The organism is Paenibacillus agaridevorans, assembly GCF_018604145.1.
GTDB lineage: Bacteria > Bacillota > Bacilli > Paenibacillales > Paenibacillaceae > Pristimantibacillus > Pristimantibacillus agaridevorans.
Genome location: NZ_CP075889.1, coordinates 2,802,888 through 3,033,573 on the forward strand (window position 1 = coordinate 2,802,888; position 230,686 = coordinate 3,033,573).

243 protein-coding genes, 1 tRNA gene, 2 other RNA genes, 1 pseudogene and 1 other annotated feature (2 of these 248 only partly in view) are annotated in these 230,686 nt (G+C 51.7%); of the genes and pseudogenes, 38 read left to right on the forward strand and 209 right to left on the reverse strand.

What is annotated here, in order from left to right:
- The 26 genes from spo0A to KJW29_RS11925 all read right to left on the reverse strand — a co-directional run.
- Window positions 1-123 carry the beginning of a sporulation transcription factor Spo0A gene (spo0A, locus tag KJW29_RS11800; protein WP_087567073.1) on the reverse strand. 690 nt of this gene lie to the left of the window's left edge, so the window shows 123 of its 813 coding nt (coding positions 1-123); its start codon is at window positions 121-123; the stop codon falls past the left edge of the window.
- A gap of 251 nt (window positions 124-374) precedes the next feature.
- On the reverse strand, window positions 375-1,703 hold the full coding sequence (gene spoIVB / locus KJW29_RS11805; RefSeq protein ID WP_214629914.1) for a SpoIVB peptidase: 1,329 nt from the start codon (window positions 1,701-1,703) through the stop codon (window positions 375-377).
- A gap of 123 nt (window positions 1,704-1,826) precedes the next feature.
- Complete coding sequence (gene recN, locus KJW29_RS11810; RefSeq protein ID WP_214629915.1) at window positions 1,827-3,539, reverse strand: DNA repair protein RecN; 1,713 nt, start codon at window positions 3,537-3,539, stop codon at window positions 1,827-1,829.
- A 25-nt stretch (window positions 3,540-3,564) separates the two neighbouring features.
- Entirely contained in the window at window positions 3,565-4,017 is a 453-nt protein-coding gene (gene ahrC, locus KJW29_RS11815; protein ID WP_087567076.1) for a transcriptional regulator AhrC/ArgR, read from the reverse strand.
- Between the two features lie 27 nt (window positions 4,018-4,044).
- Window positions 4,045-4,509: a hypothetical protein gene (locus tag KJW29_RS11820; protein WP_087567077.1), complete on the reverse strand. Its 465-nt coding sequence runs from the start codon at window positions 4,507-4,509 to the stop codon at window positions 4,045-4,047.
- A 162-nt stretch (window positions 4,510-4,671) separates the two neighbouring features.
- Window positions 4,672-5,520 (reverse strand): TlyA family RNA methyltransferase, encoded by an 849-nt coding sequence (locus KJW29_RS11825; RefSeq protein WP_214629916.1) that lies wholly within the window; start codon window positions 5,518-5,520, stop codon window positions 4,672-4,674.
- Between the two features lie 14 nt (window positions 5,521-5,534).
- Complete coding sequence (gene dxs, locus KJW29_RS11830; protein WP_214629917.1) at window positions 5,535-7,433, reverse strand: 1-deoxy-D-xylulose-5-phosphate synthase; 1,899 nt, start codon at window positions 7,431-7,433, stop codon at window positions 5,535-5,537.
- Window positions 7,434-7,594: 161 nt separating this feature from the next.
- Entirely contained in the window at window positions 7,595-8,515 is a 921-nt protein-coding gene (locus KJW29_RS11835) for a polyprenyl synthetase family protein (RefSeq protein ID WP_425517524.1), read from the reverse strand.
- A 3-nt stretch (window positions 8,516-8,518) separates the two neighbouring features.
- Complete coding sequence (gene xseB / locus KJW29_RS11840) at window positions 8,519-8,773, reverse strand: exodeoxyribonuclease VII small subunit (RefSeq protein ID WP_373271260.1); 255 nt, start codon at window positions 8,771-8,773, stop codon at window positions 8,519-8,521.
- A gap of 5 nt (window positions 8,774-8,778) precedes the next feature.
- Window positions 8,779-10,128 (reverse strand): exodeoxyribonuclease VII large subunit, encoded by a 1,350-nt coding sequence (xseA, locus tag KJW29_RS11845; protein ID WP_214629918.1) that lies wholly within the window; start codon window positions 10,126-10,128, stop codon window positions 8,779-8,781.
- Window positions 10,129-10,133: 5 nt separating this feature from the next.
- Window positions 10,134-10,994, reverse strand: coding sequence for a bifunctional methylenetetrahydrofolate dehydrogenase/methenyltetrahydrofolate cyclohydrolase FolD (gene folD, locus KJW29_RS11850; protein ID WP_214629919.1), 861 nt, complete (start codon window positions 10,992-10,994; stop codon window positions 10,134-10,136).
- A 69-nt stretch (window positions 10,995-11,063) separates the two neighbouring features.
- A complete protein-coding gene (nusB, locus tag KJW29_RS11855; protein ID WP_087567300.1) occupies window positions 11,064-11,507 on the reverse strand; it encodes a transcription antitermination factor NusB in 444 nt (147 codons plus the stop codon).
- A gap of 115 nt (window positions 11,508-11,622) precedes the next feature.
- Window positions 11,623-11,853, reverse strand: a complete 231-nt coding sequence (locus KJW29_RS11860) for a DUF2273 domain-containing protein (RefSeq protein ID WP_214629920.1) — start codon at window positions 11,851-11,853, stop codon at window positions 11,623-11,625.
- 13 nt (window positions 11,854-11,866) lie between these two features.
- On the reverse strand, window positions 11,867-12,424 hold the full coding sequence (amaP, locus tag KJW29_RS11865) for an alkaline shock response membrane anchor protein AmaP (protein WP_214629921.1): 558 nt from the start codon (window positions 12,422-12,424) through the stop codon (window positions 11,867-11,869).
- Between the two features lie 93 nt (window positions 12,425-12,517).
- The gene (locus KJW29_RS11870) at window positions 12,518-12,925 is read right to left on the reverse strand and encodes an Asp23/Gls24 family envelope stress response protein (protein ID WP_214629922.1); all 408 of its coding nucleotides are present in this window, start codon (window positions 12,923-12,925) and stop codon (window positions 12,518-12,520) included.
- Window positions 12,926-13,230: 305 nt separating this feature from the next.
- A complete protein-coding gene (accC, locus tag KJW29_RS11875; RefSeq protein WP_214629923.1) occupies window positions 13,231-14,601 on the reverse strand; it encodes an acetyl-CoA carboxylase biotin carboxylase subunit in 1,371 nt (456 codons plus the stop codon).
- 27 nt (window positions 14,602-14,628) lie between these two features.
- Window positions 14,629-15,129, reverse strand: coding sequence for an acetyl-CoA carboxylase biotin carboxyl carrier protein (gene accB / locus KJW29_RS11880; RefSeq protein ID WP_087567087.1), 501 nt, complete (start codon window positions 15,127-15,129; stop codon window positions 14,629-14,631).
- Between the two features lie 507 nt (window positions 15,130-15,636).
- The gene (locus tag KJW29_RS11885) at window positions 15,637-16,242 is read right to left on the reverse strand and encodes a SpoIIIAH-like family protein (RefSeq protein ID WP_214629924.1); all 606 of its coding nucleotides are present in this window, start codon (window positions 16,240-16,242) and stop codon (window positions 15,637-15,639) included.
- 48 nt (window positions 16,243-16,290) lie between these two features.
- Entirely contained in the window at window positions 16,291-16,920 is a 630-nt protein-coding gene (gene spoIIIAG, locus KJW29_RS11890; protein WP_214629925.1) for a stage III sporulation protein AG, read from the reverse strand.
- A 67-nt stretch (window positions 16,921-16,987) separates the two neighbouring features.
- A complete protein-coding gene (spoIIIAF, locus tag KJW29_RS11895; protein ID WP_246608839.1) occupies window positions 16,988-17,698 on the reverse strand; it encodes a stage III sporulation protein AF in 711 nt (236 codons plus the stop codon).
- Window positions 17,699-17,732: 34 nt separating this feature from the next.
- Window positions 17,733-18,986 (reverse strand): stage III sporulation protein AE, encoded by a 1,254-nt coding sequence (spoIIIAE, locus tag KJW29_RS11900; RefSeq protein WP_246608697.1) that lies wholly within the window; start codon window positions 18,984-18,986, stop codon window positions 17,733-17,735.
- 8 nt (window positions 18,987-18,994) lie between these two features.
- Window positions 18,995-19,390 (reverse strand): stage III sporulation protein AD, encoded by a 396-nt coding sequence (gene spoIIIAD / locus KJW29_RS11905; RefSeq protein ID WP_214629927.1) that lies wholly within the window; start codon window positions 19,388-19,390, stop codon window positions 18,995-18,997.
- Window positions 19,391-19,399: 9 nt separating this feature from the next.
- A complete protein-coding gene (spoIIIAC, locus tag KJW29_RS11910) occupies window positions 19,400-19,603 on the reverse strand; it encodes a stage III sporulation protein AC (RefSeq protein WP_068686620.1) in 204 nt (67 codons plus the stop codon).
- 14 nt (window positions 19,604-19,617) lie between these two features.
- Entirely contained in the window at window positions 19,618-20,136 is a 519-nt protein-coding gene (spoIIIAB, locus tag KJW29_RS11915) for a stage III sporulation protein SpoIIIAB (protein ID WP_214629928.1), read from the reverse strand.
- Entirely contained in the window at window positions 20,133-21,164 is a 1,032-nt protein-coding gene (gene spoIIIAA / locus KJW29_RS11920) for a stage III sporulation protein AA (protein ID WP_214629929.1), read from the reverse strand. Before spoIIIAA ends, spoIIIAB begins: the two co-directional genes overlap by 4 nt.
- A gap of 100 nt (window positions 21,165-21,264) precedes the next feature.
- Window positions 21,265-21,531 (reverse strand): YqhV family protein, encoded by a 267-nt coding sequence (locus KJW29_RS11925; protein WP_179215434.1) that lies wholly within the window; start codon window positions 21,529-21,531, stop codon window positions 21,265-21,267.
- Window positions 21,532-21,690: 159 nt separating this feature from the next.
- Here KJW29_RS11925 and comA point away from each other — a divergent pair, with 159 nt between their 5' ends.
- The 3 genes from comA (at window position 21,691) to KJW29_RS11940 (ending at window position 24,028) form a co-directional block, all read left to right on the forward strand.
- Window positions 21,691-22,518, forward strand: a complete 828-nt coding sequence (gene comA, locus KJW29_RS11930; RefSeq protein WP_261800106.1) for a phosphosulfolactate synthase — start codon at window positions 21,691-21,693, stop codon at window positions 22,516-22,518.
- Between the two features lie 183 nt (window positions 22,519-22,701).
- Entirely contained in the window at window positions 22,702-23,415 is a 714-nt protein-coding gene (locus tag KJW29_RS11935) for a 2-phosphosulfolactate phosphatase (protein WP_214629930.1), read from the forward strand.
- 151 nt (window positions 23,416-23,566) lie between these two features.
- Complete coding sequence (locus KJW29_RS11940; RefSeq protein ID WP_087567302.1) at window positions 23,567-24,028, forward strand: DUF441 domain-containing protein; 462 nt, start codon at window positions 23,567-23,569, stop codon at window positions 24,026-24,028.
- Window positions 24,029-24,120: 92 nt separating this feature from the next.
- On the opposite strand, the gene KJW29_RS11945 is transcribed toward KJW29_RS11940, so the two are convergent.
- The 5 genes from KJW29_RS11945 to KJW29_RS11965 form a co-directional block, all read right to left on the reverse strand.
- Complete coding sequence (locus KJW29_RS11945) at window positions 24,121-25,374, reverse strand: aspartate kinase (protein ID WP_214629931.1); 1,254 nt, start codon at window positions 25,372-25,374, stop codon at window positions 24,121-24,123.
- Window positions 25,375-25,523: 149 nt separating this feature from the next.
- The gene (gene efp / locus KJW29_RS11950; RefSeq protein ID WP_108996232.1) at window positions 25,524-26,081 is read right to left on the reverse strand and encodes an elongation factor P; all 558 of its coding nucleotides are present in this window, start codon (window positions 26,079-26,081) and stop codon (window positions 25,524-25,526) included.
- Between the two features lie 27 nt (window positions 26,082-26,108).
- Complete coding sequence (locus tag KJW29_RS11955) at window positions 26,109-27,182, reverse strand: M24 family metallopeptidase (protein ID WP_281426353.1); 1,074 nt, start codon at window positions 27,180-27,182, stop codon at window positions 26,109-26,111.
- 21 nt (window positions 27,183-27,203) lie between these two features.
- Entirely contained in the window at window positions 27,204-27,650 is a 447-nt protein-coding gene (gene aroQ / locus KJW29_RS11960; RefSeq protein ID WP_087567100.1) for a type II 3-dehydroquinate dehydratase, read from the reverse strand.
- A gap of 93 nt (window positions 27,651-27,743) precedes the next feature.
- Complete coding sequence (locus KJW29_RS11965; protein WP_246608698.1) at window positions 27,744-28,247, reverse strand: YqhR family membrane protein; 504 nt, start codon at window positions 28,245-28,247, stop codon at window positions 27,744-27,746.
- A gap of 205 nt (window positions 28,248-28,452) precedes the next feature.
- Here KJW29_RS11965 and KJW29_RS11970 point away from each other — a divergent pair, with 205 nt between their 5' ends.
- Both KJW29_RS11970 and KJW29_RS11975 read left to right on the forward strand, forming a co-directional pair.
- A complete protein-coding gene (locus KJW29_RS11970) occupies window positions 28,453-29,442 on the forward strand; it encodes a DUF1385 domain-containing protein (RefSeq protein WP_214629932.1) in 990 nt (329 codons plus the stop codon).
- 27 nt (window positions 29,443-29,469) lie between these two features.
- Complete coding sequence (locus KJW29_RS11975) at window positions 29,470-29,805, forward strand: hypothetical protein (protein WP_108996234.1); 336 nt, start codon at window positions 29,470-29,472, stop codon at window positions 29,803-29,805.
- An 86-nt stretch (window positions 29,806-29,891) separates the two neighbouring features.
- Here KJW29_RS11975 and mntR read toward each other — a convergent pair whose 3' ends face one another.
- Window positions 29,892-30,314, reverse strand: a complete 423-nt coding sequence (mntR, locus tag KJW29_RS11980; protein ID WP_108996235.1) for a transcriptional regulator MntR — start codon at window positions 30,312-30,314, stop codon at window positions 29,892-29,894.
- A gap of 242 nt (window positions 30,315-30,556) precedes the next feature.
- Here mntR and splB point away from each other — a divergent pair, with 242 nt between their 5' ends.
- Window positions 30,557-31,624, forward strand: coding sequence for a spore photoproduct lyase (splB, locus tag KJW29_RS11985; RefSeq protein ID WP_214629933.1), 1,068 nt, complete (start codon window positions 30,557-30,559; stop codon window positions 31,622-31,624).
- Window positions 31,625-31,637: 13 nt separating this feature from the next.
- On the opposite strand, the gene KJW29_RS11990 is transcribed toward splB, so the two are convergent.
- The 11 genes from KJW29_RS11990 to KJW29_RS12035 form a co-directional block, all read right to left on the reverse strand.
- Window positions 31,638-32,351, reverse strand: coding sequence for a cytochrome c biogenesis CcdA family protein (locus KJW29_RS11990; protein WP_087567106.1), 714 nt, complete (start codon window positions 32,349-32,351; stop codon window positions 31,638-31,640).
- A 50-nt stretch (window positions 32,352-32,401) separates the two neighbouring features.
- A complete protein-coding gene (locus KJW29_RS11995; RefSeq protein ID WP_214629934.1) occupies window positions 32,402-33,211 on the reverse strand; it encodes a metal ABC transporter permease in 810 nt (269 codons plus the stop codon).
- The gene (locus KJW29_RS12000) at window positions 33,195-34,025 is read right to left on the reverse strand and encodes a metal ABC transporter ATP-binding protein (protein WP_214629935.1); all 831 of its coding nucleotides are present in this window, start codon (window positions 34,023-34,025) and stop codon (window positions 33,195-33,197) included. The genes KJW29_RS11995 and KJW29_RS12000 overlap by 17 nt, the downstream gene beginning before the upstream one ends.
- A gap of 79 nt (window positions 34,026-34,104) precedes the next feature.
- Window positions 34,105-35,118 (reverse strand): metal ABC transporter solute-binding protein, Zn/Mn family, encoded by a 1,014-nt coding sequence (locus tag KJW29_RS12005; protein WP_214629936.1) that lies wholly within the window; start codon window positions 35,116-35,118, stop codon window positions 34,105-34,107.
- Window positions 35,119-35,270: 152 nt separating this feature from the next.
- Window positions 35,271-37,265, reverse strand: coding sequence for a methionine--tRNA ligase (metG, locus tag KJW29_RS12010; protein ID WP_214629937.1), 1,995 nt, complete (start codon window positions 37,263-37,265; stop codon window positions 35,271-35,273).
- A gap of 391 nt (window positions 37,266-37,656) precedes the next feature.
- Window positions 37,657-37,788, reverse strand: a complete 132-nt coding sequence (locus tag KJW29_RS36475) for a hypothetical protein (RefSeq protein ID WP_281426354.1) — start codon at window positions 37,786-37,788, stop codon at window positions 37,657-37,659.
- 141 nt (window positions 37,789-37,929) lie between these two features.
- Window positions 37,930-38,229, reverse strand: a complete 300-nt coding sequence (gene yidD / locus KJW29_RS12015) for a membrane protein insertion efficiency factor YidD (protein ID WP_214629938.1) — start codon at window positions 38,227-38,229, stop codon at window positions 37,930-37,932.
- Window positions 38,230-38,241: 12 nt separating this feature from the next.
- Window positions 38,242-38,676, reverse strand: coding sequence for a Fur family transcriptional regulator (locus KJW29_RS12020; protein WP_087567111.1), 435 nt, complete (start codon window positions 38,674-38,676; stop codon window positions 38,242-38,244).
- A gap of 335 nt (window positions 38,677-39,011) precedes the next feature.
- Window positions 39,012-39,236, reverse strand: coding sequence for a hypothetical protein (locus tag KJW29_RS12025; RefSeq protein ID WP_108996242.1), 225 nt, complete (start codon window positions 39,234-39,236; stop codon window positions 39,012-39,014).
- Window positions 39,237-39,251: 15 nt separating this feature from the next.
- A complete protein-coding gene (locus KJW29_RS12030) occupies window positions 39,252-39,452 on the reverse strand; it encodes a hypothetical protein (RefSeq protein ID WP_087567113.1) in 201 nt (66 codons plus the stop codon).
- A gap of 174 nt (window positions 39,453-39,626) precedes the next feature.
- Window positions 39,627-40,052 (reverse strand): Hsp20/alpha crystallin family protein, encoded by a 426-nt coding sequence (locus tag KJW29_RS12035; protein WP_214629939.1) that lies wholly within the window; start codon window positions 40,050-40,052, stop codon window positions 39,627-39,629.
- 305 nt (window positions 40,053-40,357) lie between these two features.
- Here KJW29_RS12035 and KJW29_RS12040 point away from each other — a divergent pair, with 305 nt between their 5' ends.
- The 5 genes from KJW29_RS12040 (at window position 40,358) to KJW29_RS12060 (ending at window position 42,333) form a co-directional block, all read left to right on the forward strand.
- On the forward strand, window positions 40,358-40,591 hold the full coding sequence (locus tag KJW29_RS12040; protein WP_087567115.1) for a spore germination protein: 234 nt from the start codon (window positions 40,358-40,360) through the stop codon (window positions 40,589-40,591).
- Complete coding sequence (locus tag KJW29_RS12045; protein ID WP_108996244.1) at window positions 40,588-40,797, forward strand: spore germination protein GerPB; 210 nt, start codon at window positions 40,588-40,590, stop codon at window positions 40,795-40,797. The genes KJW29_RS12040 and KJW29_RS12045 overlap by 4 nt, the downstream gene beginning before the upstream one ends.
- 208 nt (window positions 40,798-41,005) lie before the next feature.
- On the forward strand, window positions 41,006-41,677 hold the full coding sequence (gerPC, locus tag KJW29_RS12050; RefSeq protein WP_214629940.1) for a spore germination protein GerPC: 672 nt from the start codon (window positions 41,006-41,008) through the stop codon (window positions 41,675-41,677).
- 6 nt (window positions 41,678-41,683) lie between these two features.
- On the forward strand, window positions 41,684-41,911 hold the full coding sequence (locus KJW29_RS12055; protein WP_187100705.1) for a hypothetical protein: 228 nt from the start codon (window positions 41,684-41,686) through the stop codon (window positions 41,909-41,911).
- Entirely contained in the window at window positions 41,908-42,333 is a 426-nt protein-coding gene (locus KJW29_RS12060) for a spore germination protein GerPE (protein ID WP_214629941.1), read from the forward strand. Before KJW29_RS12055 ends, KJW29_RS12060 begins: the two co-directional genes overlap by 4 nt.
- Before the next feature lie 51 nt (window positions 42,334-42,384).
- Here the strand turns inward: KJW29_RS12060 and KJW29_RS12065 are convergent, their stop codons facing one another.
- The 11 genes from KJW29_RS12065 to KJW29_RS12115 form a co-directional block, all read right to left on the reverse strand.
- Window positions 42,385-44,352, reverse strand: a complete 1,968-nt coding sequence (locus KJW29_RS12065; protein ID WP_214629942.1) for a glycoside hydrolase family 15 protein — start codon at window positions 44,350-44,352, stop codon at window positions 42,385-42,387.
- A complete protein-coding gene (gene glgA / locus KJW29_RS12070; RefSeq protein ID WP_214629943.1) occupies window positions 44,337-45,797 on the reverse strand; it encodes a glycogen synthase GlgA in 1,461 nt (486 codons plus the stop codon). The genes KJW29_RS12065 and glgA overlap by 16 nt, the downstream gene beginning before the upstream one ends.
- Window positions 45,798-46,059: 262 nt before the next feature.
- Window positions 46,060-47,172, reverse strand: a complete 1,113-nt coding sequence (glgD, locus tag KJW29_RS12075) for a glucose-1-phosphate adenylyltransferase subunit GlgD (RefSeq protein WP_087567122.1) — start codon at window positions 47,170-47,172, stop codon at window positions 46,060-46,062.
- A complete protein-coding gene (locus KJW29_RS12080; RefSeq protein WP_214629944.1) occupies window positions 47,169-48,335 on the reverse strand; it encodes a glucose-1-phosphate adenylyltransferase in 1,167 nt (388 codons plus the stop codon). The genes glgD and KJW29_RS12080 overlap by 4 nt, the downstream gene beginning before the upstream one ends.
- 16 nt (window positions 48,336-48,351) lie before the next feature.
- Window positions 48,352-50,259, reverse strand: coding sequence for a 1,4-alpha-glucan branching protein GlgB (gene glgB / locus KJW29_RS12085; RefSeq protein ID WP_246608699.1), 1,908 nt, complete (start codon window positions 50,257-50,259; stop codon window positions 48,352-48,354).
- 441 nt (window positions 50,260-50,700) lie between these two features.
- Complete coding sequence (gene helD / locus KJW29_RS12090) at window positions 50,701-53,067, reverse strand: RNA polymerase recycling motor HelD (RefSeq protein ID WP_214629945.1); 2,367 nt, start codon at window positions 53,065-53,067, stop codon at window positions 50,701-50,703.
- On the reverse strand, window positions 53,042-55,375 hold the full coding sequence (locus KJW29_RS12095; protein WP_214629946.1) for an alpha/beta hydrolase family protein: 2,334 nt from the start codon (window positions 55,373-55,375) through the stop codon (window positions 53,042-53,044). Before KJW29_RS12095 ends, helD begins: the two co-directional genes overlap by 26 nt.
- A 56-nt stretch (window positions 55,376-55,431) precedes the next feature.
- Complete coding sequence (locus KJW29_RS12100; protein ID WP_214629947.1) at window positions 55,432-56,211, reverse strand: ABC transporter ATP-binding protein; 780 nt, start codon at window positions 56,209-56,211, stop codon at window positions 55,432-55,434.
- Between the two features lie 191 nt (window positions 56,212-56,402).
- Window positions 56,403-56,843 (reverse strand): DUF4190 domain-containing protein, encoded by a 441-nt coding sequence (locus KJW29_RS12105; RefSeq protein WP_214629948.1) that lies wholly within the window; start codon window positions 56,841-56,843, stop codon window positions 56,403-56,405.
- A gap of 7 nt (window positions 56,844-56,850) precedes the next feature.
- Window positions 56,851-57,063, reverse strand: a complete 213-nt coding sequence (locus KJW29_RS12110) for a DUF1540 domain-containing protein (RefSeq protein WP_087567130.1) — start codon at window positions 57,061-57,063, stop codon at window positions 56,851-56,853.
- A 55-nt stretch (window positions 57,064-57,118) separates the two neighbouring features.
- A complete protein-coding gene (locus KJW29_RS12115; RefSeq protein ID WP_087567131.1) occupies window positions 57,119-57,619 on the reverse strand; it encodes a YpuI family protein in 501 nt (166 codons plus the stop codon).
- Window positions 57,620-57,790: 171 nt separating this feature from the next.
- On the opposite strand from KJW29_RS12115, the gene KJW29_RS12120 reads away from it, so the two are divergent.
- Complete coding sequence (locus tag KJW29_RS12120) at window positions 57,791-59,635, forward strand: S8 family peptidase (RefSeq protein WP_214629949.1); 1,845 nt, start codon at window positions 57,791-57,793, stop codon at window positions 59,633-59,635.
- Window positions 59,636-59,748: 113 nt separating this feature from the next.
- Here the strand turns inward: KJW29_RS12120 and rnpB are convergent.
- The 28 genes from rnpB to KJW29_RS12260 form a co-directional block, all read right to left on the reverse strand.
- Window positions 59,749-60,153, reverse strand: an RNA gene (rnpB, locus tag KJW29_RS12125) — RNase P RNA component class A.
- Window positions 60,154-60,252: 99 nt separating this feature from the next.
- Window positions 60,253-61,374, reverse strand: coding sequence for a Nif3-like dinuclear metal center hexameric protein (locus KJW29_RS12130; protein WP_214629950.1), 1,122 nt, complete (start codon window positions 61,372-61,374; stop codon window positions 60,253-60,255).
- A complete protein-coding gene (locus tag KJW29_RS12135; RefSeq protein ID WP_214629951.1) occupies window positions 61,341-62,129 on the reverse strand; it encodes a tRNA (adenine(22)-N(1))-methyltransferase in 789 nt (262 codons plus the stop codon). Before KJW29_RS12135 ends, KJW29_RS12130 begins: the two co-directional genes overlap by 34 nt.
- Window positions 62,129-62,983 (reverse strand): hypothetical protein, encoded by an 855-nt coding sequence (locus tag KJW29_RS12140; protein ID WP_087567135.1) that lies wholly within the window; start codon window positions 62,981-62,983, stop codon window positions 62,129-62,131. The genes KJW29_RS12135 and KJW29_RS12140 overlap by 1 nt, the downstream gene beginning before the upstream one ends.
- Before the next feature lie 87 nt (window positions 62,984-63,070).
- Window positions 63,071-64,201, reverse strand: coding sequence for an RNA polymerase sigma factor RpoD (gene rpoD / locus KJW29_RS12145; protein WP_087567136.1), 1,131 nt, complete (start codon window positions 64,199-64,201; stop codon window positions 63,071-63,073).
- Between the two features lie 35 nt (window positions 64,202-64,236).
- Window positions 64,237-66,066: a DNA primase gene (gene dnaG, locus KJW29_RS12150; protein ID WP_087567137.1), complete on the reverse strand. Its 1,830-nt coding sequence runs from the start codon at window positions 66,064-66,066 to the stop codon at window positions 64,237-64,239.
- A gap of 70 nt (window positions 66,067-66,136) precedes the next feature.
- A complete protein-coding gene (locus KJW29_RS12155) occupies window positions 66,137-66,616 on the reverse strand; it encodes a YaiI/YqxD family protein (protein ID WP_214629952.1) in 480 nt (159 codons plus the stop codon).
- Window positions 66,613-67,446, reverse strand: a complete 834-nt coding sequence (locus tag KJW29_RS12160) for a pyruvate, water dikinase regulatory protein (protein ID WP_108996260.1) — start codon at window positions 67,444-67,446, stop codon at window positions 66,613-66,615. Before KJW29_RS12160 ends, KJW29_RS12155 begins: the two co-directional genes overlap by 4 nt.
- 53 nt (window positions 67,447-67,499) lie before the next feature.
- Window positions 67,500-69,581: a glycine--tRNA ligase subunit beta gene (gene glyS / locus KJW29_RS12165; protein WP_214629953.1), complete on the reverse strand. Its 2,082-nt coding sequence runs from the start codon at window positions 69,579-69,581 to the stop codon at window positions 67,500-67,502.
- Window positions 69,574-70,461: a glycine--tRNA ligase subunit alpha gene (gene glyQ, locus KJW29_RS12170; RefSeq protein ID WP_214629954.1), complete on the reverse strand. Its 888-nt coding sequence runs from the start codon at window positions 70,459-70,461 to the stop codon at window positions 69,574-69,576. Before glyQ ends, glyS begins: the two co-directional genes overlap by 8 nt.
- A gap of 328 nt (window positions 70,462-70,789) precedes the next feature.
- Window positions 70,790-71,533, reverse strand: a complete 744-nt coding sequence (gene recO, locus KJW29_RS12175) for a DNA repair protein RecO (RefSeq protein ID WP_214629955.1) — start codon at window positions 71,531-71,533, stop codon at window positions 70,790-70,792.
- A gap of 86 nt (window positions 71,534-71,619) precedes the next feature.
- Entirely contained in the window at window positions 71,620-71,772 is a 153-nt protein-coding gene (locus KJW29_RS12180) for a YqzL family protein (RefSeq protein ID WP_214629956.1), read from the reverse strand.
- Between the two features lie 107 nt (window positions 71,773-71,879).
- The gene (era, locus tag KJW29_RS12185; RefSeq protein ID WP_087567144.1) at window positions 71,880-72,800 is read right to left on the reverse strand and encodes a GTPase Era; all 921 of its coding nucleotides are present in this window, start codon (window positions 72,798-72,800) and stop codon (window positions 71,880-71,882) included.
- Window positions 72,797-73,240, reverse strand: a complete 444-nt coding sequence (gene cdd / locus KJW29_RS12190) for a cytidine deaminase (protein WP_214631109.1) — start codon at window positions 73,238-73,240, stop codon at window positions 72,797-72,799. The genes era and cdd overlap by 4 nt, the downstream gene beginning before the upstream one ends.
- 36 nt (window positions 73,241-73,276) lie before the next feature.
- Complete coding sequence (locus KJW29_RS12195; protein WP_214629957.1) at window positions 73,277-73,636, reverse strand: diacylglycerol kinase family protein; 360 nt, start codon at window positions 73,634-73,636, stop codon at window positions 73,277-73,279.
- Window positions 73,637-74,134, reverse strand: coding sequence for an rRNA maturation RNase YbeY (gene ybeY, locus KJW29_RS12200; RefSeq protein WP_214629958.1), 498 nt, complete (start codon window positions 74,132-74,134; stop codon window positions 73,637-73,639). It abuts the gene before it with no gap.
- Between the two features lie 10 nt (window positions 74,135-74,144).
- Complete coding sequence (locus tag KJW29_RS12205; RefSeq protein WP_087567147.1) at window positions 74,145-76,385, reverse strand: HD family phosphohydrolase; 2,241 nt, start codon at window positions 76,383-76,385, stop codon at window positions 74,145-74,147.
- 244 nt (window positions 76,386-76,629) lie between these two features.
- Complete coding sequence (locus KJW29_RS12210; RefSeq protein ID WP_187105494.1) at window positions 76,630-77,601, reverse strand: PhoH family protein; 972 nt, start codon at window positions 77,599-77,601, stop codon at window positions 76,630-76,632.
- 6 nt (window positions 77,602-77,607) lie between these two features.
- Window positions 77,608-78,801, reverse strand: coding sequence for a sporulation protein YqfD (gene yqfD, locus KJW29_RS12215; RefSeq protein WP_214629959.1), 1,194 nt, complete (start codon window positions 78,799-78,801; stop codon window positions 77,608-77,610).
- Between the two features lie 22 nt (window positions 78,802-78,823).
- Window positions 78,824-79,102 (reverse strand): sporulation protein YqfC, encoded by a 279-nt coding sequence (gene yqfC / locus KJW29_RS12220; RefSeq protein WP_087567149.1) that lies wholly within the window; start codon window positions 79,100-79,102, stop codon window positions 78,824-78,826.
- Window positions 79,103-79,282: 180 nt separating this feature from the next.
- Window positions 79,283-79,726 carry a GatB/YqeY domain-containing protein gene (locus tag KJW29_RS12225; RefSeq protein ID WP_087567150.1) on the reverse strand — a complete coding sequence of 148 codons (444 nt, stop codon included), beginning with the start codon at window positions 79,724-79,726 and terminating at the stop codon, window positions 79,283-79,285.
- A 15-nt stretch (window positions 79,727-79,741) separates the two neighbouring features.
- A complete protein-coding gene (gene rpsU, locus KJW29_RS12230) occupies window positions 79,742-79,915 on the reverse strand; it encodes a 30S ribosomal protein S21 (RefSeq protein ID WP_005547957.1) in 174 nt (57 codons plus the stop codon).
- 94 nt (window positions 79,916-80,009) lie between these two features.
- Window positions 80,010-80,354 carry a histidine triad nucleotide-binding protein gene (locus tag KJW29_RS12235; RefSeq protein ID WP_087567151.1) on the reverse strand — a complete coding sequence of 115 codons (345 nt, stop codon included), beginning with the start codon at window positions 80,352-80,354 and terminating at the stop codon, window positions 80,010-80,012.
- Between the two features lie 161 nt (window positions 80,355-80,515).
- Window positions 80,516-80,818 (reverse strand): hypothetical protein, encoded by a 303-nt coding sequence (locus KJW29_RS12240; protein WP_214629960.1) that lies wholly within the window; start codon window positions 80,816-80,818, stop codon window positions 80,516-80,518.
- A gap of 80 nt (window positions 80,819-80,898) precedes the next feature.
- Window positions 80,899-81,504 carry a hypothetical protein gene (locus tag KJW29_RS12245; RefSeq protein WP_214629961.1) on the reverse strand — a complete coding sequence of 202 codons (606 nt, stop codon included), beginning with the start codon at window positions 81,502-81,504 and terminating at the stop codon, window positions 80,899-80,901.
- A gap of 68 nt (window positions 81,505-81,572) precedes the next feature.
- On the reverse strand, window positions 81,573-85,604 hold the full coding sequence (gene addA, locus KJW29_RS12250) for a helicase-exonuclease AddAB subunit AddA (RefSeq protein WP_214629962.1): 4,032 nt from the start codon (window positions 85,602-85,604) through the stop codon (window positions 81,573-81,575).
- A gap of 4 nt (window positions 85,605-85,608) precedes the next feature.
- Window positions 85,609-89,103 carry a helicase-exonuclease AddAB subunit AddB gene (addB, locus tag KJW29_RS12255; protein ID WP_214629963.1) on the reverse strand — a complete coding sequence of 1,165 codons (3,495 nt, stop codon included), beginning with the start codon at window positions 89,101-89,103 and terminating at the stop codon, window positions 85,609-85,611.
- Window positions 89,104-89,136: 33 nt separating this feature from the next.
- The gene (locus tag KJW29_RS12260; protein WP_214629964.1) at window positions 89,137-90,495 is read right to left on the reverse strand and encodes a class I SAM-dependent rRNA methyltransferase; all 1,359 of its coding nucleotides are present in this window, start codon (window positions 90,493-90,495) and stop codon (window positions 89,137-89,139) included.
- 127 nt (window positions 90,496-90,622) lie between these two features.
- Here KJW29_RS12260 and KJW29_RS12265 point away from each other — a divergent pair, with 127 nt between their 5' ends.
- A complete protein-coding gene (locus KJW29_RS12265; RefSeq protein ID WP_214629965.1) occupies window positions 90,623-91,603 on the forward strand; it encodes a Na/Pi cotransporter family protein in 981 nt (326 codons plus the stop codon).
- Between the two features lie 9 nt (window positions 91,604-91,612).
- Here the strand turns inward: KJW29_RS12265 and KJW29_RS12270 are convergent, their stop codons facing one another.
- From KJW29_RS12270 to gpr, 21 genes are all read right to left on the reverse strand, one after another.
- The gene (locus KJW29_RS12270) at window positions 91,613-92,044 is read right to left on the reverse strand and encodes an NUDIX hydrolase (protein WP_087567157.1); all 432 of its coding nucleotides are present in this window, start codon (window positions 92,042-92,044) and stop codon (window positions 91,613-91,615) included.
- A 134-nt stretch (window positions 92,045-92,178) separates the two neighbouring features.
- A complete protein-coding gene (gene mtaB / locus KJW29_RS12275; RefSeq protein ID WP_214629966.1) occupies window positions 92,179-93,582 on the reverse strand; it encodes a tRNA (N(6)-L-threonylcarbamoyladenosine(37)-C(2))-methylthiotransferase MtaB in 1,404 nt (467 codons plus the stop codon).
- Window positions 93,583-93,584: 2 nt separating this feature from the next.
- On the reverse strand, window positions 93,585-94,373 hold the full coding sequence (locus tag KJW29_RS12280) for an RsmE family RNA methyltransferase (RefSeq protein WP_214629967.1): 789 nt from the start codon (window positions 94,371-94,373) through the stop codon (window positions 93,585-93,587).
- An 86-nt stretch (window positions 94,374-94,459) separates the two neighbouring features.
- Window positions 94,460-95,149, reverse strand: coding sequence for a site-2 protease family protein (locus KJW29_RS12285; RefSeq protein WP_087567160.1), 690 nt, complete (start codon window positions 95,147-95,149; stop codon window positions 94,460-94,462).
- Window positions 95,149-96,138: a 50S ribosomal protein L11 methyltransferase gene (gene prmA / locus KJW29_RS12290; RefSeq protein WP_214629968.1), complete on the reverse strand. Its 990-nt coding sequence runs from the start codon at window positions 96,136-96,138 to the stop codon at window positions 95,149-95,151. Before prmA ends, KJW29_RS12285 begins: the two co-directional genes overlap by 1 nt.
- Before the next feature lie 110 nt (window positions 96,139-96,248).
- On the reverse strand, window positions 96,249-96,461 hold the full coding sequence (locus tag KJW29_RS12295) for a hypothetical protein (RefSeq protein ID WP_087567162.1): 213 nt from the start codon (window positions 96,459-96,461) through the stop codon (window positions 96,249-96,251).
- A gap of 3 nt (window positions 96,462-96,464) precedes the next feature.
- Window positions 96,465-96,650 carry a YfhD family protein gene (locus KJW29_RS12300; protein ID WP_087567163.1) on the reverse strand — a complete coding sequence of 62 codons (186 nt, stop codon included), beginning with the start codon at window positions 96,648-96,650 and terminating at the stop codon, window positions 96,465-96,467.
- A gap of 100 nt (window positions 96,651-96,750) precedes the next feature.
- Window positions 96,751-97,881, reverse strand: a complete 1,131-nt coding sequence (gene dnaJ / locus KJW29_RS12305; protein ID WP_087567164.1) for a molecular chaperone DnaJ — start codon at window positions 97,879-97,881, stop codon at window positions 96,751-96,753.
- Window positions 97,882-98,054: 173 nt separating this feature from the next.
- Window positions 98,055-99,899: a molecular chaperone DnaK gene (gene dnaK, locus KJW29_RS12310; RefSeq protein WP_214629969.1), complete on the reverse strand. Its 1,845-nt coding sequence runs from the start codon at window positions 99,897-99,899 to the stop codon at window positions 98,055-98,057.
- 84 nt (window positions 99,900-99,983) lie between these two features.
- On the reverse strand, window positions 99,984-100,559 hold the full coding sequence (gene grpE / locus KJW29_RS12315; RefSeq protein ID WP_187100742.1) for a nucleotide exchange factor GrpE: 576 nt from the start codon (window positions 100,557-100,559) through the stop codon (window positions 99,984-99,986).
- Between the two features lie 62 nt (window positions 100,560-100,621).
- Window positions 100,622-101,647, reverse strand: a complete 1,026-nt coding sequence (gene hrcA / locus KJW29_RS12320; RefSeq protein ID WP_087567167.1) for a heat-inducible transcriptional repressor HrcA — start codon at window positions 101,645-101,647, stop codon at window positions 100,622-100,624.
- Window positions 101,648-101,763: 116 nt separating this feature from the next.
- Complete coding sequence (locus KJW29_RS12325; protein WP_246608700.1) at window positions 101,764-102,873, reverse strand: GerAB/ArcD/ProY family transporter; 1,110 nt, start codon at window positions 102,871-102,873, stop codon at window positions 101,764-101,766.
- Window positions 102,874-102,896: 23 nt separating this feature from the next.
- Window positions 102,897-103,118, reverse strand: coding sequence for a hypothetical protein (locus KJW29_RS12330; RefSeq protein ID WP_214629971.1), 222 nt, complete (start codon window positions 103,116-103,118; stop codon window positions 102,897-102,899).
- Complete coding sequence (locus tag KJW29_RS12335; protein WP_214629972.1) at window positions 103,115-104,332, reverse strand: Ger(x)C family spore germination protein; 1,218 nt, start codon at window positions 104,330-104,332, stop codon at window positions 103,115-103,117. The genes KJW29_RS12330 and KJW29_RS12335 overlap by 4 nt, the downstream gene beginning before the upstream one ends.
- Window positions 104,329-105,846: a spore germination protein gene (locus KJW29_RS12340; RefSeq protein ID WP_214629973.1), complete on the reverse strand. Its 1,518-nt coding sequence runs from the start codon at window positions 105,844-105,846 to the stop codon at window positions 104,329-104,331. Before KJW29_RS12340 ends, KJW29_RS12335 begins: the two co-directional genes overlap by 4 nt.
- Window positions 105,847-106,046: 200 nt before the next feature.
- Complete coding sequence (locus tag KJW29_RS12345; protein ID WP_087567171.1) at window positions 106,047-106,517, reverse strand: N-acetyltransferase; 471 nt, start codon at window positions 106,515-106,517, stop codon at window positions 106,047-106,049.
- 146 nt (window positions 106,518-106,663) lie between these two features.
- Window positions 106,664-107,839: a radical SAM family heme chaperone HemW gene (gene hemW, locus KJW29_RS12350; RefSeq protein ID WP_246608701.1), complete on the reverse strand. Its 1,176-nt coding sequence runs from the start codon at window positions 107,837-107,839 to the stop codon at window positions 106,664-106,666.
- Window positions 107,840-107,986: 147 nt separating this feature from the next.
- Window positions 107,987-109,804 carry a translation elongation factor 4 gene (gene lepA / locus KJW29_RS12355; RefSeq protein WP_214629974.1) on the reverse strand — a complete coding sequence of 606 codons (1,818 nt, stop codon included), beginning with the start codon at window positions 109,802-109,804 and terminating at the stop codon, window positions 107,987-107,989.
- A 76-nt stretch (window positions 109,805-109,880) separates the two neighbouring features.
- Window positions 109,881-110,270 (reverse strand): hypothetical protein, encoded by a 390-nt coding sequence (locus KJW29_RS12360; protein ID WP_214629975.1) that lies wholly within the window; start codon window positions 110,268-110,270, stop codon window positions 109,881-109,883.
- The gene (locus KJW29_RS12365; protein ID WP_214629976.1) at window positions 110,267-111,538 is read right to left on the reverse strand and encodes a stage II sporulation protein P; all 1,272 of its coding nucleotides are present in this window, start codon (window positions 111,536-111,538) and stop codon (window positions 110,267-110,269) included. The genes KJW29_RS12360 and KJW29_RS12365 overlap by 4 nt, the downstream gene beginning before the upstream one ends.
- Before the next feature lie 248 nt (window positions 111,539-111,786).
- Entirely contained in the window at window positions 111,787-112,806 is a 1,020-nt protein-coding gene (gene gpr, locus KJW29_RS12370; protein WP_246608702.1) for a GPR endopeptidase, read from the reverse strand.
- Between the two features lie 198 nt (window positions 112,807-113,004).
- On the opposite strand from gpr, the gene rpsT reads away from it, so the two are divergent.
- Window positions 113,005-113,277, forward strand: coding sequence for a 30S ribosomal protein S20 (rpsT, locus tag KJW29_RS12375; protein ID WP_087567176.1), 273 nt, complete (start codon window positions 113,005-113,007; stop codon window positions 113,275-113,277).
- A gap of 158 nt (window positions 113,278-113,435) precedes the next feature.
- On the opposite strand, the gene holA is transcribed toward rpsT, so the two are convergent.
- The 40 genes and pseudogenes from holA to KJW29_RS12575 all read right to left on the reverse strand — a co-directional run bounded on the left by holA (window position 113,436) and on the right by KJW29_RS12575 (window position 148,365).
- Window positions 113,436-114,470 carry a DNA polymerase III subunit delta gene (gene holA / locus KJW29_RS12380; RefSeq protein WP_214629977.1) on the reverse strand — a complete coding sequence of 345 codons (1,035 nt, stop codon included), beginning with the start codon at window positions 114,468-114,470 and terminating at the stop codon, window positions 113,436-113,438.
- A 306-nt stretch (window positions 114,471-114,776) separates the two neighbouring features.
- The gene (locus KJW29_RS12385; protein WP_214629978.1) at window positions 114,777-115,772 is read right to left on the reverse strand and encodes an anti-sigma factor family protein; all 996 of its coding nucleotides are present in this window, start codon (window positions 115,770-115,772) and stop codon (window positions 114,777-114,779) included.
- Window positions 115,769-116,317, reverse strand: coding sequence for an RNA polymerase sigma factor (locus tag KJW29_RS12390; protein WP_087567179.1), 549 nt, complete (start codon window positions 116,315-116,317; stop codon window positions 115,769-115,771). Before KJW29_RS12390 ends, KJW29_RS12385 begins: the two co-directional genes overlap by 4 nt.
- A gap of 187 nt (window positions 116,318-116,504) precedes the next feature.
- The gene (locus KJW29_RS12395; protein ID WP_214629979.1) at window positions 116,505-118,430 is read right to left on the reverse strand and encodes a ComEC/Rec2 family competence protein; all 1,926 of its coding nucleotides are present in this window, start codon (window positions 118,428-118,430) and stop codon (window positions 116,505-116,507) included.
- Between the two features lie 135 nt (window positions 118,431-118,565).
- Window positions 118,566-118,739: pseudogene (locus KJW29_RS36750) on the reverse strand (DUF4131 domain-containing protein); the annotation flags it as partial.
- Between the two features lie 314 nt (window positions 118,740-119,053).
- Entirely contained in the window at window positions 119,054-119,929 is an 876-nt protein-coding gene (locus KJW29_RS12405; protein ID WP_214629980.1) for an N-acetylmuramoyl-L-alanine amidase, read from the reverse strand.
- 9 nt (window positions 119,930-119,938) lie between these two features.
- Entirely contained in the window at window positions 119,939-120,211 is a 273-nt protein-coding gene (locus KJW29_RS12410) for a hypothetical protein (protein WP_214629981.1), read from the reverse strand.
- Complete coding sequence (locus tag KJW29_RS12415; protein WP_214629982.1) at window positions 120,195-120,347, reverse strand: hypothetical protein; 153 nt, start codon at window positions 120,345-120,347, stop codon at window positions 120,195-120,197. The genes KJW29_RS12410 and KJW29_RS12415 overlap by 17 nt, the downstream gene beginning before the upstream one ends.
- An 84-nt stretch (window positions 120,348-120,431) precedes the next feature.
- Window positions 120,432-120,722, reverse strand: a complete 291-nt coding sequence (locus KJW29_RS12420; RefSeq protein WP_214629983.1) for a hypothetical protein — start codon at window positions 120,720-120,722, stop codon at window positions 120,432-120,434.
- A 5-nt stretch (window positions 120,723-120,727) separates the two neighbouring features.
- Window positions 120,728-124,924 (reverse strand): LPD38 domain-containing protein, encoded by a 4,197-nt coding sequence (locus KJW29_RS12425; RefSeq protein ID WP_214629984.1) that lies wholly within the window; start codon window positions 124,922-124,924, stop codon window positions 120,728-120,730.
- Window positions 124,925-124,935: 11 nt separating this feature from the next.
- On the reverse strand, window positions 124,936-126,540 hold the full coding sequence (locus tag KJW29_RS12430) for a hypothetical protein (protein ID WP_214629985.1): 1,605 nt from the start codon (window positions 126,538-126,540) through the stop codon (window positions 124,936-124,938).
- A 166-nt stretch (window positions 126,541-126,706) separates the two neighbouring features.
- Window positions 126,707-126,862 carry a hypothetical protein gene (locus KJW29_RS12435; protein ID WP_214629986.1) on the reverse strand — a complete coding sequence of 52 codons (156 nt, stop codon included), beginning with the start codon at window positions 126,860-126,862 and terminating at the stop codon, window positions 126,707-126,709.
- A gap of 23 nt (window positions 126,863-126,885) precedes the next feature.
- A complete protein-coding gene (locus KJW29_RS12440; RefSeq protein WP_214629987.1) occupies window positions 126,886-128,817 on the reverse strand; it encodes an SGNH/GDSL hydrolase family protein in 1,932 nt (643 codons plus the stop codon).
- A gap of 14 nt (window positions 128,818-128,831) precedes the next feature.
- Window positions 128,832-130,745, reverse strand: coding sequence for a hypothetical protein (locus tag KJW29_RS12445; RefSeq protein ID WP_214629988.1), 1,914 nt, complete (start codon window positions 130,743-130,745; stop codon window positions 128,832-128,834).
- A gap of 2 nt (window positions 130,746-130,747) precedes the next feature.
- Window positions 130,748-131,386 (reverse strand): hypothetical protein, encoded by a 639-nt coding sequence (locus KJW29_RS12450; RefSeq protein ID WP_214629989.1) that lies wholly within the window; start codon window positions 131,384-131,386, stop codon window positions 130,748-130,750.
- 1 nt (window position 131,387) lies between these two features.
- The gene (locus tag KJW29_RS12455; protein ID WP_214629990.1) at window positions 131,388-131,972 is read right to left on the reverse strand and encodes a phage adaptor protein; all 585 of its coding nucleotides are present in this window, start codon (window positions 131,970-131,972) and stop codon (window positions 131,388-131,390) included.
- 11 nt (window positions 131,973-131,983) lie between these two features.
- The gene (locus tag KJW29_RS12460; protein ID WP_214629991.1) at window positions 131,984-132,304 is read right to left on the reverse strand and encodes a hypothetical protein; all 321 of its coding nucleotides are present in this window, start codon (window positions 132,302-132,304) and stop codon (window positions 131,984-131,986) included.
- 136 nt (window positions 132,305-132,440) lie between these two features.
- Window positions 132,441-132,611, reverse strand: a complete 171-nt coding sequence (locus KJW29_RS12465) for a hypothetical protein (protein ID WP_214629992.1) — start codon at window positions 132,609-132,611, stop codon at window positions 132,441-132,443.
- A 4-nt stretch (window positions 132,612-132,615) separates the two neighbouring features.
- Window positions 132,616-132,948, reverse strand: coding sequence for a hypothetical protein (locus KJW29_RS12470; protein WP_214629993.1), 333 nt, complete (start codon window positions 132,946-132,948; stop codon window positions 132,616-132,618).
- Window positions 132,949-132,960: 12 nt separating this feature from the next.
- A complete protein-coding gene (locus tag KJW29_RS12475) occupies window positions 132,961-133,914 on the reverse strand; it encodes a phage major capsid protein (RefSeq protein WP_214629994.1) in 954 nt (317 codons plus the stop codon).
- Between the two features lie 13 nt (window positions 133,915-133,927).
- Window positions 133,928-134,347: a hypothetical protein gene (locus tag KJW29_RS12480; protein ID WP_214629995.1), complete on the reverse strand. Its 420-nt coding sequence runs from the start codon at window positions 134,345-134,347 to the stop codon at window positions 133,928-133,930.
- Window positions 134,348-134,358: 11 nt separating this feature from the next.
- Window positions 134,359-135,303 carry a hypothetical protein gene (locus KJW29_RS12485; RefSeq protein ID WP_214629996.1) on the reverse strand — a complete coding sequence of 315 codons (945 nt, stop codon included), beginning with the start codon at window positions 135,301-135,303 and terminating at the stop codon, window positions 134,359-134,361.
- Between the two features lie 73 nt (window positions 135,304-135,376).
- Entirely contained in the window at window positions 135,377-137,524 is a 2,148-nt protein-coding gene (locus KJW29_RS12490) for a portal protein (RefSeq protein ID WP_214629997.1), read from the reverse strand.
- A 30-nt stretch (window positions 137,525-137,554) separates the two neighbouring features.
- A complete protein-coding gene (locus tag KJW29_RS12495) occupies window positions 137,555-137,770 on the reverse strand; it encodes a hypothetical protein (RefSeq protein ID WP_214629998.1) in 216 nt (71 codons plus the stop codon).
- 18 nt (window positions 137,771-137,788) lie between these two features.
- Window positions 137,789-139,309, reverse strand: coding sequence for a phage terminase large subunit (terL, locus tag KJW29_RS12500; protein WP_214629999.1), 1,521 nt, complete (start codon window positions 139,307-139,309; stop codon window positions 137,789-137,791).
- Window positions 139,272-140,033: a terminase small subunit gene (locus KJW29_RS12505; protein WP_214630000.1), complete on the reverse strand. Its 762-nt coding sequence runs from the start codon at window positions 140,031-140,033 to the stop codon at window positions 139,272-139,274. The genes terL and KJW29_RS12505 overlap by 38 nt, the downstream gene beginning before the upstream one ends.
- Window positions 140,034-140,615: 582 nt before the next feature.
- Window positions 140,616-140,726: transfer RNA gene (locus KJW29_RS12510), tRNA-OTHER, on the reverse strand.
- Window positions 140,727-140,866: 140 nt separating this feature from the next.
- On the reverse strand, window positions 140,867-141,295 hold the full coding sequence (locus KJW29_RS12515) for an RNA polymerase sigma factor (RefSeq protein WP_214630001.1): 429 nt from the start codon (window positions 141,293-141,295) through the stop codon (window positions 140,867-140,869).
- A gap of 19 nt (window positions 141,296-141,314) precedes the next feature.
- On the reverse strand, window positions 141,315-141,566 hold the full coding sequence (locus KJW29_RS12520) for a hypothetical protein (RefSeq protein WP_214630002.1): 252 nt from the start codon (window positions 141,564-141,566) through the stop codon (window positions 141,315-141,317).
- Between the two features lie 128 nt (window positions 141,567-141,694).
- Window positions 141,695-141,874, reverse strand: a complete 180-nt coding sequence (locus KJW29_RS12525) for a hypothetical protein (RefSeq protein ID WP_214630003.1) — start codon at window positions 141,872-141,874, stop codon at window positions 141,695-141,697.
- 184 nt (window positions 141,875-142,058) lie between these two features.
- Window positions 142,059-143,030 carry a coiled-coil domain-containing protein gene (locus KJW29_RS12530; RefSeq protein ID WP_214630004.1) on the reverse strand — a complete coding sequence of 324 codons (972 nt, stop codon included), beginning with the start codon at window positions 143,028-143,030 and terminating at the stop codon, window positions 142,059-142,061.
- 690 nt (window positions 143,031-143,720) lie between these two features.
- On the reverse strand, window positions 143,721-143,900 hold the full coding sequence (locus KJW29_RS36755) for a helix-turn-helix domain-containing protein (RefSeq protein ID WP_214630005.1): 180 nt from the start codon (window positions 143,898-143,900) through the stop codon (window positions 143,721-143,723).
- Between the two features lie 198 nt (window positions 143,901-144,098).
- Entirely contained in the window at window positions 144,099-144,434 is a 336-nt protein-coding gene (locus KJW29_RS12540) for a DUF1064 domain-containing protein (RefSeq protein WP_214630006.1), read from the reverse strand.
- A gap of 219 nt (window positions 144,435-144,653) precedes the next feature.
- Window positions 144,654-144,989: a YopX family protein gene (locus KJW29_RS12545; RefSeq protein ID WP_214630007.1), complete on the reverse strand. Its 336-nt coding sequence runs from the start codon at window positions 144,987-144,989 to the stop codon at window positions 144,654-144,656.
- Window positions 144,990-145,008: 19 nt separating this feature from the next.
- Window positions 145,009-145,224 (reverse strand): hypothetical protein, encoded by a 216-nt coding sequence (locus tag KJW29_RS12550; RefSeq protein WP_214630008.1) that lies wholly within the window; start codon window positions 145,222-145,224, stop codon window positions 145,009-145,011.
- Between the two features lie 303 nt (window positions 145,225-145,527).
- Complete coding sequence (locus KJW29_RS12555) at window positions 145,528-145,665, reverse strand: hypothetical protein (protein WP_214630009.1); 138 nt, start codon at window positions 145,663-145,665, stop codon at window positions 145,528-145,530.
- Window positions 145,666-145,791: 126 nt separating this feature from the next.
- Window positions 145,792-146,118: a hypothetical protein gene (locus KJW29_RS12560; protein ID WP_214630010.1), complete on the reverse strand. Its 327-nt coding sequence runs from the start codon at window positions 146,116-146,118 to the stop codon at window positions 145,792-145,794.
- On the reverse strand, window positions 146,115-147,419 hold the full coding sequence (locus tag KJW29_RS12565; protein WP_214630011.1) for a replicative DNA helicase: 1,305 nt from the start codon (window positions 147,417-147,419) through the stop codon (window positions 146,115-146,117). Before KJW29_RS12565 ends, KJW29_RS12560 begins: the two co-directional genes overlap by 4 nt.
- A 1-nt stretch (window position 147,420) precedes the next feature.
- Window positions 147,421-148,203, reverse strand: a complete 783-nt coding sequence (locus tag KJW29_RS12570) for a hypothetical protein (RefSeq protein ID WP_214630012.1) — start codon at window positions 148,201-148,203, stop codon at window positions 147,421-147,423.
- Between the two features lie 3 nt (window positions 148,204-148,206).
- On the reverse strand, window positions 148,207-148,365 hold the full coding sequence (locus KJW29_RS12575) for a hypothetical protein (protein WP_214630013.1): 159 nt from the start codon (window positions 148,363-148,365) through the stop codon (window positions 148,207-148,209).
- Between the two features lie 152 nt (window positions 148,366-148,517).
- On the opposite strand from KJW29_RS12575, the gene KJW29_RS12580 reads away from it, so the two are divergent.
- A complete protein-coding gene (locus KJW29_RS12580; RefSeq protein WP_214630014.1) occupies window positions 148,518-148,724 on the forward strand; it encodes a helix-turn-helix domain-containing protein in 207 nt (68 codons plus the stop codon).
- 176 nt (window positions 148,725-148,900) lie between these two features.
- Here KJW29_RS12580 and KJW29_RS12585 read toward each other — a convergent pair whose 3' ends face one another.
- From KJW29_RS12585 to KJW29_RS12650, 15 genes are all read right to left on the reverse strand, one after another.
- Window positions 148,901-149,164, reverse strand: a complete 264-nt coding sequence (locus tag KJW29_RS12585; protein ID WP_214630015.1) for a hypothetical protein — start codon at window positions 149,162-149,164, stop codon at window positions 148,901-148,903.
- Between the two features lie 110 nt (window positions 149,165-149,274).
- A complete protein-coding gene (locus tag KJW29_RS12590) occupies window positions 149,275-149,874 on the reverse strand; it encodes a hypothetical protein (protein WP_214630016.1) in 600 nt (199 codons plus the stop codon).
- Between the two features lie 442 nt (window positions 149,875-150,316).
- Complete coding sequence (locus tag KJW29_RS12595) at window positions 150,317-150,508, reverse strand: hypothetical protein (RefSeq protein WP_214630017.1); 192 nt, start codon at window positions 150,506-150,508, stop codon at window positions 150,317-150,319.
- 54 nt (window positions 150,509-150,562) lie between these two features.
- Window positions 150,563-151,033 (reverse strand): hypothetical protein, encoded by a 471-nt coding sequence (locus KJW29_RS12600; RefSeq protein WP_214630018.1) that lies wholly within the window; start codon window positions 151,031-151,033, stop codon window positions 150,563-150,565.
- Window positions 151,034-151,072: 39 nt separating this feature from the next.
- Window positions 151,073-151,282 (reverse strand): hypothetical protein, encoded by a 210-nt coding sequence (locus KJW29_RS12605; protein ID WP_214630019.1) that lies wholly within the window; start codon window positions 151,280-151,282, stop codon window positions 151,073-151,075.
- A 447-nt stretch (window positions 151,283-151,729) separates the two neighbouring features.
- Window positions 151,730-152,512: a recombinase RecT gene (locus KJW29_RS12610; protein ID WP_214630020.1), complete on the reverse strand. Its 783-nt coding sequence runs from the start codon at window positions 152,510-152,512 to the stop codon at window positions 151,730-151,732.
- A 1-nt stretch (window position 152,513) separates the two neighbouring features.
- Window positions 152,514-153,389: a YqaJ viral recombinase family nuclease gene (locus KJW29_RS12615; RefSeq protein ID WP_214630021.1), complete on the reverse strand. Its 876-nt coding sequence runs from the start codon at window positions 153,387-153,389 to the stop codon at window positions 152,514-152,516.
- A 66-nt stretch (window positions 153,390-153,455) separates the two neighbouring features.
- On the reverse strand, window positions 153,456-153,581 hold the full coding sequence (locus tag KJW29_RS36480; RefSeq protein WP_281426357.1) for a hypothetical protein: 126 nt from the start codon (window positions 153,579-153,581) through the stop codon (window positions 153,456-153,458).
- A gap of 174 nt (window positions 153,582-153,755) precedes the next feature.
- On the reverse strand, window positions 153,756-153,938 hold the full coding sequence (locus tag KJW29_RS12620; RefSeq protein ID WP_214630022.1) for a hypothetical protein: 183 nt from the start codon (window positions 153,936-153,938) through the stop codon (window positions 153,756-153,758).
- Window positions 153,935-154,270, reverse strand: coding sequence for a hypothetical protein (locus KJW29_RS12625; protein ID WP_214630023.1), 336 nt, complete (start codon window positions 154,268-154,270; stop codon window positions 153,935-153,937). The genes KJW29_RS12620 and KJW29_RS12625 overlap by 4 nt, the downstream gene beginning before the upstream one ends.
- The gene (locus KJW29_RS12630) at window positions 154,267-154,617 is read right to left on the reverse strand and encodes a DUF1642 domain-containing protein (protein ID WP_214630024.1); all 351 of its coding nucleotides are present in this window, start codon (window positions 154,615-154,617) and stop codon (window positions 154,267-154,269) included. The genes KJW29_RS12625 and KJW29_RS12630 overlap by 4 nt, the downstream gene beginning before the upstream one ends.
- Window positions 154,618-154,704: 87 nt before the next feature.
- Window positions 154,705-154,893, reverse strand: coding sequence for a hypothetical protein (locus KJW29_RS12635; RefSeq protein ID WP_214630025.1), 189 nt, complete (start codon window positions 154,891-154,893; stop codon window positions 154,705-154,707).
- 262 nt (window positions 154,894-155,155) lie between these two features.
- Window positions 155,156-155,302 carry a hypothetical protein gene (locus tag KJW29_RS12640; RefSeq protein ID WP_214630026.1) on the reverse strand — a complete coding sequence of 49 codons (147 nt, stop codon included), beginning with the start codon at window positions 155,300-155,302 and terminating at the stop codon, window positions 155,156-155,158.
- 13 nt (window positions 155,303-155,315) lie between these two features.
- Window positions 155,316-156,062, reverse strand: a complete 747-nt coding sequence (locus KJW29_RS12645) for a Rha family transcriptional regulator (RefSeq protein WP_214630027.1) — start codon at window positions 156,060-156,062, stop codon at window positions 155,316-155,318.
- A 63-nt stretch (window positions 156,063-156,125) separates the two neighbouring features.
- Complete coding sequence (locus tag KJW29_RS12650; RefSeq protein WP_281426358.1) at window positions 156,126-156,353, reverse strand: helix-turn-helix transcriptional regulator; 228 nt, start codon at window positions 156,351-156,353, stop codon at window positions 156,126-156,128.
- Window positions 156,354-156,474: 121 nt separating this feature from the next.
- Between KJW29_RS12650 and KJW29_RS12655 the strand changes: the two genes are divergently transcribed.
- Window positions 156,475-156,870 carry a helix-turn-helix domain-containing protein gene (locus KJW29_RS12655; protein WP_214630029.1) on the forward strand — a complete coding sequence of 132 codons (396 nt, stop codon included), beginning with the start codon at window positions 156,475-156,477 and terminating at the stop codon, window positions 156,868-156,870.
- A gap of 186 nt (window positions 156,871-157,056) precedes the next feature.
- Window positions 157,057-157,263 carry a helix-turn-helix domain-containing protein gene (locus tag KJW29_RS36760; RefSeq protein WP_214630030.1) on the forward strand — a complete coding sequence of 69 codons (207 nt, stop codon included), beginning with the start codon at window positions 157,057-157,059 and terminating at the stop codon, window positions 157,261-157,263.
- A 192-nt stretch (window positions 157,264-157,455) separates the two neighbouring features.
- Here KJW29_RS36760 and KJW29_RS12665 read toward each other — a convergent pair whose 3' ends face one another.
- Window positions 157,456-157,785: a LytTR family DNA-binding domain-containing protein gene (locus KJW29_RS12665; RefSeq protein ID WP_214630031.1), complete on the reverse strand. Its 330-nt coding sequence runs from the start codon at window positions 157,783-157,785 to the stop codon at window positions 157,456-157,458.
- A gap of 78 nt (window positions 157,786-157,863) precedes the next feature.
- Between KJW29_RS12665 and KJW29_RS12670 the strand changes: the two genes are divergently transcribed.
- Window positions 157,864-158,391, forward strand: a complete 528-nt coding sequence (locus KJW29_RS12670) for a DUF2569 domain-containing protein (protein WP_214630032.1) — start codon at window positions 157,864-157,866, stop codon at window positions 158,389-158,391.
- A gap of 218 nt (window positions 158,392-158,609) precedes the next feature.
- The gene (locus KJW29_RS12675) at window positions 158,610-160,034 is read left to right on the forward strand and encodes a recombinase family protein (RefSeq protein ID WP_214630033.1); all 1,425 of its coding nucleotides are present in this window, start codon (window positions 158,610-158,612) and stop codon (window positions 160,032-160,034) included.
- A gap of 9 nt (window positions 160,035-160,043) precedes the next feature.
- Here the strand turns inward: KJW29_RS12675 and KJW29_RS12680 are convergent, their stop codons facing one another.
- The 4 genes from KJW29_RS12680 to KJW29_RS12695 all read right to left on the reverse strand — a co-directional run bounded on the left by KJW29_RS12680 (window position 160,044) and on the right by KJW29_RS12695 (window position 163,506).
- Window positions 160,044-160,496, reverse strand: a complete 453-nt coding sequence (locus KJW29_RS12680) for a DUF4131 domain-containing protein (RefSeq protein ID WP_214630034.1) — start codon at window positions 160,494-160,496, stop codon at window positions 160,044-160,046.
- A gap of 222 nt (window positions 160,497-160,718) precedes the next feature.
- Window positions 160,719-161,255 (reverse strand): deoxycytidylate deaminase, encoded by a 537-nt coding sequence (locus KJW29_RS12685; RefSeq protein WP_214630035.1) that lies wholly within the window; start codon window positions 161,253-161,255, stop codon window positions 160,719-160,721.
- A gap of 262 nt (window positions 161,256-161,517) precedes the next feature.
- Complete coding sequence (locus KJW29_RS12690) at window positions 161,518-162,810, reverse strand: homocysteine synthase (protein ID WP_214630036.1); 1,293 nt, start codon at window positions 162,808-162,810, stop codon at window positions 161,518-161,520.
- A gap of 57 nt (window positions 162,811-162,867) precedes the next feature.
- Entirely contained in the window at window positions 162,868-163,506 is a 639-nt protein-coding gene (locus KJW29_RS12695) for a ComEA family DNA-binding protein (protein ID WP_214630037.1), read from the reverse strand.
- Window positions 163,507-163,649: 143 nt separating this feature from the next.
- Between KJW29_RS12695 and comER the strand changes: the two genes are divergently transcribed.
- Window positions 163,650-164,489: a late competence protein ComER gene (comER, locus tag KJW29_RS12700; protein ID WP_214630038.1), complete on the forward strand. Its 840-nt coding sequence runs from the start codon at window positions 163,650-163,652 to the stop codon at window positions 164,487-164,489.
- Window positions 164,490-164,581: 92 nt separating this feature from the next.
- Here comER and leuS read toward each other — a convergent pair whose 3' ends face one another.
- The 4 genes from leuS to KJW29_RS12720 form a co-directional block, all read right to left on the reverse strand.
- Complete coding sequence (leuS, locus tag KJW29_RS12705; RefSeq protein ID WP_214630039.1) at window positions 164,582-167,023, reverse strand: leucine--tRNA ligase; 2,442 nt, start codon at window positions 167,021-167,023, stop codon at window positions 164,582-164,584.
- Window positions 167,024-167,084: 61 nt separating this feature from the next.
- Window positions 167,085-167,310: a binding site (T-box leader), on the reverse strand.
- 110 nt (window positions 167,311-167,420) lie between these two features.
- On the reverse strand, window positions 167,421-168,185 hold the full coding sequence (locus KJW29_RS12710; protein ID WP_214630040.1) for a GNAT family N-acetyltransferase: 765 nt from the start codon (window positions 168,183-168,185) through the stop codon (window positions 167,421-167,423).
- A complete protein-coding gene (locus KJW29_RS12715) occupies window positions 168,173-168,502 on the reverse strand; it encodes a hypothetical protein (protein WP_214630041.1) in 330 nt (109 codons plus the stop codon). The genes KJW29_RS12710 and KJW29_RS12715 overlap by 13 nt, the downstream gene beginning before the upstream one ends.
- Before the next feature lie 31 nt (window positions 168,503-168,533).
- Window positions 168,534-168,734 carry a YwbE family protein gene (locus KJW29_RS12720; RefSeq protein WP_087567187.1) on the reverse strand — a complete coding sequence of 67 codons (201 nt, stop codon included), beginning with the start codon at window positions 168,732-168,734 and terminating at the stop codon, window positions 168,534-168,536.
- A gap of 313 nt (window positions 168,735-169,047) precedes the next feature.
- Here KJW29_RS12720 and KJW29_RS12725 point away from each other — a divergent pair, with 313 nt between their 5' ends.
- Entirely contained in the window at window positions 169,048-170,793 is a 1,746-nt protein-coding gene (locus KJW29_RS12725; protein ID WP_214630042.1) for a DEAD/DEAH box helicase, read from the forward strand.
- 244 nt (window positions 170,794-171,037) lie between these two features.
- Window positions 171,038-171,130, forward strand: coding sequence for a sporulation protein YjcZ (locus KJW29_RS12730; protein WP_108996287.1), 93 nt, complete (start codon window positions 171,038-171,040; stop codon window positions 171,128-171,130).
- Between the two features lie 140 nt (window positions 171,131-171,270).
- Here the strand turns inward: KJW29_RS12730 and KJW29_RS12735 are convergent, their stop codons facing one another.
- From KJW29_RS12735 to KJW29_RS12755, 5 genes are all read right to left on the reverse strand, one after another.
- Window positions 171,271-172,077 carry a Cof-type HAD-IIB family hydrolase gene (locus tag KJW29_RS12735; RefSeq protein WP_214630043.1) on the reverse strand — a complete coding sequence of 269 codons (807 nt, stop codon included), beginning with the start codon at window positions 172,075-172,077 and terminating at the stop codon, window positions 171,271-171,273.
- Window positions 172,078-172,112: 35 nt separating this feature from the next.
- On the reverse strand, window positions 172,113-172,904 hold the full coding sequence (locus KJW29_RS12740) for a pseudouridine synthase (RefSeq protein ID WP_214630044.1): 792 nt from the start codon (window positions 172,902-172,904) through the stop codon (window positions 172,113-172,115).
- Window positions 172,905-174,467: an RsmB/NOP family class I SAM-dependent RNA methyltransferase gene (locus KJW29_RS12745; RefSeq protein ID WP_214630045.1), complete on the reverse strand. Its 1,563-nt coding sequence runs from the start codon at window positions 174,465-174,467 to the stop codon at window positions 172,905-172,907.
- Between the two features lie 112 nt (window positions 174,468-174,579).
- Window positions 174,580-175,383 carry a GTP diphosphokinase gene (gene yjbM, locus KJW29_RS12750; protein WP_087567193.1) on the reverse strand — a complete coding sequence of 268 codons (804 nt, stop codon included), beginning with the start codon at window positions 175,381-175,383 and terminating at the stop codon, window positions 174,580-174,582.
- A gap of 17 nt (window positions 175,384-175,400) precedes the next feature.
- A complete protein-coding gene (locus KJW29_RS12755) occupies window positions 175,401-176,498 on the reverse strand; it encodes a quinone-dependent dihydroorotate dehydrogenase (RefSeq protein ID WP_214630046.1) in 1,098 nt (365 codons plus the stop codon).
- A 187-nt stretch (window positions 176,499-176,685) separates the two neighbouring features.
- On the opposite strand from KJW29_RS12755, the gene KJW29_RS12760 reads away from it, so the two are divergent.
- Window positions 176,686-176,826: a hypothetical protein gene (locus tag KJW29_RS12760; RefSeq protein ID WP_179215439.1), complete on the forward strand. Its 141-nt coding sequence runs from the start codon at window positions 176,686-176,688 to the stop codon at window positions 176,824-176,826.
- 16 nt (window positions 176,827-176,842) lie between these two features.
- Here KJW29_RS12760 and KJW29_RS12765 read toward each other — a convergent pair whose 3' ends face one another.
- From KJW29_RS12765 to KJW29_RS12775, 3 genes are all read right to left on the reverse strand, one after another.
- Window positions 176,843-178,243, reverse strand: a complete 1,401-nt coding sequence (locus KJW29_RS12765) for a L,D-transpeptidase (protein WP_214630047.1) — start codon at window positions 178,241-178,243, stop codon at window positions 176,843-176,845.
- 121 nt (window positions 178,244-178,364) lie between these two features.
- Window positions 178,365-178,607 carry a ferredoxin gene (locus KJW29_RS12770; protein WP_087567195.1) on the reverse strand — a complete coding sequence of 81 codons (243 nt, stop codon included), beginning with the start codon at window positions 178,605-178,607 and terminating at the stop codon, window positions 178,365-178,367.
- An 80-nt stretch (window positions 178,608-178,687) separates the two neighbouring features.
- The gene (locus KJW29_RS12775) at window positions 178,688-179,974 is read right to left on the reverse strand and encodes a DNA polymerase IV (protein ID WP_214630048.1); all 1,287 of its coding nucleotides are present in this window, start codon (window positions 179,972-179,974) and stop codon (window positions 178,688-178,690) included.
- 236 nt (window positions 179,975-180,210) lie between these two features.
- On the opposite strand from KJW29_RS12775, the gene cimA reads away from it, so the two are divergent.
- The gene (gene cimA, locus KJW29_RS12780; RefSeq protein WP_214630049.1) at window positions 180,211-181,830 is read left to right on the forward strand and encodes a citramalate synthase; all 1,620 of its coding nucleotides are present in this window, start codon (window positions 180,211-180,213) and stop codon (window positions 181,828-181,830) included.
- 70 nt (window positions 181,831-181,900) lie between these two features.
- On the opposite strand, the gene KJW29_RS12785 is transcribed toward cimA, so the two are convergent.
- Window positions 181,901-182,458 carry a TlpA family protein disulfide reductase gene (locus tag KJW29_RS12785; protein WP_246608703.1) on the reverse strand — a complete coding sequence of 186 codons (558 nt, stop codon included), beginning with the start codon at window positions 182,456-182,458 and terminating at the stop codon, window positions 181,901-181,903.
- 149 nt (window positions 182,459-182,607) lie between these two features.
- Here KJW29_RS12785 and KJW29_RS12790 point away from each other — a divergent pair, with 149 nt between their 5' ends.
- Both KJW29_RS12790 and KJW29_RS12795 read left to right on the forward strand, forming a co-directional pair.
- Window positions 182,608-183,858, forward strand: coding sequence for an MFS transporter (locus KJW29_RS12790; RefSeq protein ID WP_214630050.1), 1,251 nt, complete (start codon window positions 182,608-182,610; stop codon window positions 183,856-183,858).
- 68 nt (window positions 183,859-183,926) lie between these two features.
- Window positions 183,927-184,373 carry a M67 family metallopeptidase gene (locus KJW29_RS12795; protein WP_214630051.1) on the forward strand — a complete coding sequence of 149 codons (447 nt, stop codon included), beginning with the start codon at window positions 183,927-183,929 and terminating at the stop codon, window positions 184,371-184,373.
- Here the strand turns inward: KJW29_RS12795 and KJW29_RS12800 are convergent.
- Genes KJW29_RS12800 through KJW29_RS12810 form a run of 3 tightly spaced genes read right to left on the reverse strand, consistent with a single transcriptional unit; the run spans window position 184,359 to window position 187,589 of the window.
- Window positions 184,359-185,093, reverse strand: coding sequence for a 3'-5' exonuclease (locus tag KJW29_RS12800; protein WP_214630052.1), 735 nt, complete (start codon window positions 185,091-185,093; stop codon window positions 184,359-184,361). The genes KJW29_RS12795 and KJW29_RS12800 overlap by 15 nt on opposite strands.
- Before the next feature lie 18 nt (window positions 185,094-185,111).
- A complete protein-coding gene (locus KJW29_RS12805) occupies window positions 185,112-186,179 on the reverse strand; it encodes a DUF294 nucleotidyltransferase-like domain-containing protein (RefSeq protein WP_214630053.1) in 1,068 nt (355 codons plus the stop codon).
- A gap of 39 nt (window positions 186,180-186,218) precedes the next feature.
- A complete protein-coding gene (locus KJW29_RS12810) occupies window positions 186,219-187,589 on the reverse strand; it encodes an ammonium transporter (RefSeq protein ID WP_246608704.1) in 1,371 nt (456 codons plus the stop codon).
- Window positions 187,590-188,019: 430 nt separating this feature from the next.
- On the opposite strand from KJW29_RS12810, the gene KJW29_RS12815 reads away from it, so the two are divergent.
- Complete coding sequence (locus KJW29_RS12815; protein WP_087567311.1) at window positions 188,020-188,451, forward strand: MerR family transcriptional regulator; 432 nt, start codon at window positions 188,020-188,022, stop codon at window positions 188,449-188,451.
- A 35-nt stretch (window positions 188,452-188,486) separates the two neighbouring features.
- Window positions 188,487-189,158: a zinc metallopeptidase gene (locus KJW29_RS12820; RefSeq protein ID WP_214630054.1), complete on the forward strand. Its 672-nt coding sequence runs from the start codon at window positions 188,487-188,489 to the stop codon at window positions 189,156-189,158.
- A 76-nt stretch (window positions 189,159-189,234) separates the two neighbouring features.
- Here the strand turns inward: KJW29_RS12820 and gltC are convergent, their stop codons facing one another.
- Both gltC and KJW29_RS12830 read right to left on the reverse strand, forming a co-directional pair.
- Window positions 189,235-190,143 carry a glutamate biosynthesis transcriptional regulator GltC gene (gene gltC, locus KJW29_RS12825; RefSeq protein WP_214630055.1) on the reverse strand — a complete coding sequence of 303 codons (909 nt, stop codon included), beginning with the start codon at window positions 190,141-190,143 and terminating at the stop codon, window positions 189,235-189,237.
- A gap of 46 nt (window positions 190,144-190,189) precedes the next feature.
- On the reverse strand, window positions 190,190-190,807 hold the full coding sequence (locus tag KJW29_RS12830) for a rhomboid family intramembrane serine protease (RefSeq protein WP_214630056.1): 618 nt from the start codon (window positions 190,805-190,807) through the stop codon (window positions 190,190-190,192).
- A gap of 106 nt (window positions 190,808-190,913) precedes the next feature.
- On the opposite strand from KJW29_RS12830, the gene tpx reads away from it, so the two are divergent.
- Window positions 190,914-191,432: a thiol peroxidase gene (gene tpx / locus KJW29_RS12835; protein WP_108996297.1), complete on the forward strand. Its 519-nt coding sequence runs from the start codon at window positions 190,914-190,916 to the stop codon at window positions 191,430-191,432.
- A gap of 123 nt (window positions 191,433-191,555) precedes the next feature.
- Here tpx and KJW29_RS12840 read toward each other — a convergent pair whose 3' ends face one another.
- The 4 genes from KJW29_RS12840 to cshA all read right to left on the reverse strand — a co-directional run bounded on the left by KJW29_RS12840 (window position 191,556) and on the right by cshA (window position 194,928).
- Window positions 191,556-191,945: a DUF1499 domain-containing protein gene (locus KJW29_RS12840; RefSeq protein WP_087567207.1), complete on the reverse strand. Its 390-nt coding sequence runs from the start codon at window positions 191,943-191,945 to the stop codon at window positions 191,556-191,558.
- 113 nt (window positions 191,946-192,058) lie between these two features.
- Window positions 192,059-192,241: non-coding RNA, 6S RNA (ssrS, locus tag KJW29_RS12845), on the reverse strand.
- A 49-nt stretch (window positions 192,242-192,290) separates the two neighbouring features.
- Window positions 192,291-193,118: a YesL family protein gene (locus KJW29_RS12850; protein WP_108996298.1), complete on the reverse strand. Its 828-nt coding sequence runs from the start codon at window positions 193,116-193,118 to the stop codon at window positions 192,291-192,293.
- Window positions 193,119-193,326: 208 nt separating this feature from the next.
- The gene (gene cshA, locus KJW29_RS12855) at window positions 193,327-194,928 is read right to left on the reverse strand and encodes a degradosome RNA helicase CshA (protein ID WP_214630057.1); all 1,602 of its coding nucleotides are present in this window, start codon (window positions 194,926-194,928) and stop codon (window positions 193,327-193,329) included.
- A 190-nt stretch (window positions 194,929-195,118) separates the two neighbouring features.
- Between cshA and KJW29_RS12860 the strand changes: the two genes are divergently transcribed.
- From KJW29_RS12860 to KJW29_RS12870, 3 genes are all read left to right on the forward strand, one after another.
- Window positions 195,119-195,919, forward strand: coding sequence for a YitT family protein (locus tag KJW29_RS12860; protein ID WP_214631113.1), 801 nt, complete (start codon window positions 195,119-195,121; stop codon window positions 195,917-195,919).
- 154 nt (window positions 195,920-196,073) lie between these two features.
- On the forward strand, window positions 196,074-196,262 hold the full coding sequence (locus KJW29_RS12865; RefSeq protein WP_179215457.1) for a hypothetical protein: 189 nt from the start codon (window positions 196,074-196,076) through the stop codon (window positions 196,260-196,262).
- 255 nt (window positions 196,263-196,517) lie between these two features.
- Window positions 196,518-197,723: a putative glycoside hydrolase gene (locus tag KJW29_RS12870; RefSeq protein ID WP_214630058.1), complete on the forward strand. Its 1,206-nt coding sequence runs from the start codon at window positions 196,518-196,520 to the stop codon at window positions 197,721-197,723.
- 143 nt (window positions 197,724-197,866) lie between these two features.
- On the opposite strand, the gene pfkA is transcribed toward KJW29_RS12870, so the two are convergent.
- The 3 genes from pfkA to KJW29_RS12885 form a co-directional block, all read right to left on the reverse strand.
- Complete coding sequence (pfkA, locus tag KJW29_RS12875) at window positions 197,867-198,835, reverse strand: 6-phosphofructokinase (RefSeq protein WP_087567212.1); 969 nt, start codon at window positions 198,833-198,835, stop codon at window positions 197,867-197,869.
- Window positions 198,836-198,866: 31 nt separating this feature from the next.
- A complete protein-coding gene (locus KJW29_RS12880; protein ID WP_087567313.1) occupies window positions 198,867-199,895 on the reverse strand; it encodes a tetraprenyl-beta-curcumene synthase family protein in 1,029 nt (342 codons plus the stop codon).
- Between the two features lie 80 nt (window positions 199,896-199,975).
- A complete protein-coding gene (locus KJW29_RS12885) occupies window positions 199,976-200,287 on the reverse strand; it encodes a hypothetical protein (RefSeq protein ID WP_214630059.1) in 312 nt (103 codons plus the stop codon).
- Between the two features lie 299 nt (window positions 200,288-200,586).
- On the opposite strand from KJW29_RS12885, the gene KJW29_RS12890 reads away from it, so the two are divergent.
- Window positions 200,587-201,774 carry an MFS transporter gene (locus tag KJW29_RS12890; RefSeq protein WP_087567214.1) on the forward strand — a complete coding sequence of 396 codons (1,188 nt, stop codon included), beginning with the start codon at window positions 200,587-200,589 and terminating at the stop codon, window positions 201,772-201,774.
- 1,254 nt (window positions 201,775-203,028) lie between these two features.
- On the opposite strand, the gene KJW29_RS12895 is transcribed toward KJW29_RS12890, so the two are convergent.
- The 3 genes from KJW29_RS12895 to KJW29_RS12905 form a co-directional block, all read right to left on the reverse strand.
- Window positions 203,029-203,697 carry a hypothetical protein gene (locus KJW29_RS12895; protein WP_214630060.1) on the reverse strand — a complete coding sequence of 223 codons (669 nt, stop codon included), beginning with the start codon at window positions 203,695-203,697 and terminating at the stop codon, window positions 203,029-203,031.
- A 617-nt stretch (window positions 203,698-204,314) separates the two neighbouring features.
- Complete coding sequence (locus KJW29_RS12900; protein ID WP_087567216.1) at window positions 204,315-204,512, reverse strand: cold shock domain-containing protein; 198 nt, start codon at window positions 204,510-204,512, stop codon at window positions 204,315-204,317.
- 91 nt (window positions 204,513-204,603) lie between these two features.
- A complete protein-coding gene (locus KJW29_RS12905; protein WP_214630061.1) occupies window positions 204,604-205,323 on the reverse strand; it encodes a class I SAM-dependent methyltransferase in 720 nt (239 codons plus the stop codon).
- 185 nt (window positions 205,324-205,508) lie between these two features.
- Between KJW29_RS12905 and KJW29_RS12910 the strand changes: the two genes are divergently transcribed.
- The 3 genes from KJW29_RS12910 (at window position 205,509) to pepF (ending at window position 208,146) form a co-directional block, all read left to right on the forward strand.
- Window positions 205,509-205,742: a hypothetical protein gene (locus KJW29_RS12910; protein ID WP_108996305.1), complete on the forward strand. Its 234-nt coding sequence runs from the start codon at window positions 205,509-205,511 to the stop codon at window positions 205,740-205,742.
- A 189-nt stretch (window positions 205,743-205,931) separates the two neighbouring features.
- A complete protein-coding gene (locus tag KJW29_RS12915; RefSeq protein ID WP_087567219.1) occupies window positions 205,932-206,111 on the forward strand; it encodes a hypothetical protein in 180 nt (59 codons plus the stop codon).
- Window positions 206,112-206,343: 232 nt separating this feature from the next.
- On the forward strand, window positions 206,344-208,146 hold the full coding sequence (gene pepF / locus KJW29_RS12920) for an oligoendopeptidase F (RefSeq protein ID WP_214631114.1): 1,803 nt from the start codon (window positions 206,344-206,346) through the stop codon (window positions 208,144-208,146).
- Between the two features lie 388 nt (window positions 208,147-208,534).
- On the opposite strand, the gene KJW29_RS12925 is transcribed toward pepF, so the two are convergent.
- The 10 genes from KJW29_RS12925 to KJW29_RS12970 form a co-directional block, all read right to left on the reverse strand.
- The gene (locus KJW29_RS12925; RefSeq protein ID WP_214630062.1) at window positions 208,535-209,401 is read right to left on the reverse strand and encodes a DUF92 domain-containing protein; all 867 of its coding nucleotides are present in this window, start codon (window positions 209,399-209,401) and stop codon (window positions 208,535-208,537) included.
- A 65-nt stretch (window positions 209,402-209,466) separates the two neighbouring features.
- Window positions 209,467-210,204, reverse strand: coding sequence for a glycerophosphodiester phosphodiesterase (locus tag KJW29_RS12930; protein WP_214630063.1), 738 nt, complete (start codon window positions 210,202-210,204; stop codon window positions 209,467-209,469).
- Between the two features lie 212 nt (window positions 210,205-210,416).
- Window positions 210,417-211,754, reverse strand: a complete 1,338-nt coding sequence (locus tag KJW29_RS12935; RefSeq protein WP_214630064.1) for a CapA family protein — start codon at window positions 211,752-211,754, stop codon at window positions 210,417-210,419.
- Between the two features lie 120 nt (window positions 211,755-211,874).
- Window positions 211,875-213,293, reverse strand: coding sequence for a protoporphyrinogen oxidase (hemY, locus tag KJW29_RS12940; RefSeq protein ID WP_214630065.1), 1,419 nt, complete (start codon window positions 213,291-213,293; stop codon window positions 211,875-211,877).
- A gap of 19 nt (window positions 213,294-213,312) precedes the next feature.
- Window positions 213,313-214,251: a ferrochelatase gene (hemH, locus tag KJW29_RS12945; protein WP_214630066.1), complete on the reverse strand. Its 939-nt coding sequence runs from the start codon at window positions 214,249-214,251 to the stop codon at window positions 213,313-213,315.
- On the reverse strand, window positions 214,241-215,314 hold the full coding sequence (gene hemE, locus KJW29_RS12950; RefSeq protein ID WP_214630067.1) for a uroporphyrinogen decarboxylase: 1,074 nt from the start codon (window positions 215,312-215,314) through the stop codon (window positions 214,241-214,243). Before hemE ends, hemH begins: the two co-directional genes overlap by 11 nt.
- A gap of 127 nt (window positions 215,315-215,441) precedes the next feature.
- Window positions 215,442-217,304, reverse strand: coding sequence for a hypothetical protein (locus KJW29_RS12955; protein WP_214630068.1), 1,863 nt, complete (start codon window positions 217,302-217,304; stop codon window positions 215,442-215,444).
- An 11-nt stretch (window positions 217,305-217,315) separates the two neighbouring features.
- Window positions 217,316-219,625: a glycosyltransferase family 2 protein gene (locus KJW29_RS12960; RefSeq protein WP_214630069.1), complete on the reverse strand. Its 2,310-nt coding sequence runs from the start codon at window positions 219,623-219,625 to the stop codon at window positions 217,316-217,318.
- The gene (locus tag KJW29_RS12965; protein WP_214630070.1) at window positions 219,625-220,719 is read right to left on the reverse strand and encodes a bifunctional glycosyltransferase family 2/GtrA family protein; all 1,095 of its coding nucleotides are present in this window, start codon (window positions 220,717-220,719) and stop codon (window positions 219,625-219,627) included. The genes KJW29_RS12960 and KJW29_RS12965 overlap by 1 nt, the downstream gene beginning before the upstream one ends.
- Window positions 220,720-220,929: 210 nt before the next feature.
- Complete coding sequence (locus tag KJW29_RS12970; RefSeq protein ID WP_214630071.1) at window positions 220,930-221,571, reverse strand: O-methyltransferase; 642 nt, start codon at window positions 221,569-221,571, stop codon at window positions 220,930-220,932.
- Between the two features lie 153 nt (window positions 221,572-221,724).
- Here KJW29_RS12970 and KJW29_RS12975 point away from each other — a divergent pair, with 153 nt between their 5' ends.
- Window positions 221,725-222,864: a THUMP domain-containing class I SAM-dependent RNA methyltransferase gene (locus KJW29_RS12975; protein ID WP_214630072.1), complete on the forward strand. Its 1,140-nt coding sequence runs from the start codon at window positions 221,725-221,727 to the stop codon at window positions 222,862-222,864.
- A 1-nt stretch (window position 222,865) separates the two neighbouring features.
- The gene (locus tag KJW29_RS12980; protein ID WP_214630073.1) at window positions 222,866-224,890 is read left to right on the forward strand and encodes an LTA synthase family protein; all 2,025 of its coding nucleotides are present in this window, start codon (window positions 222,866-222,868) and stop codon (window positions 224,888-224,890) included.
- A gap of 104 nt (window positions 224,891-224,994) precedes the next feature.
- Here KJW29_RS12980 and KJW29_RS12985 read toward each other — a convergent pair whose 3' ends face one another.
- From KJW29_RS12985 to KJW29_RS13020, 8 genes are all read right to left on the reverse strand, one after another.
- Entirely contained in the window at window positions 224,995-226,380 is a 1,386-nt protein-coding gene (locus tag KJW29_RS12985) for a PDZ domain-containing protein (protein WP_214630074.1), read from the reverse strand.
- A gap of 99 nt (window positions 226,381-226,479) precedes the next feature.
- Complete coding sequence (locus tag KJW29_RS12990; RefSeq protein WP_087567233.1) at window positions 226,480-226,707, reverse strand: YuzB family protein; 228 nt, start codon at window positions 226,705-226,707, stop codon at window positions 226,480-226,482.
- A 38-nt stretch (window positions 226,708-226,745) separates the two neighbouring features.
- Window positions 226,746-227,048, reverse strand: a complete 303-nt coding sequence (locus KJW29_RS12995; protein WP_214630075.1) for an iron-sulfur cluster assembly accessory protein — start codon at window positions 227,046-227,048, stop codon at window positions 226,746-226,748.
- A gap of 51 nt (window positions 227,049-227,099) precedes the next feature.
- Entirely contained in the window at window positions 227,100-227,333 is a 234-nt protein-coding gene (locus KJW29_RS13000; RefSeq protein WP_087567235.1) for a hypothetical protein, read from the reverse strand.
- 217 nt (window positions 227,334-227,550) lie between these two features.
- A complete protein-coding gene (locus tag KJW29_RS13005) occupies window positions 227,551-228,447 on the reverse strand; it encodes a M14 family metallopeptidase (RefSeq protein WP_246608705.1) in 897 nt (298 codons plus the stop codon).
- A 196-nt stretch (window positions 228,448-228,643) separates the two neighbouring features.
- Window positions 228,644-229,453, reverse strand: a complete 810-nt coding sequence (racE, locus tag KJW29_RS13010) for a glutamate racemase (RefSeq protein ID WP_087567236.1) — start codon at window positions 229,451-229,453, stop codon at window positions 228,644-228,646.
- Window positions 229,454-229,696: 243 nt separating this feature from the next.
- The gene (locus KJW29_RS13015; RefSeq protein ID WP_214630076.1) at window positions 229,697-230,257 is read right to left on the reverse strand and encodes a YtxH domain-containing protein; all 561 of its coding nucleotides are present in this window, start codon (window positions 230,255-230,257) and stop codon (window positions 229,697-229,699) included.
- A gap of 65 nt (window positions 230,258-230,322) precedes the next feature.
- Window positions 230,323-230,686, reverse strand: the 3' portion of a protein-coding gene (locus KJW29_RS13020; protein ID WP_214630077.1) for a DUF948 domain-containing protein. Its footprint extends 122 nt past the window's final position; 364 of the gene's 486 nt are visible here — the last part of the coding sequence; its start codon lies off the right edge, out of view; the stop codon is at window positions 230,323-230,325.

The window sequence follows — 230,686 nt, forward strand, 5'->3', positions numbered from 1 at the left end:
TACTTCTTCTCCGTTGTAAGCCACGCCACTTACATGCATATCACTTTGTTCGGATATGTATTCCGATAACAGGTTAGTAAATTCTCGGTTGTCATCTGCCAGCAAAACTTCGATCTTGTGCAAGGTAAGTATCCTCCCTTAAATGTGAATTTGCTGCATCGCTCAGTTGTAACGATCATCAGTTGTCTAACTTAGGTTTTCGACATGACGATTGGAATTCCTTCTGTCGAAAATCTTTTTTCTTTATTTTTTTTCAACTATTCGATATAATTAATAATTTACTTCAAAAATCACTGTATTTCGTCTACTTTCGACAAAACTCACAAAAACAAACGCCTCGAGCGACAGCACTTCAGCTGCTCGAGACGTTCTCATTATGCTGCGTCATCCGCATTCGTCTGTGTTTCTTGATCCAGTACACCAGCATCCTGCAGCATCCATTCGATAAAACATCCGTATCCAGATGTAGGATCATTGACGAATACATGAGTGACGGCGCCAACCATCTTGCCATCCTGAATAATGGGACTGCCCGACATGCCTTGAACGATACCGCCTGTTTTGTTTATAAGCCGCTTGTCGGTAATTTTGATGACCATTCCTTTGGTGGCAGGACCGGATTGTTTGGACACATGGACAATCTGAATGTCATACCGTTCTACCTTCTGGCCATTAACAACGGTCAAGATTTGTGCGGGCCCTTCCTTTACATCCTCCGAGAACGCGACGGGCAATGCCTTGCCGCTAAAGCTATGTCCCGGCTGCTCAGTCATTTTGCCAAAAATACCGAATTGCGTGTTTCGTTCGATATTGCCCAAAATTTTGCCTTCCTTCACAAACTGAGCTCTCTTTTCTCCGGGTTCGCCCGTATGGCTCTTATTGATCGACATCACGCTGGACTCCAAAATTTGGCCTTCGCCAACTTCGATTGGCGTTTGCGTGTCCATATCCGAGATGACATGTCCCAATGCGCCGTACACGCCATGATCCGGAGCATAGAAGGTAAGCGTGCCTACGCCTGCTGCGGAATCGCGAATGTATAGTCCCAGTCTCCAAGCTCGATCCTCTGCATCGAATATGGGATCCAAAACCGTACTGTTCAATTGGCCGCCACGCTTGTAAGTAATTTGAAGAGGGCGCTTGGTGTTGCCATATTCTTCGCATATTTTACCGATCCGATTCACTTCTTTAACAGGCTTGCCATTAATCTGTACGATAAGATCGCCTAATTTCAGTCCCGCATCCTCGCCTGGCGAATGTTTGGCTCCGTCGCCGTCTACAACTGCATGATGACCGACGACCAGAACGCCTGCCGATTTCACTTTAACGCCAATCGTTTGTCCTCCTGGAATGACCCTAATGTCCGGGACAACTTTTACTTTAACGGTCTTAAACGGAATTTTACCAAATAATTTCACTTGCATGTTCGTCTGGCCGCTATGGCTAGGCTTCAATGACAACGGCTTGCTCAAATTAACGGACAGGGAATGCTCGTTGGAACCATTTACATTCAGCATCTGTGGATCTACGGTAACTTCCGCTTGTACAGGAACCCCGTATTGCAGACGTTTCAGTTGGCCGGAGAACAAACGAAGTTCATTCGGGAATGCGGCGAATTGTTGAAACGGAGTGGAGAACCCGATCATGCAAACGAAGAAAACGAGAACCAGGCCAATCATACGTTTCCGCCTGTTGGAGTTCAATGTTTTACACGCTCCTGTCATTCCTTCACATGACGAAAAAGGATTTATCGCCAATGGCGTACCTTTAAGTTACCCCGCCTCCAATGTTTTATGTCCGCAAAAACATTCCCTGAATGCCTTCCATTACGCTCCCTTCAACCCATGGGCCAAATCAAGCATTTCTTGTGCGTGATGCCTTGTTTTATCAGTTACTTCGACGCCTCCCAGCATGCGGGCAAGCTCATTGATACGTGTTTCGTTCGCAAGCTTCGTAACAGAAGTCGCGGTTCTGCCTTCGTTTACGGACTTCATAATTTCGAAGTGATGGTCCGCCATGCAAGCGACTTGAGGCAGATGAGTGATGGAGAATATTTGGCATCTGGCCGACAGCGCCGACATCTTTTCGGCGATGGCTTGAGCGGCTCTGCCGCTGACGCCTGTGTCTACCTCATCGAAAATAAGTACGGGTATTTGATCGATCTCGGCGAAAATGCTTTTCATGGCAAGCATGATCCGTGACATCTCCCCGCCGGAAGCGATCTTATTGAGAGGTTTAAGCGGCTCCCCCGGGTTGGATGACAATAGAAATAGGGCATCATCAATACCGCCGGCATGCAGCTTGACAGGTTTCTCCCCTCTCCCTCCTTCTGCACCGCCATCCAGCGATACGCGGAAACGTGCTGCGGGCATCAACAGTTCCGCAAGCTGGCTCTCAATGGCGCTGGACAACGTAACGGATGCATGACGGCGCAGACTGGACAACTCCTCTGCAAGGCTATAGGCGTGGCGATAGGCTTCTTCCTCCTGCACACGGAACCTGGCGACGAGCTCGTCTCGATTTTCGATCTTGTCACGTTCTGCGGTTATCTTTTTTAAATATTGCAATATATCAGGTATGCTTTCCCCATATTTGCGTTTCAATCCATGAATCAGATCTAATCTTTCTTCGACTGCAGCCAGGCTTTCCGGATCGGAGTCGATATTTTCGCGATAATCGCGCAATTGGAAAGCTACATCCTCCGCTTGATAAAATGCCGATTGAAGCTGTTCCATAAGTGGATCCAATACGGACTTGTCGTAGCTCTGGATATCGGCCAGCTTGGAGATGGACTTGCTGATTGCGTCAAGTCCCTTCCCGCCATAGAGGAGCGTATATGCTTCGGTTACGGCGTCCATCCGCTTCTCGGCATACAAAAGTGTTTTACGTTGCTCCGAAAGAAGCTCGTCCTCTCCAGCTTTCAGCGCTGCCGATGTAATCTCGTCGATCTGGAAGCGATACAAGTCCAGCATCTGTACATTATGCCGAGTCGTATCCTCCAATTCCTTTAGCGCTCCCCTTACTTCAAGAAGCGTAGCATAAGCCCTTTTGTATTGGGTCTTGCGCTCAATCAGCAGATCGCCGCCAAATAGATCCAGCCACTCCAGATGCTGCTCCGAACGAAGAAGGGATTGATGCTCATGTTGTCCATGAATATTAACCAGCGCCTCGCCGATCTCTCTCAGCATCGTCATCGTGACGAGTTGACCGTTGACACGGCTGATGCTCTTGCCTTGCGCCGACAGCTCCCTGCGAATGACCAGCATCTCCTCCGGGGAGCATTGTACGCCGAGTCTGTTCAGGATGGTCCACACCGGATGTTGGACGGGCATATCGAACAATGCCTCCATCTCCGCCTTATCGCATCCGTAACGAATCATATCTGCGGAGCCCCGACCGCCGACCAGCAGGCTGAGCGCATCGATCAGAATCGACTTGCCGGCTCCCGTCTCTCCCGTCAGTACATGGAATCCCTGATGAAATGAAAGATGAACTTCTTCAATAACAGCTAAATTCCGAATCGACAGCTCTCGCAGCATATTCGTTATCCTCCCTATATCATTATTAATTAAGCATCTCCAGCAAACGTTCGGTTACGGTTGCGCTGTGCGGCTTCGTACGGCAAATAATAAGAATCGTGTCATCGCCGCAAATGGTGCCCATCACTTCGCTCCACTCCATGTTGTCGATCAGGCCGCCAATCGTGTTCGCCGTACCCGGCATGCACTTTAACACGATAAGGTTGTCTGTATAGTCGATTCCTGTAAAGTGGTCGACGATGGCACGTTTAAGCTTATGAATGGGATTCTGGCGCCCGACGTCGGTAGGCAGCGAATATTTGTAACGGCCTTCCTCGATAGGCACCTTGATGAGCATAAGCTCCTTGATGTCCCGCGAGATCGTCGCTTGCGTCACCTGCATGCCCGACTCCCTAAGAGCCTCAACCAGCTCCTCCTGCGTCTCGATAATGCCGTTCGTAATTATTTCTCTAATCCTGAATTGTCTGATTCCCTTCATACGTGACCTCCGTGATTGCTTATGTTGTTAGTCGGACAAATGAAATGCGATTTTACGGATCGTCCCGCTCTTCGCGTCGATGTATAGAATACCCGAGCAATCCTGAAGCAGCAAGGCATAGACAAGCAGTTGATCCCTGACGCCGCTGGCCGTCCAGTCCATCGGCTTTCGCTCTCTGGCCGTCTTTACGATATAGGTAAGATCATCCTTGGTTGCCATATAATCGATATATATGCGTGCTCCCGTGCCTAGCGGCGCGTCATCCAGCTCTACCGGTATTGGCACGACATGCTTGGCCGACAATACCTTATAACCGTTGCGATTTAGCAGTTGGACGTTCTCGTCGCCATCCGATACCGCCGCGCCCTTGCCTAACGTGATGCGGTTCATGTTAACCGGAGCATGCAGCCAGCGATAGAAGGAACGATACAGCCACGCCAGCAAAAGCGTGCCCGCTAGCGCCATTATAAACCAATCGCCATACTTCTCCATAGCGTATCACCTCATCAAGACCAATCGGATCACGGAAGCGAACGTTTGTTTGGTCTTAGTTTATCAAACCAAGGGACATTCTGTAAAGAAAAAAGATGCCAAATCAGTAAAACCGATCGGCATCCCTCTACGATGAGCATATGACTTTTATGTTTCAAACCGTTATACCTTAACCTTGAACGTCCGGTTCGCTTCCTCGACCAACGCCAAAATGCGGGCTTCCTTGTCGTCATCGGATTTTTCGTTGACAGCTGCATTTTCTGAAGCCCCGGTCAACCAATAAGCGAGAAATTCGATATTGCCTTCTCCCCCGGTAATCGGGGAAAACGTCAACTCCTGAAGGGCGTACCCCGTCTCCGAAGCGTAACCCAATACTTGCCGAAGAACATCCGCATGAACGGAAGGCTCCCTGACGACGCCGGATTTGCCGACCTTCTCTCTGCCCGCTTCGAATTGCGGCTTGATTAGCGCCACAACTCCCGAACTAGGAGGAAGCAGCGTCGCAAGAGTAGGCAGAATGTGCTTGAGCGATATAAAGGATACGTCAATGCTAGCGAAGCACGGCGGCGGGCCAGTCAGATGTTCCGGCAGCATGTATCTGAAATTGGTTCGTTCCATCACGCCGACTTGAGGATGCTGCCTTAGCGACCAATCCAACTGATTATAGCCGACATCGATCGCATAGACGTAGCTTGCCCCGTTCTGCAATGCGCAATCGGTAAACCCGCCCGTGGATGCGCCGATATCCAGCATAACCTTGTCAGTTAAATCGATGCCGAACAGCTTAATCGCCTTCTCAAGCTTAAGACCGCCGCGGCTGACATAGGGATGAAGCACGCCTTTGACCTTAATGTCGGCGGATCTCGGCACCTTCATCCCGCTTTTGTCCACGGGTTCGTCATCCACTAGCACGAGACCGGCCATTAACGCTTTTTTGGCTTTCTCCCGGCTGTCGAAGTATCCCCGTTCAACTAATAAAACATCAATCCGTTCTTTGGGTGTCGTGGTCATAACTCTCCTTGCCCTTATGCCTGCCCTGTAACGCGTTTCATGCGTCTCGGATTCATGGCGCGGAGCTCAGCGGCGACGTGTTCGGCCGTCAAGCCGACTTCCTCGCGCTGCTGCTCGATGGAGCCGTGCTCCACAAATAGATCCGGCACGCCAATGATGCGAACAGGTACTTCGTAAAGTCCCTTCCGGGAATAAAATTCGAGTACAGAACTGCCGAAACCGCCCAGCTCTGCTCCTTCTTCCAGCACAATGATTCGATTGCCTTGCTCGGCGATAGCAAGCAACAGCTCTTCATCCAGCGGCTTGATGAATCTGGCATTTACGATACCGACCAAGACGCCTTCGCGCTTCATCAGATCGGCCGCTTCCTCCGCCACTCCGATCATTGGACCGATAGCAAGAATAACATTGCCGTCTCCTTCGCGCAGCCACTCCCATTTGCCGATCGGCAGAGGTTCGGGAAGAGCGTCAAGTTCTACGCCAACTCCGTTTATTCGCGGATAACGGACAGCGATCGGACCGTCGTTATAATCAATCGCCGTCTTCATCATGCGGCGAAGCTCATTTTCGTCTTTGGGCATCATAATAACAAGATTCGGCACATGCCGCAGGAACGAAATATCGTATACGCCCTGATGCGTCTCGCCGTCAGGCCCTACGAAACCGGCCCGGTCGATTGCGAAAACGACATTCAGGTTCTGGCGGCAAATATCATGAACGACTTGATCATAGGCCCTCTGCAGGAAGGTCGAATATACGGCGAAAACCGGCTTAAGTCCTTCCAGAGCAAGCGCGGCGGACAATGTTGCCGCATGCTGCTCGGCAATACCGACGTCTATCATGCGATTCGGGAATTTCTCCGCGAAATCAAGCAGGCCGGAGCCGCCAGGCATTGCCGGCGTTACAGCAACAACGCGCTCATCCTGCTCCGCAAGCTGAATAAGCATGTCGCCGAATACCTTTGTATACATTGGTGGTCCGACGGCTTTGACCATCTGCCCGGATTCGATCTTGTACGGAGAAGCTCCGTGCCACTTGTGCGAATCCGCTTCGGCGGGCGAATAACCTTTGCCCTTTACCGTGATAACATGCACAAGTACAGGGCCCGGCATGGAATCCGCTTGCTTTAGAATGTCCAGCAAACCATCGATGTCATGTCCGTCGACGGGTCCCAGGTAGGTCAGGCCGAATTGCTCGAACAAAATGCCGCTTACAAGCAAATACTTCAGGCTGTCTTTGAAACGCTCCGCTGTTTTGGCCAATTTCCCGCCGATTGCCGGAATTTTGTTAAGCAGATGCTGAAGCTCGTCCTTGGCCTTCTGGTAATGGCGATCCGTCCGGATTTTCCCCAAATAATGGTGCAGCGCGCCTACGTTCGGAGCGATGGACATTTCGTTGTCATTAAGAATAACAATCATATTCCGTTTCTCGTGGCCGATATGGTTAAGCGCTTCTAGCGCCATGCCGCCAGTCAGGGCTCCGTCGCCGATTACGGCAACAACGCGGTTGTCATCGCCTTTAAGGTCGCGGGCGAGCGCCATGCCCATTGCGGCTGACAGGGATGTACTGCTATGGCCCGCCTCCCAGACGTCATGCTCGCTTTCGGAGCGTTTCACGAAGCCGCACAGTCCTTTGTATTTGCGCAAAGTATCGAATTGTTCCATGCGGCCGGTCAATATTTTATGAACATAGGATTGATGTCCAACGTCGAAGATAAATTTATCGTCAGGGCTGTGGAATAAAAAATGCATGGCCAGCGTCAATTCGACGACACCGAGATTCGGAGCCAAATGCCCGCCCGTAACGGACAGCTTCTGGATGAGAAACTGGCGGATTTCGCCAGCCAGCTCTTCCAGCTGCGCCACGTTCAATTCCTTTAAGTCCTTTGGTCCGCTAATTTGATCAAGCAGCACATGATTTCCTCGCTTTCGAGGACAGCACGATCGCCGTCCAATGAACGTCTACATTTTACCTATTATAACATAGTTGTCGAATGTGCCAAAACAGACCTCTAATAGAGGTTGTTCAAAAAGTCCGCTTCCGAACTTTTTGAACTTGCACTTCTAGAGCTCCATTAATGGTCGCGATGCACTAAATAATCGGCAATCTGCAGTAATCTGGAAGGATCAGCGAGCTCGGCCTCGATGATGGCGGTTTTCGCCTGTTCGGTGAGACTTGCGACGAGCGACTTGCTTTCCTCCATTCCGATCAGGAACGGATAAGTCACTTTTCTCTGCTCAACGTCGCTGTTCGTCGGTTTGCCCAGCTTCTCGGCGTCGCCAACGAGATCCAAAATATCGTCCTGAATCTGGAAGGCCAGCCCGATATTGCGGCCGTATATCTCCAGAAGCTCCAGTTGGCGGGCATTTGCCCCGCCGATCCTCGCGCCGGACTTTACGGCGAATATGATCAGATCGCTGGTCTTGTGGAGATGAATATACTCCAGCTCGCGTATCGCTGTAATGCCTTGCTCTCCCAACATGTCTGCGACTTGACCGCCAACCATGCCAGATGCGCCTGCCAGGACGGCAAGCTCGCCGGATATAGCCAGTGCCGTCTCTGCCGATACGCCTCTTGCGGCCGCATCTGCCACCAGCTTGAACGCGTGGGTCAACAATGCGTCCCCGGCCAGGATGGCCATGGCTTCGCCGAACACCTTATGGTTCGTCGGCTTGCCCCGGCGGAAATCGTCGTTGTCCATAGCTGGCAAATCGTCATGGATCAGGGAATAAGTATGTATGTATTCTACCGCGCAGGCAACGGTCAAAGCCGCTTCCCTGTCGGAAGCGAATCCGCGAACGGCTTCGGCTGCTGTCAGAACCAACGCCGGGCGAATCCGCTTGCCGCCGGCATCCAGAGAATAATGCATAGCTTCCCTCAGCCTGCCCGGAACATCCCAGCCGGCAGGAAGCGATCCGGCAAGCGCTGCTTGCGTCTCGCTGGCGCTATGCTGCAAATAATCGCGAATTGTAGCTGTTGCATCCCTTGCTTCCAAACGTTATTCTCCTTTATCCTCGCTTGCGGAAGCAAACGTTTTTTTCTGAAAGCCTTGCTCCGACTCAAGCAACAACTCGATTCGTTGCTCGACATGCTCCAGCTTCCCGCCGCAAAGCTGCGACAACCGCATTCCTTCCTGGAATAATTCAATCGCCGTCTCGAGCGGCACATCTCCATTTTCCAAACGGGCTACAATGGATTCCAGACGATCCATTGCGCCTTCAAAGCTTAGTTCTTCCTCTTTCACTGCTGCCACGTGCCTCACTCCCCTTTCACCGATAATACGCGGCATTCCAGACTGCCATCCGACAGCTTGACTGTCACTTCATCGCCTTCTTGCGTACCTTGAACAGTCTTAAGCAGCGTCTTGCCTTCGTTGTCATAGACAAGACCATAACCGCGGGCCATTACCTTTAGCGGACTAAGCGCGTCCAGCTGCCGGATTCCTGCGCCGAGCCGCTGCTTCTTCTCTTTTATTAAACCGGAAGCTGCCAATTCCAAACGGTGAGCCGCCGTCGCCAATCGCTTGGCCGAAAATGCGATGCGTTCGCCGGGGTGTCTGGCGACCAATCCCTTGCCAAGCTTGTCGAGTCTGGCCCTCTCGCGGACGACCACCCGCTCCGTCCGCGAGCGCAACTGCTCCTGCAGCCTGTCGAGACGCTGAGCCTGTTCCAGCAAATATTTGCGAGGATATCGGAAGAACGGCGATCTTCTTGCCCGCTCCAGCCTCTCGGCATCCTTGCGAAGCCGGAGACGCATCGCCCCGTCCAGCCTCTGCTTCAACCGCTCGAGACCTTGTCCGAGCTCCGCCACATGCGGAACCGCCAACTCCGCTGCAGCCGTTGGCGTGGCCGCACGCAAATCGGAGACAAAGTCGGATATCGTATAATCAGTCTCATGGCCGACAGCGCTGATAACAGGAATAGCGGAGTCGGCGATCGCCCGCGCGACGGCTTCTTCGTTAAACGCCCACAGCTCCTCCAGCGATCCTCCGCCGCGACCAACAATTAATACGTCGCATTCGCCGAATCGATTCATCGCTTGTATGGCTTTGACGATAGCAGGGGCCGCTCCCGCTCCTTGCACGAGCACGGGATAGACATAGACCGGGATGATGGGGTATCTTCGCTTAAGAGTCGTCGTAATATCTCTGACCGCTGCGCCAGTAGGCGATGTAATGACTCCGATCGCTTTGGGAAAAGCAGGGAGAGAGCGCTTGCGGGAAGCTGCAAATAGACCTTCCTGATCCAGCTTATCCTTTAACTGCTCAAAGGCCAGATACAAGCTGCCAATCCCGTCCGGCTGCATCGCCATGCAATAAAATTGGTAGTTGCCATCCCGTTCGAAGACGGAAATATTGCCTCTGGCCAGCACCTTGGCACCTTCTCTTGGGATGAAAGGAAGCCTCGCGTTATGCGAGGCGAACATGACGCATTTCAACCGGCTGCCTTCATCTTTGAGGGTGAAATACATATGACCGCTGGAATGATGGGTGAAATTGGAGATTTCGCCGCGCAGCCAGACGTCGCCCAGCACAATATCGCTTTCCAGCTTCATGCGAATGTATTTATTGAGTTCCTTGACGGAGTAAACGCGTGGTTGTGCCGTCATGCGGACTACACCCCGATTCCGTTCGCCCTCTTAGCCGCCTTGATCGTATTGCCCATCAAAAGCGTGATGGTCATGGGGCCAACGCCGCCCGGTACAGGCGTAATGTAGCCCGCCGTCTCCAGACAGTCCTCGTAGTCAACGTCGCCAGCCAGCTTGCCGTCAGGCAGTCTGTTAATGCCGACATCAATTACGACTGCGCCCGGCTTTACATATCGACTGTCAATCGCTTTGGCCTTGCCGATCGCGACAACGAGAATATCGGCTTGTTTCGCGATGCCCTCCATGTCCGCCGTACGGGAGTGGCATACCGTAACGGTCGCATTCTCGCGAAGAAGCAGCATGGCAACCGGCTTGCCGACGATATTGCTGCGTCCGATGACGACAGCGTGTTTGCCTGCGATATCAACGCCGCTGCGTTTGATCAGCTCGATCACGCCTGCGGGCGTACATGGCAGCAGGCTGTCATCCCCGATCGTCAAGTTGCCGACGCTCTCCGGATGGAAGCCGTCTACGTCTTTTGCTACGCTGATCGCGTCAATGACGGATTTCTCGTTAATATGCTTCGGCAGAGGCAACTGAACGAGAATGCCGTTAATCGAATCCTGGTTGTTAAGCTTACCGATCAGAGCGAGCAGAGCCTCCTCTGTCGTTTCGCCCGGCAGACGATGAACTTCGGAGTAGATGCCTAACTGAATGCAAGCCTTTTCCTTGGAACCGACATACACCTTGGATGCGGGATCATCGCCAACCAATACGACCGCAAGTCCGGGAACGATGCCTTTCTCCTTTAGTTCGGCGATTTGTTCCAGCCATTCTCCGCGAATTTGCTCCGAAATCTTTTTGCCATCAATGATATGCGCTCCCATGTCCGTCTCGTCTCCTTTTTCGTTAACCGCCCTAAGCGGATTTATATCGTCTGCCGATTACAATCGCCATCAAGCCTTCAATTCGTCGATTCCGAGCAGAAGCTTGCCCAACACGCCGTTGACGAATTTCCCGGATTCCTCCGTGCCGAAATGTTTGGCGAGTTCGATCGCCTCGTTAATCGCCGCCTTGGGCGGCACATCATCCCTGAACACCATCTCGTAACAGGCCAGACGCAGCACCTGACGGTCTACGCGCGAGAGCCTGTCCACTTGCCAGCCTGTCAGGAACTGCTGAAGCATCCCGTCGATCTCCGACTTGCGGGCGATGACCCCGTTCACGATTTCCCTTGCGAAGTCATCCGTCGAGCCGATCTCCTTGGGATCCGCGCCGAGCTCGTTATCCTGGCGCAGCTCCTCCATGATCATGTCGACGGCCTCCGCAGCCGTTACCTCATTCATTTCCATCTGGTATAGGCTGGATACCGCGATTTCCCTAGCCAATCTCCGTTTCATGCCAATCCTCCGCATCTTTTCTTCCTTAATTATTTGCTCCATGAAAACGATGATCTCCTCCCTTAACGGAAGGATTCGGATACCCGACTTCCGATGAACGGAGGAGACCACTCAATTATCGAAAGGGACGGAACCTGTCCATGATCGTCTCCCATATACGTTGCCATGGAATAACCGGGCCATTGCTCGATTCCTTCTGCTTGCCGAACCAATAACCCGCAAAAACGAGCAACGCTACGAACAGCATGTCCCAGAACCCGAATGCCAAATACACAATACTGCAGAAAAGCCCCGCTGCCGCGCCTAGGATTCGTTTCCAATAGACGCTCCAGATCTCCTTCCACATCGGCCGTCCACCTCTATTCTACGCGACTCTTGAACGTGTTTGCCTGTACCACGTTGGCGATAAATACGGCCACGTTGGATACCGGAATGCCGGTAATGTCTTCGACGTGCTCCTTTACCGCCCGCTGAATGTCCTCCGTCAGAGCCGGAATGGAGCTCTCGCCGTCGATCACGGCGCGAAGCACGATCTCGAGACCCGAATCGGACGCTCTCACGCGCGCGCGCAATTCCTTTACGCCGCGCTGCTTGGACGCCGTCTTTAGCGCCAGGTTCTCGATTGTCTCGATCGAGATTCGAATATCGCCGAACTCCGTGCGCTGATCGATGGATTGCGCCGACATGGAGCCGCGATGCAGCGACAGAATGAAGAACCGGAAGCTCAGGAGCAGAATGACGATGCCGGCGATGCCGGTGCCGATCTGTATGCCGTTGGACCGATAGAACTCCGTTAACAGATCGCTCAGCATCCTGCTTGTCAGCCACCCGAAGCCGAGACTCATAAAGAATATGGATATAACGCCGACGATCAGACTGTAAAGAAACAACAATAGCTTGTCCACAACTTTGATCAATGCAGCCAATCCTCCCGTCTGAGCGAATGAAAACCCCCTGGCCGATCGGCATGCCCAATCACAAGGGGGTTGTACAAATGCATGTATGCTTTTTTATTTGACCCGATTATGGATATCCTCATCATCCGGTCTCTCTGCCGACTTGAAATGTACGTCATGAATATGTACGTTCACTTCTACAACGTTAAGGCCCGTCATCATCTCGATAGAACGCTTGACGTTGTTCTGGATGCCGGACGCGATCTCGGGAATCTTATGACCGTATTCCACGATGATGGACACGTCCACGGCCGCTTCGCGCTGACCAACCTCCACCTTGACGCCCTTGGACAGATTTTTGCGACCGAGAAGCTCCGCAATTCCTCCAGCAAAACCTCCGCTCATGCCGGCTACGCCTTTTACTTCGATGGCGGCAAGCCCTGCAATCACTTCAATGACCTCGGGGGCAATCTGAATCGTACCGATTTCTGTTTTCTCATAATCCGCGGCGATCGTACTCATGTTCGTTGTACACCTCCCTAAAGTTGCGCGCGGCCCGGCGAAAGCCAAGCCTTATGTCGCATCTTATTTCTATACTATAACATTAGGCAATAATTATGACAAACGTAACCTGCTTGTAAAGGTTGTTCAAAAAATCCGCTTCCCATTACGAAGTAATTCTGGAAGTTTACTCGACGTCGAATATTGAATTCAGCCGTACCTTCCGGTGCTCACGTAGCTTCCACTACGCTCCGCTCCTCAGGTTCTAGCTTCATCCAATCTTCTCGGTACTGATAACCGAATTTTTTGAACTCGTACTTGTATAATTATTCGCCGTTCGCCGCTCCCGAACCGTTGATATCATGCTCCTCGAGAAACTTGATATCGAAATCGCCCTGGATGAATTTGGGATGGCTTAACAGCTTCATGTGGAAAGGAATCGTCGTCCGAATGCCTTCGATGGCAAATTCGGACAACGCCCGCTTCATGCGCGCGATCGCTTCTTCCCGAGTCGCGCCCCATACGATCAGCTTGGCAATCATGGAATCGTAATGCGGCGAAATGGTGTAGCCCGGATATACCGCGCTGTCCACGCGCACGCCCGCACCGCCTGGAGGCAGATAGAACGGGATATGGCCGGCGGAAGGCATGAAGTTGCGCTCGGAATCCTCCGCGTTGATCCGGCACTCTATGGACCAGCCATTAATCTTAAGATCCTCTTGTCGGAACGATAGCGGATTGCCTTCGGCAACATTGATCATTTCCTTAATGAGATCTACGTTCGTGATCATCTCCGTAACGGGATGCTCCACTTGAATGCGCGTATTCATCTCCATGAAGTAGAACTGGCCATCCTGGCCCAGGAGAAACTCCAGGGTGCCGGCGCCGGAGTACTCAACGGCCAGTGCCGCGCGAACCGCGGCGGCTCCCATACGCTCGCGCAACTCAGGAGATAAAACCGGGCAAGGCGCTTCTTCGACGAGCTTTTGGCGTCTGCGCTGCACGGAGCAGTCACGCTCGAACAAATGAACCGCGTTGCCGTGTTTGTCCGCCATGATCTGAATCTCGACGTGCTTCATGCCCGTCAAATATTTCTCCAGGTAAACGCCGGCGTTGCCGAATGCCTTCTGCGCTTCTTGCTGAGCCGTCGTAATCTGGCTGATAAGCGATTCCTCGTTCTCCGCGATGCGAATCCCTTTGCCGCCGCCGCCCGCAGTGGCTTTAATAATGACGGGATAACCAATCGCTCTCGCTATCTCTACAGCTTCGTCGAGGTTGTCGATAAGGCCGTCGGAGCCCGGTATAACGGGAACGTCGGCGGATTTCATCGTCAGCTTCGCGACGGCTTTGTCCCCCATCTTGCTGATGGCATCCGCGGAAGGTCCGATAAACGTAATATTGCACGATTCGCAAATCTCCGCGAAGTCGGCATTCTCGGCAAGGAAGCCGTACCCGGGATGAATGGCGTCGCATTCGGTTATCGTCGCTACGCTCATAATGCTCGTGAAATTTAAGTAGCTGTCCTTGGATAACGTCGGCCCAATGCAATAAGCTTCATCGGCAAGCTTGACATGGAGAGAGTCTCTGTCCGCTTCGGAGAACACGGCCACGGTAGAGATGCCGAGCTCGCGGCAGGCACGAATAATTCGAACCGCGATTTCTCCGCGGTTCGCGATCAATATTTTGTGGAATTTCACGTGGGAACCCCTTTCGAACGAGAAGTGTTAGTCCGCTTTCACAAGGAATAGCGGTTGGCCGTATTCGACGAGTTGTCCATTGGCGACGAGCACTTCGACGATCTCGCCCTTCACTTCCGCCTCCAGCTCGTTCATCAGCTTCATCGCTTCCAAAATGCAGACGACGGACTTCTCGGTCACGCGGTCGCCGGCTTTCACGAAAGCTGCAGCTTCCGGAGAAGGCGCGCTGTAGAACGTGCCGACCATAGGCGATACGATCTGGTGCAGATCCGGAGCCGGGGCTTTGGGAGCTGCTGACTCAGCGGCAGCTGGCTGTGCTTCGGACTGTCCGGCCGCTGTATACGGCTGAGTGGCGGCAGGCGCGGCGGAGTATGTATGCGTAATTGGAGCCGCTTGCACATTCACCACTTCGGTTTTTCCCGGCTTGCGGATATGCAGACGCGCTCCTTCGTTTTCAATTTCCAGCTCTTGAACGGAAGTTTGGTCAATAAGTTTAACCAATTCTTTAATTTCGCTCAACTTGAACATGAACGTAATCACTCCTCTTCTTCACATAACGTTTTGTATTATAGCATAAATTGCCGCCAACACGAATTTTTTTTTGTCGGATTACGCTTTTCAACATGCAATGCTTAGAATTATTCTCCGTTTGCGGACAATTACCTTCTATATAGGACCTTTATTTTTGCATTGCAATGAAAAACCGAGTACAATGCGACGTTGGCGGGGGCACGAGGGCAAATGTGTATGAAATACCGAGTACAATGCGACGTTGGCGGGGGGCACGAGGACAAATGTGTATGAAAAACCGAGTACAATGCGACGTTGGCGAGGGCACGAGGGCAAATGGGTATGAAATACCGAGTACAATGCGACGTTGGCGGGGGCACGAGGGCAAATGGGTATGAAAAACCGAGTACAATGCAACGTTGGCAGGGGCACGAGGGCAAAAGTGTATGAAAAACCGAGCAAAAATCCGCGCATCAGCGGCCTGGTGCCGATGATGCGCGGATTGCGATTGGCAAGCCGTGAAAATTACGGCGCCGGTACGTATTGCACGGTGACTTGCTCCGGCTTGACTTCCAGCGTCTTCATGACTTGCTCGATAATGCCGGCCGCTTCTTTCTTCTCCAGCTTGTCGCTTGTTACCACGACTTTATAACGATCGTTCTCAGGCGAAATAAGCGCCATCTCGTATTTGTCCTGGAGCGCGATTTCCAGATTGGTAATTCGCGAATTTTTGTCTTCCAGCAATTCCATCTCCTTCGTTGCCGCCGCGAACTCCTCGTCCGAGGATTCGACGTTCGCGATGACGGCATAGATGCGCGCTTCCTCTTCCGCGTATTGTCCCTCGCGCTTCGACATCAGATCTGCGAACAAACCGCTCGAAGCCATGCCGTTACGCTCCATCTCGGCCAATACCTCTTTGTCCTTCTCGCTTATCTCGCCATTTCCTTGATCGACTTGATCAACTACGATGCCGCTTCCGCCGTTAACCTCGGAGACATTTTCCGTCTCCGCTCCGTTGCCCGACAGCTTGTCGGCATCGTTAAGATCCTGCGTGAACAGGTAATAGGCGGACAGGACGACCATCAGACTTAACATGGATACTAACCAAATCGTTTGTCTTTTTGTGTTCATGGAAACAGCCTCCCAAATATTATTTTTGTTCATATAGGTACTGCATTGTTATTGTTTGCGCGGCACGACTTCTATCCTGTTCACGGCGACGCTGACGCCTTTCTCTACCGCGCTCGTTATGAGCCTTCTGACCGTCGTATTCTCTGCGCCTTGAGCAACGATGAGAACGCCCCGTATCTTGGGATTGATTGTTTTGGTGACGATCGGCTTCTGATCGCCGGACACCTCGTATAACACGACCTGTCCATCCCGGCTGATAGACGTAATTTGGCGAGTTCCCCCGTTTTTGTCATTCTCGTCCGTGTTTGATTGCGTCTCCTGACTGTGCCTGCCCAAGACGATTTCCTCGGTCGAATCGACCGTTACCATAACGTCCACCGAGCCGACACCGACAATTTTGCCCAATATTTCCTCCAGCCTTGTCTCCAGTGCATGCTCGATCTGCTGGAAGGGTGAATGTAAAACCTGGCTTTGATTCCAGGCCTCCTCGGCAGCCGGGGGCGGATTAGGATCCTGCGCCGACGATTCCACGTCCTTATATGGCAGGAACGAATTGATAAGCATCAGCGCGGCGCCGATCCCGCCAACAATAAGCAGGATGCGAAGAGTTCGGACACGCTTCGGGCCGCTGGGACCGCCGCCGACCGCCGCCTCCAAATTTTCCAGCCATTTTGCCACGTTTACCCAACCTCCCAAGGGGAATGCCTGCATGTATAGCGAGCTGTGCCTGAACTGGATTCTGTCGTCAAGCGCGCTGCCTGATCAGAATGAGGTCTCTATGCACCCCCCAGCCTTGATAAATGACATCCCGAATTTCCGTTGCCGCGCGACCTTTCACTTCGGCGTATTCATCCCGGGTGCCTGGATAACCAGTGCCCGATTGCTCCTTTTGTTCGGGCGATGCTTCTACGGACACCTGCACCGACACCTGCTGCACTTCCTCCACTTCTTCCGCAACCGGCACTTCCTCTTCCTTCTCCGAACTCTGCATGGCTCTGAGCGTGATCGTAATCCCGCCGATGTCCGGTACGTCGTTCTCTCCCCGCTTCTCTCCCCAAACTAACGCCACATCCACAGACTCTATGGAACTACCGGCATTCTTTCGCAGCTCGGCCAGCATCCCGCTCTCCAGCGTGCGTTCCACAAGCTTTGCGGTCTCCTGACCGCGCTGTTCCGAAAGCTCGGCCGCTTTGCGCTCAATTTCCTGAAGCGTTGGCATTTTCACGTTTCTCTCCATCTTGCGCTCATCCCAAATTTGGATGCTTGCGTCCAGCTTGGAACCGATATCCTCCTGGAAAAGCCGCAGCAAGGGAGACAGAATGGTCAGGAGGATGAACAGACCGACAACGAGTCTGGCATAACGCTGCATCGCCTTGTTTGGCAGCAGCAGCTCGACCAGCACAGCCAGCAGAATGACGGCAATAATGTCCCGCAGCCAGTCGCTGAGCCAAGTCATCACATTCCGCTCACCTCCTTTAATAAATCCGTCTTTATCTGGTCATTAACGCCGCATTGCCCGCCGTCAAAATGATCGTTACGGCAAGAAAGAACATCAGGCTTACGGCGGCAAGCGCGGCGAAAACGTAGATCATCGTTTTCCCGATTGTCTGAAGCGTATCCGCGATCGGCGAATCGCCGAGCGGCTGCATGACGGCAGCCGCCACATTGTAGATGAGCGCAAGCGTCAATATTTTCAGTGCAGGGAATGCGCTCAGGAACAGCAGGACGACGACGCCCGCGATGCCGATTGCGTTCTTTGCCAGCATGGAAGCGGAGATAACGGTATCCGCCGCATCCGAGAACATTCGGCCGACGACGGGAACGAAGTTGCCCGTGACAAATTTCGCAGTCCGCAGCGTCACCCCGTCCGTAACGGCGCCTGTCGCGCCTTGCACCGAGATGACGCCGAGGAAGATCGTCAACATGATGCCGAGAGCCCCGACAGCGACGTTCCGGAGCAGATTCGCCAACTGAGTCACTTTGAACTTTTCGGACAACGCGCTTGTGATATGCAGCACGGCCGAGAAAAACAGAAGCGGGAAAACAAACGTGTAAATGACGGTTCCTACGGCATGGATCATAAAAATAATAAGCGGATGCAGCACCGACACCGTCACGAGACTGCCCATCGATGCCAGGAGCGTCAAGAGCAGCGGCACCATGGCCAGCATAAATGTAATCATGCTTTCGATCGCATCTCTGGCATAACCGATGGCGACATGAAAGCTGTTCACCGCGATAATGACGAGAACCATGAACGTGATGGCGTACGCGACCTTGCTGATCGCGCTTCGTTCGAATGCCGACTGCATCGTCTCCAGCACCATGCTGAACACGGTCAGCAGGACGATAGTAACAAGCAGCTTGCCATTGTAGAGCACTTCATGCCACAGATAACGAACCAGGCCTTGCAGCACGTCCGTCAGCTTAAAGCCGCCTCCTGGAAGCAGCATCTCGCGGAATGTCGGCATCTTACCCTCGGGGAAGAATCCTCCGTATTCGCTGCTCAGCTTGCTCCAGTACGCCTCAACGCCCTCCGTGTCGACTCCGGCAAGCTGATCCTTCGTCATCGCATCCGTTGCGGCAGTTGTCCCATCTTGTCTCCTGCCTTCTTTGCCTTCTTCGGTCAACGACACCGCGGAAGCGTCTGCCTGAAGGACGGCCGGCACCAGTTGGAAGGCCAGAGCAATCAGGAAAATCATAAGCAGCAGCTTGGCCCTTGCACGGGGTCCTGATCCTGTCATCTCCTCATTCAGCTCCCCGCCGGCAATAGTCCGATGACCGTCTCGACGATAACGTTAATGATGGGAACCGCCATTACGAGAATGAATATTTTGCCGGCAAATTCGATTTTTGAAGCGATGCTCTCCAGACCCGCGTCCCTTACGATCTGCGCTCCGAATTCCGCGATATACGCGATTCCGATAATTTTGAGCACCGTCTTCAGATAAATGGATGGGATGCCCGACTTGCCGGCCAAATCTTCAAGCACCGTGATGACCGCTTCGATCTTGCCGATGACGTACAGGAAGATGAACAATCCCGTGAACGCCGCCAATAAGAAGGCGAACATGGGTTTCTGTTCCCGGATGACGAGAATCAGCACCGTTGCGATTAAGCCGAGACCGATGATTTGAATCATTTCCAACGCGTTCACCTACTGGAACAGAAAGATCGTCTTTATTTCTTGGAAAAGTTCGTTTAATAGGCGGACCACCATGAACAACACAACAACAAATCCGATAACCGTTACCCAATGCGCCATATCTTCCTTCCCCATCTGCTTCAGCACGGAGTGGATCATGGCGATAATAATGCCGATCCCCGCAATCTGGAATATGGCGCTCACATCGATATTCATAAGCAGCGCACCTCTTACACCATCAAAATGACGATCAGTACAGCCAGCAATACGCCAAGGCTCTTCCACATCTTCTCGTAACGGGCTTGATCGTCTCGCGCGGACTCTTCTTCCGCTTTCAGCTGGGACAGGGCGAGCCGAAGATGCTTCATCTGATCCTCCTTGTCGCTAATGCCAAGCGTCGTTCCCAGTCGGATCAGAACTCCCATCTCTGCGGTCTTCATGGCCGTGTCCCTCCAATGCAGCTTAACCGCGGCGCTCCAGCTCTCCTGAAACGTTGGCCCTTCCGCCCTCCATACCCCTTCGGCCGCGCTTCGCAAAAGGGGGGAGATCGGCGGCGGAGTCGCCGATGCCGTTCTCTCCAGCGCCTCCGGCAAAGGCGTATGCCCGTAACCGATCTCGGTCTCAAGCCGCTGCAGGGCATGCGAGAGCTGTCTAAGCTGCTTCGGCCGCTCCGCGAATCGCGCCGCTTGCTGGAAGCCGATCAACGTGCCCGCCACGATAATCAACATGGCGCCCAGCACCCCGATCATGGCTCATCCCGCTGGCGGGAAGCGAAGCTAAGCATGCTTTGCTCTCCCGTCTCCAAACCGACGGACGGCGTATTAGGCGAGTTGCCAAGTCTGACGACTCTGTGCATGACTCCTTCCTTCGTACGCTTAAGCTCGACGATCTGGGCGAATGTGCCGTCTTGAATCAGCTTGTTCAACTCCGGCCTGCCCTTCGCATCCTGCATGTCATAAGCATGGGCGGTTGCAATAATCGCCACCCCGGCATGGCTTGCTTCGCGTATGGCGTCTGCGTCTTCCGGCCGGCCAACCTCATCGACAACGAGCACCTCCGGCGACATCGACCGCAACAGCATCATAATCCCCTCAGCTTTGGGACAAGCGTCCATGACATCCGTTCGAGGGCCAATGTCGAAGGTAGGAATTCCTCGGACGCAGGCTGCAATCTCCGATCTTTCGTCTACGATGCCTACCTTCCTTCCCCGCCACTTCATCCCTGTCATGCCTGTCCAGGCGCCATAGCTGATTGCACGGGCCAGATCACGTATCAATGTCGTCTTCCCTTGCTGCGGCGGCGCCAGAATGAGCGTCGACCCGATCGACTGCCGCGTACGATCCAGCAGCTTGGGAAGCAGGTGGACGGAAGCGCCAATGACTTCCCTGGCAATCCGGATGTTGAAGCCGCCGATGTCTCGAATGCCCCGAACAATGCCTCCGTCCAGTATGGTTCTCCCAGCTAGTCCGATCCGATGACCGCCCGATACGGTTATGTAGCCTCTGCGAAGCTCTTCTTCCATGGCGTACAACGAATAATTCGTTATTCTCTCCAGCAGCTTTCTGCATTGCTCAGCCGTTGGCTTCACCGCGCCTTCTGCATCTTGCAATATGCCCGAATCCGCGGTGATGAACCGACTGTTACCTCCATAGGCGATCTCAAGCGGACGATTCTCGCGAATGCGAATTTCCTCGAGCTGCCCCTTGATATCCGCGGGCAATCCCTCGAGCAGACGCTTCAGCTCCAGCGGCAGCAGATGCGACACCTGTGCAAGCATTCTTCTCACTCCCGGATGTTTGTCCTTGATCGTTACATATGTATGCTTGTCTCTGGGACAATATGCAAAGCTTCTCTCTTATTGCTAGAGTTCGACTCTACTATTTCTTTAAAATTCCGATCATCAGACAACAGACGCCGACCGCCACCCAAATAAATTTGGACGGAGACAGTTTATCCGACAATCCGACCAAGCCGATCGTCGTCGTTGCGATCAGGACGAGCGGACCTACAAGGGCAAGCGACGAATTAACGACAAGCGCCTTGTCGATTTGATTGAGACGCAGCATCAGCAGCGCCGCGCATATTTCAATGGTGCCCGACATCAAGCGCAAAGACGCCATTGTCATCACGATTTTGTTTATCACAGCATGATTCCTCCTCAAAGGGTCTTGGATTTCTTGTCCCATTATATGCGCGCTTCTCTTCTTTTCATGCCGGACACCAGCCCAAGACCACCCGCATATAGTGAATCAATGTTGTACCGGAAATTCATCCTGCGAGAAGCACCGAAGGAGACGAACATGATGAGAACTGCTGTATCAGACAACTGGCATCAGCTATTAAAGGACCCTAGCGGCATTAGAGGAAGAGACCGCAGACTGCAACTTGGCAAGACAATGGTGATTGACAAAGGACTTGGACTCCATAGCCTCACTGATTTTCTCCAAGTGTCAAGCCCTTACGTCGACATGCTCAAGCTTGCATTCGGAACGTCGGTTCTTTATGATTCCGAGCTGCTCAGGCAAAAGCTTCGAATGGCTAGCGAGCATGGCATCGTAACGTTGCCCGGAGGAACGTTGCTGGAAGCCGCCATCAAGCAGAACGTTACCCGCGAATTTCTGGACACCGTGCAGCATTTCGGCTTTACCGGGATCGAAATATCAGACGGTACAATCGATCTGAATCGAATTCGTCGCACCTCGCTAATAAAGGAATGTGTTCGCAGAGGTTTTATCGTTACAACTGAATACGGCAAGAAGGCCGAGGGATCCGTCATAGATCCGGAAGAGCTGGCCTTCACGGCGCATTGCGACTGGGAAGCAGGTGCGGAGCTCGTGACTGTAGAAGCACGGGAATCCGGCCTTAATGTCGGCCTTTTCGACGAGAAGGGGCAATGCAAGGAGGCTGTGCTGGAGAGCGTTCTCAAAAGAGTGGAGCATGCCGGCAAGCTGATGTGGGAAGCTCCGCTCAAGAGCCAGCAGGTCGAACTGCTGCGGCAATTCGGGCCAGCGGTCCATCTGGGCAACATTGCGCCCGGGGATGCGCTTGCGCTTGAAGCGATGAGACGGGGACTTCGCTCCGACACTTTCCATCTGGGACGCCATGTCTATGAAATCGATTATATGATCTAGGTCGTGTCTGAAAACCCGCTCAGGGGCATCTTTCACCGCCTTTCCGCCCCCTGCTTCGTCACTTTTGCTTGACGTAGCCTTAGGTAACGCCTTCACAAAAGTTCCTTGCATGGAACGAAAATTCGGCAAAATCTGCTCCCCTCGGAGTATTCAGATACGCCCTAAGAAAGAAGGACATCCGTCATGATGGTTCAAGTCATATCCAGTGTTAACGAAGCTTGCGCCGCGAAGTTCCATCACAAGACCGCTATCGTCATCGACGTGCTTAGAGCGACCAGCACCATTGTTGCCGCGCTGTCTGCCGGAGCGGCGAGCGTCTTGCCCGCGGAGACCGTCATGGACGCAAAGTCGTTGCACCGCCCCGGAGATCTGCTTGGCGGAGAGCGCTTTTGCCGCCGGATCGCCGGGTTCGACTTAGGCAATTCTCCATCCGAGTACAACTCTGATACCGTAAATGGACGCAAAGTCATTCTGACGACGACAAATGGGACCAGGGCCATTCATAAATCTACGAGAGCCGATCACGTCATTGCAGCCTCGCTCTTGAACGCCGAAGCGTGTGCGGCATTCGCGCTGGAGCTTAGGCGCGACATCATCATCATGTGCGCGGGAAGCCATGACGAATTCGCGATCGAGGATGGCTTATGCGCAGGCCTGCTTCTGCATCATCTGCGCAAGCCGGGAGCCGCCTCTTTAGAGACGGACGACTTCGGTACCGCAATGGAATCCTTGTACGAAGATAATCGCAATCGCATGGAGACGATCTTAATGAACAGCGCCTCCGGGAAACGTCTGTTAAAGCTAGGACAGAAGAACGATATAACCTATTGCGCGAGAGTAAATACGTTACAGGAGGTTCCGTACCTCGTCGGCGATGTACTTGTTCTGCGGCGATAGAATCGCTGTGCAGTTCCAAGAAGATTGACATATTGATCTCAGCCCGTCCATATAATGATTGTAGGCGCTTAAAGAGGTTGTTCAAAACCGAACTTTTGAACTTATATTTGTAGGGGCCGTTCAATCCGCTTGGGAATGGGAGCATATCAAGATGACAGGTCAAATCATATTGGTAGCTTTAATCATTGTAGGTGTCGTCGGCCGCTCGTCCATCATCGCGACAGCGGCCTGCATATTGCTGGCGATCAAGCTTGTTCATCTGGAGAGGTTCCTCCCCGGCATCGAACGCCGCGGCTTGGAGCTCGGCCTTCTTTTCCTGACGCTCAGCGTGCTTGTGCCGTTCGCGGCGGGGAAAATCGGATGGAAGGACTTTAGCAGCGTGCTCACTTCGTGGCAAGGCATTCTCGCCCTGATCGGCGGAGCTGCAGCGACCTATATTAATAGCAAGGGTCTTGATCTGCTTCGTATCGATCCTCAAATTATCGTAGGACTAGTGCTTGGTTCCATCGTCGGCATCGTCGTACTGCGAGGCATACCGGTGGGGCCGTTAATGGCGGCCGGCATTACCGCCATCTTGTATAAGCTGTTTCAAATGCTAAGCGGAGAATCCTGACCTTACATATTGATATTGATACCGAATAATCAACAAGGGCGCCACCCAAGCTGATAACAGCCTGGATGGCGCCCTCTTTTTGCAGCTATTGCTTATCTGCGTTCCGATGGACCGCCGACAAAAACTTGTTCAGTCGTGTCGAGGCCATATGCCGTGTGAAGCGCACGAACGACATCGGCAAGCGGCTCTGAGTGGATGACGCAGGATACTTTAATCTCCGATGTGCTGACCATCTTGATGCTGACGCCGATCGAGGAGATAGCCTTGAACATCGTAGCGGCAACTCCAGGGTTGCTGACCATACCTGCTCCAACGATGGATACCTTGACCAATCCGCTCTCCGAATTCGTTTCGCGGAACGGCACCTCGGCACGATTGTTTTCGATAACGGCGATAGCTCTCTCTCGATCATCGCCGGAGACGGTGAACGAGAAGTCGGCCTTGCCGTCCGCCACGCCGCTTTGCACGATAATATCAACATCGATGCTTTCGGCTGCAAGCGCGCCGAATACGTTCGCGAGCACGCCTGGAACGTCCTCAACGCCTAGAATGCTGATTCTTGCCACGTTTTTATCAAATGCGATGCCCCGCACGACCACGCCTTGCTCCATAACTGCTTCCTCCTTCACACTTGTCCCTTCGTTATAGGTAAAGCTGGAACGAACGACCAACCGCACGTTGTTATGTTTCGCATATTCCACCGCGCGCGGATGCAGAACCGCCGCGCCAAGATGAGCAAGCTCCAGCATTTCGTCGTACGAAATTTCTTCCAGCTTGCGCGCGTTCTTAACGACACGCGGATCCGTCGAGTAGACGCCGTCTACGTCGGTATAAATTTCGCATACATCGGCTTTAAGCGCGGCAGCCAGCGCCACGGCCGTCGTATCGGAGCCGCCTCTGCCAAGCGTCGTAATATCGCCTTCTTCGCTTGTGCCCTGGAATCCTGCGACGATGGCGACATTGCCTTCCTTGAGCGCCTTGAACACGCGACTTCCATCTATATCGATAATTTTGGCTTTGCCATGAACCGCATCCGTCCGCATGCCGGCTTGCCAGCCTGTAAACGAAACGGCCTTGCCGCCCAAACCATGAACAGTCATAGACAATAAAGCGATCGAAATCTGCTCGCCGACCGTCATCAGCATATCCATCTCGCGAGCAGGAGGATTCGGGTTCAAAGTCTTCGATTGATCAATCAGGTCGTCCGTCGTATCGCCCATGGCGGACACAACCACGACGACGTCGTTGCCTTCTTGCTGCTTCTCGATAATACGTTTCGCTACACGTTGCATTCTCTCTGGCGTCCCTACGGAACTGCCTCCAAACTTCATCACGACCAAAGACAAAGCTGATTCACTCCCCAACCTTGACATATACATACAAGATCATATTATAACACAGCCTGCTTGCCTATGAACATACTTTCCCGCATCAATTTTCGACAAACAAAAACCGCCCGACAAAGCCGGACGGTTCGCAAGCGTTGACTGCCATTTTATGCGCGGGAAATGTATTTGCCTTCGCGCGTATCGATAAGCAGAACGTCGCCTTCATTAATAAAGAGCGGCACTTGAACGTTAAGGCCAGTCTCCACCTTCGCGGTTTTCGTTGCGCCTTGCGCCGTGTTGCCTTTTACGCCAGGCTCTGTTTCCGTAACGGCCAGCTCTACGCTGTTCGGCATTTGGATCCCAAGGATTTCGCCTTGGTAGCTGGAGATGTTAACGTTCATGTTTTCCTTCAGGAAGTTAAGCTCCCATTCCAACTGATCTTTCTCCAGATTGAACTGGTCGAATGTCTCGTTGTCCATGAACGTGTACTCGGAACCGGAGTTGTAGAGGTATTGCACGGCTCTGTTTTCGATTTGAGCGCGGCCGATCGTTTCGCCTGCGCGAAATGTCTTTTCAACGACGTTGCCATTGCGGAGGTTCTTCAGCTTGGAGCGTACGAAGGCCGCGCCTTTGCCAGGTTTCACGTGTTGGAAGTCAAGCACTGTGAAGATGTCGTTGTCCACTTGAACCGTAAGGCCTGTCTTAAAATCGTTTACTGAAATCATTGCTGATTCCCTCCTGAATGAAAATTCCTATCCCAGGCAGATAAGCTCTTTCGGGGATGAGGTTAATATTTTAATGCCGGAATCCGTTATAACGATGTCGTCCTCGATCCTTACTCCGCCGAAGCCGGGCAAGTAGATGCCGGGTTCCACCGTTACAGTCATACCGGGGGTTAAAATCGTGTCGCTAAGCCTCGACAAACGCGGAGATTCGTGAATCTCCATGCCAAGACCGTGGCCGGTGCCATGACCGAACATGTCTCCATAGCCGTATTTCGTAATGATATTGCGCGCAAGCGCGTCGGCTTCCAATCCCGTCATGCCGGGACGAATGTTCGCGAGCGCATGAAGCTGAGCTTCCAGTACGATGTTGTAAATTTCGCGGTGCTTGTCCGTCGGCTGCCCGATAACGACCGTACGCGTCAGATCGGAGCAATAACCTTTGTAATAGGCGCCGAAGTCCAGCTTGATAAATTCGTTCGTACCGATCACACGCTCGCTTGCCACGCCGTGCGGCAGTGCGGAGCGTTCTCCCGATGCAACGATCGTATCGAAGGAAGAGCTGGTCGCGCCGTTGCTGCGCATGTACACTTCCATCTCCAGCGCTACGTCGGTCTCGCGCATGCCGCTGCGAATGAGCCCTGTAATATAGGTGAAGGTACGATCCGCCAGGTCGGCTGCTTCTTGCATAATCGCAAGCTCCGATTCGTCCTTTATCATCCGCAGCTTCTCGATTAAACCTTCGGCAGGTACGAGCGTGATGTCCTTAAGCAACGTGCTCCAGCGGACATGCTCAGCGAACGTAACATGCTCCTGTTCAAAGGCAAGCTTGCCTATGCCCCATCCTTTTAGAAGCTCTCTGACTTCGTCCAGCGGACTGGTGCCATGCTCGATGACGTCGAGCCCTTTGGCTTGCTCCGCCGCTTGAACGCGATAACGGAAATCCGTCAGCAGAACAGCCTTGTCGCTGGTCACAAGCACATAACCCGAACTTCCGGTAAATCCGCTTATGTATCTCCGGTTATGCGAGCTTGCGATTAACAAAGCTTCAAGCCGGCTTTCTTCCATAAGCTTCCGAAGACGGTTCAATCTCTCCATACCCATTTGTTGTCACTCCCTTTACGCTTATGCGCCTTCGCGGTTCAGCTCATGCACAAGCGCTTCCAGCGCCAACGTATAACCGATGGCTCCGAAGCCCGCAATTTGGCCAAACGCGATCGGCGCCACTACCGACACATGTCGGAACGGCTCTCTCTTATGAATGTTGGACAGATGAACCTCGACGATCGGCAACGATACCGCGCTTAACGCGTCTCGCAGGGCATAGCTGTAATGCGTCCAGGCTCCGGGATTAATAATAATTCCGTCCATCTTCCCATAGGTCGCATGGATTCGATCGATCATTTCCCCTTCGTGATTGGTCTGGAAGCAAGTTACCTCCACGCCGAGCTCCTTCGCCTTGTCCGCAATCATTTCTTCGATAGCAGACAAGGAATTGTTGCCGTAAACGCCCGGCTCTCGAATGCCGAGCATATTCAAATTCGGACCGTTGAACACTGCGATATTGCGCATTGCGGTTCCTCCCATGCGGCTAGCTCACCTCTAGCGCCTGAATCATTAGACATTTTACCACAAATGCCCGCCGCTTGAGAAGCGCTATGTCCATTACTTCGCCGATGCCGGTTCTCGGGACGATTCGTCCGTGAATTCGAAAGCAATCGAGTACCCGATGAACACGCCCCAGAGCGTAAAAATGCACAGCTCGGATAAAACCGTGTTCCAGCCTGCCGCATTCACTCTACTCGTCATGCCAATCAGAGGACCTGCCGCTAAAAACATCAGCGCCCACCAGCCCAAGCCATAAAAGATGCCCGGCCATGGTCCTCTAAAACGACCGAGCAATGCTGTATACAACAACGCTGCAGCAATAGAGAAGACGGTAAAACCGGCAATGCCAATTACGATGCCCCAATAGCTGATTAGAAAATGATGCCGGAAAAACGGCTCCATCAGAAACCCCGGCAGCTCCGTCGTGAATTTCATGCTATAGAACATCCACCTTATGCAGCCCCAGATCAAGCCGGCGAACAACCCTATATGAACCGCGTATAGCCAACGATTCGTATGGTGGTCGCTATAGGTATCCTTATCTGATTGCCTGTTCTTCAAATGGATCGCGCTCCTCTTCATTAAGCGGTGCCACCCGCTTTTTTGACTTGCTGTCCATATAGTATGGATATTTCAGGCGTTCCATAATCAGAGAAAGTCGCGAAAGGCCGCATGCGGCAACCCGCCCGCACTCGCAATCCTTGGTTAGATCAAGTACAATAGAAGGAAGTTCAGTTAGTTATTATTCAAGGATGGTGACCAACCTTTGCCTCAGGAACCTAGAAACATTTATGGCGGACAAGCCGTCATCGAAGGCGTCATGTTCGCCGGCAAACACGTCAACGTGACGGCAGTCAGGCGCAAGAACGATGAGATTGAATTTTATGAGGTGCCTAGAAGCTCCAAGCGCTGGGTAACCGGGCTCAAAAAAATCCCTTTAGTGCGCGGAGTCGTCGGCATTGTCGAATCCAGCGCAAAGGGCTCGCAGCATCTCAATTTCTCGATGGAAGCCTACGCGGAAGACGAGACGGCCGAGGAAGGCAAAGCTGACGAACCCAAAAAAGCCGAGCCCGAGAAAAAAGGTTTTAGTCTCGGCATGATTGTGAGCGTAGCGGTTGCGGGCGTGTTGTCTTTTATCTTCGGCAAGCTGATCTTTACCGCCGTACCCGCCGCGATCGAAGATCTTCTGTTCGCCAAGGCATTCAGCAGTCAAGTCGGTCATAACCTCTTGGAGGGACTTATTAAAATCATCTTGCTGCTGGTCTATCTCTACTTCATCTCCTTGACGCCGATTATTAAACGGCTGTTCCAATATCATGGCGCCGAACATAAGGTAATCAGCGCCTATGAAGCCGGCGAAAAGTTGACCGTCGAGAACGTGCAGAAGTACAGCCGGCTCCATTATCGCTGCGGCTCCAGTTTTATCGTCTTCACGGTTATTGTCGGGGTTGTCGTATATTCCATGCCGATCTTTGAATGGGAGACCATCTGGGAGCGCATCTACCTCCGCATCCTGCTTCTCCCAGCGGTTCTCGGTTTATCTTACGAGGTGCTCAGACTGACTAACTCGGTACGAGAGGTTCCTGTTCTGCGTTTCCTCGGATACCCGGGTTTGTGGCTGCAGTTGCTCACGACAAAGGAACCGAACGACGAGCAAGTGAAGGTATCTATCGCTTCCTTTAACCGCATGCTGGAGCTCGACCGTCAGGCAGCTGCCGGAGTAAACCTTTCGGCGAACGCGCCGAAAGCTATTTAATCCCTCTTTACGGAAAGGCGTGATAGGATGCGAAGCAGATCGAAAGGCTGGATGATCGCGGGAATCGTCGTAGCCCTGCTCATCGTTATCGGGTTCGTCGAAGGAATTAGCAGCAGCAACCCGATTCAGTTTCTACTTCCAATCATCATTATTGGCGGCATCTTCCTCCTCTACAAATACCCGCCTTCCTTCTTGAGAGGCAACAATCAGGGAGGTTATGGACAGCGCGGCCGCAACGCTTACGCACCGCGCAAGACGACAACGCAGTCCAAGTCGAAGAAGGACAGAACAAAATCCCGCACCATACCGTTCAGAGTCATTGAGGGCGGCAAGGATGACGAGGACACGCCTAAATATCATTAACCAAACACAACAATAAGGCCGTTGAGACGATGCAGGTATCGTTCCAACGGCCTTATTATTGTCTGACCAATCATTCGTATGTAAGTCTAATCGTTATCCAGTTCGCTTCGCAGCGACCGAAGCTCGTCCAATCGGCCGGGATCTCTGCGGAAATATTCCACCAGCGTCTCGATACAAGTAATGGAGTCCCAGCTGAGATGATGTTCGATGCCTTCGACATCCTTGTATATGTTCTCTTCTTGTACGCCTATCGTCGTCAAGAAGGACTCCAGCAGATCATGGCGCTCCATCAAACGTTTGCCCATTTTTTTGCCTTTGTTCGTCAGGACGAGACCTCTATATTTCTCATAGATCAGATAGCTGTCCTTATCCAGCTTCTGAATCATCTTCGTAACGGAAGACGGGTGAACCTCGAGACCCTCCGCAATGTCAGAGACCCGCGCATACCCTTTTTCCTCGATGAGTTTATAAATTCGCTCCAAATAATCTTCCATGCTCGGAGTCGGCACTCGCGTTAGCCTCCTTACCTCGCGCATCCAGCCGGAGCGCGGTTTTCACTCATTGTATCATACACTGTGGTGCAGCTTGCTGCAACCTAGCCGCCCCTCTTCGCTTGCTTGGGCGGGTTCCTCCCATAATCTGATCGCGGATGCTTGACTACCGTTTCCTCAATTCTGAAACACTAACCCATAAGACGTAACAAGCTGCGTTTTGACGGTGCGGCTTTATTCCAATAAGAGGAGAATGACAAATGTCGGTACAGACGATCGAGCAAAGCCGTAAAAAGACGTCAGACCTGTCCTTTGTGCCGGAGCTCGTCTATTTTGAACCGGCGGCACTGGATTATCCCAAGGGACAACGGATCTTCGAATGGGCCAAGGAAACCGGCATTCCCTATCGGATGACAACGTCGCATAACCGCATAACGAACCTGCCAGGGGATACCGAGCTGGAGCAATACCGCATTGCCAAGCGAACGCTTGTCGTAGGTATACGCAAGACGCTTAAATTCGACACGTCCAAGCCTTCCGCGGATTACGCTATACCGATCGCGACGGGATGCATGGCGCATTGCCATTATTGTTATTTGCAGACCACGCTTGGAGCAAAGCCTTATATTCGCGTGTACGTCAATACAGATGAAATCATGGACGCAGCGCTAGGCTATATTCAGGAGCGATTGCCGGAAACAACCCGTTTCGAAGCCGCCTGCACTTCCGATCCCGTAGGCCTGGAGCCTATAACCGGTAGTCTCAGAGAACTGATCGACTTTATGGGGCAGCAACCTAATGGAAGGCTGCGCTTCGTGACGAAATTCCATCATGTCGATTCCCTGTTGGATGCCAACCATAACGGCAACACGCGCATCCGCTTCAGCGTAAACAGCAAGTACGTCATCAAACATTTCGAACCCGCGACGTCCAGATTCGAGCAGCGGATCGAAGCCGCCGCGAAATGCGCGAGAGCCGGCTACCCCATCGGCTTCATCATTGCCCCGATTATCTGGTTCGACGGATGGCAGGACGGGTACGGGGAACTTATCGACTCGCTCGACGAAGCGCTGCCGCCTGATGTGCGAACCGATCTAACCTTCGAGCTTATTCAACATCGCTTCACCAAGACAGCCAAGTCGGTCATAGAGAAACGATATCCCAAGACGAAGCTGGAGATGGACATAGAGAAGCGGAAGTACAAGTGGGGCCGCTGGGGCCAAGGCAAATACGTATACCCCGATGAACAAGCGGAAGCGCTCCGGCTGTTCATCTCGGAGCGCATCTTCGAGCGATTCCCTGAAGCAAGAATCGAATACTTTACTTAAAAAGGTTGTTCAATCAGAATTTGAGCCATTCGGGCGTGATCATATTAAGCCAGATTGTAATTTGGGTCATCTGATCCGTAAAGAGCAGGATGCCCATCAGGATCATGACGCCGCCGCCGATCTTCATGACTTTGGCCGAATACTTTAGAATCCAGCGCGCCGTACCCAGGAAAAATGCCAAGACGAAAAATGGAATGGCGAAGCCAAGCGAGTATGCCGTCGTAAGACCGAACCAGGTGCCGGGCTCGGAAGCCGCCAATCCTAAAATGGCGGTTAATACAGGCCCTGTGCAGGGCGTCCATCCGGCAGAAAAGCCAATGCCGAACACAAACGAACTGAGGTAGCCCGCACGCTTAGGCACCAGATTCATTCGACGCTCCTTCATCAGCAGCCCCGGCTTGAAGATGCCCATCAGGAACAATCCCATCAAAATAATAAGTATGGCGGACAATTGCCGAATCAAGGCATTGTATTCGCTAAAAAATTCGCTGAATACGTTGGTGCCATATCCGAGCGTATAGTAAACCGTGCTGAAGCCAAGAACGAAAAACAAAGTATGCGACATCATCAGCAATCGCTTGCCTTTTGTTTTGTCGGCGTCCTTTAGCTCCGACACGGAAATGCCTGTTATGTAGGATAAATACGAAGGATAGAGCGGCAGACAGCACGGCGAGATAAAGGATGCGAAACCCGCGCCTAACGCTATCCATAAATTCATGTCAGACAACTATTGTCAACCACCTTTCACATTTGCCCTGGAACAAGTCTCTCCAACCGTTAGTTAAAGAGACGCAAACCTCGGCGCGATGCCAGCAAAAGCAGCAGAATGAAGATCAAAAGAAGCACGATTGTTCCGCCTGGCGCCAGGTTCCAAACGCCTGCGATGATAAGGCCGAACAACAGCGCGAACTCGCCGATCACAACGACCGCGATCACGCTTTGTTTGAAGCTGCGCGCGATGACGAGACTGCAAGCGGCTGGAATCGTTAATAATGCCGAGACGAGCAATGCTCCTACTATTTTGATGGAAACGCTAATAATAAGGGCCGTAAGTACGCTAATCATAACATTGTAGAATCGGACAGGCAAGCCGCTGACAGCGGCCGCTTCCTCGTCAAACGTAAGCAGGAAGAGCTCCTTTACCTGGGTGCCGATGACGATTAATACAGCTCCCGTAACGCCGCCGATAATCCATAGATCCGTACTGTTTAACGTATAGATGCTGCCGAACAGATAGCTGTTGACGTTCATCGAGTAGCTCTTACCGAGTGTGAACAAGATCGAAGCAAGCGCAATCCCGCCGGACATGATGATCGCAAGCGACAGCTCTGCGTATGTTTTGTAGGCTTTGCGGAGCTTTTCGATAGCGAAGGAAGCTGCGATAGAAAATACGATGCCAGCCACTAATGGATATACGCCGGTCAGGAACCCCAGCGCAACGCCTGCGATAGCGACATGCGACAGCGTATCCCCAATCATCGACAGTCGCCTAAGCACAAGGAACAGACCGACAAGCGGAGCCGTAATGCCGATGAACAACCCGCCTAGCAGCGCCTTCTGAAAGAATTCGCTAGTTAGAATTTCCAATTGCGATAACCTCTCTTCCGCCTTCCATCCGCTCCCGGAGCCCCTTGAGGCTATGAGCCAGATTGCTTTCGACGCAATCCTGGGTTTCATGCGAATGCTTGATGTAAAAGTGCAATTTGCCAGCGCTGGAAGCAGGCTCTTCCCCAAGATAGCCTCGAATCATCTCCATGTCATGCGATACCATCAGGAACGTCATGTTATGATGCTGATGCATGTGCTTGATCATATGAAAGAAGCTCTCCTGCGTCTCCGCATCGATACCAACGGTCGGCTCATCGAGGATAAGCAGCGACGGACTGTTAATAAGCGCTCTGGCAAGAAACACGCGTTGCTGCTGTCCGCCGGACAGCTGCCCGATCCGCTTGTCGCCGAGATCGGTTATGCCCATCGCATCCATGGCATCCGAAGCTTTTGTATGATCGCCGCGGTTAAGTCTCTTGAACAGTTTCTTGCGGCCGTAGAGACCGGACAAGACAACCTCATGTACAGTTGCGGGGAATTGCGGATTAAAGGCGTTGCGCTGAGGCACATAGCCGATCCGCTCCCATTCCTTAAACTTGCCCACCGGCTCGCCAAATAGCCGAATTTGGCCGGAGCTGGGCTTATGAAGACCGACGATCATTCGCAGAAGCGTTGTTTTGCCTGCGCCGTTCGTCCCGATAAGACCGATAAAGTCGCGCTCCTTGACGCTGAAGCTGACGTTTTCCATGACTTGTTTGTGCTGATAGGCAAAAGAGACATGTTCGACCGTAATCACATCATTATGGTTACGACAGCCGTCGTCCGTTGCGGCCGCGGAAGTATTTGTAGACATTGCATTCTCTCCTCGAAGCTATGGGGTAAAAGGAAAAATCGGAGCCGTGGGAGCTCCGAGAAATTCAATCAGATCTATTCTATTGTAATGCCTGCACTAAATTTTGCAAGTTCGATTGCATCAGGTTCAAGTAGGTAATGCCAGCCTTCTCTTGCTCCTTCGTCAATCCTTCCAGCGGGTTAAGCACCATTGTCTCTACCTTTGCTTCGTTCGCAAGCATAACGGCGAGCTGATCCGATACAAGCTCCTCGAAGAAGATATACTTCACGTCATTTTCCTTGACGAATTTCGCAATCTTAAGAATATCCTGCGCTCTTGGTTCGGCGTCGGGATTAAGCCCCATAATGGATACTTGATTCAATCCGTAATCTCTGGCCAAGTAACCGAAGGCTTCGTGGGATACGACGATATTTTTTTGTTTCACGGCGCCAAGCTTCTCCGCGTAGTCATTATCCAGCGTCGTCAACTTGCCGTGGAGCGCCGTATAATTTTGTTCATAGACTGCAGCGTTATCGGCGTCCGCGGCAATCAGACTGTCCTTTACATTCTGCGCCAAGACAAGCACGGACTTCGGACTTACCCAGGTATGCGGATCAATAGCGTGGTGATGCTCATCCTCATGGGAGTGGTCGTGAGAATCCTCGTCCTCATCCTCTTCGCCTTCGATCAGATCGATTCCCTCGCTCATAGCTTTGACCATGACGGCGCTGTCTCCGGAGAGGCCCTTCGTGAAATCTTCGACCCAAGTCTCAAGCCCGGCTCCATGGTACAGAAACAGCTCCGCTTTCGACGCCTTGTTCAGGTCTTGGCTCTTGGGCGTCCAGTCATGCGGCTCTACGCCGGACGAGATCAGGTTCGTCACCTCGACATGCTCTCCCCCGATCTCCGAGGTCAAATAATAAAGCGGATAGAAGCTTGTCACTACGGACAGCTTTTGAACCTCAGGCGCTGCGGAAGCCGGCTGATTGCCTGCTGTGTTATTGGCTGCCGCATTGCCATTATTATTGCCTGCACAGCCCGCGATAACCAGCATTGCGGATAACATGGCAGCAGCTATTGGACGGAAGGGACGTTGCGAATGGGATAGTTTCATATTATTGTTTCTCCAATCCTCTTAATAGTAATCGTTATGATTACTTTTAGAATTATAAGTCCGTAAGATCGAAGTTGTCAATATCATTTCCCATGATTACAAAAAAAAGCCGTTCCTACCTATCGAGTAAGATAGAGGAGCGGCTTTCGTTACTACTTTACAATGGCGCCATTAGGCATACTGTCAGGTACCGTCGCAAGCGTTAATTGCTCGCCTTCCGATGCAGCCAAAATCATCCCTTGAGACATCTCGCCTCTCAGCTTGACCGGTTTTAGATTCGTTACGCAGATGACTTTGCGGCCGACCAGCTCCTCAGGCTTGTAATAGCGGGCAATGCCGGATACAACCTGACGCGTCTCGTACCCGAGATCAAGCTGCAGCTTCAGGAGTTTATCCGCCTTCGGCACGGGCTCGGCAGCCAGCACTTGAGCGACGCGCAGCTCCACCTTCGCGAACTCGTCGATGCCGATCTCCGGCTTTTCGTCCGGTCGATTCGCCGCTGCAGCGTCGGCAGCTCCTGATGCTCGGCTCTCCGCCGCTGGCGCTTCAGGCGCCTTAACGCCCCCGCTCATGGATGCTGCGATAAACGCGGCTTCTACTTCCGTCTCCAGTCTAGGGAAAAGCGGATCGCCCTTCGCGACGCGGGTGCCGCCTGGCGTCAAGCCGAATTTTTTCATGCCTTCCCAGTCCGTCAACTCGCCCGGCGAAAGACCTAGCTGCTTCCACATCTCGACCGGGGCATGCGTCAGGAATGGCTGCAGCATAATCGAGACCAGACGGAGCGACTCCGCCAGATGATACATCGCGGATGCCAGTTCGCCTCGCTTGCTTTCATCCTTGGCAAGCGTCCAAGGCTGCGTTTCGTCGATGTATTTGTTCGTCCGGCTCACGAATTGCCACAGGGAAGTCAATGCAACGGAGAACTCCATTCTCTCCATCGCTTCTTCCACCTGACTGATCGTATTGGCAGCGAACTGCTGCAGCGTCTCGTCGAACGGCGTAACAATGCCAGCGAAATTCGGTACGGAGCCATCGAAATATTTGTCGATCATCGCGATCGTTCGGTTTAACAAATTGCCCAGATCGTTCGCGAGATCGAAGTTGATCCGTTCGACGAAATTTTCGGGCGTGAACGCGCCGTCCGCGCCGAATGGCACCTCTCGCAGCAAATAGTAGCGAAGAGCATCAAGTCCGTAACGGTCAATCAGAACGACGGGATCCACGACGGTCCCCTTCGACTTCGACATCTTGCCTTCCTTCGTCAACAGCCAGCCATGCGCGAATACTTGCTTCGGCAGCGGCAGGTCGAGCGCCATCAGCATAATCGGCCAGTAGATCGTATGGAACCGAACGATCTCCTTGCCTACGAGATGAACATCCGCCGGCCAGAAACGCTCGAACGAGTCGCTATTCTCTTCGCCGTAGCCGAGCGCCGTAATATAGTTGGACAAAGCGTCGATCCAGACGTAGATCACATGTTTGGGATCGCCAGGCACTTTGATGCCCCAATCGAACGTCGTCCGAGAGACCGCGAGATCCTCCAGCCCCGGTTTAATAAAATTGTTAATCATCTCATTCTTCCGGGATTCCGGTTGAATAAAGGAGGGATTCTCTTCATAATGCCGCAGCAGACGGTCCGCATATTTGCTCATTCTGAAGAAGTAGCTTTCCTCCTTGACTAATTCGACGGGACGCCCGCAGTCCGGACAATTGCCGCCCTCGAGCTGGCGCTCCAGAAAAAACGATTCGCAAGGCGTACAATACCAGCCTTCATAGGTTCCTTTGTAAATATCGTCCTGCTCCAGCAACTGACGGAAGATTCGTTCGACGACCGTTTTGTGGCGATCCTCCGTTGTACGTATGAAGTCATCATTGGAAATTTCGAGCTTGCTCCACAATTCCTTAATGCCGACGACGATGTTGTCCACGAATTGCTGCGGGGTCTGATCCTTCTCCTTCGCCTTGCGTTCGATCTTCTGGCCATGTTCGTCCGTACCCGTCAAGTACCATACATCGTAGCCGCGCAGACGCTTATACCGCGCCATTGCGTCCCCTGCCACGGTCGTATAGGCATGGCCGATATGAAGCTTGTCACTCGGATAATAGATCGGCGTCGTCAAATAAAACGTTTTGTTGCGATTAGCCATCGAAATTCCTCCTTAGGATTGTGCTTAAAAGTGAGAGTTCAAAAAGTTCGGTTTTCAGCACCGAGAAGATTGGATGAAGGTAGAAACTGAGGAGCGGAGCGTAGTGGAAGCTACGTGAGCACCTGCAATGTTTCCGGAGGAAACATGCTTCGAAAGCATCCGCTTAGTTTCGCCTGAATTCAATATTCGATGTCGAATAGGCTTCTTGGCATACTTCGTGATCAAAAGCGGACTTTTTGAACATCCTTTAAACGCAAAAAAGCCTCGTCCAATATGGGACGAGAGCTGATCTCACGTGGTACCACCCAAATTCCAGCCGATGCTGCAGCGGGTGCGACCGATATTCCATCGAGCCTCTCCGCCTACCTGCCATCAACTGCTTCATTCGCCGTCACTGAGGGACGACTGGCGCCGTTAACGCTTGCGCATGCGTCACTCCCTTACCTGGTCCATGTCCAGGCTCGAAAGCGATGCCTCCCGGACCATCTTCCAGCGTCTCCCCTTGCCGGCTCGCACCATTCATGCCCGGCTCTCTTGGAAGGCTCCCCGCTGTACTTATCCATTCGCTGGCAATGCTGATATGATGCTACTATACTCAAATTCGCCATGCTCTGTCAAGAACGCACTCGCCCAATCTTTTCAGGCCATCGCTAAAGGCATGAAGCTATTGCGCGCCCTTGCCATGATGTCGTACCGCCGGCTCCGGGACCGGATCGAAACCGCCGGGATGGAACGGATGACATTTCGCGATTCGTTTTGCAGCCAGCCAGCTCCCTCGCGCAGCGCCATGGCGCTCAATCGCTTCCAGCGCGTAAGCCGAGCAAGTCGGATAGAACCGGCAAGTCGGCGGCTTGAGCGGCGAGATTACCTTTCGGTAGAACACGACAGGCGCCTTGACGACGGCCTGCGACCAACGCCTGTTCTTCTTTGCTGCAGTCTCGTCGTTGCCGCTGGCGGAATTCATGGCAAGTCCTCCTTAACCCTGTGCGGCGGCATCTTCCTGCACGCATGTCTTGCAATAACCGAATACTTCGAACTTATGCTTAACGACGCGGAATTCGTCCGGAACAACCGTCTGCTCCATTGGGCAGTACGTGATGGGATAAGTCAGCCCGCACTGCAAACAAATGAGATGGTGATGATGCTCATGCTCGCGGCAATGCAACTTGAACTTGACGCCTTCCTCAAAGACGACCTGCTCCAGCACACCCAATTCTTCCATTACCCTCAGATTCCGATAGACCGTATCGAAGCTAAGTCCGGAATACTTTTTGCACATGTATTCATAGACGTCCTTAGGAGATAGATATCCCGGCGAATCTGCGAACAGCTTTGCCAGCGTCTTTCTTTGATCCGTTACCCGCAGCCCTTGACTGGACATGCGTCCTACAATTTCCTCTACTGTATGCATAGTTGACCCTCCGACTCTTAGAGTGCATGTTCAAAAAGTTCGGTTATCAGTACATGAGCTTATGCTTCCGATGCTGCGTTTTTTTCAAAAACGCTGTAGAAGATTGGATGAAGCTAGAACCTGAGGAGCGGAGCGTAGTGAAAGCTACGTGAGCACCGGAAGGTTCGGCTGAATTCAATATTCGACGTCGAGTATGCTTCTAGGATGACTTCGTAATGGGAAGCGAACTTTTTGAACGACCTCTTAGAGGTGATCCATCTCTGGTGAGATGACTTTAACTTCAAGTTGCGCTATCTTCATAATGCCCAAAAAAAAGACTCCCGTCAATGAGAGCCCTATCCGTTCAATCTCATATTAATAAGGAAGCTGGCGCACATCGCGACAAAACCGACCCCACTGGCTATGCCGGCCCATAATCTTCCGCGACTCAGCTTCATCATCTTCCCTGCGTCCGCACCTTGCTGAGCCGCCATCGTGCATGCGCGATGAACGAATAGGAATGTGATTAAAGCCGCTACAAAAAATAGATTCGATACAAACCATACCGCAGTCCAGAACACGTCTTAGCCCCCGATTTACAAATACCACTTATTGAGAATAAACATAAAAACAACAAAGCTCACGATCGCTCCCGCAAAGCTGTACCAACCCGCTCGAAACTGCTGCTGGAACATACGCAAGATCCCGAAGCTGAGCAGACCGAATATTAAAAGCAGGAATACAACCCCCAATATGAACAGGGATGCGGATACGCTGCTGACATCTACCAACGTCACCGACGACACTCCTTATAACGGTTGCAAAAAGTCCGCTTTCGGTCTTTTTGAACTCGCATTTATTATACCAACATATACACATATGACATTATACGAAATTACGATTCTATTATCCAGTCCGATTGCAGGGCAAACTCCGTCGATTTGGTGACAATTTAGTCCAAGTTTCCTCCATTACCACCGAATGTAATGCTCCATATATTGTTTCGATGCTCTGCGCTTGCGGAGCTTGACGTACAAAATGCCGCTTTTCACTGCCGCCTGGCATACCTTCGGCTGCACCAGCACGGGCAGCGGAACCATCGTACGATTTCCGCTTTCCCGATCTACGATTCGCAGTCGGTCCTCCCGCACATACAGTCCGATATCGCCTCTTCGCGCTCCCGGAGGAAGCCGGAATTGTACCGTGATCGATTGCTCGGTTTCCGTAATGCCAGGCGTATCCTTCCCTTTTATGACTTCCGATGCTTCCGGCAATGCCTTCGTCATCAAGCCGCGAACGAATTTCTCGACCCAATCCGGCTCGCGGATTACCTCGAAGCCCTTGGGCAGATGCTGCCCTTCCATCCATCTCTCCAGCTCTTCCCATCTCGATGCCATAAAGTCCTCATCCTTCCGAACGCAGTCTCTGCTCTCATTGTATGCGGCACCGAGAGACATGGACACTTGCCTAGGGCGAGTCTGAATACTCCGAGGGGAGCAGATTTTGCCGAATTTTCGTTCCATGCAAGGAACTTTTGTGAAGTCGTACCGGGGGTACGTCAAGCAAAAGTGACGAAGCAGGGGGCGGAAAGGCGGTGAAAGATGCCCCTGAGCGAGTTTTCAGACACGCCCTAACGGTAACGTCTGGGCGAATGCCGCATACAATAATCCATATCAATGTCTAATATGGAAGGTGATATGACATGCCAGCAGTTGTCGGTTTTGTAAAAATCGTCAGCACGGGAGGCGGCTCCATCGTCCAGTTCGGAGATACGGTACAGGTGTCTCCTTCAAGCACCTCCAAGACGTATGCCGGTTCGGGCTCCTTCTTGACAGGAAGCTTGACGAATTCGAACAATGCGGTCAGCGCGACGAATTCGGTTGATCCCGATATTCAGGACAGTACGAATGTGCCTAATGGAGTCAATATCGTATGAGTTGGACCATTCATCAGTACATTACGATCCATTCTCTGCACGTCGACAGCCTATCGAACAGCTCCGTGCTTCAGGTAGGCAGCGCCGGCGCCATACGTTCCATGTCCCAGCTTTACAATTCAGGCGGTTTCTCGGGCCCCGCGCCCGAGCTGTCTACGGATAATCCGCTATCTTTTGTGCCGCTGCCAAGACCAGATCATTCGTAATAATTTAAGAGGTTGTTCAAAAAGTCCAATTTTGATTACGAAGTAACTCGGGGGAGTATATCGACATCGAATCTTGCATTCAGACGGGACTTCCGGTGCTCACGTAGCTTCCACTACGCTCCGCTCCTCAGTCCCTAATCTTCATACAACCTTCTCGGTACTGAAAATCGAACTTTTTGAACACATACTTTAAGGGAGGCTAATCGCGATGAAAGATCCGAACGAATTGAATCCGTGGCATGTCTGGTCGGCCGAAGTCAGTCGGAGACTACATCAGCAGCAGCTTCAGATCGAACGGCTTGAGGCGCAGCTCTCCCAACTTCAAAACAAAATTAGCATGCTGGAGGCGAAGCCCTCCTACAATGTCGAGAGCATTCAGTACCGCTTCGATCAATTGAAAGTAGAGAGGCTGGAAGGTACGCTTAATATCGGCATGACGCTCCCAGGCGGCGAAGCCGCCGACTCTACTACGGGAACCGGCGAGGTCGAGCAATTTACCGTTGGGGACCAACCGAATTATTATCCGGTCCAGCAGCCTATGGGAACCCAGCAAGCGGAAGGTCCGTTTCGCGCTTTGGCCGGCCGTCTTGACGGCTACATGGCTTCCGAAGGAGAACGCCGCCTGCTAAGCCAAGAGATGGAGCTTGGCATGCAGCTTGACCCGCATCATCGCCGTATTGTGCTGGAGGATGTTCGCAAGCAGCTGCCGGCCAGAATCAAACATTACATCAATCAGCTGTCGAAAGAAGAGCAGGAGAATCTGAGCAATCCTGGAGCCATGACGGAACGTATCTTCGAGAGGACGAAGCGGGATGCCGAAGCCGCGATCGGCGCTTATATGCGCCAATTGAAAGACACTTACCCCCAATCGGAAGGATGATCCGACATGGTAAATTTCACTGTTCATAACCATCAGCTGTGCGTTGGCCGCATCGAAGTGCTCGGCATCGCCAGCTCCTCGCTCTTGCAGGTAGGCGACACGAGCCGCATGGCGTTGTATTCGATGTTCGATACGCCGCCGGAATCCGTTATCGTCGGATCCATGGCTCCACTGCCTGAACCCGAGGGCGCCGAAGCGGCAGTCGGCGAGACGACTGTCACGGATTTTCTATGAAGTTTTCCAATCGCAGCTTGGGATGTTTTCCTGTCCGCACCTCGGAGATAGCCTTCGTCAACGTCATCAGTCTGGCGTCCGCGTCCATCGTACAGATAGGCGATCGCGGTTCGACGCATGCGAAGCTACGTGCGCTGGCCGTGCAGCGCAAAGAAGATCATTCCACAGCGGGAGAAGCTTTCTTCGAGTCCTACGATATTTTTTCGCGCCCGTGGCCCATTATTTCTGACCCTTGGCTGCAATCCGGCCAACCCGACAACTTGAACAGATGCAATCACTCCCCTCGAATCTCCGTGGGATGCGTCAGCGTGATTGCGCTCAGCTCTTCCTCCAGTCTTCATGTCGGCAATAGCTACTCCGTAGTCGGCGAAGCCCGGGTTAAACATATACGGCAATTCCCTCAGGATACGACGATAATGTAGCCAAAAGACGCTCTTTCGCCAGCAATGACTGTGCGAAAGAGCGTCTTTTGTTCATGAACCCTGATTCAGCTTCTTGTATTTTGCCGCGTATTTGCAGACGCTCTGAACGACCGTGGCATGTGACCACGTAAGCGGTGCGACTGACAGCGGCGATCCGTCATAAGGATTCAGCTGTTCCGGCAGCAACCCGCTCTGCAGCGCATGATTCGCAACCCATTGCAACGTCTCCTTTGGTCCGCGCAGATCCTCAAGCGACTTCGCCGAATCAATCTCGAAGTTGGCCACCCACAACGTACAGATAATCCATGGATTGCCTGGTACTTTGTCGATCTCGCCGGACTGCTGGAAATAATAGTCGTTGGTGTACCGCGCGATCCCTCCGATGTTGGTCCGGACACGAAGTCCTTCCTTGATGGCCAGCATCGTCTTGATTACACGCTCATCTTCTACGGGCAGAACGCCGAAGTCCAACACGCCGAACAGGCTGCTCTCCAGCGTCATATCCTTCACCCAGCGATTGTCCTTCTGTATGAGTCCCCGCGCGAATCGCCCGCTCTCCTCATCCCAGAGATGCTCCAGCATCCCTTCCTTGATCCACTTCGCACGCAGCTTGAGATGGTCGCTGCGCTCGTAATCGCCGAATAAATCCGTAAAGTGCGCCGCCGCCATAAGACCTCCGTACACGGAGGCTGCCGTATACGTCCATATGCCGTATCTTTCTTCCCAAAGATCATAACTTGGCTTCGGCAAGGCGAGCGTCGGCTCGACATAGTCGCTTAAAAAGGCAGCTGCTTTGCGAATCAGGTTGCTGTATAACGACTGAGGCAGCTCGATAACGCCATTGCGCTTGTAATCTTGCCACAAAGCGAACAGGACTAGCGCCGTTTCGTCCTCCTGGATGGGCAGCCGCCTGCTTCCCTGCACAATGTAAGGATGCCAGCTCGAGCCGACCGTTCCGTCCGGATTGTATTTGTGATACAGATACCCTTCCGGCGACAGCGCCGTTGCGCAGAAGTGGAAAAATGGCGCGATAACGCTCTGGTATCCTGCCATCGACATTGCATCGGCAATCAATGCGCCGTCACGAGGCCACATATAGCTGTAGTGATCGCGGTTGTACTGGAGAATGTCGGTATCGTTGGCGGCCAATATCGCTCCGCGCTCATCCGTTTGCGTGCGGACTAGCAGCAAGCTCTGCTGAAACAGCTTGGTTACGTCAGGCGGCAGATCGCCCAGATCCGACTCCGCCCTGCTCAGCCAATGGTTCCAATAGACGACGATCCGGCTCAACAGCTTCTCGGGGTGATTGTCCTGGACGTACCGGTTAAGTTCTTTGACTTCCTCCAGGTTTTTTCCGACCGACATCCAATAATAGAAAGTTTTCTCGCCATGTCCTTCAACCACCGATCGGAGGCTGATTGTGCTGTCGACCGAACCTTGAGCGATCGTGTTGCCCATGAGGCTGCCGTCTTCCGCGTCCCTCCAAGTTCCCTCGGCTGACTGGAACCGTTTGATGCCGGTCGAATACTGCATAATGCCTCCCTCGTCGGAGGAACCGTTGAACATAAAATAATTAGAGCGTTTGTAATGATACAACGTGTGGTTCTCGGGATAATAAACTGCCGTGTCGCCCACTTCCGAGCCCTCGATCATAAGATCCTGATGGAAAAACAACCGCACTTCGCGTCCATCCTGACGTTTGTTCCGGACGACAATACGTTTAATATAGATGCATTCGCGCTGGTGGATGCCATCGTTGATATGCAGCTCCACTCCGAGCCGTTCGTTCTTCGCCGTAATGTTAGTGACCAGAGATTCTTGTATATAGTCAAGCGTAATATGCCACTCCGAATCGTCCAGCCATGAAAATTGACCGTCTACCCATATGCCGAAGCGGCAATAATGGCCGCCGACATGATTCAGTTGTCCAATATACGGATAATAGATATCTCGAATATAACAATTACGATCAAGGTTCAGCAGCATTTTGCCGTTGCCGATTACTAGATGACGGGCCATGGTTCGTTCTCCTTTCGATGCGCGGCAAGCTCTGTGTAAACGTCCATATAAGCCTTCGCGGATACATGCCAGCTGTAATCGCTGCGGGCGCCGTTTTCGATAATCCTCTTCCAGGTCTCCTCCTCCCGGTAAAAGGCAAGGGCTCTTCTCACAGTGTACAGATAGTCATGGGCGTTATAGTTGGCAAAGGTAAAACCGTTGCCTTCGCCAGTATATTCGTTGTAGGCATGTACCGTGTCCCGAAGCCCTCCCGTCTCCCTGACGACAGGCACGGATCGATATCGAAGCGCCAGCAGTTGGCTGATGCCGCATGGCTCGAACTTCGAGGGCATTGCAAATAGGTCAGAGCCGGCGTAAATTCTGCGCGCCATCCGGTCGCTGTAACCCAACCAGATCGCCATCTTTTCCGGATAACGCCGTGCCGCGTCCAGGAACAGCTCCTCGTATTTCCGATCTCCCGCACCCAGCACGACAAGCTGGACTTCCTCCTGCAGCAGCTCATCCAGCGTTGCGGCTATGAGATCAAAGCCCTTTTGCTCCACCAGCCGCGATACAATCCCGATCATCGGGATATCCGCCGATTCGGGCAGTCCCAGCTCGCGCTGCAGATCGATCTTGTTTTTCCGCTTGCGGCCGATGGAGTTGCGATACGGCGTATGCAACGCGTCGTCGTTCATGGGATCGAACAGTTCCAGATCGATGCCGTTCACGATGCCGCGCAGATCTTCTTGCCTGTACCGTAGTACGGAGTCCAGATGCTCGCCATAATACGGAGTCTGAATTTCGTGTGCATACGATGGGCTGACCGTCGTCAGCTTGTCCGCGAACTCCAGCGCGCCTTTTAAGCAACTGGCTCCTCCACGGTGAGCGAGTCCATCCCAGCCGAACAGCTCTTCTCCGGCACCTGTCAGCTCCTTGAGCACCTCTGCGCCGAACAACCCCTGGTACATCAGGTTATGTATCGTAAACACCGACTTTACATAAGCCCACGAAGGATCGAACGCGTATCTGGTTCTTAGCAAAAATGGAATCAGCCCCGCCTGCCAATCGTGACAATGAACGATATCGGGTTTGAAATCCAGATGCCGCGCAGATTCCATCACGGCAAAGCAATAGAAAACAAATCGTTCCGCATCATCCCCATAACCATATAAACCTTTGCGCCTAAAATAAAATTCGTTGTCAATCAAATAGTAGCTGATGCCGTCGATCGTCGCCTTCTGCAAGCCGCAATATTGATTGCGCCAACCGAACGGCACCTGAAATTCGGCGATCAGCTGAAATTGCTCGACATAATGCATCGGAATTTCCTCGTATTTCGGCAGTATGACCCTGGCGTCGGCACCGTACCTGGCCAATGCCTTGGGCAGAGCTCCCACGACATCGGCCAAGCCGCCGGTCTTCGCCAGCGGTACGGCCTCCGAAGTTGCAAACAGTATGTTCATCTCTCCCCAACCTCCATTATATGGTGGTTTAAAAGTCCGCTTACCATTACGAAGTATTTCAGGTTGCCTACTCGACGTCGAATATTGAACTCAGCCGAATCCTCCGTTTCTCACGTAGCTCTGCTACGCTCCGATACTCGGTTTCTAGCTTCGTCCAATTTTCTCGGTACTGATAACCAAACTTTTAAACTTCTATTTAGATGTAGTCCAAAAACCCGCTTCTCATTACGAAGGATCTCAGGGAACTCAGCCGAATCTTCCATTAAATGATTTTGCGTTTGGCCGCCATAAAAGGCGATGCGCCTGCGCCGCGGATATCGCGGCCTGCCTCGACACGCACGTCCTTGTCCATGATGCTGTACTGAACAAAGCTTCCTTGGCCGACATACCCGTTCTGCATAATGATGCTGTCCTTTACGACAGCGCCCTTCTCAACATGAACGCCTCGGAAAATAACGCTGTTCTCCACCGTGCCTTCGATCCGGCAGCCGTTTGCGATCAGCGAGCCCGTCACCCTGGAGCCAGCCGCATAACGAGTAGGCGGTTCGTCTTTGACCTTCGTATAGACAGGTCCGGGCATGAAAAACAATTCCTTCCATACATCCTGGTCCAGCAGGTTCATGCTGTGTTGATAATAGCTCGCCAGCGTATTGACAACGCCAAGATAACCTTCATGTCGGTAGCCGAATACACGCAGTTGACCAAGCCTGGAGAAGATAGCATGGCGAACAAGATGATCCTGACCTTGCGCCAGGGACGTCTCTACCAGATCCATCAGCAGGTCCTTGCGCATAATATACATCTCCATGGAGCTGATGCTGCTCTCCAATCGCCCGAAGTGCTCCTGAATTTCCGTTACGCGCCCATCGGCATCCAGCTTCACCTTGCGCGATTTGCCCAGCACGGGGCCATCATGCTCCTTGCAAACAACCGTAATATCGGCCTCCTGCTCCTGATGGTAAGCCAGTACCCTCTCGAAGTCGATGTTGCATACCATATGGCTGCGTGCGATGACGATATAATCTAGCGAAGAACGATTGAAATAATCGCGTTGTTGATAGAAATGGTATAAGTCCCCTCGGCTAACTTCCAGCAGATCGTCCGTCAGCGGCGGCAAGATGAACAGTCCGCTCTGGCGATGCTGCAAGTCCCAATGTTTGCCGGAGCCGAGATGATCCATAAGGGAGCGGTATTTCGTATGGGCAAATACGGCCACCTTGCTGATGCCGGAATTGACCATGCTGGACAATGCGAAATCGATTAGTCGATATTTGGCGCCGAACGGCACGGTTGCGAGACATCTGCCCTGCGTAAGCGGCCCCAGCTCGTCATTTTCGTGAATCAGGTTGATAACGCCAAGGATGCGATGTTTCATGTAGGCTCCACCTCCAGCACCATATGATCGTTCGTCACATATTGCTCTACCGCTACAACCGTTATGGCATCGTCTTCCGGAGTTCCTATAACCGCTCCAGCCTGTATGACGGCTCCTTCACCGATAATAGAGCGATAGATCCGCGCTCCCTTGCCGATTCGGACATTCGGCATGATCACGGATTCGCTGATAATCGACCCAATCTCCGCCTGTACCCCGTAGAACAGCACGGAACGATCTACCTCACCTTCAATGACGCAGCCTTCGGAAACGACGGAAGAGGTGACTACGGCTTCCGAAGATGTAAACTGGGCAGGACGATTGGGATTAACAGAATAAATGCGCCATTCGGTATCGTAAAGATCCAGGGGCGGCTCCTCGGCAAGAAGATCCATATTGGCCTCCCACAGACTCTCGATTGTGCCGACATCCTTCCAATATCCCTTGAAAGGGAAGGCATGCAGCTTGCGCCCTTCGCGCATCATCGCAGGAATAATATCCTTGCCGAAGTCATGGCTGGAATTGCGGTTCGCTTCATCGTAGATCAGATGTTTCTGCAGCGTCTTCCAGGTAAAAATATAAACGCCCATCGAGGCGATATTGCTCGTCGGATTTTTTGGTTTCTCCTCGAAGGCGGTAATGCGGTCCTCGTCATCGACATGCATAACGCCGAAGCGGCTCGCTTCCTTCCAGTCGACCTGAAGTCCGGCAATCGTGACATCCGCACCGCTGCGCTTGTGATGCTGCAGCATGAGATCGTAATCCATCTTGTAGATGTGATCGCCGGATATGACCAACACGTATTCGGGATTGTAACGTTCGATAAAAGCCATGTTCTGATAGATGGCATTGGCCGTGCCTTTGTACCAGACTCCGCCCTTCTGCTTCACATACGGCGGCAGAATGGTCATTCCTCCGTCGCGGCGATCAAGCCCCCATGGACTGCCGATGCCAAGATAACGATTCAACTCCAGCGGCTGATACTGCGTCAGCACCCCGACCGTATCGATGCCGGAATGAGCGCAATTGCTTAAGGTGAAATCGATGATCCGGTATTTTCCTCCAAAATAGACGGCGGGCTTTGCCAAATCCTTGGTCAACACGCCTAATCGCTTTCCCTCTCCTCCTGCAAGCAGCATTGCAATCATTTCTTTACGGACCATGGACACCAGCTCCTTGTCAAAGTGTGTCCCCCGGCAATGGAGTAAGCAACAGAAATGTAAGTGGGGGGAGTTCAATCGAGATGCTTTGGTCGCGGCCATGCCAAGCGACGTCTTCCGTGATGCAGCAAACTTCTTCAGAACCGCCATTACCGCCGAATTGCCGCGCGCTGCTGTTTATGGTGACTGCGTAACGCCCCGGCTCCGGCATGCCTATTCGATAATTCGGATAATTCTGATTCGAGAAGTTGATCACGATCACACTACTAGACTCATACCCATATCGGATATAGGCTATAACAGACTGGGCGGCGTTATTGACGTCGATCCAGCCAAAACATTCGGGATCTCTATCGCGTTCCCAAAGGGAAGGCAGCTTGCGGTAAGTATGGTTAAGCGTCTTGACGTACTCCAGCATGCTGCGATGCGAATCGTATTCCAGCACCATCCAGTCGAGCATATCCTGATCTTTCCACTCGTCGAATTGCCCCCATTCGCTCCCCATGAACAACAGTTTTTTGCCGGGGTGGGTCATCCAATAACCGTAGAATAGACGCAGTTGAGCGAATTTTTCCTCGTAAGTGCCGGGCATTTTGTCCAGTAAGGAATGTTTGCCGTGCACGACCTCGTCGTGAGACAGCGGCAGCACATAGTTTTCAGAGAAAGCGTACCAGATCGAGAAGGTAATTAAATGATGATGGTGCGGCCGGTCCGACGGATGTAAGGACATGTAACGAAGACTGTCGTTCATCCAGCCCATATTCCATTTGAAATTAAACCCTAGACCTCCCAGGTAGGTCGGCGATGTAACGGCTGGCCATGCGGAAGAATCCTCCGCGAGCATTAATGTATCGGGGTAATAATGAAACACCGTTTCATTTAATCGTTTGAGGAACCTCAAAGCATCCAGATTGTCTCTGCCGCCATGGGCATTGAAAGTACGCATATGAGCCGGTTTGTCCATATGCAAATTAATCATATTCGCGACTGCGTCGACGCGCAGTCCGTCGATGTGGAAAACGTCCATCCAGTAGATCGCGTTCGAGATCAGGAAACTCCAAACTTCGTGCCTGGAATAATCGAATGCAAGCGTCCCCCAGAGCGGAAGCTCGGCACGGTTGCTGTCGGCGCCTTCATAGAGCGGCGTACCGTCGAAGAGACGAAGACCGTGATCATCCTTGCAGAAGTGGCCAGGCACCCAGTCCAGGATAACTCCTATACTGTTTCTATGACAAGCGTCTACTAGCTTCTTGAACTGCAGCGGGGTCCCGTAACGGCTGGTCGGACTATAGAAGCCAGTCACCTGATACCCCCACGACTGGTCGAGCGGGTGTTCTGCGAGCGGCATCAGTTCAATGTGCGTATAACCGAGTCCGGCTACATAGGGCACAAGATCCTCCGCAAGCTCTTCGTAAGTGAAATAATGTTCTTTTCCTTTGATCTTCCATGACCCTGCGTGGGCTTCGTAAATTAACAATGGGCGATCGTACGGCGACTTCGTTTTCTTTTGCTCCATCCAGGCAGCATCATCCCACGTATAACCGTCGTTATCGACCACGATCGAAGCCGTGCCCGGTCTGCGCTCGGAGTAAAAGGCATAAGGGTCTGATTTGCGCGCCACTTCGCCATTCTGCGTGACCAACTCATACTTGTAGAGCTCGCCAGGCAGCAATTCCGGAATGAACAACACATGAATGCCCGTCGTGCCGTGTTTCTTCATCCGGTGTGACTTCCCGTTCCATTCGTTAAACTCTCCGATGACGCGTACTTCGGTTGCGTTCGGCGCCCAAACCGCAAAACGAACGCCTTGTTTGCCGCTCACCGTCATCGGATGGGCTCCCATAAACCGATAGCTATGGTAGGCTGTCCCCTGATTAAACAGGTATAAATCTTCCTCGGACAAGCCCAAGCGCATCGTTGCCACCATGTGCAGCATCACCCCCTAGGAAGAAATATACGTTTATTATACATCGTTAATTGGAAAAGAAATAGTAGATTTTCATATAACATTACTTTGAAAAGGAAGTCTGCGTCAAAAAACCTCACCATTCGACGTAATGTTTACGAAAACTACATATGCGAGGTTTGCCTCGCTCGATAAATGTAGTAATGTTTGGGACATAGTCCTTTCGTAATTGCGGGGTTGGTGCAATTAACCCAGTTGCATATCGTCATTTTCCTGACACGACGAGGTCTGACCATATAAGGATCGCCATGACGAAGCAGCCGTTGGTGATGCATGGAGCATAATCCTTTTGCTTTGAGTGGTTTTAAACAGTTTTCTATGCTGCAGTTTTCCATTCTTGTTCCTCCTGTTCCACATCATTCCAGATTTTTCCTGGCAAGCAACATTTGGGGCACGTTCGAACTATTTCTTCCGAGCGGGGTTTTGAAGTACACGATATGTAGACTCTGACCCGTAAGTAGACAGAAACGGAGACAGCTTGCCGGCGCTGATCAGATGGAGCGCATGCATAGCCCGCGTGCAGGCCGTATAGAACAGCTTGCGCTCGGATTCCTTGCTGTATGCCGCATCGGAAGCATCGCTGATCACTACCGCATCGAACTCCACCCCTTTGGCCAGATAAGAAGGTATGACAAGCAGCCCCTTCTCGAAGGTAGCCGTATTTTTGCCGACTAACAGAAGCTCGGGAATCAATGGCTTCAGCGCTTCGAATACCGACTTGCTCTCGGCTGCCGTCTTGCAGATCACCGCGCAGGATGCCAGACCGAGCTTCTTCCACTCCTCCAGCTTCTCCCGAATGGCTGCAAGGCGTTCTCCTTCATCCGGTACAATAGACAAGCTTGGCAATTCGCCATCCCGGTTGAACGGCACGATATCATGCTCCGCGCCAATAATATAGCTAGTAAACTCCACGATTTGGCGAGTGGAACGATAACTGCGATGCAGCTCAATCCGCTCTGTCTCCTCGGGACCGAACAACGATTCTAGCCCCTGGAATACGACACCCGTGCCCGAATACGCGAAGATCGCCTGATTGAAGTCGCCTAATACGGTGAAACGGCTATTGGGAAATATTCGCTTCAGATATGCGTACTGGAAGGCTGAATAATCCTGTGCTTCGTCCACGAACACATGTTTGACGGTCGTATTCGTATGGAACCCCTCCAGCTTTTCCTTCAAGTAGAGATATGGCGTGGCATCTTCGTAAGACATGACCCCATTGTCCAATTGCTCCAATGTTTGCCGGCAAATGTCCTCCCAATCCGCCGACACCTCTTTAGGACTCTCCTGTTGGAACAAAGTCCGGTACATAGCCGGAATATCAAGAAATTTGAGTGCCTTCGTCCTGCGCCGCAGCTTCTTGAATTTCTCTTGAACGACCATGCCGGCCAAATATTCCTTCTCCGAATCGAAATCCGAAAACGATTGATCGGTATATTTATTTTTGCGCTTCAGCTCTTGATAGGCCTCCAAGTACGCATCCGAGTCAAGTAGCTCGATCGCATCCAGTACCCAACGTTTTTTGCGCTCCTTTTTCCCCCGTGCAGTCAGCTCCTTCAGCAGCCAGCCTGCGAGGTTTCGAATACGATTCGGTATCGACACGGAAGGGTCGAGCTCGTAAAAGCGGCGTTCCATCTCTTCCTTGGAGATCAGAGCGCGCCCTCTAAACATGATCGGGGAGAAGACAATACCCGAGCTGCCAAGGGAATCCGCGTAGTTGTCTATAACGCCCATGAAAGACGTGCCCGACTTGAAGCTTATGTTAGCCATGCGGATTCGATTGCCTTCTCCGTCCTGTTGGGACAACAACCTTTCCATGCCCGTAAATGGATCCTCGAGCTCGAAATCCCGGCCAATTCTATGCTCTAAATATTGTTGATAAGTGGTTTGTGCCATATTCTGCTCGCCGAGCTCGGGGAGTACGGTCGAGATATAGCTATTGAACATAGGGTTAGGCGAGAACAATACGATCTGTTCCGCGTTCAGGCTGCCGCGATATCGATAGAGCAAATAAGCCACTCGCTGCAGCGCAGCCGATGTTTTGCCGCTGCCGGCAGCTCCCTGCACGACAAGCAGGCGAGCCTTCTCGTTGCGGATAATTCTGTTCTGTTCGCTTTGAATCGTCGCTACGATGCTCTTCATCTGTGCATCCGACTGCGCGCCAAGAACTTCCTGCAGCAGTTCGTCGCCGATCGTGACGCCCGTATCGAACATGCTTCGTATGACGCCGTTCCGGATGACGAATTGCCGTTTGAGCGTCATTTCGCCTTCGACTGTTCCTCCTGGCGTCTCATAACGTACAGGCCCGGGACCATAATCGTAATAAAGGCTGGATACCGGAGCCCGCCAATCGTAGATCAAATATTGTTCTCCCGACTTATCCATCAGCGAGCCGATGCCGAGATAGATGCTGTCAGTCTTTGAAGAAACAACGCCGTCATCCACAAGGTCTATTCTTCCGAAATATGGCGACCTCGCTAACCGCTTAAGCGTACCCAGCTGTTCTTCCATATGGCGGAAGCTGCGCTCCCGCTCCGACATCAGCTCTGCTTGCTGCTTCATGCTGGCGTAAGTCTCCGCAGTCTCGGCGGAGTCCTCGAAGTTAACCGTCACATCATCCCAGAAGTTTCGTCGAATATCAACGATTTCGCCGCGCACGCCGCCTGTCCGACCCTCAAGCTCTTTGATCCTGTCCGCAATAATGACGCTTATGTCATTTACGCGTGCTTGCTCTTCCTGATGATCAGGGTGTAGATTGGTATTCGACATAAGTGCCTCCTTGTTTCATTAATCCGATATCATCAATCATTATTCTGCCAGAGTCTGTCAATAACTTAAACGTTAACGAATCCAATTGTTCCGGCAATACCAATTTCCCGCTTTCGTCCTCCGACTTAAATTGATTTAGAGGAATAATAAAGGACTGAAATACGGCTTCCGCAGATTCTTTGTACTTCTTATCTTTAACCGTTCTTTCCAAGGGGCCAAACACCATAAAGGATGTATAGAAGGGCGGCTGTACGGGGATGAGCTCCTCCAGCCTCATCGTCCATACTGTTCCTTCACGGTCCCGTGCCTCCAGCTCCAGCTTTGGCAATGGGGGAAGCTTCTGGTCCCTTGAAAGCTGCCATTCTGAATTCGCCAATGAGAACATCAGGCTTCCATCTGCATAATCATGCAGCTTCGCTGCGGAATTCGGACGGAATTCGAACGTATATGACGCTTCTGGCTCCGACCATTCCATAAGCAGCCCTGTAGTTCCCCTTCCGTTTCCGTCCCTGTCTTTGACAGACTCCTCGCTGGCTTCCAATCCTTCCATCATCGTCCCCCGAATAATGGAATTGGAGCTTTCGAAGTCCTCTATAATAAGTGTGCCGGAGCTTTCGTACCTGTTCATGTAGCGAGTCGAACGAGGCAGCCAATCACGGCCTATTCGATAATCCTGGAACAACGCCTGGTATTCGCCGCGTCCAAACAGCGTCGCTTCGAGAAAGGAGGAAATAAATACTTTGGCAACTTGCCTCTGATCTTCTCCAGCCATTAATCCTTCTGAATTGAGGAATAAGCCGCCCGGCAGCCGCTCGTCCATTCGCCCCCAATCGGTATTGAATTGGCTGTGATTGGCGTTTGACAAGTACAATCCGGCTTTGAACAGCCCCTCGTTGCCGGAAAAGGATATTCTATTATATTGCCGATCCCCATAAAAATTATTGACGTCACCGTCTCTTGCACCCTGTATCGTCAAATAATTAACGTCGGTCAGGTGGGCAGATTCATCATCTATCCCCTTATCTGTTGGCGCTATAGCGACGACGGACTTAATATTGACATCTTCCAGCTTCTGGAGTACGTCGTCCTCAGCGAACCAGCGCTTCGCATCTGCAGCCATCGCAACCGCTTGTCCGCCTCTGGAATGGCCGATGAGCGCAACGGAATTCCAATCAATACGATCGGCGAAGATTCCCTTTTCCTGTTTATCGAGATCCTTTAGATACGAAAGATGTTGAAGCATTAGCCAGGCTCGCATCTTCATATCGTCATTGGGCAGACTGGACCAGACGGAGAAATTAAAAAAATTCGCATCGACGGATACTGCGATCATCCCTCTGCTTGCAAGAAGTTCGCCTAGATACTCGTAACCGGCGTCCGAAAAATATTCCATCAAATGATTGCCATGCACCATTAATACTAGCGGAAACGGACCGTCTCCTTGCGGCATCCATACCCGGCCATTCAACGGCAAGCTCGCCTCGTCAAAGCCCCAGAAAGCTGTCTTAAGCTTTGGCCAGACTGTAATGTAGCTGGAAGCATCTACGCCCTCAGAGCGAATATCCGTTTTATCGCCAAACACTTCGCGATGCTTATCCGTCCCGCTGCCATAAGAGAACTTCAATACTTCATAAGTTCCAGGCAAAGAGGGATTCGCAAGCGTAGTCTTTGACGATGGAAGAATAACACTTTCTGCTCCGTCTATAGTGCCGGATAACTCGTCGCCGGCTGTTGTCAATCGCGGCAATTCGATGGGCCAAGGAAATCCGGGCAGCAGCTGTACACATCCCAATATCGCAGCTGCAAACATGCCGGCAAACAGTTTGCCGGAAAGCCTGAATCCGGACAAACTTAACCAGCCAAGCGCCAATCCAAGCAAGACGCCCATTAACGAAAAAGCACTCCCAAATATGAGCGAAGGAACTAGCTCAAGATCGGAATAGTAAAGAATGCAATAGACTTCCAAGCCTACGTAAAGGACCATGGACAACAACCTGCGCGGCAACGGAATGCACGCTAGAGCGAATAAGATCGGCAGCAGAATAGCGGCTGCTATCATTCCGATCCCGTTAGCCGTAAGAAATAGGAGTTGATCCAGCCATGTTCCGAGGCCGGTAGGCATTCCCTTTGCCGCTAGCGACATCGCAGCCGTGCCCAATAAAGCCATGGATCCTGTTGCATAATAGGTCAATCGATTATCCCGGCTCAGACGCAGCTTGTAACGATTTTTCATCCAGCGCAATGTTTTCTTCAGCCTGCTCTTCGGCAACGGCTTGTCTTCTGCAGGTTTGTCTTCTACAGGTTTCATTGCAGTTTCGATTTCCTCGTCGAGCATTAAATCCTCGACGTTCCCTCTCTTCAAGCTCATGTTGACTTGACCGACAGCCAGTAGCGGCCGTCGGTCCGCTCAATACGGATTGGGACGTCGAAAAATTGCGACATGCCTTCCGCGGTCATCAGCTTCTCCGTCCGATCGGCAGCGAATACAGTCCCGCGCTTGATCAGCAAAGAATGCTGGAAGCAGGGCAATATTTCTTCTACATGATGCGTCACGTAGATCAGCGTCGGCGGTTCCGCTTCGGCTGCGATCGAGTTGATCATGCCAAGAAGCTGTTCCCTTGCGAATATATCCAGTCCCGTGCATGGCTCGTCGAGGATGAGCAGTTCCGGCTCATTCATTAACGCTCTGGCTATGAGGACTCGTTGCCTTTCTCCTTGCGACAGCGTCTGGTAAGTGCGACTTATCAGTTTTTCGCATCCCAGCGTTTGCATAAGCGTCTTGGCACGATCGAGATCGTCATTCTTCACTTCATCGTAGACGCCGATCGTGGCATGTTTGCCGCTAAGCACGATTTGCAGCGCTTCGTCGCTGCCGTACAGTTTCTGCTGAAGCGAAGTGCTTACCCAGCCAATTCGTTTGCGAAGTTCCCGCAAATCATATTCGCCGAAAGCGTGGCCGAGCACGCTGACACGTCCGGATGTTGGCCATATGTATCCATTGATCATATTAAGCAGCGTCGTTTTGCCAGAGCCGTTAAGTCCCAGCAGACACCAATGCTCGCCGCGTTTAACTTGCCAGCTCAAACCTTGCAAGATGCTTTCGTCGCCGCGTTCCCACGAAATATCCTTGATGTCGATAACCACAGATGTTGCCTCCCCATATCCTTCGTTTTTCGTTTTCATAACGAATCGGTTCTCTATTCTATCATAGCTGGATTTGCTGTCAATTGGAATTGGTCCGGTATGTAAAGATCGTTTTATTCAGCGACTCAACTCGTTTCATTTACCTCAAAATAATCGAGGCTGCCCTATTGGGCAGCCTCGACCGGCAAATATTAAGTTAGCGCGTAATAAAAGGGAACAATAATTAAATTAAGCGCGAGCGCCGTCAAACCAATCCCTATCGCCCAAGCTCCGAGTCCTTTTGCGCCTTGGCGATACGCGATAAATCCCATCACCGTCGCCGTAGCGCCAATTAATACGGGCCAGATGAACCAGGAAGCAATCGCAAACACCAGCGCAACCCATCCGACGGCTGTCCCGGTGCTCTCGGTCACCGTATCCAGCTCAGCAGCGCCTCTCCGTCCGTTATCGGGAGCGGATGTGATCGGCATGCCATATGCGAAATCCGCGCCCATTTCTTCTTTGAACGCGCCAGCGTCAGGAAGGTTGGTCGGAGTCCCCATATTTGTCGGTTCGAAGCCGTCCGTGCCGTCATTGGTCTTCAATCGATGATTGTTGTATACATCGTCATCATGTTTCACTTGATCATCCATCCAAGACTCACTCCTTTGGCTTGAAGGTGTGACAGCATGTGGCTGCGGACTGCTCGGCTTGGTCTTGATGATACAATCCAAGCTCATCGCCTGCGAATTCTTCGTTGAACGAGGTTCTGCCATGTTGGTCGATGTCGATCATGATTTCCTTTGCACCGCAATTGTTGCCTTCTTCCCAGAAACTGCAATTCGCTACGCTGCAACTTACGCCTTTAGGCATAAAAAAATCACCTCCGCTATCATTGTCCCTCAAGCGGAAGTGATTCATTCTTGCCTTATTTTTGCCCTTGCATGCGGCGCTGGGTCATATAGTCGCTTTCGTAATACGACAAGTCATCGCGCAGTTCCTCGTAAATTTTGGAAACGCTCAGCACGATATCGCGAGCCGTACGTACAGGCTTGTACCGGAAACGGATGGCGTCCTGTCCGGTATAAGCATAACGGCCGTCTTCGGAATAACATTCGTTCTTCGGGTAAAAGAACGCGTTCACGCAATGATGATACACCTCGTACAATACACGATCACCTTGCTCGGTATCGAAATTTGGTCTTCTCAGCAGTACGCCCGTCTTCTCGACCGCGACTTCAGAATAAACCAATAGATGACGCAGATCGGACAGCAATCCTCTGTAGAACAGTTCGGCTCCTTCTCCGTCGTCTTCGCCGATCAGTCCCGACAAAACATGATTGTTGAGGAATGGCTCCAATTGAGCTACTGCATCCTTAAGCTTCTCGCGTGTCGTTTCTGTTAATCCTTTAACATTCGTTGATGGCATGGTGGTAGTTCCCCTTTCCTCTTCCCAACAAAAAAACTATAAACATCAACATCGTACCACAAATTCCATGGAAACGGTACTGGCGATTGCTTTTGTCCGCATATTTTCCCCACGTCGGTCAAAGCTAAGATGACCCTATATGGATTATCCTAATGACACGGAGGCACTTTCATGCGAAAATCTTGGATCGCCGCTTTCACCATTCTTGCTGTAGCCGCACTGCTTATACCTGCAACGCCGTTCTTCTCTCCCCGCAACGGAACGAATCGCGAAACGCCAAAGTCGATTCCGTTCTCCGCGACGAAGGAACACAAGCTCAAGCTTGCCGAATTACAGCATGACATGGATGGTACTGCATTACTTATGACGTCGGAATCCGCCAAGGACTTCAGACAAGTTCTTATGGCCAGCGGTCAATCCGCCAAATCCGCTTCTGATCGCATTCAATCCTTAATGAAGGAGCACTCGCATTTCAGCTACGTGAACTGGCGGACAACAGGAAAGACCATACACCGCGGATCTATTCCATCCGACAAGAACGGCACTGCAAAAGCTTATTTGAAGGTAGCGGAAGATAAGCTGCGCAACGGCGCAGGTTATGAGTCCAAGCCTTTTACCGCTGCTAGCGGCAGCCGCTATGTCGTCATCGGCGTACCGGATGCCAACCATAAAGGCGCCGGCATGCTCGGCGTTATTAAACACGATATAGTGAAGCAAGTCGAGCAGCATCAGAAACGGAATTTGCGGCTTATCCCTTATCCGGCCGAAGGCAACTATCGGATTGAATCTGTGGCGCCTAATTCCACCAGGGACATTACTGTCAGAAATGGCGAGGATAATGGCAACGCCAGTCACTATCACGTTCGTGATGTTGTCGTTCATTTCGCCAGCCGGCCGGGTGAAGCCGATATGGAAAAGATCAAGCGGGATGTAAATGCGGAATCCATCCAGCAGATCGGCGATACGTATGTGTTCCGATCCAAAACGCTGGAAACCGAAGGGCTTATGCAATATTTTAAAGCCAATTGGAAGCCGGAATATACGGAACCCCATTACCTGTACCTGACGAACGAAACGACAGAGGCAACCATTGTTCCGAACGACACGCTGTATTCGCAATACCAGTGGAATCTCCCTTCTATTCAAGCGGAACATGGCTGGACCGTATCCAAGGGCGACGAAGGGGTCATCATTGCCGTATTGGATACAGGCGTTCAGAGCAATCATCCTGATCTGAAGGACAAGCTGATAAAAGGAACCAACATCGTTAACACCGGCTCGGATCCGGACGATGATGTAGGTCATGGCACGCATGTAGCCGGCATTATCGGCGCTTCCGTCAATAACGGCGAAGGCGTGGCGGGCGTATCCTGGTACAACAAGATCATGCCTGTCAAAGTATTAGACAGCAGCGGCGCAGGATCCACCTATTCGGTTGCGCAAGGAATTATTTGGGCGGTCGACAATGGCGCCAAAGTCATCAATATGAGTCTGGGCAATTACGCGCAGGCCGACTTCCTCCACGACGCCATCAAATACGCGTACGAACGCGATGTCGTTTTAATCGCAGCCAGCGGCAACGACAATACGGAACGTCCCGGCTATCCGGCCGCCTATCCGGAAGTTTTCGCGGTAGCGGCAACCGATAATAATAAGGGAAAAGCTTCATTCTCCAACTATGGGGATTATATCGACGTCGCGGCGCCGGGAGACAGCATCGCCAGCACCTATCCCGGCAGCCAATACGCCGCATTGTCCGGAACTTCCATGGCCAGCCCGCATGTGGCTGCCTTAGCCGGGCTCATCCGCTCCGTAAACCCGGACCTCAGCAATGAGGAGGTTATGGAAATTATGCGGGTATCGGCAAAGGATCTAGGCACGGAAGGCAAGGATAATTATTTTGGCTATGGAGAGATTGATCTCGACAAGGCGCTGCATGCGGCTACGAGCTATGGCGGTGCGCTGCAGACCTTCCCGCAAAAGGTCAAACGCCGTCTCGAGCAAATCGGCTCTTAACATCGATTAACAAATATAAAAAAAACCAAAAAGCGCAAGTCGCTTGGTTCTGTCGAACCTCGAGACTTGCGCTATTGCTTTGCTTACATAAAACGCATAATTCGTTGTTCGTTGCGGAAAGTTTGCCGTAAGCCGGGTTCTGTACTTCTGGTGGTGCAAACGGGAACGACCCTCCCACTATGAAGCGACAATCATCTATCTAGGCCGTGCATTGCTGCACGACTCCAGCAACCAACCCGGACGCGCCTCGGGCTAAGGCTGCAGCGCAAAGCTGCCGCGTCCTCTCGGTCTTGCTCCAGATGGGGTTTACCAGGAACGTAGTCACCTGCGCTCCTCGTGGTCTCTTACACCACGGTTCCATCCTTGCCTGATCCGGCCAAAGCCGGCCATCGGCGGTCCATTTCTGTGGCACTATCCTTCAGCTCGCGCTGACTGGACGTTATCCAGCATCCTGCCCTGTGGAGCCCGGACTTTCCTCTCGCGGCAACAAGGCCGCCAGCGATTGTCTGTCAAACTTTCCGACGCAGAACTTAGTATACAAGGTTTCTCCCGAAAGCTCAACCCTCGATTTGCTGCCTTAACCGGTCTTTCCTGCCACTTCAAGCAAATTGTCCCTCTCAAATGAAAGTAAAGGGTTCCGTATGAATAACCGAAGGGATGACCTTCGTTGCGTATTTTGCTTCCGCAAGCTCTCTGGATAACCATTCCGCCAGCTTTGCTTTCATCACTTTCTCGATGTTATGGCCGGCGTCGATGATCGTCATTCCGTCTGCAACCGCGTCATGGGCCGTATGGTAATCGATATCGCCTGTAATGAGCACGTCGGCGCCGGCAAACTTTGCATGACGCACGTAACGACCGCCGGAGCCTCCCAGAACTGCAGCCTTGCGAATAGGCGTTTCGAGATCTCCCACGACTCTAAGCATGGGAACATCAAACGCCTGTTTAAGTTTGGCTGCAAGCTCGCCAAGCGTCGCAGGCTGCGCAAGCTTGCCCGCACGACCCAGGCCGAAAGAACGGCCCTTTAGTTCGATGCGATACAGATCATAAGCTACCTCTTCGTACGGATGCGCTTTGAGCATGGCGGCGACTACTTTGCGTTGGATGGTCTGCGGCACGATTGTTTCGATCCGCACTTCGTCCACGCGCTCCAGCTTGCCTTGCGCGCCTATATGGGGAGAAGTGCCCTCTCCGGGCATAAACGTGCCAACGCCCTTCGTATTGAAGCTGCAGTGGCTGTAATCGCCGATATGACCCGCTCCTGCGTGCAAAATGGCGTTTAATACGGTTTCGTGATGAGTCTCCGGCACATAGACGGCCAGCTTATACAGTTGGTCCGTGTGCACTTCATCCAGATTTTGACGTCCTTCCGCCAATATTCCCGCTTGATCGGCCAGCCAATCGTTAATGCCTCCATCCGCGACATCAAGGTTGGTATGAGAAATGTAGACGGCAATATCGTGTTTGATGAGTTTCTCGTACAGCTTGCCGGCAGGCGTTGACGTATCCAGTTTCGCAAGGGGTCTGTAAATGATGGCATGATGTGCGATGATCAGATCCGCTTCTGCTCGAATAGCCTCGTCGACCACCTGTTCCGTCACGTCCAGAGCAACTATGATCGTGCTGATCGGCTTGTTCAACGTACCTAATTGAAGACCAATTTTATCATTCTCTACCGCATAATATTTAGGAGCGAGCCGCTCCATTAATTGGACGACGGTATTTCCGTTCGCAAACATTGAAGCACCTCCTCGATGATACTGATTTCTTTGCGGAATTGCTCGGCTTTTAGCGTCGATTCCGTTCCTTCGGAGGCTGACATTTGCGCGATAATCCGCTCCAGCTTGCCGATCTCCGATCTCCACTTGGCCGTTAATACCGAACTTCCCTGACGAAGCAAGTGAGGCCCCATTCGCAGCAATACGCGATGTAGCACTTCTTTGTCATAAGGAAGCTTCAAGAAGGACCCTTCATACAAAGTTTCGTTGCTGGTGGCTGAAGGCTGCACATCGCGAGACACTGCATGCAGCACCTCATATATTTTGCCGTCTTCCTCCAGGATGGATTCGTGGCTTAAATACCAGCCCTTCTCCAGAAGCCAGACACGAACATCGTCTTCTCCCACATTGGGCTGAAGCACAAGCTCCGTTACCCCATCGAGCTTGCCCGCTGCATATCCTTCTTCCAGAATCGTGCTCATGAGACTTCCGCCCATGCCTGCAATCGTGACCGTATCCGTCTCGCCAGGCATGACTACAGCGAGTCCGTTCCCTTGTCTAACCGTGATACGGGCTTGCAATCCCGCGTCGGCCACTTGTTTTTTCGCCGCACGGAACGGCCCCGCATTTAATTCGCCTGCGATTGCCGACGGACAAACGCCGCTCTGCACGAGATAAGTCGGCAGCAACGCATGATCGGATCCAATGTCGGCTATGCGTGCGCCGCGTTTCACATAATCCGCAATTGTCTGCAAACGTTTCGATAATTTAATCATTATGCTACCCACACCATCCATTGCTTGCGCAAGGCAAAGAGCAATCCCCCGCCTACCGCGATTTTGATCAACAGCTGCAATTGCAGCCATACGGTATATTCCAAAATGACAGCCGTATACAATTCCGGCATGAACCAGGCCAGCGCGCAAGTCACGAATAATACGGCGGACACCGGCTTCGTCCAGCGGTGGAAAAACCAGCTGCTCCAACCGAACAAAATAGACAGCGGCAGCCAGAAGAGCTGAATCTCGAACCATAACGTCGTTGATGTGTAACGCGACAGAACCCATCCGTACAACATGAGCATGACAAGCCAGCCGCTTAAATGCAAGGAATGAATCTTGGCCTTTATGCCGTAGACGATCCAAAACAACGCACAGCCGGTCACGATCAAGACGCGATTGGTCCAGTCCGCGATGCCGTGAAGCTCAAGTATGTACAAACCGCCGCCGAGCAAGATAAGCATTCCAATGCTTGTGAAGGTCAGCGCAGCAGCTTCGTTGCGGCTGCGAAGTCTGTATCCGCTTCTGAGAAAAGCGGCTAAACCGATGAGGACCACCGCGATTTGCAATGCAGGATGAAAACGGCTAAAATAAAGCACAACAAACGAAATTAAGGTAAAAGTCCCAAAAGTAAGGAGCCATTGTTTACCTGTTGCATTCTGAACAGCCGCGATTGCTTTGCCAATAACGGGGGCTGCAGATGCAGAACTGCCAGACCGTGAGCTTTTGCCATCATCATCGGGATCCGCGTACAAATTCAGCAGGAAGTCGCAATATTGATCAGGCAGCAGCTTGCTCCTTCTCCAATGTTCGATTTCTCTTACGATCGTTACTTTGCGTTCATCATTCATAACATCGGCTCGTCCTCTCGGCGAATATAAGTCGATACGTTGAAAAAAGACCTCGCTGCAATAGCAGAAAGGTCATCATTTCATCCGTTATTCAAGGAAATCCTTTAGACGTTTGCTACGGCTCGGGTGACGAAGCTTGCGAAGAGCTTTGGCCTCGATCTGCCTGATCCGTTCGCGCGTAACGCCAAACACCTTGCCGACTTCCTCAAGCGTTCTCGTTCGGCCGTCATCCAGACCGAAGCGAAGCCGCAATACGTTCTCTTCGCGCTCAGTCAGCGTATCAAGAACATCTTCCAGCTGCTCCTTAAGCAGCTCATAGGCTGCTGCATCGGCCGGCGCCAGCGCTTCCTGATCTTCGATAAAATCGCCCAGATGCGAATCATCCTCTTCGCCGATAGGCGTTTCTAACGATACGGGCTCCTGAGCAATCTTCATAATCTCGCGCACCTTCTCGGTGCTAAGCTCCATCTCCACCGCAATTTCTTCCGGCGAAGGTTCGCGCCCCAATTCCTGAAGCAGTTGACGAGAAACCCTAATCAGCTTGTTAATCGTCTCCACCATATGAACGGGAATACGAATGGTACGCGCCTGATCCGCAATAGCGCGGGTAATCGCCTGACGAATCCACCATGTAGCATACGTACTGAATTTGAATCCCTTCTGATGATCGAACTTCTCGACCGCTTTAATGAGACCCATATTCCCTTCCTGAATCAAGTCGAGGAATAACATCCCGCGTCCGACATACCGCTTCGCTATGCTGACCACGAGTCGAAGATTCGCCTCGGCGAGTCGGCGTTTTGCTTCTTCATCGCCGTTTTCGATCCGAATCGCAAGCTCGATTTCGTCATCCGCCGACAATAGCGGTACTCGTCCGATCTCCTTCAGATACATTCTGACGGGATCATTAATTTTGATGCCCGGAGGCAGCGCCAGATCATCGTCGAAGTTGAAGTCGTCTCCTTCGCGCTCCTGTTCTTCGTTCTGAGCGCCTAGCGGATGCACATCGTCGTTCTCGTTAAGCACCTCGATTCCCAAGTCGTCGAGCTGCTCGAAGAATTCATCGATTTGCTCCGGATCCTGATCAAAGGGGGATAGTTTCTCCATAATTTCTTTGTAGGTTAAGGAGGATCTTTTCTTCCCTTGTTCAATCAGACTGTCCTTGACCTGATCCAGCTTCTGTTCGGTATCCAATTCAGTATGTTGATCGTTCGCCATAATCCGACTCCCTCCTCCCTAGAAGCATCATGAAGTTAACTTTTCAGCTGTCTCTCTAGGGTTATAATCTCAAGTCCTAATTGCGCCGCCAATAAGGCGTCGCCAGCACGTTCGGCACGCACCATCTCTTCTTTCTTCCGCTCGATATCCCGGATATGGGGTTCTCTAAGGATCTTGCCGACATAATCGTCCATAATGGCATCGTCTATTGGAGAATGATCATCAAGAAGCATAATGGCCGTCGCTGTCTCTTCCAGACGCTTATCATGCAGCGTCGAGATAAACCGAGCGGCGTCCGGTTCATACCCTTGCGCGTAATAGGCGTATAAATAAGCAGCAAGCGCTGCATGATCCTCAACGTTAAACGAATCGCCAATCCGTTCATGCACGGACTCGGCAATATCGCGATCACGAATCATGGCATGCAGCAATCTTCGTTCCGCATTCGCGTAAGCCGGCAATATTGGAGTTCTCCCCGGCGTACGGCGCTTTTCATTTCTACCATTATTCCACGAATTGTCGTTATTATCCCCTTGCGGCTTCTTTTTTTGCGCTTCGACGCGGATTACGTTACAATCCTGCTTCAGCGCGTCGAGCGAAATATCGAATTCGCGGGACAACTCCTTTAGATACACTTCCCTCTCCGTAGAGGATTCCACTCCTGCCACAATTTCTACTGCTTCCATCAGATAGTTTTTTCGGCCTTCTTCTTTTAGCAGTATATGGTTTTTCCTTGAATATATAAGCTTAAATTTTGTAACGGATACCGGACTGTCCACCACGTCCCGCATAAACGAGTCCGGACCGTATTCACTTATATAATCGTCGGGGTCCTTGCCCTTCGGCAGCATGGCAATCATCACCTTGAGACCGGCGCTTTCCAGCAGAGGGATCGACTTGCTGGCTGCTGCTTGTCCTGCGTCGTCTCCGTCGTAGCAGACCAGCACTTCTTCCGCATGCCGGCGAAGGATAGAGCCGTGTTCCTCCGTAAGCGCCGTGCCCATTGTCGCTACGCCGTTTTTGACGCCGGCATGCCAGGCTTTGATGACGTCCATATAACCTTCGAACAAAACAACCTGCTTGCTCTTGCGTATCGCAGCCTTCGCGTGATGCAGGTTATACAACGTTCTGCTCTTTGTGAACAACATCGTTTCCGGCGAATTGAGATACTTGGGCTGACCCTCGTCGATGATTCGTGCAGCGAAAGCCGATGCCTTGCCGCCCGCATCCCATAAAGGGAACATAATCCGTCCCCGGAACCGGTCTACGTAGCCGCTGCCATCTTGCTTGGCGGACAACAGCCCGCCCTTCTCGAGTAATGCAGGCTCGTACCCTCGGCCGGTGAGGAACCGTGTCAGTACATCCCATTCGTCCGGTGCGAAGCCGATCATGAAGTGATCGATCAGCTTATCGCTTAATCCGCGTTCCCGCAAGTAACGTTTGGCCTTGTCACCCTGCTTCGTGTTGTTCAGTAAATAATGATAAAACTTGATGGATAACTCATGTGCTTCTACAAGACCTTCGCGTTCGGGATTCGGGGCGGCTCTGCCGCTTCCGTTCTCCTGCCACGTAATAGGCATGCCCGCTTCCTCCGCAAGCACCTTCACGGCCTCCGGGAAACTGTAGCCTTCCATCTCTTCGACAAATCGAATCACGTTGCCGCTCTTACCGCAGCCATAACAATGGAAGATCTGAAGCTCCGGAGTAACCGTAAACGAAGGTGTCTTCTCGGAATGAAACGGACAAAGCCCCTTCATATATTTGCCTTGCTTCGTGAGATGAACGTATTTCCCGACCGTTTCGACGATGTCATGACGCTTTCGAACTGCGTCAATCACTTCTTCCGGTATTTTACCGCTTGTCATCGTTCATCACCTACATTCTAAGATTGCGGACGACCCGCGCACGGCAAACTTAGATTTCTAATATTATTCGCTATATGTCATGTATCTCCTGCATGCCAATCAAAACTTTTGTCAGCTTTTGTTGAAAAGTTTTTCGGTCATCGCCTGTCATTGCTTTTGGACCCTTGGTTCGCCCTCCAGCGCGCCTCCTTCTGGCGCCTTCATGCCTTCGCTCCATCAAATAATCGATGTTGGCGTCCGTGTATTGCTCGCCTCTGGGCGATAGGACGACGGTTCCTTTACCGATCGCGACGCAAGCGAGGCCAAAATCCCCCGTTACGACAATATCGCCTCGCTTGATACGGTTCAAAATGTACAGATCGACGGATTGATCGCTGCGATCCACTTGAACATTCTCCACGCCGGGCAGAGCTTCCAGTCGATGGTCATGCGATGCGACCATCAACACGGGCACGCCATACTGCAGTGCCGTCTCGACGATCTCGTGCTTGACCGGACAAGAATCCGCATCAACAACGATAGAGAATCCAGGAAGCGTACCGGGTGTCATGAACGGTCACCATTCTGCCCTCGAACGTATTCCATGATCAGACTCGCCGTTTCTTCGACAGCGCGATGCGAGACATCGATGACGACGCAGCCAAGCTTGCTCATAATATCTTCCGCATACCTCAGTTCCTTCTCGATCCGGTCCGTCGTAGCGTACGCCGCCGTATTGGGCAGGCCCAGCGCCTTTAGCCGTTCCTTCCGAATCACGTTCAGATAGGAGGTGTCGATCGTTAACCCGATCACTTTCCTCTTGGGAAGCTTGAACAGCTCCTCCGGCGGCTTCAGCTCCGGCACGAGCGGAACGTTCGCCACCTTGTACTTTTGATGGGCAAGGTACATGGACAGCGGCGTCTTTGATGTGCGAGACACGCCGACGAGGACAATATCGGCCTTTGTTACGCCTGATGTATCACGAGCATCATCATATTTGACCGCGAATTCAACCGCCTCTACTTTACGGAAGTAATCCGCATCGAGCACGTGGTTAAGTCCCGGTTCTTGTCTTGACTTCCGGCCGGTGCGCTGCTCCAGCGTCTCAATAAAAGGTCCCAGCAAATCAATGGCCGCAACGCCGTTCTCTTCTGTCAGCTTTCTCATGGAATCGCGCAGATGCGGGATAACGAGGGTGTATAACAGAATCGCTTGCGACAGTTTTGCTTGCTGAACAATTCTTTCCAGCGCGGCGGGCTCCGTCACGAATGGCGATCTTCGAATTTCGGCCTGAATAGGATGAAACTGGGCGATCGCCGCGCGCACGACCAATTCACCTGTATCGCCTGCTGCATCGGATACGACATAAACGATCACTTCGGACTTGACTCCAGTCACCATGAGCTTGCACCTCCTTTTCTAGTACGTGAGGTTCTCGGACTCGGACTTTCGCCTTACCATACCAATTTGGAAAAATCGGCGACAAGCGCGATGTCCCGCGCAATGGCGGACAGTGTTGCCAGCCGATTGACGCGTACCTTGTCGTCTTTGTCCATAACCATAACGTTGTCGAAATAATCGACGATGGCCGGGCGCAAAGCAGACAACTTCCGAAGAGCATCCGCAATGTCCTTGCGCTCCACGGCGGATAGTACGTCGGGGCGCGCCGAAATCCACGCTTCATACAGCTTTGTCTCTGTTGCTTCGCTGAACAGTGCGGCATCGAACTGGCTGCTCTCCGACTTGCCGGCCAGGTTGCCCACGCGATTGAAGGCTTCCACGACGCTCTTGAACTCCGATTTGTCGGTGGCCGTCGCCAGCGGCTGAACGGCCGCCGCCCGGCTAGCCGTAAGCGCCAGATCGTCGAATCCGACCGCCATGACGGCATCGACAACGTCGTAGCGGTTGCCTTGCTCGGATAACCAATTCTTCACGCGAAGCGAGAAGAAATCGTTCAGATCCTGGCGAATATCGGCCGCGGCACGTTTCAGACCGCGCGCTTCGTGAACGGATAGGCCGATTTCGTACAGCTCGCCAAGAGTAAGCTTCAAATTCTGACCTAGCAGAATTTGAACGATACCCGCCGCTTGCCTGCGCAACGCGTACGGATCCTGCGAACCTGTAGGCACGATACCGACGGAGAAGCAGCCAACGATCGTATCGATTTTGTCCGCGAGGCTGACGATAGCCCCCTCCAATCCGGAAGGAATGGCATCGCCCGAAAATCTAGGCTGATAATGCTCGTTGACGGCTTTCGCAACGGAGTCATGCTCGCCTGCCTTCTTGGCGTAATCCTCGCCCATGATGCCTTGCAGCTCGGGGAATTCGTATACCATCTGCGAGACGAGGTCGAACTTGCAAATTGCAGCGGCGCGGGCAACTCGAGCGGCCTGCTCGGCTTCTACCTGCAAAGCGTCCGAGATCAGCTTCGAGATGTCGGTGATGCGGCGGACTTTGTCCGCTACCGTGCCCAGCTCCTCGTGATAGACGATGTTCTCCAGCTTGCTAAGCGCATGGTCGATCGTCAGCTTGTGATCCTCCGCATAGAAGAACTTCGCATCGGAAAGTCTCGCCCGCAATACCTTCTCGTTTCCTTTCGCGACAAGATCGATGCTTCTCGTGTCGCCATTGCGCACCGTGACGAAAAACGGAAGCAGCCTCCCGGTTTCGTCCAGCACAGGGAAGTAACGCTGATGCTCGCGCATGGATGTAATCAGCACTTCTTGCGGAATTTGCAGGAAAGAAGAATCGAAAGTTCCGAAGAGCACATTTGGATATTCGACAAGGAACAATACTTCCTCCAGCAGATCATCTTTGATCGCGATGTTCCAGCCTTTCTCCTCGCTCAAACCTTTGATTTGGGAGACGATCAGCGTTTCGCGTTCCTCGACGTCGACAATGACTTGCTGCTGGCGCAACGCTTCTTTATAATCGGCAGGCGTTGCTATGTTTGCTTCTTCGCCCAGGAACCGATGACCGCGCGTGATGCGTCCCGTCTCGACGCCGGCAATCTCAAACGGCACGATCGCTTCGCCGAACAGCGCGACCAGCCAGCGGATCGGTCTTACGAATTTCAAGTCGTAAGCGCCCCAACGCATATTTTTGGGAAAGGACATCGATGTGATCAGCATGCTCAATCCTTCGGAGAGCAAGCCGTCCGTAGGAGCTCCAATGCTGCTTTTGCGTGCATATACATACTCCACTCCGGCGAGCTCCTGGAAATACAGCTGCTCCGGCTCCACGCCCTGACTTCGGGCAAAGCCCAGAGCGGCTTTGCTCCAGTTGCCGGAGTCGTCCTGCGCGATTTTGCGGGAAGGCCCTTTCGCTTCTTCATTGCTGTCTGCCTGCTTCTCCTCTACCCCGCGCACAATCACCGCAAGTCTTCTTGGCGTTGCGTAGGCTTCAACCTCTCCATGGCCGATCCGGTTCTCGGCAAGCCACTTCGCCGTCTTTTCCTTCAATTGATTCATCGCCGCGCGAACGAATCTTGCGGGCACTTCTTCCAGCCCGATCTCCAGCAGCAAATCTTTAGCCATTGTGCTCCACTCCCTTCTTCAGCATCGGGAATCCGAGCCGTTCTCTCTCCTCGTAATAGGTAGCCGCGCATTGACGGGCCAGGTTCCGTACACGAGTAATATAGCCCGTGCGCTCCGTTACGCTGATTGCGCCTCGGGCGTCAAGCAAATTGAACGCATGAGAGCACTTAAGCACATAATCGTAAGCAGGAAATACGAGATGCTGCTCCATCGTCTTCCGGGCTTCTTCTTCATACATGTTAAAGAGGGTAAACAGCATCGCCGTGTCGGATGTCTCAAACGTATATTTGGAATGCTCGTATTCCGGTTGCAGGAACACGTCTCCGTAAGTTACGCCCTCTACCCACTCCAGATCGAAGACATTCTCCTTCTGTTGGATGTAAGAAGCAAGACGTTCCATGCCGTAAGTGATTTCTACAGCTACCGGATTCGCATCGATTCCGCCTACTTGCTGGAAGTAGGTGAATTGCGTAATTTCCATGCCGTCCAGCCATACTTCCCAGCCAAGCCCCCATGCGCCTAGCGTCGGCGATTCCCAGTTGTCCTCGACGAACCGGATATCATGGTCGAGCGCGTCAATGCCAAGCCGCTTCAGGCTTTCCAGATAAAGTTCCTGGATATTGTCGGGCGACGGCTTAATAATGACCTGGAATTGGTGATGCTGATACAGCCTGTTGGGATTTTCGCCATATCGTCCATCGGCGGGACGACGGGAGGGTTCAACATAAGCCACGTTCCACGGCTCGGGTCCGATAGAGCGCAGGAAAGTCATAGGATTCATGGTCCCTGCTCCCTTCTCCACGTCGTACGGCTGCACGAGAATGCAGTTCTGCTCCGCCCAGAATTGTTGAAGCGTCAAAATCATGCCTTGAAAATTCATGCCGTTACACTCCTTCTATATGTTAGTGTTGCAGAAGCACGATCCGCAAAGCACGCAAAAAACCCTCGTCTCTACGTCTGCTTCCAGACATAGGGACGAGAGTATAATTCCCGCGGTTCCACCCTACTTGGCCGACCTTGCGATTGTAAGTCCGCAAGAACAACCCGCTTTCGTTCAAAGGATTCCGGAGCGCCCTTCGCCATAATACCCGCATCGGGCTTCCACCTTCCCCCGACTCGCTTAGCGGATTTCTTATGGTTACTTTCTCCATCAGCATCCCATATTCATATTCCATTATTTTATGCGTAATAGGGACGATTGTCAAATGTCAAACCAATTTGTCCAATTGATCCAGAAAGTTGCGTGACTTCAGCTGCAATCCCAACTGCGCGTCCATCAGTGCCCGCATGCACCGTTTGAGCTCTGCTTTCGTACTTTCCTTAACCGTAATCGCTCCTAATCGGCGCATATCCATGCCCTTAAACACTCGGAGCAGCTTATGTACCCCTTCGCCAAGCGGAATGCCATAAGGATCTCTCCCCTCGCAGCGGCTGCATAAAACGCCGCCCGAGCCCGGCGACAGCTTGAAGGGGCCCATTACGTTGCCGCAATGCAGACATTGTTCCAGCTGCGGGGCGTAACCCGCCAGATCGAGAATGCGCATCTCGTACAAATGCAATACAATCGCCGGATCCTTACCTTCCTGAAGAGCCGTGTAACACGCCAAAAGCTGCTCGAACAGGAAGGAGCTTGCTTCTTCCTCCTGCAAAGCGCGATCAGTCAGCTCTGCCGCATAAGAGGCATAAGCAGACAGATCGAGCTGCATGCGCAAACCATGGTGAGAAGCGATGATCTCACCATGATTAAGCGTGCCTAAGCCGGTGCTTCGAAAAAACTGAAATTCTCCGTACGTAAACGGCTGGGCAAGCGAGGAATGCCGGCTCTTGACCTTTTTCGCGCCGCGAATGAGCACTCCGGCTTTTCCGCCCGTCTTCGTCAAAAGAGTAACGATTTTGTTGTTTTCCCCATAATCCATACAGCGGATTACGATTCCTTCCACGCGATGCAACATGCCGGCTTCTCCCCCGCGAACCATAAGCCTATTGTTCAAAAAAACTTTTGAACAGTCACTATTCATACATAATACCGCTATGTCGCTTATTCTTGTACATCCATCCTTGCAGCTTCCTCGTCTTGCCGAGCAAGCGGTGTAGCTTCATCGGTCGTGCCGTATTGATTCACTTCCTTGTACAGCATGAAGGACTCGACGTCTCCGGTCAACGTAAAATACTTCCACGAAAAATCTCGCATTCGTATCCATCCTTTCCGCCTAGGAAATGTAGCTCCAGACGGTTATAGGATGCGATAATAGTCGCTTCGGTATCCTTAGCAAAAAACGTAAAAAACGGCATCCGGCGTTAGTCGTTGCGGAAGCCCAAATCCTTCAGGACCCGCTCCTGATTGCGCCAGTCCTTCTTGACTTTAACCCACAGCTCCAGATAGATCCGAGAGCCGAGCAGCGCTTCAATATCTCTTCGTGCCTGCTTGCCGACTTCCTTTAACAGCTCGCCGCGTTTGCCGATAATGATGCCTTTTTGCGAATCCCTCTCCACGAAAATAACGGCTCCTATATAAACAACGCCGTTCTCCTGCACGCGCATATCTTCGATCGTCACCGCAATGGAATGCGGAATTTCTTCGCGAGTCATATGCAAAATCTTCTCGCGGACGAGCTCGGCGCACACGAATTGCTCCGGATGATCCGTAATTTGATCTGCCGGGTAATATTGCGGCCCTTCCGGCAAATATTTTGTAATCTGCTCCAGAAGCGTATTAACGTTATTGCCTTGCAGAGCGGAGATGGGTACGATCTCGGCAAACTCGTGCAGCTCGTTGTATTGCGCGATCATCGGGAGCAGCGCTTCGGGTTCTATCTTATCGATCTTGTTCATGACGAGAAAGACAGGAGTCTTGAGCGACTTCAGCTTTTCGATAATGAAGCGGTCTCCTCCGCCGAGCCCTTCCGAGACATCGACGAGAAATAACGCGGCTTCGACTTCCTTAAGCGCGCCTTCCGCGGATTGGTTCATGTAATTGCCCATTTTGGATTGCGGCTTATGGATGCCCGGCGTATCCAGAAAGACGATCTGATAATCGTCTGAAGTAAATACGCCGTGTATTTTATTTCGCGTCGTCTGCGGCTTGTCCGACATAATCGCGATCTTTTGCCCGATTAAGTGGTTCATCAGCGTCGACTTGCCTACGTTCGGTCTGCCGATAATGGCCACAAATCCGGATTTAAATTTTTTTGCGCCGCGCGTTTTATCTTGTTCGCTCATGTTTGTTCATGCTCCTCCTTGTTTAACGACGCCGGCGTAAAGGCGCCCGGCAGCAATTCCGCTACCGTCGCAATACTCCAGGCTCCGCGCAGATTGCCCATAATGACCGGGGTATCAGGCGCGCATAATTCAACCATCACTTGTCTGCAGATACCGCATGGCGCAATGGGGCCATCCGTATCGCCAATAACCGCGATTGCCCGGAATTCGCCGGCAGACCTTCCATCTGCGATCGCGCGAAACAACGCTGTACGCTCGGCGCAATTAGTAGGTCCATATGCCGCATTTTCTACATTGCAACCGTAATGCGTTTGTCCCTCCGCGTCTAGCAGCGCGGCTCCAACTTGAAACCCCGAATAAGGCACATATGCACGCGCCATCGCTTCATAAGCTTGTTTCAGCATGGCCGAGTATTCCGGCTTAAGTCCGGTGTATTCCATCAGCATATGTCTGACAACCGCCTTCCAATCTCTGTATTAGGAGAAGAGCGCCAATAAAGGCGGACCCAGTACGAGCAGGCCAATCGTTATGGCAACAAGGGCCGCCGCCAGCACAGCGCCTGCCGCGACATCCTTGGCCGCTTTCGCCAGGGGATGCCGCTCGGGGCTGGCCAGATCGACGGCCTGCTCAATGGCTGTATTGATCAATTCGGCGCTTACGACCAATCCTATCGCGAAAACGATCAGACTCCAGCGAATCGCGTCCAGCGATAGGAACAGCCCCAGTCCAACTACGATAGCGGCTGCGACACAATGAATTTGCATATGCCGCTGCGTACGAATCGCAAGTCCGATCCCCGACAACGCGAGCCCTACGTTCCGGACGAACTTCGCCATCTATCTCGTTAAACCTGCTTGGCTTAACACCGCTTCTTGCTTCGCCGTCATCTCGGCTTCGGAGGTTTCGTCCTGATGGTCGTAACCGATCAAGTGCAGGAAGCCGTGCACGAACAGAAAACCGATCTCCCGCTCCAGCGAATGACCGTACTCTTCGCTTTGCAGCTGAGCTCGTTCTACCGATATGATAATATCGCCCAGCATGCCGGACAAAGGATCGCTCTCGGACTCATCCTCTACTTCGAAAATGATGTCAAGCTCGTCCGCGCCGTCTTCTTGCATTGCGAACGACAGTACATCCGTCGGACGGTCGATGCCTCTATAATCCCGGTTGAGGGCATGAATGCCTTCGTCATCCGTAAACGTCAGCGCGACCTCTCCCGTCGTCAAGCCTTCCGCCTCGCCTGCCAGCTGCAGCAGCTCCGTCAGCTTGACGATCCATGCATCTTGTATATCGTGTTTGTCTTGCTCGTTATTCCAATCCAGCTGCAAAGTCATCCTGCCGTATTCACTCCTTCGTCTTGACATCTTCCGGATATTCGATTCGGGAATGGAAGATGCCGATGATGCTCTCCTTCAACGATTGCGCGATCTTGTCCAGCTCCTTGAGCGTCAAGTCGCATTCGTTGTACTGATTGTCGTCGAGGCGGCTCTTGATGATTTTGGCGATCATGGCCTCGACATGTTCCACCGTTGGATTGCGCAAACTCCGCACTGCCGCTTCCACGCAATCGGCGATGCCGACGACAGCCGCTTCTTTGGATTGAGCCTTCGGTCCCGGATATCGGAAATCGTCTTCGGTAAACGTTGGCACGATGCCCTGCTCTTCCGCTTGCTTCGCCGCCTTGTGATAGAAAAACTTGAGCGACGTCGTGCCGTGATGCTGCTCCGCGATATCGCGGATCGGCTTCGGTATATTATGGCCCTTAAGCATCTCGACGCCATCTCGTGCATGCGCAACGATGATCGACTTGCTGAGTTTGGGATCGATCGTGTCATGCGGATTCTCCATATTGGACTGGTTTTCGATAAAATAGTTCGGCCGCTTCGTCTTCCCGATATCGTGATAATACGAGCCGACGCGGCACAACAAGCCGTCTGCGCCGATGGCTTCGGCGGCAGCTTCCGAAAGATTGCCTACCATGACGCTGTGGTGATAGGTGCCCGGCGTCTCCGTCAGCAGCTTGCGCAGCAACGGATGATTCGGGTTTGACAGCTCGACCAGCTTAAGAGCCGACAAAATGCCGAACGTAATTTCGAAAAACGGCATTAATCCAATAACAAGCACCGCCGTCAACAAGCCGCTGGCGAATGCGAAGGATACGGAGTAGATGAACGGCATCCGCTCGAGCTGCTCCGTCATCAACAATACGGCCATCACGGATAAAGCCCCGAATAAGCTGACCATAATGCCTGCCTTCAGAATCGCGGATCGTTGGCTGGCCCGATGTATAGAGAAGATGGCGGCAAGCGAGACCACGATCACGAAGAAGCCGTATTTGAAATCAAAAAGCGTATTCGATGCCGGATTCAGGATGATGCTTCCCATGATGGTGAAAATAAATGACGAAATAATCGCCAAATGCATATCCAGCAGCAAAGTAATCAGCATCGCTCCGAGAGCCGCGGGTGCCAAATAACCGGCATAGGGTACGGAATCCGTCTGAATCAGCGCGATGATCTGTATCGTGATGATGTTGATCAGGAAAATTAGCAGCAACATCAGCAGCTGCGTATTGCTGTACTTCGGCCGAAGCCCCCCGAAACCGCCGGATTGGTGCAAATACACGAACAGTACGATGACGGCCATCAGCGACAGAATGAGCAGTCCCGCTTGCGGCCAATACGACGTCTTGTCCTGCAAGAGATTGGAGTCCGACAACAGCTTGTACAGATCCGGGGTAATCGTCTGCCCCCGCTTTACGATGACGTCGCCTTCCTTAAAGACGACCGGCTGCGTATTCTGCTTGGCAAGCGCTTTGGCTTCGTCCGTTGCATCCGTGTCGAGAAAACGATTCGGCATAATGGCGAATCTCGCCAGCTCCTGCACGATCTCCCGTTCCGTCCGATTGGACAGCGTGCTCGCATTAACGAGCTCGGCGACCTGGGTGCGAGCCGTCTCCGCTTCTCGCAGCGGCTCTAGCGTCAGCTTGCGGACGATTTCTCTTGCCACCGACCGCATCTCGGATAGCTGCTCGGATTTAAGCTGAGGCATCTTGTAGAAAGTTTCTTCCGGTATTGTATACCGCTGATCTTTGGCGACATTTTCCATCTCTTGCACAAGAGAATCGCTGAACGTTCCTTTGCCCTTATTTGCGGTGATAAATGCATCAATATGGGCATCATATTTCCCGGGAATCTCGGATCGGTAGATCGCAACCTTGTTATCGGTCGTAACTTGATCATCAAGGTTAAGCTGCTCGATTCGGTAAAATAGTTGTTCGACGAGCGTCGCGTTGCTTAGCGGTACGATCGAATAGATGGGATCGATCTTCGCGGCCGCATCTTCTTCCGCCTGTCGAGTCGCCTTCTCGTCACGGATCTGAAAGGGCGCCTTGATTTCTTTTTCGCTGGCCACGCCTTCGGTAATATCATATGTCTCCGGAATGACATGCGGCGCCAGGCTGAAATAAAAGAGCAGCACGAACATCGCCATCAAGGTCCACTTGACAGCAGGACTCTGCCTCCAACCTTGCGTCGATCTAGCAGGCGGTTTGACGATCGGCTTAGCTGATTCACCCTGCCCCATGCACGCAACCCTTCCTTTCAAAGGAGGTTCAAAAATCCGCTTCCCATTACGCAGCATACCTATGCAGCCTTCTCGACGTCGAATCTTGAATTCAGCCGAACCTTCCGTTTCTCACGTAGCTCCGCTACGCTCCGATACTCAGATTCTAGCTTCATCCAACCTTCTACAGCGTTTTGAAAAAACGCATCATCGGAAGCATAAACCCATGTACTGAAAAGCGGATTTTTGAACTTCTATTTTAATTTCAAGATTTGTTCTCCGCGTCGTGGTTGTAGGCTACGATGATCTTCTGGACAAGGGAGTGCCTTACGACGTCCTGCTCCGCGAAGAAGATCATGCCGATCTCCTCGATGTCCTTCAAGATGCGCTGAGCCTCTACGAGACCCGACGACTTGCCGCGCGGAAGGTCGATCTGCGTAACGTCTCCCGTAATGACCATCTTCGAGCCGAAACCAAGTCTCGTCAGGAACATCTTCATCTGCTCCGGTGTCGTGTTCTGCGCTTCATCCAGAATAATAAAGGAATCGTCGAGCGTTCTTCCGCGCATATAGGCGAGCGGGGCAATCTCGATCAATCCGCGTTCCAGCGCTTTGGCCGTCTGCTCGGGGCCAAGCACGTCATGTAACGCGTCATACAGCGGTCTCAAGTAAGGATCGACCTTCTCTTGCAGATCGCCTGGCAGGAAACCCAGATTCTCGCCCGCCTCCACGGCTGGCCGAGTGAGCACGATCCGCTTTACGGCCCCCTCCTTCAACGCTACGACGGCCAGAACGACGGCCAAATAGGTTTTGCCTGTTCCCGCGGGTCCGATACCGAACACGATGTCGCGTTTCTTGATTGTCTTTACATAATGGCGTTGGCCAATTGTTTTGACCATGATCTTCTTCCCGCGGAACGTGGATGCAATTTCCTTCTTGAATAGATCGAGCAGCTCTTCGGCTTGCATATTGCGAGCCAAATCGAGCGCATACATGATATCTCTCTCCGTTGGCGCATAGCCGCCTCTGACGAGCTGCAGCAAAACGGTGTACAGCTGCTCCAACGAATCTACTTCCTTCGCCTGTCCCGTAATGACGATCTCCGCCTCACGCGAGCTTATGGAAGCTCCTGACTGTTCCATGACGAGCCGAAGAAATTTATCCTGCGGACCGAATACAGCTAGTCCCTCCGCGGCGTTGCCTAGATGTACTTTTGCTGATTTTTGATCATTTTGCAACAATTCTCAGTCTCCCTGCATATGGACTAATGGCATTTCTTCTACGATGGATTGTTCTACTTCAAAAAGAACTTTCATATAAACTTTACCATTGTCCGCCTTTTCATGCAAAACAATTTCGTCCCGGATGACCGCATCCGCTCCGGCTTTCAACAAGACCTCGGCCTTCGCTTGCATCTTACCTGCCTCGCGCGCTTCTTCTTCCGTCAATGTACGTTCCTGCATCTCGGACTCCAAAATCGTCTCTTTCATCCTTCCGAACGGCAGCGTCCAATCGCGCCAGGACACTCTCTCCTCATGCGTTACTGTTTCGGACTGGGCAAAGGGGTTGTCACCGAAGCCGCTGATCTGAAGCGCTCTGGAGCCGATCACGGCATGCCACTTCGTTTTTTTCTCACCCGTATACACCTTCACTTGCTGCGTCATGGGCGACAGAATTTCGTATTCGTACCAGACCAGTCCTCGCACGCTCCCCTTGGCCACGACCGTTTTGTTGTACGTCTCGTTGCCGATGATGCCGGAGATCAAGGTTTGTCCTTTTTTTACGCGCGTATTTTTTTTCACCAACGGCTTACCCGCTTCCGCCACGATCTGCGTCACAACCGCGTCTGTCGATGCAATCAGATGTCTGGGACTATTTAGCGCGGCTTGCTCGGGAAGCGACATCTCCACGACTCGGATGGTTACTTTCGTCCCCTTCTTCTCCACTCCGATCCATGTCGTACCCGGCAATGCCGTCACGAGCTTCTTGGAGATGACGTCCGCATCCTGCAGCCTGAACGACCATTGAAGCGTATACAGCCCTTCGGCCTTGGCCGCTTGTAAAATATCTTCCTTAGGCATTCTTTCATTGCCGACAACGTCGATCCTCCAAACCAAGGAAGAGAGCAGGAAAATCAGGAGAAAAAACAACGCGAGGCCGCCTGCGAACCAAATGCGTTTCTCCGCCTTTGCCATCCAGAACGGCAGGCCGTTCCGCTTCACGACGTGTACGCGACAGCCTGTCTGCTTTAAATACGGACGAAGCTTAAAAAAGTCTCCAACCGACACCTCAAACCTTAATTTTCCGTTGCTTGTCCATGATATGGCAGAGAGAGACAGTCCGCCCTCCAGCGCCCGATTGACAAGCTCCTCCGGCCGTCCCCCTCTTGCCTCAACGACGACGACTCCTTGCAGCCACGTTACGCCTTGACCTTTCATCGTAAATTACCTCCCGACGGATTCATGGAATCAACTGTATATTCGCAATGATGCCTTCAACGAATACTTCCTCGGTCCATATCGTGCGTATGACCAGCTCGCTCCCCGTTACCTCCAGCTGCCCCTTGCTAAGCGCAAGCCTTAGCTTGTCGCTCGAGAAATGAACGACGCCCCGATGATTCTCGATGTACAGCTGGCGGTCGCCGATCATTGTCAATCGCGGCAGATCATAGACGACATCCTGCGGCATATCGAGCAATTCGGCGGTGAGTTTGCGAAATTTTTTTTTCAGTTGTCGCATTGCCGTCTCGGCCTCCTCAGCGAACGAAGGTATCGCTATAATTCCGTACTATACCAAATTATGCGTTCGCGACTGGAAATATGAGGAGGGAAAATAAGCGGGACTCACAAGTCTTGGAGATGCATAATGTCCTGCATAACAAAAAAACACCCCTTTCGGGGTGTTTCGGGAGTCCGCATATCAACGCAGAAATTGTTGGACATATTGATTTACTAGTTTACCGTCAGCGCGTCCTTTTGTTTTAGGCATCAGGGCGCTCATCACTTTCCCCATTTCGGCTTTAGAAGAAGCACCGAGTTCTTGGATGGTCTGCCTTACTATCTCTTGAATCTCTTCTTCGGTCAGCTGCTCGGGAAGGTATTGACTAATAATTTCAATTTCTGCTGCAAGACCTGTTACCAGATCGTCGCGGCCGGCTTTTTTAAATTCTTGGAGGGAATCTTTACGTATTTTGATCTCGCGACTTAGAATATCAAGCACTTCGTTATCGTCAAGAGGACGTTTAAGGTCGATTTCCAAGTTCTTCACGGACGCGCGCATCATGCGAATCGTCGTGAGCTTGAACTTGTCCTGACTCCTCATGGCTTGCTTCATATCGTCGTTCAATCGTTCGCTCAGGTTCATTATGGAAGGATCCTCCTAAAACTTTCTCTTGCGAGCAGCCTCGGACTTTTTCTTGCGTTTAACGCTTGGCTTTTCGTAATGCTTGCGTTTTTTCACCTCAGCCAAAACACCGTCTTTAGCGATGGAGCGTTTAAAGCGGCGAAGCGCAGCATCGATGGTTTCGTTTTTGCGAACTTTAGTTTCAGACACCAGTTTTCCCTCCCTCCGAAACAGACCGTCCAGAGCTATAACACGGTTTATCAAACTTCATTATACGGCAAAGCAAATCCCAGTGTCAACTTTGTTAGACTGCCAATAAAGGGCCAAGCTTATTGCCGCCGAGCAGATGGATATGCAGGTGATAAACAACCTGTCCTCCGTCGCTGTTCACATTGTTGATCAGCCTGTATCCCGCTTCGTCGATCCCTTGCTCCTTCGCGATTTGACGGGCAACCGCAAACAGCTCTCCGACAAGCTCCAGATCCTCGGAACCGATATCGTTCATCGTGGGAATATGTTTCTTAGGAATGATCAGAATATGTACAGGCGCGGCCGGCTGAATATCCTGGAACGCAAGAACGCGATCGTTTTCGAACACTTTCTTGGACGGAATAGAGCCTTCGATAATCTTGCAGAAAATGCAATCCACTACAACACAACCTCCAATCCCTTCATGCTTTCTCTATAATACCGAAAATTTCCTGTCTAGTCCAATCCCCGATTCCTTTATACGCCAATCATGCGGAAAGCAAGATAGCGCGGCAAAAAGCCGCGCCATGCTGTTCGCATAGAATCGTAATTCCGTCATTGTTATAGAAAAAACGGCAACAGGGAAATCGCCAGAAGAGAACCCAGCGGGAACGCTCTGCGGTAAAATCTTCTTGGCGGATAAAACGGATAACCGAAACCTCCGCCATACCCGCCATAAGGCAGAAACGCTCGTTCCCAATCGCCGGGGCAATGCGGAACGGCCAAATATACATGCTCGTCGTCCACATGCTCCACAAACCCATCTACGCAGCAACCGTCGTTCGTTTGCACCATCACGTAACGATACATATGCGCTTGGCACATGCTTTTGGCGTCGACTTGGTCATACGCTTTATTTTCCATCGTTCATCAGCCTCCTGTTATCCATTCATCTTATGCAGATATAGGCGAATGGCTACTGGAGGCCTTAGCTTCTCATGCAATTACTTTAAAACGGCGTCTCTCAGCTTCGCCGCGATTGGCAGCCAGTCATGGCCGCCGGCAAGCCGGATGAGAACGTTTTTATTGTCCGAACCCGCGTAATGAAATTCCGTAAGCAGTTCTTCCATCTCCTCAAAAGATGTTTTCGAACCTTCCAGGGCCGCTCGCTCGGCATCCGCCAAGGGGCCGGAGCCCGCTCCGATCGCAGCCAGCTTTTCCTTGCGATCAGCCATAAAATCCGCATAAGCTCCCGCTGCCCCTTCGAAAGCCGAAACATCCAGCTTCTCGGCTGTTTCCAGCAGGCTGCCGAGATGCGCTTCTCCTCTTGCGATCGATTCGCTTAAGTAGGCTGCAGTCACTCGTCCGATACCGTTTTCTGCAGCCGGAGAAGCGACGGCCTCGCCGGCAAGACGGCTCCAATAAGCAAGATCGGACTTGCCCTTCTCCAGCTGCGTAAAAACGGTTCTTCCTTCATCCACAGTCTGGTCTCTGGTATATCCGATATTTTTGGTAGACAACAGTACGTTACCCATCACGCTCATTACCAGCAACAGCAAGGTAATGGGCAGCGCGAGCGAACGTTTGCCCGATTGCTCTTTCTCCGTCAAGCTTCTCCCTCCATCACAAAGCGTTATAATTGCGTTATCCGTTTTACAGGCCGGTTTGCCAAATGCGGCTACAATTTAATCGTTGAAGCGCCGTCAAAGAAATAGACGTAGGTCTCTGCAACGGGTTCTCCCAGCACGGACGCAATCGCCTCCGCATACAGCTCCAACTGGAATCTATGCCTCTCCGCCGCCGCTTCCCATCCACCGGAGTGGATTCGGTCCGTCTTGTAATCCACAAGAACGATGCCGGCATCGCCTCGAAACATGCAGTCGATAACCCCTTGAATCAGTACAGGTTCTTCCGTCAATTGCTCTATGGTTCCCCCCGCGTAGACACGGCTTGCCGGCAGCATCGCGCTAAAGGGTACTTCACGGCGCACCCAAGGCGAATTTCTCATTCGCTGACCGAGCTCGCCGGACAGGAAAGCCGCAACGGCGGAGATATCGATAGATGCAGCTTGCACCGACGTCAGCAGTCGTCGCTCCACCATATCCGTTAACGTAGCCGCAATCTCCGTTGCGCCAATTTCGGCGACCAGCGGCACATGCTGCATCAATAAGTGGCTGGCAGAACCTTTTTCCGCCGCGGTGAGCGACTTTTCTTCCATAAAGGCCGGTCTTCGCAGCCGCAGCGAAAAGGAAGCTCCACCAGACGCTTCAGCAGCCCCGCCGCTTGACTCAAACGCTTCGGAATGCCGATCGGCCATCCTTGAGCCGAAGTCAGCAGGAGCGGCCTCATCGTCTTGGGAGTCAGCATGTCCGCTTCCATCGCTTCCGCCGAGGTCGGCGGAATAGGCATCCGCTTCCTCGTGAAGTCGCTTCATCTCGGTGACGGACGTTTTGGCTGCCAGCTTGGATGCGACCTCATAGGGATACCGCCAATCCAGGCGAGACCGCAGCTCCCGGTCCTGTTCAATCTCCTCCAGTTGAGCAAGAGAAGCGATCGCCGCGTCTCTTAAAGAATTCCCTGCGTCCGTCATTTCGCCAACGCTCTCTTGTGCTGCTGCCGCTTCGATGCCGAGCCAAGCGGCTGGAACGACGGCTGCTTCCCATTGGGGCTTCGCTCCAATGGGATAAACGTTTCCTTGTTCCGGCAACGTTCCTTCTAAAGAGTCGTCAGCTTCCGCATGTTGTTCGGGCCGTCCTTGCTCCGAGCCGGACAATTGCGCGGCCGCCATAGGACCAAGCCAATCCAGAAACGAACGAGCCGTTGCGACCCGGAAATCCGACAAACGCCCTTCGGAGTCGGTCGAGCCCAGCCATCGCTGCAGCTTCTTGCCGGCATCCGCGGTTGTGCCGACAAGATACATTTTCTCCTTGGGACGGGTCAATGCGACGTACAGGATGCGCATCTCCTCCGCAAGCATCTCCATGCGAAGCTTTCGCCGGATCGCGAGATAAGGAAGCGAAGGGTAGCTGATGCGCAGCTCGGAATCCACGTACCTTGGCCCGAAACCAAGCTCCTTATGTTTAAGGAACGGACTTCGCAGATCCTGCTGGTTAAAGAGCTTGCCGAGCCCTGCCACGAACACGACCGGGAATTCCAGCCCCTTGCTCTTATGAATCGACATGATCCGCACGACATCCTCTTGCTCGCCAAGCGCCCTGGCCGTTCCGAGATCTCCGCCGCCATCGCGCATTCGCTCAATGAAACGAAGGAACCGGAACAGCCCCCGGAACGAAGTCGCCTCGTATTGTCTCGCCCTGTCATGCAGCGCCCTCAGATTCGCTTGACGCTGCGCTCCTCCCGGCAACCCGACCATAAAGTCATAGTAGCCCGTCTCCAGGTACATGCGCCACAGCAAGTCTGCCAACGCCCCTTGTCTGGCTTCCTGACGCCATGCATCCAGTTTTTCCAGAAATCCGGACAGCTTTAGCCTGGATTCCCCTGGCATGGCTTCGTCTCCGGCCGCTTGCAAAACGGCATCGTAATACGGTCCTGACGGCGACAAGATCCGAATGCGGGACAGCTCCTCCGCATTGAGGCCGAACAAAGGAGACCGCAACACGGCCGCAAGCGGAATATCCTGATACGGATTGTCCACGACCCTTAGCAGGGATAGCATGGTCTCGACCTCTGTAGCTTCGAAGTATCCCGTACTCAGTTCCGCATAAGCGGGTACGCCCATGCTCTGAAGCTCTTCGATGATGATCGGAGACCAAGCCTGCGTCGCGCGCAGCAAAATGACGACGTCCCTCCACTGCAGACTTCGATACTGCTTGCGCTTGCCGTCGTAGACCTGAAAGCCGCGATCCATCAGCTCTCGCAGCTGGCCGCCGATCCAGCGGGCCTCCAACTGAGCTACCTTCAGCTCAGCCGTATCATCTTGAGCTCGCGGTCCTTCGGCGCCATCCGCCCCTTCGTCATCTTCGGCGAGACTGCCGTAAGCTTCGCCCTCGTCGGAGTCGGCAGCCGCACGATCCAGCACCGCGAACTGCACGCGGCAGCTGCCAGGTTCCAGCGGCTCCGGGTAAGCCGCTCCGCATACAAGCTCCGCCCGGCGGTCGTAATCCATCTCCGCGACGGTTTCCCGCATCATCGCCCGAAAGACCGCGTTGACGCCGTCCACCACCTCGGCACGGCTGCGAAAGTTGCGTGCCAGGTCAATGCGCAGGCCGCCCGAGCCGTCCCCCTTTTCGCCGCTCGGGCCCTCCGAGTTTTGCTCACCTGCATTTCCTGTGTCATAGGACTTGTATTTGGTCAAAAACAAATTCGGTTCGGCGAGACGAAAGCGATAGATGCTTTGTTTGACATCGCCAACCATAAACAGATTGCCTCGCCCTTCCCGCGCGATCAACGTGACGATCGCTTCTTGCACCATGTTCGTATCCTGGTATTCGTCCAGCAAAATCTCGTCGAACTGTACGCGGTATTCCTCTGCGGCACTTGAAGGCACTAAATGTCCCGGCTCGGAGCTCTCGTCACGCAAAATGCGAAGGCAATAATGTTCGAGATCCCCGAAATCGAGCAGTCCTTTGCCCCGCTTCGCGGCTTCGTAGCGCTGTCCAAACGACACCGCCAGTTCGGAAAGCGCCCCCATAAGCGGCGCCAGCTCCCGCAGCTCCTCCACGAACTGCTCAGACGTACGGCCGAACAACTCTTCGGCGATGGAGCCGATCAGCTTCTTGACATCCTCCCGCAACGACTTCGCCTCTTCTTGCAGAGACTTGTCATAGCCGTCGCCGCGAAGCGCCTTGAGCTTGCCGAACGCCGCACTTCGGAACGCATCGCCCAGGCTGCTCCAGGAACCGCTCTCCGCCGCTTGCCGAATATGGCGAACGACGGACAGATCTTCATCGAAGGTCTCTGCATAAGGCGTTGGCCCCCCGGCAAGCAGCGTGATGCCCAGCGCTTCCTCCAATTGCGACTCCGCTCCGCTCAGCGCCAGCAGAACGTCCCGGTGCATGCTCTGCACCCAGGAAGAAGCCTCCAGCTCCCCGGCGTTGCCTATCTCGAAGGCCGCTGCCGTTTGACGGAGCCAGTAGGCTGGCCACGGATGGCTTTGGGCGAATTCATGAAGCTGGCCTACAAGCCGATAGAGCGGTTCGTCGCCCCGCTCGCCGCCGTAACGCTCCGCCAGCTCCAGAAATGCCGCTGCGCCCTCGCCTTCTCCGCTGTACATATATTCGAACAGCTCATCCATGACGTCGAGCTTAAGCAGCTCGCTCTCCGTCTCGTTCGCGATGCGGAAGCCCGGATCGAGACCGATGAGCGGGTAGTGTCTGCGAATGACGTCCATGCAGAAGGAATGCAGCGTCGTAATGGACGCTCTTCCCATCAGCGCCAGCTGCCGCCTTAAGTGATCGGAGTCCGGCTGGGCTTCCAGCTCTTTCTCGAGCGCCAGCGTAATCCGCTCTTTCATCTCCGCCGCTGCCGCTTTCGTAAAGGTGGCGACTAGCAGCTTGTCCACGTCTGTATCGGACGATATTTTGCGAATAATGCGTTCGACGAGCACCGCTGTTTTGCCGGAGCCGGCCGCGGCCGCTACCAGCACGTTTCGTCCTCCCGTCACGACAGCCTTCCATTGATCGTCGGTCCAGGTGCTGTTCTCCGGCTTGGGCGGAAGCGTCGCGACAACCTTATTAAACTCGTTACTCATAGAGCTACACCTCCTCCAGCAAACGCCAGACATCTTCCTTGGACGTCTTCGTCAGCTTGCGATATTCGTTCCCCTCGACAAGCGGGTCGAACTGGCATACCGGCTTGTAATCGCAAAATTGGCACGGCGTCTTGTCTCCGAGCCGATAGGGCTCTATGGAAACATTTCCTTGCTGGATGGAATGGCCGATCCCCGTAATCGTCCGTCTTACCGAACGGCGCAATGTCGACCATTGTTCATTCGTCACGACAGAGGAGCTGCTGTAAAAGCTGCCGTCCTTTTTGAGCGCGACTGGCAGCACCTCCGAATAACCTTGCTCCAGGTCGCCATCCATCAGACGCACCACCTCCGCATCGGCCGTCAGCAGTCCCTTCATCTTGTAGCGCTTCAGCAGCATGCCGTCCGCTTCTTCTTCCGAAGTCCGGTTGGAGAGCGCCATTACGGGATTGTGAACATGGAAGTAGAGCACGCCGGCCGGAGAAGCCGGCTGACCCAGCCATTCGTTCGCATGTGTGACGAGCACATCGAGATACGTCAGCATTTGGAGCGACAGGCCGTATACGACCTCTTCCAGCCTAAGCGAGGTTGAGCTGGACTTATAGTCCATGACGCGCAGCAGCAAGCCGTCCTCCGTCTCCGCAGCATCGACGCGGTCGATCCGGCCGATCACCTCCATCTGCGCTCCGCTTGGAAGCTGCAGCACCATAGGCGGCAGCTTGCCGCCCGGGCCGAAGTCGATCTCCAATCCGACAGGTTGGAAATCCGCTCTCCGGGCGTGCTCGCCAAGCATGACCGCGGCTTGGGCGACGATGGCTTTGAGCTTGCGGGCAACAAAGCCGAACCGGCCGCTGCTGAGCAGAATTTGCGATTGAAGCTTGGGCGCAAGCTCATCCACGGTACGCGCCGCGGCTTCCTTGATTTCCGCCCGAGGCGTGCTGCCCCAGCCTCCGCCAAGCTTGCCGGCCAGCGCGCTGAGAGCGGCATGGAACAACTGGCCGATATCCGGCGCAGCCAGGCGGTAGAGCTTCCGCTCCCGCAGCTTGAGGCCGTGTATGGCAAAGTGCTGGAACGGACAGGAGACGAATCGTTCCATCCGCGAGACGCTGACTTGCATTCGAGAGCCGTATAGTTCCCGCGCGAGCACCTCCGGGAGCTCTTTCTCCATATTGCGGAAGTCCAAGGAAGAAAGAAGCATGCCAAGCCTGTCCTGCCATTCGGGACGGGCGGCGTACCAGTTGTACGCATCCCACCAGAAAGATGCCAATTCCTCGCCGCTTACCCTCGATTGACGCAATGCGCCGATCAAATGGGATAAAGTTCTGCGCGGATGTACGAGAAATTCCTTTTGATGAACCTCCGGCATCGCGAGATTAGGTTCTGCGGCGATTTCCTTTACGGCCAGTCCCGGGAACATGCCTTGCACCTGACGAATCAGCTCCGAGGGAAGCAGACTTTTGCCTTCCTCGTCCGCCATCGTCCAGCTGATCCAGAGATGACGGCTAGGCGTCGTCAAAGCGTTATATACCATAAACCGCTCGTCAAGAAGACGACGCTTCGCGCTAGGAGCCATGGAGAGTCCTGCTTCTGCCAACAGCTCCCGCTCTGCTTCCGACAACAGTCCGTCCTCCTTGCCGCGCATGGGAATGACCCCGTCATTGGCGCCTAACACGTAACTGACGGCGATTCCGCGCGAGCGGGTACGATCCATGCTTCCCACCAGCACCTGATCCAGCGCAGGTGGGACCGCGGCGAGCGTCAGGCTGTCGAGCCCCGACTCCACCATGCCCGCAAACAGCTCCGGCGGCATCTTCTCGTCGCCAGCAAGCTCGACAAGCTGATCCAGCAGCGCCAGGACGCCGTCCCAGAGCTGGCGATGCGATCTTGCCCGCAGGGGCAACCCCGCTGCCATCTCTTCCCCGCTCCAGATCTCCAGCCGATCTGCCGCATCCGTATCCGCGAGCAATTGGTACATGGCCTCCGCCATATTGCGAACGGTACCGGCGGAGCGCAGCTTCTCGCCGAAGCGGCGAAGCGGCGGCACTATGACCTCGCGCGCCGCCATAACGAGTTCGAATTCCCGCTGGGCGCTGGCGCTCACTGTCGCCATGGCCTCGTCCTCTTCCAGCGATACCGGCGCTTGCGGTCTCCAACTGCCGTTGTCGAGCCACTTCCAGCCGTCGATGCCGGCAGCGAGCACGAAATTTTCAAGACGGTCGAACCATTCGCGTGGCATGCTTCGATCTACAGGGAACAACATCTCCGTCTTGATGCAGCGGAATACGGCGTCGTAACGCCAACCGAACAGGACCGACTCCAGCGAAGAGCGGATAAATTCCACGAGCGGATGATGCAGCGCCTTCTCCTTCCGGTCGACGAAGTACGGAATATCGTAATCGGAGAACACCAGAGAGACGTAATCGGCGTAGTCCTCCGCATTGCGAACCATAATCGCCATATCCCGCCAGCGAAGCCCTTCTTCCCTTGTCCTGCGCAGCATATCTCGGGCTACAGCCTCGACCTCGGCACGTCTGCCTGCCGCAGCTTGAAGCGACAAGCCTCGTTCGCCGGCCGGAAGCGTCATCGGGTTTCTTTTACCGCCATAATTCCGTTCCAGATGCCCCAGCATCGGATTATCCCTGAACCTGGCCGATGTGACGCTGCCATTATTCAAGTTGATGGGAGGCAGCACATCAATGGCTCTCTCTTCGGCAAGACCGAGCAGCGTGGCGTACGTCTCGGCGGTCGGATGAAACAAATCCAGCTCGTGCGGCGCTTCGCCGAGTTCATAAGGCCTGTCCAGCGTAAGAGCGACAGTAATATGAGCCGAGGAGCCCATCAGCGCGGCCAACGCCTGATACTCCATAGGCGTGAAGCCGTAGAATCCGTCGATCCATATCCGGGCGCCGTTCATGGAGGAAGCTCCCGGCCACCCTTCTTCCAGTTGACGCAAATAATCCTCGGCATCCATATAGCGGCCTGCAAGCTCCGTCTCCATCCGATCGTAGATCAATCCGACATCATGCAGCTTCCGGTCCAGCATCGCGGAGCGAACGATATCCCCCGAAGCTGCCGCTTCTTCTACTTCCGAGGCAGATATGCCGTATCGCTTCCATTCCGTCAATAGCTCAGCCAGCCGATCGATGAAGCCCGGTTGTCCGGCGCCGCTGCCGAACAACTTTAGCTTTTCGGCTTCGCGGTGCACGATTTTGTAGAGCAGCATATGTTTGCCCGTATCCCCAATAGGGACAAGCGCCGTACCGCCCGTCTCTTGCATGACGCGGAACGCCAGGCGTCTAAAGCTGAGCGCCTGTGCGCGCATCGTGCCTCGAAGCCCGCTGCCTCTCAGCATGGCATATTCCGTCTGGAATGTAGCCTGCTCGGGAACAAGCATAATAAGCGGCGGTCCGTCAGGATTCTCGCGGAGACCATTCCGAATCTGCTCCATACAATATCCCGTCTTCCCCGAGCCGGAACGGCCGATTACGAATTGCAAAGGCATAATGGCTTCCTCCCCTCTCCCGGAAGCGGCGCGTTATTTGCTCCGCACCTCGAATATGGCGAATTTCAAGTAATGGCCTTCTTTGACGCCGAGTATCTGCGGATGATCCTTGCCCGCCGCCCGCCATTCGATCAGCCTGAGCGCTTTTCCGGCATCGACGGCCGCCTCGGCAATCGTCTCCAGGAACAAGTCCGGCGCCATATGGTAAGAGCAGCTTGCCGTAACAAGATAGCCGCCTTCATTTACAAGCTTTAATCCTTGCAGATTGATATCCTTGTAGCCTCTGCAAGCCCCTGCCACAGCGCCCTTCGTCTTGGCGAAAGCCGGCGGATCAAGAATAACGACATCCCAGGTTCGCCCCGCATCGGTCAGCTTCTTCGACGTATCCGCACCGCCTGCCGCTCGCAGCTTACGTTCATCCAGCCCCTTCGCCTGCGACCGCAAATAATCGAAGGCATCCGCGACAACGAATTCGACGCGATCCGAGAAGCCGTTGCGCTCCACGTTCCGTCTCGCCGTCTCGATCGCATGTTCGGATACGTCCAGACATGTCACCTTCTTGGCGCCGTACTTGCAGGCATGCAGGGTAAAGCTCCCCGTATGGGCAAAACATTCCAACACCGTGGCGCCGTCCCAATAAGGGAAGGTCACGACCTTCCCTTTGGCATTCAGCGGCACAAGATCGCCGGAACCGCCTTCGGGATCGGGACCCAACGCAATCCCGGAACGGCCGCCCCAGCCGGTCATGAGCGGCGCAGTGGCAGCGCGATTGTCGCGTTGATCGAAGAAGTAGCCCGTTTTCTGCCCTTCCACGATATCCACTTCCATCTTCAAGCCGTTTTCTTCGATCTCGACGATTCTCGGGCATAGACCGTATAGCTCTCCCTTGCGCTCCTCCAGTCCTTCCAGTGCTCTTACGCCAACATCGCTTCGCTCGTAGATACCCGCAGGCTGGAACACCTGGACCAGCGCTTTTACGATGCTGTCGCGTCTGGCGTCCATGCCCAGCGTCAACAGCTGAACGACGAGAACGCCGCCGAATCTGTCGACGACGAGTCCAGGCAAGAAGTCCGCTTCCCCGTACACGAGCCTGCAGTCGGAGTCGTTTACAAATCTCGCACGATGCGCTGCACATTCACGGAAGCGCATGACAAAAAAACTCTCGTCCATCTCGATGTCAGGCTTGTAGGAGACGATGCGCACCGTAATTTGAGACTTGGGATTCCAATATCCCGTGCCCAAATATTTTCCTTGCGCCGTCGTTACATTTACGAGTTCGCCTCCCGCGGCTTCACCCTCCATACGGTCGATTTCGCTTGCGAAAACCCAGGGATGTCCTTGTTCCGTTCTTTTCTTGCGCGCCTTTTGCAAAATGATCGTCGCCCTGCTCACGTCTCAACTTCCTCTCTCGCACTCTTATTCTATTGACTTAGCTTGTCATGCTTGTCTTCTCCCTCGCATACATATAGCTACGAATAGCTACGTGCTGAAAACCGATCTTTAAGATAAGGAGAAACCCATGATCCAGAACCTTCTATTGCCGGTATTCATCGGATTCAGTGTCTTTCTAAGCGGCATGAAGCTGATGGAGCTTGCCCTCCACCGAATGGCAGGACCCCACTTGACCGCCATGCTGCAGAGATCAACGGCCACTCCGCTTCGCGGAATGGCCGTCGGCGCGGCAACGACCGCCGTACTCCAGAGCAGTACCGCCGTAACCGTCATTTCGATTGGGTTCGTTAATGCCGGCCTGCTGTCGTTCCCTCGCACGCTAGGCATCATACTGGGCACCAACATCGGCACATGCCTGACTACCGAGCTCATAGGTCTAAATATTGGCCAAGCGGCGATTCCAATGCTCGTCTCATCCATTGTGGCATGGCTGCTCACCGCCCTGCTGGGCGAGATTAAGATATGGCCTGGACTGGATCGTCTTCGCTGGCTTATGCCGCTCCGCTCCGCTTCCGTCGCCGTATGCGGCTTCGGTCTCGTGCTTGCCGGCCTAAACATGATGCAGTCTATCGGCCCCTACCTGCAGGAGAGCGGCATGTTCGACTGGTTCCTTGGACATGCCAGCGACTCGTTATGGTGGGGTATGGCTGCCGGCGCCGCCATTACCGCCGCCGTTCATAGCGGCGCGGCGGTCATCGGCATGGTCATGGGATTTGTCGCGATGAACGGCATGCCGGCCGAGATCGGGGTTGCCATTGTCGTCGGCGCCAACGTAGGCACTTGCGTAACCGCGCTCTTAGCCTCGCTCGGCGGTTCGCGAGGAGGCAAGTTCGTTGCGCTCTCCCATATCGTCTTGAATGTGGGCGGGGCTCTTCTCTTTCAGCCGTTTATCGGCGAATTGACGGCTGTGTCCGGCGCGATTGCGCATTCGCCATCCTCCCAGATCGCGCATGCGCAGACCATCTTCAACATCGTTTGCTCGCTGATCGCCCTTCCTCTCTGCTACGCCAAGTTCTGGCGGAGGCTGGACAATCGCGAGTCGAGTTGATAAGTTTGGCTAATTCACGTTAAGTCCAAGCAATTGCAAAGCTCCGGCGACGATACGATGATTGTTGTCGTAGCCGGACTGCTTCTGCTTCCGCCATGCCTCCCGGGGCTCAAACCAGTCAACGCCGCGGATCTCCTCGACCTGCGCTTGATGAGTGCCGCCGATCGCCCTCACAAGATAATAGTGAACTTCCTTATTGACCGTGCCATGTTTGGCATGCTCATACTGGTATTTGATCTGGGCGATGGGCGCCACGATCTCTCCGCTCAGTCCCGTCTCCTCGCGAATTTCCCTTAGCGCCGTCTGCTCGACCGTCTCTCCAGGCTCCATCTTCCCCTTTGGCAGGGAAACCTTACCGTAGCGGTCCTGAATAAGCTGAACTTGAAGCTGTCCGGATTCGTTATGGCGGAATACGACCCCGCCGGCAGAGATTTCCAACATGATCCTTCCCCCTTGCACCCTTTACCCATTATTATATGCAGCAAAGGATTCCTTCATCTTCTCCGCCTTCTGACGCGAGATAGAATCGGAATCCTGATTTAGGCTTGTCAAAACGAAGCCGCCCTTGCAAACACTTAGGCTCTCAGCGCTTCCGGACGATCATAACGGAATTCGTGATCCTCGTCCTCGGCGGAAGCTTCAACGGCATCTCCCCGACGCGGCTCCAGGACCCTGACGAGCTGTCCACGGCATTCGTTGACGCCGGCTTCCGTTATTTTTACGCGGCATAGCTGACCGATCAGCTCTTCCGATCCTTCGAATACGACCTGGATATAATTATCCGTGTATCCCATTACAGAACCCGTTCCCGGGGCTCCCTTGTAATCTCGCTCCGGAATAACGTCCAACACGGCTCCGACATGCTGCTCTGCATACTTCAGCTGCATTTTCTCGGATAAATCGATCAGCTTGTGAACACGTTCGTTTTTCAGCTCTTCGTCGACCTGATCCTCCATGCGCGCTGCAGGCGTACCCGTACGTTTGGAATAAGGGAATACGTGCATTTCGGCGAAACCCATCTCCTCCATGAAGCGGTATCCGCTCTCGAACATCTCATCCGTCTCGCCCGGGAAACCAACGATCACATCCGTCGTAATGGCCACGCCAGGCATAGCTTCGTGCAGCCGCTTGATTTTCGCGGCGAATTGCTCCGTCGTATATTTGCGGCGCATCCGTTTAAGCACGGAATCCTCGCCCGCTTGCAACGGGATGTGAAGATGGCGGCACATTTTGCTGGAACGGTTCAGGACATCGATCATGGCGTCGTCAATCTGGCTTGCCTCGATGGAGCTGATGCGAATCCGCTCCAGACCTTCCACTTTATCGAGATCCCACAGCAAGCTTGTCAGATTGTAATTTTCCATATCGTCGCCGTAGCCGCCGGTATGGATGCCCGTCAAGACGATCTCCTTGTACCCGGAGGCGACGAGCGCTTTCGCTTGCTCGATGACGCTTTCCGACTCGCGGCTGCGGGACAGCCCCCGCGACCATGGGATGATGCAAAACGTGCAGAAGTTGTTGCAGCCCTCTTGAATCTTGAGGAAGGCACGCGTGCGCTCCGTGAAGTCAGGTACGTCCAGCTCCTCGAAGGAACGGGTTTTCATAATGTTGCGAACAGCGTTGACCGGCTTGCGATCGGCTTGAATCTGACCTACGAACGACATGATTTTTTCGCGATCCTGCGTGCCGATAACAAGGTCGACGCCTTCGATCGCCATAATTTCCGCGGGGGAAGTCTGCGCATAGCAGCCCGTAACAGCGATAATGGCGTCGGGATTGCGTCGTACGGCGCGGCGAATAATTTGGCGGCTTTTTTTGTCCCCCGTATTCGTTACCGTACAAGTGTTGACGAGATAGACGTCAGCCGTCGATTCGAAATCGACCTGCTCGTATCCCTCGTTTTTAAATAACTGCCAGATCGCTTCCGTATCGTAGAAGTTCACTTTGCAGCCCAGTGTATAAAAGGCGACCGTTGGCATGGTCATTCTCCTCCCATTTCTCCAGCTTCGTATAATAGGCAGGTTAATCCGACGATTCCCGCCGTCTCCGTTCTCAATATTCGCTTTCCGAGTCCCGCTATGACCGCGCCGGCTCCTTCGGCCTCCGCCGCTTCCCGCTCCGAGAACCCGCCTTCCGGTCCGACGATGAGCAAGACGGTCGGCTGTTCGCCTTCCGCCACCGCCCCCAGCTTGGTGCTCCGGAATTGCTCCGTAACCGTACGGATGCCGACGCCGTGCGCGGCATGCCCTTCGCGTTCAAAGCAGAAGATGGCGAGATCAAACCTGGGAATGAGCGCCAGAAGCTCCTTCCAGCTCCTCACGGCGGCGATCGGCGGTATCCGATGCCGGTGGCTCTGCTCCGCGGCTTCCTTGGCAATCTTTCCCCACCGCTCGAGCCGCTTGGCTTCCTTTTTCGCATCGTATTGCACGACGTTGCGCTCCGATTGGAAGGGCAGGAAGGCTGCTGCGCCAATCTCCGTCCCCTTCTGAATGACAAGCTCCAGCTTGTCGCCCTTCGGCAAGCTCTGTGCAATCGTAACGAGCCAGGCAGGCTCGCTGTCCTGCGGCAACAAGCTCTTAATATCAGCTCTCACTTCCTGAGCTTCCATCTCGGAAATTGCCGCCAGCACCGTCCTTGACGCTCCGTCGCTGACGATGATCTCATCGCCCGGCTTCATGCGCATGACGCGTACGGCATGATGGGCATCTTCGCCCGTTATCGTAACGACACCGTCGTTAAATTGCTCCGGCGCCACAAAGTATCGTTGCATGTAGAACTAACCACCTTACTTATTATCCAACCTTCATATTAGCACGTTTGACCGGACAAAATCCATTTGAATCTAGTACCAACCGCCTACCTCGGCAACCAAATCCTAAATCCGAAGATGGACTGCATCAAATCGTTTAACCCGTTGAACAACGGATACTGCAGGGATAGAATCGGATCCAGCGTCACGGCCCTGAGCGGCGGAATGAAAACGAAAAGCAAAAATAGAATCATCGCCCAATGGATGTTTTGCTCGATTTTGTATCTAAGCCGAAGCGGTAGAAATTCCGAAACGATACGGTATCCGTCGAGTGGCGGCAACGGGATCAGGTTAAAGACGAACAACAAAATATTGATCATAATAAAATAAGAAAAAAACACGATGAGCGCATCTTGAACGCCTGTCGACGCTACATGCACGACACCTGATGCGACCAATCCGTAAATAATAAACATGCCTACGACGGCCATCAATAAATTGCTCAGAGGGCCGACGGCCGACACGACGATACTCATGACTCTGCGATGCTTGAAGCGGCTGGCGTTGACGGGAACCGGCTTCGCCCATCCGAAACCCGCGATAAGCAGCAGGATGCTGCCCATCAAGTCAAGATGGACCATGGGATTGAGAGTCACTCGGCCTTCCTTGTAAGCCGTGTCGTCCCCGAACTTGTAGGCGCTGTACGCGTGAGCAAACTCGTGCACCGTAAATACAATCATAATAACGAGAACAATAAACGGCAGATGCTCAAGCGGATACCATAGGAAACGTTCCATTAGCCCTCCTGCGGCTTACGCGCCACAAACGCGATCCAGTCCTCGTCGCGCCGTTTCTCCACGATTTCGAACCCGGAAGCCTTAAGTCCTTTTTCCACGTCGTCTTCCTTGTTTTTGTACACGCCCGAAGCGATATAGATGCCTCCCGGCTTAAGCGCCTCATAGACGTCGTCGATAAACAACAATATGATCTCGGCCAATATATTGGCAACGACAAGATCAACGGGAACCGTTACTTGCAGCGAGGACGCAGAACCCGAGTCAGCTCCGCCGTCGCGAAGAACGCCCAACAAGTCGCTTAGACGAACCTCGATCTTCTCCGACAATCCGTTGAGACTCACATTTTCCGTCGCGCTGGAGACCGCAATAGGGTCCAGATCTAGCGCGAGAATACTCTTTGCCCCGAGCTTGCACGCGCCAATGGCCAAAATACCGGAGCCCGTGCCGACATCGATCATTTCCTCCCCGCCGCGAACGACGGACTCAAGCGTCTGCAAACACAGCGCTGTAGTTGGATGCGTGCCCGTTCCGAATGCCATACCGGGATCAAGCTCGATAATCCGTTCGCCTTCTTCAGGAGTGTAATCCTCCCATGTCGGCTTGATTGTTAATGTATCGGAGACGCGAATCGGCTTAAAATATTGTTTCCAGGCCGTTGCCCAATCCTCGTCATCTACTTCCTGCCAAGCATACGCAACCTCTCCCGGATCGATTTCGAAGGTCCGCAGCTCCTCGACGCGAGGCTTCAGCTCTTCCAACAAACCATCCAGATCCGTGCCTTCCGCGAAATAACCTTTAATAACGGCCTGCCCTTCCGGAATATCGTTAAGCGGCAGCTCGTACCATTGTCCGAGCGACGTGTCGCGAGACTTGTTAAGCGTACCGGATTCTTCAATAGAAACACCGCCGGCTCCCAGCTCGTGCAGGAAGTTGCTGATCATCTCTGTCGCTTCTTCCGTTGTGGAGATCGTAATTTCATGCCATTTCATATGTATTGCCTCCCAATTATCGTCAAAACCTACCCTCTATTGTACAACAGACTGCCTGCCGTGTACAAAAAAACAGCATGAAGCCGTCTCCGGCTAACACGCTGCTCTCCTTAAATCATAGAAATGTCCGAATCGATCTTGCCGCCTATCTGGCGGATCAAATGAATGGCGCGGTCCGCCACGGCTTCGTCAACAGACGCGGTCACCATTCCGCCTTCGCTGTAGCCGCCAATTTCGGCGGCACGCAATGCCTGCAGCTTGCGCGCCGCTTCCTTCGCTTCGCTCGCGTTCCCGAACGATGCTTGAATTTCGATCACGCTCATCGCTTACTCACCGTTCTTCACGCGGCGATCAGCCTCTGCAGCCCTCTTTTGTGCTTTTATGTCCGCCTCGTCCGCAAGCTCCTGAGAAAACTCCACGTCCTCGTTTTGTCCGATTGGCAAATCTCCGAAGTTCACCTTCTCCAGACTATTACCCAATCCATTGACATTTTTGTCGAGATGTTCAGTCATATTTAAATCCTCCTCGTATGCAACCATTGTCGTTCGCGTATATGAACAGCAATAGCGTGCGCCTCGTTGGCCTGAAATATGCAAAAAAGCACACCGCGGATTACTCTCCGCGGAATGCTTTTTTCATACGTTCGAATATCGATTCGTGATGTTCGCTTTGCTCGGCCGGGGGCTCCCCGTTCGATCCGCCGAACTGGCGAAGCAGATCCTTCTGTTCGTCGGACAGCTTTGTCGGCGTCACGACCGTCACCTTGACGTGCTGATCTCCCGTGCCGTAACCGCGCAGCTTCGGTACGCCCTTGCCCTTAAGGCGGAAATACGTGCCCGTCTGCGTGCCTGCAGGAATCTTAAGCTTAACCTTCTCCGTCAGCGTTGGAATTTCGATCTCGTCGCCCAGCGCTGCCTGCACGAACGTTAGCGGCACCTCGCAATAGATATCATCGTTCTCGCGCTCAAAGAAGTCATGCGGCTTCACCCGAATCACGATATAGAGATCTCCGGACGGACCTCCCCGCGTACCCCCTTCGCCCTCGCCGGTCATCCGAATTTGAGCTCCATCGTCCACGCCGGCCGGAATATTGATCTTGATCCGGCGTTGCTTCTTCACTTTGCCGGCGCCATGGCAGGTTCCGCATTTGTCGCGAATGATCTTGCCTGTGCCGCTGCAGTTCGTACATGCACGTCGGTTAACCATACGGCCAAATGGCGTATTCTGCACGACCTCCTGTTGTCCGGTGCCTCGGCATGTCGAACAGGTTTCCGGCTTCGTGCCTGGTTTGGCTCCCGATCCGTAACATGTATCGCAGGATTCTGTGCGCGGAATCGTAATTTCCGTTTCCTTGCCGAACACCGCTTCCTTGAACTCTACCGTCATCGTATATTGCAGATCGTTGCCGCGTTGGGGCGCGTTAGGATCTCTCCTGCCTCCGCCTCCGCCGCCGAAGAACATATCGAAGATGTCGCCGAAGCCTCCGAAGTCGGCGCCGCCCGCGCCGCCCATTCCCTGATTCGGATCTACATGTCCATACTGGTCGTACGTCGATCGTTTCCCGTCGTCGCTAAGGACGTCGTACGCTTCTTTCACTTCCTTGAACTTGTTTTCCGCGTCCGCTTCCTTATTGACATCGGGATGATATTGCCGGGCCAGCTTCCGATAAGATTTCTTGATATCTTCCGCGGAGGCATCCTTGCCGACGCCAAGCACCTCGTAATAATCCCGTTTGTTTGCCATCCGATTCTCACCTCCGCAATGAAATCACAACATCCTCTATCTTAACACGAGAAGAAACGGTGCCGTCAATGAACATTTGACGATACCGTTTCCGATCCCGCGTGACTTCCTTATGAACCGTGAAAGAGGGTCAAAGAAGGGCGAGCCCGTTCTTTGACCCCTGTCCCGCGTTATTACTTCTTATCGTCATTTACAACTTCATAGTCGGCATCTACGACGTTGTCCCTGGCTCTCGAGCCGCCAGCATCCCCTTCTGGTCCTGCATCCGCGCCTTCGGCACCTTGAGCGGCTTGCTCGTACAGCTTAACGGAAAGTTGTTGCACGATCTCCGTCAGTTCATCCGTAGCCGCTTTGATCTGCTCCAGATCTTCGGTAGCGAGCGCCGCTGTCACTTTCTCTTTGGCCGCGTTCGCTTTTTCGATCTCGGATGGATCTACTTTGTCGCCAAGATCTTTAACCGTCTTCTCCGTGGAGTACACAAGCTGGTCTGCCGCGTTCTTCGCTTCCACAAGCTCGCGACGCTTGCGGTCTTCGTCCGCGTGCAGCTCGGCATCCTTCATCATTTGGTCGATATCAGCCTCGCTCAGGCCGCCGGAAGAAGTGATCGTGATCTTCTGGCTCTTGCCAGTGCCCTTGTCTAGCGCGGATACGTTAACGATACCGTTGGCATCGATGTCGAACGTAACTTCGATTTGCGGTACGCCGCGAGGAGCAGGCGGAATATCGCTCAGCGTAAAGCGGCCCAGCGTCTTGTTGCCGTTCGCCATGGAGCGCTCGCCCTGCAGGACGTGGATCTCAACGCCCGGCTGATTGTCCGCATAAGTGGAGAACACTTGCGACTTGCTTGTCGGGATTGTCGTGTTGCGGTCGATCATTTTCGTAAACACGCCGCCCGCCGTCTCGATGCCAAGGGACAATGGCGTAACGTCGAGCAATACGACGTCTTTTACGTCGCCTGTCAAAACGCCCGCTTGCACGGCTGCTCCGAGAGCTACGACTTCGTCCGGGTTAACGCCTTTGTGCGGCTCTTTGCCGGTCAGCTTCTTAACGGCTTCCTGGACTGCAGGAATACGAGTCGAACCGCCGACAAGAACGATTTTGTCGATCTGGTTTGCGGATAAGCCAGAATCGCTCAGCGCTTGACGGGTAGGTCCAAGCGTACGCTCAACAAGCGCTGCGGAGAGCTCTTCGAATTTCGCGCGTGTCAGGTTCGTCTCCAAGTGCTGCGGAACGCCGTCTACCATTGTGATAAACGGAAGGGAGATCGTCGAAGTCAGAACGCCGGAGAGCTCCTTTTTTGCTTTCTCCGCTGCGTCCTTCAGTCGTTGCACGGCCGCTTTGTCCTTGGACAGGTCAATGCCTTGCTCCTTCTTGAATTCCGCTACGAGGTGGTCAATGATGACTTGGTCGAAATCGTCGCCGCCCAGTTTGTTGTCGCCGCTCGTTGCTTTTACCTCGAAGAATCCATCGCCTAGCTCCAGGATGGAAACGTCGAATGTGCCGCCGCCAAGGTCATAGACCAGAATAGTTTGGTCTTCTGACTTTTCCATGCCGTAAGCAAGTGCGGCTGCTGTTGGCTCGTTGACGATCCGCAGCACTTCCAGCCCTGCGATTTTGCCCGCATCCTTGGTCGCTTGACGCTGGCTGTCGTTGAAATAAGCCGGAACGGTAATAACTGCTTGAGTTACTGTCTGGCCAAGGTAAGCTTCCGCATCGGATTTCAATTTTTGCAAAATAATTGCGGAAATTTCTTGCGGCGTAAATTCTTTATCGTCGATTTTTTCTTTGTGGTTCGTGCCCATATGGCGCTTGATGGAAATGATCGTGCGATCTGGATTCGTAATCGCCTGGCGTTTAGCCGTCTCGCCGACGACGCGCTCTCCGTCCTTTTTGAAGCCAACGACGGAAGGAGTCGTGCGGCTGCCCTCCGGATTCGGAATTACGACGGCTTCGCCGCCTTCCATTACGGCAACGCAAGAGTTTGTGGTGCCAAGGTCAATACCGATAACTTTACTCATTTGTAAATGGCCTCCTCAAAGGGTTAAATTATTCTCGTAAACCTGTATAACCATCATTCTGTTAGTATCAATCAGTCCGCAGCGTTAACCGCTTACCTTCACCATCGCGGGACGAAGGACCTTCTCCTTCAGCATGTAGCCCTTCTGAACCTCCTCAACGACAATGCCTTCCTCGTATTCATCCGACTCCACCGTCATAATGGCTTGATGGAACTCCGGATTAAACGGTTGGCCTACTGCTTCGATCGCCTTGAGCCCTTCGGCTTCCAGCGTTTGAAACAGCTGACGGAAGATCATGTCGACTCCCTTAGCCAAGGAATCGTAATCGCTGTTGGACGAAGCGGCTGCCAGCGCCCGTTCGAAGTTGTCGACGATCGGAACCAGTTGATCGATCAGCTTCATGGAAGCGTATTGCGCCAGCTCTTCTTTTTCCTTCATTGTGCGGCGGCGGAAGTTGTCGAAATCCGCTTGCGCGCGTAAGTATCGCTGTTGATTCTCCTCCGCTTGCTTCGTGAGCTCGGCGTACCTTGCATCCTCCCCGGCGTTCTCGCCAGCCTCGTTCTGATCGGCGAATTCCGATTCCGTTTGTTCGGCTGTCTGTTCCAGAGTTTCCTCAGCTGCTGTATCTGTTGTTTCATTATGTTGTTCTTTGGTACTCACCCTATCACCTCCTTCGTATAATGAACGCAGGCAGCCTGTGACTGCCTCCCGCCTATTGCCTTTTACTTATACCATCTGCCTAACAGCGTCCCCATATCCTTTGAAATCAGATTGAGCAAGCTGATCACTTTGCCATAATCCATTCGGGTAGGTCCGAGAATACCGATCGTCCCGAGCGCTTCTCCGTTTATGGAATAAGTGGCCGTAATGAGACTGCAATCGCTGATGGCCTTATGGTCATTTTCCGTGCCGATACGAACCCCGATACCCGACGGGAGAGAAGAAAACATCTTCATGATGGTAGGGGTCTCGTCAAGAAGATCTAGAATCGTCTTAACCTTGTCGACATCCTTGAATTCCGGCTGTGTCAACATATTCGTCGTTCCGCTCATGAATACGCGCTGCTCCTCGTCGTTTTGAAGCGCGCTTTCGAGCACCGACAACAGCTCTTCGTAATGATCGATATGGCGCTCGAGCTCCTGTCCGACTTCCGAATGGAGCTTGGCTTTAAGGCGGATCAACGGCACGCCTACCAGCTTCGTGTTCAGAATATTGACAACCTTCTGCATATCGTCCATATCCAGATTCGGCGGTATCGATATTGTGCGGTTCTCCACATGTCCCGTATTCGTAACGATGATCGCAACTGCCGATTCGGCATTTAGCGGCACCAGTCCAAAGTGCTTAAGCGACGTATGGAACAATTCTGGACCGAGCAATATCGACGTATAATTCGTCAAATTCGACAAAATCATGGCCGTTTGCTGAATAACCTGCTCCATCTGATTCAGCTTATCCGCAACGAATGATTTCATTAATCCCAGCTCATTGACGTTCACCTCGCCAAGCTTGACCAGATGATCGACATAATAACGATAACCTTTAGTGGAAGGTACGCGTCCGGCGGACGTATGGGGCTGCTCCAGAAATCCGAGCTCCTCCAGATCTGCCATCTCGTTGCGAATCGTGGCAGGGCTGAATCCGACATCTCCGCGCTTTGAGATGCTGCGCGAGCCTACAGGTTCTGCCGAACGGATATAGTCGTCTACAATGGCGTTTAATATCATGCGCTGTCGTTCCGTCAACATATCCAAACCCTCCTCCGATTCTCTTCGCGGGAAGGAGTGTTCCCCTTCCTCGTTAGCACTCAACTCTAATGAGTGCTAATCACTATTACAAAAATACCAAACAGCTCTGACGATTGTCAAGTCAGTTCGGCATTTTCGGATAATATTTTCATGCGGCGGCGCAGCAGCCCGGAAGCTCCCGTCAAGAGCGGAATGGCGACGAGATGGATCATGGCATAGCCGCCCCATACCTTTTGGATGACCTCGCCGATATAGACGCTGTTCACGTAAGTGTTCCATGCGACGAGCAGCAAGACGACGGCGATCGGATAGACGGCATAGCTGGCGCTCTTTAGTCCCAGTATCGTCTTCATTCCTTGCATCATTGAGAAAAACAACATCATCGTCTTCAGGAAAAACGTCATGATCCATAAAGCGATGAGTATGCCTTCTATCCGCTGCAGGAAATTGCCCAAGCTGATCGTCTTCGCCAAAGCATAGGCTGGGAAGGTACTGTTGGCGGATTGTTCGATGCCCAGAATCAGGACGCTGAACAGCACGACGGACACCAGCAGCAGATGGCCGAAGGTCAGGCCTCCCAGAAACGCCCCCTTCCAATTTCGAAGGCTTGCAAGCTGCGGCACGAATACGACCATGACGATAAGTTCCTGGAACATGGACGCATGGAAGCCAGCCGTCAATACGGGACCAAGCCCCCCTTCCAGCACCGGAGCGATGTAATCCCACTCGATCTGGGGAAGAAGAGCCAGAATGAGCACCATAAAAAAAAATAAAATCCATGGAAACATCAATTCTCCCAGTCTCGCCAGAACGACGATGCCCGTCTTGGCGCACATGACGCAAGCGGCCAGGAACAGAATTTGCACGATGTCGATAGGGGTATCGGGCAGCACCTCGCTTGTCACAAAGAAACCGAGATTGCCGAGCAGCGTGCCCGCAAGGATCAGAAAATAAACAAAATAGAGGAGGGACACGGCTTTCCCCGCCCACTTGCCGAACGCCTTCTCGAACATGCCGAACAAATTCTGTCCGGGGAACAGTTTGACCAGGCCGATATACATGGCTGCCATGCCGATGTTTATCATGTAGCCCGCCAAACCGCCCAGCCACGCGTCTTCCCTGGCCGTCGCCGCTAGGCCTGAAGGCGTAACCAATATGGATGTACCGACCGTCAGCCCGAATGTCAATATAAAAAACTGTCTGCTGCCCACTCCGGATTTGCCCACCTTCTCACCTCTCAGATCTCGCCTTATGGCAGCATGGCATTGATTGGCGCGCAGATCACCCTGATGATTTCCATTGGCCTCGGCAGCTGCAACCCTGCCCATTCCGCGCCCATGGCGGCCGTCGCGACCAGCCAGATGGCGACAAAACAAGCTTTGTCCCGTTTGGACTTCAAAGCTTTAAGCTGAGGCCATTCCAGCAAGAGCACGAGAGGCATTAGCAGCGTAAGCGTCATGCTCCAGTTCATCGGCCCTCCATATCCTTCTTCAAAGGCTGAAGAATAGAGCCGACTTTGCGCAAGGCCACTTCCACGTTGACTTCGATTTTCGCCGTTTTGAAGTAGCTGTCCCACTCGCTTTTGTATTTGGCCCACTCCTTGGGCATTTGCCTGTGAAGCGCTTCGCCGAAACCATAGATGTCCGATGCGAACTTGCGCTGGACTTCGCGGATGTTGGAGGCCGTATTGCCGCGCGCCAGATCCTCCAGCTCCTTCTCGATCAAAGTTATGGAGCCCGGATCCGACAGATCCAGCTCGCACTGCACATCATCCACGTTCGCTTCGAGGACATGCCTGACCTTGAAGGCTGGCTTGCCGTCTTCTCCCTTTACCGCTTTGATGGATGTTTTGGACTGCACAATGCTTACGCCTATACTCCCCTTGCCCCTTCCGGGACACGGAACGAAACCCGTCGTGCCGGATACGTTGTTGATCATGTAATTGACGGTTTTGCTGTCATCCTCGCCAAGCCAGCCTACGAGCTTGTCCTTGCGGAACACGGCAAGCCCTTCATGCTTGAGCATCGTCTCCGGACGAATCTCGCGCAGGAAGTCGTTGTTTCTCCCCTTCTTTTTGTCGCCTTCGACCCTCACGCCGGACAAGACGGGATTGGAGCCGCCGCGGTCCAGGACCGTGATGAAGTGCTGTAGCTTAATTCGGCCCGTCGCCGCCCATTTTTTGTTAGACACCATGATCGAAGAGAAAAGCGATTCGGCGGGTATCTTTTCGAAGGGAGTCACGACGCTGAGCACGTCTCTAGCCTTCGAGCCCTTGGCCACCAACATGTAGAAGTCGTTGCGAAGATCGTGTTCGCGGGCTGCGTAATCCAAAACGTCGATCAGTCCTTTCCTGGCAAGCGATTCGCCGAATACCATCACTCTCAAATGGGACAGGTACAGCTGCCTTGGCACCTTGCCCAGCATACGCTGAAGAGCGTCCGGAATGGATACTCCCTTCTCCGTGTAGGTAACGACCGACGCGGAACCGGACGAACTCCGCTGCGATCTGACCTCGTTGGGATTCACGACCTGCACGGTCACCAGATAACCCGTTTCTTCCAGGTCCACGCCTAACGCGACGACGACGGCTAGATCGTTCAGCTCTCTCCTGTTCCAGCAGCCGGTCAACAGCGACGCGTGCAGCAGCAACCCCGCAAGCATCAGGCCCCGCAGCCGCTCTTTCATGACGAACCCTCGGAAGGTCTTGCGGGATCAGGCTGCTTCTTAAGGCTGCCGAAGTATTTGCGGGCGAAAGGCCTCATCAATCGGACCAGCGCATCCTTTTGGTCCGACAGCCGGAACGGGGCGAACGACGTCATATAAGGCACGCCCATGGACTCCAGTTTGCACAGATGGAGACCCAGCATGATGAGGAGAACGATTATGCCGTAGAGGCCGAACAAGGCCGACAACACCATGAACGGGAATCGAAGGAGCCGCGCCGATATGCCGACGTTGAACGCCGGCAAAGCGAAATTGGAGATAGCCGTAATCGACACGACGATGACCATTGCGGCCGATATTAACCCCGCTTCGACGGCAGCTTGCCCGATGACGAGCGTGCCCACTATGGAGACGGATTGTCCGATCGACTTCGGCAATCGGATGCCCGCTTCCCGCAATATTTCGAACGTGATCTCCATGATCAAAGCTTCGATGAACGCCGGGAACGGAATGCCCTCCCGCTGTCCGATAAGGCTGAGAAGCAGATTGGGCGGGATCATCTCCTGATGGTACGTGGTAATCGCAATATAGAAGGATGGCGTAAGCAAGGCGATCGCAAAACAAAAATAACGCAGCAGCCGCACGAGGCTCGCGAAATCGCCGCGTTGATAATAATCCTCGCTGGACTGGAAGTAATGCATGAACAAAGCGGGAACGACAAGGACAAACGGACTGCCGTCAACCAGAATCGCGATCCGTCCCTCCAGAAGGGCCGACGAGATAACGTCCGGACGCTCCGAGTTGTACACCGTGGGGAAAGGACTGTACCTTTGATCCTGAATCATCTCTTCGATGTAATTGCTCTCCAGAATGCTGGGCAGATCGGCCTTCTCCAGCTTATCGTAGAGCTCCCGCAGGATGTTCGGATCTGCCTTGCCGTTCATATACATGACCACGACGGAAGTTCGCGTCTCCTCGCCCATGCGGAAGTACCGCATGCGGAGCGACGGATTCTGAATCCGTCTACGTATGAGCGCGGTATTGTCGGAGATCGACTCCGTAAACCCTTCCCTCGGACCTCGCACGACCGATTGCGAGGTCGCTTCCTGCACGGCTCGCTGTTTCAAATTTTGCGTTCCCGCTGCAAGCGCTTTGGCGAGGCCGTCCAAATAGACGACGGTTCCTCCTGCCAGCAAACAAACGGAGGCGGCGCCGAGAGAATCGATCTCCATGATACGTCCTTCGGACAAAGTGTTGATCTTGAGTTCCCGAAGAGCCTGACCCGGTGAAACGCCATCCTGTCCTTCCCGAGTCCGGTCGTCGTTTTTCGCTTCCATCAAGGAATCAAGAATGCCGCTGGGATCAGCCAATCCTTCGACATAAACGACCAATCCGCCAATTCCCGCGAACCGCACCTCTCTGTATACGATGTCCGAGCTGTCGCCCATCAGTTCGATGATGGCATCCTGAAATTCGTTCAATGATTCGGGCAATCGAAGATCAGGCTCGTCTTCCTTCGACTCGTACGCGTTCATGACGTTCACCTCTTGTTGGATTGGTCGCGTTGCAGGAGCCACGTCTTCATAACATTTCCTATCCGATTGAAAATATGACAACCTTGGGCGAATTGTCTCGCATATGCATCATTGGGCCTCGCCGTCCCTCCCGCGCACACAAAAAAAGCTCCTCGACCGGCTGCTTACCCAGTCGCGAAGCTTATGATTCCATCATTGAATTAGTCCAGTTCCCTCAGCACGGCGATCTCGTCGCACGCATTTTGCTTGGGGCAATTGACGCAATCCGTCCATACCTTTTCGGGAAAAATCTCCTTCTCCACGATCGTAAAGCCATTGCGCTCAAAAAATTTGTCCGCATAGGTCAGCGCCATGACCTTGGTAATGCCTTGCGCTTTCGCTTGCTCCAGAAGTTTCTCCACAAGCTTGCTTCCAATACCGAGGCTCTTGTATCCATCCGTAATGCCAAGTGACCGGATCTCGACAAGATTGTCTCCCAGCTTCGTCAGCGCGCCGCAGCCGACCACTTCACTGCCGATCTCCGCCACGACGAACGTATCTATTATTCGAGTCAGGGCTTCGCGTGTACGCGGCAGCATAATGCCTTGTTCGGCGTAGCCTTGAATCAATTCATACAGCTTCTCTACATCTTCCGTCGTTGCTTTCCTGCAAAATACTTCCACTGCTTGCATATCTGCCTGCACCTCCACGAATCCCCGATTAAGCTACATTTGGAATATGAATAAATATACATCAAAACGAATTAATTCTCAATAGCTATTTTCACTGGAAGGGTCGCCTATTTAAGCCAGTATATGCTGAAACGGGCACGCTTCGTCTATGTCGTGATAAATGCACCGAATACTTCGTTGCCAAGCAGAATGCCTCGATCGGTCAGACGGTAGACGGTATCTCCATTCTCCTCCATCCGCTCCATCAAACCGTTCGCAAGCTGCTTCTCCAGCGTCTCGCCGAACACGAGCTCCATCCGTTGTCCGGGAAACTGTTCCTGAAAGCGCGAGACCGGAACGCCTTCAAGCAGACGCAGCCCCACCATCATAAAGTCCTCCATCGCTTCACGTTCCGAAACCTCGAACGTCTCCAGTCTGGGGAGCTTGACTGCGGCAGCGTCGATATAAGGCTGTACGCCTTTCAGATTGATATGCCGCGTACGATTGCTGTACCCGTGAGCTCCGGCACCAAGACCATAATACGGTTCATTGCGCCAGTAGGTGGAGTTATGCCTGCTCTCGAACCCCGGTTTGGCAAAATTGCTGATCTCGTAGTGGCGATAGCCGCCCTCTTGCAGCTTCTTCATTAATAGAAGAAACATCTCGTACTCCTCTTCTTCGGGAGGAAGCGGCAATTCATTGCGCTCGTACAGCTTGTGAAACAGCGTATTTTCCTCCACCTTAAGGCTATACAGCGAATAATGCGGCAGCTTTAGTGCCATTGCCCGGTCGACGCTGTCCGACAAATGCTCCAGCGTCTGACCTGGCAAGCCGAACATCAGGTCGATCGACAAATTATCGAAGCCCACCTGACGCGCATTTTCCAGACTCCGATAAACATCGTCTACATTATGAATACGTCCGATACGCTCCAACAAGCTATTATCGAACGATTGAACGCCGAAGCTGATCCGGTTCACGCCGCCTGCCCGCATGGCGCCAAGCTTGTCTATATCGGTTGTGCCGGGATTCGCCTCCATGGAGAACTCCACGTTATCCGCAAGCGGGAAATGCGTCGATACCGCTTGCAGGAATCTCTCCATCTGCGGCGGCGTCAATACCGTCGGAGTCCCTCCGCCAACAAATACCGTGTCTATCACCTCGGGACGCAGCGTCTCGACGGTTGTAATCATCTCTTGCTCCAGCGCGTCGAGATATTGATCGACGGGCTGTCCCCTTAGCACATACGACGTGAAGTCGCAGTAGTGGCATTTGTTCGTGCAGAACGGGATGTGTATATAGAGCGAGCGCGGCGCCCGCGCTGTCGCGAGTTGCATCGTCATTGCGTTTTCCCTCCCTATCACCATTTCCAACAACAGATCGAAGTTCTGTATATCTTGAAAATTGAACAGAGGAGAGCAAATGCTCTCCTCCGTCTTACTTCAGTCATTCGAAGAACGGTTCGATCATCCATTCAACCGGAATGCAGCCTAATCCTCGTCAATCTTGAGGACCGCCATGAACGCTTCTTGCGGTACCTCAACGTTTCCGACCTGCTTCATCCGTTTTTTGCCTTCCTTCTGTTTCTCAAGCAGCTTGCGTTTCCGGCTGATGTCGCCGCCATAACACTTGGCAAGGACGTTTTTGCGCATCGCCTTAACCGTCTCGCGCGCGATAACCTTCGTGCCGATGGATGCCTGGACCGGCACCTCGAACATCTGGCGCGGAATCAGTTCCTTAAGCTTCTCGCAGATGACCCGGCCGCGATTGTATGCACGATCGCGATGGACGATAACGGATAGCGCATCGACCTGCTCGCCGTTTAGCATAATGTCCATCTTTACGAGATTCGACTTCCGATAGCCGGACAATTCGTAATCGAAGGATGCATAACCCTTCGTGCTGGACTTCAATTGATCAAAGAAATCGTAGACAATTTCCGATAACGGCAATTCATAGGTCAACGTCACGCGGTTCGAATCCAGGTATTCCATGTTCACGAATTCGCCGCGTTTGCCCTGGCAAAGCTCCATAATAGCCCCGACATAATCGTTTGGCACGATAATGTCAGCTTTGACGTAAGGCTCTTCTACAAAGTCCAGCTTGCCCGATTCCGGATAATTGGACGGGTTATCAATATTAAGCTGCTCGCCGTTCGTCAGCGTAACCTTGTAGATAACGCTTGGCGCCGTCGTGATGAGCGGAATATTGAATTCGCGTTCGATACGCTCCTGAATGATCTCCATGTGAAGCAGGCCGAGGAAGCCGCAGCGGAACCCGAAACCCAGAGCTGTCGAGGATTCCGCCTCGTAGCGAAGCGAAGCGTCGTTAAGCTCCAGCTTCTCGAGCGCCTCGCGCAGGTCATTGTAATCCTGGGTCTCGATCGGGTACAAACCGCAGTAAACCATCGGATTGATGCGGCGATAACCTGGCAACGGTTCTGGCGCGGGACGCTTTGCTTCCGTTATGGTATCGCCGACGCGAGTGTCCTTCACATTTTTAATGCCGGCGACTACAAACCCGACGTCGCCTAACGCGAGCTCGTCCACAAGGGTCATTCTCGGCTTGAACACGCCGACCTCGATAACTTCGAATTCAGCGCCTGTAGCCATGAAGCGAATTTTTTTGCCCGCCTTGATGCTGCCGTCGACGACGCGAACATTGACGATAACGCCCTTGTAGGCGTCATAATGCGAGTCGAAGATAAGCGCCTTTAGCGGCCCGTCCGGATCGCCGTTCGGCGCCGGCACTTTGTGTACGATCTGCTCCAGAATCTCCTTGATGCCGATTCCGGCCTTGGCGGAAGCATGTACCGCTTCGCTGGCGTCGAGACCGATAACATCCTCGATCTCCTGCTTTACCCGATCGGGCTCCGCGCTCGGCAGATCGATCTTATTAATAACGGGCAGCACCTCGAGGTTATTGTCCAGCGCCAGGTAGACGTTGGCAAGCGTCTGCGCTTCGATGCCTTGCGCGGCATCGACGACCAGCAGGGCGCCCTCGCAGGCAGCCATGCTGCGAGATACCTCGTATGTAAAGTCGACATGCCCGGGTGTATCGATTAAATTAAGGTAATATTCTTCGCCATCGTCCGCGCGATAACTGAGACACACGGCTTTCAACTTAATGGTAATGCCCCGCTCGCGCTCCAGATCCATGTTGTCCAGCACTTGGGCCTGCATCTCGCGGTTGGTCAACGCGCCGGTTGATTCCAGAATCCGGTCCGCCAGCGTCGACTTGCCGTGGTCAATATGTGCGATAATAGAAAAATTTCTTATTTTCTTCTGTCGTTCAAGAACATCAGACATCCTTCAAGCCCCCACACTCCAATAATCCAATCATTCTTCCTATTATATCAGTAACAGGGGGACACATCAATGAAAGTTAGTTGAGCAATCCGTCGAACAGCGAAGCGAAGAACCGGATGCCTTTGCTCGATGCCGTCTGAAGGATGCCGGATGTGGAATCCGCGATTCGATTGACGGCTGCCGTATCCTCCTCGACAGGCATGCCGGGAAGACGGTTATTGTCCCTGCCGTAAGCGTCCCCGTATGCGATTCTGCGAACGTCGTCCAGCTCTTTTTCGAGCTCCGCGATCCTGCGGTCGGTCTCGTTGGCATAATATGCTCGATTTCCGCCGTTCGCGTACGGCTCCGAGCCGTCCATCGGTCCATAGATCCGCTCGATACCTGTAGTCGACATCTCGATCCCGAATAATACGATAAACGTTAGCGCTCCGCCCAGCAGAAGCAGCTTCCAAGTTTTCCGTTTCATTGCTTCACCTCCTTGCCCGATGCTTCCTCCGCTTGTCGTTCCTTCCAATGTATCGACGCAATAACTTCTGCAAGCGCGTCTGCCGTCCTGTAGGATTCCTCCAAAGTATTGTCCACGCCGCCAACCTCGATCAAAACGCTCTCGGAGGCAAGCGACTGGTTGTATTCGGCATTGCCTGTAGCAGCAGTCTTCCCCCATATCCCCCGCGAAATACCCGGATACTCCTTCTCAAGCGCGTCATGGATCTTTGTGGCAAACGCTTCATTTTCCTTCCAGTTCGGATTGCGATGACCGATTATAAAATAAACCTGCGCGTAGCTCTTTCCGCCGATATCGACCGTCGTATATTTGCGTTTCTGGGAATCGCGATGCAGATCGAAAAAATAGGTCAGATCATTGCTTGCCGCCAGCGCCTCCTTGACCGTCTTCATGGAGTACTTGTAGCTGAGCTCCCAGCGGTAATCCTGAATTGCCGTCGGGTAATCCGTCTCGGACAACACGGATCCGATGCCATGCTCTTCGAGCTTCGTGGCAAGCCGCTTGCCGACCAAGGTTATATTCGTCGTGCTGGAGCTAGGATCTTTAGTGCCTGGTTCAAGTTCGGGATACCAGGATTCCCGGTTGTGGGAATGATAGATGAAGGCCAGCTTCTTCCCTTCGGCCGGTTGTCCTCCGTCAGGTTTCGGATCCTTCGAGCCTACGTCTTCACCCCCGTTCCCGTCAGGCTGATCCGTTTCGTTGCCGCTGCCATCGTCTTCGCCGTTGGAGCCTGACGGCGTTTTCGGTTCCGGCGCCGGCTCGAAGATCGGCGAATGATCCTGCGGACCGACAGCCGTATCCGTGCCGATGCCCTTGCGAATCAGAAATGCGTCGCTTTGCGGCATTCCCGGCAACTCGCTGGCCAACAGACTGCGGGGATTGGCGGGGTTAATATCAGTCAGCGACCGCATGAGGAACACGCTTATTTCTTTGCCAGTCAGCGAATCCGAAGGCAGGCTGCTCGCGAACGCCGGCATCTCCATCTCCAGCATGTTTCCGAACAAGCCGCTGGACACAGACGCTGCGAAACCTCTCATGGACACAGACGGCACGGCAGACGAATGCTGGTAAAGCATTGCTGCAAGTCCTAGCAATATCATAAATATGGCGGAGCTGAGCGCCATGGCTGCGAAGGCTCTGCCCGTCACAAGCAGTTCGCGGACGGGACCCGTCTCACCGCGTGCAGCGGAGTAACGTAATCCGGACAACATTTTTCGTAGACCATACATGATTTACACCCTCCCAAGACAAACGGATGTCGCATTCATTTGCAGGCGCAGCGCGTTTAGCAAAGTCTAGACTCTTATCAAGCCTTGTACTTTACTCTATGAACTTGGGAGAGTTGATAGAACCATAACTACTAGAAAATTGGCAAAATAATAGATTGCTAGAAACTAGGAAGAATGACAGTATGCAAAAACAGCCTTGCAGCCCGGGTTCGGACTACAAGGCTTTTGCGCCTGGCTTCTTTGCTGCATCAATGGGTATAAGCGGCAACGTTATCGGTATCGACCGCTTCGTGCAAGGCGGCATTTAAGCCGCTCGCAATGATGTTGGCGATATCCTCGACGAATTGGTCGACTTCCTTTGGCGTAACGAGCAGGTCATGACCGACAGGACCCAATACTTCTTTAACGAGCTGCAATCGCTCATTTTCCGGGATGCTGTTCATCAGGCCGAATATTTGATTCGTGTCGCCCTTCTGCTCTTCCAGATGATTCTTCATCATCTCGAATGCGTTGTTTACGATTGTGGATGCATAGACGACCGTCGGAACGCCGATTGCGATGACGGGAACGCCCAAAATCTCTTTTGTAAGTCCTTTACGTTTGTTGCCGATGCCGGAGCCCGGATGAATGCCGGTATCCGCGATCTGAATCGTGGTATTTACCCGCTCCAGCGCCTTGGAAGCGAGGGCATCGATCGCGATGATGAGATCCGGCTTGGATTGCTCGGCGATGCCGCGCACGATTTCGCTGGATTCGATGCCTGTAATGCCCAGCACGCCAGGCGCTACCGCACTGACCGGGCGGTATCCCGGCGCTACCTGATCCGGCATCAACTCGAAGAAGTGCCGCGTCACCATCACGTTTTCGACTACGATCGGGCCGAGCGCATCCGGCGTCACGTTCCAGTTGCCCAGACCGACGATCAGCACCTTTGCCATTTTATTAATTTGGAGACGCTCCAGGAACGACTCAAAATGTTTGGCGAATTGAGTAGCCACTCGATCCTGCAACGTCGTATCGCCATTTCTAAGCTCTGGCACTTCGATCGTCACGTATTGCCCTACAATTTTGCCAATCGCCTGCGAACCTTGCTCGTTCTGGACATGAAGGACCGTGATGGTAATGCCGTCATCCTCCGTCACCTCCGAATGAATACCGGGAATGGGTCCTCCGTCGGGCTTGGCCAGCTCCCTTGCCTCCAGGGCAAGGTCTGTCCGTACATTGAATTGCTGCAGATCGAGCTCTTCGCGCGCTTGTTCCTTCATCATTATGCCGCTCCTTTCGCACCATGTACTTTCGTTATTGTTTGCAAAGTCGGTTATTTCATACGATTGCTTCCGCTTTTGGCCATCAAATGGGATGTGCTTCGACATAAATGGTTACTATTGCTTTTTGGGCAGTCGCATGATAATATATTTTAAGTTGTGTTACGTGCGATGCACAGAATTACGTAGGAGGTGAATTCCATGCCAAACATTAAATCCGCGATTAAACGCGTTAAGACTAACGAGAAACGCCGTGCTCTGAACGCTTCCCAAAAATCCGCACTTCGTTCGGCCGTTAAATCTGCTGACCAAGCTATCGCTGGAACGGACGTAGATGCAGCTAAAGCTGCTCTGCTCGTTGCAACGAAAAAATTGGACAAAGCAGTAACAAAAGGCCTGATTCATAAAAATGCGGCTGCCCGCAAAAAATCCCGTCTTGCGAAACGTCTAAACTCCCTGTCCGCTCAAGCGTAAGCTGCTGCGACAAGAAGAAGGATGATCCATTAGCTCGACGATGCGATTCCGATAAGCTTTGCTGACCTACTAAGGCCGGTGAAGCTTATTTGTATGTGGTCGGGCTATGTGCTCGGTTTTTCATACTTGGCAGCGATCAAAAGAAAAAGCCAGCAGAGCTACGCGCCCTTGCTGACTCCCAGTGATAACAAGTATAGTTCTAATCCGAGCGCCTTGTCGATTAAACCGCTCTTCATGTTGTAATCCAGCTCGGCAAGTGCCGCTAACAGCACACCTAATCTTGCTGTCGCGAATTTCTTCGCTTTCTCGGCAGCCAGCTTCACTGCATAAGGGTGCAAACCCAGATGTCCTGCCATCTGCTGAGGCGAATAGTGATGCCCCTCCAGCTCCTTAATCTGCAGCATAATACGAAGCTGCCTTGCGATCAATGCGGCGATCTTGATGGGCTCCTCCCGGCGGACAAGCAATTGGTGGTACATGCCTAGAGCTTTGTCGATACGAAGCTCAGCGATCGCATCGATCAAAGCAAATACGTCCTCTTCGACGGTGGCCGCAGTCAATAATGCGGTTTGTTCGGCATCTATGACTCCTCCTTCACCTGCATGAAGGCATAACTTGTCTACTTCCTGGGACAGCTGACCCGTCCCCACACCCACTCGCGTAATAAGCAGCTCGGCCGCAGCTGCCGTCAACGTACGCTTCTGTTCGGCCGCCCGCTTTACAAGCCATTGCTTCAGCTCCTGAATCTCCATCTCCGGAAATGCGACAAGAGAACCACGATCCTTTAGCGCCTTAACCAGCTTGCGGCGTTCGTCCAGCTTGTCCGCATGAACGGCAAAGACGATAACAGACGATGAAAGCGGGTTATCCATATATCGCAGCAGCGTTTCCGGACGGTGCTCCAGCTTCGTGTTTTCCTTGCCGCCAGCAGCCATTACGCTGACGTCTCTTATAAGAACCAGCTTCCGTTCGATGAAGAAAGGCGGCGTCTCTGCCTCCAACACGGCCTCGTCAAGCGCGGATTCCGCCGTATCGAACTTAACGATCCCCATCTCGCGTTCTTCCTGGGCAAACATAAAGCCGGTCAGCGCATCAATGAATTGTCCCATTCGGTAACGATCTTTTCCATATAAAACATATACCGGACGGAACTTACCGGCTTTGATTTCTTTAAATGCTTCGCGAATATCCAACTTGCCACTCCCCTTGCGATCCATGCTCCCTTTAACATTACCAGCAGACGGCGCCGGAAGCAACAAAGGGATGCTTGCCCCATACAGGGCGGCATCCCTTTGTCTTTATATTAACATTCACAGGCGGCTCCATGGCGCCGCCGTACATGAATGGTCTTACGACGTCCATCTCCACGTCGTAGACGAATCTCATGCTGTATCATACTCAGGGGCAACGGCATATGTGCTTATTTCCCCTCAAAAAAATGGGTAGCACAATTCCGTTACTCCAAAGCGTGTTGCGACTGGGAGTGCATTCGCCAAAAATCAGTCTGCCTTCCGTTCCTCAAAAGACGGGATAGCAATTTCATACTTCTGTGCCGCTCCGTGGTCCAAGCTTACTTCATAAGTAAGCGAAGCGCTGTCCTGCGCCCAGACCAGATTAACGTGCAGGCCGTTCTTTCTTTCCGTTTGGAACAACGTCGAACTGTCATTGGCAGACAGGATGACAATAGAATACCCGTCCACATTCGCCATATACTGTCCGTCGGGCGATGGCAGCATCGCATGTCCTGTAATGCCCATATCAGGCTCATGCTTTGACGCGCTTTCAAGGCCTGTACTCGTCTCTTCCTCAATGGGCTTCGTATCGTCGCTATTGCGCTGTGCCGAATTAGGGAGCGCCTCGGATCCGCCGGCATTGAAGCCGCTTTCCGGCTCCATGGGATTGCCGTTCTTGTCCGTCAAGGAGCCATATGGCCCTTTGAGATTTTCCGTTCCTTCAGCTGGCGCATCGGCGGAGGCATCTCCGCCTGGATCCTTCATGGCGCTGAGTGGCGAGACATCCATTACCGAGGTATCTTCCTTCATCTCCATCTCGGCGGCTGATTGGCCAATAGAGGAAGCCTTGTCTTGATCGTTTAAACTTGATTGCGGCGGATACGTCACCAGGAATATACCTGCCACGATTCCCGCAGCTACAACGCCGCTGATCGACTTCCAGGATGGCCAGCGCCGCGTACGTTGCGTTCTTCGCGTCAACGATCCCTGATCATACGTTGTTGCAGGAACGGCCAATGTTTCCGCATGCTTCGTTTCGTTATCGATCCGAATCAACTCTGGCATAATGGCATCGACCAGGCTGTAGGCAGGCGTTACCTTGGGCAGATTATTAAGCTCGGCGGATAATCTGGTAAGTCGTTCGAACATGGCGGCACAGTCCGGACAATGTCTGGTATGATTCATTAAGACTTCCATCTCGCTCTCGCGCAGATCGTCGTCTAGCTGTCGCTGCATAAGCTCCGTCACCTCTTGACAATTCACCCCCGGACACCACCTTTCTGATAATCTTGAAGTAAACTCTGTAGTTGCTGTCTGGCTCTGAACAGATAGGATTTAACCGTGTTGAGAGGCAAATCAAGCGATTCGGCAATTTCGTTGTACGAAAAATCTTGCAGGTATCGCAGCACAACGACCGTCCGGTGGTTCTCCGGAAGCTGCTCGATCGCGCTTCGAATATCCTGCAGGGCGTAAGCGGACAACACTTCCTCTTCGACGTTCTGCTTCTCCCTGAATACAAGCTCATGCTCGTCGATGGATATCGTCGGCTTGTTGCGCCTGAACTTGTCAATGCAAATATTCGTTACAATCCGTTGAATCCATGTCTTGAACTGCGCCTTCTCTTCGTAGGAACCAATCTTGGTGTAAATTCGGATCAACGCCTCCTGGGAGGCATCCATGGCATCCTGTTCATTGTTTAATATATAATAGGCTGTCCGATAAACATGGGTTTCAATCTCTCGCAATAGAGTAATTAACGCATCGCGATCTCCCGATTGAGCGGCTTTGATCAGGCCGGGCTCCACCACGAAGGATCCTCCTCTCTTGCAACCTTACAGACGGATCGGTTGCATTAAAAGTTGCATGCAACTTTTATCATTTATATTTTTATTAGAATGAAAGATCATGATTGTGTTTCAATGGGTCTCTGGTATGATTACGTCGGATAACCCCACATTATAGAATATCATGTTCGATCGATTCCGTATAGAGAGATTATCTTGACCAATAAGAGAGAACTTGCGGCGTTAATCGGAACATGGATTCGCCGTCCGTATCCGTACGCCACAGTCTGGCGCCGGCACGCTGAACACGCCCCAGCACATCGGGATGGGGGTGGCCATACGTATTAGACGCGCCAACCGATGCGACCGCGCCGCGAGGCGCCCAATAGGCAAGCCATGCTTCTCCCGTGGAATGGCGGCTGCCATGGTGATTTAGTTTTATGATGTCGACTGGGGCCGTATGGTTCTTACGGCCGCTTTCTCCATTTGCATCTTCCGCCCTAGTGTGTAGCGCGATGATTGCACGTTCCGTTTCCATGCCGACGTCTCCCGCGAACAGAAACCGATGACCATAGATTTCGAGCGTCATGACCAGACTGCTTTCGTTCTGCTCGCTTGCGGATTGGATGCCCGTCTCATCGGAGTCCGGCGGCCATAAAATTTGGATTATCGTCTCACCATCAATCTTGGCGTTATCGCCGGATCGAGGCGCATATAGCGGAATTCCTGCCTCCACAATTAGAGACATGAGTTCCTCGACATCCTCCGATGCCTTCATCGTGCCGTTCCACCAAACAGCACGAACCGGAATTCCCTGAACTACGGCCTTCAGGCCTCGAATATGATCGCTGTCCAGATGGGAGATGACCAGCACGTCCAATTCCTTCACGCCTCGTTTCATGAGCAGCGGCAAGACGACCTTTTTCCCCACCTCGAACGGATCGCCCCTCTCCCGCCACTCCTCTCCCGGCTTCCGGTACGTCATTGTACCTCCCCCGTCGATCAGAATATGTTTGCCGCCTGGTGTGCGGATCAAAGCGGAATCCCCTTGTCCGACATCAAGAAAGCTGACGACTGCGGAGCGATCCAGGAGATTGGGGTAATAGGCATAGAAGATCAACGCAATCAGACCTGTCGTTAGTCCAAGCAAAGCGCGATGACTGGGCAGCCATTTCAAGATAACCTTCATTAATGGGAGGATTGACTTCTTAGCGCTAGCCGGCTGGATGCCATTAGAATGTTTAGGGAGAGGTTCCGTGATCTCGAAGCCGCCGGGATCCTTATTCTCCTTAGAGAGTTGTTCGCCATGCAAGGGGGCTAGCTGTCTCAAATAACGGAAGAGCAGGAACAATAAGAGCATGTAACTCGCAACCCACCATAACGACGGAGTCTCCCAAATGAGCCTCATAGAGCTTACATTTGCCAATATATCGACGATCCAAAAAGTCCAATCGTTCAACGTAACGGACAATCCCGCCAACATCTTTGCGCCTCCCATCCAAACGGGTGACAAGAGCAGCGCGATCGTCCCGATCGGCATGATAACGAAGCTGATGAAAGGAACCAGCACGAAGTTGGCGGCAAGCGACAATAGATGGAAGCCGTTAAAATAATAAATGGTTAATGGAAAGGATACCAGTTGCGCCGCAATCGTCACTGCCGCGAGATCGCAAAGCCAGCCGGCCACTCCTTGTCGCCGGGGCATTAATCGTCTTAGCGGGGGCACTCCGCATATTAACCCAAGCGTGACGACGAACGACAGCTGGAAGCTGACGGAATCCAAATAATAGGGATCATAGGCAAGTATAGCTACGGCAGCTGCCGCCAGGAGATGCAAGCCGTCTTTCAACTTGCCTAGTCTGGCCGCGATCAGCCCCAGAATCGCCATTATTCCGGCACGAAGCACGGAGGGCGAAGCTCCCGTCAATAAAACATAGAGCGGGATTGTAATCATTAGCGACAGCTGGATTCGTTCGCGGCTCATCCGGCATATTCGCAGGAGGCCGCCCATCATGACCATATAGACGGCTACGTGAAGGCCCGATATGGCAAGAATATGCGTGAGCCCCAGCCTCGCGAACTGATCGAACTGCTCGGGGTCGAGACTCGTGCGCAGACCCAGAATAAGCCCTTGCATATACCCGGACTGATGGGACGGGTATAGCTCCCCGAAGCGCGCGCCGAGAAGTTCGCGCGCAGCGTCGACGCGGCCCAGCAGCGCGGCCGCGTTCGGCCCCGCCGCCGGAGCAGCCGTGACGGCGGCGGCGCCCTTGGCTTTGAGCAGCCAGTGGATTCGCTGGCTGCCCAGGTAGCGGCGGTAGTCGAATCCGCCGCTATTGGTCGCCGTGGCGGGCCGCGCCAGCTCGCCCGCTACAGCGACCCTGTCGCCGCGCTGCCACGCCGCGGCGATGTCCTGCTCCGGCTGCGTCGCAAGCCGGATGTAGACAAGTAAAAAGCCGTATTTATAACTACTTCTTTCATTATAATTGTTTTTCTACCGCGATATTTCCTCTACTCGCCCATCCATATAAAACTTTAGAATGAGCATTCGTCCATCTATCACATCCAGGCTATACAGATATTCGTCACACCTTATTCCTAATCGACCTTGATAAGTGAGCTTCCCATACTTGGAGTAAAATTCTCTGCTTTCATCTAAAGAGCTAAATTGCGGCAATGGTTTCTTCTTCATACGTCCACCTCCGCCATTATCATAACACGAACGTATGTTCCGTAAAAGATTAAAATAAAAAGGGGCTCTTATAGCAGCCCCATTTGCTTCGCATAATTTGCCCCGATAATCAGCTTCCGAATGCCTTCCTTCTCCCACCGTACCGTATTGGCGTTGTCGTACACTTGCTCAATACGTTCAGCGATGCCTCTTGCGGTCACCTCTTTGAAATATGCTGAGTAAGACAATTCCTCCATGACCGGCGACATCAGAAGTATTTTTCGTTCAGCTTCTTTACCATATATAGGACTATCCAGTTTGATTTTGAGATCCTTGATACGGGACACGAAAGCGAACGCCAGCGCCTTATTTGACTGCTGCGAGGTCTTATACTGTATTTGCTCCGTATACTCTTCCAGTGACATTGTAGAGGCGTATGCAAGCTCTGAGTAGAGGTTAGCCCATGGAAACAGCAGACCCGGGCAAACTGGCTTGCCTATTGCATCGATCTGAAAATGTCCGATGACATGATGGCTGTTTAGTTCGATTCTGTGACCGTATAAGCGCTCTACTTCGCTCTGGATGAACTTATGAAGCCAACATGTGGCCCAGAATTGTTCCTCTGTCAGATCGCCTTGTATGCCGTGTCCTGCGTATCCTTCGTGTTCGATTGAGACCCCATATAGATTAGGATTGCCCATATGCTGGCGGATAATTGGAGCGATCGGACGCGTTTCCGAACTTTGTATCTTGCCTTGCGTCCAAGCCGCTTGTTGAATAGGAACATACTGTACGATTTCCCCTTTTCTGCTGATGCCGAAATGTGATGATGCGCGGTTAGATGGGTTTTTAAAAGTGTTGTACATGCTGCCCATAGAGCCGGCGCTGATATGGTTGACTATGATGAGCGGAATGCGTCCGCTGCGGTTCGAATAGCTGGTGACTGGAGTTTGATTGATATCCATAACGTCCTCCTAGTGGCTGAAATCTGAGCCATCTTCCTCGGAAAGTGTGTCATCCTTCGTTTCAGTAGCTCGGGCGACATCCGTCTTCGTCTCATAGTTCTGATACACAGCCGTAACGATTGCCTGGATCACAAGGTTAATCGCTGGCATCCACTCGTTTACTTTGCCTTCAAGGTCGATGTCTCCGAAAATGAAGCCAATCATGATGATGATATTGGGGATCGTGACGGCAAGGAATGCTTGAAACTTGCGGGATCCGAGCTTTTTAAGATAGGCTTTCATGTGCGTTGTCCTCCTCGATCTTGTGGATTTGCTTGCACTCCATGCAGTAGTAGACGTTACTGAGCGCGACGGCAACGACAAGCTGCTTCTCTCTGCTGAACTGAGCTGCTTTCCTTCGGTAATGTTCGCATGCCATGGTATCCCTCTTTCCTGTAGTAAAAGATCAACTTTCATTTCGATTCGCGCTTGATTGGCTACATATGCCTTGACCTCTGATTCATCATCCGACGCGATCCAGGGCAGATACTTTTTCAGCCGGCGCAGCAGTCTCCGATTCTTCAACGTCTGACGTATTCCAAATATCAAAAGGCCCACTATCGTCGCAAGTGTCGGACCGTTCTTCAGGAGTAGTTCGACCCCGTGTAGCATCCAATCGATTAAAGCCAACATAGCGATCACCGGTGTATAGCAGCTTCTCTGCCGTCTGTTTGCCAAATAAAAGAGCGACAAGGTTATAGGCCTTATCGCTCACGCTGTATTGCATGTATTCATCTTCGTGGAATTCGATCATGTGCATCACCTTGCTGCTTTCATGACGTTTTGGGTGATAGTATTGCGTTGCTTCACCAGAGTATCGATTTGAGCGCGTTTCTCTTTTGGTGTCATATCGCTCTTTTCGATTTCACGCACGCGTTTATTGATTTTACTGATCGTTTCTGATGCAGCGTTTAATTGATCCAGACGTCCGGACTTAGTAAATGGACGTTGATTGATTTCGGCAGATGCCTTCTCGCTTGAGAGCTTTTCTTTCTCCTCGTAGAACTTGTCCATCGACTTGCCACCTTGCAGCGGATCAACAAGAAACGCCTTAGCAAGCGGCCTTTGTTCCGTTCGTTTGCTTGGCGCTTCTGGACGATCTATAACCGGTTTGTGAAGCTTAGCACCAAAGTAATTTCCTTGCAGCACGGAATCAATAGCACTAGTCGCATATGTTCCTAGACCGGCCGTGAGACCTTTGATCGTGTTATCCATTATCCGCGGGGATGCAAAGTTTTTGAATGGTCCTTTGCCGCCTGTAAGCTCCTCAGCTCCTCGAGCAAGCAACTTGGCCGTCTCGGTTGTGCGGATAGGATCGTACTGGTCACGTGGCTGTAATCCGCTCTCACGCTGCGGGATGATCGATCCTTCGCGGAAGAACGAATAATCCGCCATACCCTCGATGAACGGCAGTAGACCGCTCAATTGCATAGGTAGCGCAGAATCCCCGAGCACCCGCCTAGCAAAACCATCGAACGCTTTTTTATCGTTGTTGTAGACGTAATCCAATGCTCGTTCAGGAAGGTTTGCAAAGATTGGTGCAATATCGAACGGCTTCGGGATCCGAGCTACCATATCCGTACCTGGTATCGCGACAAGCCAGAATGCATCCTTCTGCCAATCCGGCGCCTCTGCAATGGTTTGCTTCTGTGTATCGTTAGCGAACTGTTTGTTAATTACGAATATACCTACAGTAGGAACGGTTGTAGCTGCAACCATGCGGGAAATCGTACCAACAGGATTCGCTTTGATAGAGCGGATAAGTTTCGACTTACCTTGGATATTCGCATTCAGGAACGCGACCATGCGGTTAGTCTGCCGGATGCTAGACCCCGAACGGGCGAAGTCCATCAAGTCTCGAGAACGGTATGCCGCCTCTTGCTTGGTTGCTCCAGAACGTAGAGCAGCGCGATATTCGCCCACCTTTGTTGCAGATTCCGTTGTATCCGAGATGGTGCGAAGAACGTTCAGCCACGATTTAGGGTTAACGATGTTAACGAACTTCTTGCCTGGAGGTTCTTTCAAAACCTTCTCTAGCGCCTGACGGTGAACGTTTCTATCCTGGGACATCACGTTACCATAAGCGCCCAGATTGTCTATCCAATCCTTGTACATGTCTCCGCGTTTAATTGTCTGAATCAGTCCGGCAGCGAAGTCCAAGGGAGTAAATCCACTCTCACTCGTTACAAACGCTTGTAGAACGTCCCTCATAGGGTTTCTAAGGCTGAATTCAGGCGTCAGAGTAGCGCCAGCCCTAAGCAAGGATGCGGGCTTAGAAAGAATGTTGACGAGCATATTAGACGATTCCTGATCCATGTTCAAAAACGTCTTATACACTTCCGGCTCAACCTCGTATTTGACCGCTTCGCCATTCTCACGGACTGTAACAACGTTCTTCCGTCCTGACTTCTCGTTCGGGTCAAGTTTACGGATAAACTGACCATCTGTGTCTTTCGCCGCCAGTTTGGAAAGCTGAGTCGCGACCTTGTTCCGTTCTGCCGAATTGACGGATTGCATGATGTTCTTAACCATGTTTTCGAGAGGATCGACTACAGCACGCTCCGAACCTTTCAACGCTACGATGGGATCAGATACGTTCGCCAGAGCTTTGGATAATCCACCTGTAAACTCAACTTTGTCATCATCAAATGAGCGGAACAATGGAATGTAGTTCTTCCACCGCTCGTTTAGGACTTTTGACAATTGTTCAGATACCACGCCATTATCCACAAGCTCCTGAAGCATATCGCGGTTGATCTTCACGAGATCCTGCTGCGCTTTCATCATCTCTGGGGTACCGAATTTCTCTAGAACGTCTTTGATTTCGGCGTTCGTGAAACCGGATTTGTAACCCGCTGCGTTTACATCCTGTGCATGTCTGGCCAGCGCGTATCGGCCAAGATCATCGGCAGAGTATCCAGCGTTCTCAATACCCTTAATGATTGGTGACAGGCGGTCTGTAACGATCTGTGCGGCTCTCTCAGGTACACCTTTGTACATCCTTGCCGTTTTGTATAGGCTGTCCTCTGCGCTTGCCACGGAGCCTGTAACGTTCTTCTCAAGGCGTTCCAACTGTGCGAGATCATCGACGAATTGCGAGCGAACCTTGTCGAACTTCTGCTGCCACGTCGATGTTTTCTTTTTCGCGTCTCGGCTGATCTTTGTATCGAATGTGCTGGCATCGCCTTTGCCGCTGTTGTTGAATACGTCTGCTTCTTCAATCGACTTTTTAACCTTGCTACCTTGGTTTTTGAGTATGGCTTGGGACTGGCGGAAGATACGAGCAGCGTGAGGCCTGACTTGTTCTCCGAATTCTTTGACCAACACTTCGGCAAAGTCTGCTGCTTTAATCGTACCCTTTCCAAGTTTCGCCGCCATGACAATAGCGTGATCTGCCCATTCATCGATTGGGTTAGCAGATAGGCGATTTTTCCGCTTGGAAATACGGTCACGTGCAGCTTTTTCCGCATCATCGAGATAGGAATATACTTTGTCCCTAACTCGCGGTTGATTAACTTCCTTAACAATTTCCTCCGCTTCTCGGATCGGTGCAGGAACGTTCTCACGTTGTGGCGAAATATTTTCTACCTCTGGCTGATTAGCTTTAGGCATGTTAGGTTGATTATTAACCACTGTCGATTGAACTGAAGTAGTATTCTGAACAGGTGCTTCTACAACTGCGCTAGGCGCTGGTTCTGCTGTCCTCCCAAGTCTGCTCATGACCAATTCTTTGAACTCTGGTTGCGTATTGTTGAGTATATTATCAAGGTCATAACCACGGCCACTAGCAACCTGTTTTTCAATATCGTATACGTCTAAGTTACGTTGTACATCTTGTGCTAATTCCGCCATCTCATCGTATGAAAGTTTTCGAATTTCATTCAACGATGCCCCAGTGTGAGGTTGCAACCATCTAGCTAGTTCCCTTGGGTTTTCCATCGGAGGAGTGATCCTTTGACTAACTTCTGGAGATATGTCGCGAATAACCTTCGACAGAAAGTCTTCCTGCGAACCTACACGAAATTTCCCAGGAATATCTCTACCTGCTGCTTCAATGGCTTTTGTGATTCCGATATTTTTACCTAATACTCCTTCAGCGGCGTTGCGAACGGTATCACGCAAAGCCGTTGCGCCCCGCAAAGCGCCTCCAAGTAATAGACCGCCAGCCGCACCACCACCAGCACCCCAGGCAAGGTTCTCAGCCACTTCCTGCGGGGTTCTTGCGTTTTGTGCGGAAACTGCAAGGCTGTCACCAATACCACCAGCCACACCGCGACCAGCGATATTTAACACTGTAGGAGCATTTTTCAGAACAGGAGCTACCAATCGTTCAGCCATCGCCCCGGGCAATAGGGATTGCGCAATCTGTCCATATTGACCGGGTTTCGAATCGACCATTCTAGCCTGTTCATCTCTACCCAATAAGCGCTCCAATCCAATACCGCCGCTCGTTAAACCAGTTGCGAATTTGCCCAAGTTATTGTTAGGAAATATCGGATCAGGTTGAAACTTCGATATGAATTCTCTCGCCGGGGATTCCATCATATGTCTGCCGCCTTGCTGGTCACCAAACAATGTGCGAGACAGCGGATCAACAATAGCCTCTTTTCCTGCTGTGAGCGCTTGTTCTAGCAACGTTGGGGCATTGTGTTTAACCGTTGCCGCCCTTTCCTTCGCACGAACAGGAGCGGAAAACCGCCCCTCTTCATTTTGTTGTCGCAATAACTCGCTAGGAGATGGAAGAGAAGTGGCCTGTGGAACTGGTTCAGGGGCGAATCTTTCCTTCACCGCCGCTTGTTGCTTGCTAGGGTTGAATAGGTCAGGCATCGAGTTCATATGGGATGAAAACTGTTCGGCGGAAACAGGTTCGTACTTCTCCCAATTTACGCGAGTGACGGACGGTTCTTTTTTATTTTCCTCTTCTTCATAACCGTATTTCGACCAGTTTACCGCCACACTATCACCACCTATTCAAATATGCTGTATGCCGACTTCAAATCTTCGTAACCATTCTTGCCAAGGTCTGCGATGATGTTCGCTTTCTCATTTTTGAAGAATGATTTCAGTTGTTCAGGTGTAAAGGAATCTAAACGAGTGTAGTAAACAGATTCCTTCTCATTGGTCGTAGGTTTTGCCGTAGACGACGATCCTGCTTTTTGATAGGCAAGATCATTTTCGAATTCTTGCTGTTTTTGCTGAGCTTCAAAAGTCTTCTCTCTCCAAGCCTGATCCGCGACGAATTCTTTCTGACGTTGACCAAGGCTAGCCCATTGAAGCCCACGAGAGGCCGCAGCCTCCTTCATATCCTGTTCGAAACTACGGTTTTTGAACGCATTCTCCCAGGCTGTTTGTGCCTTCTGGAAATCGAACTGACCTTCCTTAAACGCATTCTCCCATGCGGTCTGATTCTTTGTGAATTCGTTTTCCCAAGCTTGTTGGTTTGCCGCGAATGTGTTCTGACCTGTTCCGGCGGAATCTATAAGCGTCTGCATGTTCGACTTAGGACCGCTTCCGAGGTTTTGGGTACGATCTACCAAGTTCCAATACTGATCCATATTAAAACCTTTGTTCGCGAGATCCATCTGTTGTCCTGCAAGTGTGCGTGTACCAGCCAGTCCCGCCAATGTTTGAAGGCCGAGACTATTGTTGCCGCCGTACACGCTAGAACCGTTTCCCAGGCTATTGATGTTACCCGTCAGATTTGCGAGGTCCATTTGCTGTCCCCAATCTTGCTGTGCTCCCGCTAGTGTTCGCTGGCCTCCATAAGTACCTGTGAGTTGTCCAACGTTAAGTCCAAAGTTTCGTTCTAATTGAAGCAGTTCGTTATAAATGGCGCGTTGTCTCTCCGGCGTCAGTTTGTCGAAGTTGGTTATCTCCTGTTGGAGTGAACCAAGCGTGTTCTCCAGCGTTGCAGCACGTGAGGAATCGTCAATGCTCCGTCCGCGCGCTGTCATAGCTTGACGGTAGTCAGCGCCGCCGCTGAATGGATTGACGCGCTGATTAGCAAAGAAATCTTCCAATACACGATTGTCTTGTACGAGTTGGTTCGAATATTCAGCGTTGTTTTTAACATTGGCTATTTGCGTGTTAATAGCATTAAGCAAAGCTGCTCGTTCCATCGCCGTTTGATCTTGTGCATATTGGTTGAGCTGCGATGACGATTGTACGCTCGTTACGTAGTCCTGTGGTATGCTTCCCATCGTTTGTGTTTGTGCTGGCGTGTTCTTCACGGCGTCGTAGGACAAACCGTATCCCACTCGCTGAGAGTCGGCAATCAGCTTGTTAATGAGGTCGGTATCGTTACTCTGAATCGCCTGACCATACCTCTCATTCTGACGCGCTGTATAAGCATCCATACCGCCTTGACCGCTTGCTGCATTATTAATCCATGCTTGGTGCGATGCTTGGCTTCCTGCCGCTGGTGTGGACTGTGGTACGCTTCCCGTCGTCTGTGTTCCAGCCCCTGACGATGCTTTTGCGGCGCTTACTCCAGATGTGCCAAACATTTGCTGAGCCGTTTGCGCTCCTTGTTTAATCGCATCGAGTGTAATGTTGTACTTTGGCAATGCCATGTTATTCGCTCCTCTCGTACTTTTTCATTTTGTTCCTGTGAAAAATAAAAGAGCCTGATTGCCAGGCTCCTTCTCGTTTGTATATGCGGCTCATGAGTCTATGATAGTGGTACAATACCCATCTCATAGGGATTCTCCTTTGTGTTGCTATATGGTCCTAAACTCCTTATAATTCTTCGTCGCTTCCGGCAGGATCTTCCTCTTTTAGTGGATGTCCTTCTATACTCCCCCCACCAATGCAAACATGTTCGGGTTGTATTTCACTTTTTACCCATTGAGTGGGAGCTTGAAAAATCCATTCGACAGCATTATTAAATTCCATAAGCCCCTCCTAATGGTTTATGTTCATCGGACATCGACGAGACAATATTCCGTAGCAGGCTTAATAACCTTGGCAACCACTGTTCCTGCTGTCGGGCTGACGTTACGAGCTAATCTTCCCCCTGTTGATGTAACAAGCAAATCAGCCTCATAAGTTGCAGCGGCTGTCCTAGCGATAGCGAGTCCCTTTGTCACGATATAACCTTTGTCATCTGCTGTAGCCAAACAGAAGATGCCGGAACAGTTGACTGCATCAGCCACGCTAACAAACGTCATAAGACCCGCCGTACTGCCATCAGGCCGTGCAGGGTAGAAACGTGATATGGCATTGGCGCTCGGTAACTCCCGGATGATGCTCTCTTTATCAATCTCATTACCCGGATACAAGTTTATATCCGATAGGTATACCTCTGATATATAGCTATAAGTCATGGTGTTTGCTGGGAGTTCATACGGCGTCTCAATAATTTGTGGCTCTATAGCTATTGTTTCAATGAATTCTTTTACAGGCGGAATGACAATTACCTGATTGGGATCATTGAGCAATTCGACGTACTTATTTGGTTTACCGTTGATGTATAGCAACACAACGGTTGGTCTATTTCCACCAACGATTGGTAGAGTAAAATCCATGGCCGTAGAGATGTTAATGTACTTCGGAACGACTGGCGGCTTGTTTTGCGTGAATGCTTCTTGAATGATCTTACGCGCCAAGTCCTCATATGTCCGTTTATTCGGATGTACAGCATCCGCAAATATGCCACTGCGTGGCTTACCATCATTGGCCGGATCGTTGGCATATGCATAAAAATCAAAGACTGCCATGTTAGGCGTTTTCGATGCCTTATCTAACAACCATGCGTTATACTCCTTTACAACCGCGAGTTTAGGAGCATCCATGGAAGAGTGTGGTCCGATCGTAAACACGATAGGATAAATATTGTTTTCAAGCGCATTGTCGATAAGATAATTTGCATCTGTAATAATTGCCGCAGGAGTTCGTCCAGCGAAAACATCGTTGATGCCGCATACAACAATAACGAAATGCGGCCTCTTGGGTAACGTGTTTGTTGGGCTAAGAGATCCCACTGTTTCAGCCAACACATCGCGGCCCCATCTAGTGCGAACTTGGTCAAAACGTTGCCCGCCTATGCCGTGATTGTAGATTTTTAGTTTGGTATGCTGCTCGATATGATATGAGATTTGACCCGGAGAATTCGGCAGGTTGGGGTCGTATCCAGGTGCATCCAGCCGACCATGCAAAGCAGGATGACCCTCCGATATACTGTCCCCGATTATGACTCCAATCGGCATATTGAAAATGATGCGATTCGAAATAAGATTAGCCAGCGTCATCACCCAACCGCTTGTACCTGAGCTATTAGCTGTCGGTATACCGTTGCAAGCCTTGCTGCCTTCATAAGTGTTGAAGTGGTTTGTGTCCGAGTTGAATGTCAGTGGAATCATTCGACTAGACTTTTGTTGAGACAGATTATAAAAGTCAATGTTGCCATTCGCCTTCTGCGTTTGCTCCTCAGTTTCCGCCAACTGTACATCAATGTCCTGAAACTTCATTTGGATTGCAACGTTCGGAATTAGTGTAGTGAGTGTCGGGTCTAATTCTTGGTACCCTACAGCAGCAATTTCAATTTTTTCGCGCGTTACATTTCTATTTGCGATCTTAGGAGTGGTTACCGCACCATCTGGAAATTTAGGAGTTGTAACCTGCCCGTCTCCAATCTTAGGTGTGGTTACACTACCATCAGGATGATCCAGCACACCGCTGCTTTTATGATTAGAGAAACCTACCTCAGTCGCTTGTGCTAAATCGTAGTTTTCGTTAACTTTATCAACAATTTCAAGGATAGCCCCATCCATCGCAGCAGAACTTGCCGGAGTTCCGGGGCTTGTATTATTCGTCAGCACTATGATAGGCGCTGGGTTGATATGTCCCATGATTCACTCTCCTTTTAAAAGATTCCCGATACGCTGCCTATAAAGGACTCGCGCAGGATTAGAACCGGTTCGTCGCGGTTATTTCGCCATCTTCGCTGGAAGTATCGGGCGCGTTTGTGGTAGACCATACGTCTCGCTTGGTTGGTTAACTCGGTATAATCGAGATTCGCCCAATCTGCCAAGTCCCAGCCTGGCGCGAAATCCCATATGAACACGGTCGTTCGGATCGCTTCTGCATCGTATTTCACGCCTGCCCCGTAGATGATCGCAACGTCAATGGAGGATGTTGTCATCCACCTTTGAGCTTCCAGCACATAGTAGTGCAAATAGGAACCTTCGCCAGTAAATTCGAAACTTAATAGTCCGCTATAGACGTCGAAATCGACCGGAACGCCTACTGTTTTCTCCTCGTCATCCCAGTCGCTGTAAAAGTCCTCAGAGAACTTCTGTAGAAGCTTCAACGCGCCTCCGAAGTAGTTTATATTGTCGTACTTCACAAACGCCTTAGAATGCCACGGAAGACGCCACAGATACCATTCTCTATTGCGCGTGTCATAGCACATGATATAGTGCGTAGTGTCGCGGCTGATCGAGATTAAGAGTCTCGTCTGCTGGTCGAACCACATGACCGCCGCTTGCTTCTCGGACAAGGTAAATCCGAGTGCGTCGAAGTCCAACTTTTCACGAGTGAGCGAACGAGTGGCGTATTGCCTGTCTCCAGTCGATAGAGCTGCAACTGTGAATATCTCATGTACGCCATCGTCTGAGAGGTACACAACCGCCTCTGAACCGTCTGGATAGGTGATACGCGACATACCTCGCGGTGAAATGTTACCGGCTGTCGTATTGAGGAACTGATTCCCGTTGAAATAGGTGTTGATTATTCCATCGTCCGCATCGTCGCCCGTTAGGATACCCCATCCCCTACGCATTGGGACGAGTAAAACGTTGTTAAAGGTGATGCCTGGTCCTGTTATGACATCGTTGTTTCTCACCCAACGCTGAAAGAATACCGAAGGGAAATAGTCATCTTGATACTTTTTCGCGTACCAAATGGTATCCGATCCATCAGATACGAACAGATACCCCTTATGCACCCATACATATTTGATTCCAAGCGCGTTAATCGTCGCAAGTGCATTCGGCGGTGCTGGATCCGGGTCGTTGGCTGCTGGCGTAATGTCCTCTACTGCTGATCCATTGTAGAATTTGAGGTTCCCACCGTCTGCCATAATCAGCGAAGATTGGTTCGTCAGATCAGTGAATGCCACCGAATAAATGTCCGGCGTCACGAATGTATCCGTCATTGTCGCAGGTTTCAACTCACCGCCATAATAGCTATACAATGTATCGCCGCTGACGGCTAGTAACTCCTCGCTGAACGCCGTTGTGTTGACAGTTGGATAGGAGACACCCCCTCCATCTAAAGTCGCTGAAAACACCTCTACAAGGTCTGTCGTGTTGCGTTCCAATGTCTCCGTATTTGTCGCCGTACTGATGTAAATATTGATCGAGTTAGCGTGATATGGTATCGCTGGAATTGTGACCTCAAGCTTCTCACCCAACACAATTGCCTGTGACGCCTCTGGACTCGCCTCTGTCTCTCCCTGATCGGTGAGGTATGTGTATCTCACATAATAAGTATCTGCCGGTAATGTAGCGGCTACGTCGACTACAGCCGCTAATGTTGGGGCAGCTCCTACTTCTACCAAATTGGGGAAACGATAGGATACGAGATAAGAAATGTCACTGGACAATGGAACGGTCGTTATAGGAGCAGAACCGTCCCTTTTGCCGATTGTATTGATGCCACGCATACATGCATCATACGCAATCCTCTGCGCTCCCTGCGGTACTTGTGCGCCGTTGATAGCCGTCTGCATCCCTAAGGAGGGGTACATTTCCAGCATGACTTGTTGTTCTGGCATGTTTACCCTCCTCCGAACGCACTGTCTACGGTATTAAGAGACGGCACAAATCCGCCGCTGCTGTGTCCTCTTGCATCAATATTAGCCTGAACTGCGATTTTTAAGTATCGTTGAGACAAAGCGTAATAGTGAGCGGCGAGGTCTTTGGCGTGCGGCCTAGATTCCATAATCATTGCCGCAACGTGGTAAGACAATCCTAATGACCCCGCGTCCGGGAACTCCACAGGGCTTGATGCAGATGCCACCGTAGACGGGTATGCAATGTAATGCAGCGTATACGCCCCGTTCAGACCCTTCACATGAATCGGGGTATTGGAAGACTCTCGCCACCAACCAGACTTTGTATCAGCGTATGCGGTGCGTTTGACGACCTCTTTGCCAGTGCTGTCCATGATGCGCAAAGGAGCGTATAGGTCGATGATGGATTGACCGCTGCGCTGGAAGGTGATAAATCCTTCTCCGCTGATTGTCATCGGATCAGATACGCGCATCACATAGGCGATGTTCGCCAGTTTACGCAGCGCCTCTGTTATAAAGATGAATATATATTGATTCTGTTGGCTCTCCGAAGTCCCGATCTCCTCAAGGTAGGAGGCAACGATTTTACGAATAGTTGGTAGTAAAGAGTCTGCGGTGATCAAATTACCATCGCTCCTTTATGACGAGATCGGGATTTGTGAAGCTGTAATACTGAATGATTTGATTCCTCATCGCATTGTACATCTGTGCGGCAAACTCTGAATTCCTCTGCGCAATCTGTAGACCGATATTTGTTTGAGTCGAAAACAATTCGAAATATCGCATCTTGCAGTAAGAAACGTAAAGAGAAGCGTAACGGTCAGGAATGTCAATCTCGTCATCCTGTTCTGTAAACCGTATCAGGAACTTGTAATAGTCAATGTTCAGTGTATCTTCTGCGCGAAAAGGCACTCGGAATTCAATTTTCCCGTTATAGATACGGTAGTTGACTCGTAAATCGCGGTTAATCTCAAATTCCAAGTCACTCTCCAGCCATAACCTGTTGATTTCCTTCAGGTCTTCCGGCAGTGCATACGTCATATCGGTTGTGGTAAGTGGGATTTGGAACGTATCAGCCGGAACATTGATGACACTGCCGATGTCCACATTGCAATCATTGCACCATTGGATGACTGATTCGTGTTCGATTGCTGTTGATCCAGTCTCACGGACCACCGCAAACCGAATATCGTTGATTGTTGTTGCCATATCGGACCTCCTTACACGAACGGATCAACGTAAACCTGAAGATCAAAGGTTGTTTGAGCGTCTGCTCCGTTTACGTATTTGACCATGGCGTAATAGGCGTGGCATACGAATGCGAATCCGATCGGCGTGCCGCCTGTGACCGCTTCAGAACTAGTCTTGTACCACGTCAATCCATCAAAGGATTCGTGAAACTCAACTGTCCCGCCTTGGTCCGCGCTGGCTAGGCCTCTTATCTGGTTGTACAGTTCCACCTTTATTCCCGGCGACGCGTATTCCCCTGCTGCTCCCAATGGATCGCTCGTCCGGTCTTTCACTGTTCTGATGCAGGACATTCGGTATTCCCCTTTCCAACAATTTCTCAAGAAGCTCGTTTGTCTTCTTTTGCTCCTTTACAAGAGCATTAATCGCATCAATTTCAAGTTGGTACATATGACCTCCATAAAGAAAAAGAGGGAGCAAAAAGCCCCCTCACTTCTCCTCCATCAATCCGTGTTCTAACAGCTTTTTGCGCATATCGTTCCAGCCTTTGACGAATCGTTTCTGATCATCCGTCATGTTTTCGGTTACCCGTTGAGCTGGATAGTGCGCCACCTTGTCTTTCTTCGTCTCACCTGTTACAAAGCCTACTCTCTGCTCCATCTGATCACTTCCGTATCACGTGGATTGTCCAACTTCCGGACGCCAGGTCAATAGTCGTTCCCAGCGGATTGAAGAAGGAGATTTGCACTGTATTAGCAGCTGATACAAACCCAAACGCCATAACGCCTTGTGTGCTGTATGGCGGGAATAACTCAACTCGGTCTCCCAACGCTGCGCCGGTTACTGTAATACCCGATGTCAACGCCCCTGTCACCGTGGCCAATGAAGCCGGATCGACCGTTACTGTTGCAACGATCAGATCCGTAAGCAGATCAACAGGTGTTTTACCCGTCTTCTTGATTCCAATTGCTTGCGAGTGAAGCCCTTTTTTTGGCATTGATAGCCCTCCTTATGTCGGGAACGAACCTACGCCCCAGCTCCAGTCAACTGCTCCGTACGACCAACGACCAACGACTTTAAACTTTGTTACCTCAGTATCAAAGTCCGTGATCGAGCCATTCTCTGGCTTGCGGCGATCAAACCATTTCATTGCACGCTTCATGCGGGAAGAATCAGCAACTACCCAAGCGTTACGACGAGTTACAAAAGGATTGATGATTACATTAATCTTGCCCTCGTACATGTTGACGTTGTGGTCAGCGGAATCCGGTTCATACCCTTCTCCTTTACCTGTGATTCCAGCAATTTGGAATGCTCGACGAGCAAGGTTACGAGGAACGATAAGAGTATCCGCTTTTGCTGCCATTAGCGTCCCTTTGTCATCAACCCATTCTTCCATCATGATCGCCGCAGCATCGAAGGAATCGATAGATAGTTCCTGCGTCAAGAGATTGGATTGGGTGTCTGTTAGATTATGAGGGCTGTATGGATGTGCAGCAGAGAATAAAGATTGACCATCTGGCAAAGCAGCATTGTACGTTCTGCCTTTGTAGTCAACAGCCGTTGTGGTCAGGTTGCCGTTGATAAACCATTCTACCCCTTGCATCTGACGAGTCTTGTAAGTAGCATCAGCAAGACCACGAATGCGGTCTCGAATTGCAGTAAGTTTAAGATCGTCTACAAAATCACGATCAATCTCGCGTCCGCCCGAGTACTTTTTGTGTTTGAAATACTTTTGCCATAGTTCGTCCACATCAGAGTAAAACACCTGATTGTTGGATCGGGACCAGTCCTCCAGAAGTCCCTCGCCGCCGATCATTTCGATGCTTTCAGTGTCCTTCGTGGAACCCTGAACATCGAACATTTGTGGGATAAAGTCCGGTTTAGGGGTCATCTCCCGTGTGTATAGCTCGCGGAATACCGCCTCAAGCACCATAGGATCCCATTGAAGTTTTGTTTGCATTGGTTAGTCCCCCTTAACCGAACAGCCGCTTTTTGACTTTTACGCGGCAAGTTTGTTTGTTTGTGTTGATTTCTCTTACAGAAAGTGCTCCACCTGTAACGTCAGACGCCAATACAGAGAGTCCGTTAGTAGCAATGTCTGCTACATCCACGCCTACGACGAATCCACCAGCTGGCGTTCCGGTATATGGAGCATCAAACCAGTCACCTTCCCGGGCGAGGATCACTTCGAGGTATTGATCCGTTCCTGCTGCAATGGTCTGGTTTGCGAATCCTGCGATAGCGCCGCCGTTAGCGACAGCGGCCCAGCGTCCGGAAGTCAATGTAACTGCCTGTCCTTCCGTAAATGCCGTAGCATTTGTTGCCATGATATCGCTGATGCGCCGTTCAGGAGCGCCGTAATCGTTGAATGCGAACTGGAAGCCTTGTGCCATGATTCATTACCTCACTTTTTCACGTATTTTCTTGCGCTTTTAGGGTCAAGCCCAAACATGGCAAACGCCGATGTCATGGCATCCGGCACTTCCGGTTCCAGATCGGCGCTTCCTTGTGTTTCTACTTGTGACCGCAGTCCCAAACGTTGATCCTTTATCGCCTTCTGCTCGGCTTGCTTTCTTGTTTGTGCAGTCAACTTGTCCATATGAGCTAACTTGTAGGCATGAAGTGGTTGGTATCCTTGGCTTACAAGAGACTGCATCTCGCTCGTAAACCATTCAGGCGTCCCACCGTCATCAAATGCCTTGGATGTCTCCGCCAAATCGGGGTATTGCTGATACAACTCTCCCCATTGCTGGCGCTTGGCTTGTTCGGTCTGTGCTAACTTGCTCTCAATCTCCATCCTCTGCTGCTGTACAAGCGTTTGTTTCGCTTGTTGCAATAGTGGATGGTTCTCGTAGTACGCCTCAACCTTGGATGGGTCTAAACCAGCATCCTCAGCTTCCTGGCGTAGCTGCTCACGCATGTTGGCGTACATGTCCTCTTGTTGTTGCTTCGCTTGTTGCTCCAATCGATCAAAGTTTGCGACGTATTCGGCGTGGTTCTCGAATCCTGCGAGTTTGGCAGCTCGGTCAAGATGCTTCTCCAGTTCCGATTTTCGTTCTCGCTCCTTGTCTAGAGCAAGCGACCTTTGCACATATTCCGGAAGTTTGTCGTCAGATACATCGACTTCGATCTCTTCCTTGTTATGCTTTACCTTGATTGTTTTGGATGGCTTCTCGTCCTCTATGGCAGGAGTTTCGATATGCTCGTCCTCTGGCGTTTCTATTTGGCTACTGGACGTGTCCGGTTGTTCGGTTGGTGTATCAAGTCCGAACATGGACATTGCGTCTTGTATGGCCTGTTCTTGCGGTTCCTGCGACTCTACGGTTTGGCTGCCGGATTGTTCGCTCATGTGTAATTCCTCCAATACGAATAGCCCCTTGGCATGGGGCGAGAGTTGGTTATATTAAAGGGGCGCTCTACGACTAGATACGCCCCGCTGGATCATTCACTTGCTGTTGGAATTGTGCTATTTGCATCGAATTACCGAACTCTGTCTGCTGCTGTGACTGAGCGACCTTCTCCGCATTAAGGATATAGTCTCCTTCCGCTTTCATGCGGTCCGTTTCAGCCTTGTATTGATCCGTCTGGACTTTCGTCTGATCCGTTTGCATTTTCGCCATATCGACCTGTCCAAGCTGTTTCTGCATCTCCTGCATTTGCTGCATCATCTGTTGATTCTGTTGCTGCAATTGCTGAATGTTCTGCATGACTGTCGCTTCCGTGTTGACGCGTTGGTCGATCACATCGAATGGTTCCATGCGTCCGTTGGCGACAGTGTACTGTACGGCCTTGGCGTCGATGATCGGAAGCCCCGTTAAAGGATTGATGGTTCCGAACAGGTTGAATGCCGTCTGGATCCAGTACTCTCTATCCTGCGGCTTCTCTACCCCGATCTTCACCGTGATATCGAATTGAGGGATGTATTCTTCCTCAACCGGCATTTCTTCCGGCTCACCAGTTTCAGGATTCGTCATCTCGGCTGTACTTGACATCGTATTAATCAACCTGTCACGGCTTATAACTATGTCACGGCCTGTTACACGAGCTAGACGGTCCGTTGAGTAGAATTGCGCCATGTTGTAAATGTACTGCTCAAACACCTCAGTCAGCGCATCCTCGATCAATTCAGAGGCTACCGTAAGCCTTGCATTAGCAGCTCCGATAAGCGCTTTGGCCTGCTCACCGCTCTTAACATTGGCGTTCGCTTGACCATTGGCAGAGTCAAATTGACCTGGGATCTTCTGGAGCATATCCATGTAATAATTCATGGCGTTGAATACCGTCTGAGGTACGTTTACACCTTGGAACTCCTGAATTTTGGATAAGTCAGAGACTTTAGCCATGCCGCCAGGCTCACTACGTTGCCGTTTAAACTGTTCCGGCTTCTGGATGGCCCCTTCCTCGTACATGACTCCGGCATTTCCTTGCTTCGCCATTGTCTCGACGGTTAACTCAGCGAACTTGTTGAGCATGATCTGCGGCTTCATCATGTCGCGCATGTACCCCTTGCCCCACGGGTTATCCTCGTCAGGGAAGAGTGTACGGGCAACAATTGGATATTTGCCGTGATCATAGACATAAGATTTATGTTCGAGGAATACGCCGCCCACCGTAATATATAGGCAATGTATACCGTTCATCTTTCCGGCAGCTTTTGCTAATGCTTCTGAAGGATCGCGTCCTTGCATCAACTTGTCATTTGCCAGTTCCTCGAATATTTCCTTGTCCTCTTTTGTCATGATCTTCGGTTTACCGCGATACCAGTACTCAATCAATCCAGCCGTTTTTATCTCACCAATTGATCCATCACCGTATGTCCGATCGGCGTTAAAGTTGCGCATGGAGTAATCGTCCATGTCGTAGATGAATACGTCGCCTTCGTCCTGGTCGGGCTGGACCTTCTTCCCATTCTCCGGCCAACGCTTGGGATAGTACTCCAACGGCTTGCGGAAGTGGAACATTTGAGCTGCGCCACTCTGCATATCGATAAAGTCTCGTATGCGCGGATCCGGAAAGAATGTGCCGAAGTCAATCGGTATCACGTCATTCTGACCAATGAAACGATACTCGCCTGTGCCTCCCTCGACCGTCGGGTCATACAGCACCTTGTAGATCAGAGGTCCATGAATGATCATGCGGCGCACAGCCCTGATATGCTTCTGTGGGAATCGTATCTGCCTAAGCTCATACGGCATGTACGCGTTCAGGTCTTGCGATTTCTGTTCGTCACGCGCCTCCTGTGGTTCAAATTCAGGCTGCGGCATCCATGCGCATAGCTTGGAAGTAATCGACTCAATCTGACTCCAGGCGATGTTATCGACGCTGTTTGGACGCATCTTGGTCACTTCATCGGGCCTTAGCCCATGCCAGTGATCGCCTTTGTAGAATCGTTGTTCCTGTCTCCAAGTCGGTTCATACTGCTGACGCTCAGACTTGAAATACTGATAATCGTTATATGCCATGTCGACAAGCTTTTGCTGCTCCGGCGTATTAATTGGCTGCTTTTGCGAATTCTCGTCAACGCCAAACACTCCGGCAAACCTTTCTTTGATTGTCTGCACTACTGCCACCGTATCACCCCCTTAAATGCAAATAAGACGCTAATGCGTCTCGTCTTCAATGCTCGTATCGTCGTAGTAACTCAATGGCTTGCGTGCGCGCTCTTCCTTGACCTCAGTCAGCTTATCGTGCCGTTTATACTCACTGTAATCCTTTGCCATGAGCTTGTCGGTTAGTCGATCTATCGTGCGCTGTTGTGACCACATCACCCAGCATGCAAATATCATCGCTATAAATGCCAGTGATGCGAATATCATGGATTGCATCTTCTCACCTCACCAGAATGAACTCGTTGCCTGTTCGTCGTCATCTTCATCGTTATCGAACTTGTCCGCACGCGTCGATTTTTTATCGTCCATATCTCTCGGAGGCAACGTATGGACGATCTCGCCAGCAATCGATGCTGTATCCACCTGATCATCGTGTTTCCCTCTCGGGAAGCTCAATAGCTCGTCCTCATAATCCGTCAACCACTGCGCCCCCTCTCGATGGTAGACCATACTCACTTCATAACGAGCGGCTATGACCAATGAACGTGTTACCTTGTCTTTGTCCACCTTAATCGCCTTAACCGTCATACCCTCTCGCCGCATCTCTTGTATTAGGTTCGTCCCATACGTCTTGTCCTCGATAGCCTGGTAACGTGGTCGAAACCGGTTGGACATGTTGCGCATCAGCGGCTTTTGATCAGGTCCGGTTATGTGTGTGCGGTATACATCGTATAGCAGCAATTCGTTATGTGGCGTGACGTACCACGTCGACACGACAAAGTAATCATTGATCGTCTTTTCACTGTTGGCCGTGTCCACGGTCTGGAATATCCATAGATCATATTTGCGGTAGCGTTTTTCTCCCAGGACGAAATAAGGCATGTTTCCGATGACCTCTTCGCGGAAATACCGGAAATGCTCACGCTTGAATATCGTTCCTCCCGCTGCGCTCGGCCTCTGCTGATACAAAGCGTTGAACACGTAGCTGCCAACGTCACTTTTGATCTGCTCCAACCTGTGGGCATCGAATCCAAACTCAGGCCAAAGCGGTTCACCCTCAACTCGCCCAAGGTAATCGTCACTCTCAGCCAGCGCAGGAAAGTTGATGACCGTCCACCGTTCGCCCTTGTGAGTGCCCTCTGCGATCTCGTCACGCTCTTTTTTGAGCAAACGCCCTACTAGGTCATCCTCATGCCATCGCGTCATAACGACAATGATTCGACCGTCTGGCGTCAAACGAGTGTATAGCGTGGATTGATACCAGTCCCACACCTTTTCGCGCATGACTTCCGAGTTTGCTTCTTCAGCATTTTTGACTGGATCGTCAATGATCGCTATCTTGGCACCTTTACCCGTGATTGCACCACCTACACCAGCAGCCGTTACGCCGCCCCTGTACCCCTCTATGCCCCATGATTCTGCCGACTGGTTGTTAGGGTCTACCTTGGCATCAAACACGCCATAATTGGACGTGAGCGTATCTCTGGAGATACGAGAAAAGCCCCGACTCAAATCAATTGAGTACGAGGCTAGAATGATCTCATCTGTGGGATTTCGCCCTACGTGCCAGGCCGGGAACTTTTTGCTCACTCGTTCCGATTTCCCATGACGTGGAGGCATGGTTACGATCACGCGCTTGAGTTCACCTATCGATACCCGCATGAGCGTATTGTCCAGTATGTCGAGGTGTTTACCTTCGCGGTCCATATATTCACTGTCATAGTCGACAAAATAAGAGAAATCCTGATAGGCTCGAGCTTGTCTTATCTCATCCAGGGTCGGCAGATTTTGCAACGATATGCTCAAGCTGCATCAACTCCTGTGGTGACAATTTGCGCAAGTCGTGCTTGACCTCAGTTTTGACAGTACCGCTATGTTCCACCTTGTCTGTAAACATTCCAAGATGTCGTGCCACGTTTTCAAGAGCCTTGTCTTGGTCTCGGAATTTAATTTCAATTCCTGCTTGCGTCTGCTTTATCCCAGCGAATAACCTCTTGGCTGGCGTACTGACCTTTCGAGTATCTGCCATGTGTAAATCTAGAACTCCTTCGCCATGACACTTCGGGCAATTAGGGTGAGGATCGAATAACTTATCGAATCCATAACCTCCTTCGTCTGAAGGTATGAGCGGTTCAATATTCTCTCCTTTATCGATTGACGCCGCTTTAGCTTCAGCAACCGCATTGTCGCACGCCCTCTTGTACTCTGCTTCGTCTACCCATTGAAATTTATGATCATCCCCATTGCAGTTTCGGCAGTTTAAGCGTCTGAGTTGAGCAAGTTCGTTAGGGTCTGCATTAGCCAAATCCCACCATCTCTCTAGCACTCGATCAGCCGTTATCCTTGTTCTAATGGATCTTTCTTCAAGAAGCTGATCTATATACTCAGCGATTTCAGGTTTTTTCAGGTTTTCATGACCAACACTACCCGCTGTCGCCTGACTGTATCCCGACCTTACCGCAGCCTGTGTGGCATTGAGGTCAACGATGTATTCTTCTGCAAATCTCTTCATTTTCGCCGTCAATGCCATACTAACACCCCCAATATGGATAAATGTATCACTATTTCAATATAACCACGCATTTTTCCGCATTTCACATGGAATAATGTCACTTTCTAAGCAAACATCCTACCCGATGAGCTATACCATAGCCCATTCGATCCCCTGAACATGACCGGCTCGTCGCATCCTGGACAGGTTATCTCTGTATACTCAAGCAAGCTTTCCTCATCGACAATGATCTTCTGTCCACAATGCTCTGTTACTGCAAAATAGGTGATGAGAGGTAACGGCACTTTATGCTTTGATCGCAACCTCTCACCTCCCGTTAGATCCCTACAAACAGAAAAGAGAGCCGTATAGGCTCCCTCTCACTGATCTTTTCGCAATGTGTTGTATGACTTTACGTCCCGCCCAGCATGGATTTCGATCTGTACCATGGCTAATCCTCGCGGACTGTTCTCAGCTTTAAACTATTGGGCTTCCATTGCGCCGCTGTAGAGGTATAGGCTCCCTCTCTGAGTAAGTCAAGTTTATTTATGAAAGCTCCAGCCGACCGGGAAACCCGATCCTTGGTTATCCTTCTGGTGCTGGCGCTTGTCACCTTATTCAGTGCGCGAACGGGATTCGAACCCGCGCCTTCCTCGTTCAGAATGCAATCAACGGAGAGCTACTCCGCCTGCTTAGACTATCTCGTCTGTCCTACCACTAGACTACCGCGCACATGTTGATCATAACAGATGTAATATTCAGCGGCCACCAGGCGAATGGCTGAGGTGACCGCAGCGTGATATCCGGCATGAATAACCACATATCCATCATATCACAATTAAGCAATAGTTCTATTCCTTTTTCTTCCCTGTTTAGCTGGCTTTAAGGCGTTTTACCTTCGCGCTAACTTTCATGATCCAGCCGTGACTATAGTTTAATTGCTCCGCTATTTGCGCCGTCGTCTTACGCTCTACATCACGCATGAAAGCAACTCTACGCTCTAGCGATTGCATTTCACCCATAGCCTTTTCCATTTCGTGCTTCGTCTCGTTCTTTCGTTCTAGCGTAGCCTCGATCATAAGTATTTCATTTTGCAGCAGCTCCGCGTAATCCATGGCCTGAATGTTCGTTCCTGATCCTCCAGGCATCCCACTATATGATGCCGTAAGCTTCACTAGGTTCTTTTGGTAAGCTCGTTCTGCCCCGATCAAGTCCGTTTTCAAATCTCGCAGCCGCATCTCCAAAATGTCGATCTCTTTCAAGAGGTCTACATATGCTGTACTCCATGTGTAAGTTTCCATGCCGGATCTCCTCCTTAATTTATTTCATGCAGGCTCCTGTGCAGTAACACGGCCCGTTAGATGGGCATTTGCTTTGTTTCGCGATAGTCGGCCACCCGACAAACAAATCCTTTATTACCATCGATTGCGGATGTTGTCCTGCGAGTTGCTTAATTCCTACCGGCAAAGGAGTCTGCACCGGCTTAAACTTGACCGGTCCCATCTCCACCATCAGCTCGTGTATCTCCCGAGGCGTTCCCTCTACTTCGATTCCGTTTATGGTTGCTTTCACTGTATCGCCCATCCTTTACTCCGAAGTATTTAATTGCACTTTTTCTATCGAGCCACGTCCACATGCTCATTCGTTTCATCTCCCCTGTATAACGATAGGACGACCTACTGGAGATCGCCCCCAAACTGCTATTCTGTCGGAACGTATACGCCGTTTACTTCGATCAATTCACCACAATCGATAACTTTAGGCATCTTGTCCTTAGCGAGATTCGTGTTTATCGGGTCTTTGAATTGATCGGCTTGATCGTAAACGTTCTGACGCGCTTTTCTTAAAGCATCTTCAAATGTGAACTGTTCCCATCCCATTATTCCGCACCTACCTTCTTACATCAAGTTCTTTCATGAGTTCGTTTAAATTTCTAGCTACTGTATCCCCATCCAGAATACCTTTGTCCGACAACTCAGAGGCAATAGCAGTAACAAATGCCGATACTCCCCTCGTTTGCCGCTCAATTAGTTCTAGTAGTTCTCTGTCTTTCTTGCGGAACACCTACGCCACTTCCTTTACTTCGCCGAATACCGCTCTTTCCAATCTTTCCAGTCGGATACGGATTTCATCATCTTGGCCTGCCACTTCTCCAGATACGGTGTTGGTCGGTACTCCGGCATCCTCTTCCCCTTGAAATGATGGCACCTCTATATCTTGATGAGTAAGATTTTCAGCCAGCTTAGCGGCTTCTTCTGCTGTTTTTTCTTGGCGAAATCGTTCGGCCTCTTCCGGCGATTCTTCGCGGTATTTTCCGATCTCCAGCAGCGGAATGGTGATCTCTTCGCCAGTCGTAGAAAGGTTAGCTGCGAAGTATCGACGATCTTCTAGTCCCCGTTCGTTGATATACCAACGCTTATTATAAATACCTGGCTTTGCCGCTTGAATACGACGAAACAATTCTGCCGGATCGACTTGCGGTGTTGCTGGCGCGTTCTGTCCTTCTAGTTGCTTACGCAAAGATTCGTTATCCTTCGTCAGGCGCTCATTCTCTTCTTTCGCCTCAGCTAGTTGTACGCCCGCAGAATCTCGTTTTGCAGTCAGATCGTCGATAACAAGTTGCAGCCTGGATGCCGATGCAATCGATTCGGTGAATTCATCGATCTGTTCATTCAGCCGATCCACTTCGGCAGTAAGATCGATTATTGCCTCTTCCTGCGCGCTGATTTCCGATTTGTAGCTGTTTACGATAGCCGCATGCTTTTGTGCTTGATCGCCTATGTAGGTCTGAATCCACATAGATAGCAGTTGGTAGTATTCTTCGTTGGCGCATGCCTCGCGTAACGATACAATCATGCCATCGCCGAAATCAAGATTTTCGAACTGGTTTGTGATCGTTTCCTGCGCTTCCATGGCTGCAAGTTGTGCCTTCATCTCTGCCAGCTTTGCAGATTCTTCCGCATGTTTCGCCGTACGTGAATCGAGTTGGGACACAACGTCCTCTTGTGCTGCTATTTCCAAGGCTAATTCTTTCATTGACTTAAAAGCCCCTTCCGAGTTATGATTATATGTTATATTATAACACATTTAATGTGCTTTGAGTAGTGCAAAGCCTTGTATTTACAGGCTTTTCGGCTATTTTGTCACAATATTCTGACGATACTTTTGGCGGGTCTCTCATCATCTAGACTCCTTCACTTTTTCGTCGTACTGCGACACTAAATTATTTCGTAGCCATTCACTAAGCACTTCATCAAATCGAATGTGGAAATCTTATTAAGTACTGAATATTGCCCACCTTCGTATTTAGTCCAATCTTGTCCGCAATGTTCTGCTACAAGTATGCTTTTACCTTGTTCAATACTGCGTTTCATAACTCTCAATTGAACTATCAAGAACGACTCGATTGCTTCTGCTATATCTTTTTCGATTATCATTAAATGCTCACTCTTTCGCTATATGGATCGAATCCGTTATCGTCGTAATGCGCTACAGCCTAATCTTCCAAAGGTACGCAGGTGTATTCGATGGAAAGCATGACTTGCATCTCTTTCTCGCATTTCGGACACTCGACAAACTTTCTGTCCATGTCGGCATTGCAAGCGTTTCGTCCATTGAATACGTGACCGCAATACACACACTGACAATCGTCAATCTTCCTTGTTTCTTCGCTAAACAGCTTCTTCTTAGCCATTTCGTTCATCCTTCCTGTTGCACATAATGGATCTACTCCGGCAACTCACCAAACACCATTTTCAACCTCGTTTGTCCGTACTGGTTAGGGCGTGTCATTCCATCTTCCCAGTTCCTCAATGTAAACTTGCTGACTCCTAATAGATCGGCTAACGTTTCCCTGCTCCAGTTCATTTTCTTGCGGTTCTCTTTCAGCCATTTTGAGTAATCCATTTTAAGCCCCTTATCTGCCGTTTACAGGCATCTCGATTAATCGTGTGACAATTACTCCATTTTACTATTATCGCGTCTCCACGACTCTCTCAGGAGTTCTGAATGGCATTCTGATTGGTAGAGTGTAGTAGATTGGCATTCCCCATTGATCAAAAGCCATATCTACGTTTCCGACTCGTTCCCATTTATGCGGTTTCTTCATGCCGATACCTCCGTAAGGGTTAGATCGGGGAATTTATTTTCGAATAACATCTTCTTCATGCGGTAAACGGTTGTTTCGAATCCCTTTACGTCAACAATCTCAACAGATCCGTTTAAGTGCTTTATACGAAAGTCTGCTTTGTATTTGATTCCCGCGTATTTTTTGCCATTCTTGCGGAATGGTTCGAGCAGTACAAATACGGGTTGTAATTCAAAGTCGGTGATATCTCCGGCCAACTTGCGTAACTTGAGCTGCTGGTAGTATCTCGCCTCTGCTGCTGAATGGAACGTGACGCCGTCTATCGTCGTTTTGCGAGATCCGTATTTGCTCATGATGCATCATCCCCTCCTGGACGATATGTCCGTAAACTCTCTGTCTGACGTTTCCTCTCTGACGCGTTCATCAGTGGTTTGCGTTTCTGTGTGGTGATGTTCACGAGCTTGCTTCTGCTTGTGTTGTCTCTTAGTTTCATGGGTTACTCTCTCCTCTCAAAATAAAATCCCCTTATACGGCATCCGCCTTCGGCTAAGCATATTCAGTCGATTGATGGCCTATCGGCCCAGAAGTTCTGGATGCTCATGAACGTTACCAACGACTTCCCACTTTTTCGTTATCTCATCTCGATGGTGGTATAAGTTTTCGTTAGGAGATCCGTTTAGGCAGAAAACTCCTTGTTCAAAAGCAATTGCATAGTCTGCCGTCACGATGTCATGCCACCGGATAATATCCCCCTCATAGATGTCCACTCCGTTCTTGTCCTGGAGGCCTGTCCATTGCATTAACTCGATGAACGGAGATTCAATGCACACTCGCAACCAATTCTTGCTCAAGTAGTCGTGGCTCATTTCTTTCGTTTCCGTGTCATACGCCCTAAACTTGAATCTCACGCTTATTCCTCCTCGTTTTCTATGTGTCTCCGTATAATTTTTTGTGGTGTTCTTTGTCTTCATCCGTTTCAATAATTCCTAACATTTCATCGGGTTCAGGGCATCTTCCCTCGTTATACACCCAACAATCTAGACCGCATCCGCCCCATATCCCAACCTTGTGACAATCGCTGGTTCCAACAGCGCCGTACATTGCTTCTTCGATTCTGTTCGATACTTTAAGATCATCTGTCACTCCACCTCTACCTCCATTCCCTCGCGTGTATTGTCTCCGCAAACTGCGGAAACCTGATACGGCCCCCACTATCGTTGGGATTATTCAGCCGGATTGATGGCCTTCGGCAAATAAGTTTCTTTGCCTGTTCCATCACACGCTCCGCATGGTGGTGACCCGTGGCTGTCATAACGACCACTTCCATTGCACGCAGCACATTTTCTTTGTTTCCAACATTTAACGAACCTCTCGTAATGCTCCGTTCTTTCTGTTTTCCGCTGGTGGAAGTTCACGCCGCATCCTCCCTTTCCCCTGGATGGTCCTCTACCTCAACTGTTTTAGTTGAAACTCCAATACTCGCATCTGACGTCGCATCAATTGTCTTTCGCTATTGTTGAACGCCTTATCCATGTTCGCGGAAATGTTCGCAATCTTCTGAACAATCTTGTCATGTTCGTTCATGCCGCACCTCCTATCTCAACTCGTCTATCGAATCAACGCCTTCTTGCACCGCTGCGCATTCGTCGCAAATGTCTGAATAGAATGCTTCGTTCGGATCATACTCTGATGCACATTCCACGCATTTTCTCATGCCGCTGCTCCTCTCGCCTCTAATTCGGCTAATTTTGCATACAACTCGTCCAGCCTTGCTTTGTATCGCCTGCGTTTATCTGAGTCTTTCTCAGCATCGTACAACGCTTCTCCCTTTTCGATCCGGTCTATGGTGTCGTAGTATTCGTGGTTCTGGAGGAAGTGGATAAGTTCGGTGTAAGCTTGCTCGATGTCCTCACTCGTCCGCAACGAACGCATGGATAGCGAAACGTAAGTGCCGGCGGTTAACTGACCGTTGTCTTTCCCAAGCTTTAGAAGCGACCTGAACCGATCAACCAGAAACGCCTCGTTATCCGTTATCATCTCGCACCAGGAGCGATTACAGCCTTCGTAACCATTCGCTGTATCTCGACAAGGAAAGATAATTCAAAGTCCCTCACGCCTGTGTTACGGCCCTTAGCGACGATCAAATCGATATGCGACATCTTAGCGTCTGACTTCTCGTCGTCTTTGTGCAGGAATATCACCATGTCGGCATCCTGCTCAATACTTCCGCTGTCCCTCAGATCGGAGAGTACCGGACGCTTGGCTGAGCGCTTCTCAATCTCGCGGTTCATCTGCACCAGTAGGAATATGGATGTGTCCAGTTCCCGCGCTAACTGTTTGAGCGCCTTCGTGATATTGCCCGTTGCTTCGCTCACTGTCTCGCCTTTCTTCTTGTGCATCTCCATTAGCCCGAGATAGTCGATCATAATCGATCCAATCTGCTTGTGCTTTCGCTTGAGCTGCCGACATTGTGATGTGATGTATCCGAGATCCATCTTCGGCTTGTCGTCGAGGTAGAAGGTTTCGTTTATCTTCGGCTCGACCGCTTTAACCAACTTCCACTCTTCTGCAGTAAGGTCGTTATGCTTCAGCTTCGAGAATGGAATGCCTGTCTTGTTGCTTGTCACCCGATCGATTAGCTCGTCGTTCCCCATTTCCATCGAGAACACCGGAACAGCTCCATACCCTTGGCTTGAAATGTTCTCCTGTACCTGAAGTGTGAACGCCGTCTTACCTGTACCTGGTCGCCCAGCCACCACAATAAGCTGCTTTTTCAAAATACCTCTCGACCATGCGTCCATATCAGCCAATCCGAATTTAGGCGAATTCACCGTTTTCTTAACCTCCTTCTCCTTGATGTATTTCCGGAAATAGGTTCTTGCTGAGACCATATTCCCGCCGCGACTACTGTCCATGTCTCCAACCATTCCGCTCACTTCGCTCATGAACTTGGAAACGTCCATATCCTCCGTGTCATTCACAAGCTCTACAAGCTGCTGTGATAACTTCATAGCCTTGCGCTTCATGCTCAACATGGAAACCTGTTCAGCGTACTCTTTTGCCATTCTCGGTACAGGTACAGCATTAAGTGCATCCGCTATAAGCTCGTCCGCCTGTTCGAATCCTTTCTGCCGCATCCATTGCATCAACGTTCGTCCGTCCAGCCGATCGGAGTTATGAAGTTCCATGCTTTCGACGAAAAGGTACTTCACATCCGAAAAGTAAAAGTCATCCGGCGTTACGATGGTCTGAATGGTATCGATGGCGTCTTTGTTCTTCAACATCGCGCCGACTACCCATAGTTCTGTTTCGTAATTGGTAAAAGGTATGAGTCCCAAATCACTTCACTCCTAAATCAGCCGTTGGTTCGTACTTCCCATACTCCGGCGTGTAACTATCCGCTATTCTGGCAGCAGTTCTAGCTTCGCTCTCCCCATGATCGTTCTTCGTGTTGGGAACTGGATGGAGGTGGCGAATACTTTCTTTCTTCGTCTTTCCCTCTTTGATGTGACGATCCAGTATTTTGACTGCGTAAGAGGTGTGCTTGCCTTCAGAAAGTTTTATGCAATGCTCAAGAACTTCCGAGTCCATCATTGGCAGGTAAGATTCAACTTGCTCAATACTGAACACTCCGCTGTATTCAACTCGATACCGATTTAATAAATTAAGAACGAAATTTGGATCACACACAGGGTTCTGTTCTGTTCCCTTCTCTTCTGTTCCCTTCAGTTCAGTTCTGTTCTGTTCAGAGGGAATTTCCGGGAAGTTCCGGGAAAGTTCAGGAGGTTCAGGGAATTTACTGCGGGTTCTTTTATGCAATCCTTGCTGATGATCGTCGAAATTAATGATCTGAACGTACTTTTCACCGTTCGATTCATACCAGTTTATAAGTCCAGCTTTGTGTAGATTTCCTAGAGTTTTTTCGACATCTTCCTCATCGACCTCTTTCATCATGGGAAGGATTAGACCCTTCACCTTAAATGGATCTCCTGTCAACCTTCCAAAGTCATCAGAGTGTGGAATGAGTAGCAAGTATAAGAGCCGGGAAAAGTGGTCAGTTAGCTGTAAGTTGAATTTTTTAGATATGCTGATAACCTTGCTTATCATCCGTTTCTCAGCCACATATCACACCGCCTTGCTATATGTGTCGTTTTGCCGCTTAATTTCCTCTTGCACAGCTCGGATAGCGAACTCTTGCATAGTAATGTCGTTTTTGGCGCAGTACACTTTGAGATCCTTATGAAGCTCTCGCGGTATGCGCACTTTAAATTGCGTGTTGTCCATTTCCTGCACCTCCATTTGGTTCATTTCAACCTTAGTAACATGGTACCACATTACTCAATATGTGTATAGTATTACGCATTTTATTCTCGATTGGTTTATTTTGTCCTAATTTTGATTATGATAAAAGAAATCTATCAATCAGTGAGGTAACTATGATTCGAGTAAAGCTATCAGAAATGATGGGTAAACATAAGGTGAAAAACTTCTCAGAGTTAGAGAGAGCCACTGGCGTGACCAGGAAGACTCTCACTAAACTCTATGATGGAGAAGGGAAGGGCATCGAGTATGACACTCTCAACGCCCTCTGCTCCTACTTCAACTGCCCGATAGGCGAACTTCTTGAGTGGGTGCCGGATTAAACTTCAATCTTTGAACCACATTTAACGCAACTGCTATGATTGCTGCGATAGTTTGCTAAAGATTGCACTTTTCCGCATTCCAAGCACTCGACATCAGCAAAGACAGGCCAATGTTCTAAGGGTGCGTCGTGATCTATCATAAGTTTGTGATAAATCTTCATCGTATGTCCTCCTTGTTATTTGGTCTTATAGGGGCGAAGTTGTTCTTGCAAATCGCCAATTTCTTGTGTAATTTCGACAATCTTTTGTTTTATTTCTTTTGGCATGTCCGCGTCTTCAATAACAGTTGCAGCCCATGACATTTTATGTTTTGCGTCTCCCATATGAGAGAGTGACTGGTATACGAAATCGCTTCCTACTCCTAATCTTTGAAATGCATCATAGTTTGGTTGATGTGCAGCAAAGCTTCCGAACTTTGGTTGTTTATTTGTTTTTTTCATCGTATGATCTCCTTTGTGTTGGTTTTGCGCGTTAGCGCCTTCGAGTCGACCGCATATGCTTAACGGAGTGGCGGCCGTATAAGGTCCACCATATCCAAGCATCAATATTTCTAAGTAGTCTCATGGGATTCTCCTAGTTCTAAGAGGACACGTTTAGCACTACTTCCAGTGGCGTACGGATCACGGTTAGCGAACCTTTTCAGTTCTGCCACCGCTTTATCCCTCTCTACCTGGAGGCGATCCCTTTCCTCTTTTAGTTGGGATACCACGCCTAGCAGATGAGTATTATCCTTATGCAACGCTTTTGATGTACTGATTGCATTTTCACGGTTTGTTTTAGCATGCGTCACTTCTTGCTGTAGGCGTTCTATTTCATTGCTTAATTTGGTCGCCTCACAAAGCTGACAACTATATCCTCCTGCTGGCGTATCGTCAGTGTGGCATGCGTCAAATCCAAATCCGCAGTCTTGGCATATCCGAAGATTGTTCTTCGTTTTACGTAGTCGGTCTATTTCCTCTAGTAGCCATTCAACCTGCTCAATTGAAAATGCCACTGTATTCCCCGGCAGGTGGAGAAGCACGTCTGTTGTTCGACGCATCTCCTCTAACCGTTTATCCCTGCCCATATAGGTTGGTACGCCTTCCAATTCGGCGCGAGGATACTTACCTTCTGGCGTAGGAACATATTGTTTATCCCTTTGGTTGTCCATGTTCTTCCTCCCTCGCCGGCTTAAAATTCGATGCTTCCCACCACTGAAAATCTTGCGCTCCCTCATGAAAGATAAGAAATCTTGTAGCGTCCCATAAATACTGAACGCCATATATCGTGTACTCGGCCCCTGAAACATGATGAGCCTTGAATGTCATATCCCCATCACCGCCAAACCCTGTTGATACCTTGTCATCTAAACCCCTCCTACGGAATCCGCTGGCGCTGAGACGATTCGGTCGTCCCGGCGCCCTTCGGCCTGATTCGTCATATCGTCGAACTATGCATTAAACATTGCCCTGATATCTTGAACAAAATTCCCAAAACGTTCATACATAAAATGTTTTTTATCAGCACCCTTGCTATATAGCCACATTTGAAGCTTTGCTAGCATTCACTCTCACCTTCCTTCACAATATGGATCGATATCGTCGGACTGCGAATTAATAGCGGCCGGTTACCGTGCAATTGTGGTAGCATTTACGGCTGATTTTCTTCCATCCCTTGCGCCGCTCAAACGAACCAGCAGGAAAGTATGCGAATGGCAGAAACGGCACTTTCCAACCATATGAATACCAAATGTGATGGATGCGGTGAATGCCTGTTACAAACTGAATAACTCTGTATTTTTTCAACGTCTTCACTCCTTCGTTATATGGATCGATTGCCAGTAATCGTCGAACTATACATCAATCAATCTTGTTTATGAGCGCAAAGGTAACGCTACTTAAACCGCAATCCGTTCTCTTTGCATACTGTTCTTCCAAATCTTTTTTCACTTTGTTCATGGCTTCTTTGGCGTTTTCGGCTTCAACAACGATTGTTGGCCTTGACACTAAAGTCGATATGCCATCATACAAATGCACCGTACAATGACAAGCGAATTTGCTTGTATTTAACCGGAATAGCTTGTCAGGGGTTAGCCAGTCAGTACGGTATTGAGTCTTTCCGATTCTCGCAAGCTGGTACTCCACCGTCGTCTCCCCTGATATTTTGTAACGAATCTCTCGAATGTCGTAAATCTGAAACTCGCGATTGTGCGGCTCCCATGCGATCCCGACAGGCTCACCGACTTCATAAACCGAAATATTTGGTTCACCGTTACAATGAAGACAATCGTCTTCTTCGCATATCCCCAAATCTTTGCATGTAGCTTTCAAAGGGTAGCCTCCTCCTCCTGAACAATATGGATCGACTGTTCAGTAGCTATATTGGCATTCTGTTGACTTCACGACGCGGCCATCAGACAAAAGAATCAACATTAATCCAGGCTCCTCCGCGTCGTCGCGGATGACGGTTCCCTTGATGATTTTACTGGTGTCATAATCAAAACACACTTTGACTCCTTTTCCTGCGAGATGCCCTTGTTTCGGGAATCTATCATAGCCAATATTAGAGTGTACGCCCATTTTCTTTTTTCCTCCTCTTCGTTCTGTGGATCAATAGTTTATTAGTCTCCTACAGCAGGAGAATGAACATTTACAGCTTGATCGATCATCAGACCTTCTGCCCAATCATCGCCGTACTTTAATTTGGCATATTGGATGTTGCGAAACTGCTCCAGAAACTTGCGTCCGTCTCGGGTTGTGTCACATTTCGTATGACAGGCATTGCATAAGTGACACACGTCCTGAACAGTCGTTCTTTCCTCGATCCTCCATCGCCGGAGGGTATGCCCTGCTTCAGTTGCCAAGTTGTTTTTGCAAAGCTCGCATATGCCCCCACTTCGCTCCCTAAGCTCTCGCCGTACTTTGGTGGATATTGCCCCTCTCTGTCGCGCTGTGGGTCTGTTGCGCCCGTGTGAGGGCTTAGGAACGCTATAGACTGGCTGTTGGGATAAGTCCATGGTAGACCTCCTACTCGTGCTCGTCGTAAATGATGCTGAAATCTGCTTCAATTACGCCATCCTCGTCTTCCTGTCCATACTCGACCTTCGTCTCCAGGTCTTTCGAGTAAGCCGTCTGCATTTCAACCGACAGGATTCCCCATTTGGAAAGCATGTTCCGAATAACCGTTTTGAGTGCCATGGCATCCCAATCTTTATTCCATCCGAAATCGCTTTTGGAGAATCGCTTTTTGTGAATCTCAATTTGCTCTTTCGTCCAGTAGACAGTCTTTTTAAATCCGTTCAGAAGCTCAAAGTACCCGCAGTAACCAACAATTTTGTCAGAAGTGCGTTTGGATTCGTCGAGCTGCAATTCTTCTGTCAAACGATCCCACTTAACCAACTCACCTTCGTATACTTGAACGGCATTGATAAAACGGTATTGACCTGTCCGGAGCGCCAATTGAATGTATCCCTTGTACCCAAGTTGGAAGGATGCGCGGTTCTTGTACGGTACAACCCATGCATATCCAAGGTTCTTATCAACCGGAAGGTCGAGAGATGCTGCAACCATTGCCGAAGCAACAACACTCATAGGGTCACAGTTTTTTAGGCTGTTTTCGGAATTGTAGAGGTTAATAATGCTTGTCATATACTGAGGCGCGCGGTTCTTCAAAACCTCTTCAAATCGCTTTTTAACGCCAGGTGAGTCGAGCAAAGATTTCACCGTAACGCCTACTTCTGTTCCGGCAGCTGCTTTATTCGCAAGCGCCGCTGATAGATTGGATTGGCTCGTTACTGTTTTTTCAGTCATCTCAAATACCTCCAATGATTTTAAATACTCGATTACCGGCCCTATTCGACTTCCAGGAGCAGAACTTCTCGCCTTGCCAGTAGGCTAGTTCGTTGTCTCCCATCAGCATTTTGATTTTGTTCTTCGCGTCTTCGTAGGCTTCCTTAGATGCGTTGTAAGCGACCTTGGTGTCTAACAGTCTCTTTACATGGTCATAGTAGGCTTCGCTGATCTCCGTTGATTCTGGACGGCTGTAAGGGTATGTGTTGTTTATAAGGTCCGTATCTTTCGATCCAACAGAGGGAGGAACACGCATTTGTACGTGACTTTCCCAGAAATCCTGCTCGATCAAAATAAGGTTCTTGATTAGCGATTCATCACGCTCGATAATTCGCCATTGGAAATCCCATCCACCAATCAAAACAGCCACATACCACTTCTCCGCGTTCAATACCGCCATATAGTGGTTTGCTTGGAGCTGGTACTCAGTTGGAATAATCTCCGTATTCCCTTCAAACCAATCGTCACGGCAGTATTCGGACGTGTTTTTGATCTCCAGACCGGCGTTTTCTCCAGGAATCCAGCGGTCGATATTGGCAAGCATAAATTTATGTTCAGGATGCTGGAATATAAACTTTTGCTCTTGCGTTCGGATTCCCGTTTCTTCCGTAAACCAATCCGCGATAACCGGCTCCAGCACACGACCAGCCTTCATTTTCGGGTTATCTTCAAGCGGTGGAAGTTCCCCAATTTTGTCGAGGTAAACGGAGTAAGCAGACTTGAACCGGCTAAGTCCCACAATTGCCGCTACGTCACTCCCCCCGATACCTTGTTTGCGATATTCCAGCCATTCGTCATGTATGAGGTCTTCCGTATTAACCAATCTCAAAGCTTGCATTGCCGTTCAGCTCCTTTTGGTGTATCCTATTGGCATAACCTATTTTCTTCACCCAACAGGCGCATCCTACTGCGCCTTTTTTCGTCCCTGCTTAACCCATGCGGCGTAGTGTTTGAGATACACCTTCCTTGCCGTAGGATGATCAGCCAGCTTGTACAACGCTTGGAACGTCTTCTCTTCCCTGATCCTCACATACACACCTCTCTAATCCGCAGCACTCAAACACGGATACCGTATCCTCTACCTCTTTACCGCAACAGCCGCATACCTCTACTTGGTACCGAATCGGGTAACCATCGTTGAGCGGATATTCTTCTCGCCAGCCTGGTTCGATGGATCGGAGGCAGCAAGAGCTAACTGTGTACATTAGGCCGTCCCCTTCCTTTCACGCGCTATCTCAGCCAATGCAGGAAACGTTTGGCTCTTGATATCCTCCAACACCTCGAACGCCTCATGGAGAGTCATGCCATCATCTTCAATCATGCCTACCAAGCCGGAAACGACCATTTGATGACTGAGCTTTTTAAGATCCATCCGGTGCTTTCTCATGCCGCAACATCCTCCTCTACCATTTCGTTGACTTCCTCGGATTGGTCATTTGCGATAAGCTCGTCCACTGTGCGGGATATTTGATAGCGCAGAGCGTCCATCAGGAACAGCGCCTCTTTGCCCATCCCCATCCAATCGCGCATGTAATCGTGCATCTGCGGGAACGTTTGGTAGCTCTTGCGGGACTTCTCACCGAACCACCATGATTCGTTGGACCATACCGGATTTTCGAACCAGCGTTCCTCCGCAATGATCTCTTTGAACTCTTGTAGCGTTACGAGGGATGAGTCCATCATGTCCTCGACTTGGACTAATAGCGGTTGCCAGTTCATTCACTCACCTCATTGATGTTGTATAGAGATTCAATTTCCGACATCGTTTCATCATTTGGGTGGTATCCATAGTATGTCTGTAGAAGTTTCTGCACTTTCTCGCGGGGCGTTGGAATATGCTCTACTTCGTATCCGATGACAAGTGCTTTCATGATGATTGTGAAACCTTTTTTCTCCTCATCATCGAACGCCATTGTATTTTGTCTGATGTAATTCGTTATGACGCTGTATGGATAATCTTTATTGCCTTTGTATGCTTCACCTAATATGGTGAAATCCGTCATCCCAGCTTCTCTGATGCTTTCAATAGCCTCAGCTACTTCACGCGGCAACTTTACCTTCTCCAAATCCTCACGCCTCCTTTGCTTCCGTATGTGCTTCCTTGATTAGGTGTCCTTGGGTAAGGTTGTACGGGACCAGCTGGATGGATTTTGTTATGCTGCATGTTCCTTCTCCTCCTCAAAAGTAGCTCGTTTATACATTCCCGACAGTAGCTCCATCACATATTCGAAGCTTTCCTCACGGTATTCGTTTAACGTGCCGTCCTTCTTGTGCTGAGCGTAATCAGATAGTTCCTTGGCTACGTGCTTCAATAATGGATCTCGCTTCGCTGACTCTTTCAAGCTCTCTCACCCTTTCCGTTGACATTCGGTGCATCTCCCACTCAATCGCCTTGGATTGGTTCTTTCGTTGCTGGGCGTCGACGTAACGATTGTTATTGTAGATGTCGAGTTCCGTTATCATGCGCCTATAGCATCTTTCCCAGCTCTCTTAACGCTCTGTTCATAGGCAAGCTGGTGTAGCCGTTTCATCATGCCTGGAGTGGGCTGGGTCTTTACTTCGGGAAAGTTGATAGTCATGGGTGGGCCTCCTTATAAGGTGATGTCATGCGCCTTTATGCCCCTTGCCTTGCGGTAACAATACGTCTGCCAATGCGGTGATTTTATGATCGGATAAGAGCACGTTTACTTTTTCGCCTTTTGCCGGGACGGACTGTATTCCCATATTGCGGAGTTTTTCTGGTAGGTTCATGGGTGGAGCCTCCTTATGCTTCTTTGTTGTGTTCGCGATCCATGTAAGGCACGATACCTATCTTCGTTAATGCTTCGTGAATGAACAGCCGGCCCTTTTGCGTCCACTTTGTATTCATCCGGTAGGTGATCGATCCGTCCGTGTGATGAACGTCAATGGTTTGCGATTTCGTATATCCTTTGTCCTGGTGCTTCTGATAAAGGAGCCATTGACCGCCAACGCTGTATTGGATCTTCTCTTCGTGAAGAATCTTGTTCAGAGCTTGTCCGGTCAGGCCGTAGTCCTTTGCGATTTGAGTTATTGTGACAGTTCCTTTAGATGAAAGGATTTGGTCGACGTACCGAGTTTGAGAGCGAAGCTCCTCATTCTCTAATTGAAGCGTCTCGTTCTTCTCGGCTAGTTCCAACGACAACCGGAGTGCTTCGGTAAAAGTTTGTGGTATTTGGAATTGAGGCTGTAGTAACTCGTCCCGCATCCGGTTGAATTCGCCGATGTACATTTCTTTGAAACGAGCTGCTTCGCGTCCGGTGTAGCCGAAGGCAAGGAAGGTGAAGCCGTCTTGTGTCATGTTTACTTTTGGGTATTCGCGGCCTCTATCGTTGATGTAAGTTGACTGCTCAAAATTGAGCCGTGAGAATTCTTCGCTGCAATCAAGAATTTCTATGTCTCGCAAAACATTTTTGTGATCCTTACCAAAAACTTCTGCCACAGTAAGACTGTCAGTAACCGGACGATTGTTGTTGATAAAAACTAACTTCATTTGTAATCCACCTTTCATAAATATAGTTAATGGTATAAACTATTCTTGTACTATTTGTAGTACTCAGGCGCAAAATAAATCGCCAATTGGACGGTCAAAATAACGAGATAGTTTAGCCATCACTTCAGCAGAAGGATTACCACCATCAAGAATTCTGTAGATCGTCCCACGGGAAACGTTTATTTCCCTAGCTAATACAGAAATTCCAATTTTTCTTGATTTCATCATGAAGGCTAAGTTGTTTTTCATACTTCCTTTCTCCTTTCTTGTACTATTTGTTGTACAAGACAAATGTACTACAAATAGTACAACGTGTCAACAAGGTAATACTATTTTAATTGATTTATATTGAACTTTTTTGTACTACAATAGTGTATGACATGTAGAACATTTAGAATGAAGGTGGTTATATTTGTTTGAAATCAGTAGGTTTCTAAGAGAATTGAGAGGGAGGAGGAAGTATACACTACGCGAGGCATCAGAACGAAGTGGATTAAGTCATTCTTATATTAGTTCATTAGAGAATGGAAAACATCCCAAAACAAAAGCCCCTATTAATCCCTCGCCAGAAAGCTTGAAGAGATTATCAGAAGCTTATAATTATGATTTTGAGACATTAATGAAGGTTGCTGGATATATTGAAGGGAATGGTTCGGAGGAACTTGTACTTTCTGAGAGTTCATATGATATGGCAATTAAAGAGGCACAATCAAAATACGGCGTCAATCTTCGTGAGAATCCGGTTGCGAATGCGACGATCCGAGAACTATTGCTTTCTCTCGCAAAACAAGAGTCAGAAAAGAAATAAGTCCTTCTTGAGTATCTTGAATATTATCAAAAATCAATAATTCTTTACTCAATCTGTTTATTCTCTCATCCATTAGCACGACTCCCTTTTAAGTACAAGATTCTTGTACTTCATGATAGCATGACAACAGAGTTAAAGGAACATGTGTTCGTGTTTTGAATAAAAAAATAATAATGAGGTAGCCTTATGGAGGTCAATCCCATAAGCTGCCGTATTTCAGAACATCTTGATCGTCGCAGAGCATCCAAGCAATGGTTGGCTGACCAGGTAGGCATTACAAAGCAGCAATTAAACGGATACATCACTATGAGGAACATGATGGGAATCGTAATTGCGCGTAAGATTGCCCGAGTGCTAGGAGTTGTCATTGACGATTTGTATGTCTGGAAATAGGCAGCGGAGTAGATGTTTCTACTCTCGGGATTGGGTAAGTATCCTTACTTACCGACCGATTAAATAAAGCGGTTACACCGACATTGTACGGCATAACACTCTAGTTGTGAATGATGCTTTGTGTCTGTTTTTACCGATAAATTAATAATAATGAGTATTTACTCATTTGTCTGTCGATTGATGTCGAAGGATTTAAGCGTTTGTGTTACGTGAACGCTGCAATAATTCCTTTAACCCCTTCTGGCGACGTGTTGCAACATAGTAATGCACACCGTCGATATAAACTTCACCTCTTTTAAAAGCCTTGACCTGTTTAACGTTTATCACGTGGTTCTTGTCGATCTGGTAAAATCCGTACTTCTCCATAATCGTGTTGATTTGTTCAATCGTCGTCGGAAAGTAATAATCACCACATTCTATTTTAACCATAATTCGACGTGCTTCATCCTTAAAAATGCAGAAAATTTCCGCTGTATCTATCTCAACCACCTCATTATTTTCGTCAAATACCGGCATAGACATGATATCACTCCTTTTCTGTAAATTATGTCCATTGTGGTGCCGATAACATACATATAACCAAATATGGGAGAGTGTGAAATGAATTTAGGGGAGTTTAACGTAAAAGAAACAAAAACAGAACCAGAACCACAGACAGATAATTTGGTTGGTTTTGGCGGTTGGTTAATAGTTTTTGCAATAGGTATGGCGTATAATCTTTACCGTTGTGCAAACATATTATATAAGCATTATCTTTTGGTCGGAACCGAAGAGTATCTTTCGATCATAAACCCGAACAGCGAATATTATATAAGTCTGTGGAAGCCATTTATCACACTAGAGATTGCGGGTAATATAATTGCAATCCTGTTTATTGTTGCCATGGCAATATTATGTTTAAGAATGAGCAGATTTTTTAAACATGCAAGTATTGCATACGTCTCCTTTATGTTGGTGTTGATTGTAGTTGAGTTCTTTTTAATGATTACTTTGAATGATTACTATCAAGATCCTATATATTACCCTGAAGAAATAATTACACCTGTAGTTCAAGCAATAATTTATGCATCTGTATGGATACCATACATGATCGTTTCAAAAAGGGTTAAGAACACTTTTATTAGATGAGCAACAAAAATAAATATTTTTTAAATTTGAGGTGAGCAATCAGATGAAAAAGGTTTTGGGATACATAGTAGGTGTAATAAGTTTCATTGCGGCATATCTAGTTGTCAGATTGTTGTTTAATTAATCATGATTTCTCTACAGCTCCCATCCATTGGGGGCTTTTCTATTTCCACCACTGCATTCATAATGAATTTACTAGCGTAATTAAGGAGGTACATATGAAAGCCGTCATCTATTCCAGAATCAGTAAAGCCGAACAGTCTGAATTTTCACTAGAAGCTCAGGTTGAATCTTGCCAAGCGTGGATTGAACGTGAAGGTTATGAATTGTACACGGTATACACGGATAATGGGTTTTCAGCAAAGAATACGAACCGACCTCAGCTCCAGCAAATGTTAGCTGATCTCAAACAGAAGAAATTCGGAATGATCGTCATATGGCGGCTTGACCGTCTCACTCGCGATACAATAGACGGACTAAATATGGTGAAAAATGAGTTTAAGCCAAACGGAGTGGATTTCGCATCCGTAAATGAGGATATAGACACTTCTACGCCTGACGGGTATATGATGTTCACCATTCGCCTCAGCATCGCTCAGAACGAGCGTGAGAAGATTGCAGAGAGGGTTATGTTAGGTATGAAGGCTAGAGCTCGTAAAGGGCTAAGACCGAACGCTAGCGTGCCTTATGGGTACAACCTTCGGCAGGATCTATCTCTTGAGGTTAATGAGGAGGAATCCGAAGTTGTAAAGCGCATCTATCAACTGTACCTAGAGGGAAATGGCATAAACAGAATCGCAAATATCCTGACAGAAGATATGATTATGACAAAGAACGGTCGTGTCATATGGGGGGATAACGTTGTCCTCAATATACTTACGAGCCCTACTTATTACGGAGCAAACCGCATGAAAGTAAAAGGGTCTGAAGAAGATATCATTGTCCGAGATATGCATGAAGGTATTGTTTCGGAGAGTTTATTTGATGAGGTTCAGCACATAGCGCAGAGAAAACGAGATAAGAAGATGACGTTCTCAAGTTACGATTTCCCTTTTGCTACTATTCTGAAATGCGGAGAGTGCGGTAGTAACTACTACGGTCAGCAGCGGCCCACTAACCGAGGTGGGATTTCGAGGTATTACAGATGTCGATCCAATACGAAGAAGAAAGAATGTCCCGGGTCCACCATTTCTGAGCCTAAACTTTACGTTTTGTTTCGTAATTTCTTAGATCAATTTGAATTCTCCACAAACGATCCACAGACCAACCTTGATGGAAAAGACGTTACTAAAGAAATTAAGCGTATGAAAAAGTTGATTGAGGATTCATCGGTCAAGAAGAAGAATTACACTCGTGCAATGGGCAGCGGTAAGTTGGAGTATGAAATGTTTCTCGAATTGATGTCGGAGGAAAACGAGAAAATTGAGAAATGGAAGTCTGAGTTGGACAAGCTGGATAAACTTGTGCCGAACACGAACAGGACAAAGGGTGACGTGACTAAACTACTAAATGAGTTGAGGAACACTTGGGATGATTTAACGCACGGGGAACGAAAAATTATCGTACAGAGATTGTTTGACGCTATTGTAATTAAGAAAGAAGAAAACATTTGGTCGATTATTGGTTTCAAGTTGGCTGATTAATGTGGCGTTTTACCCCTTTACGCGGAGCTGCACGAGCAGCAGCTCGCCGCCGCCCTTTAGCGGCTGCGCTGTCCCTCCCGCATGGACGGCGTCCGCCTTCATGCGGAACATCGCGCGGTCGCCGTCGACCTCGACCGCGCTAACGATCGTGCCGCTCGCCTCGGCACCGAACGCGGCTCCCGGCCCGGACGCCTCGGCGGCGGCAAGCAGCGGCACCAGCGACGTCGCATTGCGCTCGTCCGCCCATAGCCGCTGTCCCGCCGCCAGGCAGAACGCCAGCAGGCAAAGCGCCGCGAGCGTTGCCGTCGCCAGCCTGCCGGCGAGGGAAGCCGCGGCGAGCAGCAAGGCCGCTCCGGCTGCAAGCAGCGCGCCGCGGAGTCCGAGTCCCGCAGCCGCGGCGCTGCCGGCAACCCATGAGGCCGCGAACCAGACGAGCGGCCTTCGATTCATCATTCTCAACATCTACGCCTCATCCCCATTCCTTACCATGTTAAAGCGCCAGACAATGTAGCTTTATCTCCGCTGCTTCCTTAGTCCACCATGCTCCCATGCCGCCGAGCGAACCATAAATGTAAACTACAACAGTCTGCCAATTGCCCTTCCCCTTGCCGCAAACGCAAAAAAACCTCCAGCCACATGCATCGCGCATGTAACTGGAGGTTCTTCCTCCGGGTATTAAAATATTTAAGAGGTTACGGTCATCTCTGCCTGTTCCGGTGCGGAGTAAGGACCGATTTGTCTAAATACAATCCCCTTCTGCTCCATCAGCTCGTACACCTTGTCGCTATCCTTTGGATAACCGCGATGATAGACGACTTCCACTACGCCGCTGTTCGCCAGCATATTGGCGCAGGTCCAGCAAGGCTGGTCCGTTACATAGACGGTGGAGCCTTCCCGATTCGCCCGGTCAGTGAACAACAGCAGATTTTGTTCGGCATGAATCGTGCGGATACATCTCTGTTTCCGAAAGACTTGCTCGACTCCATCCACCGTTTTCACTTCAATTTCTTCGGCAATCATACAGCCAGCCTCGAGACAGTCGTGCACGCCCATCGGCGCACCGTTATAGGCCGTGCCAAGCAACTTTTTGCCTTGTACGAGAACCGCGCCAACATGCCTTCTTGGACAACGCGACCTCGTCGAAACCATATAAGCAATATCCATGAAATAGGTGTCCCAATCCTTCCGGATCGCGTCCTTGTTGGAAGCCGGATTACTCATGTCGTTACTCTCCTTCTCTTTCGTTGCCGCATCCTGGGCATTCCGCCAATTCTTTTCTCAGGTTGACATGGAAAGCGCCTTATTACGAATATTTCCTGATAATACGCCAATGTACGGATAACCATCTTTTTGATCACGCACTTAAAATAAAACATAAACTTGCGAAAATTTCAAGATAGATCGGTTGGCGTTTATTCAAAAAGAAACCGGCTCACGTTCGTGAGCCGGCCCTTTTTTTGCCTCTCTGGTGAAAGGCCTATCTTTAAGCCTGACTCGCCTCGATGGCTTGCTTCAGGTCGGCGAGAATATCTGCGATGCCCTCCGTACCGATCGACAGGCGGATCATGCCCGGAGCGACGCCCGCTCCAGCTTGCTCCTCCGGCGACAGCTGTTGATGCGTCGTGCTGGCAGGGTGGATAATAAGCGACTTGGAGTCGCCGACATTCGCCAGATGCGAGAACAGCTTGACGGAGTTGATGATCTTCTTGCCTGCATCAATACCGCCCTTGATGCCGAAAGTAAGAATAGCGCCTTGACCGTTAGGCAAATATTTCTGCGCCAGGTCGTAGGATGGATGGCTTGGCAAGCCCGGATAGTTCACCCATTCGATTGCTTCGTGGGCTTCGAGGAATTCTGCAACCGCCTGAGCATTGGAGCTGTGACGCTCCATCCGCAAATGCAGCGTCTCGAGTCCTTGCAGCAGCAAGAAGGAGTTGAAAGGCGACAAAGCCGCGCCCATATCGCGGAGCAACTGAACGCGTGCCTTGATAATGTAAGCGATAGGACCAACCGCATCCGTGTATACAACGCCATGGTAGCTAGGATCCGGTTCCGTCAGACCCGGGAAGCGTCCGCTGCCCTTCCAGTCGAACTTGCCGCCGTCTACGATAACGCCGCCGATCGACGTGCCGTGTCCACCGATAAATTTGGTCGCGGAGTGTACGACGATGTCTGCTCCATATTCGATTGGACGGCACAGGTATGGACTCGGAAACGTATTGTCCACGATGAGCGGAAGCCCGTTCTCATGCGAGATGGCAGCTACCGCCTCCAAATCGATAATGTCGCCTTTGGGGTTGCCGATGGTTTCGACGAAAACGGCTTTTGTGCGTTCCGTAATTGCCGCTCTGAAATTTTCCGGATTCGAGGGGTCGACGAACTTCACCGTCACGCCCAGCTTGGGGAGCGTTGTGGAGAACAAATTGTATGTACCCCCGTACAAGCTGGTCGCGGATACGATTTCATCGCCCGCTCCTGCGATATTAAGAATCGAATACGTAATGGCGGCTTGACCGGATGCAACGGCAAGCGCTGCTGCTCCTCCCTCAAGCTCTGCCACCCGCTTTTCGAATACATCCGATGTCGGGTTCATGATTCGAGTATAGATGTTGCCAAATTCTTGCAACGAGAACAGGTTCGCCGCATGGTCGGTATCCCGGAATCCGTATGAAGTTGTTTGATAGATAGGTACGGCGCGGGACATCGTTGTCGGATCAATGGCTTGTCCCCCGTGTACGGCAATCGTGTCTAGCGAAAGCTGGTTTTCCTTAGACATTCCTTACTCCTCCTTGTTGACATGTAAATGCAGGATATCCTATCCATTCTCTCATATTCACGGTAATGCGACAACGCTTTCTTTGATAGAAGCCAAAAGTTTCTCGCCGATGCCTTTCACGCGGAGCAAGTCGTCCACGCTGCGGAACGGACCGTTCTGTTCCCGGTCATCCACGATCGCCTGAGCTTTGGAAGGTCCAATCCCTTTTAACCCGTCCAGTTGCCCGGCATCCGCCCTGTTAATATCGAGTCTGCCGTCGGATGCAAATGCCGATTGTCCAAGCGTACCAGCATTGGTTGCCCCGCCGACACCGCTCTTTACTTCTCCCGCAGACGCCTCCGAAGAGGAACCGCCTGTGTCGGCTGCTCCTTCAGCTTCGCTAACAGAATCTCCGTTATTATCGTTTCCTTTCTTTTCAGCTCCCGGAGCTTCTGCAATTCCGTTTGAACCGCCCGATACCGCATCGCCATCCTTACCGCCTTGTTCAGCCGGATTCTTTTCGTTATTGGCGGTCACTCCCGCTCCGTGCTCGTCCCCCATTCCCGAGAGCGATGACTCCATCATTTCGTTCATGGGTATCCACTTCTCCTCCGCTCGCGAAGACTCGCCGAGCAGTGCCGCCGCTGACAGCAAGCCGGCACCCAACAAGCATGCCGCAACGAATATCGTCCTTCCGTTTCGCAAAAATCCAGTCAATCGGGTTTGCACCTCCGCCCTTTTTAATAAATCATCCAACCAGCATTTAGAATTCAATTTATCTTATTGACATAACAAACAAGTCTCTCTGAATACATTGTAAGAGCATGATATTTGGAATCGCCGGTATAGGAGGGCTAAGCATGAACGTTGGATTTATCGGTACGGGCTCCATGGGCAGCTTGCTGATCGAATCTTTCATTTCGTCGGGCGCTTTGGCGCCGAACGATATTACCGTCAGCAATCGCACCTACGCGAAAGCGAAAGCGCTGGCCGAACGATATCCCGGCATGAGAGCCGTCAACACTAACGCCGATGCTGCATGTGGATCCGATTATGTCTTTTTGTGCGTAAAGCCGCATGAGTTCATTTATGTCGTGGAGGATATTAAGCCCGTACTGCTGCCGCATCAGACCGTTATCTCGATTACAAGCCCCGTCCTCGTCTCTCATCTGGAAGGAGAGCTGGACTGCAAAATAGCAAAAATCATCCCCAGCATAACCAATCTCGTCTGGAGCGGAGCATCGCTCTGTATCTATGGAAGCCGAATGGAGGAACAGGACCGAAAACGATTGGAAACTCTATTCGCGCATATCAGCGAGCCGCTTCGCATCGATGAGCAATATACGCGGATCGTCTCGGACCTGTCGAGCTGCGGCCCCGCATTTATCGCATTTCTCTTGCAGCAATTCGTGGATGCGGCCGTAGAAGAGACGGGCATACCCCGCTCCGCCGCGCAGCAGGTAGCCGCCAACATGCTGCTTGGCACCGGACTTTTGTTGACGGAAAGCGGCCTAACGATGGAAGACGTCCAGCAGCGGGTCGCCGTGCCGGGCGGAATAACGGCACAGGCGCTCAAGCTGCTCCAACGGGAAACGGACGGCATCTTTAATCAAGTCATTCGAACGACTCATAACAAGTACCAGGAAGATCTGGTGCGAGTATCCTCCCTGTTCTACGGCGAAGAGGTGAACGGACAATAGCTGTTCTTCAGCTAATGCCCGCTCACCTCTTCGGGTTTGCGTTATGCAGTTAAGTCCGAATTATCATTCTTCACTCCGTCCCTTGTTCGCGGTTAGTTCGCCACGATGTTAACCAGCTTGCCCTTGACGGCGATTACTTTGCGCACCGTCTTGCCGGCGATCAGCTCCTGAACCTTGTCTTGCCCCTTCGCCAGCGCCTCCATATCGGCTTCGTTCATATCCGCCGCGATGAATATGCGATCGGCAATCTTGCCGTTAACCTGTACGACGATCTCAACCTCTTGGTCGACAGTCCAAGCTTCGTCATGCTCCGGCCATGCCGCGTACGTAATCGATTCGCTGCGGCCAATGAGCGCCCACAGCTCTTCCGCGATATGCGGTGCGATCGGGGACAACATCTGCAGGAATTGCTCCATTGCCGCCTTCGGAAGCGATTCTGTCTTGTAAGCTTCGTTGACAAAGATCATCAATTGGCTGATTACCGTATTGAAGCGGAGATTCTCGTAGTCCTCCGTGATCTTCTTGATGGAGCGATGCCATGTCCGCTTGAACGCGTCGCTAGTCTCGTCGTTATCCGTCAGCTTCGCGTTCAGCTTGCCGTCTTCGTTAACGAACAGGCGCCATACGCGCGACAGGAAGCGGTAAGTCCCCTCCACGCCGTTGGTATTCCATGGCTTCGTCGCTTCCAGCGGACCCATAAACATTTCGTACATACGCAGCGTATCTGCTCCAAATTCGCCTACGATATCGTCGGGGTTGATGACGTTTCCGCGCGACTTGGACATCTTCTCGTTGTTGGTGCCCAGGATCATGCCTTGGTTCACCAGCTTGTGGAACGGCTCCTTCGTATGAACAACTCCAAGGTCGTACAGCACCTTATGCCAGAAGCGCGCGTACAGCAAATGAAGCACCGCATGCTCGGCTCCGCCGATGTACAGATCGACCGGCAGCCATTCTTTCTGTTTCTCCGGCGAGCAGATTTCCTTGTCGTTTTTCGGATCGATAAAGCGCAGATAGTACCAGCAGCTGCCCGCCCATTGCGGCATCGTGTTCGTCTCGCGGCGAGCCTTCATCCCCGTCTCCGGATCGATGGTGTTCACCCAGTCCGTCACGTTCGCCAGCGGCGATTCGCCTGTGCCCGACGGTTTGATCGCGTCGACATCCGGCAGCAGCAGCGGCAATTGATCTACCGGCACCGTCTTCATCGTGCCATCCTCCAGATGAAGAATCGGAATAGGCTCGCCCCAGTAACGCTGGCGGCTGAACAGCCAGTCGCGCAAACGGTATGTCACTTTGCCCTGACCTTTGCCGGTCTCTGCCAAATGTTTAATCATCGCGCTAATAGCGTCTTCGTTATTCAAACCGTTCAGGAAGTCGGAGTTGACGTGCGGACCTTCGCCCGTATACGCTTCTTTTTCCACGTCCCCGCCGGATACAACCTCGATGATCGGCAAGCCGAATTGCTTCGCGAATTCCCAGTCGCGCGTATCGTGGCCCGGAACAGCCATGATTGCTCCCGTGCCGTAGCCTGCAAGCACGTAATCGGCAATCCAGATCGGGGTTTTCTCGCCGTTTGCCGGATTAATCGCATAGGCGCCAGTGAATACGCCGGATTTCTCCTTCGCCAGGTCGGTACGCTCCAGATCGCTCTTGCGGGCTGCAGCTTCCTGATACGCCTTAACCGCATGCATCTGCTCGTCTGTCGTAATTCCTGCGACAAGTTCGTGCTCCGGCGCAAGTACGCAATACGTCGCGCCAAAAAGCGTGTCGGGACGCGTCGTAAAGACAACCAGTGCAGAGTCGTGTCCCTCGATGTCGAACGTTACTTCGGCGCCTGTCGACTTGCCGATCCAGTTCCGCTGCATGTCCTTGATGCTCTCCGACCAGTCCAGCTCCTCCAGATCCTCCAGCAGTCGCTCCGCGTATTCGGTAATTTTCAGAATCCACTGACGCATCGGCTTGCGGATAACGGGATGGCCCCCGCGTTCGCTTTTGCCGTCGATGACTTCCTCGTTCGCCAGCACGGTTCCGAGAGCGGGACACCAGTTGACCGGAACTTCGGCCACATAAGCCAGTCCCTTGTTATACAGCTGGATGAAAATCCATTGCGTCCATTTGTAGTAGTCGGGATCCGTCGTGCTGAATTCGCGGTCCCAGTCGTAAGAGAAACCAAGCGATTTGATCTGGCGGCGGAAGTTGTCGATGTTTTTGAACGTGATATCTCTTGGATGCTGCCCGGTATCGAGCGCGTGCTGCTCCGCCGGCAGGCCGAACGCGTCCCAGCCCATCGGATGCAGGACGTTGTAGCCCTTCATCCGCTTGTAGCGGGATACGATATCCGTCGCCGTATAACCTTCCGGATGGCCGACGTGCAAGCCTGCCCCGGATGGGTAAGGGAACATATCCAGCGCATAGAATTTCGGCTTGCCGCTGTCTTCCTTCGTTTGAAAAGTTTTGTTGCCGTCCCAATATTGCTGCCACTTCGGCTCGATCTCCAATGGATTGTAGCCATGGCGCTGCTGCTCTTGACTCATGTAACTTCCTCCTAATCAGGTCTGAAAACTAAATAAAACCTCCCGCCCCCAGCGGATTAACGCTAGGGACGAGAGGTCATTCTCCCGTGGTACCACCCTAGTTAGCGAAGGCATTCTTTGCCGTTCGCTCACTTGATGTCCTTAACGCGGACATTACGGCGGGCTTCGCGATTAACGATCCCGCAGCTCCAAGGCGAGCTTCCCCGCGCGCATGGGTCCGGCTTCCACCAACCGCCGGCTCTCTAGGCCCCCGCTACGCAAGTACTGTTCCTCTTCAACGCTTTATACAGAGGTAGTTCAAAAAGTTCGCTTTTGATCACGATGCCTGGAAAATTTTTGAACTCTCATATAAGGCAAATCAATTAAATCAAATTATATAAGGTACGCCTTGGCAGTGTCAAGCTTTACCGTTCGTGCCGATTCTATACCAATACTCGTACACCGTCTCGAAGCCGAGTTTGTCGTACAGCCCATTCGCCGCGGCATTGTCCCGCACGACGAGCAAATACCCCATCCTCGCCCCTTGCTTATGCGCGTAGCGGAATAACCCCCGCGTTATCGCTTCTCCGAAACCTCGCCCCCTTGCTTCTGGCGCCGTCACGATATCGTACAGTCCCGCCCAGCCATCCTCTATGACTGCGAGGCCGCAGGCGACAGGCCTCCCGTTCTCCTCCAGCATGGCGAAGCCTTGCTTCAGAGGACGGTTAGCGAACATGCGGCGCGTCGTCTCCCGTTGGCCCGGGGTCAGCTTTTGGAGCTCCGTAACGGCGTCCAGCCATGCCTCGGTTATCTCCCCGGTCAAAGTCAAGTCTTCGCGCGAGGGTGCCTCGATACCGGCCAAGGGCGCCGTCTTGACCAGCGTATGGTCAATCTTCCCGTACCTTCTGCTCTGCAGCCTGTCGTCCAGATCCCCGGGATGCACGAAAGGCGTCACCTTGAATACCGGCGCCAACCCTCTCGAGCGATACAACGCTTCGCAAATCCGGATTTTCTCGTCCGCCTCCGGAAAACCGTCATAGATCGCGCTGACGGAGTTGGACCGTTTCGTGTAGCCGTCCGCGAAGCGGACCAGCCAGCCGCCAAGCAGTACGGTCTGGAGCGCCGGCCAGCCATTAAGGCTGATCTCCTCGAGCCGCTTGTATTCCGCCGCTATCGCTTCCATCCCTTCGTCTCCCCCTCCAACAGCCGGAACCGTTCAAGCTGATCGTATAATTTCTCTTTGGTTAGTATCTCGACCTGTTTGCCTCCTATGAGGTCGAAGTGAGGATAGTCGTCGCGGGCATGGATATGTTGCGGCGGAAGACCGTTCTCCACGCACCAGCGGGACAGCTTGTCCAAGTCGGAACAGCCGACCTTCGTGACGGTTGTCATCCATGGAAATTTGGGGTCCAGCCAATAATGTGTCAAGAAAGCGATTTCGCCGCGGGCGACGGCCGCCTTCCATTGCTTCATCTCGTCTCTTTTAATGCCGAACGCCAACCGCCGCGCCTCCCCGATCTGAAATTTGATATTAAGGATTCGTCAATATTTCCTTCACTCTGCCAACCTGCCCGTCCGTCAGACGGACCTTGATGCCATGAGGATGGTTCGGCGAATTCGTTAGCAGCTCTTTGACAACGCCCTTCGTCAGCTTGCCCGTTCTCTGGTCTTGCTTCAGCACGATATTGACTTCAAGCCCCGGCTTGACGTTGGCCCGGATCGTTCCATTCATGATGCGTATTCCTCGCTTCCTTTATCTTCGCCTCATTTTATCATAGCAAGTTTCAAGATGCACTCGACCCTCCGAACTGTTATACTAGCTAAAGGTTGTTCAAAAAGTCCGCTTCCCATTACGAAGTAATTCCTGAAGCTTGTCCGACTTCGAATATGGAATGCAGCCGAACCTTCCGTTTCTCACGTAGCTCTGCTACGCTCCGATACTCAGTTTCTAGCTGCCTCCCATCTTCTCGGTACTGAGAACCAAACTTTTTGAACTCGACTAAAACAGGCATCATACGAATAGATGAAATGAGGAATTATGGAATATGTCCACAACATTCAGCTCTCTTGGCATTACGCCGGAGCTTACTGCATTATTGAAGGAACAGGGGATTGCGGCTCCTACGCCGGTACAGCGTCAGACGATCCCCATGCTGCTCCAGGATAAAGACGTTATTGCCCAGGCTCAGACGGGCACCGGCAAGACATTGGCGTTCGCTCTTCCAATGCTCCAGCGCGTTAACGTCGAGAAGGAGCAGGTACAAGCCCTTATTCTGACACCGACGCGCGAGCTGGCCATCCAGATTACGTCAGAGATCAAAAAGCTTGCCCCTGTCGTCGGCGCAAGGGTGCTTGCCGCCTATGGCGGCCAGGACGTCGATGCCCAGATTCGCAAGCTGCAGCGCTCTCCCCATATTGTCGTCGCCACGCCCGGACGTCTCATCGACCATATGACGCGCGGTACGATTAATCTCGGCAAACTGTCCATGCTGGTCCTTGACGAAGCGGATCAGATGCTTCACATGGGCTTCCTGCCGGAGGTCGAAAGCATCATTGCGCAAACGCCGCGGGCGCGTCAGACGATGCTGTTTTCCGCCACGATGCCGGATGCCATCCGCAAATTGGCGGCGGAATATATGAACGCGCCGGAGGATGTACAGATTCGCAGCGCGAATGTGACGCTTGACAACATACGCCAGCTTGTCATCGAGACGACGGACCGCGGCAAGCAGCAAGCGCTGATCCATCTGCTTGAGCAGCACCGCCCCTATCTTGCCGTTATCTTCTGCCGAACGAAGGTGCGGGCCAAGAAGCTGAACAAAGAGCTTCAGGATGCAGGCTTCGAAAGCGACGAGCTGCATGGCGACCTGACCCAGGCGAAGCGTGAGCAAGTGATGAAGCGGTTCCGCGATGCGAAGCTGCAGATGCTGGTCGCTACCGACGTCGCGGCGCGAGGTCTCGATGTCGAGGGCGTTACGCATGTCTACAATTACGATGTGCCGCAAGACTCCGAAATTTATATCCACCGAATCGGAAGAACGGGCCGCGCGGGCCACAAGGGAATGGCGATTACGTTGGCTACCCCATACGACGGCTCCAAGCTGGTCCTCATCGAAAAAGGCATTCAAGCTCGGCTTGAGCATAAGGCCATCGATCGCGAAGGTTCTGTAACCGAGAGCAGCCGCGCTCGATCTGGCGGCGAACGCGGCGAAGCGGCAGGTCGCAAATCCTCCGAGCGCAGCGGAGGGCGCAGCGGACGCGGCGGACGTGATGGCGGACGCGGCGTCGCCTCGGGCGGACGCGGCGGGCGCGGGCGCGGGGCCGAACAAGGCTCCGCGCGCGGATCGGCAGCCGGCAAGACGCGCGGCACTGGCGGCGGGCGCGAACGTGACGCGGAAGCGCGGAGAGGATCCTCCGGACGCGGCGAAGACCGTCGCTCGGGAAGCGGGCGGGCGGCTGTTGCGGGTTCGACTGACGAATTCAGCTCCAACCCTTGGGAAGCAGGACGAGACAGCAGTGATAAGCGCGTATCGGGCAGAGGCGGCAACAATGAGCGCGGCGGGCGCAATGACAGCGGCAGAAATGCCGGCGGACCAGGCAAGGCTGGCGGAGAGCGTGGCGGCAAACGTAATACCGCTTTGTCCGCCAGGAGCGGACAAGGAACGGATTCGTCCAGACGCGGCGTAGGCCGCCCATCCGGCGGTACTGGCGGACGCGGCGGATCGCGCGGAGTAAAGTCGCCTGGGGGCCCAGGCGGCCGCTCCGGCAAACCTGGAGGACGAGGCAGATAATTGCGCTTCCGCGCGTGTAGCCCATTTCCGAACCGACTAGACTGGCGTCCAATCCTTTTTAGGGGTAATTCATAAAATACAGTAAGCCGAATGTTGGAGATTCCCACCTCTCAAGATGAAATGGCTGCATCGTCCTGTGGCGAGCGGCAAGTTTCATTCTGAGAAATAGAGGAGTATGCGATACTCTCCTCTATTTGAACAAACTCGTCCTTCTTCGGTAATCCCTTTTTTAGGAGGCAACAAAATGTCTGGTGTGCATGGAGGCTACTCGTCGGTAGGTACAGTCCTTGTTCTGTTCATCCTTCTGGTCATCATATCGCAGGTATTCTGGTATTAAGAAGCACTTGCATCTATAACGCTTAAAGCTCCGTTCTAACGGACGGAGTTCTTGATGCCTGATATGAGCAAAAAACGGCGGAGTTCGGGACTTTAATCCCGCTCCGCCGTTTCTTATAAGCGATTCTTGATTCTAACCCGTTAATGCTGAGGATTGATTACATATTCTCTAAGCGCAGCTGCCACGCTGCCGTCATTATTAGTCCCAACGACAACATCGGCTGCCTCCTTGACGCCTTCAGGGGAATTATCCATAGCAATCCCCAGTCCCGCGAAAGTCAGCATCGATATATCGTTAAAATAATTGCCAATCGCGAGAATCCGTTCCGAAGGGATATTCTTTTGCTCTGCCAGTCTGCGCAAAGCGCTGCCTTTGCTAGCCTCGGGATGCTGGATGTCGATAAACAGATCGCCGCTGCGGATAAGCTGAAGTCCGGGTTCATCCCGCTCCCAATCCCCTTGCACTATGTCGATCTCTTCCTTCGACCCGAATACGGACAGCTTCACCAGCCCTTCCGGAAGTTCGCCTCCAGCCGGAAGCACCGTCGGAACAGTCTTATGCTGCAAATACATCGCCTCCGCAGCCTCAGAAACGCTCTCTACTAACATGTCATAAGCCGTATTCAAATCAAAATGAATCCCTTTTTCCCGGCAATAAACCAAATAAGGCTCCAGCAGCTCCCCGTCAATGTCGAACTGGAAAGTAATGGACCGATCCTCGAACTCCACGATTGCGGCCCCGTTATGCGTAATTAAAGTGCCGTTGAGACCAAGCTCCTCCAGCACGGGAAATGCGCCCATCGGCCCTCTGCCCGTACAAAGCACGATCTCTGCGCCCTGCCGAGCGCATTCTCTTACCGCTTCCTTCACCCTCTCGGGCAAAAGATGTTCGTCCGTAAGCAGCGTACCGTCAACGTCCAGCGCGATCAAATCAAATTTGCGTTGCATGTCTCCACCATCCTGTCTCTCTCGATTGTCGAACTCTATAGCCGAGACGTACGTTCGCTTCCGCGATGCGCCTTCAACCCTTCCACTTCTTCGTCCGTGAGCTCTCTATAAACGCCCTCTGGCAGCGATTCGTCAAGCGTGAGAGGCCCCATGGAGAGTCTCTTAAGCGTCAGAACGGTTTTGCCTACGGCATGGAACATTCTTTTAACCTGGTGGAATTTCCCTTCGCGAATCGTCAATGTAATAAGCGATCGGAACTCCGAACCACCTGACCGTCCTTCCCCGTCAACCCCTGTCTCGTAGACGCTCGCGATGACAAGCTCGGCAGGCATCGTCTCGTATCCATCATCTAAAGTTACGCCGGAGGCAAAGCGATTGACGTCGTCTTCGTCCACTTTACCGGCTACCAGCGCTTCGTACGTCTTGTCGACATGCTTGCGGGGCGACAGCAGCTCATGCGCGAGCACGCCGTCGTTTGTCAGCAGCAGCAGACCTACCGTATCCTTGTCCAACCGGCCGACCGGGAAAGGAGCAAGCCGCGTATCCTCCGGACGGAGCAGGTCGATCACCGTCTTGTCCCGTTTGTCTTCCGTCGCCGAGACGACGCCGGCCGGCTTGTTCAGCATGAGATAGATAACGCTGCGATACTCGACGCGCTCCCCTTCGCAAGTCACTTCCTGCAACGATACGTCGACGATAAGGCCGCTGTCCTTTGCTATGACGCCGTCCACTGCCACCTTGCCTGCCTTGACCGCCTTCTTGATCTCGCTCCGCGAACCGTATCCCATGTTGGAGAGGAGCTTGTCCAGTCTCAGCTTATCTCCCATTTATGCTCGCCTCCATCCCGGCGACAGCTCATTTTTGAGCACGCCGTTCTCATATTTGCCCCAACCGATCGGTCTTCCTGCCAGGCATACCAGTACGAAACCTTTTATCTTCTTATCGCCTGCCCCTTTGATGATGCGATCTTCTGCCACGAATAACGTCTCGCCTCGCAAGTAACGGATAACTTCATCTCTGTCCAGGCCATCCAATTCCAATACCAGAGACGCTTCATCCCTATGAAGCCCCATCGCCAGAGCCTGAGACGGCACAAAGCGGTTCCATTTGACTTCTCCAACGTACCAGCCTGCACGGACAACCTTAAGCCCGTCCAGAGAAGGCACGCCCGCTGGCTGTATATAGAGACGCTCTCCGTAGGAGAAGGGAACGCTGCCCCAATCCCCTTCCCGGAGCATCAGCTGCTGCTTGCAAAACGCCTCCCACAGCTCGACCGGAGTTTGAACGGAAGCCGAGCTTCCCGATTTTGCTCCTTTGCCCTTCCCGTCTTTACGTAGGCGCTGCTCTTTCATCTTGCCGGTAAGGGCAGGAGTCACAGCTGCTGCAATCGCGGTCGTCGAAACCTTTGGAGGCTCTAATTCAATCTCCGTCGCCCCGCTCCCCCGCTTTTTGCGGAGCAACGCGGCATAATGTCCTTCGCCTTCGATTACATGCGGCCATAACCGCGCGGTTCCGCTCAAGGAGCTTACGATAGATGGCCCGGCACTTGCTGCTGTGGCTTCGTCGACCCAATCCGGACGGCCGGCGCTTAGTCCGCATTCATGCTTAATCGGCTCCACAACGAAGTCGGGATGCTCCTCCAGAAAGGAAGCAATCTGCGACTCGTTCTCCTCCGGCGAGAAAGTGCAGGTCGAATACAACAGCATGCCGCCTGGCGCCAGCATCTTCGCGGCGTGGTTCATAATATCGCGCTGCATGGCGCTGCACTTCTGTACGGAATGTTTCTCCCAATCGCCGATCATAGAATCGGCCTTGCGGAACATCCCTTCGCCGGAGCAAGGCGCATCTACCAATATGCGATGAAACCATTCCGGAAACGATTTGGCGATGGCTGCCGGTTCTTCGTTTAGAACGATTGCGTTTCTGATGCCTGCGAGCTCGATATTTTTGGCCAGCGCCTTCGTTCTCTCGCATGCGTTGTCATTCGCTACCAAAATGCCGCTCCCTTTGAGCATCCCGGCAAGCTGGGTCGACTTACCTCCCGGAGCCGCGCACAGATCGAGCACCCGATGTCCCGGCTTCACGTCCAACAACTCGGCGGGAAGCATCGCGCTCGGCTCTTGAATATAATACAACCCCGCATGGTAAAAAGGATGTTTGCCGGGTCGCTCCTCTTCCTTGTAATAGAAGCCGTTCTCCGTCCAAGGAATACGACGATCCGGATTTTGTAGATAAGTAAGCTCCCGCCATTCCTCTTTTGTTACTTTGAGTGGATTTAGACGCAGGCCAAACGCTCTCGGCGCTTCGTACGAAGCCATGAACTCATCGAATTCCTCGCCTAACAATTGCTTCATCTTGTCGATAAACCGTGTCGGCAGATCCACCTTCATTAATGTTTCCTCCCGCTGCTTTAAGGCTGCCGCTTCCCGGATAGAATAACCTCCGAGCAACGCCATGCCGGCGACGCTGGAGGTTATTCGCTTGGCGGAGTAGCTCCGCCGCTTAAGATTGATTGTTTTTTTTGGCCTTCGCGATGGCCGCTCCTATTTCGATCGACAGGGTATGCAGCGCATGATAGTCCTGCTGTTCAAATAATTCGTTGAACTTGATCTGGAACTGCGCCGCTTCTCTTACGCGATGGTAGAAATACAAATCCTGTATTCCGTTCAGCACGCGGGATACCGCATTGGACTGCTCTTCGAACTCCGTCTGCGCGTCAAGAATCTCCTCGCGGATGCTTGTCATCTCGGTGTCCAGCAAGAAGGCCGCTTCGGCCGCTTTCTTGAGCCGGTTCCGCACATCCTCGGGCAGACTTTCCTTAAATTTATAATTAAGCGAATGCTCGATCGTAGCCCAGAAATTCATCGCAAGCGTGCGGATTTGAATCTCCGCTAATACGTGTTTGAAGCCCAGTGCGGTCTGCACGGGGTACTTGACGATAATATGGTAGCTTCGGTATCCGCTGTCCTTGTAGTTCGTAATGTAATCTTTTTCGTATACAAGCTCCAGATCCTTGCGAGTCCGGATCAGCGCTGCTACCCGATGGATGTCGTCCACGAACTGGCACATGATCCGAATGCCCGCGATGTCCTCGATCCCATCCTCCAGCCGATCCGGCGCTACGCCAAGCCGCCGGGCCTTCTCCAGAATGCTGGAGATCCGTTTTACTCTTCCTGTTACGAATTCTATAGGCGCGTAGGCCTCTCTAATTTTGAGCTCTACGCGCATCGTCTTGAATTTAACCTTTAATTCCTCAACCGCTTGTTCATAAGGCTGTAGAAAAAGACTCCAGTCTCTACCGTCCATCCGGCCGCCTCCTGTTTCTAACGATGATCTGCGCCTACTGCTTCGGCAATGTTGCGGTAGCCATCCTTGCGCAAGCATTCGACAAGCCCGCTTGTCAGCTCGCGCTGCAATCCTGGTCCTTTATATATTAAAGCCGTATAGATCTCTACAAGCGAAGCTCCCGCGCGAATTTTATCGTATGCGTCTTGCGCCGTAAAGATTCCGCCAGAACCGATAATCGGCAATCTTCCGCCAGTCTGTCGATATACGGCCGCGATAACCTCGGTGGAGCGCCGCGTAAGCGGCCTTCCGCTCAAGCCGCCGGTTTCTCCCGCATGGGCGTGAGACAAGCCATCGCGCGACAATGTCGTATTCGTGGCGATGATGCCCGATACCCGGCTGTCCATTATCGTCGCCACCGTATGGGAGAGCTGATCGTCCGACATATCCGGCGCAATTTTGACCAGCACTTTCTTCGTTTCCTTGCCGCGTTTCCTCGCCTGCGCCTCCATCTCCGTCATAACGGCGTCCAAGAGCTTCTTTAGCTCATCGCCATGCTGCAGATCTCTCAAGCCCTGCGTGTTCGGCGAGCTGATATTTACGACGAAGAAGTCGCCAAAATCGTACAGCGTGCGAATGCAGGCTTGATAATCCTCATGGGCGAGCTCGTTCGGCGTATCCTTGTTTTTGCCGATATTGACCGCGATCGGAATTCGGTTAATCTTGCGGCGCGCGAGCGATGCCGCCATTGCGTCCGCTCCGTGATTGTTGAAGCCCATCCGATTGATCAGCGCTTCGTCTGGAGGCAACCGGAACAATCTTGGCTGGGGATTACCCGCCTGCCCCTTAGGAGTTACCGTACCCACCTCGGCGAAGCCGAGGCCGATGCTGGAGAAGCCGTCCGCGGCGACTCCGTTCTTGTCCAGCCCGGCGGCCAGCCCCACGGGATGAGGGAAAGAAATGCCGAGTACCTTCGTTCGCAGCTCCGGAATGTCGGGTACGCCGTACATCCCGTTCATAAGCGCTCCGAGTCCGGGTACTTTGCCGCATGCGGCCATGCCGTCGATGACCAGGTGATGCGCCTTCTCCGGGTCCATTTTAAAGAAAATCGGTTTAAGAAGAGATGAATAAAGCAAGAAGTTCACTCCGTTCCGCAGTATGTGCTCTATCAGACAGTTTATCCGTTTTGAATCAAAAAGAAAAGAGCCTTGCACCATGTGCCCGAGGCTCCGTCCATCTCCTTGTATTGCGGCATCCGCGGAAAACGATTACAATACAAGCATATAAGTGTGATTGCGATTATTATTAGAAAGGTTGATTCCCATGAGCGCACCTAAACGCAAACCGGCTACAATGAAGGTTAAACCTAAGGAAGAAGTGAACAAGAAGGCGCTGGTCTGGATCGGCTCCATCGTCGGCTTCGTAATCGTAGCCGTATCCGTCCTTCTTATCGTCTTCTCCTAAGCTGCTGGCGACTACGTTATGTCAGCCATCGATATACCTTCGCGGGATTGCTTTCGTCCTGCTTGGGCGCAAGCCGGAATCGTTCCTGCGGCGCCTTGGCATCGGGTGGAAGCGTCCCGTTTTTTATTTGCACCGGCGTCCCGAGCGGCACCATGTCGAACAATTCCTCGACGTCGGCTTCTCCCAATCGGATGCAGCCAAGCGACTCGTCCTTGCCGATGCTGTCCGTGTCGTTCGTGCCATGAATGGCGTACAGCGTGTTGGACAAAGTCATGCCTCTCGAGCCGAAAATCCCGTCTCCGCCGTTGGGATCCCTTACCTTCTCGCTGATAAAGAAGCTGCCCTCCGGCGTCTTCGAACCGCCCAGTCCTACCCTGTAGCTGCGGACGATCAAGCCGTTATGCACGACGGCAAGCGTATGGTTCGACACATCGATTACGATCTCCAGCGGCTTGCTCCAATCCGGTTGGAACAAGCCGTTGGAGCCGATAGACGTTGCGCCTGCAGTCTGAGCAGCGGCATCCTTGGCGCCTTGACCGCCGGTCGAATTCTCCACTTGCGATGCTGCTAACTTCAGCTTGGCGAGCAGCGCGGGGAACATCGCAGCCATTCCCTCTCCTTCTCCGGACAATACGTTGTGCGGGTAGGGACGTACAAGCGCATCCAAATTTTCCGGCCACTTCTTATACAACTTCCGATATTGCACAATAGCGCTGGATACTGTCCAATGCTGCTCCTGCTCTTTTTTCCATTCGGCAAAACGGCTGGCTGCCGGCTTGGCATCGGCGGGATCGCAGGCACAGACGTTCCGGTCCAGCATGCTCACCTCGAATTGCGCCTGTCCGCTGCCACGTTCCATCTCCATCAATAGCCTTGCATTGCCGTTCCATTGCTTCCAGCCCCCCTTCTCCTCGAGATGGGCTGCTATGACTTTCGGCGGCGATTCGCCGCCGGCCTTCATCACTTCTCCGAATGCATACCCGGCGGGGGTCTTCTCCTTGCGCGGAACCAGTACGACGCCAAGCCCCGGGCTCCCGTCGGCGACAGCCGGAACGGCATCATCGCCGGGTACTTGCTGTTGATTCCCGATGGATGGGATCAGCAGCGCAAGCAGCAATAGCGGTACCGCTATGACCGTTACGTTGCGAACAAGACGTTTGCGCTTCTTCCGCTTCTCCCATGCCTTGAGCTCTTCCAATTGATTCGTCGATACGGCTAGCGGATGACTGGATTGTTCGAAGGCGTCATAGATATCTCCGGCCTGAATAAAGCAATAATTCGCTTTTCCTTCCTTCCCTGCGTCACGGTAATGTTTGCCAAGCAAGTACCATCCCATCTTATTGTCGGGATGTTTTTTGACGAATTGCTTCAAATATATAATATCTTCGGGTTTATCGAATTTTGATTGTTCCATCATCCATGCCTCCTGGTCGATTACGACGATTTCCACTCTTCTTTTGGAATATATCGGCATAACCTCGCGCAAAAAAAAGCCCTCCGCACCAGAATGGTCGAAGAGCTTTTGAAATGAGATCTGATTAGCCTTCGGCGTTGAAAGGCTCGTCGGCGATTTTGATAGAATCCGTCGGACATCCGTCGCAAGCGTCCTGCAGATCGTCGTACATGTCATCCGGAATTTCGGTTATGCCTCTATTAGAGTCGCCTTGGAAAATAACCTCGGCCAAACCTTCGTCGTCGTAATCATAAATGTCGGGAGCCGTCGCTCCGCAAGCACCGCAAGCGATGCATGTGTCTTTCTCTACCCATGTAAACTTAGCCATGGTTTTCTCCTCCTTTATAATCTACGGATAAATCCGTTCCAATTATATATTATCCAAAAATGCCGTTGCGGCTCGTTCCTTCACTCATCAATATATAACAAAGTATCGTCTTTTTGCAAGGATGTACCTCGAATTCGTTTGTTTCTGATCAAGGAAGACGGATCGTCGCCAAGCATGCCCGCAGTCAGAACGGCGTCCTCTCCGAATTTGTCCCGAAGCGCGTCCATCACCTTCGTTAGCGATTCCTTGCGGGGCTGCTCCTCAAAGCTGAATAGATCCAACTGAAGAGCGGATTCCGAGATGGGGGTTAAATTCTGCAGCGTAACTCCCAGAAGGCGAATCGGCTCCCCTTCGATCCAATGCTTTAGATAGAGCGCCCGCGCTTCTTTCGTGATTTCCTCCGTCGTCTGGACCGGCGCCGGAACGGTATGGGATCTCGTAATGGTCGTCATGTCTGGCCTTCGGATCGTGATCTGAACCGTTGAAGCGACAAGCTTCTGCCTGCGCAGCCTGCGCCCCGTCTGATCGGCCAGATTGAGCAGCACACGAAAAATATCGTCCCGCTCCGTCAAGTCCTGCGGCAGCGTCGTCGTATGGCCGATGGACTTATTCTGATCCCGATGCGGATTAACCTGTGAATGATCGATGCCGTGCGCGGCCGACTTCATCCAGGCGCCGACGGTTCCGAATTGCTTGATCAGCATGCTCTCATCGGCCGCCGCCAGCTCTCCGATCGTATGGATATTCAGCTTTGCAAGCTTGACGGCCGTCTTGCCTCCAACGCCGAATAATAGATTGCATGGCTTATCCCACAGCACTTGAGGCACGTCGCGAATGCGGAGGACGGTCAAGCCATTCGGCTTCTTCATATCCGATGCCATTTTGGCGAGCAGCTTGTTAGGGGCAAGGCCGATGGAGCATGGAAGCGCCAACTCCGTCAATATGCGTCGCTGCAGCGATTCCGCGATCTGCAACGGGGTTCCCATCAGCTTGGAGCCCGTAATATCCATATAACATTCGTCGATGGAGACGGATTCCACCATCGGCGTATAAGCGCGAGCGATCGACAAAAATCCTCTGGAGTACTTCCGGTACAGATGGAAGTCCGGCTTGATCAAGATGATATCCGGACACAGCTTGACGGCTTGACGCACCGGCATCCCTGTCTTGACGCCCTTCGCACGGGCTGCGTACGAGCAGGTGACAATGATGCCTTTGCGCTGCTCGATGCTGCCGGAGACCGCCGTTGCTTTATTCTTATATACGTCAGGCTCTTCTGCTTCGTGCACGGAGCAATAGAACGCATTCATATCGAGATGGATGATTACTCTGCCTTTGGCAGGATAATGCTCTTCTACGCCGCTCATGGACAAGTTCACCGCCAATTGCAGAATGTTAGGTTGTACCGCTTGTTTCCTCAGCATATAATTAGGCAAGGTTCAAGTCAATGCCGAACAACAAACATTTGTTCGCCAAGATACCGCATTCCCTATATAGATAGTAGGCCGGAATTGCAACTTCCCTCTCTACTTTAGGAAGATAAAGTGGTATAATCATGTATTATGATTCCATCAGAGGCTCTGTGAAGGAGGCACATTTAGAAATGTCCGCACAAATATTCATCTTTGACACGACGCTGCGCGATGGCACGCAAGGCGAGGGGATCAGCTTATCGGCAGATGACAAGCTGAAGATTGCACAAAAGCTTGACGCTTTGGGCGTTCATTATATTGAAGGCGGCAATCCCGGAAGCAACAACAAGGATATCGAATTTTTCAAGCGCGTAAAGACGATGAAGCTCAATGCCAAGATTACGGCGTTCGGAAGCACGCGCCGCAAGAACAGCGTCGCCGAACATGACGCCAGCCTGCTCCGGATTATCGAATCCGGCGTACCGGCGGCAACGTTGGTCGGCAAGGCTTGGGATTTCCATGTCCATACGGCGCTCCAGACGACGCTGGAAGAAAATCTGGCGATGATCTTCGACTCCTTCGCGCTGCTTAAACACCACGGCATGGAAGCGATGTACGACGCCGAGCACTTTTTCGACGGCTACAAAAACAACCCGGAATATGCCCTTGCAGCGCTTCGCAAAGCGCAGGAAGGCGGAGCGGACTGGCTCGTGCTCTGCGATACGAACGGCGGCACTATGCCCAACGAGATCCATGAGATCGTCTCCCGCGTCAAGGAAGAGCTGAACACGCCGATCGGCATTCACACACATAACGACTGCGAGCTTGCCGTCGCGAATTCGCTGGCTGCCGTCCAGGCTGGCGCGCGCCAGGTGCAAGGCACGATGAACGGTTACGGCGAGCGTTGCGGCAACGCAAATCTGTGCTCCATCATTCCGAACCTGCAGCTCAAGCTGGCTTACTCCTGCCTTCAAGACGACCGCATTCGCCTGCTGACAGGAACGGCCCGTTACGTTAGCGAGATCGCCAATGTTCATATGCCGGTCGGTCAAGCTTTCGTCGGCAACGCGGCATTCGCCCATAAGGGCGGCATCCATGTCTCCGCGATCATGAAGGATGCCAAAACTTATGAGCATATCGAGCCCGAGCTTGTGGGGAACAAGCAGAGAATTCTCGTGTCGGAGCTTGCCGGTCAAAGCAATATTATTTCCAAAGCGACCGAGCTTGGACTCGACATCACCTCCAACAACGAGAAGACGAAACTAATTATGGAGCAGATCAAGGATCTGGAGCATCAAGGCTATCAATTCGAAGGCGCCGACGCCTCGCTTGAGCTTCTTTTGCGCGACGCTTTTACCGACGTGGTCCAGATTTTCAAGGTAGAATCGTTCAAAATCCATATGGAGAAGTCGAACGCCAGCATGATCTGCGAAGCCATCGTCAAGATCAACGTGGGAGGTCAGATCGTTCTGACGGCCGCGGAGGGCAACGGACCCGTCAACGCTCTCGACAACGCCATGCGCAAAGCGCTCGTGCAATTTTTCCCTCGCATCGAACAGATTCACTTGTCCGACTACAAGGTCCGCGTCATCGACGAGAAAGACGCCACGGCCGCCAAAGTGCGGGTGCTTGTGGAATCCACCGGACTCGACAATACCTGGAGTACGGTCGGCGTATCCAGCAACGTGATCGAAGCCAGCTGGGAAGCGCTTCTCGACAGCATCCGTTATGCGCTGCTTCATATGTCCAAGACAACTGGGGACGGTACGGAATCGGAGTTCGTGGAGAGACTGGGGCTCGTCAATCATTAACGGCTTAGGATGAAACAAAAAAAGCAGTTAGCGTTCAAGGCTTCGCGCCTTCCGCTAACTGCTTTTTTTGTTATGCCGCGTTCGGCTTCGACCACTTCAGAATGAGCCTCTCCCATTCTGCGTACGTAACGACTCCGTTAATCCGTTCCCTTATGACGCCGTTGCCGTCAATCAGGAAGCTCGTGGGGAAATTATTAACCTTATACAGCTTCGTAATCGTGCCTTCTCGGTCCATTAACATTGGGAACGTTAGGCCAAACTCTTCGACGAACTCCCTCGCCGAACGTTCCTTATCGTAATTCGTAGAGTTGACGCCATACATTTCCATGACATCTCCATACTGTTCATGCAGCTTCTGCAGATCGGGAGCCTCCATCACGCAAGGACCGCACCAGGAAGCCCAGAAGTTGACGAATAACAGCTTCTCTCCGGCTCCTCCGCCTATCGTATGGATAGCCTCGTCCATACCCGGAAGCGTAATGGCTGCGGACTCGTATCCCGCTTTGGGCTTAAAGCCGCTTGGCGTTGCCAGCTCCGTTGCGGCTGCGGCGCCTTGCTGCATGTATTGAAAGATGCCAAGCCCTGCTAACAAAAAAGCCGTGAAAAACCACGCTGCTGTTTTTTTCACTCAAGTCCTTCCTTCCGTTAACCCTATTCATTGTTCCCATCGTACCACGCGAGGTATGGAAGCTCAAGACAATGGGCAGATTAGCCATAAATCCGTCATAAGCACAGTCTGCTAAGGCTGAATGCGTTCATGACTACGGGAGGAACGGTATGTCACGAGCACAGGCTCATGGAAAACGAACATCCAGCGCTACCAAAGAAACTAAGTCATCGTGGTTGCAATATGCAGCATTCGCAACTGTACCGCTCGTACTTGTACTGGGAAATTCCATCCTCGTTCCCATTCTCCCGGATATGGCGGAAGCCATGTCGCTAAGCAAGTTTCAATCCAGTCTTGTCATTACCTTATTCTCCGTTTCAGCCGCTCTCTTCATACCCATTATCGGATATATCTCCGATCGGATGAGCCGAAAGGCTGTCATCTTGCCCGCGCTGGCGATCTATGGCGGTGCCGGGATATTGGCGGGACTCGGCGCCGTTTGGGAATCCTACGGCATTCTCATTGGAGCGCGGGCATTGCAGGGGATGGCGGCGGCTGGCACGGCGCCGATTGCCATGGCTCTTGTAGGGGACCTTTATCAAGATGGGGAAGAAAGCGAAGCGCTGGGACTTATCGAAGCATCCAACGGCGCTGGGAAAGTCATCAGCCCTATTCTAGGCTCTTTGCTTGGTTTATGGTCATGGTATGCGCCGTTCTTCGCTTTCCCTCTGTTTTGCGCAGGATCATTTTGCGCCGTTCTATGGCTGATACATGAACCTAAACACGAAGGCAAACCCACGCCTTTCAAAACGTATTGGAAAGAAATGAAGGCGATCTATGCCAAAGAAGGAAAATGGCTGTTTACCGCCTATCTGGCCGGTTCGCTCGGTTTGTTTATTTTATTCGGCGTTTTGTTCTATCTGTCGGATATGGCCGAAAAACCTCCCCTATCGATTGACGGCGTTGCCAAAGGCGGACTGCTGGCCATTCCGCTGCTCGGGCTTGTTATTACGGCCTACTCGACAGGAAAGGGAATTCGCAAAAATGGCGACAGAATGAAGGTCCTAATGTTGTCCGGGATCGGCCTGATGTCATTGTCCCTTACAGCCGCTTCCATCTGGCATTCGGCTTTTATCGCCTTAATCGTTTTTATTACTTTGTGCAGCATTGGCACAGGCTTGCTGCTCCCTTGTCTCAATACACTTATTACTGGATCCGTCGATCGATCGCATCGAGGCATGGTGACCTCGTTATACAACAGCCTTCGTTTTCTTGGCGTAGCGATTGGCCCTCCCTTCTTTAGCTGGATGGCCGATAAATCCGTTACGGGTTTGTTTGTCATTCTAACCATCTTAAGCGCGGGGCTGTTGATCGCCGTCGCTCTAACAATCAAACCTCCGAAACGGCAATCCAAAGCTTAACAACACCCTGAGTTTCGCGGTATACTTACTTATCGATTAAAAGTTGCTGCAATTCGGGAGGAGACGTCATGTCGCTTTCGCTTTCGTACCATAGTAACGAAGCTCATACATCCATCACCAAGGCTGCTTACATCCTGCTTCTCGACTATTGCGGAAGCATCCTCCCGAATGAGGCTTGCGGCGTGCTCGCCCGGGGAAAAGAGCGGCTTTCCATTGACATCATTTTGCCGATTCGCAATATTCACCCCCATCCCTCCGACTCTTTTCTCTTCGATCCGGAGGAATGGACAGCCGCCTGTTTCTCCATGGAAAAAAACCGACAACAGCTTGTCGGCTTCTTCCACTCGCACCCTAATACCGCAGCGATTCCATCGAATCGCGACGGCGAAGGCTTTCATTTTCATTCCGGCTTCCAATATTGGATTATTTCCTTGACCGATCCCTCTGCTCCGGTAGTACAGCCTTATCGTCATCAGGACCGCGTATTTATGCCCGCTCAGCTAGTGTTTGCTTAGATAGGCGTACAAATCGCCTAACGTAAATACGTTTCGCTCAACGATTTGATTTAAATAATGAAGCCACAATCGCGCCGTCATTAGAGAATCCTCCAGCGCATGATGCCGCACCGTAATCGGAATGCAGCTGCCCGCAAGCAAATCATCCAGACTATATCCCTCGCGGTTTGGCTCCAGCCACTTCGCAATCATCATCGTATCGAGAACCCGATGGTTCAAATTCACCTTGGACGTACGCCATAATGCCGCGTTAAGGAATTGTTTGTCATGGCCGGAGGCATGCGCAACAAGCAATCTGCGCCCTACAAAAGCCATAAAGTCATGAAGCGCCGTCATCAGATCCGGAGCGTCCTGCACCATCCCGTTGGTGATTCCCGTAAGCTCCACAATGGATCTCGGTATGGTTCGGCGCGGATTGACGAGGCTGTAGAAGGTCTCTGTCTCGCACAGCTCTCCGCCTTTCACGACGACGGCGCCAAACGAAATAATCTCGTCTCCATGATTAGGATTAAAACCTGTCGTCTCCAAATCAAAAACGACGATTTCCAGCTCCCTCAGAGGCGTTTCAAGCAAGGATTGCTTGCGCTGCTCCCGATTGGCGTTACGAATAAATGCCATTTGCTGAGCGTTCTGAGAGCCTAGCATGGAAGCGATGGCAGGCGTGACACCCCCCATTTTGTATAGATTCCACATGCGGCCTACGCCTTTTTGTTCTTTCATTGAGACCACCGCCTTACCTTACATCAGCCTTCCCATCGCCTGACGGTATACCGCCCGCTGCAGGCGTTTGCCTATCCGCAAGCTGCTCTTGAGCTCGTCCGTCATTTCTTTGGTCAGCTTGCTGCTATGCAGCTTGCCATTGTTTGCATACAAACCGTCTTCCTTCTGTTCCGTTGTCATTAATCGCAGACGCAAAATGAAACGGAAGGCTTGCTCGTATTGCTCCCCATCGGCTGGCGACAGCTTGCCAATGTCGATTAGCTTGCGTATGCGCTCCAGCGTCGACGTTCCCCTTACACTCGCTTGTATCGCCATCATTCGAATCGAATTGACCATTGGAATATAAGCGCCATACTTAATATCCAGACTGCCGGCATCTTCGCCATACCGTTCCTTCAGCAATTGCCCGAATACGCCGACGAGCACCTTATGCCGCATCGTGTTCTCGATCATTCGCCTAATAATGACGGGATGGTTTAACATATCGGAATAGTAGATATCCTTTAAAGCCTCGGCAACGCCCTCGTCACCGTATACGCATCTTCCATCAGCGATAATGAGCAAATAACGGACGGATTCCCAGGCAGGTTCCCTGAACCAGCCTTCCAACCGTTCTCGCCACTCGCTCAGCGAGCTGCACCAATCCGGATTGTCGCTTAACACCTTGCCTTCGCAAGGCGGATATCCGATGGCAATCAAATTGCTTACGATCAATTGACATAATTCAAGAAAATAAGCTTTGGCCTCTTCTCCGTTCTCCACCGGATCCCGATAGACCACGCCGCTGTCTTGGTCGCTGGACAACGTCTGTTCCTTCCGCCCGCCGCTGCCGAACAATAAATAGGCGTATGGCACGGGGGGAGACCCTTTCCCCATCCGTGCCATGTCCGCTTCGGAGAGCATGATCGCCTTGGTGATCAAGGCGTCATGCGTCTCGTTTAATTGTTCATTTAATTGTTCGACCGGCCTTACAGGGAGAAGTGCTTCCATCTGCTCGTGCATCTGATCTCGCAAGCACCGCAGCCCATCCACTCGATCGGCTGCGCCGATCTTCTTGAAGTGCTGCGAACGTGCCGGATCGCCCATGCGCCGCTCTCCCCCTTCGGTCCGTTTAATGCTCTCTTTTTAACCTTCGAACGTTTGGCCCGGTTTCTTCAATTGCTCAGGATAACCATAAGCGCCATGCTCGCTAAGGTCAAGACCGATAATTTCTTGCTCTTCCGTTACGCGGAAGCCCATGATCATCTTCATGACGCCAAGCACGAGGAAGGATGCAACAAGAACGAACGCGCCTACTACGACTACGGATTCGATTTGCACCCACAGCTGCTTCCAGCTGCCAGTATCGATAAGCCCGCCTGTTCCAACGCCGACTTTGTCGGCAAGCTCTTGCGTTGCAAAGATTCCGTTCGCCAGCGTGCCCCAAATACCAGCCATACCGTGTACGGACAGGGCATAGATCGGATCGTCGACTTTCAGCTTCTCGAACATTTTCACGCTGTAGAACACAAGCATACCTGCTACCAGACCGATAACGACGGCTGCCCAAGGATCGACGAATGCACATGATGCCGTAATTGCTACGAGACCTGCAAGCGTACCGTTTAGCATAGCCGTGATGTCGGCTTTGCCCGTTACGGCCCAAGAGATTAACAATGCAGCTACACCGCCGGCGCCAGCAGCCAACATCGTCGTGAATGCTACATAAGTAAAAAATCCGTCGCCGATCGCTACCGTGGAGCCTGCGTTAAAGCCGAACCAGCCAACCCACAGGAGCAATACGGACAATGCCGTAAACACTTGGTTGTGCCCCAGAATTTCGTTGGCGGAACCGTCTTTGTTGAATTTGCCGATACGCGGCTTCAGAAGAACCGTTGCTGCGAATGCGGCAAGGGCGCCAGTCAAATGAACGACTGTAGAGCCGGCGAAGTCTTGCGCGCCGTCTTCGGCCAGCCAGCCGCCGCCCCAGATCCAGTGAGCAACGATCGGATAGATCAAACCAACGAAAAACAGTGTAAATACAATGTATGAGGATAGTTTCGCACGTTCCGCGAAGCCGCCCCATGCAATGGATAGCGAGATCGCGGCAAATGCCAGCTGGAACAAGAAGAATACGCCATTAGGGAAGGAATCGCCTGCTGCAGCATCACCTGCCAGTTGAGGGTCGAAGAAGAAGTCGCCCCATCCGATGAATTGGCTAAGGCCGCTGTCGCCGCCGAACGCAATGCCGTAACCGAAAGCCCAGTAGATAAGTGCCGCAAGGCCAACCGTAAAGATCGTTTTGCCCGCTACGTGACCGGCATTCTTCATCCGGGTCGAACCTGCTTCGAGAAGAATGAATCCGCCTTGCATCAGAAGTACGAGTATGAATGCCAGCATAACCCATAGAGAGTTAAGTCCCATGTCAAGCGTTGCACCCGAAGGATCCTCGGCAAATGCTGCTACCGGGAACAAAATTGTCATCAAACCTAGCGCAAGAAAAGTTTTCTTAATCAATACGACCACTCCTTTGGATGTTATATTTCATGACATTTCACGAAAGACATATTGTCATTATATTCAGAGGTTGTTCATTTGACAATATGTTTTTTTCATTTTTTCGAAAAATATCTAACATTCCCCTTTGGAATTGGTACGAACGTTAGGATTCATTGGAGTTTCGGTCTATTATTATGTTGTTTTGGCATCTATTATTCGCTTTTTGTAAATCGAGGCCGATTCTATTCATCATGTCAGATTTACTTGCACGATAAATTCAAACAGCAATGCCCCTCCTTCATGAAGGGATATTTGGATCCATTAATACGGATGAATGAACTCCACTCCAATGAAGATGGGATACGATTCAAGCAATACGTTTGACTGTATGGTTACTTACCTATTATCATAGAAATTGAAATCATATAGGGCGGTGGTAAAGATGGAGATGAGATTGTACCGTATCGGCGAATTGGCCAAACTGGCGCAGATAAGCTCTCGAACGATTGATTATTATACTTCCCTCGGTTTGATTGAACCTTCGGGGCGCTCCGAAAAAAATTACAGACTGTACGGAGATGAAACTTTACAGCGCCTCGAACGTATTGAGCAGATGAAAAAAGACAAATATACGTTAGATGAGATTAAGTCGAGTCTGGACTCATGGAGCAAAGTGACGCCCGACGAGCATATATCGCTGAAGTTGACCGAAATCCAGCAGCACCTTTCTCGGCTGGAACGCGAGGTAAAGGAGCTGGAGCCCGTCATCAAGCAGCTCGGGCCCCGAAAGGCAGGCAGATTTTATACGCGAATCATGCCTCAGACAGCGGCGTGCATAGAAGCGCTCATGTTGCTCATGAACAAGAGCTCGCTCATGTAACGGATGAAGTCACATCAATCTGGAGGAATGAAGAGATGTTTATGATGGTTCTAATTATCGCAGCCTTCGCCCTTACGATTTGGGCGCAGTTCCGAGTGAAGGGCACGTTCAAGAAGTGGGCTCAGGTGCCCGCCGCCAGCGGACTGACAGGCTATCAAGCCGCACGTCGAATGTTGGACAACAACGGCCTCCACCATATACCCATTGAGCCCGTTCCTGGATCGCTCACAGACCACTACGACCCCATTAACCGAGTTGTAAGGCTGTCCGAGCCGGTTTATTACGAAAACACGATATCAGCCATCTCCGTTGCGTGTCACGAGGTAGGCCATGCGATCCAGCACTCGGTCAGCTATCCGTTCCTGGTTGCCAGACACCGCATCTTTCCCATCGTTAACTTCGCATCCGGCATTGCGCCGTTTCTGCTTATTGGCGGGTTTATCTTTAACGCCTTCGGCTTGATCGGACTTGGTATTATCTTCTTCTCCGTCGCGGTCGCTTTCCAACTGATTACGCTGCCAGTAGAATTCAATGCCAGCAATCGTGCGAGAAGCCTGATGATAACCGAAGGTTTCGTACACCAAGAGGAAGCGAAGGGTGTGGCCAAAGTATTAAATGCAGCTGCCCTTACGTATGTAGCTGCCGCGCTCTTATCCCTGCTGGAGCTTATTCGTTACATTCTGATGTTCACTCAGAACCGCGATTAAAATAAAGGATCAACCAATAAAAAGGCCGTCCTCGCAATATGCGGGACGGCCTTTTTATTGATTCGAAATTATGCATTTATTGTTCGCGCTTAGCATTATAATCCAGGAAGTAACGTAGCAGGAAAGAATGGAAGACCTTCGCCACTAATGGCAACTTCTCGTTTTTCCGATGAATAAGTCCGATTGTTCTCGTCACGGACGGGGCGCTTATCCGCACCTTGACCGGCTGAAGCGTCCCCGAATAGAACAACGCCATCTCAGGCAACAGGCTAACGCCCATACCGGCAGCCACAAGCCCTCTGATCGTATCCGTCTCTTCTCCCTCGAAGCCGATTTTAGGCTCGAATCCAGCCTCTTGACAAGCTTCATACACGATTGGTCTTAGTGAGTATCCTTCACTGAACAATACAAAGGTCTCGTCTTTAAGCTCGATAAGCTCGATGGATTGTCGATTCGACAATTCGTGGCCCGGCGGCAGGATGGCATATAACTCTTCCGTCAACAATACTTCCCCGCAAACCTGCTCATGTTCTCTGGGAAACGGCGAGATAAAGGCGAGGTCGATCTCCCCCTTCACCAAATCGCGAATCAAGGATGGGAACATTCCTTGCTTGAAACGGAACTTGACGTTAGGATGTTGCTTGCGGAATGATGCCACGACCTGCGGTATTAACGAAATGCCGAGACTGTGCGGGAAGCCTAACCTTACCTCCCCTTTCTCCGGATCCATAAATTCTTGTATTTCTATAACTGCGCGCTCCAGATCGGCCAATATCGCCTCCGCTCGCTTAAGAAACAACTGTCCCACCGGCGTCAACTGCAAATTACGCCCTTTTTGGACGAAGAGCTTTACGCCAAGCTCCTCCTCCAGTTGGTGAATTTGGCGGCTAACAGCCGACTGTGCCACATGAAGCTCTTCGGCCGCCTGTGTGACATGTTCTTTTTTTGCTACTTTTACGAAGTAATATAGCTGTCGAAGTTCCATACTGAATATACTCTCCCGTTCCCGTGCCCTACCATATTTGTATTATTTATCGTCGACGTCTTTGCTTCAGGTTATCCAACAACCCGTATAACAGAAATCCTGCAAGCGCTCCGCCTATATGTCCCCAAAGATCAATTTTGGGCACAAAGATGGAGTGGATGACGCCGAAGGCCAATATTATATATACCGTTTTGCGCGAAGATACATCCAGCATCGATTTGCGCAGCAACGCGATAAACAGAAACGCGCCATACACGCCGTAGATCGCGCCAGATGCTCCGATCGCCGCGTGGTAAGGGTCATGCTGCAAATTCGTGACAAGGGCGGACAAGAGATTGCCTCCGATTCCGCACAGCACATAAAATACGATATATTTGAAGGTCTTGAGCAAATATTCCAGAGGCGGCGCGAATACGAGCAGCGCGAACATGTTAAAAAAGAAATGTCCGAAATCCACGTGCAGGAATTGCGAGGTTATATACCGCCAGGGCTCCAATAATCCGAAGGAATCGAGTCCAGGTACGGCTAGAAACATGCCGTAACTTACTATTTCCTTATAAAACTGCGCGATAATGAACACGATCAAATTAATTGCGATTAAAGCAGCCGTCCCGGGATAATACCGAAGATAGGAACGGAAGCTTTCATAACGGAGGAAGATCATCGCCATCCCGCCTTTCGTCTAACGCGCCAAATATTGGACAATGGTGTTTCTTTGAGATTATAATTAAGGTCGTACCAACTACAAGCCCTGAGGAGGAATAGTTAACATGGCACAAGAACGTACAGGCGTTGCCACATTGAAAGGCAACCCGATCACATTGATTGGACCCGAACTCGCGGTAGGCGATCAAGCACCCGACTTCTCCCTTAACAAATCGCTTACCGAGGTTGTTTCTCTTCAAGACTATGCCGGCAAAGTGAAATTGATTAGCGTCGTCCCTTCCATCGATACCGGTGTGTGCGATGCACAGACACGCCGCTTTAACGAAGCGGCCGCAGCCCTTGGCGACAACGTCGTCGTATTGACAGTGAGCGTAGACACGCCTTTCGCACAATCGCGCTGGTGCGCAGCCGCCGGCATCGACAAGGTTGTCATGCTCTCGGACTACAAAAACAACAGCTTCGGAGAAGCTTACGGCGTTCTTATTAAAGAGCTTGCCCTTGATATGCGTTCTATCTTCGTTCTGGACGAGAGCAACAATGTCAAATACGTCGAGTATTTGCCGGAGATGACAGAACATCCGAATTACGAAGCGGCGATTGAAGCGGTCAAGGCTCTCGTATAATACGTAAGTAACGACTTTAAGTTACACGAATTAGCCGATTTCCGCAAACAAAGCGAGTGAAGGGCGACCCTTCCTCGCTTTGTTTCGTTTTCATATAGAAATGTAAAGCCCTTGATTACCTTATCAGGAGGTTACCCTAACCGCGGCGAGCTTCTTGTCAAGCGTGCGGTACAAATCAAGTATGACGCGATAATTAGAACCCAGGTCGCCTAACGATCCGCGAGACGCGGAATAAATATCTACCGCCGACGTAAGCGGGTTCACGCTGATGACAGAAACCGTTATATCCATCGTCCTGCCGAATGCCGTTCGCTTCTCCAGTACAATCTCGCCTACCGATTGAACCTCGTGAAGCAGCTTATACCCTTGCATCTTCTTGAGCGTGGATACGACTTCCTCCCAAGCCTTGTCCTTCGACAGCTTGTAGAGATGTGATTTCAGCAATGGATCCTTAGCTCTGTCGCCTGTCTGTTCATGACTGCGCAGCAGCCCGATTAAGGTCCGCTTCAACAACAACGATCTCCCCCTCTAGCGTCTATCTGCATTACTATTTATCATACCATGTTTTCACATATGAAAAAAGAGCTTTCGCCGGATTTTGCCAGACGATCGCTCTCTTTTTACGTTAGGAACCCGCCTATGCCGTCCGATCCACATGTTTCTGAACCCGCTCTCGCAGGTGGGTGTCCGCAGCCACGCTTTTGAAGTCCCTTTTCGAGGGCATGACAGCCGCTTGGCGATTTAGGTCTCCCGTGAAACAGCCATTGGTTCAAAACAACGAAGGACCGTGACGAACATCGCAGGATGTAAAGCTATTATAGTCCTAAGTAAGGGAAAAGTAAACGTCAAACGGCAATGTTATTTGCTTCCTTCTTTGTCCGCTTCTCTGTTTGCCTCTTTGTACTCGTCCTTCACGAGGTCTTCACGATCCATCTCCGCGGCTTCCTCGGCTTCTTCTTCTTCCGATCTCTTCAGCTTCTCGGCCTGCTCCTGAAGTTTCGTGTAGATGATATTGAAGTTCCAGAACGCCAGGTACGCCACGATGCTGCCCATAAAAAACGGAATTAGGAACGTGAACTGGAAGAAGCTGATATAGATGACCAGGCCGCACATAATAGCCGTAGAGAGCGAGCGAAACGGCTTGCCGATCGTGATTAGAATCGCATTCTTCATCAGTTGGAACGTCTTCATATGATAATGAACGAGCATCGAGAAGAAATTAAAGATCGATACGCCAAGCAGCGCAAGGAACGCGATAAAGATATACGACAGAATATTAAGCTGCTCCCTGTACACGATAAAGTCGACTATCATAATGACGAATAAAAGCGTATACAAGATTCCGCCTATCATGCTCTGCTTGTAATTCTCTTTGTACCCGCGGAAATACGTTTTGAACAGGGAAACATCCGTCTCGCCCGTTACCCATTTGCGGGCTACTGCGAACATCGCTGCCGTTGCGGGAAAGAATGTGAACGGAGCTACTATCGCCATCAAAATGAGCGAAGTGTACAGGCTGCCTAACATATCCTGCTCGGTTGCGCCGGATTGTGGAGCAATAAACATCGTCAATCCGAAAAAGACGAATGGTATGGAGCAAACTATCCACAATAAATTGATTACGGCAAGCCTCATAATCCATTCGGAGATTCTGTAGAATCCCCCCATTAATCCTCTTGGCTCCATCTGATCTGCCTCCAACGCTGTAATAGTTGCGACCTTGCTACGGATAAAACGAAATCGATTTTGTACTACTAATACTTCAGCAGTCATTTTTATTGAGCTGACTAACAAATAACCGGGGAAGTCCGGGATGCCCGTTAGGCGTCACGGACTTCCCCGGTTTGTTTGCTCGTGCTAGTCAAGGACATGATCTCCGGACCGTATGGAATGCTTAGTTGTTGCCGTAATCGTCGGACTTCGGACGACGGCTCTCGCCGCTGCGGCCATCGTTGCTGCGGCCTTCGCCGCTCCGCTTGCCGCCATATCCGCCGCCGTAGCTTCCCCGGCTTTCGTAGTTGCCGCGCGACGAACTGCTGCTTCCCGAACGACGGTCGTCACGACCGCGATAACCGCCGCCGCTGCTGGATCCGCCGCTGCGGTTGCCGCCGTAGGAGGAAGCCCCACGGTTGAACGGACGTCCATTGGAGCGAATGTCCGGGCGACGTTTCTTCGCACGAAGCGGCTCTTCCGGCGTAAGCTCGATGCTCACATCCTTCTTCTCGCCTGTGAGCAGCTTGACTGCCGCAGCAAGGAGATGAACGGAGTCATATTGCTCCAGCAATTGAATCGCGATAGGCTTGTACTCCGAGAATTCCTCGTTCTGTACTACTTCCAGCATACGTTCGGCCGTAATGCGCTGCTTGCCTTCGATTGCTTCCGCGATACTAGGCAGCGGCTTGCGGTTCATGCGCTGGCGCGTAATACGCTCAATGAAGTGCAAGTGGTCGATCTCGCGAGGCGTTACGAACGACCATGCCGTACCTTCTTTGCCTGCGCGGCCCGTACGGCCGATCCGGTGAACATAGCTCTCTGGATCTTGCGGCAAGTCGAAGTTGATTACATGCGTTACGCCGGATACGTCAAGACCGCGAGCCGCGACATCCGTTGCTACCAGGACGTCTATACTGCCATCGCGGAACTTGCGCATAACGTTATCGCGCTGGTTTTGCGACAAATCGCCATGCAGGCCGTCGGCAGAGTATCCGCGCTTCTGCAGCGCTTCGCTCAGCTCGTCAACGCGGCGCTTGGTGCGGCCGAAAATGATAGCCAGCTCTGGAGACTCCATGTCCAGCAAGCGGCTAAGCGCTTCGAACTTTTGACGCTCGTGAACTTCGATATACGATTGTTCGATCGAAGGCGCCGTTACTTGCTTTGGAATAACCGAGACATGCTCAGGCTCCTTCAGGAATTGCTGAGCAAGCTTCTGGATGTTGATCGGCATCGTAGCCGAGAACAACATCGTTTGACGCTCTTCCGGAACAAGCTTAAGGATGGTTTGGATGTCCTCCATGAAGCCCATATCCAGCATTTCGTCCGCTTCGTCAAGCACGACTGTTTGTACATCTTCCAGACGAATCGTCTTGCGGTTGATGTGATCCAGCAAGCGTCCTGGCGTTCCGATAATAATCTGCGGGCGCTTCTTGAGCGCGCGAATCTGACGTCCAATTTCTTGTCCGCCATAGATTGGCAGCGAACGAAGGCCCTTGTATCGCGTGAGCTTCCCGATCTCGTCAGCCACCTGAATAGCGAGTTCACGGGTCGGCGTCATAATTAAGGCAACAATGCGATCCTCGCTTACCGGAATTTTGTTAATGAGCGGAATACCGAATGCCGCCGTCTTGCCCGTACCTGTCTGGGCCTGACCAATCAAATCCCGTCCCGCCATTGCGTATGGGATCGATTTGTCTTGAATAGGGGTTGACTCTTCGAACCCCAACTCCGTTATTGCTTGCAACACTTTTGGTTCTAAACCAAATTCAGCAAATGTTTTCAAACTTTTCTCAAACTCCTTCTATCTACAGCCTTCTTAAGAATATCCAAACCATTATAGCACAGAAACATCCCCGAATACCAGTTAAGCGAACAAAGCCATACTAACCAGGAGCTATAATACTTCAATTCTGGATAAGGGAGCGATTCCATTGCAGGCAACAAAAAGGCGTTATCTGCTCACAATACCGACCATGACGATCGGCGCGTTGTTAGTTGCGATCGGGTTCAACATGTTTCTCATTCCCCACCAATTGCTTAGCGGCGGCTTGTCCGGCATCTCCATGATGATCAGTTATATCACCGGCGGCAATGTCGCCTGGCTGTATCTTCTATTGAATATACCCGTATTGGTATGGGGATGGTTCATGTTAGGGAGACGCTTCGTCATTTGGAGCATTTACTCCGTCGCCGCAGCAACCTTTTTCCTGAGAGTGGTTCCCGTCATACATACGGCTGACGATATTTTGTTAGGCGCGGTGTTCGGCGGGGTCATCGTCGGCTTCGGCAGCGGACTTGCGCTCAGGTACGGAGGCTCCTCCGGCGGTTTCGACGTCGTTGCCTCCATTGTTACAAAGAGACGCGATCTGCCCGTAGGAATGATCATCTTTCTGTTAAATGCGGGCGTCATCGCGATCCTAATCTTCTTCACCAAGAACTGGGACCTGGCGCTGTATTCGCTTATTGCGATTTTTTCCGCGGGCAAGGTTGTAGATCTTATCCATGTGCGGCATATTAAAGTGACGGCATTTATCATTACAACGAAGACGGAGGAGCTCCGCCAGAAGCTGCTGTCCCATCCCAGAGGCATTACCATAATCAAGACGCGGGGAGCCTACTCCTCGGCCGAGAGGGACATGCTGATGACCGTACGCACGAAATTCGAAGTGGCGGATTTGTGCAAAACCATCATTACCATCGACCCGCACGCTTTCATTAATATTGTGGAAACCGTAGGCGTCGTCGGAGACTTTCGGAGGCCTAACCCGAGCTGATCTCCGCGGAAGCGGAAGTTGTTAACAATTGCTATGTTTTTGAAAGCGAAGCTGTTATAATGTGTGTATCCCAAACGTTAGTTTCTTTACCAATCGTTTTCCCCTTCTTGCTTTCTAATTGACTATTAGGATGAAAGGGTGATGCTGAGTGGATATGGAAACGGTCAAATTGTCTCAAATTGTCGAAAGGCTTGCCCCGGAGCTTAGTCCTTACCTCACTTCCCGTGAGTTGGATCTCCGTATCGTCCTTCGTGACGGCCTCGCTGTTCTTGAGCCGGGAGACGTCATGGAAATTGTACAGCACAGCATCTGCAACGGGCAGAAACAGACGATGTTACAATGAATAGGCTTGGTTATGGGATATCGGTATAACCGCACTGCCAGTCGATCTCGTTGTCGACTGGTTTTTTGTCTCCCATTAGAACAAAAAAGAGATGACCCATTCAACGAAGTGGCTTATAATCGGATACAAAAGGTGAAGCTTAGTTGGCTTTGCGGCCGCGCCGTCCTTTGTCGGCGCGCCAGGTTTCATTCCTAGACATAGAGGTTAAGTATGGGGATACTTATACGATCCTATAAAATGACGGGAGAGAGCTCAATGGACATCATTGTATCTACAATTATGCTGCTTTACGGCTTGCTTACCGGACAAGGAGAAGCGCATGGCGATGCCAAACAGCTTGCTGTCGCCTATCTAAATGCATCAGCCGGAGAAACGATCGTACAGCCGAATGCGCCGATCGTAACGGGAGAGGAGCCTCCGGGAGGCGGAGGAATGATGCCCGGTCAGGCGAAGCAGGATCCTCAGCCTGATACGCCGCCTATCAAGGGGATCTACGTCACAGCGCATAGCGCGGGCGGTTCCCGCATGGAATCGTTGCTCAAGCTTGTTGACGATACCGAACTGAACAGCATGGTTATCGATCTAAAGGACGACAACGGATATATTACATACCCGACAACGACGCCCGAGCTGCTGGAAATCGGTACCGCCAAAAAATATATTTCCGATATTAATGGTCTTATGGATACCCTCAAGCAGCATGAAATCTACCCTATTGCGCGTATTGTCGTGTTTAAGGACACCGTGCTTGCCGTCAAACGTCCGGAGCTGTCGTTCCTGCAGCCCGACGGCACGATATGGAAAAATGGCCGCGGCGAAAGCTTCGTCAATCCATACCGCCAGGAAGTGTGGGAATACAACGTCGCGATAGCCAAGGAAGCAACTAAACTCGGCTTCAAGGAAATCCAGTTCGACTACGTTCGTTTCCCGGAAGGGTTCGAAAACCGCGCCGATACGCTCACGTTTAACAAGACGGAGCAAAGCCGCGTAGATGCGGTAGCCGGATTTGTCAAGTACGCGCGCGAACAGCTGGAGCCGCTTGGCGTACGCGTTTCCGTCGATATTTTCGGTTACGCGGCATCCGTGCCGGCTGCCGAAGGCATCGGTCAGGATTTCGTCAAAATTTCGAATGACGTACATGTGATCTCGCCCATGATTTATCCCAGCCACTACAGCACGGGCTGGTTCAACCAAAAGACGCCGGATCGCAGTCCTTACGAGACGATCAAGGGAGCTATGGACGATACGCACGAGAAGCTCCAGAACACCGGCGAGCTCAAGCCGATTATCCGTCCATGGATACAGGATTTCACCGCAAGCTGGCTAGGCAAAGGCAATTACGTGAAGTACGGCGTCGCCGAAGTTGAAGCTCAAATTAAAGCTCTCCAAGATTCGAACGTCACCGAATATTTGCTTTGGAATGCCGGCAACAAATATACCGCTGGCGTCAAATACGAATAATTGCTTTTGTGAAAAGGCTGCCTGGCAAGGGCAGCCTTTTTTTGTCTGCATCCATTTTTAAAACAAAAAACTGTTCCCTAACGACAAAGCGCTTAATGACGCTTCTGCTCGTTTGGAACAGCTCATTTGGTTATTGTAAAAAATTATTGAGAAAGACGCAGCGCGAGCTCGTACATATCCATGTCGAACGGTTTTTTGCTGTTTACAACCGTATCGATGTCCGTCAAAGTTAACTCGCCTTTGATCACACCGCAGGATTTGCCGGAGTCGCCTTCCATCAGCTTTCTGACGGCGAAATCACCTAGACGACTTGCAAGAATGCGGTCTACCGCTGTTGGTGTACCACCGCGTTGAATATGGCCCAGCACCGTAACGCGCGCTTCGATACCGCTCAGATCGGTTATTTTTTGCGAGACGTCTTCGCCCTTGGCCGCACCTTCGGCAACGATGATAATACTATGACGTTTGCCTTTGGCAAAATTGTTTTTCATCCGGTCAGCAACTTCGGCCAGATCAAACGGAACTTCCGGTACAAGAATCGTCTCCGCCCCGCTCGCAAGTCCAGCGTACAATGCAATGTCGCCGCAGTGACGGCCCATAACTTCTACGATCGAAGAACGTTCGTGGGAAGACATCGTATCGCGAATTTTGTTGATCGCATCAACGACGATGCTGACCGCTGTATCGAAGCCGATTGTCGCATCCGTGAACGGGATATCGTTGTCGATGGTGCCTGGCAGGCCCATCGTTTTAATGCCCAGCTTGCTAAGCTTGTTGGCGCCCTGGTAAGAGCCGTCTCCGCCGAGGACAACCAATCCGTCGATGCCTCTTTCGCGAAGCACGTCCGCACCCCGTTGTTGACCTTCCGGCGTCAGAAACTCCTTGCATCGTGCCGTCTGAAGAATCGTGCCTCCGCGCTGAATAATGTCGCCGACGCTGCGAAGATCCATCTCGCGCAGATCGTCATTAAGCAAACCTTGAAAACCTCTTTGCACGCCGTAAACCTTTAAGCCATGGAACAGTCCGCTTCGAACAACGGCGCGTACAGCCGCGTTCATTCCTTGGGAGTCGCCTCCGCTTGTTAATACCGCAATAGATTTAACTGCAGTCATGTTTCATTCCTCCACACCAAATTAGTCTTTATCAGGCTTGCTGCCTTCGTATCCATTGACTGTTAATCATGAAGAACAACCGCGTGAGCGGACTATTTTTCATCAGTCTCTTCGACACTTCGCGCACCTCGGCCTGGAGTCGAACTTTGGGATCTGTCAAATAAAGGGCTAACAGACCTTCGATAATTAACCGATGGAATCCCGATGCCGGAAGCGACTTTACGTCCTCCCTCGCGCGATTTACGATCATATCGATCCGTTCGACCAGCAATTGCTTGCTATCGTAGTAATTACAGAAATTCAAATCGCCGCCAAGCTTATCTTCTTCCTGATCGATCAAATAATCGAGCAGAATGTGAAGACCGCATACATGCGGGAAATAAATACGGCGGATCGCCTCCGCGTCCTTGGCGGACAACTGAGACTCCGATGCTGCCAGAAACAGCATAAACATGCCCAACGTAGAACCTGTCGCAGCGGCAAATTCATTCCATTGCAGGTGAGGATATTGGTAACTGTGTTGATCCCACCATGCGAGCAGTTCGTTCTCGCGCATATCTTTGCGAATATGCTTGTACACTTGCAGATCTCCATACAACGCGACCAATTCCTCCACATGCCGTTGCACACTTAAGTACGAAGGCAGCTGCGATACGCATGTCTGGCAGGTCCGTACGAGATGATGCAGATAACCGCCGTCGTCGCTCTCGCTCCGAAGCTCGTAATAATCGCGAAGCTCTGCATGAGGATTAACGGCATCCAACATAGATTGATGAAGCAAGCGGAAATCTTCGGGATCCAGCGACGTACTGCGATCGCATAGGTTGTCCAAATAATCGCTGATCGTCTGCAGCGCGACAATAAGCGGAATCAATACATGACGGTATTCCAGGTTAGCCGCGGCATATACGCCGCCCCCTTGGCAATGAAACTTCTTGTCATCCATGCTGTTCAAGGCCTGCGTCCGCAGCTCGTCGTCAGGTATTCGTTCCGCCAATTCTCTCAAGCGGCAAAGTTCGGCATCTACTTCAGGCAACACGTATTTGTAGACTCGATGCATGAGCTTAATGGGACCTTGAGGCGCTCGTCTTCCCGAAAGCGTCGTTAGTATCACGGCGCACCCCTTTCGCGAGAATGATGTTATGAATGCCGGCGCGACTCTACGTCCTGATCGTTCCTGTACCAAATATGCAAATCGTTGATTCGGCTGGCCAAATCCACGATTGCATAAGTAAGCTCACAGCAGCGTTCAAAGTTGTCTTCCTCGTCCATCTCGGCTTGCATGCGAATAATGCCTGCTTCGAATTCCATCACGCGGTCCGGAATGGTGCCGCGTATGAGCTCCCATCTTGCAATAATCGCGGTTCTCTCCTCCAGCGAATATTGCTCCCAATCTTTGGCGAGTGTCGGAATATGTAGACGAAGCCTGTCGTTCCATTGGAAAATGTCCATTGCAACCTCCACACAATAATGTACCATTTTGAAGGGTAATAATCCAGCCACAATTAAGTGTCGGCCTTTGGATAGCCTGCTCGAATTCGGAATTCCAAGCGCTAATGCGCTTACAAAAAGCTGACTTTAACCGCGACATGGCAAAGGTTCTTTTTGAGACAACTACGTCGAACGAAAGCATGGTATACTAAATGTCGAAGATTCAGTAATGAGACTAGTATTGAGAAAGCGGAACGGAGGCAATTCGATATGGAGTCCGTCCGTTTCGCAAGATAGAGAGATGGAGTGAAACGGCAACCATGAACGATTCAGTCACCACCGGGGAAACAATCTCTGCAACAGCCAAGCAAGAAACATTGGCGCTGCGCGCCTTCAACTTCTCGACTTTCGCCACGCAGTCGCTTGTCATATCCTTTATTCCTTTATATTTTATGACCAAAGGTTTCTCTGAGAGTCAGATCGGCGTCATCTATTCGGCCGGATTGTCCGTGTCCATCTTCGCCAACATTATTACGGGTCTTGCCAGCGACAAATATCGGACGATACGGAAACTTCTTGTGGCGCTTCTGTTTGCTCAACTCGTGCTTATGAGCATTCTGTACCCGTTGGAGAACGTCGTCCTGATTACGATCGTCATGACATGCTTTTATTTTTTCCAGACCCCGATTATTCCGTTAAGCGACAGCCTCATTCTATTATCCAGCCAGCATACCGGCACGCCTTACGCGCTCATTCGTATATTCGGCTCGCTCGGCTTCGCGCTAAGCGCCTACTTTTTCGGGCTGCTGCTAAAAGGAATCGGTTCGGAATGGACGATTGCCTTGGCTATCGGCACAATCGGGATCTCGATCTTCATCAGTCTGTTCATCAAGGACTATCAAAGCACGGCGCGCAAAATCGAGTTTTCCGGCTTTTTTAAGCTGCTGGGCCAGCGTCAGGTGTTGACGTTTTTTGTACTGATTCTGATGGTTTCCATCTCGCATCGAATGTACGAGGGCTTCCTCGCGGTCACCATGCGCCAGCTAGGCGCAAGCGACACGCTGATCGGACTGGCCCTGCTTGTATCGGCGGCCAGCGAGATTCCGACCTTGTTTCTGCTCGGCAAATACGGCCATAAGCTGCGCGAGTTGCCTTTGCTTGCATTCGCGTCGCTGATGTACGGGCTTCGCCTCTGGCTGATGAGCGAGATTAATGATCCCCAATGGTTTATAGCGACACAGGCTATGCACAGTATCTCATTCGGCATCTACTTCTCCACTGCGCTCCGCTATCTCTCGTTTCTGATCCCGGACGAATATCGCGCATCCGGTCAAGCGGTGTATACCATTATATGGACAGGCGCCGCCGGCCTTATCAGCGGCGTCATTGGCGGCGTTGTCTACCAGCACCTCGGCCGCGTCGCCTTCTACCACGCCGCCATGTATGTCGGCATCGCCGCCGCCATCGGCTTCCTGCTGTATCACTGGCTGGGGCGGAATGGGAGGTAAGCTTTTAGGCGTTTTTGACGCCAACAGCAGCTCGTTCGCCTACTTTTTGGATCCATAGGCGTTTTTAACGCTTACGGACGCTACTCTGAGTTACTTTTCGGTCCATCGGCGTTTTTAACGCCTACAGCAGCTCGTTCGCCTACTTTTTGGCTCCATAGGCGTTTTTAACGCTTATGGACGTTACTCTGAGTTACTTTTCACTCTATCGGCGTTTTTAACGCCTACAGCAGCTCGTTCGCTTACTTTTTGGCTCCATAGGCGTTTTTAACGCCTACAGGAGTTTGTTCGCCTACTTTTTGGCTCCATAGGCGTTTTTAACGCTTATGGACGTTACTCTGAGTTACTTTCCGGTCCATCGGCGTTTTTAACGCCTACAGCAGCTCGTTCGCCTACTTTTTGGCTCCATAGGCGTTTTTAACGCTTATGGACGTTACTCTGAGTTACTTTTCACTCTATCGGCGTTTTTAACGCCTACAGCAGCTCGTTCGCTTACTTTTTGGCTCCATAGGCGTTTTTAACGCCTACAGGAGTTTGTTCGCCTACTTTTTGGCTCCATAGGCGTTTTTAACGCTTATGGACGTTACTCTGAGTTACTTTCCGGTCCATCGGCGTTTTTAACGCCTACAGCAGCTCGTTCGCTTACTTTTTGGCTCCATAGGCGTTTTTAACGCTTATGGACGCTACTCTGAGTTACTTTACTTTTCGGTCCATCGGCGTTTTTAGCGCCTACAGCAGCTCGTTCGCCTACTTTTTGGTTCCATAGGCGTTTTTAACGCTTATAGGCGCTAATCCAAGTTACTTTCCGGTCCATCGGCGTTTTTAGCGTCTACAGCAGCTCGTTCGGCTACTTTTTGGCTCCATAGGCGTTTTTAACGCTTATGGACGCTAATCTAAGTTACTCTTCGGTCCATCGGCGTTTTTAACGCCTACAGCAGCTCATTCGCCTAATTTTGGCTCCATAGGCGTTTTTAACGCTTAAGGATGCTAATCTAAGTTACTTTCCGGTCCATCGGCGTTTTTAACGCCTACAGCAGCTCATTCGCCTAATTTTGGCTCCATAGGCGTTTTTAACGCTTATGGATGCTAATCTAAGTTACTTTCCGGTCCATCGGCGTTTTTGACGCCTACAGCAGCTCATTCGCCTAATTTTAGCTCCATAGGCGTTTTTAACGCTTATGGGTTCTTATCAGAGTTATCGATTTTCGGTCCATTGGCTTTTTTAATGACTAATATGACTTGATACCTATCAAAGTTTTATCTAATCAGATCCACCGCATTTTGAGTAACGATAAATGTCCGATTTCGTTTATAAGCTACATTCGTCAACTGGAAAACACCTTTTTCCAATAATGATCCAATTATCTTATTCACATAATCCTTTTTCCTCCCCAAACTTTTGCATAAATCGCTCACACTGACCGGTCTTGATAAATTCAAAGCACAACGGATCGCTTCCCTTTCATATGGCGTGAGTGTACTATTCAAAGTATTTAAATCATTGTAGCCTCTTAGCAGCTCACACACAAAATCCCGACACTGCAGCCCCTTCTTGTCAAGCTCGTCCCATGAGAATGGGATGTATACGCAGCCGCTGAGCAACATGTGACGGATACGGGTTTTCTCGAAGTTGAAGCGATCCCTGCTGATTGTCTCGGCATGTGCACTAAAACCTTCGCACTCAAACCCAAATCGGAACGGCGCGTAAAACACATCAATAAAAAAATACACCCCATTAGGCAGAACCAGCTCATACTCGAGAATAAATCCTTCAAATGTTTGAAAAATCGGCCAAACCGCTTCCTTGAACATCTTGATCGTACCCGAAAGATCTCGTTCCAGCATTTCCAGCCTGCGTGAAGAGGCCTCCTTTTTTTGTTGCTGCAAAAACACATCAAACTGATCCTCGAACGAAAATACTCTCATCTAATTCATTCCTTTCTATCGAAAAATAAAAAACGCCGCCCATCCCATGACATGAGATAAGCGGCGTATGCTTTACGCGCAGATGATATATGTAGATTTCAGTCTGCAAAAACGATAATTTCAGTAACGTGATGACCGAGATATTTGCCTAATCGATTCGATAAATGAATGTGGCTCGAAAGACGATATCGAAGATTCGTATAGTCCATATCGAACGGCCTTCGTTTGACAAGGCTACCACTATAATTATAAATATTGAAAACCTCCCCGCCATTATATCAAATTAAGAGGTTGTACACTATAGTTTCATGATCATGACTTGCCTTGATGAATTGTATTCACTGAGCTTCATCAAGAATTTCCCCGGGAACCTCAACAAGAAGTTCTTCTAGAACCTCGACAGAAACTTCTTCAAGGCTTCTACAGAAGACTCTTCTGGATATTCAACAGAAACATCTCCGGGTGGCTGAAACTGCAGTCGCCATCCTTGGGCTGAACAGTGAGTTTCATCCCGTGAAAAGGAGGTCAGGTATGAATGGTTGCCTGAAATCAAAAAGGGCCCCATAACAGGAGCCCTCCACGCGCAAAACTAATGCTGGATTCTCGAATGCCACATGCTATAGTTTGTGAACGTTGGCCGCTTGTGCGCCGCGGTTGCCTTCGGTAATGTCGAATTCGACCGCTTGGCCTTCATCCAATGATTTGAATCCTTCGCTTTGGATCGCCGAGAAATGGACGAATACGTCCTCCCCATCCTCCACTTGAATAAAACCGTAACCTTTTTCTGCGTTAAACCACTTTACTGTACCTTTCAACTTCATGACCTCCTAAAATTGTACCGCCGCCTTCTGACGGCGAGTGAACTCATTATAGCGATAAGAAATTAAAAATGCAATTTTAGAGAGCTCATCCCTTTTTTAGGAGGTTCAAATAATGAATTGAGCCCGGAATAAACGGCAAACCTGTCGTTTGAATCGCTGCTTCCGCCTTCCCTTCGCTCTGTATAGCCTCGATAAGCTCCTCAAGTCGATCGTACGGCTCCCACCGCAGTGAAAGTAAAGGGTAGATGCGAACCTGACCTCCGGGCTTGCATACCCGAAGCAGCTCGCGTATCGATGCTAAATGAAAGTCATATGCGAATTGCTCGGCATACAAAAAAAGAAAATGGCTGCACAATACAAGCCCGTACCGGTTATCGGGCAGCGGCAAGGACGGCAATCGACCGTTTATGTATCTTTTGGTTTCCTGAGCAGATCTGCTTAGTAAATCAGTTTGAAACTGCAATAAAGATGCCTCGCGGCCATCCCTGTGTCGGTCCAGCGAACCGTAATAACTCCAGTCGAACCGATCTTGAATGGAAGCCAGCTTCTCCGTTGAAGTAACAATCTCCTTGGCAGCTTCCTGAATCCATGCCGAAGAATCTCCTTGATATCTCGGATCAATCGCAAACGCTTCATAACCAGCTACTGTCGCGCCCGCGGCGAACGAAGAACCGCCTGCGGCGACATCCAAAATGGGACCAGCCGACAATTCTTTCTCCGTTAGCTGGAACATGGCTGCATATTCATCAAAGCTTCTGCAGGTCATAGCTACTCCAAGCTGCTCATAAATCCCTGATTCCTTCATAACAATCCTCTCCTCTTCTCATCTCATCTCTTCTCAACTCGGCTAAGCTTAATCGCCAATGCGTAGCGAAACTTACATTCCGCACGCACATATGTTATTCCCTCGCCAATGTGTATTGATTAAGGCTTCAGGAATAGCTATGATGATTACTATACCATAAATAGCTAACGGAAGGAGACATCATCATGTTCAAGAAACATCAAATTTACAAAACCGACAAATATAACATGCTGACAGTAGAAGTTAAAGGAAAAACGTTGGTTCTTCGCGAAATCTCCGATCAATGGGGAGAGGAATCGCACGAGTTCGTTAGCCGGCAAGAGATGCTGCATTGGGCCAGAAACCGGTTCCGGGCAGAAAATTATGTAGGCCGCGAAGAAGAATTGCAGGCCATTATGGACGCATTTCGCGAAGTATAATCACCTTTACTGAGAAACGATTCAAACGATTCACAAAGCCGATTTTCCATAGCCGTTGACGCATTCCTCGTCTGGATGAAATAATCGGGCTTCGGATTTTTCCGGATCTGCGACGAGGCGCTAACGGCAAACAGCAACATAATGGCTTTGGCGATTGCATAGGTAACGATAGGAGGTTTCAATTGCTGCATGGATATGACATCCACGGTAATATTCGTAATCGCGGCGTTCTGCTTGGGCGCCATTGTCATCATTAAACGCGATTCGCTGCCCCAGGGCATGCGCAGAGGACTTGCCATCCTCTCGATTCTGCTTATCGCTTTTTCTTTTTTCCTAATCGTGTATTCTTTGTTCCGAATGGGTACATAAGGAAATAATTTCACAGCCGGCTGGGCATATTATTGACAAACTGTGCCCGGAGGTGGAAATAATGAAATGGCTGAAGCTGCTGCTCGCAGTATCTCTAACCCAGACGATCGTGCCTATGCAAGTACATGGCAGTTCAGTTCTGGAGGCGCAAAGCCGAACGAAGCAGAACCAGAGCAAATCCGGCGCCACCGCCGTTAAGCAATCCATCCCATCAAAGTCGAGGAGGAATACGATGAGTCAACTGCCAAAGCGTTCTGAAACCGAGGAGAAATTCCGTTGGAAGCTGGAGGATATCTTCCCGTCCCAAAGCGCATGGGACAAAGAATACAAGGAAGCCAAGACACTCATGGCCAAGGCTGCAGATTTCCAAGGCAAACTCGCTGATCCCGCGCAACTAAAGGCCTGCTTTGAGCTGGAAGACGAGCTCTCCTTGCATGTCGAGCGCCTGTACGTTTACGCCAATATGCGCCATCACGAAGATACGGCGGAACCAGGCTACCAAGCCTTGTCCGACAAGTCCAAAAAGCTTAGCGTCGAAACGGGCGAAGCTTTATCCTTTGTGACCCCAGAGGTGCTCAGTCTGTCCGATGCCGACCTGGACGCAATGATCAATAACAAATCGCTGGCGAAATACCGCCATACGTTGGAAGAAATGCGTCGCGAAAAGGCCCATGTTCTCTCCAAGAACGAAGAATCGCTGCTGGCGCAGGTCGGCAATGTGAGCTCCGCTCCAGGGACGATTTTTAGCATGCTCAACAACGCGGACCTGAAGTTCCCCAAAGTTAAAAACGAGCAAGGCGAAGAAGTCGAGCTGTCCCATGGCCGCTACATTCAGTTCCTGGAAAGCAAAAATCGCGACGTCAGACGCGAAGCCTTTCTCGCGATGTACGATACATACGGCAAACTTAAAAACACATTGGCTTCCACTTTGAACGCGAACGTATCAAAAAATATTTTTTACGCGAAGGCTCGCAAATACGATTCCGTGCTGGGTATGTCGCTCTACGGCGACAATATACCGAAGGAAGTGTATACGAATCTCGTCGACACGATTCACAAGCATCTGCCGCTAATGCATCGTTACATGGAGCTTCGCAAGAAGCTGCTGGGTCTGAATGAGCTGCATATGTACGATCTGTTCGCGCCTCTCGTCGAGGAGTTCGATATGGAAATCAGCTACGAAGACGCCAAAAAAACGATCAAAGAAAGCCTCAAGCCGCTGGGCGAGGATTATCTCAATGTTCTTCAAGACGGCTTCGATAATAGCTGGATCGATGTATATGAGAACGAGGGCAAACGTAGCGGCGCTTACAGCTGGGGCGCTTACGGCACCCATCCTTACGTACTGCTCAATCATAAGGACAACTTAAACAGCATGTTTACTTTAACGCACGAGATGGGCCATGCGCTGCATTCGTATTACTCGGATACGACCCAGAATTATCGCGACGCGCAATATACGATATTCCTGGCTGAGGTGGCTTCGACGTTGAACGAGGCGCTGTTGATGGATTATTTGTTGAACAAGTCCACGGATCAAAAAGAAAAGATGTATCTGCTCACTTATTATGCGGATCAATTCCGGACGACGGTGTTCCGCCAGACGATGTTCGCGGAATTCGAGAAGATCGTACACGAGCGCGCCGAAGCAGGCGAATCGCTGACCCCGCAGGAGCTTAGCAAAATTTATTACGACCTTAACGTCCTCTATTACGGACCCGGCATGGTCGTCGATAAGGATATCGAGATGGAGTGGGCGCGCATTCCTCACTTCTACAACAGCTTCTATGTATACAAATATGCGACGGGCTTCTCCGCGGCAACGAGCTTCTCAAAGCAAATTTTGTCAGAAGGCCAACCGGCTGTTGACCGTTACCTCGGTTTCCTTAAGAGCGGCGGCAGCGACTTCTCCATCAACATCCTGAAGAAAGCCGGTGTCGACATGAGCACGCCGGAGCCGATCGAACAAGCGATGAGCGTCTTCGAGGAATTGATCGGGCAGATGGAAGAACTGACGGCGAAAGCGGCGAAATAAAGTACCGAGATGGTTGCGCGACAAAATTGAGAGATGAACCACAACAATTTGCAAAGGTGGGACGACTGTTGCCGTCGCTTGGCTGCGCTGCAAGTTCATTTCAAGGCGCATAAGCGCTGAATACCGAAAGCCACGCTAGCTTACTTGCTTACATTGTTACGAAAGGACCTCCTCTCCCGGACATAATCTTCGGGAGGGGAGGTCCTTTGTCGTTGAGGATAGGGTACTCCTACTCAGACTTTCTGCAAGTGACGAACGCCAATTCCTTGCGAATTGGTCCAACTCAATTGCCGCTAATCTGGTTAAGGGAGGATCAAGCTGATAACCTTTGCTTTACTGGTCGACAAACGGAAAGCCGCTGCTTCGCCAACCGACGCAGCGGCAGCTCTTAAAGCAGCAGGCTGATGCCGTACGCAATCAGCCCCGCAAGCAGCGACGACAGGAGATTTACCCTGTCGTTCGTCAGCGCGGCGAAGCCGCGCTCATGCCGCGCCGCGGTGCCGCAATGCGCGGCGCGCTCCGTATCGCTGCCGCATACCCGGCAGCGATACATGGCCTGGCCGGTTGCGCCGAGCAAGGAGTCGGCGAACGCCCCGGCCAGGCCGGCTGCGGCCGCGACGGCGATCCACGCCGCCGCCGGCGCTGCCGCAGCCAGGCCCTCGCTCGCGGCGCCATCGCCCGCGAGCGCCGGGCCCAGCAGCCACGCTGCGACGGCGCCGATAAACGCGGCGCCGGCCAGCGCGGCTGCGCTGCCGAGCGGCGTGACGCCGCCGCTCGTGCCGGGCTCGACCCGCTTGCCGCTCGTAACCGATCGCGGCGCGGTCCGGCTCAGGGCCCCGATCTCGGTGGCCCAGGTATCCGCGTTCACGGAAGCCATGACGCCGATGAACGCGAATAGCCAGCCCTCATGGGGCCATATCGCATGGGCGGCGCATAACGCTAGGCCTGCGCCTCCATTTGCCCACACTTGGCCGGCGTCGCGGCGGCCGCCCTTCGCGTATTTCGCCTCCGCATTGGCTTTGGCGCGAGCCTTGCGCTTCCACTTCGACCATAGGCTCGACGATACAAAAAACGCCGCCAAACAACCGAACCATACCGGCTCGCCGAGCACGATAAAACCCGTTCCCATTGTAACGGCCGACCATGCGCCCGACACCGACAAGGAACGGGCCTTGTACGCGGCAAACGCGCAAAAGCCGCTGCCGAGCAAGCCGGCAAGCAGCCTCATCCACCATTCGTCGATCCATCCAACCATTGCTCATACCTCCAGGACATGCATTGCCTCATCTTTCTGCTGCATCCGGCAAGCCACTTTGTTGATCAGTTGACTCCCACACCCATAACTTCTCGCCAGCGGTCGGGGAAATTGGTGCAAATGAGCAGCTTTGGATCCAGAGAAGACAGCTTGCGAATGCTCCTTTTGTCGTTAGCCGTCCAAGCCATCGTCTGGATGCCGGCTTCTTTAAGCTGGGCCAGCCGATCCTTGTTTAACCTCGAATAACCAATCGAAAGGAAATCGCAGCCGAGCTCGCCCAGCTCATAAATAAGCGTATTCCGCCAGGCATCCAGAATAAGGCCCGTTCTGATCGTTCTCGATAATTTCCTTAAGCGGTGCAGCGTGCCTGCGTGGAAGGAGGTCAATACAACCTCTTCGGAGGCGCCGTGCTTTGCGATACAATCCAGAACGGCCTCCTCGATATGCGGGTAACGAATGCCGTCTGTTTTCAGTTCAATATTCAGCTTGCAGCGTCCCTTTGTTTCGCGAAGGACTTCCTCCAACATCGGAATACTCTCGCCTTTAAATGCGGAGCTGAACCATCTGCCCGCATCCAGCGATGCGAGCTCGGCTGCCGTCCAGCTTCGAACGTCTCCGCGGCCATTCGTCGTACGGCGAAGCGTATAATCATGAATAACAACAGGAACAGAGTCCTTGGATAATTGCACGTCAATCTCCATCCATTCGACATCCGGCGCTTCCAGCGCCATCCGTATAGCGGACATGGTGTTCTCCGGCGCGCGGCCCGACCAGCCCCGATGCGCGACGCACGGATTGCGCATGTAACATCTTCCTCTCCCAGCAGCTTAGCCGCTCTTTGCGTCTATTCGTGTTGCATCGCGACGGACTTCCTGCTCGCTCCGTCTTCTCCCGATGCATCCCGGCGGACTACTTGCTCACGTTGTCTTCTCCTGATGCATCCCGACGGACATACAGCTCTCTACTTCCAGCAGCATGCCGACCTCTATCTCTGTTGCACCTTCTACAACAATGCTTACTGCGCCACAAGCCGTCCATCTTGCTCGAGCCTTGCTCCGAAGGAGATGGAAGTAAGACGGTCAAGAAGCGTTGCAGCGGCATCGCCCTCCAGCGGAGTCGGCTGGCCTTGGATAACGATCATGGGGTTGAATTTCAGCTCGCATTCGCCTTTCTTGTTGCAGGAGGCGTCCAGAATGCCCGTCTCCGCTCCGGCTCCCTTCGGATACGCAGAGAAAATAAAGTTCCCTAAACTGTATGCAATCCATTTGCCTTTATACATCTCAAAGCCCTGCAGTACATGCGGATGGGCTCCGATGACAAGATCGGCTCCCGCGTCGATATACGTTCTGGCGTTGCTCTTTTGGTAATCGACCGGCTTGTCCACGTTGTCATCGCCCCAATGCGCCATAACAACGACAAGATCCGCGTTCTCCTCGGCGTGCTTAATAGCCGCGACGGCACGCGTCGTCTCATAGGTCTCTGCTATGCCGGGCGTATGGCGGTCTGCCTTGAGCTCCGTGTAAGGGATAACGCGGCTTAGTCCGACGAATGCGACTCGAAGACCTTTGGCCTCCACGTAATGAGGCTCGAACGCTTCCTTGTCGTTATTGCCCGTACCCATATAACCCAAATCGGCTTCTTTCAAGTAACGGATCGTATCCAGCATGCCTTCCGCGCCTTGATCCATCGCGTGGTTGTTCGCAAGGCTTAATACGTCGAAGCCTGCGTCTTTGATGGAGGGCAGGACCTCGGGATGCCCTTTGTATACGTAAGGCGTGCCCTCGATCGGCGTTCCTCCCAGCGTGATCGGAAGCTCCAGGTTGCCTGCCGTAATATCCGGCTCGCTTAAGTAAAGCAACGCGTTGCGGTACGGATAATCAAAGCCATGCTGTTTCATGAGCGGGTATAAATATTCTCCCGGCAGCATATCCCCGACAAATGACATCGTTACGGCTTCGCCATCCGACACTGCGTTGCCGTCGCCTTCACCGGAAGCAGGCAGCGTGGTTGCGGCTGGCGCATCCGTCTCGACCTGCTGCGGAGCCGTGGCATCGGGCTGATCAACGTTTTTCCCCTCTTCGCCTTTCGCCCCGGAATTGTCCGAATTCGGTGCTCCGTCATTGCCGGCGCCGTCGACAACGCCCTCGGCCCGGTCCTTGTTTGTATCGGAAATCCAGCCAGGCAACAATCCCTTATCTCCAAGAAATTCGTTTCCGCCGCCGAAGAGCATCCAGCCTCCCATGCCGCCAATCAATCCGCCGCCAACGATCAATGTCGCGATAAGAGATCTGCGTTGCCGTTTCCTTCTTGTATCTTTCATTTTCCTGCGAGATTCGGATCTAGACAATGGCATAGGTTTTCTCCTTCGCAACGAATAAGAATAGATGCGCCATCATATCCGTTTTCCTTCATTATACAATCTATCAACTCGTATGCGAAGTAGAATTCTCTCACACTAACGTGGCACAAGGCTTCAGCCCAGCAGCGCTTTGGCCGCTTCCTTGCCTTGGCGGATGCAATCCGGCAAACCGACGCCGTCGAATGCGGCGCCTGTCACCCAGATGCCGGGCGCCTTCTCGCTCAGGCGCTGACGAAGATCGTTCATACGCTCGACATGGCCTACCGGGTATTGCGGCATGGATTGATTTAATCTCGTGATCTCAGTGAATAACGGCTCCGCCGCTATCCCCATCGTTTCCCTGATATCCCTTCTTACGGCGGCGATCAGCTCGTCATCCGGAAGCTTGACGCTCTCCTGATCCTCCGAGTGCCCCACATAACAGCGCAGAAGCACTTTATCCTTCGGACTCGAGTGCAGCCACTTGCTTGACGTCCAGGTGCAGGCCGTAATGTGCAGCCCCTCCGAACGAGGCACTACGAACCCCGAGCCGTCGAAATCAAGTCCGAACGTCGCCTTGTCGAACGCCATGACGACATTCGCGACGGATACGTACCGTACGCCGCGCAGCTCGCCGACCTCCGCGAGGTTCTCCAGCAGATCTGCAGCCGCGTAGGCCGGAGTCGTCACTACGATCCGGTCGGCAGACAGCGTCTCGCCGCTGGCCAACACGACATCATAGCGGTCATCCCGCTTCTCGATGCGTTCCGTCAAAACGCCGGGACGCAGCTCCACGCCGTCTCTTTTCAGTGCATTTACCAACGCTTCTACAAGCGTGCTCAGTCCGCGCTTGAACGTCAGAAACGTGCCCCCCTTTGCTGTCGCCGTCGTTGCTGCCGCCGTCGCCTTGCGATTGCTCTGCATGCCGCGAATAAGGCTGCCGTGCTTCCGCTCCGATTCCGCGAACTGCGGGAACGTGGCTTTCAAGCTTAGCTTCTTGAGGTCGCCCGCGTAGATGCCCGCCAGCAGCGGCTCCGCGATTCGTCGCATAACCTCCGTGCCGACGCGGCGCTCCATGAAACCGCCCAGCGATTCATCGCCGTTCGCCGGCCTCGCGGGCAGTACCAGATCCATCAGCGCGCGCAGCTTGCCTCCCCATGACAGCAGTCCCGTCTTCGCGAACGGCATAATTTCCGTAGGAACGCCAAGCACTAATCCCGGAGGCATGGGGAACAGCTTCTTGCGGAACATAATATACGTTTTTTTGGCCGCCGGGTTCGTCGCCGTCAGCTCGCCCTCCAGCCCAAGCTCCTTCGCCAGATCGATGATGGCTTGCTTTCGGGCAAGGAAAGAATCCGGTCCCTTTTCGATGACGAAGCCGTCCCGTTGCAGCGTATTGATTTTCCCGCCAAAGGCCGGGGCTCCTTCCACTACCGTAATGGCGATCTCCCTGCCTTGCCGCTCCGCTTCCCGCTGCAAATAAAAAGCGGAGCTCAGTCCGCTGATCCCCCCGCCAATAATGACAATTCGATCAATCGTATCTGTACTCCGCATCTCTATTTCATCCTTTCAATTATACCTTTAACGCCGCGACAACCGACTCCGCGAGCGTCTCCATGTAAAGTGGATCCTTGTTCAGCATGGCGATGCGCTCCAGCGTCATGTCAAGCTTGGCCGCTTCCGCTTTGGCTTCGATGTCCAGATCGTACAGCACCTCCAGATGATCCGATACGAATCCGACCGGCGCCACCAGTATCGCCTTTACGCCTTCTTCGCCAAGGCTCGCCATCGTCTCCAGAATATCCGGACCCAGCCACGGCTCTCTCGTCCGGCCCGCGCTTTGCCACGTGAATTGCCAATCCTTCACCCCTGCCGCTTCCGCTACCGCCGCCGACGTTTCCATCAGCTGCTTCTCGTATGGATCGCCAAGCTCGCGAATTTTCTCCGGCAAACTATGGGCGCTAAACAATACGCGCACCGCCGCCTCGCCGCCGCTGGATACGGATAGTTTCTCCAATCCGTTCTTTACGCGATCGGTAAACGCGGAGATCAGCTTGGGATGCAGGTGATAGCTTTCTACCGTTGCCAGCTCTATGCCAAGCTCGTCCGCCTTGGCTTGCGCCCGCTTCATATAGCTGCCAATGCTCATCGTCGAATAGTGCGGAGCAAGCACGATGGCTACTGCCCGCTTAATGCCGTCCTTGGCCATCGCTTCCACGCCATCCTCGATGTACGGACGCGCATGCTTAAGCCCTTGGTAGCAGACATATTGCCCTGGAGCCATCGTCTCGAGCTTGTCCTGCAGACCCGCTACCTGGCTGTTCGTATTTTCGCGGAGCGGGAATACGCCGCCAACGATCGCTTCGTAACGATCCGTCAGCTCAGCGAGCTGCTCAGGCGTTGGCGCATGTCCGCGTCTAATATGGGTATAGTAAGCTTCCACGTCGTCCATCGATTCCGGCGTTCCGTAAGACATCACGAGCACGCCGATCTTGTTGCCGTTATCCGACATTGCCTGACCCCTCCTTGTTTCTATCGGCGATCGCCTTCTCGGAATACGTATGGATAAATGCCGTCAATTCGGCCAACTTCTCCAGAGAGGCCTCAGGGAACAGACCATGTCCCAGGTTAAAAATAAAGCCCGGCTCCAAGATGCCCTGATCGATAATTTCCGCCGCATATGATTCGATGACGGACATAGGAGCCGTCAAAATTGTCGGATCGAGGTTGCCTTGCACCGCTGTGCGGCCCGACAGCCTGCGTCTTCCTTCTTCGATGGATACACGCCAGTCCAGTCCAATGACGTCTGCCTGCACGCTGTGAAGCTCCGGCAGCAGCTCGCCCGAGCTGACGCCTGGGAAATAAATTTTCGGCTGCGGAAGATCCGACAGTTCCGCGAAGATCCGCTCGATTGTCGGCAGAACAAACTTGCGGAAATCCGCCGGAGACAGCGCTCCTACCCAGCTGTCGAACAGCTGGAATGCCTTGCCGCCGTTCGCGATATGCGCCAGCAAATAGGCGATGACCATGTCTCCAAGCTTCTGCATCAGCTCGTGCCATACGGCTGGTTCGCTGTACATCAACTCTTTGGTTCGCAGATAATTCTTCGACGGTCTTCCTTCGATTAAGTAGCTCGCAATCGTAAACGGCGCTCCCGCAAACGTGATAAGCGGAACTTCAAGCTCCTTGTCCAGAATCCGAATCGTCTCCAGCACATGCCCGAGATCGCCTTCCACGTCGATAGGCGTAAGCCTTGCCACATCCGCAGCCGAGCGGATGGGATTATGGATGACCGGACCGACGTTGGCCACGATGTCGAAATCGATGCCGATCGACGCCACGGGATTCATAATATCGGAATATAGAATGGCCGCATCCACGCCCAGCTTGCGGATCGGCATCATCGTCACTTCCGCCGCCAATTCCGGCTGTTTGCATATTTCGAGAAGCGAATATTTTTCTTTGATTTTGCGATAATCCGGATCGTACCGCCCCGCCTGCCTCATGTACCATACTGGCACTCGGTCTACTTGTTCCTTCCGGCTCGCCCGTATGAAACGGTCGTTATAAGACATTCCCGTTCCCCATTTCTATGTAATTTCATCTGCTTTCCATTATGCCCTTTTTCCCAAACCCTAACAACCGCCGTAACATCTCTTCCTATGACAATAGTATGACAATCGGGCCCGCAGCTGCATGTCCTCAAAGCGGCGTAAGTTCCACCTGTTCCCCGGAACGATCGATTCGGTAGATTCCTGTTTTCATATCGACTCCATAATGTTTGTCAAACAACCTTTTCCCTTCGGAATCGCTCTCTACGACAACGAGATAATCGTAACCGCTAAGAAGATTGTCCATGTTATCTTCATAGAAACAACAGATCCCGTCTACATTCGGGGCATATAAAAAATACTTTCCTACATATTGCATGTAGTAATTCGTTATTTGCTGATCCGTGTCCGATGCGTACATCAGATATTTACTGCTATCCTCCTGGCCGCTTTCATACCACCTGTCGCCGGTCACCGTTTTTATTTTGTGCGGAAGCGTAGATTCGTAGCTTTTTGCAATGGAGAGGATGCCATTGTATTCGGACAACAGCAAGATGACGGCAATAGCCGTACAAGCCATAATTCCTTTTTGGTAATATCCTTTTGTTTTGACGCTTTTAAATGCACGATAGTCGGGCAACTCGCCAATTTTATAATGAAAGGAACGCTCCAGATCCACTGTAGCGCACAACACCAGGCCGCCGACGAAGAGTACTACAATACTCGAGGCATAACGTTCAAATCCGGCCAGCCAAATCGCCTCATCGAGCGGCATGGAGTAGAGATACAACCCCAGAATCCCGGCATAATACAACAACAATACGATATTAAGGGCAATCAGCGCTTTCCACAAGTTCCATCGTTTCTTCAGCACGACAGCCGCAATCACGGAAGCAACGATAGCTATGAGTTCAAAGGCAACAATCCCCATCGCCGGTCTTGTCATCAGATCGGTGCCGGATCTTAGAAATAGTGAAATAATGTCCTGCATTTGCTCCGGGGTTTTTCCCGTCTCCGTATTCTGCAGACCAGAGGAAGCAACGTCGAATTTATTTTTTACCCCCTGGAAAACGGTCGCCATACGCCAATTCCATCCGAAATACGGAAGCAAGGACCCGCAGATCAGTCCGGCTACGGCAATCGCGTTTTTCCAGACAGGTTTATTCCAATGAGTCAGCCATGTATAGATTAGGAAGATCAACCCGACTGCCGCAAAAATAATGCCGGTGCTTTTCGTGACCGTCAGCAGGCCTGCAAGCGGTAGCACGACCACACATGCCCGTTTCAGGTTATTTCGATACTGATAAACAATCGCGAAGATGGCTAGCGTATAAATCGGGAGCAAGAAGTCCACCAGCAGATTGGTGATGCGAATCGTAATATTGAAGAAGGACAGCACGGAAAGGCCTAACCCTAAAAAAGCATACAGGAGAAAACGTCTCTTCTCGGAAATAATGCCAAACATGGCATAGAAACAGGAAAAAACAAGCAGTCCTTGCGCTAATAACATTACCGATTGGGCATGTCCCGCAAAACGGCACACATAATAGAGAAAAGACGAGATGCCAAGCGGATAGTTTTTGAAATCAATGAGATCCGATGCCGGCGTCGGAAAGGCATCCGTACTTAACATCACCTTCAAGACTATCGCCCAGTGGGAGAAATTATCGTAATGCGTCAATTGGTTCTGGAAGAGCACCAGCAAAAAAACAAGGCTCCCTGCCAAAAAGGAAAACTGGGATATGGACAAGGAAAACCGAATTGAATCTGCTCGTCGCGACCAGACATACACGCTCAAAGCAAACGCAAGCACACCTAGAATCATAACGGCAAGGCTGACCGCAAAGAGCTGCCCTGCCAACCCGCCAACAAAAACAACGCAGGCAATCGATGAAAACACGAATACAGGGATAAACTCCCATCGCAGTGAAAGTGTTTTTCGAACAAACAGCATGTAACCCAGAAAGGAGGATACCAGAAGGGCTCCCATTAAAATCTGAAGCATGATCAGCATTTCTATCTCTCCTAATCCCCAGTTGCGCTCTCGGATTGCGATTGCATCAAATCATCAAGCATCTGATCGATAAGACCTCGCTCCGCAAGATCGTCAATATTGACGACCGAGAGAAGCATATCGTCACGTCGGGATCTCGTTTTCCGCGTATGCTGCAGGATGACTTCAATATTGCTTTTTGTATAAAAAGTAACCAGCCCCCCGGTCGTCGTATCTCCCTGGAAGTCGGTGGCGGAAAAAAACAGGAAATTAAAGCTGCGCAGCGTACAACGATCTCCATTGGTAAAAACGACTGGACACCGAATCGGAATTCTCGGCATATTCCTCTGATTCGAGAACGGCTGGATCACGCGTTTTTGCACATTGCGAACCATATCGTCATAAGCCGTATCCCAGAGATTCAACTGCTCCGGCAAGGAGTGTTTCCGGTCATAAATGATTTGCATGAATTGGCGCTTGTCCATCTCGGAGAGCGGCTGAACTTTTGCCGAATAGCGCCAGCCCTCCCCGTCCTTCTTCACGTTGACGATGACTGCATCCAAATTCGCTTCATACCGCTCGGTCTTGACGTTCAGCGAAATCGTAGTCTTCGACGGCAAATAAATGGGTTGGGAGACGTACATGGCAATACCATGTTCCGATACATCTACGGTACTGGCCTCATAACGCAAATGATTCTCTTTGGATTGGATGACTACATCCTCTTGCGCCCGAATACGCTCCGTCTCCCGATAAGCGCGGCGCCCGATCATGAAGAACAGAGCATAACATAAAGCGATCATATTATAAACCAGCCAGAAAACGATGATGCTGCTGTAAAATAGCGCGAGGCCATACTTGCCATGCACATACCGAAGGAGCGCCGCAACCGACAACAAAAGAAGGAAGAGATGCGGAAGGGCATACAACAGAGAGGTCATCCATTGTCGATCGGCGACCTTTTTTTTGTTTGTCACCTTGAACTTCCGTTCATGGATGCGCAAGGTTTCAAGTAATACGGGTACAATCAGATACGGCATAAAAATCGTATCGATGACTTGACTCCAACGCTGATTGCGAATATTGCTGGATAGATAACGCATCGACATGCTGTAGCAGAAATAGGACGGGAGCCAAAAAATCAAAATTTGCCAGAAGCTCACATTTACGATTTGGAAGTCGAACAGCGCGAATAAAATGGGAGCCATAATAAAAATCAACCGATTAAAAAAGGACCACCAGTACAAGAAGCTGCTCAAATAGGTAATTCTCGTCCAGAAAGCAAGCTTCCTGGAGAAGATGGCACGGGTATTCTGCAAACTTTGAAGAATGCCTCTTGCCCAGCGGATACGCTGCTTAATCATGCTCTGAATCGTTGTCGTGGTCAGCCCTGCGGCCTGAACCTCCTGAGTCGCATACGTAATATAGCCGGCTTGCTGCAAGCGGATACTCGTCTCAAAATCCTCGGTGATCGTCTTTAGCGGGAAACCGCCGATCTCCTCCATGGCCTTCCGGGATATGACCGTGTTGCTCCCTGTATAGGCAACTGCATTGGAGGCGTTGCGCAAAATATTAACCTCTCTCGAGAAAAAATCCTGCTCGTTCGGAATGCCCTGTTCCGCATAGAGGTTGAATTGAAATAAATCCGGATTGTAGAAACTTTGGGGAGTTTGAACCAGCCCTAATTTCAACCTGCGTCTCACCGATTTAGACTTGTCGCTCCGTTTCTTCTCCGTGCGAAGGAGCCATTGCCTATTGTCTTCCGTCAACTCGGGGACCAGGAAATACGGAACGGTCTTCATTAGAAAGGTATGTTGCGGAATCATATCCGCATCAAAAGTAGCAATGAGCGGAGAGGAGGTTTTGCTCAGGGCATGATTCAAATTGCCGGATTTTGCTTCCGTGTTTTCAGGAAATCCAAGATATCCGACTCCAAATTGTCTGGCAAGCTCCTCAACCTCGGGTCGTCCTCCGTCGTCGCACAAATAAATATGAACCTTTTGCTTGTCCGGATAGTCCATAAAAGTACACGCGTTGACGGTTTTGTACAACAGATCGACCGGTTCATTATGCGTAGCAATGAACACATCTACATCCGGATAATGCTCGGGCGCAATGTTCGGGAAGTCTAGCTGCGTATGTTTTTTTTGCATCTTCTGAAGAAACAATTCGAAGGTAGTCAGCACCGTTACCGTCTCGGCCGCAATCAGCAGGATGCCGAAAACCATATTCCAGAAACCCTGATCCCATGGCAACGTAAAAATCATGCGCCATAACAGGTAGATGGACATCAGAATCATCGTGGCGACGAACAGAATATTTTGCCGTTTTTCATTTTGCACTACAGACGCTGCCTCCTTGCTGCAAATACCCACCGCCGCTGCATCTGAAAGCTGAGCAGGAACAGCATGGCATCACAGATGAGTTTAGCTATTTTTTCATTCATAAAGAAAAACGTATGAAAGAAATAAACACCGGTACTGGAAATCAATATGACGAAAGCGCATAACGTCAAATAGCGCCATAAACTTCCCCGGCTATCCTCTTGGCGGAATACAAAATGTTTATTTAGCAAGTAATTGACCAGGATGGAGAAAGCTCTTGCGATCGTCGTCGCCAATAAAATTCGTATATAGTCCTGCTCTCCAAGCACGGGCTTTAATAAATCAAGCAATAGCCACGCTAATCCTAAATCGACTACGGAGCCGGCAAGCGAAGAGGAAATAAACCGCGCAAAACTGGAGACCAAAACTCTCATCACCCGGGCACTGTCACGAAGCGGTTTAAAATGAGTCCCCGCGTTCCTGTTCTCGTAAATGACTTGAATCGGCAGAGTATGAATCGGCACGCCGGACTGGACACAGGAAATCAGCATTTGCAGCTCGTATTCAAATCGAGAGCCGTTAACCCCTTGCATAAATGCAAGCAACTGCGGGCCAAAGGCGCGAAGCCCTGTCTGGGTATCCGTGAGCCGTTTGCCGTAAAGCATGGCAAACATAACGGAGGTAACCCGATTGCCCAGCAAAGACTTGGGCGGTATTCCTCCCTCGTTAAAGTTCCTTACCCCGAGAATAAGCGCTTCAGGACGGAGCAACGCTTCTTTTGCGATCCGAAATACATCTGCTGCAGCGTGTTGTCCATCGGAATCCGCAGTGACAACGCAGGCGATCTCGTCGAAGTGCCGTTCAATATATTGAAAGCCGGTCTTAAGCGCAGAACCCTTCCCCTGATTTTCCATATGACGAAGCAGAATGCATCCCTTCTCGCCAAGCTCACGGAAAATCCACTGAAACTCCTCGCCGGAACCGTCGTCCAAGATAACAATATTGGTAAGGCCATATTCTTGTAATTGCCGTACATAGAGCAACAGCCTCTCATCTGGCTCGAGCGACGGAATAAGGATAATTGTTTCGCCTTTTTGTTCCCCCAAGGTCATCTTATTAAACCTCAATTCGATATACTATGACAAAATCTTTGTATGAAAAATACGGTGTGTAGTATATAGTAAACGAATTACTTGAACCTGAAACCTTGATGTGACGCGCATGTACTTGGCGATTGGACATATATAAAAAGAATGACGCAATCTTCCCTCTGAACAGAGTCGAAGAAGCGTCTTTCTTTCAATGTAAGATTAGCGTGCGCTTTAGCCGCGCACCCTTGCAATCGCGAGCCCGTCGTAGCCGGGAAGTATCGTGCTCTCCAGCCTGACGTCCCTCGCGATTCTTTCGTTGAACGACCTCACCGCCTGAACCGCCGGCCCTTGCTTGGTTGCATCCGTCGTGCGTCCCCGCAGCAAAATGTTGTCGGCGACGATGAGCGCTCCGGGCAGCGCGAGCTCAAGCGCATGGTCAAGATAGATTGGATATCCTTCTTTGTCCGCATCGATAAAGAAGAAGTCGAATTTACGGCCTTGCTCCTTGAGCCTGGCCAAACTTTCTTTTGCATCGCCAACGATATACTCCGCGATGCCGCCATAACCGGCTTCTGCCAAATGGCGAGCCGCCACTTCGGCATACGGCTGCAGCAGCTCAAGCGACACCAGCGAACCTCCGCCTTCCTTCCCTTCCATTCCTCGTGCCAGGCAGATGCCGCTGTAACCGCCAAGCGCTCCGATCTCCAGCACCTTCTCCGCTCCGCTCATCCGCACGAGAAGCGTCAGCAGTCGGCCGTAACCCTCCGCGATCGAGATCGAAGGCATCCCTTCAGCCGCAATGCCCGCCTTTACCCGCGTTAGCACCGCATCCGTCTCATAGAGACCGTCGACGTATTGTTCGATGTCCGACATTCTGCACTCTCCTCTATATTCGATTTGTAAAATCGTCGCTATTTGTCCTATACTTAATTGTACGTTTTTATAGGATTCGTGACAAGAAACGACAATGGTCGCCATGCTGTAAGGCTACCCGTTCGATATCAATTCGGAAATGAGTGTTCATTCATGAGCAAATTGCAATTAATCGCTACCGCACCCATGGGACTCGAGGCTGTCGTCGCCCGCGAGCTAAAGGAGCTGGGCTACGAGGATACGCACACCGAGAACGGTCGCGTCAACTTCACCGGCGGACCCGAGGATATCCCGCGCGCCAATCTGTGGCTGCGCTCCGCCGGCCGCGTGCTGATCAATATGGGCCGCTTTAAAGCGACGACCTTCGACGAACTGTTCGAGGGAACGAAGGCGCTGGACTGGTCCTCCTGGATTACGGCCGATGGAGAATTTCCCGTCAACGGGAGGTCGCAGAAGTCGCAGTTAACGAGCGTCCCTGCCGTGCAAGGCGTCGTTAAAAAAGCCGTCGTCGAGTCGCTTAAAGGCAGATACGGTACGGAGTGGTTCCCTGAGGACGGACCGAAATACGAGATCGAAATTACATTGTTGAACGACGAAGCGCTTCTCACGCTGGATACATCCGGCTCCGGCCTTCACAGGCGGGGTTATCGCCTGGCATCGACAGAAGCGCCGATTCGCGAGACGATGGCGGCCGCGCTAGTCCAGCTTAGCCGCTGGCGCCCCGAGAGACCGCTGTACGATCCCTTCTGCGGATCCGGCACTTTCCTCGTCGAAGCCGCCATGATCGGCTGGAATATCGCGCCGGGACTCCGCCGCAGCTTCGTCAGCGAACGGTGGCCGCAATTGACGGAAGAGATGTGGAGTAACGCTCGCGACGAAGCTTACGATGCCGTGCGCGATGACGTGCCGCTGCAGATCTTCGGCTCCGACATCGACCCTTATGCAATCGAGATCGCCGAAGCTGCAGTGAAACGCGCGGGCTTCGCCAAGGACATCAAGCTGAGCGTCACGCCCGTCTCCAAGGCGAAGCCGCCAGGCGACTATGGCGTTATACTGACGAATCCGCCCTACGGCGAACGATTGGGCGATGATGCGCAAGCCGAAGCCGCCCTTCGCCAGTTCGGTCTGACATCCCTGCATTATCCGACATGGTCCATATTCGCCATCAGCCCGTCTACGCAGGTGGAGCATTATATGGGCAGGAAGGCGGACAAGAAACGCAAGCTGTTCAACGGCCGCATTCAATGCGACTTCTACTCCTTCTTCGGACCTTTGCCGCCGAGGGAGAGATGATATGATTGTCAGAAGCGGCGGCTTCGGCCGCCTCCTCGCATGGGTTCTCGGCTGGTTGGATCGCCTGGCAGTGGCCGATTTTATTTTGTTCGCCGGCGCGATGGTATGGAAGCTGTACTTCTTCTCAACGCTGCTGTCCGTGCAATATATGGATATGACCCGCACGGATGCCATCATCGAGACAGGCGCCGTTCTGCTGATCGCCTTCTGGACGCTGCTGCTCCCCACCCAGTGGCGTATCGTCGCTCTCGCCGCGTTGAACCTGCTCCTGTCCTTCCTCCTCTTCTCGGACGTCATCTATTACCGTTACTTCCAGGATCTCATTACGGTACCGGTGCTGCTGCAGCTTGGGCAGGTGGAGTCGCTTGGCGACAGCATCTCTTCGCTGCTTAGCGCCTACGACTTCTGGTTGTTCGCGGATATGCTCCTTGTATTACCGTTCGCCGTCTTCGTCGCATGGAGAGGGCGAGGGATACTGCGGGCGAAACAAACAACGGGACGACTCATCTGGAAGAAAGCCGCAATCCGGATCGGAGCATCAATCGTTGCCTTCGCCATTGGCTTCATGCTGTTTACCGTCAATCTCAATCATGCAACGGATACATGGGCCAAAGGACTTTTCGAGAAAAATTGGTGGAACTTGACGATCTACAACGTCACCGGCGGACTGGGCTTCCATGCTTACGATGTCTATCGTTACGCTGCTATTAATTGGTTTGGCGCGGAGTCTGTTACCGCCGAACAGAAGTCCGAGACCGAGCAGTGGATCGAGGAACGCGGTCGTCTTCGGGGAGAGCTGGAGCGTGATTCTTTATTCGGCGCTTACGCCGGGAGCAATGTGCTGATGGTTCAAGTCGAAGCTTTGCAGAACTTTATGCTTGGCGCCTCCATCGGCGGTCAGCCCATTACGCCGGTCCTGAACGAACTGATGAACGACAGCGTCTTTTTCAAAAACTTCTATCACCAGACGGCGCAAGGCAGGACATCGGATGCGGACTTCGCTACTAGCTGCTCCATGCTCCCCGTGAAGAGCGGTTCCGTCTTCGTTCAATATGCATCGCATGAGTTCGATTGTTTGCCCGGCACGTTGAAGGCGAACGGCTATTCCGCGAATGTCTTCCACGCGTACCAAGGCGGATTCTGGAACCGCAATGTGATGTACAACAACATGGAGTACGATGCGTTCTACAGTCTCAAACATTACGAACTCGACGAGAGGTTGGGCTGGTCGCTTGGCGACAAGTCGTTCTACAGGCAGTCGATGGATAAAATTTTGGAGACGAACAAGGCTTCCGGCGAATACTCGCCCTTTTATGCTTTTATGATCTCGCTTACGAGCCACCATCCGTACAAAATGCCAGAGCAGGAGCAAAAGCTGGACGTCGAGGAGCTTGAAGGTACGATCATGGGCGATTATTTGCAGGCCGTGCATTATGCGGACGCCGCGCTTGGAGAGCTGATCGCCAGACTGAAGGACGAAGGGCTGTGGGAATCGACGATATTCCTCTTATACGGCGATCACGACAACTCCATCCCCGATTGGAGCTTATATGATCGGTTCCTCGACGATCCGTCGGATTCGTTGACTCAAGAGGTGGCGTTGAAAAGCGTACCGTTCATGGTCCATCTTCCCGATGGGGCGCATGCGGGAATCAGGGATACCATCGGTGGTCAGCTCGATACGACGCCGACCTTGCTGCATCTTCTCGGCATCTCGACGAGTCGGCAATATTTGCTCGGCATGCCGCTGCTGACGGATACGGAAATAGCTTCGCGGATGGTCGTGCAGCGCGATGGATCCTGGCGGGACGATTCGTTATATTATTTCCCCCCAGAAGACGGACTTCAGAAGAACGGCCGCTGCTTCGACATCGCTAGCGGCAGCTCGTTGGAAGTATCGCGTTGCCTAGACAAGACGGCGGAGGCCGATCAAACGCTCATCATGTCCGATCGGATCGTCATGGGCGACCTCATCCCTTCTTTCCGCAAGAACGGCGTCGTTGAGGCCATCGAGATGTCCCGTTAATAAACTTGGCACAACAAACAACAAGCTGCACGCTTCAGCCGAATCTTCGGCCGAAAGTGCAGCTTGTTTGCGTTTGTTGTCCTGTCCGGTCGAGCTGGACCGTTTTATTGGCTTTCAAGCCACTGGAGCACATCGTCGATATGCTCGACCGCTACAATATTCAGGCCTGGTGCGGCAGCTTTCGCCGCTTCCTCTCCCGCACGAGGCACAAAAAATACATTCGCATCCGTTCGACTCACGGCATAAGCCTTCTGCGGAATGCCTCCAACCATGCCGACCGAGCCGTCGGCTTCGATCGTTCCCGTTCCCGCTATGCGGAGCCCTTTCGTTACGCCGCCGGGCGTCAGCTGATCGATCAGAGCCAAAGTCAGCATAGCTCCATGCGATGGACCTCCGACATGCGCCATGTAGTCGTTGTACGAGACGATCCTGGGCGTGTCAAGCTTCACCTCCGTCTGTACGGATACACCAAACACCGCCCGGTCCGGAGTATCCTCCGATGCGGCAGCCCGCACGATAATTTCTTCCTTCGCCGCTCCTCTGCGCACCGATACCCGAACTTCGTCACCCGCCTTGACTGCCGTCTCCATCGTCGTAATCAGATCCTCTACTCGGGAAACCGGTCTGCCGTCCAGCGCGTCAATAATATCGCCCGCTTGCAAGGTGCCGTCAGCCGGGCTTCCCTTTACGATGGCCACGATGCGGACGCCGTCCGGCACGGCTCCCTCGCCGAGCCCCGCCTTTTCCATGGCGATCGCCGCCGCTACCCGGTTAGCGTCACTTTTCATGGCGACAACCTGCGCGTACGTCTCCGATAGAGGAGGTTCATTTTCCGGAATGGGCTGGAAAACGTACTGTGGGAAAAAAGCCGCGTATAGCCTGTCGGCCAAAACGGCTGGCCGGTCGAACACCAGCACGCCGTCAATGACGCCTCCGGCAATCCCCCCTTCTACCTCGGCGTATCGATTCAGGTTCAGCGTCATGCCAGGGTACGTCACATTGTACGAGGTTGGCCATGCCGTTAACGCCAGCACAGCCAGAGTACTTGCAAGCAGCGCGCTGTTACGCCACGGGAAGCGTCGTTTACGAAGGACTTCGCTGACGAGAAGTTCCGCGAACACCAGCACGGCGCAGGCCACGATACCAAAGAGCTGCAGCTCCAGCCTATCGACGGCGAAGACGATAATGCCTGCCGACGCCAAACTTATTGCAGCCAGAGCTATTCTGATCAGGCGGAGCACAACCGGCGTCGTGCCATTCCACAATCCCCTGTCAATCGATCCGGCAACCCAACAAAGAGGAACGACAGCCAGCCCATAATACAAATAATCGATCCATTCGATCCACTCCATTCCCCCGCCAGACTCGAGCGGAGCGGGCAACCAGATCAACTCGGCTCCGATTAGATACGCCAGTCCCGCAAGGATGCCGGCAAGGTAATACCGACTGCGTTCTCTTGCACCCTCCCGTCGTGAACGAAAATTCCGCATGCCTTTCCCTCATCCCTTCCGCATTAGAAAAAAGACAGAAACCAGCGCCGACCTTCGCCGTCGCGTCCTCTGTCTCTTCCCGCAGCATGTCCGCCGAATTCACTTCTTCAAGTACGTCATTGCTTTGTCGATAGCTTCGTCTTCCGTCGCGCCTTTTACATATCTGCCGTTAATAAATACGAAGGCGTAACGGGCGCATGGCCCGCAATAGGATTTGCAGCCGATGCGGACTTCCGTCTCCGGCGCCTGCATCCCGATTTTGGCCACCGCCGTCTTCATCCGCATATGCTTGCACTTGTCGCATATTCTAATATCGTTTGTTGCCATGACTCATCGTTCCAATCCGCATCCGCTTGCTGCGACGCTTAATGATCTCCGTGATTGCCCTTGGACGGATTCGTAACGGCAAACCCTTCCTCCGGGACGTAGAAATAATCGATTCGGACGCCGTCCAGAAACGCATTGTCCTTCTCCAGAATAACGTCGATCTCCTTGTCCGTAGACACGACGACATCATTGTCCGTCGGCTCGTCGATGCCCATGCCGTAATGAGCATGGTCGCCGTGTGCATGCGTAACGTAGACGCGCAGCAGCTTGCCTTCGTTCTCGGGCTTGTCCAGCTCCACCTTTATCATCTTGGCCGCATTGCGGGAAATTTTGCAGTGCATCCTTCAACAGCTCCTTCTATGCCTTTAAAATATAAATTCGTATAATCCAGATCAAGATATATTATACTTCCTGCCCATCCGCGCTGCAAACCATTCTGCAATAATCATCGTAAACGCGATATCATCGATCGGAATTAGCGGAAGCACATCCGGCACGACCCAATAGACGATGACCGGGATCAAGAACAGAAGTTTGTCCCTTACGGCCACTTCCTTTGACATCAGCAGCTTGTATATGAACGCGAAAGTGTTTTTCCAATGCTTGAGCGTCAGCAGCTTGCGCATGCCCCGCACCTCCCGTCCGCCTTACGGCTTCGTTCTTGTTCCAAGTATAACACAGAGATGCCTTACAGGAGCAAGGAGGAGGGACAAGGGGCGAGGAGCAAGGCGCTAGGCCACGGTTATACAAGCGATTTCTGGCTCGCGGCAAGCAGTTGCCCCGACGGTCAGAAGCTCAATAGCCGCTTGCAAAGCTATCCGAAAACAGCGTCGCCCCCTTCTCCTACATTCGCAATGATTCCAGCAGCAGAGGTCTCAGCTCCTCGTAGATGCGATCCAAACTGCTGTATGGCAGCGGATTAACGCCGAAACCCGCCTCCACTGTAAAGCCGGGACGTCTAAATCGATAGATGAACCAGTCCTTGTAACCCGCGTCGCTGCCGCTCAGCTTCACCGACTTATAACCGCTTGCCCGCTCCAGCCTCTGGGCAAGCGCCTCCGTTTCGGGCGGCTCGTAGTCCCGATAGTTCCAGTAGATTTCCCTCCCTTGCGTATGCAGCGCGATGACTGCGTGAAACGGCACGCTCTCCGTCAGCCTGGCCATAGCCTGCGCTTCCGGTTCGCTAAGCGGACAAGGTCCGGGGTAATCCCGCGGGGAGGGTCCCGTTGCCCCTCTGCGTTTGCATTCTTCTTCCCAATATGCGGGAAACTGGTCGTTAAGATCAACGCCTCTCATATTCGCCTTCCAGCCGCTGAAGTCGTCCAATCCGCCGTTCCAGGCCAACAGCTGGCTGTAAAGAGGATGGTTGGGCTGGACGCCTCTCTGCGCAAGCTCCACGCCGTCCGGATTTACCATAGGCACAGCCCAGATCGTCCATTCGCTGCAATACCTCAGGACATCGACTCCTCCTACTAGTCCATCGGTCGCATATGCGTTTGAGAGCTCCGTAAGAAACCGCATGAGCAGCGCTGACGTAATCCACTCGTTGCCATGAAACGACGCATTTATGTGCAGGTTCCGAGCTCCGCAGCCTACGCGCATGGCCAGAATCGGCTTGCCCATAACGCTTCTGCCGATGCTCTCGGCCGCGATAAAGGGGGAACCGATCGCAAGCTGCCGGCATTCCTCCATCATATCCTCGTATGTATATCCGATGTCATCATATCCGTTTTTATTCAAGCTCCGCACTCCTTTACCCTTTGCCTGCGTTCCCGTTTCTTACCATCATATGCGCGGAAGCTTCCAACCATTATCGCAATATCGTAAACTCTTCTTCTTTAGACTAACGTACAGTAAAAAAAGCGACTCTCCGCACAGTTGACCCGATTTGCGGTCAAATGTACGAAAAAGTCGCTTCTTACTTTTAAAAACGATATTAGCTAATATTAGGCACTTGCCAGACAACCGGCGTCAGATCGATCTGCTCGCCAAGCCATTGCTGAGCGATTTGCTTGAACATATACGGGTCGCCGCTGCAGAAAAACTGGTGAACCGGGACGGGATCATTGGTCGCCAGCTCGCGTTTTTCCTGCAAAATGGTGCTGATCTCGCGCGCCGTCTCCTCGGCGGAGCTGATCAGCGTAACTTCGCTGCCCATTACCTCGGATATCGTTTCCGACAGGAAGGGATAATGCGTGCAGCCGAGAATGAGGCAATCCATGGGATAAGTCCGTAAATGCTCGATTGACGAGCGTACAACCTCATAGGTTTCTTGAGAGCGGAAGTTGCCCTGCTCCACGAGCGGAACGAATTTCGGGCAGGCCTCGCTCACGACCTGTACATTCGGCGTCAACTCGCGCAACGCATTCTCGTAAGCGCCGCTGTTAATCGTACCGGCAGTGCCAATGACGCCGATCCAACCGGTGGTCGTGCGCCCAATAGCCGCCCTTGCGCCTGGATTAATGACGCCTACGACCGGGATTGACACTCGCGAGCGAATGTCGTATAAGGCGACGGCCGTGGCCGTATTACAGGCGATAACGATCATTTTGGGCTGGAATTGTATAAGATAATCGACGATTTCCCTTGTAAATGCTTGCACTTCCTCCGCCGAACGCGGCCCGTAAGGCGTTCTTGCCGTATCGCCAAAATAAATGATTTTCTCGCGCGGCAGTTGGCGCATGACTTCCTTCACTACGGTAAGCCCGCCAACGCCTGAATCTAGTATTGCTATCGGATGCTGCACAAACACACCGCTTTCTTGGACTGGGATGTAGGACGAAGAAGATAGGGGTCAAAATTACCATAGCATATGATAACCCCATCGAAAATGTACCTACATCTTAACGCATAATAGGTTAACGTTCAAGAATCGTTAGTCGCATGCATCCCATCCCGCGAACATGGCAAAGAGCCGAATCGCCCATTCCATCCATGGAGTGGAACGGTGTTCGGCTCCTTGCGGCTAGTGCCGCTCATACAGCTCAGCTTATTTCTTATACGGTTCCGCGTCAGCAGCTTCCACGATCGTCTCGCCGACGGCTTCGAATCGATCCTGCACCGCCTCGCCCGCTTCAGCGAATACTTCTTTCATCCATTCCGTGCCGTGCTCAGCAGCTTCTTCTACGGCTTCTGCAGTCGATTCCAGAGTTTCAGCCGCAACTTCTTTTGTTGCTACTACCGCTTCGGCCGCTTGTTCCCCTGCATCGGCGCCATGATGAATGACACCTGTAGCCAGCTCTTCCGCCGCTTCGGTCGAGATGCCCGAGATCGCAGCTGCTTCTGTTCCCCTGCCTCTGCCAAAGCTTCTTACATTGCTTGCCATATTGCTTGCCGCTTGTTTCGTCCGATCCGCAAGCTCGATTGCCCCATGACCGATGCCTTTGGCGATCTCTCCTGTTTTATCGCCCACCTTCTGAGCCTGAACGGAGATATCGTGACGAAGCTCTTTGCCTGCTTTTGGCGCAAATAACAGCGCCGCGATAGATCCAAGCACACCTCCAGCTAACGCGCCAAACAGAAATCCTTTGTTTCCTTTACGTGTTGACATGTGATCGTCGCTCCTTTCGTTCTTAGAGTACCCTGCCCCTTGGTCCGGCCATTCAGACATGCTTCTTATTTCGGCGAAGAAGAGCTTACGGGAGCCGAGGACACGGTTCCTCCGTTGCCGGATGGCGGCTTGCGCCCCGTTTGCCAGAGCTGCCAAGCGGTTAATCCAAGCTCCGCCCACTGGACCGCGGCATCAAGCTCACGCTGCTTGGCGATTCGTTCGGCATGGCCGATTGCGGACTGCGACAACGTTCCCGTTACCCGCTCTACAGCCGACGTCGCATGCTCAATCGTACCGCCCACTTGGCCCACCGCCTGGAATAGCCGCTCGGCCGATTCCGCGCTTTGCTGGAGCGATCGCATCGTCTGTTCGGTTGGCAGCAGCACCTGCCTCATCTCGCCAGACAGTCTGTGCATATCTTCTTGCACC

Excerpts from the sequence above, each read along its gene's own strand:
- addA (WP_214629962.1), bottom strand. The coding sequence starts at position 85,604 with ATGAGTAACGAGTTTAATAAGGTTGTCGCGACGCTTCCGCCCAAGCCG.
- recO (WP_214629955.1), bottom strand. The coding sequence starts at position 71,533 with ATGTTGCATCGCGTGGAAGGAATCGTAATCCGCTGTATGGATTATGGG.
- KJW29_RS12265 (WP_214629965.1), top strand. The coding sequence starts at position 90,623 with ATGATCCAGAACCTTCTATTGCCGGTATTCATCGGATTCAGTGTCTTT.
- KJW29_RS12640 (WP_214630026.1), bottom strand. The coding sequence starts at position 155,302 with ATGAACCTACCAGAAAAACTCCGCAATATGGGAATACAGTCCGTCCCG.
- KJW29_RS11975 (WP_108996234.1), top strand. The coding sequence starts at position 29,470 with ATGCGAAGCAGATCGAAAGGCTGGATGATCGCGGGAATCGTCGTAGCC.
- KJW29_RS12475 (WP_214629994.1), bottom strand. The coding sequence starts at position 133,914 with ATGCAAACAAAACTTCAATGGGATCCTATGGTGCTTGAGGCGGTATTC.
- KJW29_RS12795 (WP_214630051.1), top strand. The coding sequence starts at position 183,927 with ATGTCGCTTTCGCTTTCGTACCATAGTAACGAAGCTCATACATCCATC.
- prmA (WP_214629968.1), bottom strand. The coding sequence starts at position 96,138 with ATGAAATGGCATGAAATTACGATCTCCACAACGGAAGAAGCGACAGAG.
- KJW29_RS12890 (WP_087567214.1), top strand. The coding sequence starts at position 200,587 with ATGAACGATTCAGTCACCACCGGGGAAACAATCTCTGCAACAGCCAAG.
- KJW29_RS12395 (WP_214629979.1), bottom strand. The coding sequence starts at position 118,430 with ATGCAAGGGCTTATTCTGGGTCTGCGCACGAGTCTCGACCCCGAGCAG.
- dnaG (WP_087567137.1), bottom strand. The coding sequence starts at position 66,066 with ATGACAAGCGGTAAAATACCGGAAGAAGTGATTGACGCAGTTCGAAAG.
- KJW29_RS12800 (WP_214630052.1), bottom strand. The coding sequence starts at position 185,093 with ATGAAAGAACAAAAAGGCGTAGGCCGCATGTGGAATCTATACAAAATG.
- spoIIIAA (WP_214629929.1), bottom strand. The coding sequence starts at position 21,164 with ATGCTTGCACAGGTGTCGCATCTGCTGCCGCTGGAGCTGAAGCGTCTG.
- KJW29_RS12095 (WP_214629946.1), bottom strand. The coding sequence starts at position 55,375 with ATGAAACCTGTAGAAGACAAACCTGCAGAAGACAAGCCGTTGCCGAAG.
- KJW29_RS12495 (WP_214629998.1), bottom strand. The coding sequence starts at position 137,770 with ATGATATTCGCATCACTGGCATTTATAGCGATGATATTTGCATGCTGG.
- KJW29_RS12765 (WP_214630047.1), bottom strand. The coding sequence starts at position 178,243 with ATGATGGAACAATCAAAATTCGATAAACCCGAAGATATTATATATTTG.
- yjbM (WP_087567193.1), bottom strand. The coding sequence starts at position 175,383 with ATGGACGGTAGAGACTGGAGTCTTTTTCTACAGCCTTATGAACAAGCG.
- KJW29_RS12135 (WP_214629951.1), bottom strand. The coding sequence starts at position 62,129 with ATGATTAAATTATCGAAACGTTTGCAGACAATTGCGGATTATGTGAAA.
- KJW29_RS12340 (WP_214629973.1), bottom strand. The coding sequence starts at position 105,846 with ATGAACGCGTACGAGTCGAAGGAAGACGAGCCTGATCTTCGATTGCCC.
- KJW29_RS12770 (WP_087567195.1), bottom strand. The coding sequence starts at position 178,607 with ATGGCTAAGTTTACATGGGTAGAGAAAGACACATGCATCGCTTGCGGT.
- nusB (WP_087567300.1), bottom strand. The coding sequence starts at position 11,507 with ATGAAACGGAGATTGGCTAGGGAAATCGCGGTATCCAGCCTATACCAG.
- yidD (WP_214629938.1), bottom strand. The coding sequence starts at position 38,229 with ATGAATTCCGCCAGCGGCAACGACGAGACTGCAGCAAAGAAGAACAGG.
- KJW29_RS12610 (WP_214630020.1), bottom strand. The coding sequence starts at position 152,512 with ATGACTGAAAAAACAGTAACGAGCCAATCCAATCTATCAGCGGCGCTT.
- glgA (WP_214629943.1), bottom strand. The coding sequence starts at position 45,797 with ATGAACATACTGTTTGCAACTTCGGAGGCCGTACCGCTGGCGAAGACC.
- mtaB (WP_214629966.1), bottom strand. The coding sequence starts at position 93,582 with ATGCCAACGGTCGCCTTTTATACACTGGGCTGCAAAGTGAACTTCTAC.
- KJW29_RS12970 (WP_214630071.1), bottom strand. The coding sequence starts at position 221,571 with ATGTCGGACATCGAACAATACGTCGACGGTCTCTATGAGACGGATGCG.
- KJW29_RS12605 (WP_214630019.1), bottom strand. The coding sequence starts at position 151,282 with ATGGGCGTACACTCTAATATTGGCTATGATAGATTCCCGAAACAAGGG.
- addB (WP_214629963.1), bottom strand. The coding sequence starts at position 89,103 with ATGCCTTTGCAATTCGTAATCGGCCGTTCCGGCTCGGGGAAGACGGGA.
- KJW29_RS12990 (WP_087567233.1), bottom strand. The coding sequence starts at position 226,707 with ATGGCAACAAACGATATTAGAATATGCGACAAGTGCAAGCATATGCGG.
- KJW29_RS12180 (WP_214629956.1), bottom strand. The coding sequence starts at position 71,772 with ATGCGAGATTTTTCGTGGAAGTATTTTACGTTGACCGGAGACGTCGAG.
- KJW29_RS12445 (WP_214629988.1), bottom strand. The coding sequence starts at position 130,745 with ATGCCAGAACAACAAGTCATGCTGGAAATGTACCCCTCCTTAGGGATG.
- dnaK (WP_214629969.1), bottom strand. The coding sequence starts at position 99,899 with ATGAGTAAAGTTATCGGTATTGACCTTGGCACCACAAACTCTTGCGTT.
- KJW29_RS12895 (WP_214630060.1), bottom strand. The coding sequence starts at position 203,697 with ATGAGAGTATTTTCGTTCGAGGATCAGTTTGATGTGTTTTTGCAGCAA.
- KJW29_RS12035 (WP_214629939.1), bottom strand. The coding sequence starts at position 40,052 with ATGGCATCGAGATGGGAAGAGCTGGAGAGATGGATGGAAGGGCAGCAT.
- pfkA (WP_087567212.1), bottom strand. The coding sequence starts at position 198,835 with ATGACTGCAGTTAAATCTATTGCGGTATTAACAAGCGGAGGCGACTCC.
- KJW29_RS12860 (WP_214631113.1), top strand. The coding sequence starts at position 195,119 with ATGACGATCGGCGCGTTGTTAGTTGCGATCGGGTTCAACATGTTTCTC.
- KJW29_RS12240 (WP_214629960.1), bottom strand. The coding sequence starts at position 80,818 with ATGGAAAATAAAGCGTATGACCAAGTCGACGCCAAAAGCATGTGCCAA.
- KJW29_RS12435 (WP_214629986.1), bottom strand. The coding sequence starts at position 126,862 with ATGGAATTTAATAATGCTGTCGAATGGATTTTTCAAGCTCCCACTCAA.
- KJW29_RS12360 (WP_214629975.1), bottom strand. The coding sequence starts at position 110,270 with ATGAAACGGAAAACTTGGAAGCTGCTTCTGCTGGGCGGAGCGCTAACG.
- KJW29_RS12295 (WP_087567162.1), bottom strand. The coding sequence starts at position 96,461 with ATGAGCGTGATCGAAATTCAAGCATCGTTCGGGAACGCGAGCGAAGCG.
- splB (WP_214629933.1), top strand. The coding sequence starts at position 30,557 with ATGTCGGTACAGACGATCGAGCAAAGCCGTAAAAAGACGTCAGACCTG.
- KJW29_RS12935 (WP_214630064.1), bottom strand. The coding sequence starts at position 211,754 with ATGCCATTGTCTAGATCCGAATCTCGCAGGAAAATGAAAGATACAAGA.
- KJW29_RS12925 (WP_214630062.1), bottom strand. The coding sequence starts at position 209,401 with ATGGTTGGATGGATCGACGAATGGTGGATGAGGCTGCTTGCCGGCTTG.
- KJW29_RS12910 (WP_108996305.1), top strand. The coding sequence starts at position 205,509 with ATGTTCAAGAAACATCAAATTTACAAAACCGACAAATATAACATGCTG.
- KJW29_RS12105 (WP_214629948.1), bottom strand. The coding sequence starts at position 56,843 with ATGGATGATCAAGTGAAACATGATGACGATGTATACAACAATCATCGA.
- hemE (WP_214630067.1), bottom strand. The coding sequence starts at position 215,314 with ATGTCTTATAACGACCGTTTCATACGGGCGAGCCGGAAGGAACAAGTA.
- KJW29_RS11860 (WP_214629920.1), bottom strand. The coding sequence starts at position 11,853 with ATGTGGAAGGAGATCTGGAGCGTCTATTGGAAACGAATCCTAGGCGCG.
- KJW29_RS12955 (WP_214630068.1), bottom strand. The coding sequence starts at position 217,304 with ATGCTGATCATGCTTCAGATTTTAATGGGAGCCCTTCTGGTATCCTCC.
- KJW29_RS12885 (WP_214630059.1), bottom strand. The coding sequence starts at position 200,287 with ATGGACATTTTCCAATGGAACGACAGGCTTCGTCTACATATTCCGACA.
- KJW29_RS11870 (WP_214629922.1), bottom strand. The coding sequence starts at position 12,925 with ATGAGTACGATCGCCGCGGATTATGAGAAAACAGAAATCGGTACGATT.
- KJW29_RS12905 (WP_214630061.1), bottom strand. The coding sequence starts at position 205,323 with ATGAAGGAATCAGGGATTTATGAGCAGCTTGGAGTAGCTATGACCTGC.
- KJW29_RS12525 (WP_214630003.1), bottom strand. The coding sequence starts at position 141,874 with ATGGGATGGGAACAGTTCACATTTGAAGATGCTTTAAGAAAAGCGCGT.
- KJW29_RS12455 (WP_214629990.1), bottom strand. The coding sequence starts at position 131,972 with ATGGCAACAACAATCAACGATATTCGGTTTGCGGTGGTCCGTGAGACT.
- KJW29_RS12460 (WP_214629991.1), bottom strand. The coding sequence starts at position 132,304 with ATGTCCTGCATCAGAACAGTGAAAGACCGGACGAGCGATCCATTGGGA.
- KJW29_RS12980 (WP_214630073.1), top strand. The coding sequence starts at position 222,866 with ATGATTGTCAGAAGCGGCGGCTTCGGCCGCCTCCTCGCATGGGTTCTC.
- KJW29_RS12975 (WP_214630072.1), top strand. The coding sequence starts at position 221,725 with ATGAGCAAATTGCAATTAATCGCTACCGCACCCATGGGACTCGAGGCT.
- KJW29_RS12965 (WP_214630070.1), bottom strand. The coding sequence starts at position 220,719 with ATGACCTTGGGGGAACAAAAAGGCGAAACAATTATCCTTATTCCGTCG.
- KJW29_RS13015 (WP_214630076.1), bottom strand. The coding sequence starts at position 230,257 with ATGTCAACACGTAAAGGAAACAAAGGATTTCTGTTTGGCGCGTTAGCT.
- hemY (WP_214630065.1), bottom strand. The coding sequence starts at position 213,293 with ATGCGGAGTACAGATACGATTGATCGAATTGTCATTATTGGCGGGGGG.
- KJW29_RS12470 (WP_214629993.1), bottom strand. The coding sequence starts at position 132,948 with ATGCCAAAAAAAGGGCTTCACTCGCAAGCAATTGGAATCAAGAAGACG.
- glgD (WP_087567122.1), bottom strand. The coding sequence starts at position 47,172 with ATGAAACATCGCATCCTTGGCGTTATCAACCTGATTCACGAAAATGAC.
- comA (WP_261800106.1), top strand. The coding sequence starts at position 21,691 with ATGAGAACTGCTGTATCAGACAACTGGCATCAGCTATTAAAGGACCCT.
- KJW29_RS12675 (WP_214630033.1), top strand. The coding sequence starts at position 158,610 with ATGAAAGCCGTCATCTATTCCAGAATCAGTAAAGCCGAACAGTCTGAA.
- KJW29_RS12430 (WP_214629985.1), bottom strand. The coding sequence starts at position 126,540 with ATGGCATTGCCAAAGTACAACATTACACTCGATGCGATTAAACAAGGA.
- KJW29_RS12645 (WP_214630027.1), bottom strand. The coding sequence starts at position 156,062 with ATGAAGTTAGTTTTTATCAACAACAATCGTCCGGTTACTGACAGTCTT.
- KJW29_RS12420 (WP_214629983.1), bottom strand. The coding sequence starts at position 120,722 with ATGATCGAATTCCACGAAGATGAATACATGCAATACAGCGTGAGCGAT.
- KJW29_RS12055 (WP_187100705.1), top strand. The coding sequence starts at position 41,684 with ATGGTAAATTTCACTGTTCATAACCATCAGCTGTGCGTTGGCCGCATC.
- hemW (WP_246608701.1), bottom strand. The coding sequence starts at position 107,839 with ATGACGATGCAACTCGCGACAGCGCGGGCGCCGCGCTCGCTCTATATA.
- KJW29_RS12335 (WP_214629972.1), bottom strand. The coding sequence starts at position 104,332 with ATGAAAGAGCGGCTGCGGGGCCTGATGCTTGCGGGGTTGCTGCTGCAC.
- KJW29_RS11820 (WP_087567077.1), bottom strand. The coding sequence starts at position 4,509 with ATGGAGAAGTATGGCGATTGGTTTATAATGGCGCTAGCGGGCACGCTT.
- KJW29_RS12730 (WP_108996287.1), top strand. The coding sequence starts at position 171,038 with ATGTCTGGTGTGCATGGAGGCTACTCGTCGGTAGGTACAGTCCTTGTT.
- KJW29_RS12815 (WP_087567311.1), top strand. The coding sequence starts at position 188,020 with ATGAGATTGTACCGTATCGGCGAATTGGCCAAACTGGCGCAGATAAGC.
- tpx (WP_108996297.1), top strand. The coding sequence starts at position 190,914 with ATGGCACAAGAACGTACAGGCGTTGCCACATTGAAAGGCAACCCGATC.
- KJW29_RS12830 (WP_214630056.1), bottom strand. The coding sequence starts at position 190,807 with ATGATCTTCCTCCGTTATGAAAGCTTCCGTTCCTATCTTCGGTATTAT.
- KJW29_RS11825 (WP_214629916.1), bottom strand. The coding sequence starts at position 5,520 with ATGACCACGACACCCAAAGAACGGATTGATGTTTTATTAGTTGAACGG.
- yqfC (WP_087567149.1), bottom strand. The coding sequence starts at position 79,102 with ATGCGACAACTGAAAAAAAAATTTCGCAAACTCACCGCCGAATTGCTC.
- KJW29_RS13000 (WP_087567235.1), bottom strand. The coding sequence starts at position 227,333 with ATGCGCAAGCTGCTGACGCTCAAGCATTGGAAAAACACTTTCGCGTTC.
- KJW29_RS12775 (WP_214630048.1), bottom strand. The coding sequence starts at position 179,974 with ATGAGCGGCGTAGAAGAGCATTATCCTGCCAAAGGCAGAGTAATCATC.
- KJW29_RS12465 (WP_214629992.1), bottom strand. The coding sequence starts at position 132,611 with ATGGAGCAGAGAGTAGGCTTTGTAACAGGTGAGACGAAGAAAGACAAG.
- hrcA (WP_087567167.1), bottom strand. The coding sequence starts at position 101,647 with ATGTTGACGGAACGACAGCGCATGATATTAAACGCCATTGTAGACGAC.
- cimA (WP_214630049.1), top strand. The coding sequence starts at position 180,211 with ATGTCCGCACAAATATTCATCTTTGACACGACGCTGCGCGATGGCACG.
- KJW29_RS36760 (WP_214630030.1), top strand. The coding sequence starts at position 157,057 with ATGGAGGTCAATCCCATAAGCTGCCGTATTTCAGAACATCTTGATCGT.
- spoIIIAE (WP_246608697.1), bottom strand. The coding sequence starts at position 18,986 with ATGACAGGATCAGGACCCCGTGCAAGGGCCAAGCTGCTGCTTATGATT.
- KJW29_RS12130 (WP_214629950.1), bottom strand. The coding sequence starts at position 61,374 with ATGTTTGCGAACGGAAATACCGTCGTCCAATTAATGGAGCGGCTCGCT.
- accB (WP_087567087.1), bottom strand. The coding sequence starts at position 15,129 with ATGTTCAAGTTGAGCGAAATTAAAGAATTGGTTAAACTTATTGACCAA.
- KJW29_RS11885 (WP_214629924.1), bottom strand. The coding sequence starts at position 16,242 with ATGAACACAAAAAGACAAACGATTTGGTTAGTATCCATGTTAAGTCTG.
- KJW29_RS12505 (WP_214630000.1), bottom strand. The coding sequence starts at position 140,033 with ATGGCATTGACGGCGAAAATGAAGAGATTTGCAGAAGAATACATCGTT.
- KJW29_RS12410 (WP_214629981.1), bottom strand. The coding sequence starts at position 120,211 with ATGAAAGCCTATCTTAAAAAGCTCGGATCCCGCAAGTTTCAAGCATTC.
- glyS (WP_214629953.1), bottom strand. The coding sequence starts at position 69,581 with ATGGCTAAAGATTTGCTGCTGGAGATCGGGCTGGAAGAAGTGCCCGCA.
- KJW29_RS12040 (WP_087567115.1), top strand. The coding sequence starts at position 40,358 with ATGCCAGCAGTTGTCGGTTTTGTAAAAATCGTCAGCACGGGAGGCGGC.
- KJW29_RS12160 (WP_108996260.1), bottom strand. The coding sequence starts at position 67,446 with ATGGTGACTGGAGTCAAGTCCGAAGTGATCGTTTATGTCGTATCCGAT.
- KJW29_RS12555 (WP_214630009.1), bottom strand. The coding sequence starts at position 145,665 with ATGAACGAACATGACAAGATTGTTCAGAAGATTGCGAACATTTCCGCG.
- KJW29_RS12080 (WP_214629944.1), bottom strand. The coding sequence starts at position 48,335 with ATGGTCCGTAAAGAAATGATTGCAATGCTGCTTGCAGGAGGAGAGGGA.
- KJW29_RS12330 (WP_214629971.1), bottom strand. The coding sequence starts at position 103,118 with ATGAACTGGAGCATGACGCTTACGCTGCTAATGCCTCTCGTGCTCTTG.
- KJW29_RS12300 (WP_087567163.1), bottom strand. The coding sequence starts at position 96,650 with ATGACTGAACATCTCGACAAAAATGTCAATGGATTGGGTAATAGTCTG.
- KJW29_RS12740 (WP_214630044.1), bottom strand. The coding sequence starts at position 172,904 with ATGGGAGATAAGCTGAGACTGGACAAGCTCCTCTCCAACATGGGATAC.
- KJW29_RS12225 (WP_087567150.1), bottom strand. The coding sequence starts at position 79,726 with ATGAACCTGAGCGAACGATTGAACGACGATATGAAGCAAGCCATGAGG.
- cdd (WP_214631109.1), bottom strand. The coding sequence starts at position 73,240 with ATGGAATACACCGGACTTAAGCCGGAATACTCGGCCATGCTGAAACAA.
- KJW29_RS12280 (WP_214629967.1), bottom strand. The coding sequence starts at position 94,373 with ATGCAACGATACTTTGTGGCGCCGGAGCAATTTAACGACGGTGTCGTT.
- KJW29_RS12720 (WP_087567187.1), bottom strand. The coding sequence starts at position 168,734 with ATGAATGGAACGATCCGGGCCAACGTCAAGCCGGGGCTTGAAGTCAAT.
- KJW29_RS12060 (WP_214629941.1), top strand. The coding sequence starts at position 41,908 with ATGAAGTTTTCCAATCGCAGCTTGGGATGTTTTCCTGTCCGCACCTCG.
- KJW29_RS12285 (WP_087567160.1), bottom strand. The coding sequence starts at position 95,149 with ATGGAACGTTTCCTATGGTATCCGCTTGAGCATCTGCCGTTTATTGTT.
- KJW29_RS11955 (WP_281426353.1), bottom strand. The coding sequence starts at position 27,182 with ATGGGTATGGAGAGATTGAACCGTCTTCGGAAGCTTATGGAAGAAAGC.
- KJW29_RS12580 (WP_214630014.1), top strand. The coding sequence starts at position 148,518 with ATGATTCGAGTAAAGCTATCAGAAATGATGGGTAAACATAAGGTGAAA.
- KJW29_RS12005 (WP_214629936.1), bottom strand. The coding sequence starts at position 35,118 with ATGAAACTATCCCATTCGCAACGTCCCTTCCGTCCAATAGCTGCTGCC.
- KJW29_RS12590 (WP_214630016.1), bottom strand. The coding sequence starts at position 149,874 with ATGGACAACCAAAGGGATAAACAATATGTTCCTACGCCAGAAGGTAAG.
- KJW29_RS12415 (WP_214629982.1), bottom strand. The coding sequence starts at position 120,347 with ATGGCATGCGAACATTACCGAAGGAAAGCAGCTCAGTTCAGCAGAGAG.
- ahrC (WP_087567076.1), bottom strand. The coding sequence starts at position 4,017 with ATGAAGGGAATCAGACAATTCAGGATTAGAGAAATAATTACGAACGGC.
- KJW29_RS36755 (WP_214630005.1), bottom strand. The coding sequence starts at position 143,900 with ATGGATTACTCAAAATGGCTGAAAGAGAACCGCAAGAAAATGAACTGG.
- KJW29_RS12405 (WP_214629980.1), bottom strand. The coding sequence starts at position 119,929 with ATGGATATCAATCAAACTCCAGTCACCAGCTATTCGAACCGCAGCGGA.
- KJW29_RS12110 (WP_087567130.1), bottom strand. The coding sequence starts at position 57,063 with ATGCCTAAAGGCGTAAGTTGCAGCGTAGCGAATTGCAGTTTCTGGGAA.
- dnaJ (WP_087567164.1), bottom strand. The coding sequence starts at position 97,881 with ATGGCAAACAAACGGGATTATTACGAGGTGCTTGGCGTCGGCAAGGAT.
- rpoD (WP_087567136.1), bottom strand. The coding sequence starts at position 64,201 with ATGGCGAACGATCAACATACTGAATTGGATACCGAACAGAAGCTGGAT.
- gpr (WP_246608702.1), bottom strand. The coding sequence starts at position 112,806 with ATGATGAAGGAACAAGCGCGCGAAGAGCTCGATCTGCAGCAATTCAAT.
- yqfD (WP_214629959.1), bottom strand. The coding sequence starts at position 78,801 with ATGAAAGGTCAAGGCGTAACGTGGCTGCAAGGAGTCGTCGTCGTTGAG.
- folD (WP_214629919.1), bottom strand. The coding sequence starts at position 10,994 with ATGGGAGCGCATATCATTGATGGCAAAAAGATTTCGGAGCAAATTCGC.
- KJW29_RS12115 (WP_087567131.1), bottom strand. The coding sequence starts at position 57,619 with ATGCCATCAACGAATGTTAAAGGATTAACAGAAACGACACGCGAGAAG.
- KJW29_RS12045 (WP_108996244.1), top strand. The coding sequence starts at position 40,588 with ATGAGTTGGACCATTCATCAGTACATTACGATCCATTCTCTGCACGTC.
- KJW29_RS12820 (WP_214630054.1), top strand. The coding sequence starts at position 188,487 with ATGTTTATGATGGTTCTAATTATCGCAGCCTTCGCCCTTACGATTTGG.
- xseA (WP_214629918.1), bottom strand. The coding sequence starts at position 10,128 with ATGACGGCACAACCACGCGTTTACTCCGTCAAGGAACTCAATAAATAC.
- aroQ (WP_087567100.1), bottom strand. The coding sequence starts at position 27,650 with ATGCGCAATATCGCAGTGTTCAACGGTCCGAATTTGAATATGCTCGGC.
- KJW29_RS12995 (WP_214630075.1), bottom strand. The coding sequence starts at position 227,048 with ATGCACTGCAAAATTTCCCGCAATGCGGCCAAGATGATAAAGGTGGAG.
- KJW29_RS12620 (WP_214630022.1), bottom strand. The coding sequence starts at position 153,938 with ATGAGAAAGCACCGGATGGATCTTAAAAAGCTCAGTCATCAAATGGTC.
- KJW29_RS12790 (WP_214630050.1), top strand. The coding sequence starts at position 182,608 with ATGTCACGAGCACAGGCTCATGGAAAACGAACATCCAGCGCTACCAAA.
- KJW29_RS12020 (WP_087567111.1), bottom strand. The coding sequence starts at position 38,676 with ATGCATACAGTAGAGGAAATTGTAGGACGCATGTCCAGTCAAGGGCTG.
- KJW29_RS12725 (WP_214630042.1), top strand. The coding sequence starts at position 169,048 with ATGTCCACAACATTCAGCTCTCTTGGCATTACGCCGGAGCTTACTGCA.
- KJW29_RS12805 (WP_214630053.1), bottom strand. The coding sequence starts at position 186,179 with ATGGGCGATCCGGCACGTTCGCAGCACTTCAAGAAGATCGGCGCAGCC.
- KJW29_RS12615 (WP_214630021.1), bottom strand. The coding sequence starts at position 153,389 with ATGCAAGCTTTGAGATTGGTTAATACGGAAGACCTCATACATGACGAA.
- lepA (WP_214629974.1), bottom strand. The coding sequence starts at position 109,804 with ATGTCTGATGTTCTTGAACGACAGAAGAAAATAAGAAATTTTTCTATT.
- KJW29_RS12985 (WP_214630074.1), bottom strand. The coding sequence starts at position 226,380 with ATGCGGAATTTTCGTTCACGACGGGAGGGTGCAAGAGAACGCAGTCGG.
- KJW29_RS12870 (WP_214630058.1), top strand. The coding sequence starts at position 196,518 with ATGGACATCATTGTATCTACAATTATGCTGCTTTACGGCTTGCTTACC.
- KJW29_RS12000 (WP_214629935.1), bottom strand. The coding sequence starts at position 34,025 with ATGTCTACAAATACTTCCGCGGCCGCAACGGACGACGGCTGTCGTAAC.
- spoIIIAF (WP_246608839.1), bottom strand. The coding sequence starts at position 17,698 with ATGACTTGGCTCAGCGACTGGCTGCGGGACATTATTGCCGTCATTCTG.
- KJW29_RS11935 (WP_214629930.1), top strand. The coding sequence starts at position 22,702 with ATGATGGTTCAAGTCATATCCAGTGTTAACGAAGCTTGCGCCGCGAAG.
- recN (WP_214629915.1), bottom strand. The coding sequence starts at position 3,539 with ATGCTGCGAGAGCTGTCGATTCGGAATTTAGCTGTTATTGAAGAAGTT.
- KJW29_RS12880 (WP_087567313.1), bottom strand. The coding sequence starts at position 199,895 with ATGCATCGAGTCTACAAATACGTGTTGCCTGAAGTAGATGCCGAACTT.
- spoIIIAC (WP_068686620.1), bottom strand. The coding sequence starts at position 19,603 with ATGAATATCGATGTGAGCGCCATATTCCAGATTGCGGGGATCGGCATT.
- KJW29_RS12915 (WP_087567219.1), top strand. The coding sequence starts at position 205,932 with ATGGATATGACATCCACGGTAATATTCGTAATCGCGGCGTTCTGCTTG.
- KJW29_RS12930 (WP_214630063.1), bottom strand. The coding sequence starts at position 210,204 with ATGCGCAATCCGTGCGTCGCGCATCGGGGCTGGTCGGGCCGCGCGCCG.
- KJW29_RS12120 (WP_214629949.1), top strand. The coding sequence starts at position 57,791 with ATGCGAAAATCTTGGATCGCCGCTTTCACCATTCTTGCTGTAGCCGCA.
- KJW29_RS36475 (WP_281426354.1), bottom strand. The coding sequence starts at position 37,788 with ATGAATGGTGCGAGCCGGCAAGGGGAGACGCTGGAAGATGGTCCGGGA.
- KJW29_RS12205 (WP_087567147.1), bottom strand. The coding sequence starts at position 76,385 with ATGGGGCAGGGTGAATCAGCTAAGCCGATCGTCAAACCGCCTGCTAGA.
- KJW29_RS12710 (WP_214630040.1), bottom strand. The coding sequence starts at position 168,185 with ATGGAAGCGATAGCGGCGGAATACAAGCGGCTCGAGGAGATCAGCCTT.
- glgB (WP_246608699.1), bottom strand. The coding sequence starts at position 50,259 with ATGGTGGCAACGATGCGCTTGGGCTTGTCCGAGGAAGATTTATACCTG.
- KJW29_RS12685 (WP_214630035.1), bottom strand. The coding sequence starts at position 161,255 with ATGAGTAATCCGGCTTCCAACAAGGACGCGATCCGGAAGGATTGGGAC.
- KJW29_RS12155 (WP_214629952.1), bottom strand. The coding sequence starts at position 66,616 with ATGACACCCGGTACGCTTCCTGGATTCTCTATCGTTGTTGATGCGGAT.
- KJW29_RS12345 (WP_087567171.1), bottom strand. The coding sequence starts at position 106,517 with ATGCAAGCAGTGGAAGTATTTTGCAGGAAAGCAACGACGGAAGATGTA.
- KJW29_RS12365 (WP_214629976.1), bottom strand. The coding sequence starts at position 111,538 with ATGTATGGTCTACGAAAAATGTTGTCCGGATTACGTTACTCCGCTGCA.
- KJW29_RS12480 (WP_214629995.1), bottom strand. The coding sequence starts at position 134,347 with ATGGCACAAGGCTTCCAGTTCGCATTCAACGATTACGGCGCTCCTGAA.
- spoIIIAB (WP_214629928.1), bottom strand. The coding sequence starts at position 20,136 with ATGATCGGGGTGCTGGGCGCCATGTTGATTATCGTGGCGGGCACGTTG.
- KJW29_RS12735 (WP_214630043.1), bottom strand. The coding sequence starts at position 172,077 with ATGCAACGCAAATTTGATTTGATCGCGCTGGACGTTGACGGTACGCTG.
- gerPC (WP_214629940.1), top strand. The coding sequence starts at position 41,006 with ATGAAAGATCCGAACGAATTGAATCCGTGGCATGTCTGGTCGGCCGAA.
- metG (WP_214629937.1), bottom strand. The coding sequence starts at position 37,265 with ATGGCTAATCGCAACAAAACGTTTTATTTGACGACGCCGATCTATTAT.
- helD (WP_214629945.1), bottom strand. The coding sequence starts at position 53,067 with ATGTCGAATACCAATCTACACCCTGATCATCAGGAAGAGCAAGCACGC.
- KJW29_RS11940 (WP_087567302.1), top strand. The coding sequence starts at position 23,567 with ATGACAGGTCAAATCATATTGGTAGCTTTAATCATTGTAGGTGTCGTC.
- KJW29_RS12065 (WP_214629942.1), bottom strand. The coding sequence starts at position 44,352 with ATGGCCCGTCATCTAGTAATCGGCAACGGCAAAATGCTGCTGAACCTT.
- hemH (WP_214630066.1), bottom strand. The coding sequence starts at position 214,251 with ATGTCGGATAACGGCAACAAGATCGGCGTGCTCGTGATGTCTTACGGA.
- era (WP_087567144.1), bottom strand. The coding sequence starts at position 72,800 with ATGAGCGAACAAGATAAAACGCGCGGCGCAAAAAAATTTAAATCCGGA.
- KJW29_RS12195 (WP_214629957.1), bottom strand. The coding sequence starts at position 73,636 with ATGGCGAAGTTCGTCCGGAACGTAGGGCTCGCGTTGTCGGGGATCGGA.
- KJW29_RS12270 (WP_087567157.1), bottom strand. The coding sequence starts at position 92,044 with ATGTTGGAAATCTCTGCCGGCGGGGTCGTATTCCGCCATAACGAATCC.
- KJW29_RS12680 (WP_214630034.1), bottom strand. The coding sequence starts at position 160,496 with ATGTTGAGAATGATGAATCGAAGGCCGCTCGTCTGGTTCGCGGCCTCA.
- KJW29_RS12665 (WP_214630031.1), bottom strand. The coding sequence starts at position 157,785 with ATGTCTATGCCGGTATTTGACGAAAATAATGAGGTGGTTGAGATAGAT.
- leuS (WP_214630039.1), bottom strand. The coding sequence starts at position 167,023 with ATGAGTCAAGAGCAGCAGCGCCATGGCTACAATCCATTGGAGATCGAG.
- KJW29_RS12540 (WP_214630006.1), bottom strand. The coding sequence starts at position 144,434 with ATGAGCAAATACGGATCTCGCAAAACGACGATAGACGGCGTCACGTTC.
- KJW29_RS12575 (WP_214630013.1), bottom strand. The coding sequence starts at position 148,365 with ATGGACAACACGCAATTTAAAGTGCGCATACCGCGAGAGCTTCATAAG.
- glyQ (WP_214629954.1), bottom strand. The coding sequence starts at position 70,461 with ATGAATTTTCAAGGCATGATTTTGACGCTTCAACAATTCTGGGCGGAG.
- comER (WP_214630038.1), top strand. The coding sequence starts at position 163,650 with ATGAACGTTGGATTTATCGGTACGGGCTCCATGGGCAGCTTGCTGATC.
- KJW29_RS12485 (WP_214629996.1), bottom strand. The coding sequence starts at position 135,303 with ATGAGCGAACAATCCGGCAGCCAAACCGTAGAGTCGCAGGAACCGCAA.
- KJW29_RS12140 (WP_087567135.1), bottom strand. The coding sequence starts at position 62,983 with ATGAATGATGAACGCAAAGTAACGATCGTAAGAGAAATCGAACATTGG.
- KJW29_RS12585 (WP_214630015.1), bottom strand. The coding sequence starts at position 149,164 with ATGAAAAAAACAAATAAACAACCAAAGTTCGGAAGCTTTGCTGCACAT.
- ybeY (WP_214629958.1), bottom strand. The coding sequence starts at position 74,134 with ATGACTTTGCAGCTGGATTGGAATAACGAGCAAGACAAACACGATATA.
- KJW29_RS12690 (WP_214630036.1), bottom strand. The coding sequence starts at position 162,810 with ATGTCTAAGGAAAACCAGCTTTCGCTAGACACGATTGCCGTACACGGG.
- KJW29_RS12515 (WP_214630001.1), bottom strand. The coding sequence starts at position 141,295 with ATGGAAACTTACACATGGAGTACAGCATATGTAGACCTCTTGAAAGAG.
- KJW29_RS12865 (WP_179215457.1), top strand. The coding sequence starts at position 196,074 with ATGGAAACGGTCAAATTGTCTCAAATTGTCGAAAGGCTTGCCCCGGAG.
- rpsT (WP_087567176.1), top strand. The coding sequence starts at position 113,005 with ATGCCAAACATTAAATCCGCGATTAAACGCGTTAAGACTAACGAGAAA.
- KJW29_RS12560 (WP_214630010.1), bottom strand. The coding sequence starts at position 146,118 with ATGATAACGGATAACGAGGCGTTTCTGGTTGATCGGTTCAGGTCGCTT.
- KJW29_RS12670 (WP_214630032.1), top strand. The coding sequence starts at position 157,864 with ATGAATTTAGGGGAGTTTAACGTAAAAGAAACAAAAACAGAACCAGAA.
- pepF (WP_214631114.1), top strand. The coding sequence starts at position 206,344 with ATGAGTCAACTGCCAAAGCGTTCTGAAACCGAGGAGAAATTCCGTTGG.
- KJW29_RS12440 (WP_214629987.1), bottom strand. The coding sequence starts at position 128,817 with ATGGGACATATCAACCCAGCGCCTATCATAGTGCTGACGAATAATACA.
- KJW29_RS12530 (WP_214630004.1), bottom strand. The coding sequence starts at position 143,030 with ATGAAAGAATTAGCCTTGGAAATAGCAGCACAAGAGGACGTTGTGTCC.
- KJW29_RS12745 (WP_214630045.1), bottom strand. The coding sequence starts at position 174,467 with ATGAAGGTGGATCTGCCGACACGGTTTATCGACAAGATGAAGCAATTG.
- gltC (WP_214630055.1), bottom strand. The coding sequence starts at position 190,143 with ATGGAACTTCGACAGCTATATTACTTCGTAAAAGTAGCAAAAAAAGAA.
- efp (WP_108996232.1), bottom strand. The coding sequence starts at position 26,081 with ATGATTTCAGTAAACGATTTTAAGACAGGCCTTACGGTTCAAGTGGAC.
- KJW29_RS12760 (WP_179215439.1), top strand. The coding sequence starts at position 176,686 with ATGAGCGCACCTAAACGCAAACCGGCTACAATGAAGGTTAAACCTAAG.
- KJW29_RS12850 (WP_108996298.1), bottom strand. The coding sequence starts at position 193,118 with ATGGAGCCAAGAGGATTAATGGGGGGATTCTACAGAATCTCCGAATGG.
- KJW29_RS12625 (WP_214630023.1), bottom strand. The coding sequence starts at position 154,270 with ATGAACTGGCAACCGCTATTAGTCCAAGTCGAGGACATGATGGACTCA.